This is a genomic window from Azospira oryzae, from assembly GCF_004217225.1.
Classification (GTDB): domain Bacteria; phylum Pseudomonadota; class Gammaproteobacteria; order Burkholderiales; family Rhodocyclaceae; genus Azospira; species Azospira oryzae.
Map to the genome: position 1 here is coordinate 508,125 of NZ_SHKM01000001.1, position 220,243 is coordinate 728,367.

Sequence of the window (220,243 nt, forward strand, 5' to 3'; positions counted from 1 at the left end):
GCCAGCAGGTCGCCGAGGCAGGCCACGCCGAAGTTTTCCAGGCGCTGCCGCTGCTGCCGGGGCAGTTCCAGGCAGTCCAGGGACAGGGGCGCCAGGGCGGCGCCCAGGCGGGCCGGGTCGGCGCACACCGGCAGGGGACCGCCGTTTTCGGCCAGGAGGGGCGTGGCCGCCGGCCGGGGGCCGTCGGCGGCGGGCTCCAGCCAGGGGGCGCCGTTGGCCAGCCAGCGGGCGGCCAGGGGCGTCGGGGCGCAGGCGGCGGCGAGGCTGTAGCCCTGGGCCAGGGCGCCGTCCACGGCCTGTTGCAGCAGGGCCGGGAGGCCGCCGAAGAGGCGCAGGCAGCCGCCGATTTCCAGCAGCAGGCCGGCGGGCGGGTCCAGGCTGACCTGGGGGGTGAAGTTGCCGCCCCAGCAGGCCAGGCCGGCCAGGGCCCGGGTTTCGGCGGCGCCGTCCCGCTCCGTCACCTTGAGCTCGGGCGCCAGGCCCCAGGCCGAGGCCAGGCCCATGCCCGGTGCCACCCCCAGTTGCCGGGCGGCGCCGTTGGCGGCCACCACCCGTCCCTGGCTGGCGGCGGCCCTAGGCGTGGACGGGGCGTCGGGCGGGGGCGCCAGGGCGTCCAGGGGCAGCAGGGGAAAGCGCAGGGCGAGCCAGAGCACGGTCGCGTTCCTGAAGGCGGGCCACGGCCAGGCGCGGCACCAGGGTGAGGGGCGGGGGCAGGCCGCCGCCCCGGCGTTTGACGATCTGCACCAGCAGGCCCTGGGGCCGGCATTCCACAGTCAGGCGCAGGGGGGCGGGGGAGGATTCCCGCAGCCGGGCCGGGGGACGCACCAGACAGGCGGGGCCGCTGAAGCTTTCGGCAGCCAGCTGCAGGCGGCGCAGGCCCCGGGCGTCGATGTCCGGCAGCCAGGCCAGGACGGCGGCAAAACCGCCTTCTTCCAGGGCCGTCTCGCAGGCCCAGGCGGCATCCTGGCCCCGGGCCTCCACCACCAGCAGGCGCTGGCCGGGCAGGCCGGCGGCGGCCCAGCCGGCGGCGTGCAGGGGCCAGGGCGGCGCCACCAGCAGCAGGGGGCCGGCCAGAGCGGCCAGGGCCGGGGCCAGCAGGCCGGCGACGCCTGCCTCCGGCGGCGCCAGGAATTCGCTCAGGGCCTGGCGCGGCCAGCCGCCGCCGGGCAGTTCCCGGTCCAGCTCCGGGTAGCCCGTGGCCAGACCGGGGGCCTTCACCCGGGCCAGGGCGTCGCCGCGCCAGACGTCGGGCCGGGCCAGGAGATCGGCCAGGGTGACGGGGGCGGGGGAAGAAGGCAGGGCGGACATGGTCGGCGCAGGAGGTGGATTGGTAGGGGTTGGTAGGGGTTGGTTGCGGATGTAGTCGCGGGCGTGGTGGCGGGCTTGAGCGATCGGCGGCTGGGGTGCAGCGAGGTTGTCGTTGGCTGGCGTCTGCTGTTGTCGGGCGGCTTGGTTGGGTTGCTTGATCGTGTGGCTGGGGCGTTTGCCGGATCGGGGGCAACGGCTCTGTCGGTGCGGCGGGTCTGGGGCGGCAAATCGCTTTGTGACGGGCTTTCGTCTCTGGCGGCGGCCGGCTTGTCGGCAAAAAATGGCGACAGCCGGGGCGGGGCCGTGCCCGGCAGGGCGGCCTGTGCTTGCCTGGAAAGAAGGCGGGTTAGGGCGTCAGGGTGGAGCGGATGGCATCGCGGGCGGCGCAGCGGCAAGCGGGGGACGAGCGGGCGGGAGCGCCGCGGGCCTGCCGGCAGACTCGGCTGCGCTTCCGCAGTGGCGGATTGCCCGGCTCAACCCTCCCGGAACAGCAGGCTGCCGTCGGGGGCGTGGTCGAACATGGGGCCCCACACCACTTCCCAGTAGTAGCCGTCCGGGTCCTGGAAGTAGCCGCTGTAGCCGCCCCAGAAGGTTTCCTGGGGCATCTTGGCGATGCGGGCGCCGGCGGCCTTGGCCTGGGCGAATACGGTATCCACTTCGTCCCGGCTGCGGGCGTTGTAGCCCAGGGTGATGCCGTTGAAGCCAGGGCCGGCCAGGGCCGTGTCGGGACCGATGTCTTCGGCCAGCTTGTCCTTGGGATAGACGATGAGCCAGGTGCCGGGCAGCTGGAAGAAGGCGATGCCTTCGTAGTCGTCCCGGGGCAGCAGGCCGAAGACGTGGCGGTAGAAGGCGGTGGCCCGGGAGAGGTCGTCCACGCCCAGGGTCAGGGTGGTGAGGCGGGGAATGGTCATGGACGGCTCCTTCGCAAGTGGCTGGTCAGCGGGGATCAGTCGGGGTCAACTGAGACTGCCGGAAAAACCGCCGCGGATGAGGCCCACGGCCACGCCTTCGATGGCGAAATCGTCCCGGTTCGGGTCCACCAGAATTGGGCCGTAATCCGGGTTTTCCGCCAGCAGTTCGATGCGCCCCAGGTTGCGCTTGAAGCGCTTGACCGTGACTTCGTCGGCGATGCGGGCGACCACGATCTGGCCGTCCCGCACCTGGGTGGTCCGGTGCACCGCCAGCAGGTCGCCGTCGAGAATGCCGGCGCCGAGCATGGAGAGGCCCCGCACCTTGAGCAGGAAGTCGGCCCGGGGATTGAACATGTCCGGCGCCACGGAGTAGCGGCCCTGGACGTTTTCCACGGCCAGAATGGGGGAGCCGGCGGCGACGCTGCCCACCAGGGGCAGGCCCAGTTGCTCCACCAGGCGGATGCCCCGGGCCGAGCCCGGCTCCAGGACGATGGAGCCCTTCTTGGCCAGGGCCTTGAGGTGATCTTCGGCGGCGTTGGCGGAGGCGAAGTCGAAGGCCCGGGCGATTTCGGCCCGGGTCGGCGGGGCGCCCAGGGTTTCCACATGGTTGCGGATGAAGTCGAGGATTTCCTGCTGGCGCGGGGTGAGCTTGACCATGGTGGCGGTCTCCTAATCGGTTGACTGTATTTTTATACAGTAACCGGGCAAATGGCAAGGTTTCATTTGCAACGGTCCGCCGGGGCGGGGAGGGATGGCACCGATGTGGGGCGAAGGGCGGGGGAAAACGGGGTGGCCGGGAAGGTCCGGGGACCGGGCCGGGTGGCGGTGCCTGCCCGGGGATGCCCGCGGATAGGGCGTCTCGGGGTGGCAGGGCGGGACTGTGGCCTGTTTTGTGCTCTGCAGCAATCAGGGAGTGACATTTGTCGGGAGTAGCACCATGGACACCTCACGCTGGAGCAATTTCTTTGGGACCGGGGCCCTGGTCATGCCGCCCCTGCTGGGCCTGGGCACGGATTCGATGGTGAGTTTTGCCGTCACCGAGCTGGTGATGCTGCTGGTGCTGCTGATGGCCGTGGCCTGGGAGCAGATCATGCGCGAGGCCGAAGAGGGCCCCGGTTCCGACGGGGACGGCGAGCCCTGAGGGCAGACCCGGCCCCGGGGCGGTGGGTCGCTAGGCCGGCGGCGCCTGCCCGGATCAGGCGGGATCAGGCGGGATCAGGCAGGCAGGGGCACCGGGGCGAAGGGCACGCTGCCGATGGCCAGGTAGGTCTGGCAGCGCTCGATGTATTCCCGGGTGCTCTTGGGCATGGGGGTGCGGGCCCGGGTGATGTAGAACACCAGGTCCCGCCCGGCCCGCAGCAGGTGCAGGCCGTCGGAGACGCTGTGCACCGGGGAGCCGGCAGGGGGCGGACAGCGGCTGGGGGTGCCGGTGGGCGGCCCCGGGGTGAAGTTGGCCAGGCGCTCGCCGGCGGTGACCAGGGAGGACCAGATGTCGAAAATTTCCGGATCGGTGCGCAGGGTCTCGGTCTTCACCTTGGCGGCGGCGGCCAGGTCCCGGATGGGGCCGGCGACGCCGGCGAAGAGGGGCACCTGGCCGATGGTGTCGATCATGGCCGCGGCGATGCGGTCGATGTCGCGCAGGGTCTGGCCGATCTTGATGTAGCGGCCTTCGTAGAAATCTTCCACGGGAATGGAGAAGGCGCGGAAGGGCTCGCCCCACAGCTCGTCGATGCCTTCCTCGCCGCTGCGGTGCAGGACGAAGCGGCCCAGCTCCATGGCTTCCATCAGGTACTGGCCGCATTCCCGCATCAGGGCGTCGTCGCAGCCCACCTCGATGCCCTCGGCCTGCAGCTCCACCAGCTTGCGGAAAATGTCCGTGGCCCGGTTGAAGAGGGCGCCGGCCAGCATGGCGGCCTTGACCCGGCTCTTGCCCGGGTCCTGCTCGGCGGCGTAGGCGGCCCGGGCTTCGGCCAGGCGGTGGCCGGGAATGTTGAGGCCGTATTCGGTGTGGTTGAAGAGGCGCCGGGTGAGGGCCTCGATCAGGCGCTTCTTGGCGTCCAGGGAGTCGGCGGGGACCGGGTAGGTCTTGATCCAGTAGCCGTCGTAGTACACCCGCTCCTGGCCGTCGATGAGGCGGCGCGTGCCTTCAGCCGGCGGCTCGGCGGCTGCGGCGATTTCCAGATGACGGACGGTGGTCATGGTCCCAGACTCCCTAGGGGGCGATGATGGGGATGGAAGCAAGAGCCGTGCTTTCCATCCGGGGGAGCGGATTGTCGCTGATTTATGGGAATTTTTCCCGGAAAAGGAGGGGCGCCCCGGCGGGGCCGGGCACATTTCCGGTGCAGGAATACAACACCGGGCCGGAGATGCCCATTTCTGGGGCATTCCCGGCCCGGGGGATAGGCGTCGGCGGCTCAGCCCCGGGGCCTGGCCAGGCGGCGCAGGCCGATCACCAGGCCGCTGAGGCTGACCAGGAAGCCCCCCAGACTGGCGACGATGAGCAGGATGTCCCACAGGGGCCGGTGCTGCAGCAGGGGCAGCCAGTCCCAGCTGTGGAAGAGGGCGAAAAGCCAGCGCTTGAGGCGCAGGCGGTCATCCAGGCGCTGCACCAGGGCGCCGTTGCGCGGGTCCAGGTAGAGCCAGGTATGGGCCGGGTCGTCGAATTCCAGGCGCAGTACCGGCAGGGCCTTTTCCATGTGGCCGGTCATGGAGTGGTAGGTGCGCTGGTAGTAGTGCCAGTCGTATTCCGTCTGCAGGTGGGTCGCCGCCAGCCCGGCCTGGGGCAGCAGCTGGCGCCCGCCTGCCTCGAGGACGCCCGGCGCCAGGGCGGCCTGCACCACGCCCTGCCGCTGCCAGGACAGCAGCCGGCTGTGGCCCTGGCCGTCCCGGGCCTGGACGTAGGTGGTGCCGGCGAAGGTCAGCCATTCCAGCTCCCGGGCCTCCAGCCCGTCGGCGCGGAAGCGTTGCAGCACCTCGCCGATTCCGGGAGCGTCCGTGCCGGCGGCCAGTTCCAGGCGGGCCGGGGCCGGCTTGGGGGTGCCGGCGTCGAAGACCTTCCACGGATTGACCGAGAGCAGGCCGCTGAGAATCCAGGTGAAGGTGAGCAGGCCGAAGATGAGGCCCAGCCAGTGGTGCCAGCGCAGCATGGCCTTGCGGTAGGGGCTGCGGCTGCCGTTGGCGTAGGGCCGCCGCCGCCAGCGCAGGAGGCCCACCACGAGGCCGCTCAGGGCCAGCAGGGTGGCGGCGAGGGAGGTGTAGATGATGATCTCGGTCCACCAGCCGTCCAGCGCGCCGCCGCGCAGGGGATAGAGCCAGTGCAGCCAGGCGCCGAGCCAGTTCCAGGTGCGCTCGGTGGCGCTGGCGTCACGCACCACCTCGCCGGTGCTGGCGGAGACGTAGAGCAGGGTGCGGCCCCGGCCGTCGTCGCTGCCGTCCATTTCCACCACGTGCAGGGGGCGGTGGCCGTCCAGGGCCCGGGAGTGGGTCCAGGCGTCTTCCTGCAGGGCTTCCAGGTAGCGGGCCGGCTGGCCGGGCAGGAAAGCCCGGGCCGCCGCCAGGGCGGCCTCGGCGCCGATGCTGCCGACCGCCTTGCCGTCATGGCCGGATATGGCGGCAAAGCGGTTTTTCTCCAGCCCGGCGATGAACACGGGGCGGCCGCCGATGCTGGTCAGGCGCAGGCTGCGGGGCCGGGCGCCGGCGGGGAGGGCGGCCAGGGCCTGCTCCAGATTGACGCAGCAGCCGGCGGAGGCCAGGGGCGGCAGGGTCTGCAGGCGTTCGGCGGTGCCCAGTTTGGGGTAGCCGACGTACATCATGACCACGCCGGAGAGGAACCACAGGGCCATGAACAGGCAGAGGGCGATGCCGAGCCAGCGGTGGCCGAGGAAGAGCAGACGTTTCATGGAGGGCAGGCGGCTGGGTGGAAGGGCCGGCCCCCGGGCGGGGGCCGGTGGGGCCTCAGAAGCTGGTCTGGACCGACAGGTCCAGGGTGCGCGGGGCGCCCAGATAGACCATGTTGGTGCCGGAGACGTTTTCGGCGTAGACCTTGTCGGTGAGGTTCTTGATGCGGGCCGTCAGGGTGGTCTTGCGGTCCAGCTTGTACTGCACGAAAGCCCCCAGCAGGCCGTAGCTCTCGGCCTTCAGGGTGTTGGCGGCATCGGCGTAGCGGTCCGAGACGTAGCGCAGGTCGCCGCCGACGCGCCAGTCGGCGCTGGGGCTGTAGCTCAGCCAGAGATTGGTGACCCGGGCCGGGATGCCGCTGGGCCGGTTGCCCTGGCGGGAGACGGCGACGCTGCCCACCTTTTCGGTGAAGTCGTCGTACTGGGCATCCACCACCGAGAAATTGCCGGAGGCCTGGAGCCGGGGCGTGAGCTGGTAGGCGGCGTTGACCTCGATGCCCCGGGAGGACTGCTGGCCCACGGGGATGGTGGTGCCCGGGTTGTTGGGGTCGGCCACGGCGATGTTCCTGCGGGTGATCTCGTAGTAGGCGACGCTGCCGTGGCCCCGGCCTTCGGCGAAGGCGAACTTGCTGCCGATCTCGTGCTGCTTGCCGGTGGTCAGGTCGAAGTTGCGCACCTGGGCGAAGCTGGCCGTGGCCAGGATGCCGGCGGGGGGATCGGCGGCGGTGCTGTACTGCACATAGACGTTGGCGTTGGGCGTCAGGTCGTAGGTGAGGGCGGCGCGGCCGGTGAGGGGCGTGTAGGTGCGCTTGAAATAGGCCGGGTCGGTGGCGGAGGCGGCCCGGTGGTTGGTCACTTCCAGGTCGATGTGGTCCTGGCGCAGGCCCGTCAGCAGGGACAGGTCCTTGCTCAGGAAGGTGCGGTTTTCCAGGAACAGGGCCAAGGTGGTGACCCGGTTGGAGCGGTCAGGCCGGTAGACGTCGCTGGCCAGGCCGGTGACGCCGTTGAAGGTGCCCGGATCGTAGGTGAGGGGATCGACGTTGCCCAGGGCGGCGTTGCCGGTGGAGGCCGGGTAGCGGGTCTGCTTGTTGAGGCTGTAGTCCAGGCCGCCGGCCCAGGCCGTGGGCAGGCTGCCCAGGGTGCTGTCCCAGTTGAACTCGAAGCGGTTGCCGTTCACATCCTGGTCGTGGCGCTGCAGCAGGCCGCCGCTGCGGTTGACCCGGGTGTTGCTGGCGTTGAAGGCGTAGGTCTCCACGTTGCGGTAGTCCCGCAGGGCGTCGTAGTGGTAGAGGGTGTTGCGCAGCTTGAGCTGGTCATTGACCTTGTAGTCGAGGATGGAGCGGAACCATTTGACGGTCTGCTCATAGAGGCCGTCGCTGACGTTGTAGTTCTTGAAGCGGGTGCCATCGTCGATGTGGACCTTGCCGTCAAAAGGCTTCGTCAGGGGCGTGCCCCAGTAGGGCCGGTCCACCGTTTCCTTCTGGTATTCCACGGCTAGGGTGTGGCTCAGGTTGGAGGTCAGGTCGGTGAGCAGGGAGGCGGCCATCTGCCAGGCTTCCCGCTTGGTGCTCTTGCTCCAGCCCCGGGCCGAATCCCGGTTCACGTCCAGGCGGATGACGTTGTGCTCGTTGAGGCGGCGGTTGGTGCCGATGGCCACCTGGGTGGCGTTGTAGCTGCCGTAGCGGGCCTTGGCCTCGGTGAAGTCGCCGTCCCGGTTGGCCAGCTTGGTGACGTAGTTGATGGAGCCGCCGATGGCGCCGGCACCGTAGAGGAAGCTGGAGGGGCCGCCGATGGCCTCCACCCGGTCATAGATCCAGCTATCCACCGGGCGGGCGGCGATGGTGTCGTACTGCACCGTGATGCCGTTGAACAGCTGGGTCACGCTGCCGCCGGAAAAGCCCCGATAGAACACGGCGCCGGGGGAGCCGGGGGCCGAGGAGGCGGTCATGCCGGCCACGCCCTTGAGGATTTCCTGGGTATTGTCGGCGCCGCGGCGCTCGATGGCTTCCCGGTCGATGACGGTGACGGCGGCCGGCGTCTCCTTGACGCTGAGGCCGAGGCGGCTGCCGGTGACCACCTTCTTGTCGAAGGCCAGGTCGTCCTGCAGGCCCTGGTCCCGCACCACCACCTCGTCCAGCACCCGGGGAGTGTCGGCGCTCTGGGCCCGGGCCAGGGGTGAAAAGATCATCAGCACGGCGAGGGAGACGGGCGCGAGGCGGTGGGGCAAGGGACGGCCGCAGCAGGCGACGGGGGCAGGGAGCATGGAACACCTATCCGGGAAAGTGCCCATCGGGCCGGGATGGCCGGACGCCGTTTCCCCGGGGCGCGGAGCGGCGTTGATGGGTCAGTCAGCGGAGGCGGATGCTAGGGGAGGACTATCACTAAAGGAATGTGACACAGTGTCACAGGTGCTTTCCCCATTCCCGCCGAGGAAGGCGGGGCGGCCATTGCCAGAGGGCATGCCTCAAGGCGGGCAATTGGTGGGCACGGCCAGCTGGCCGCCCCCGGGAGTGGCGTAAACATTGGCCAGGATGGGATTGTCCCGGTAGCTGGTGAGGCAGTAACGGCCGCCGGCACTGCGCACCTCGACCCGGGATTCGCCGCCGGGATGGCCGTAGGTGGTTTCCGTCTGGCGGGGACGGGCCTCGATGCGCACCGGTTCCCCTTCCTCCAGCAGCACCTGGCGCGGCGGCCCGTCCCCGGCCCGGCTGGAGCCCGGCCACAGGGCGCCCAGCAGCAGGCCCAGGCAGAGGCCGGCTCCGAGGCGGCGGCAGGACTCAGCCGAGGGCCTCATCACCCTCGTCCGCCCGGTATTCCAGCAGGTCACCCGGCTGGCACGCCAGGTGGCGGCAGATGGCCTCCAGGGTGGAAAAGCGCACCCCCTTGACCTTGCCGCTCTTGAGCAGGGACAGGTTCTGCTCGGTCATGCCGATGGCCTCGGCCAGTTCCCGGGAGCGCATCTTGCGCCGGGCCAGCATCACGTCCAGATTGAGAATGATCGCCATGGCCGCTCACAGGATCAGGGCGTTGTCTTCCTGCAGGCGGCGACCTTCCTCCATCACCTGCCCCAGGAGATGCACCGCCAGCCCCACCAGGACCATGGCCAGACTGTCGCTGCCGATGCCGATGGAAAGCAGGCGTTGGCCGGGCGGATGGTCCAGGGTCAGGGCCAGCACCAGCAGGGTCTGGGACAGCACCTTGAGGCCGGCCCAGGCCAGCATGCCCAGGGCGAAGCGACGATAGGCGCGGGCCACGGCGGTGGAAAACAGCTCGCCGTTGCCGTAGCGCCGGCAGATGCCGGCCAGGGTGAAAAAGACGTAGCTGCCCGCCGCCAGGGCCGGCAGATCGGTGAGATAGCCCAGCAACCGCTGCGACATGCTGAGATCGGCAGCCGCCACCCCGGCGATGCGGAAGGCGTCGGACCAGGTCACGCCCCAGTCGGCCCAGCGTTCCACATGGGCCCAGAGATAGGCCACCAGCACCGGCAGAAGCAGGGCGGCAGCCAGGGAAACCACCCGCAGCAGACGGGAGGCGCGGCGAATGCGATGTTGTGGAGTGTCCATGAGGCGTCCTGTTATGCAGTAAAAAATTAATGTTTTATATTAAGTTTTTGCAAATATAGGACAAGTGGACCTCGTATGGCAAGGGTGCCGTTGAACAATTGCCGTCGTAGCCTTGTCGTGCTGCTGCGAGGGGGAACAGTTGGGGCTTAAGACCTGCGAGGGGTTGCTGCGGAGGAGGTGAAACGGGGGACTCCCGATCTTGTGGGCGAAGGGAGCCTCCAGTATCGAAGCGAAAAGGGGATGGGGATTTGTCGCCTGCTGCCTGTTTCGTTCACGGCGGGGGGAATCGCCGGTGAACAACGGTAGGTCTTGCCAGATGATCCCGGAGCGTTGGAACTCCCGGATCATCTGCCGTCAGGGTTTGCCTAGCGTTCTTCCAACCACTGCAAAATTTCCGCCGCGGCCTTGGGCCAGGGATGGTCGAGCATGAGCATGTGGCCGCAGTGGGGGATGATCTTGAAGTCGCCGTTCCAGCGCAGGGCGGTGAAGCCGATGCTGGAGGGCGGGAATACGGCGTCGAACTGGCCGCCCATGACCAGCACCGGCAGTTCGGGCCGGGAGCGGTAGCTGCGGTAGCCGAGGCCGGCCATGTCGGCGGCGGCTTCGGCGGATTCGGGCTGGATCAGATGGGCAAACTGCAGCAGGCCTTCGGGCGGCATGTCGGGGGAAAAGTAGATGTCCCGCATCAGGAGCAGGCTGGCTTCGTCCATCTCGCCCTGGCTGATGGCGGGAATCTTGGCGAAGAAATCCGGATGTTTGAGGGCCAGGCTCATGATGGAACCCTGGGTGCCGGAAGTGGGTACCGGGGCCAGCAGCACGGCGGCCGGGGCACCCTGGCATTCGAGCACCCGCTCGATGACGGCGCAGCCCATGGAGTGGCCGATGAGGACGGGCGGCCGGGGCAGCTTGGCCATCACCTGCAGCACGTCGTCGGCGTAGTCATCCAGGCCGAAGCGGTCGAGCCGTTCCCGGCCTTCGCTCTGGCCGTGGCCGGAAAGATCGAGGGCGACGCAGTCGTAGCCGGCGGCGTTGAAGCGGGGCAGGAAATTGACGTCCCAGCAGCGGCTGTCCATGTAGCCGCCGTGGACGAAGAGGCAGGGAGGCTGGCCGTTGGGTTTGGCGGCAGGACGGTGCAGGGTGTGGATCTGGCGGGGTTTCATGATGAGGGAGCTGGGACGGCGAGTGGGAAATGGTTTATGCCGGAACGATAACACCTTTGTTTTTAATCTGTGTGACGCTCCGGGGGCGGCGGAGGGCTGGCGTATCATTGCCGCCTGTTCCCCATTTTCGCGGCTGCGCTCGCGGCCCCCGCCGACCATGAAAACCGAAACGCCCCAGACCATTTACCTGAAGGACTACACCCCGCCCGCCTATCTGGTGGACACGGTGGACCTGGATGTGGACATCCGCCCCGGCAGCACCACCGTCACTGCCACCCTGGCCTGTCGCCGCAATCCGGCGGGCGCCGGGGCCCAGGCCCTGGTGCTGGATGGCGAAGAGCTGGAAACCGTATCGGTCGCCATCGACGGCCGGACGCTGGCAGCCGGCGAGTACACGGTGGCAGCCGAAACCCTGACCATCCCTACGGTGCCCGAGCAGTTCACCCTGCAGACCGTGGTGCGCATCGTGCCGGAAAAGAACACCCAGCTCTCCGGCCTCTATCGTTCCGCCGACGGCTACTTCACCCAGTGCGAAGCCCAGGGCTTCCGCCGCATCACCTGGTTCCCGGATCGGCCCGACGTGATGGCCACCTTCAGCGTCACCCTGCACGCCGACAAGGTAGCCCTGCCGGTGCTGCTGGCCAACGGCAATCCCGTCGCCAGCGGCGACGAGGCCGATGGGCGTCACTGGGCCCGCTGGCAGGATCCCTTCAAGAAACCCTGCTACCTCTTCGCCGTCGTCGCCGGCAAGCTGGACGTGCTGCGCGACACCTTCACCACCGCCAGCGGCCGCATGGTGCAGCTGGCCATCTACGTGGAGCCGGGCAAGCTGGACCAGTGTCCCCACGCCATGCTGGCCCTGAAGAAGTCCATGGCCTGGGACGAGCAGCGCTTCGGCCTGGAGTGCGACCTGGACCACTACATGATCGTCGCCGTGGGCGACTTCAACATGGGGGCCATGGAGAACAAGGGCCTCAACATCTTCAACACCAAATACGTGCTGGCCAGGGCCGACGTGGCCACCGACGTGGATTTCGAGAATATCGATCGGGTCGTGGCCCACGAGTACTTCCACAACTGGACCGGCAACCGGGTCACCTGCCGGGACTGGTTCCAGCTCTCCCTGAAGGAAGGTCTGACGGTTTTCCGCGACCAGGAATTCGGCGCCGACCTGCACAACCCCACCACCGCCCGCATCCGCGAGGTGCGCGGCCTGCGCGCCGCCCAGTTCCCCGAGGACGCCGGCCCCATGGCCCATCCGGTGCGTCCCGCCTCCTACATGGAGATCAACAACTTCTACACCGCCACGGTCTATGAAAAGGGTGCCGAGGTGGTGCGCATGATCCAGACTCTGATCGGCCGCGAAGCCTTCCGCGCCGGCATGGACGAATACTTCCGCCGCCACGACGGCCAGGCCGTCACCTGCGACGATTTCGTCGCCGCCATGGCGGCAGCTTCGGGCTTCGACTTCACCCAGTTCATGCGCTGGTACAGCCAGCCCGGCACGCCCCAGGTCAAGGCCGAGGCTGCCTACGATGCCGCGGCGAAGCGCTACAGCCTGAGCTTCACCCAGAGCAATCCCAAGGCTTCGGACAACGGGCTCTACCTGATCCCCATCCGCGTCGCCCTGTTCGACCGCCAGGGCCAGGAACTGGCCGGCCACAGCCGCACCCTGTTGCTCACCGAGAGCACCCAGCGCTTCGATTTCGATGATGTGGCAGAGGCTCCGGTGCCTTCCCTGCTGCGGGACTTTTCCGCCCCGGTGGTGTTGGACTTTGCCTACAGCGACGCCGACCTGACCCTGCTGCTGGCCCACGACAGCGACCCCTTCAACGCCTGGGAAGCGGGCCAGCGCCTGGCCTCCCGTCTGATCCTGGAAGCCACCGCGGCCATCGCCGCCGGTAAGGCGCCGGTGGTGCCGGAAGGCTTCATCGCCGCCGCCCGCCGCCTGCTCGGCAGCCATGAAGAGGCCGGCGCCGCCTTCGTCGCCGAAGCCCTGACCCTGCCCGGCGAGGCCACCCTGGCCGAGATGCTGGAGGAGGTGAATCCGGATGCCCTGCACGCCGCCCGCAACCATCTGCGCCTCTCCCTGGCCGAGGGCCTGCGGGCCGAACTGGCTGCCGTCTATGCGGAACTGGCCCCCAGCGGCCCCTACCAGCCCAGTGCCGAGGATGCCGGCCGCCGCGCCCTGCGCAACCTGTGCCTCTCCTACCTGCTGGAATTCAACACCGCCGGCATGCGCCAGCTGGCCGTGCGCCAGTTCGAAGACGCGGACAACATGACCGACCAGTTCGCCGCCCTGGCCGCCCTGGCCAACGTGCTGGGCGACTGTCCCGAGCGGGAGACGGCCCTGGCCGCCTTCTACCAGCGCTGGCAGGGCGAGGCCCTGGTGGTGGATAAATGGCTGGCGGTGCAGTCCTCCAGCCGCCAGCCCGACGCCCTGGCCACGGTGCAGCGCCTCACCGGCCACCCGGCCTTCGACCTCGGCAATCCCAACAAGGTCTATGCCCTGCTGCGCACCTTCGGTGCCAACCTGGTGCGCTTCCACGCCGCCGACGGCGCCGGCTATCGTTTCTTCGCCGAGCAGATCAAGGCCCTGGACGCCCGCAATCCCCAGGTGGCTTCCCGCCTGGCCCGCTGCTTCGATCGCTGGAAGAAGTTCGACGCCGGCCGCCAGGTCCACAGCCGGGCGGCCCTGGAGAGCCTGCGGGACCATCCCGGTCTGTCCCGGGACGTGTTCGAGATCGTCACCCGGGCCCTGGGTTAAGACGGGGAGAGTCGGGGCCGCCGCCCAGCAAGGTGGCGGCCTGAAAAATAGGGTTGCCGGGAAGGCGCATGGCGCCTTGTTCCCGGCCTGCCGTGCCTGAAGGTGTCCGTCCCTATTGGGCTGCAGCCGGCAGGGGCTGGCTCCGGATGGCCGCGGCTATCTCGGCGGCGGCCTGACTGAGAGCCCGGCGCTGGGCTGCCACCAGGGCGGCGGCGCCGCCGTCGCCCGTCATGGTTTCGCTTCCCGCCGCCAGCGGCTCATGCACCTGGCTGCGGCCGAGCAGCTCCTTGCCCTGCCGCGGCTGCAGGGTCCACAGCAGATCCAGATCGACGCCCCGGCCCACCTGGGCCTCCAGGCGCTGCACGTGCAGGGTGAGGCGGAAGTCGGCGTCGAAATGGGGGGCGCCGTTGGGCAGGGCCGCCACCCGGGAGGAGGCCAGCAGGCGTCCCAGGTCGGCGGCGATGCTGCGGGCGATGCCGCTGCGCAGGGGCTCGGCCCAGCGCTGCTGTTCGCTGAGCAAGATGCGCTGGTCCGGGCCCCGCAGCACCAGCTGGGGCCGGTCCAGCAATTCGGGCAGGCTGGCGCTGAGCAGCAGCACGCTGGGGCCGTTGCCCTGGCCGCCGGGGCGGCCGTCGTCCAGGGTGTAGAGGCTGGCCTTGGGTGTGGTGCCGCAGGCCGCCAGGAGCAGGGCGGTGCCCAGGATGGCGAGGGCGCCGCGCCGGGCGGCGGCGAAGGCGGAAAGGGTAGAAGGGGCGGCGATGGGGCGGCGCGTGGGCATGGTCGGCATTTCTCTCAATCCTCTCAATCGTCCTTCTTGCCCTTGAGCAGGGCTTCGGGCTGGCGTTCCAGCAGGTCCGCCAGGTTGCGCACGGCGCTGGCGGCCCGGCCCACTTCCCGCAGGGTGTCGCGCACTTCCTGCTGCATCGGGGCGTCGCTGGCCAGGACCTTGTTGGCCTGGTCCAGGGCCTTGCGGGCGTCGCGCAGGGTGTCGGCCAGTTCCGGCACCACTTCCCGGTCCAGGCGGGTGATCAGTTTGTCCGTGTGCTGCAGGGTGTGCTGCAGGGTCGTGGCGATGGTTTCCAGCTGGTCCTGCAGAGAGTCCAGGCTGCCGGGCTGGGTCGGCAGTTCGGCAATGCCCTTGCCCCAGCGCATGGCGGCGGGCTTGGCGTTGGGGAAGTAGTCCAGGGCCACGTAGCGCTGGCCGCTGACGATGTTGCCGGTGCGCAGCTGGGCGCGGAAGCCCCGGGCCACCATGGCGTTGAGCACTTCCCGGATGTCCTTGCGGCTGGGTTCCGCGTTGCCCATGCCGCGGCTGCGGCGGCTGAGGCGTTCCGGGTAGAGCTTGATCTCCACCGCCATGGAAAAGTTCTTGGTGGTCTGGTCGAAATCCAGGTCGATGCGGGACACCTCGCCGGCGGTGATGCCGCGGAAATCCACCGGAGCGCCCACCGTCAGGCCCCGCACCGATTCGCGGAAGATGAGCACGTACTTCTGGTAGCTGCTGTCGGGAATGCGCTGGGCCGTGGCCTGGTCCGGATGGAGGACGAAGGTGCTGGCGGCGGGGGCCGCTGCCGGCGTTTCGCCGGGCTCCCCTTCCGGGCTGGAGAAGGCGACGCCGCCCAGCATCAGGCTGAGCACGGACTGCATGTTGAGCTTGACCCCGTCCGCATCCATGGCCACATCGACGCCGCTGGCGTGCCAGAAGCGGGAACTGGGACTGACGAAGCGGTCGTAGGGCGCATCCACGAAAATCTGCACATCCACGCCGCGGCCGTCGGGCTGCATGGCGTAGCCGATGACCCGGCCCACCGGGATGCGCCGGTAATAGACCGGGGCGCCGATGTCGAGGGAGCCCAGGGTGTCGCTGCTGAGCTTGAACTGGCTGCCCCGGGTGTCGCTTGTGATGGCCGGCGGTTCCTCCAGGCCGACGAATTCCCGGGCGTCGCTGCCGGACTGGCCCGGGTCGATGGCGATATGCACCCCGGAGAGCAGGGTGGCGAGGCCGGAAACGCCGCCCACGGTGACCCGGGGGCGTACCACCCAGAAGCGGCTGTCCTCCACCAGCAGGCCCTTGGCGCTGTTGTTCACCTGGACCTTGACCTGGACCGAGCTGCGGTCCGGGCTCAGGGTGATGTCCGTCACCGTGCCGATGTCCACGTCCTTGTACTTGAGGCGGGTCTTGTTGGCCTCCAGGCCTTCGGCCCGGGCGAACTGCAGGGTGATCTGGGGCCCCCGCTCGAGCAGGGCCTTGATGCCCAGGCCCAGGCTGAGGGCCACCGCCAGCAGGGGAATGATCCACACCAGGGTGGGGCGGCGGCGGGGCGGGGTGACGCGGACCGTCTCGGCGGCGGGCAGGGGCGTGTCGTCAGGCATGGCGGTGTTCCTCGGCGGAGGCGGCAGAAGTGTCAGGGGGTACGGTCTGGGGAACGGCCCGGTCCCAGATGAGGCGCGGGTCGAAGGCCATGGTGGCGAGCATGCTCAGCACCACCACGGCGCCGAAGGCCACCACCCCGGGCCCGGGGGAAATGATGGCGAGGGACTGGACCTGGACCAGGGCCACCAGCAGGGTGACCACGTAGACGTCCAGCATGGACCAGCGGCCGATCAGTTCCAGCAGCCGGTAGAGCCGGGCCCGCTGCCGGGTGTTGCGGTGGGAGCCGCGGTGCACGCTGAGCAGCAGGTAGGTGAGGGAAAAGAGCTTGAGCATGGGCAGCACGATGCTGGCGCAGAAGACCACCAGGGCCAGTTCCCAGGAGCCCGTGTCCCACAGCACCACCACCCCGCTCATGATGGTGTCGTGCTGGGTGCCGAAGGGGGAGCGGGTCTCCATGATGGGCAGCAGGTTGGCCGGCAGGTAGAGCACGTAGGCGGCCAGCATCAGGGCCCAGGTGCGCGCCAGGCTGTCCGGCTTGCGCAGGTGCAGGGGCGCCTGGCAGCGGGGGCAGTGTTCGTGCTGTTCCAGGGAAGCCAGCAGGCCGCAAACCTCGCAGACGGCGAGCCCTTGGCTGGCGGCGGTATGGCGGCGGCTCATGCCGGCTTGGCCTCATCGTCCGGATGCGCCTCGTCCCAGGCCTGCCACAGGGTATGGCCGTCGAGCAGGCCGGCCAGGGCGGCCAGCAGCAGCATGAGGCCGCCGAAGCACCAGATGGCCGGCCCCGGCAGCACGTCGGCCAGGTGGGCCAGCTTCACCAGGGAGACCAAGACGCCGAGGATGAACACTTCCACCATGGCCCAGGGATGGGCCAGGCGGAAGGCGCGAAAGACCGGGGCGAAGGCCGGCGAGCGGCGTCCCAGCCACAGGGGCAGCACCAGCCACAGCACCGCGCCCAGCTCGATGGCCGGCATCAGCACCGTGGTCAGCAGCACCAGGCCGCCCAGGGCCTCCCGGCCGTCCTGCCAGAGATGGTGGACGGCGCCGATGACGGTGGTTTCGGTGTAGTTGCCCTGGATGTTGAGGCCGACGATGGGGTACAGGTTGGCGGTGAGCAGCAGCACCAGGGCCGCCAGGGTCAGGGCCAGGATTTTCTCCAGCCGGTCCCGGTGGAAGCTGTAGAGGCGGGCGCCGCAGCGGGGGCAGTGGGCCCGGCTGCGGGGCAGCGTCAGGACCACCGGCTGCAGCAGCAGGTCGCACTCGTGGCAGGCGGTGAGGGGGGCGGCGGGCATGGCGGCCTCGCTCGGCGGTGCAGGCATGGGGTGCGTTTCAGTGCAGCAGCACCCAGGCGTTGATGCGCCGGCCGTCGTGCCAGATGTCGGTGATGCGAGTGGTGAGGTCGAAGGCGGCCTGGTCGGTGATGCGCATCTCGACGATGGCGATGGGCTGTTGCGGGTCGCCGTCGCGGACGATGGCGATCTCGCCGACGGGGCCGAAGCGCGCCAGGGCCTGACGCAGTCCGCTTTCGCTGACGTCGGCGGGGAGGCCGGAGAACATGATCTTTTTCATCGGAAGTCCAGGGGCTGGTGGAAGGGTGGCGCTTGTCAGGGGCGCCCGGCGGCGCTCCGGGGCGGGCCGCCAGGCCGGGCGGTCGTCCGGGGGCCTGATGGCATATTACCCGCAGCGCGGCGGGGGCGGCGGGAGCGCAGCCCCGGAGTCGGCTGCCTACTTGAGCAGGACGTAGCTGCCGGGGGCGTCTTCCAGGGGCGGATAACGCTTGGAGCCGGTCTTGGCCGGCGCTGCGGGGGCGGCGGAACGGGCCGCCAGCCATTCCTGCCAGGCGGTCCACCAGGAGCCTTCCCGGGTGGGCGTTTCCTCCAGCCATTGCTCGGGGGCCACGTACACCTCGCCGGCGGGCCGGGTGTGGAGGCGGTAGTGGCGGCGCGGGTGGCCGGGTTCGCTGACGATGCCGGCATTGTGGCCGCCGCTGGTGAGGACGAAGGTGACTTCGGCCGGGCTCAGGTAGTGGATCTTGTGCACCGAGCGCCAGGGCGCCACGTGGTCGCTTTCCGTGCCCACGGCAAAGACGGGAATGGTGATGTCGCCCAGGGACACGGGCCGGCCGCCGACCTGGTAGCGGCCTTCGCTGAGGTCGTCGTTGAGGAACAGCTGGCGCAGGTACTGGCTGTGCATGCGGGCCGGCATGCGGGTGGTGTCCGCATTCCAGGCCATCAGGTCGTTCATGGCGCCCCGCTCGCCCAGCAGGTACTGGCTCACCATGCGCGACCACAGCAGGTCGTAGGAGCGCAGCAGCTGGAAGGCGCCCGCCATCTGGCCGGCGGAGAGGTAGCCCTTTTCCGCCATCTGGGCCTCGAGCAGGCTGATCTGGCTGTCGTCGATGAAGAGGGCCAGCTCCCCCGGCTCGGTGAAGTCGGTCTGGGCGGCCAGGAGCGTGACGGAGGCCAGGCGCTCGTCCCCGTCCCGGGCCATGGCGGCGGCGGCAATCGCCAGCAGGGTGCCCCCCAGGCAGTAGCCGGTGGCGTGCACCCGGCGCTTCGGCACGATGTCGTTGATGGCCTGCAGGGCGGCGAAGAAGCCGTTTTCCAGGTAATCGTCCATGCCCTGGTCCCGGTCTTCCTCGTCCGGATTGCGCCAGGAAATGCAGAAGACGGTATGGCCCTGGTCCACCAGGAACTTGATCAGGGAGTTGTGGGGCGAGAGGTCCAGGATGTAGTACTTCATGATCCAGGCCGGCACGATGAGGATGGGCTCGGGATGGACCTTGGCGGTGGTGGGGGAGTACTGGATCAGTTCCATCAGCCGGGTGCGGGCCACCACCTTGCCCGGGGTGATCGCCACGTCCCGGCCCACCACGTAATCCTCGCTGCCGGCGGGGGGCTCGTTGTTCATGGCCCGTTGCAGGTCCTCCTGCAGATGGGCCATGCCGCGCCACAGGTTCTGGCCGCCTTCGCGGATGGTGTGTTCGAGTACCACCGGATTGGTGAGGGGGCTGTTGCCGGGGGAGAGCAGGTCAAGAATCTGCCGGGCGGCGAAGGAGACGATGCGTTCGTGGTGGGCGGAGACCCCCCAGATGCCGTGGGTCGCCGCCTTCCACCAGCGCTCGGTGAGGAGGAATGACTGCTGCATGACATTGAAGGGCCAGCGGTGCCAGGCCTCTTCCTTGAAGCGGCGGTCGGTACTCCAGGGGGCGACGAAGTCCGGCCCCTCGTTGAGCATGGAAAGCTGGGCCGCCTGCAGGGCGGCGGCTTCCGTCGCCGCCAGCTTGAGCAGTTCCAGCTGTTTGCCGGGGGAGACGGCCAGATGCCCGGCCCAGTCGATCATGGCCATGGCCAGGGTGAGGGGCGAGAGGGAGTTGGTGAGCTGGGCGATGGTGGCGTGCACGTGCTGATCCAGGCGCTGGGTGGCGCTGTCGGCCTGTAGGGGCGTCAGCACCTGGGCGGCCGGGGAGATCAGGGGCAGGAGGGGAGAAGTGGCGACGGCGGGGGGCATGGGGTCTCCTTTCTATCGGGCGGGGGCCGCTCGCTGGCGGCCCCCCGGGGAGAACATCATTTTTTGCTTTTTGCGGCCGCTTTCGGCATGGCGGCGGCGACCTGCTGCAGCGATTGGGTCAGGGCACCACCCTGCTTGATGGCGGCCAGGGCCAGGTCCTTGCCGAAGGGCAGGGTGGCGGCGGTCTGGCGGGCGCCATCCTCCACGGCTGCCTGCCATTCTACATATTGACTTTGCATGACGGGGGCCAGTTCTCCGGCGGCGGTCGTGGTCAGCTCGTAGGCGGCCTGGGCATAGGCGGTGCCGTTTTTCAGCAGGGTGTGGGCCAGGCCGGTCTGGATATCCACCGCCTGTTGGACGCTGGTGCTGCCGAGCAGTTGCTTGTAGCCCGCCGCCTCGTCTTCCAGCATTTGCCGCACGGCGCCGAAATTGAGTTCGGCCAGGTTCTGGATGGTGTCGAAATAGACCTGGGTGGCCCCCAGGAAGGAGGTGGCCAAGGCGTTGTTGGCCTGGGAAAGCGAGGCCAAGGAGGCGAAGTTCAGCTTTTCTGACATGGGTGACTCCTGTTCTTGGATTGGATGGAAAGCCGTCCCGGAGCCTGATGGTCGGCCATTTGCAGGGCCGGCCCCGGGTCGATCCATTATTCAGCGATCGTTTAATAATGACAAGGGGCTCTTTGTAACCGTCTGTGCCTGGCCGAACGTGATATCTTTGCGCTCCGAATATGAGCCCGCCACCTTCATCCCCGCGCCGTCCCGGGCGCCCCCGCAGCACCGATGTGGACAGCCGCGAAAAGCTGCTGGCCGCGGCCTTGCTGGCTTTCTCCGAACTCGGTTTCGCCGGCGCCAGCCTGCGGGCCATTGCCGTCTCGGCGGGGTTCGACGTGGCCATGATCTTCCACCACTTCGGCTCCAAGGAGGGACTGTGGCAGGCGGTGGTGGAATCCATGGCGGCCGATTTCCAGCAGTCCCTGAGCCATGAGCTGGTGCCGCTGATGGAAGGGGATTGGCCCATCGCCGAGCGGGTCACCCGGGTGCTGGACGTGTTCGTGGAAAAGCTCATCGAGCGGCCCGCCGTGACCATGCTGATCATGCGCGAGATGCCGCTGCCGGGGGAGCGCCGCGACTTCCTGGTGGCCCGCCTGCTGCGTCCCTCCTGCGACGGCCTGGTGCCCTTCTGGCTGGAGGCCATGGAGGCGGGGCTGCTGCGTCCTTCCGACCCGGTGCTGTTCCACGTCGGCATTTTCGGGGCCATGGCGATGATCCTGGCCTTCCGCGACGTCCTGCCCCGGCTGGGCTCGGCGGAGATGGACCTGGCGGAGATCAAGGCCCATCTCTACCGCGGCCTGCTGGCCGACCCGGCCTGAGGCACGGGCAAAAAAATACCGGACGATGGAATCCGTCCGGCCAAGGGGGAGCCTACGTGCAGGCTCTGTTCGGAGCGCCCGGGGGAGTCGGTACTGCAGCGCCCATTTCTATTAATAGATGGCATTGGAATATTTGTCGATGCTTTTTTAGGCCGGTGACGATTCCTTTTTCCCGGGTGGCATACGGGGCGACAGGCGGGCCGCCGGTGGCGGAAGGCCGCCCCATGCGGAATTTCTGCCTATGCTGGCGGTCGTATCTGATATACCTTCTGGCCCTGTTTTCTTTTTTCAGCGTGCAGGCCCCGTGACTCCCACCCCCGACTATTCCAAGATGACCGGCAAGGAACTGGATCGCATTGCCCATGTGATCCGTCCTGGCGGCTGGTCCGTGGCCGGGGGGCGGCCCATTTCCACCCTGCTGGGGTCCTGTGTGGCGGTGTGCCTGTTCGATCCCCAGCTGAAGATCGGCGGCATGAACCACTTCCTTTTGCCCAGCCGGGGCAAGGACCGGGAGCTGGACCCGGACACCATCCTCTCCGGCGACTATTCCATGGAAGTGCTGGTCAATGCCCTGCTGGCCCAGGGCGGCCAGAAGCGGCGGCTGGTGGCCAAGATGTTCGGCGGCGGCAACATCGTTTCCGCCATCCTCACCTCCATCGGCGAACGCAATGTGGAGTTCGCCACCGAGTGGCTGCAGCGGGAAAACATCCCGGTGCTGGCTTCCGACGTGCTGGGCCCCTGGTCGCGCAAGGTGGTGTTCGTGCCGGGCACTGGCGACGCCTTCTGCATGCGCATGCCGGTGACCCAGAGCATCGTCGCCCAGGTCAGCCGGGAGGAAGAGGCCTACGCGAACAGCCTCTCCAAGCCGGCACCGCCGGCAGGCAAGAAAATCGAGCTGTTCTGAAGCCCATGCCCCGGGATGCCCGGGGGACGGGCGTTTTGCGGCATCCGGCCCCGTCTGCCGCGTCCCTGCTGCTTTCCAGGCCAGGTGCCATGAGGGGAGCCCTCCGGGCCGGTCCGGGGGCTGGCGCCGCGTTGCCGCTGCCCCCGGGTGGTTTTCTCTCAGCAGGTCAGTTCCGGCCGTTCCCGGAACTCTTCCAGGGCTTCCGGATTGGCCAGGGCCTCGACGTTTTTCACCGGCCGCTGGTGCACCACGTTGCGCACCGCCAGTTCCACGATCTTGCCGCTCTTGGTGCGGGGAATGTCCCGCACCTGCACCACCTTGGCCGGCACATGGCGCGGCGTGGTGTTGCGGCGGATCTGCTCCTTGATGCGCACGCTCAGGGCGTCGTCCAGGGTGAGGCCGTCGCGCAATTTCACGAAGAGCACCACCCGCACGTCGTCGTACTTGCCCGGGGGCCAGTCCTGGCCGATGACCAGGGATTCCACCACTTCCTCCAGCTGTTCCACCTGCCGGTAGATTTCCGCCGTGCCGATGCGTACGCCTCCCGGGTTGAGGGTGGCATCGGAGCGGCCGTAGATGACCATGCCGTTGTGCTCGGTCAGCTCGGCGAAGTCGCCGTGGCACCAGACGTTGGGGAAGCGCTCGAAGTAGGCGGCGTGGTACTTGGCCCCGTCGGGGTCGTTCCAGAAGCCCACGGGCATCACCGGGAAGGGCTTGGTGCATACCAGTTCGCCCTTTTGCCGGCGCACCGGGTTGCCGTCGTCGTCGAACACCTCCACCGCCATGCCCAGTCCCCGGCACTGGATTTCGCCACGGTAGACGGGCAGGGTGGGGGCGCCTAAGACGAAGCAGGAAATGATGTCGGTGCCGCCGGAAATGGAGGCCAGCTGCAGTTCCGGCTTGATGTCCCGGTACACGTAGTCGAAGCCTTCCGGGCTCAGGGGGCTGCCGGTGGAGAAGAGGGCGCGCAGGGCTTGCAGCTGGTGAGTCTCCCGGGGCTTGAGGCCCATCTTGGCGGCGGCATCGATGAACTTGGCCGAGGTGCCGAAGTGGGTCATGGCTTCGGCGTCGGCGTAGTCAAAGAGAACCTTGCCCTGATCAGCAAAGGGGCTGCCGTCGTAGAGCAGCAGGGTGGCGCCGGAGGCCAGGCCCGAGACCAGCCAGTTCCACATCATCCAGCCGCAGGTGGTGAAGTAGAAGACCCGGTCGCCGGGCTTCACGTCGCCCTGCAGCTGGTGTTCCTTGAGGTGCTGCAGCACGGCGCCGCCGTGGCAATGGACGATGCACTTGGGCACGCCGGTGGTGCCCGAGGAATACATGATGAAGAGGGGATGGCTGAAAGGCAGGCGGGCAAAGGCCGGCGCCGTGGCGGAGAAGGGCGCCAGGGCCTGATCCCAGGTCACGGCCTTGGGGATGGCGCCGATATCGGGTGTGGCGGCCAGGTAGGGCACCACCACCACCTTCTCCAGGGTCGGCAGCTGGGCGGCGGCCTCGGCGTTCTTGGTGAGGCAATCCACGGCCTTGCCGTTGTACCAGTAGCCGTCCACGCAGACGAGGACCTTGGGGCCGATCTGGCCGAAGCGGTCCAGCACGCCCTGAACGCCGAAGTCCGGCGAGGCGGAGGACCAGATGGCGCCGAGCGAGGCGGCGGCCAGCATGGCGATCAGGGTCTCCGGCAGGTTGGGCAGGTAGCCCGCCACCCGGTCCCCGGGCTGCACGCCGGCGTCCTCAAGGAACTGCTGGAAGCGGGAGACTTGGGCTCGCAGTTCATCCCGGGAGAGGCGGCGCTTGACCTTGTCCTCGCCCCAGAAGACCAGGGCGTCTTCCGGGCCGGCAAAGCGCAGCAGGTTTTCCGCGTAGTTGAGGCGGGCCTCGGGAAACCAGCGGGCGCCGGGCATTTTGTCGCCGTCTTCGAGGACGGTGCCGCCCTTGTCACCCACCACGCCGCAGAAGTCCCACAGCAGGGACCAGAAGGCGGCGGGCTGGTCCACGGACCATTGCCAGAGGGCGTCGTAATCGTTGAGGGGAGCGGCGGCCGCCTGGCTGGCGGCGCCCATGAAGCGGGTGAGGTTGGCGGCGGCTACCCGTTCGGGGCCGGGCCGCCACAGCAGATCGTGGGCGGTGTTCATCTTGTCTCCATCGTTTTTATGGGAGACGGAGGTACGTTGCCCCCGTCTCCGGGTGCTGCCGGGATCTAGAGGTCTTGCAGGCTGGCCCGCAGGCTTTCCGGAATGGGGGCCGACTTGCCGCTGCCGGTGTCGATCCACACCACCTTGGATTCGCCGGTGGCGTAGAGGGTGTCGTCCCCCACCAGGCGCAGTTCGTAATGGGTGGGAATGGAGGAGCGCCCGGGATGGCCGGCGAAGAGCTTGACCTCCACCGTGCCCGGGTAGGTCAGGGGCAGCAGGAAGGTACAGGAGGCATTGACGATGACCGGGCCTTCGCCCACCGGGCCCACGGTGTAGCCCAGCTGTTCCAGCCATTCGCAGCGGGCCTGTTCCATGTAGCGGAAGTACACCGTGTTGTTCACATGCCCGTAGGCATCCATGTCGCCCCAGCGGATGGGGATATGGCTGGTGAGGATGAGTTTACGTTTTGTCTCCATGGTATTTTCTTGTGTGGTTTGGGGTGATTGAAACGCTACCATACGTTAGCGTATAGTATTCGCAAATTTTGGCTTGTAACAATCCCATAACAACAATCTGAACGGAGCGAGGACATGCAACGCGAATCCATGGAATACGATGTGCTGATCGTCGGCGGCGGCCCGGCCGGTCTGGCGGCGGCGATCCGCCTGAAGCAGCTGGCGGCCGCCAACGGGCAGGAATGCGGTGTCTGCCTGATCGAAAAGGGCTCCGAAATCGGGGCCCACATTCTGTCCGGCGCGGTGATGGACCCCAAGGCCCTGACCGAGCTGATCCCCGACTGGAAGGAGCAGGGCGCTCCCCTCAATGCCCCGGTCTCCGAAGACCGCTTCTTCATCCTCTCCGAGGACGGCGGCTGGCAGGTGCCCAACGGCCTCCTGCCTGGCTGTTTCCACAATGAAGGCAACTACGTCATCTCCCTCGGCAATGTCTGTCGCTGGCTGGGCCAGCAGGCCGAAAACCTGGGCGTGGAAATCTACCCGGGCTTTGCCGGCGCCGAAGTGCTCTATAACGAGGACGGCTCCGTCAAGGGCGTGGCCACCGGCGACATGGGCCGTTTGAAGGACGGCAGCGAAGGCCCCGCCTTCCAGCTGGGCATGGAGCTGCATGCCAAGTACACCCTTTTCGCCGAAGGCTGTCGCGGCCACCTGGGCAAGCAGGTCCAGGCCAAGTTCAACCTGGCTTCCGACGCCGATCCCCAGGTGTACGGCATCGGCATCAAGGAACTGTGGGAGATCAAGCCCGAGAAGCACCAGACCGGCCTAGTGGTGCACACCGGCGGCTGGCCCATGGACAACGACACCTACGGCGGCGGCTTCCTCTACCATATGGAAGACAACCTGGTTTCCGTCGGCTTCGTCGTCGGCCTGGGTTACGACAATCCCCACCTGTCTCCCTACGAGGAGATGCAGCGCTTCAAGACCCATCCGAAGATCCGCGAATTCCTCGAAGGCGGCAAGCGCGTCTCCTACGGCGCCCGGGCCATCACCGCCGGCGGCCTGCAGTCCCTGCCCAAGCTGACCTTCCCCGGCGGCGTGCTGATCGGCGACGATGCCGGCTTCCTCAACGCCTCCCGCATCAAGGGTTCCCACTGCGCCATCAAGAGCGGTTCCCTGGCCGCCGAAGCCTGTTTCGAGGCCCTGGCCGCCGAGCGCAGCTTTGATGAACTGACCGCCTATCCGGAGAAGTTCAAGGCCTCCTGGCTCTACGAGGAACTGTACAAGGCCCGCAACTTCAAGCCCTGGATGAGCAAGGGCCTGCACTGGGGCGGTTTCATGTTCGGCGTGGATCAGAAGCTGTTCGGCGGCAAGGCGCCGTGGACCCTGCACCACAGCGGCCCGGACCACCTCAAGCTGAAGAAGGCCAAGGACTGTACCCCCATCGCCTATCCCAAGCCCGACGGCGTGCTTACCTTCGACCGGCTGTCCTCCGTCTTCCTCTCCAACACCAATCACGAGGAAGACGAGCCCTGTCACCTGCAGCTGAAGGACGCTGCCGTGCCGATCCAGGTCAACCTGGCCCAGTACGACGCGCCCGAGCAACGCTACTGTCCGGCCGGGGTGTACGAAATCCTGCGGGAGGCCGACGGCTCCAATCCCCGCCTGCAGATCAACGCCCAGAACTGCGTGCACTGCAAGACCTGCGACATCAAGGACCCGACCCAGAACATCACCTGGGTGGTGCCCCAGGGCGGTGAAGGGCCGAACTACCCCAATATGTAACCGTACGGTCACCTTCTTGTCCTAAAATGCGCCGTCCCCGAGACGGCGCTTTTTTTTTATGTTCATCCGTTGCCTTGCCCTGTTCCTGCTGTTGCCTTCCCTGGCCTTTGCCGCCCGGCCCTTCGTCACCGACGATGCCCGGCTGACCACGGCCGGCAGCTGCCAGCTGGAAAGCTGGGCCCGCATCTATCCCCAGAGCCGGGAACTGTGGATGCTGCCGGCCTGCAATCCGGGCGGCAATTTCGAGATCACCGCCGGGGCCGGCATGGCCCACAACGACCACGCTCCCCGCAGCGACGACTATGTGCTGCAGGCCAAGACCCTCTTCAAGCCCCTGGAAAGCAACGGCTGGGGCTGGGGTCTGGCGGTGGGAAAGATCGCCCATCCGGGCGTCAATGCGGGGCCCAACCTGCTGGGCAATACCTACGCCTACCTGCCGGCTTCCTTCTCCTTCCTCGACGACCGGGTGGTGCTGCACACCAATGTGGGCTGGCTCAAGGACCGGGCCAGCCAGCGTCACAACCTGACCTGGGGCCTGGGGGGCGAGTGGTGGGTGCATGAGCGGGCCAGCCTCATCGCCGAGTCCTTCGGCGACAACCGGGTCAAGCCCTACTGGCAGACCGGCCTGCGCTTTTTCGTGGTGCCCGAGCGGGTCCAGGTGGATGCCACGGTGGGCCGCCAGGTGGATGGGGGCCGGGACAGCCAGTGGTTTTCCGTGGGCCTGCGGCTGACGCCGGATCGCTTCTTCTGAGTCAAATGCACCATCCCGGTGCCCACCGGGAAAGTCGGCGAAGGACTGCTCCATCCTGGTGCATTGATGGCGGTTGCGGTGCGGGGTGGATGTCCGGCGCGGCCCGTAATCCGGTCAAAGGCCGGGGGTGGCCCGGGGGTTGCTAAGCAAAGCTGTCATCTCTCCTGGCTCTGCATCCCCATGTGTCTCTTTCTCAAGTACGACGGACCCTACGTTCCCTCCCTCTGGCCGATCCTCGGCGGCCGCCAGGTCGATCGCCACGTGTGGCGCTTCGACGCGGCGGACAACGCCGCCCTGGACCAGCTCATGGAAAGCCTGGCGGCGGAAACCAACCGGGAAACCCTGAAGGAAACCCTGGCCGTCCACTGCGACCAGAGCGAGGCCAGCCTGGGTCTGGTGCCCACTCTGCAACTGGCCCTGCCTTTCAACACCCTCTACGCCCGCCGGCTCCACGCCTGGATGCTGGGGGACCTGCGGCCCCATGTGCGCATGCACTTCCAGCCCCTGGTGGACATGACCCAGGACGGCCAGGTGTTCGCCCTGGAGGCCCTGTGCCGTCTGGAGCATCCCCAGGGACGCCTGCTCAGCGGCGCCGAGGCCTTCCATCTGGCCGGGCAGCTGGGGCGGGAGGCGGACCTGGACCTGGAGTGCCAGTTCATGGCCCTGGAGGCCAAGGCCAACCGCATTCCGGCGGGCACGCCCCTGTTCCTCAACGTGCTGCCCCAGAACATGCTGCACAGCCAGTGGACCCAGCGCATGGTGGAGCACCTCAACCGCCTCGGCATCGACCGGCGCGAGGTGGTGATCGAAGTGGTGGAGTCGGAGCGGGTGGACCCCAATGTCCTCGCCGACAGCTGTGAAGCCCTGCGCACCCTGGGCTTTCGCATCGCCCTGGACGACATGGGGGCCGGCTTCAACGGCCTGTCCACCCTGGCGGCGGTGCGGGCCGACTTCATCAAGGTGGACCGCAGCATCGTGCACGGTGCCCAGGGCAGCCGGGTGCGCTCGGTGCTGCTGGAGGCCATCGTCTCCATGGCCCAGCGCCTCGGCGCCACGGTCATCGCCGAAGGCCTGGAACGGCCGGAGGACGTCAATTTCGTGCGCGACATGGGCATCAGCTATGCCCAGGGCTTCTACTTCGCCCAGCCCCAGCTGCTCACCGAGCCGGAGGTGGCGCCCCTGCCGCGCCAGGACGATTCCTGCCGCTCCCGGCCCCGGGACCGTTTCCAGCTGACGGACCTGATGGACCCCTGGCAGTCCATCGACCTGCGCGCCTCGGTGCCGGAGGCGCGGCAGATATTCCAGGAAGCCCCGTCCCTGCCCCTGGCCATCGTCACCGACCAGGGTCAGCCCATCGGCCTGGTGCGGCGGGGCAAGGTGCTGTCGGCGGCGGCCCGCACCCTGGGCAAACTGTGCGAACCGGTGGCGCGCAATCTGCCGCACCGCCTGACGACGCCGGCCCTGGCCCGCATCCTCTACCACGACCGCAAGGATTCGGACCCCTGGGTGGTCACCTCCAACGAGGGGCAGTATCTGGGGGTGATCCATCCCATGACCCTGATCGCCCAGATGCTGGCGCGGCGGGAAAACGGCAGCAACCTGCATCCGCTCTCCCACCTGCCCACCGGCCCCAGCCTGCGCCATACCCTGGAATCCCGTCTGGCGGAGAACCAGACCGTGTGCCTGGTGTATATCGACCTGGACCACTTCAAGGCCTACAACGACCGCTACGGCTTCATCCGCGGCGATGCCATGATCCGCACCCTGGCCGAACTGCTGCGCCATACCTTCGTCGGCCGTCCCGAATGTCTGCTCGGCCACATCGGCGGCGACGACTTCATCCTGGTCATGGAAAGCATGGGGCCGGGGCTCACCGACGAGCTGCTTTCCATCATGGAACAGTTCCAGGCCCTGGCCTCCCACCTCTACGACCACGAGGACATCGCCCGGGGTCATTTCCTCACCGACGACGGCCTAGCCCACCCCATCGCCAGCATTTCGGTGGCCGTGGTCAATGCCAGCACCGGCCGTCTGGCCAATGCGGTGGCGGCGGCGGAACGGGCAGCGGCCCTGAAGAAGGTGGGCAAGGTGGAGCAGGGCAGCGTCATCGTGGTGGAAGGCGTGCCGCCGGCCATGATCAAGCAGCAGCACAACCATGGCCTGGGCCTGTGGAAGGAAAACGCCATTGCCGCCCTGGCCGACTTCATCGGCGCGCCCCGCAGCCGGGACCCCCACGCCCTGGATGCCTGGTTCCGCAGCTATCCCTTTTTCGAGATGGTGTTCGAACTGGACGGTGCCGGGGTGCAGCGCTACCCCAACTGGATCAACCCGGACATGTACGGCCGCATCAAGGCCGGCGGCGTCGGCGTGGACCGCAGCGAACAGCCCTATTTCGCCCACGTGGCCGAAGGGGGCCAGCCCTACGTGTCGGAAATCTACCTCTCTTCGGCCACCGAGGATTTTTGCATCACCCTGGCCGTGCCCCTGCGGGAAGGCAGTGTCATCGACGGGGTGCTGGTGGCGGACATCAACATCAGTTCCATGGCCAGCCTGACCCGGCGCTTCCATCTGGACCACGAGGCCCAGGCCGCCTGATTGGTTCCGGTGGCAGAAAAGACAACGGGCCCCGCAGGGCCCGTTGTGATTTACAGCGACTAGCGCCGGGGAATCAGAACAGCTCTTCCGCCAGAGCCAGGGTGCCGGTAGCGCCATCGACGATGGAGTCGGTCAGGCCCTGGGCCTTGGTCAGCTGGTGGTCGGCGAAGAAGCGGGCGGTGACGATCTTGGCAGCGTAGAACGGGTCGCTGTCGCCGCCGGCGATCTTCTCCTGGGCCACCAGGGCGGCCCGGGCCATCTGCCAGCCGCCGGCAACGATGCCCAGCAGACGCAGGAAGGGCACGGAACCGGCATGGGCTGCCTTGATGTCGTCCTTGAAGATGGCGACGATCCAGTTGGCGGCCTGTTCCAGGGCATCCACGCCAGCGGCGAAGCGCTTGCGGATGGCGACGAAGTCGGCGCCGTTCTGGGCTGCCAGCTTGGCGTCCAGCTTGCGCATCTCGGCGATCACGGCCTTGATGGTGGCGCCGCCTTCGCGGGCCATCTTGCGGCCGATCAGGTCGTTGGCCTGGATGGCGGTGGTGCCTTCGTAGATGGCGGTGATGCGGGCATCGCGCAGGTGCTGGGCGGCGCCGGTTTCCTCGATGAAGCCCATGCCGCCGTGCACCTGCACGCCTTCGGAGGCCACCTCGATGGACATCTCGGTGCTGTGGCCCTTGACCACGGGGATCATCAGGTCGGCGAAGGCCTGGTTGGCAGCGCGGACGGCTTCGTCCGGATGGTGCTTGGCGGCATCCATGGCGGCGGCCACCACGTAGGCCAGGGCCCGGGCGGCTTCGGTCTGGGAACGCATGCTCATGAGCAGGCGGCGCACGTCCGGGTGCTTGAGGATGGAGACCTTGGGGCCGCCGCGCACGCCCAGTTCGGTACCCTGGATGCGGTCCTTGGCGTACCACACGGCCTGCTGGTAGGCACGCTCGGCCAGGGCCACGCCTTCCATGCCGACGGCGAAGCGGGCGGCGTTCATCATGATGAACATGTATTCCAGGCCGCGGTTTTCCTCGCCCACCAGGTAGCCGACGGCACCGCCGTGGTCACCGAAGGCCATGACGGCGGTGGGGCTGGCGTGGATGCCCAGCTTGTGTTCGATGGAGACGCAGTAGGCGTCGTTACGTTCGCCCAGGGAGCCGTCGTCCTTGACCATGAACTTGGGCACGACGAAGAGGGAGATACCCTTCACGCCTTCCGGTGCATTGGGCAGGCGGGCCAGCACCAGATGCACGATGTTCTCGGTCATGTTGTGGTCGCCGTAGGTGATGAAGATCTTCTGGCCGAAGATCTTGTAGCTGCCATCACCCTGGGGCTCGGCGCGGGTGCGCACGGCGGCCAGGTCGGAACCGGCGCTGGGCTCGGTCAGGTTCATGGTGCCGGTCCACTCGCCGCTGACCATCTTCGGCAGGAACTTCTGCTTCAGGGCGTCGGAGCCGGCGGTCATCAGGGCCTCGATGGCGCCGGTGGTGAGCATGGGGCACAGGGAGAAGGCCATGTTGGCCGACTTCCACATTTCATTGACGGCGGTGGAGATCAGCTTGGGCAGGCCCTGGCCGCCGAACTCGGGGGAACAGGCCAGCGCGGTCCAGCCGTTCTCGGCGAACTGGGTATAGGCTTCCTTGAAGCCGGCGGGCACGGTGACGGCCTTGTTATGCCACTTGGAGCCTTCCTGGTCGCCGCTGAAATTGATGGGGGAGAGGACGTTGCCGGCAAACTTGGAGGCTTCCTCCAGAATGGCGTCGGACAGGTCCGTGTCCACTTCCTCGTAGCCCGGCAGTTGCACGACCTGTTCCAGGCCGGCCAGCTCTTTCATGACGAAGTGCATGTCACGCAGGGGGGCATTGTATTGACTCATTCGCGCTTTCTCCTTTGATTAATGGTTGTTGCTTTTGGGTTACTTCTTGGCGAGATAGATGGAATCGTCGAAGGTGCTGATCCACTGGGGGCGGTAAACCACCAGGATGGTGACGACCATTCCCGTCAGCCAGGCTTCGGAAAAGCCCAGCAGCAGGAAATAGGGCAGGTAGTCGTCGAGCAGCTTCTCCAGCGGGTAGGCCCCGCCCAGGTAGAGCAGGGCGCTGGCGGCGACGCCGGTGGCCAGGATGGTCAGGGCCGAACCGAAGAAGCCGTTGGCGAAGATGAAGACGAAGGGGTTCTTGCTCAGTCGGCGCTGGTTGAAACGGTAGATGCCGTAGGCCAGCAGCACCGGCAGGCCGGCCATGACCAGGGCGTTGAGACCGAAACTCTCCCAGCCGGCGGCGCCGTTGACCGTGATCCCGGCCAGCACCAGGGAAAGGCCGACGAAGGCCAGCCAGGGGCCGAACTCCAGGGTGAAGGTCATGGCGCCGAGGAGGTGCAGGTCGAGCCCGGGCAGGACGCCGGCCTTGATGCTCCACAGCAGGGTGAGGATGACGATGGTGCCCAGCCACACGTTGGACTGGGCACTGTCGCCGAGCCGGCCCCAGGGGGCGCGGCGCAGGGCCAGCAGGAAGACTGCGGCGAACAGCCCCCAGCCCAGCCAGTGCAGGGCCGGGTCGAGGAGGTTGTCCGGCAGATTCATGCCCGGCTCCTGCAGTGCTTGCTACTGCCTTAGACGGCGGCGGCCAGTTGGGGCACGACCTCGAACAGGTCGGCCACCAGACCGTAATCGGCCACCTGGAAGATGGGGGCTTCCGGGTCCTTGTTGATGGCGACGATGACCTTGGAGTCCTTCATGCCGGCCAGGTGCTGGATGGCGCCGGAGATGCCGATGGCGATATACAGCTGGGGCGCGACGATCTTGCCGGTCTGGCCCACCTGGTAGTCGTTGGGCACAAAGCCGGCATCCACGGCGGCACGGGAAGCGCCCAGGGCGGCACCCAGCTTGTCGGCCAGGGGCTCCAGCAGGGTCTTGTAGTTCTCCCCGTTACCCAGGCCGCGACCACCGGAAACGATGATCTTGGCGGCGGTCAGCTCGGGGCGCTCGCTCTTGGTCAGTTCCCGGGAGACCAGCTTGGACTTGCCCAGGTCGGGACCGGCGGCGATGGCCTCGACTGCGGCGGAACCGCCTTCGGCCACGGCTTCAAAGCCGGTGGTACGCACGGTGATGACCTTCACGGTATCGGCGGACTGCACCGTGGCCAGGGCATTGCCGGCGTAGATGGGACGCACGAAGGTGTCGGCGGACTCGACCCCGACAATGTCGGAGATCTGGGCCACGTCCAGCAGGGCGGCGACGCGGGGCGCAAAGTTCTTACCGTTGGTGGTGGCGGGGGCAACGATGTGGCTGTAGCCGGCCGCGTTGGCCACCACCAGGGCAGCGATGTTTTCGGCGGTCTGGTCGGCGTAGTGGGCGGCATCGGCCACCTTCACCTTGGCCACACCGGCCAGCTTGGCGGCTTCGGCAGCGGCGTTGGCACAGCCGGAACCGGCCACCAGCACATGGATTTCACCACCGATCTTGGCGGCTGCGGTGACGGCGTTCTTGGTCGCCGCCTTCAGGGATTGGTTGTCGTGTTCGGCAATGACGAGGATAGCCATTAGATCACCTTCGCTTCGTTCTTCAGCTTGCTCACCAGATCGGCCACGTCGGCCACCTTGACGCCGGCCTGGCGCTTGGCGGGCTCGGCCACCTTCAGGGTCTTCAGACGGGGGGCCACGTCCACGCCCAGGTCTTCCGGCTTGACGGTTTCCAGGGGCTTCTTCTTGGCCTTCATAATGTTGGGCAGGGTGGCGTAGCGCGGCTCGTTGAGGCGCAGGTCGGTCGTCACCACGGCCGGCAGGGCCATTTCCAGGGTTTCCAGGCCGCCGTCCACTTCACGGGTCACGGTGGCTTTGCCGTCGGCGATCACCACCTTGGAGGCGAAGGTGGCCTGGGGCCAGCCTTGCAGGGCGGCGAACATCTGGCCGGTCTGGTTGGAGTCGTCGTCGATGGCCTGCTTGCCGAAGATCACCACCTGGGGCTGTTCCTTGTCGGCCACGGCCTTGATCAGCTTGGCCACGGCCAGGGGCTGCAGGTCGGCGTCGGATTCGATCAGGATGCCGCGGTCGGCACCGATGGCCATGGCGGTGCGCAGGGTTTCCTGGCAACCGGCGACACCGGCGGAGACCACGATCACTTCGCTGGCGATGCCGGCTTCCTTGAGGCGAACGGCCTCTTCGACGGCGATTTCGTCGAAGGGGTTCATGGACATTTTGACGTTGGCAATATCAACGCCGGTACCGTCGCTCTTGACGCGCACCTTGACGTTGTAATCCACCACCCGCTTTACTGGTACCAGGACTTTCAATGTATCCTCCTTGGGACTACGCGAATTTGTCTGATGAATCTATCTGAGTATCCTACTCCGTCGGCCACCTTTGTGGGGCGTCTCCCGGCCTGCTCCGGGGAGTTTGACAGCCCCCGGCCCGAACCGCAGAATAGGCCCATACTCGCTGGTATGGATCAGCATACGGTAGCGTACGGAAAAACCCTTGTCAACGGCTTGAGATGAAACAGGAAAAAACAACAAAAGTCCGCACCCAGCTTGACCGCAGCGACTGGATCGAAGCGGCCATCAACGTCCTCGCCGACGAGGGAACCGACGGCCTGCGGGTGGAGGTCCTGGCCAAGAATTTCGGGGTGACCAAGGGCAGTTTCTACTGGCACTTCAAGGACCGTCAGGACCTGCTCATGGCTGTCCTGGAAACCTGGAAGGAAGGCCGCATCAAGGACATCATCAAGCAGACCACGGCCCAGCCCGGCAAGGAACGGGAACAGATCTATCACGTGATCCAGGTGTACAGCCTGGCGCGCAACCGCAAGGGCATCCCCATCGAGCTGGCGGTGCGCGACTGGGCCCGGCGCGATCCCCAGGCGGCGGCCATCGTCGAAGAGGTGGATACGTCGCGGCTGGAGTGCACGCGCAAGCTGTTCGTCGCCTGCGGTCTCTCCGAGAAGGAGGCGAAGAGCCGCAGTCTCATGCTCTACGCCTACGTCTTCGGCCAGAGCCTGATGATCTACGACCATTTCGACGACAACCTGGGCGCCCTGCGCGACTGGATCGCCGACCGCATCGTCCTGCCGACTCCCTGAGCTTTGCCGGACCGCCTTCCTGGCGGTCCTTTCACTCCCGCATCAGTTTCCCTTCCTGCATGCGCAGGCGCCGGCCGCAGCGGGCGGCGATTTCCTCGTCGTGGGTGACCAGCACCAGGGTGGTGCCCTGGTCCGCATTGAGCTTGAACATCAGGTCCACGATCTGGTGGCCGGTATGGCCGTCCAGGTTGCCGGTCGGCTCATCGGCCAGCACCAGCTTGGGCTCCAGGGCGAAGGCCCGGGCCAGGGCGACCCGCTGCTGCTCGCCGCCGGAAAGGTGCTTCGGGTAGTGGCGCAGGCGCTGGCTCAGGCCCACCCGTTCCAGCCATTGCCGGGCCTTGGCCGCGGCCTCCCTGAGGCCGGCCAGTTCCATGGGCAGCATGACGTTTTCCTCCGCAGTGAGGGAGGGCAGCAGCTGGAATGACTGGAAGACGAAGCCCAGCATGCGGCCCCGCAGGCGGGCCCGGGCGTCTTCGTCGAGGTCGTTGAGATTCTCGCCGTCGAGGCGGACGGAGCCGCTGCTGGGCGAATCCAGGCCGGCCAGGAGGCCGAGCAGGGTGGATTTGCCGGAGCCGGAGGCGCCGACGATGGCCACGGTTTCCCCCGCACTCACGCTGAATTCGATATCGTGCAAAATGGTCAGGGGCGTATCGCCGTTGCTGACGGTCTTGCCCAGACCCACCACTTCCACCAATGAATGTTCGGACATGCGGGAAAAAATCCTCGTCGTTTTGAAGTTGCTGCCCTGGCTGATGCTGCTGGCGGCGCCTGAAGTCATGGCCAGGACCATCCTGGTCTTCGGCGATTCCCTTTCCGCCGGCTACGGCATCCGCCAGGAGGCGGCCTGGCCGGCCCTGCTGCAGAACCGGCTGCAGGAAAGGCGTTTCGATTATAGCGTCGTCAATGCCAGCATCTCCGGCGAAACCACTGCCGGCGGCCGTTCCCGCCTGGAGGCCGCCTTGAGCAAGCACCAGCCTTCGGTGTTGGTGCTGGCCCTGGGGGCCAACGACGGCCTGCGGGGCCTGCCCCTGGCGGTGATGCGGGACAACCTGGCGGCCATGATCAAGGCGGCCCGCCGGCAACAGATCAAGGTGCTGCTGGTGGGCATGCGCCTGCCGCCCAATTTCGGCGCCTATGCCGACGACTTCCACCGCAGCTTCGCCGAACTGGCCCGGCAGGAGAAGCTGGCCTACGTGGATTTCCTGCTGGACGGCGTGGCGGACAAACCCCAGCTGTTCCAGGCGGACAACCTGCATCCCCTGGCTGAGGCCCAGCCGCGCCTGCTCGACAATGTGTGGGCGGGGCTGGCGCCCCTGCTCAGCGGGCGCTGACTGTGAGCCCCGGGGTGCCCGGGGATAGCTCGCCGATCACGGCCGCTTCGCCGAAACCGGCGTCGCGGAAGGCTGCCAGCACTTCCGCCGCCGCTTCCGGGGCGCAACTCACCAGGAGGCCGCCGGAGGTCTGGGGGTCGGTGATGAGCTTCTGCTGCCATTCCTCCAGCCCCGCCTCCAGGGCCACTGCATGGCCGTAGCCGGCCCAGTTGCGGTTGGAGGCGCCGGTGGCGATGCCGGCCTGCACGTGTTCCACCGCTTCGGCGATGAGGGGCAGGGCGGCGAAGCGCACATGGGCCGCCAGCCCGGAGCCGCGGCAGATTTCCAGCAGATGGCCGGCCAGGCCGAAGCCGGTGACGTCGGTCATGGCGTGCACCGCCGGCAGTTCCGCCAGCCGGGTGCCGACCCGGTTGAGCTGGGTGGTGTAGCCGATCATGCAGCCATAGCCCTCGGCGGAAAGCCTGCTCTTCTTCAGGGCGGCGGAGAGAATGCCCACGCCCAGGGGCTTGCCCAGGATCAGCACGTCGCCCGCCTTGGCGCCGCTGTTCTTCTTCACCTTGTCCGGATGCACCAGGCCCAGGGCCACCAGGCCGTAGATGGGTTCCAGCACGTCGATGGAATGGCCGCCGGCGATGGGGATGCCCGCCTCGGCACAGACCGAGGCGCCGCCGGAGAGGATGCGCTCGATCACCGGCAGGGGCAGCTTGTCCAGAGGCATGCCCACCAGGGCCAGGGCCAGGATCGGCGTGCCGCCCATCGCGTAGATGTCGGAAATGGCGTTGGTGGCGGCGATGCGGCCGAAGTCGTGGGGATCGTCCACGATTGGGGTGAAGAAATCGGTGGTGGCCACCAGGGCCTGGCTGTCGTTGAGCTTGTAGACCGCCGCATCGTCGGAGGACTCGGTGCCCACCAGCAGCTGGGGCGGAATGAGGGCCGCCGGGGTGGCGGCGAGGATCTGGGAGAGCACGGCCGGGGCAATCTTGCAGCCGCAGCCGCCGCCATGGGAAAAGGAGGTGAGCTTGATGTCGTCCATGGGGTTTGCCGTGGGAAGGTCGGGGAGGGGCGTTAGAATGGCGCCTCTTCCGGAAAAACGCCACCCCGACATGAAACATCCCGCCCTCGCCAGCGTCGCTCAACTGGGTGACTACGATGCCATCATCGATGTCCGCACGCCGGCCGAATTCGCCGAGGACCACGTGCCCGGGGCCATCAACTGTCCGGTGCTGTCCAACGAGGAGCGCGTCGCCGTGGGCACCCTGTACAAGCAGGTGTCGCCCTTCGAGGCGAAGAAGGTGGGGGCGGCCCTGATCTCCATCAACATCGCCCGCCACCTGCAGGAGCGTTTCCGCGACATGCCCAAGGAGTGGCGGCCCCTTATCTATTGCTGGCGCGGCGGCCAGCGCAGCGGGGCGATGCAGATCATCTTCCGCCAGATCGGCTGGCGGGCGGACAAGCTGGACGGCGGCTACAAGGCCTTCCGCCAGCACGTCATGGAGCAGATCGACGCCCTGGCGCCGCGCTTTGCCTACCGGGTGGTCTGCGGCGCCACCGGCAGCGGCAAGACCCGCATCCTCCAGGCCCTGGCCCGGCAGGGCGCCCAGGTGCTCGATCTGGAGACCCTGGCGGCCCACAAGGGCTCGGTGCTGGGGGTGCTGCCGGGCGAGCCCCAGCCGGCCCAGAAGGGTTTCGAGACCGCCCTGTGGCAGGCCCTGGCCGGCTTCGACAGCTCCCGGCCGGTGTTCGTCGAGGCCGAGAGTCGCAAGATCGGCCGCCTGCATCTGCCCGACGCCCTGCTCGAGGCGGTGCGGGGCGGCGAGTGTCTGGAGGTGGCGGCCAGCCTGCCGGCCCGGGTGGAATTCCTGCTGCGGGATTACGACTATTTCCTGCAAGACCCGGAATGGCTGGTGCGCCGCCTGGACAACCTGAAGGAGCTGCAGGGCAAGGAAACCGTGGCCCGCTGGCAGGCCCTGGCCCGGGAGGGCGGCTGGTCCCAGCTGGTGCAGGAACTGCTCGACCTGCATTACGACCCCCACTATCGCCGCTCCCAGGGCCAGAACTACCAGGGCCGCCGGCGTCACGATCCTTTCGTCAGCGACGACCTGAGCGACGCCGGCATCGAGGCCCTGGCCGCCAGCATGCTCGTCGCCGCCGGCGCGTGATAGTCTGGCAGGCCCGTCCCCTGGACTTTCCGGAGGTGCCATGCTGATCAAGGCCGACCAGTCCCTGTTGCTGATCATCGACATCCAGGAGCGCCTTGCCCCTGCGATCCACGAGGGCGAGGCCGTCATCGCCCACAACTTGTGGCTGACCGGGGTGGCCCGCCGCCTGACGGTGCCGGTGCTGGCCACGGTCCAGTATCCCCGGGGTCTGGGCGCCACGGTGCCGGCCCTGGCGGAAATGCTGGCGCCGGAGGAGGTGGTGGAGAAAATCCATTTTTCCGCCGTGGCCGACGGCTGCCTCGACGAGCTGCCCGCCCTGGCCCGCCGCCAGGTGGTCATCACCGGCACCGAAACCCATGTCTGCGTGCTGCAGACGGCCCTGGACCTGCTGGGCCGGGGCAAGGAGGTGTTCGTGGTGGCCGAGGCGGTCGGTTCCCGCCGGCCCGAGGACAAGGCCCTGGCCCTGGAGCGCCTGCGCCAGGCCGGCTGCGTCATCGTCTCCCGGGAGATGGTGGCTTTCGAATGGCTGCACCGGGCCGGCACCGACCTGTTCCGGGCGGTGAGCCGGGACTTCATCCGCTAGCCTCCGCCAAGGGCAGGGCCGGCAGGCGCGTCCGGCGGCGTTCTCCGGGCGGCCTTCCCGGCAAGGCAACAAGGGCGCCATGTTCCAGGCAGGTGCCTTCAAGATCGTTACCCGGTGCGCTTCCCGGCCCGGTGGGGCCTGGGTATGCCGGCTCCGGGTTTCATCCCTTATCCTTCATTCCGATTCCATCCCCACAGGAGATGTCCATGCTCAGCGGAAAAGTCGCTCTCGTCACCGGTTCCACCTCCGGTATCGGCCTGGCCGTGGCCCGGGCCCTGGCCCGCAACGGCGCCTCGGTGATGCTCAACGGTTCCCGTCCGGCGGCCGAGGCGGAAGGTCTGCGGGCGGCCATGGCCGCCGAGTTTGGCGTCAAGGTGGCCTACACCTCGGCCGACCTGGCCGATGCTGCCTCGGTGCGGGCCCTGGCGGCGGCTGCCGAGAAACAGCTGGGAGTCGTGGACATCCTGGTGAACAACGCCGGCATCCAGCACGTGGCGGCGGTGGATGAATTCCCCGAAGAGAAGTGGGACCAGCTCATCGCCATCAACCTGTCCTCCGTCTTCCATGCCACCAAGGCCGTGCTGCCGGGCATGAAGGCGCGCAACTGGGGCCGCATCGTCAATATCGCCTCGGCCCATGGCCTGGTGGCCTCGCCCTTCAAGGCGCCCTACACCGCCAGCAAGCACGCGGTGGTGGGCTTTTCCAAGGCGGTGGCCCTGGAGGTGGCGGAGACCGGCATCACCTGCAACGCGGTGTGCCCCGGCTATGTGCGCACGCCCCTGGTGGAAAAACAGGTGGCGGCCCAGGCCAAGGTGCACAACCTGCCGGAGGATCAGGTGATCCGCGACGTGATCCTGGCGGCCCAGCCCAACAAGCGCTTCCTCGAGGCCGACGACCTGGCCGAGTTCGTGCTGTTCCTCTGTTCCCCCGCCGGCGCCGGCATGACCGGCGCCGCCCTGCCCATGGACGGGGCCTGGACCGCCCGCTGAGGCACGCCGGGGCAGGGCAGGGCGCCCGGCCCCGATTTTCCGGCGTTGGTGGTGCGTTCGCCGGTGTTGGCCGCCCGTTGCCGGCAGGTTTGGAAGGCGGCCGGGTTATCGGCTACAATTCGGCTTTCCCGCAGCTATATCGTCATGACCAAATACGTCTTCGTCACTGGCGGCGTGGTTTCTTCCCTGGGTAAGGGAATTGCCGCTGCCTCTCTGGGTGCGATTCTCGAATCCCGCGGAATCACCGTCACCCACCTCAAGCTTGATCCCTACATCAACGTCGACCCGGGCACCATGAGCCCCTTCCAGCACGGCGAGGTGTTCGTCACCGAAGACGGCGCCGAGACCGACCTGGACCTGGGCCACTACGAGCGCTTCACCAGCGCCAAGATGGGCAAGCGCAACAATTTCACCACCGGCCAGATCTACGACACGGTGCTCAAGAAAGAGCGCCGCGGCGAGTATCTGGGCAAGACCGTGCAGGTCATCCCCCACATCACCGACGAGATCAAGGCCCACATCAAGCGTGGCGCCGAAGGGGCCGACGTGGCCATCGTCGAGGTGGGCGGCACCGTGGGTGACATCGAGTCCCTGCCGTTCCTGGAAGCCATCCGCCAGATGGGCTTCGAGGAAGGCCGCAACAACACCTGTTTCCTGCACCTGACCCTGCTGCCCTACATTCCCACCGCCGGCGAGCTGAAGACCAAGCCGACCCAGCATTCCGTCAAGGAACTGCGGGAAATCGGCATCCAGCCCGACGTGCTGCTGTGCCGCGCCGACCGGGAAATCCCGGAAGACGAAAAGGGCAAGATCGCCCTGTTCTGCAACGTCCAGCGCGAAGCCGTGATCGAGGTGCTGGACGCCGATTCCATCTACAAGATCCCGGCCATGCTGCACGACCAGATGCTGGACGAGATCGTCTGCCACAAGCTGGACATCCTGGCCAAGGCCGCCGACCTCTCCGTGTGGAACGGCCTGGTGGACGCCCTGGAGCACCCCCAGCACAGCGTGGAAATCGCCTTCGTCGGCAAGTACGTGGACCTTACCGAGTCCTACAAGTCCCTCATCGAGGCCCTGAAGCACGCCGGCATCCATACCCGTTCCAAGGTCAACATCCACTACCTGGATTCCGAGGACATCGAGAAGAACGGCTGCGGCGCCCTGAAGGGCATGGATGCCATCCTGGTGCCCGGCGGCTTCGGCAAGCGCGGCACCGAAGGCAAGATCGCCGCCATCCGCTACGCCCGTGAAAACAAGGTGCCCTACCTGGGCATCTGCCTGGGCATGCAGCTGGCCGTGGTGGAATTCGCCCGGGACGTGGCCGGCATGGCCGGTGCCCACTCCACCGAATTCGAGCAGAACAGCCCCTTCCCGGTGATCGGCCTGATCACCGAATGGCAGGATGCCTCCGGCAAGGTGGAAAAGCGCGACGAAAATTCCGACCTGGGCGGCACCATGCGCCTGGGCGGCCAGCTGTGCCAGCTGGCCGACGGCACCCGGGCCCGCCAGATCTACGGTGCCCCCGAGATCGTCGAGCGCCACCGCCACCGCTACGAAGTGAACAACACCCTGCTGGCCCAGCTGGAAGCCAAGGGCCTGGTCGTCGCCGGCCGCGCCCCCGGCACCGACCTGTGCGAAATGGTGGAACTGCCCGCCGACGTGCATCCCTGGTTCGTCGGTTGCCAGTTCCATCCGGAATTCACTTCCACCCCGCGCAACGGCCACCCCCTGTTCACCTCCTTCGTCCAGGCTGCCCTGAAGCAGCAACAGGCGACCGCCAAATGAAACTGTGCGACTTCGAGGTTGGCCTCGACCAGCCGATTTTCCTCATCGCCGGCCCCTGCGTCGCCGAGTCCGAGCAGCTGTGCGTGGACGTGGCCGGCCAGATGAAGGAAATCTGCGGCCGCCTGGGCATCCCCTACATCTTCAAGGCGTCCTACGACAAGGCCAACCGCAGCTCCGGCAAGAGCTTCCGCGGCCTGGGCATGGATGCCGGCCTGAAGATCCTGGAGAACGTGCGCCGCCAGATCGGCGTGCCGGTGCTCACCGATGTGCACACCGAAGCCGAGGTGCCCGCCGTGGCCGCCGTGGTGGACGTGCTGCAGACCCCGGCCTTCCTCTGCCGCCAGACCGATTTCATCCATGCCGTGGCCGCTTCCGGCAAGCCGGTGAATATCAAGAAGGGCCAGTTCCTGGCCCCCGGCGACATGAAGAACGTGGTGGACAAGGCCCGGGAAGCCAACGGCGGCGCCGACACCATCATGGTCTGCGAGCGCGGCGCCTCCTTCGGCTACAACAACCTGGTCTCGGACATGCGCTCCCTGGCCATCATGCGCGACACCGCCTGCCCGGTGGTGTTCGACGCCACCCATAGCGTGCAGCTGCCCGGCGGGCAGGGCACCGCTTCCGGCGGCCAGCGCGAGTTCGTGCCGGTACTGGCCCGGGCCGCCGTGGCCAGCGGCGTGGCCGGCCTGTTCATGGAAACCCATCCGAACCCGGCCTGCGCCATGTCCGACGGCCCCAACGCCTGGCCCCTGGACCGCATGGAATCCCTGCTCCGGGTGCTGGTGGGCATCGACCGTCTGGTCAAGTCCGGCCCCCTGGAAGAGCTGAGCCTCTGATGATCGCCCACGTCGTCCTGTTCAAGACCAAGCCCGGCATCGCCACCAACGATCCCCGGGTGGTGGCCCTGCTGGGCGAGCTGGACCAGTTGCCCAAGGCGGTGCCGGGCATCGTCACCTGGAAGCACGGCCCCAACGTGACCCTGGACCCTCAGGCCTGGGATTACGCCGTCTATGCCGAGTTCGAGACGGAAGGGGCGCTGCAGCGCTACTACGACAACGAGGTCCACGCCGACATCGTGCGGCGCTGGGACGAGATCGGCATGCTGCTCTTCTCCGATGTGAAGCTCTGAGATTTCCGCCATGGCCGCCTACCTCCTCGCCGAAGCCAGCGTCACCGATCCGGTGGCCTACGAGACCTACAAGCAGCTGGCCCAGACCGCCATCGCCCAGTACGGCGGCCGCTACCTGGTAAGGGGCGGCGCCAGCGAGGTGCTGGAAGGGGGCTGGAGCAAGCCGCCGCGGCTTGTGGTGGTGGAGTTCGAGAGCGTGGAGCAGGCCAAGAAATTCTACGATTCCCCCGAATACCGGGCGGCTCGTGCAGCAAGAAAAGAGGCGGCGGACATGAACATGCTCGTCGTCCAGGGTATTTGAAGTTTTTAGTTTGCAACTTTTAAGAGCAAAGGGAGAAACATGAGCTCTGTCGTTGATGTCGTCGCCCGCGAAATCCTGGATTCCCGCGGCAATCCCACCGTTGAAGTCGATGTGCTGCTGGAATCCGGCGTCATGGGCCGTGCCGCCGTGCCGTCCGGCGCCTCCACCGGTTCCCGCGAAGCCATCGAACTGCGCGACGGCGAAGCCGGCCGCTATCTGGGCAAGGGCGTGCTCAAGGCCGTCGAGAACGTGAACACCGAAATCTCCGAGGCCATCATCGGCCTGGACGCCCAGGAACAGGCCTTCATCGACAAGACCCTGATCGACCTGGACGGCACCGAAAACAAGTCCCGCCTGGGCGCCAACGCCATGCTGGCCGTCTCCATGGCCGTGGCCAAGGCTGCCGCTGAAGAAGCCGGCCTGCCCCTGTACCGCTACTTCGGCGGCATGGGCCCGATGCAGATGCCGGTGCCGATGATGAACATCATCAACGGCGGCGCCCACGCCAACAACAGCCTGGACATCCAGGAATTCATGGTCATGCCCGTGGGCGCTTCCACCTTCCGCGAAGCCCTGCGCTGCGGCGCCGAAATCTTCCACGCCCTGAAGAAGCTGCTGGACAAGAAGGGCTTCTCCACCGCCGTGGGCGACGAAGGCGGTTTTGCCCCCAACCTGGGCAGCCACGCCGAAGCCATCCAGCTGTGCATGCAGGCCATCGAGAACGCCGGCTACACCCCGGGCCAGGATGTGCTGATCGCCCTGGACTGCGCCGCTTCCGAGTTCTACAAGGACGGCAAGTACCACCTGGCCGGTGAAGGTCTGCAGCTGACCTCCGCCCAGTTCGTGGACTACCTGGCCAACCTGGCCGACCAGTTCCCCATCGTTTCCATCGAGGACGGCATGGCCGAAGGCGACTGGGACGGCTGGAAGCTGCTGACCGAGCGTCTGGGCCAGAAGGTGCAGATCGTCGGCGACGACCTCTTCGTTACCAACACCAAGATCCTCAAGGAAGGCATCGACAAGGGCATCGCCAATTCCATCCTGATCAAGATCAACCAGATCGGCACCCTGTCCGAAACCTTCGCCGCCGTGGAAATGGCCAAGCGCGCCGGCTACACCGCCGTCATCTCCCACCGCTCCGGTGAGACCGAAGACAGCACCATCGCCGACATCGCCGTGGGCCTCAACGCCGGCCAGATCAAGACCGGCTCCCTGTCCCGCTCCGACCGCATCGCCAAGTACAACCAGCTGCTGCGCATCGAAGAGGACCTGGGCGATACCGCCTCCTACCCCGGCCGCGAAACCTTCTATAACCTGAAGTAAGGCCGACAGGGCCGGGAAGTTCCAATCCCGGCCCTTTTCGCATCCGACTATCGCCCGATCTCACCAATCACCCCATTCCATGCGCTGGCTCACCATCGGACTCATCGCCCTCATCACCCTGCTTCAGTATCCCCTGTGGCTGGGCAAGGGCGGCTGGCTGAAAGTCTGGGACGTGGACCGGCAACTGCAGCAGCAGAAGGACGCCAACCGCAAGCTGGAAGTGCGCAATGGCGGCCTCGATGCGGAAGTGCGGGATTTGAAGCAGGGTTACGACGCCATCGAGGAACGGGCCCGTTTCGAGCTGGGCATGATCAAGGGCGACGAGGTCTTCGTGCAGTTGCCGGAGAAGGCGCCGGAACGCCCCGCCGAGCCGGCACCGGAAGTGCCGCCGGCGAAGAAGGCCCGGGCCTCCCGCTAGTCGCGGTGCAGCACAAGGAAAGGCAGCCATCCGGCTGCCTTTTTTCTTTGCTTGGTGCGGCTGCTGCAGTCGGTCGGCGGCAGCCCGGCCATTGCCGTCCTCTCCGGCAGCAATGGGCTTGGCGTCGCAATGGTTGTATAGTGCAACCATATTTCAGCCCGTCGGGAGGCGGCATGGCAGATCCGGAACAGGCCCTGGTGGATGGCATCCGCGCCGCCTCGCGCCAGATGGTGCGGGAACTGGGATTCATGCAGGCGACCCTGGCTGCCACCGACTACCCGGCCTCCGCCGTGCATGCCCTCATCGAACTGGGCAAGCACGGCAGCATGAGCGCCGCGGCCATCGCCGCCTGTCTCGGCCTGGACAAGTCCAGCGTCAGCCGCATGCTGCGCAAGCTGGTGGATGCCGGCGAACTGACGGAGACGGTGAGCGATCACGATGGCCGCATCAAGAATCTGTCTTTGACGGCCCGGGGCCGCCGCACCCTGGCGGCGGTGGAGGCCTATGGCCGGCGGCAGGTGGAGGAGGCGCTGCAGCACATGGCGCCGGAGGCCCGCGGACTGGTCCACGCCGGGCTCGAAGTCTATGCCCGGGCCCTTGCCCAGGCGCGCAGCGGCGCCGCCGGAGCGGTCATTTCCCCGGTGCGGATCTGTCCGGGCTATCGGGTTGGGGTGATCGGCCGGGTGACCGAGATGCACGGGCTTTTCTACGCCCGCCACGCCGGCTTCGGCCAGTATTTCGAAAGCCAGGTGGCCACCGGCCTGGCGGAGTTCTGCGGGCGGCTGCAGCGCCCGGGCAACGGCCTGTGGGTCGCCTTGCAGGGGGAGCGTATCGTCGGTTCGGTGGCCATCGACGGCGAGGATCTGGGGTCCGGCCTCGCCCATCTGCGCTGGTTCATCGTCGACGGGGCGGTGCGCGGCGGCGGTGTCGGCCAGCGTCTGCTGCAGGCGGCGCTGGCCCATTGCGACGGCTACGGCTTTGCCGAGACCCGGCTGTGGACCTTTGCCGGCCTCGAGGCGGCCCGCCATCTCTACGAGGCCAGGGGCTTCGTGCTGGGGGAGGAGCGCCAGGGTCGGCAGTGGGGCGAGACGGTGACGGAGCAGCTGTTCGTCCGCCCGGGCGTCGCGGGGTAAGTCCCAGGAGCGCCATCGGCTGGCGAAATGGGTTGAGAAGCGGGGTTGAGGAGCGAGGCTGCGGAGCGCCTCTGCCCCCGCTTGGAAGGGGGCAGCCGTCAGCTATCCGGAGGTCTTGCCGGGGGGCTCAGTGCAGCAGGCGCGGCGGCTGTTCCGCCTGTTCTTCCGGCATTTCCGTGTGCATCAGCTCGCCCTCGCCATTGGGATAAAGGGGCGCGCCGCAGTCGTCGCAGAATTCGAAGGGGAAACGGTGGTCGTGCACCACGATGTCGGTGACGCCGCATTCCCGCAGCACGGCTTCCATTTCCGCGACGGATTCGCTGTTTTCGTCCTCGGTGCCGATGAGGGCCCAGACGACGCCGTGGATGACCTTGTCCGCCTGGGACTGGAGGGAGAAGCCGAGGCGGTATTCCTCCAGGCGCTGGTCGTGGAAGGGGCCGATGGCCACCCGCAGGGAGGGCGGCTCGACCCCCATGACGGTCTGCAGGAAGGCGACGGAGGCGCGCAGGGAATAGGGCCGGGAATCCTTGTCCGCCTGGCGGCAGGCGGCATGGTAGGCGTCGGGCAGCAGGGCCTCGTAGGCGCAGCCGGTGAGCAGGGGCTCCAGGGCGGCGCCGCCCTGCTGGCGCCACTGCTGGCGTGCCACTTCCCGGTTGCCTTCCACCTCGTGCCAGTAGAAGAGGGGGCTGTGGCGGGGCACGGCGATGGCGGCCAGGAGGTAGCGGGTGTCGGAGAGGAAACGGTTGGTCTCCGGCATTTCCCGGGTGTCCAGGGCCATGTCCTGGCCGGCCAGGGCGCAGCGGCCCAGCTCGTTGGTGAGGCGGTAGGTGTCGCTGTAGCTGCGGGGCAGCTGGTCCGGGCTGAAGAGGAAATCCACCACGGCGACGCGGGCCTCGGCCGCCAGGACGTGGCCGCACAGCTGGGCCTTGAGAGCGGCCAGGGTGCCGGCGGGGATGTTGGCGGTGGGAATGCCGAAGCGGGACCAGGCCAGCACCGGCGCCGCCACCAGCAGCACGTCGTAGTCCTGGCCCTGGTGGCTGATGAGGCACGACTCGGCCCGGGACTCCACCATGTCCGCCAGCTCGTCGTGGGCCTGGGCGTTGGTTTCGTAGAGGCGGTCCAGGGCAGCCGTCAGTTCGTCCTCGTTGCCGTCGGCCAGCAGCTGCTCCACCAGGGCCGCCAGGCGCGCTTCCCAGAAGGCATCCTCCAGCTTGCCGCCGGATTCGGCGAGGCCGGTGGCCAGCCAGGAGAGTTGGGAGACATCGCGGGAGACGCGGGAGCGGGAGCCGAAGCGGGGTCGTTTCATGGTGATGAACTGCTCGAGGTGCCGGAACAAAGCGGGCGAAGCCGTAATTCTATCAACCCGCGGGCTGGTCCCGGGATTCTTCTGTGTCCTGGGGACGAGGCGGCATGAGGAATTCCCGGGGGGCCTGCCGGAAACGGGCGAACAGACTGGCGATCAGGCGACGTCCCTGGGCGAAGGAGACCTGGCGCGCCTTGAGGGCCACATACAGCGCCAGGGCAAAGCTGACGCCAAGATTGGCCATGCCCACCAGGGCCACTCCCAGGCCTGCCAGGGCCAGTTCCTGCCAGGGGGCGGCGAAGTCCAGGGCGACGGCGGCGTAGCCCAGGTAGGCGGAGGAGAAGGCGATGTGGCGGATGTCCACCGGCAGGCCGAAGAGTACGCCGATGGCGGTCATGCCGCCGAGGAGGAAGCCGAAGAAGAAGTTGCCGGCCAGGGCGCCCAGGTTGTTTTCCACGTAGGCGGCGACCCGTCGCATGCGGGCTTCGCCGAACAGGCGCTGGGGCCATTCCAGCTGCAGCAGGCGCTGGGGGATGCGGTTGTAGGCGGCCAGGTTGTCGTAATAGCCGGCGATGAGGCCGGCGAGGAACAGGCAGACCCCGGCCACGCCGGCATAGAGGATGGCGCCGCTGTGCCAGGGATGCACGTCGGCCAGCAGGTGGTGGGCCTTTTCCGGTCCGATGAAGGGCGTGCCGCCCATGCTGCCGAGGACGAAGGCGATGAGCATGGCCATGGGAATGGCCAGGCCCACGTTGCCGATGATGGCGGCGATCTGGCTGCGGCAGGTGCGGGCCACCAGGCCGGCCAGGTTGTCCAGGTTGCGCGGTGTGGCGTTGCCGCCGGGGCCGGTGGCCTCGTCGATGCTGGCGGCGATGGCGTTGGCGGTCATGGCCGGCTGCTTGGTGGCGACGGTGCCATGGAGGATGTGGATGAGGACGAAACCCAGGCCGTAGTTGAGGCAGAAGGCCAGGGCCTCGGTCAGGGGCGGCAGGTGCAGCTTGGCCAGCTCCAGCTTGATGAGGGCCATGAAGGCGATGACGAAGCCGCCGAGCAGGGCCGAGCGCAGGAGGGCGAAGTATTCGCTGCGGCTCTCGGTGATGTAGTGCTCGCCGGTGCGGCCCGCATTCTCGGTGACGCGGCGGGCCAGCAGTTCCATGTTCTGGCGCCAGTAGGTGCCCAGGTCGTTTTTGCGGCACTCGGCCCGCACCAGCTGCTTGAATAGGGTCACCAGGGCCGGCAGGGCATCCTGCAGGCAGCGTTCCTGGCGCAACTGGCGCAGGACGGCGAGGAGGGCCTCGGCCCGCTCCAGATGCTGGCGCAGCCGCTGCAGGTGGAAGGTGAGGGAGAGGCTGGTGCCTTCCCGGGCGGCCCGGTTGCGGATGCGGTCGCCGATGCCGCGGCACTGGTCGAACAGCACCAGCAGCTGGCGGTCGTCCTCCGCCGCAAATTCCGGCTCCCGCCACCACTGCTCGAACTGCTTGAGGAAGCGCAGCATCTCGGCGTTCTGGGCCAGGAAGGGGGACTCGAAGTTCTCGATGCTTGGTTCCACCCGCAGCAGTTCCGGTTCCAGGCCGATGGCGCTGATGCGGTAGGAAATGACCAGCAGGCCTTCCAGCAACTGGGCCAGGGCCGGCGCCATGGGGGCGCCGCGGACGCTGCTGCGGCCCAGGTCGAGCAGGGTGAACAGGGCCAGCCATTCGGCGTCGGCGATGCCGTCCACCCACACCTCGTCGTCCGGCTCGGGGAACAGCAGGCCGAGCACGTCCTTCAGGTATTCGGGCGCCACCACGTCGGGCAGCAGGGTGCGGGAGAGGCGGCGGGCGGTCTCGGAAAAGAAGCCGGTGTTGGGAAAGACGCCGGCATCCACATAGAGGGAGACCTGCTTTTTTTCGGCGAAGAGGCGCAGCAGGGCCAGGCGCAGGCCATCCCGCAGCTCGGGACGGGTCTGCAGCAGGTAGCAGAGGGCGTGCAGGGCCTGGGTGGCGGCCGCCGTGTCGTCGCTGTCGGCGGGACGCAGGGCGTCCACCAGTTCGATGAGGGGGGGCAGGAGGTCGCCGTCGGGGTTGGCGGCCAGGTCGCAGAGGCGCTGCAGCAGGGTTTCCAGGGGCAGGGGGGAAAGGGAGCGTGTCATAATGTTCTAATTCGTCCTTTTGACTTTCCGGTAGAAGATTTTGCCATGATTTTCGTCATCTCCCCGGCCAAGAGCCTGGATTTCGACACTCCGCCGGTGACGGCGGAACATACCCAGCCCGACTTCCTGGAGCGTTCCGCCGTCCTCGTGCAGCGCCTGCGGGAACTGTCGCCGGCGGAGCTGTCCCGGCTGATGGACATCTCCGACGCCCTGGCCGTGCTCAACGTCACCCGCTACGCCGAATGGGCGCCGCCCTTCACCCCGGCCAACGCCAAGCAGGCCCTGCTGGCCTTCAATGGCGACGTCTATGAGGGCCTGGATGCCGCCTCCCTGCCGCCCGCCGGCCTGGCTTGGTGTCAGCAGCATCTGCGCATCCTCTCCGGCCTCTACGGCCTGCTGCGGCCCCTGGACCTGATCCAGCCCTACCGCCTGGAAATGGGCACCAAGCTGAGCAACGCCGCGGGCAAGGACCTCTATGCCTTCTGGGGTGAGGACATCACCCAGGCCCTCAATGCCGCCATGCCCCAGTCGGGGCCGGCAGTGCTGGTGAACCTGGCTTCCGAGGAATACTTCAAGGCGGTCAGGCCCAAGGCCCTCAAGGCCCGCGTCGTCAATTGCGTCTTCGAGGACTGGAAGGGCGGCCGCTACAAGATCATCAGCTTCTACGCCAAGCGGGCGCGGGGCCTCATGGTGCGCTATGCCGCCAGCCACGGCCTGACCCAGCCGGAAGGGCTGCAGGGTTTCAATGTGGACGGCTACGCCTTCGTTCCCGAGATTTCCGACGCGGACACCTATATTTTCCGGCGCCGGGTGGAGGCTTAAGGCATGCGTTTCGAACATCTGGTGGAAGTGAACGATCCGGACAATCCCCTGGCCTTCACCCTGGAACGGGAGCACCTGTGGGCCGGCCTCATGGCCCGGGTAGAGGATTCGGTGCCCTTCCTGCCCGGCATGGTGGAATGCCGCATCCTCTCCCGCGAAGCGGGGGCGGTGGAGCGACTGCTGGTCTTCGGCGCCGCCGAGGTGCGGGACCGGGCCAGCTATGTGGAGGCCGAGTGGGTCTGCTTCGAGACCCGGCGCACGGCCCAGCATGCTGGCGGCAGCCTCACCATCCGCATCGAGGAGCCGGAGGCGGGGCGCCTCTTCCTGCGCTTCACCTACGAGACTTCCTTCGCCGAGCCGGGGGACGACCCGGAGGCCGTCGCCTACGTGGATTACATCCGGGCGGCCTACCATGCGGCAGACCTGGACACCCTGGCGGTGATCCGGGAACTGGCCATGGCCCGCTCCACCCACTAGACTGAAGGCATGAATTTCATCCATCCCGCAAGCCTATTTCGACGGAGGCGCGCCATGAACACACGCATCTGCACCGCCCTGGTCCTGGGGCTGCTGGCCACGGCCGCCCAGGCCCAGAACAGCACCCAGATCTACCAGATGCCCAAGGAGCAATCCATCGAACTGGGGGACGGCCAGACCCTCTACCCCTACAAGAAGGCGCCGCCGATGGGCACGGTGATCGAGCAGGGCAACGCCACGCCCGGCATTCCCACCACCGGGGTACAGCCGCTGCCCACGGTTCCCGGCACCCGCACGGCGCCGCGCAGCCCCAGCTACCGCTACTACCAGCCCCACAAGGACGGCAAGGGCACTTCCGTCATCGGTCCCGACGGCGTCACCTACTGTCGCAGCCCCAACGGCAAGCTGGTGGTCTGCTACTGAGGCGGCAGCCTCCCACGGCAACGAAATCGCACCAGGCCCGGGGCAGTTTCCCGGGCCTTTTTGTTCCGCCCTAGAGCGTCACTTCCCCATCCACGTAGAACCAGCGGCCCTCCCGGCGCTGGAAGCGGCTCGTTTCGCCCATGCGGAAGGCACGGCCGTTGTCCTTGCCCCGGGCGGTGAAGCGGACCCGGCCCCAGCAGCCGTCCTGGTCCCCTTCCTGGCTGGCCTCATGCACCGTCAGCTCCAGCCACTTGGGCTGGGGCGGGGTGTGGGCATCCAGGTCCGGCGGGCAGGTTTCCACCGCCCAGGTGGCCACCAGGTAATCGCTCAGGCCCAGGGCGTAGGCGCTGTAGCGGGAGCGCATCAGGGCCTCCGGCGTCCCTGCCGGCTGGCCGCCGTGATAGACGCCGCAACAGCGGGCGTAGGGCTGGCCGGAGCCGCAGGGACAGGTGCGAACGGGAGCGGGCTTGGACATGGGGAGCAGGCGGGGAAAGGCGGAGTGGGCGGAATGAAAAAGCGGCAGGGCAAGTGCTGCCGCGTCAGGCGCAAGGTCGATTGGGCCAACTGCAAAAGGCAGAAACGACACTGCCGCCCATGGGCGGCAGCGCTGGCGGCGGCGTAAAGCCTTACATCATGCCGGCGACGGAGGCGTACATCTGGGTCGGCGACCGGCTGGGCGCGACGCTGCCGGAGGGGCCTTGCTGCCCCAGGCTGACCTTGGTGGATTCTTCCACCGGCTCCCGGCGATCCTCGGCCTTGCTTTCCTGCTCCTTGCGCTCGACCTGGCGGGTCTCGGCCGTTTGCTGGGTCTGCTGCAACTGCTGGGTCTGGAGGGAGCTGCTTTGACTGCTGACTGCCTGAACCATGGGATGACTCCTGCGAGATAACACTTAAATCATAGGCCTATTTGCGACGGCGGCCAGGAGAATTTTCGCCGGCGGGCGGCAGGCCAGTCCCTAGGCGGCTTCCGGCGGGGCCGCCAGGCGCGCCAGGGCGGCCTGGGGGGTGAGTATCTGCAACTGGCCCAGGGCGCTGCGGCGGCGGGCCAGCTTGAGCACCAGCTTGTCCTTGGAGAGCAGCCAGTGGGCGCCGGCGGTGACCGCCAGTTCGATGAACTTCTGGTCGTCCCGGTCCCGGCATTTGGGCAGGGGCGGCGCTGTCACGTCGTCCGGCTGGCGCTGGGCCAGGGCGGCGTAGGCGGCGTAGATGGCGGCCTGCCGTGCCGGCTCCACCTTGAACTGGGGATAGGCCAGCACCCGGGCCAGTTCGTCCAGGGTGGCGCCGTTGGCCAGGGCCACGGCCCGGCCGGCAGCCAGTTCCCGGGCCAGGGGCTGCACCGAGGGTTCCTCGAACATGTAGAGGTCGAGGACCACGTTGGTGTCCAGCACCCAGCGTTGGGGTACGGACGGGTAATCGGTGGCGGGCATGGCGGCGGGGCAGGTCCAGAGCGGCGGAGGGCGCCATTCTACCGGAGGGGCGCCGGCGACGGCCGTCCCGGCCTGCCTATTCGCCGGAGCGGGTGAGGCCGGGCACGGGCAGGGGCAGGTCCGGGAGATCGACTATCGGCGCGCCTTCCGGCTTGCCCTCCAAGCCGTCGAGCAGGGGCTGGCGGGCCTGGGCGGGACGGGCATTGCCCCATTCCACCAGCTCCAGGCTGCCATCCAGGTGTTCGACGATGGCGGTGCAGGAATCCACCCAGTCGCCGCAGTTGATGTAGGTGACGCCGTCCATGGGGCGCAGGGCGGCCCAGTGGATGTGGCCGCAGATGACGCCGTCCAGGCCCCGCTCCCGCACCGCCCGGATCACCGAATCCTCGAAGTCGAAGATGAAGTTGATGGCGGTCTTGACCTTGCGCTTGGCGTAGCCGGCGAGGGACCAGTAGCCGCTCATGCCGAGCCGGCGCCGGACCCAGGAGAGGCTGGTGTTGATGCGCACCAGGGTGTTGTAGGCCATGTCGCCGAGGACGGCGACCCAGCGGTGGTAGCGGGTCACCTGGTCGAACTCGTCGCCGTGGATGAGCAGGAAGCGCTGGCCGGCGGCGGTGGTGTGGATGTGCTCGTTGCGTACCTGGATGCCGCCGAAGTCGGTGCCGTCGTGTTCCCGCAGGGCCTCGTCGTGGTTGCCGGGGATCAGCACCACCTTGTCACCGTGGCGGGCCCGGCGCAGCACCTTCTGCACCACCGTGTTCTGGGCCGTGGTCCAGTATACGCCGCGGCTCATGGACCAGAAGTCGATGATGTCGCCCACCATGTACAGGTATTCGGAGGGGTGTTCGCGCAGGAAATCGAGGAGGCGGTCCGCCTGGCACGCCCGGGTGCCCAGGTGGATGTCGGAGATGAAGATGGCTCGTACTTGCGGCATGGTTGGACGCAAGTGTGCCGGCCGAAAATGACGGTCTTGTGACGTTTCGGCGGCGTTTCAGTGAAGTCCTGGCAGTTGGGCGGCGACGGCTTCGGCGATGGCCAGGGAGGCGGTGAGGCCCGGGGATTCGATGCCGAACAGGTTGATCAGGCCGGCCAGCCCGTGCTGCTCCGGCCCCTGCAGGCAGAAGTCCGCCGCCGCCGCACCGGGGCCGCTGATTTTCGGGCGCACGCCGCTGTAGGCCGGCTGCAGGGCGTTGTCGGGCAGCTGCGGCCAGTAGCGCCGCACTTCGGCGTAGAAGGCGTCGGCGCGGCGGGGATCGACCCGGTAGTCCAGGGCTTGCGGGTCCCGGGTCGCCAGCCATTCCACATCCGGGCCGAAGCGGGCCTGGCCGCCCAGGTCCAGGGTCAGGTGCACGCCCAGGCCGCCGGGCTCGGGCAGGGGATAGACCAGGCGGGAAAAGGGGGCGCGGCCGGCCAGGGCGTAGTAGTTGCCTTTGGCGTAATGGGCCGGGGGGATGGCCGTCGGGGCCAGCCCTTCGATGCCGGCCGCCACCTGGGTGGCGTGCAGGCCGGCGGCGTTGATCAGGATGGCCGCGTCCAGTTCCAGGGGCGCCTCGCCGCCGATGCTGATCCGCCAGAGGCCGCCGTGGCGCCGGGCTCCCCGAAAGGGGCTGCGCAGGGCCAGGGCGGCGCCGGCGCTTTCGGCTTCGCCCAGCAGGGCCAGCATGAAGCCGTGGCTGTCCACGATGCCGGTGGCAGGGGAGAGCAGGGCGGCGCTGCAGCGCAGGGCCGGTTCCAGGGCCCGGGCCTGGGCGGCGTCGAGACGGCGCAGGTCCGTCACGCCGTTGGCCTCGCCCTGGCGCTGCAGGGCGTCGAGGCCGGCTTCCTGGGCCGTCGAGGTGGCGACGATGAGCTTGCCGCAGGCCCGGTGGGCCACCTGGTGGGTGCGGCAGAAAGCGTAGAGCAGTTCCCGCCCCCGCAGGCACAGGGCTGCCTTATGGGAGCCGCTCGGGTAGTAGAGGCCGGCGTGGATGACTTCGCTGTTGCGGGCGCTGGTCTCCTGGCCGAAAGCGGTGTTCTTTTCCACCATCACCGTGTCGATGCCGCGCCGCGCCAGTTCCCGGGCGCAGGCCAGGCCCACCACTCCGGCGCCGATCACCACCGCTCCCGTCCGTTCCGTCATCGCCCGCTTTCTGTCACTGGATCGGCGGATTCTAGCCGAGGGCTGGATTGCTGCGGTGCACTGCGGTAGAGTAGCGGTTCGCCATACGTCACGGTATGGAAATTACCCACAACGCTTGCAGAGGGACATACATGGAACTGAAGACTATCGGTATCGTTGGCGCCGGCACCATGGGCAACGGCATCGCCCAGGCTTTCGCCGTCTCCGGCTTTGACGTCATCCTGACCGACATTTCCGAGGCCGCCGTGCAGAAGGGCGTGGCCACCATTTCCGGCAGCCTGGACCGCCTGATCAAGAAAGAAAAGATGACGGCCGAGCAGAAGGCCGCCGCCCTGGCCAAGATCCAGACCGCCACCGACGTGGCCGCCCTGAAGGGTGTGGACCTGATCATCGAGGCCGCCACCGAGAACTTCGAGCTGAAGACCAAGATCTTCAAGCAGCTGGACGAGTTGGCCAAGCCCGAGGCCATCATCGCATCCAACACCTCCTCCATCTCCATCACCAAGCTGGCCGCCACCACCAAGCGTCCCGCCCAGGTCATCGGCATGCACTTCTTCAACCCGGTGCCGATGATGGCCCTGGTGGAAGTGATCCGCGGCCTGCAGACCTCCGATGCCACCTACGCCGCCGTGGAGACGCTCTCCAAGGCCGTCGGCAAGACCCCGGTGGAAGTGAAGAACAGCCCGGGCTTCGTGGTGAACCGCCTGCTCTGCCCCATGATCAACGAAGCCATCTTCGCCCTGGGCGAAGGCCTGGCCGATGCGGCCGCCATCGACGACGCCATGAAGCTGGGCTGCAACCACCCCATCGGCCCCCTGGCCCTGTGCGACATGATCGGTCTGGATGTGGAACTGGCCGTGATGCAGGTGCTGTTCGAAGGCACCAAGGATCCCAAGTACCGTCCCGCCCCCCTGCTGGTGGAAATGGTGGAAGCCGGTTACCTGGGCCGCAAGACCGGCAAGGGCTTCTACACCTACTGAGCCGCGGTCGCCATGGCCTGAGCGCAGCCGGGCTGCGGTCGTAAAAAAGGCGGCGGGGAGTCTGACTCCCCGCCGCCTTTTCTTTTGCCTGCCGCTTTTACTTGTCGACGCTGCCGGCCTGGAACACGGCAATGGCCTTGCCGTCGCCGTCCCGCAGCAGCAGGTGGCGGTCGCTGATCTGCCAGCTTTGCGCCCAGCCCAGGGTGTTGAGGAAGGCCTGCTCCTCGTCCATGTGGTGCATGCAGGCCATCAGGGTGCCGCCCATCTGGGAAAAGCCGATGCGCTGGCCCTTCAGTTCGTAGCTGCCGAGAATCCTGTTGCAGCCGCCGGCGCCGCTGACCCGGCCGTCGGCCTGGAGCAGCAGGTGGGGCGCCAGATTGCCCCGGTGGCGGCTGAGGGGCTTGCCGTCCAGCTGAACCAGGCGCCAGGTGGTGCCGACCAGGGGCAGGGGCGCCGATGCTGCCGCCGGGCTGGCGGTGCCGCCGGCACCTGCCTTGGCCGTCGCCGGGGAGGCGGCCGGCCGGGCTGCTGCCACGGCGTCGCTGCCGGGGCAGCCTGCCTGGGGCCAGACGCCGTAGAAGCGGTCCACCACCACCTTGACCTGGCCGTCGCGACGGCTTGCCAGGTGGCCGGCGAAGCGCACCAGCTGGGCTTCTCCCACCTCCCGGCCGAGCTTGCCGGCCGCCGACTCCAGGACCCCGTAGGCCGCTTCGGCGGCGACGGGGAACTGGGGCGAGCCCGGAGCGCAGAGGCGGATGCTGCCTTCCTTGCCCTGGCGGCTGTAGAGGCCGGTGAGGGTGCCCGAGACCCGGGCCGGCAGGGCCTGGGGCAGACGCACCAGTTCGTAGTTGTGACGGCTGGCGATGGAGCGGCTCTCGCCGTCGAGCAGACGCAGGCGTTCCGGGTTTTGCACGGACAGGCGGGTGCTGTCGCTACCGGGGGCTTCCAGGGTCAGGACGTCGCCCTTGGCATCCAGGCTCCAGCGGCCGTTGCGGCGCACCGCGGCGGTGACGCCCTTGCCCCGGTAAGCCTGGCTCAGCTGGAAGCTGTGGTCCGCCTCCAGGTCCAGCTGCCAATCCACGCCGACACAATTGGCGCAGGGCATTTCCCCGATGTAGGTGGCGGGCAGGGCCGGCGGCGCCGCCTGGGCGGCGAGGCCCCAACCCAGGCCCAGCCCCAGGAGGACGAGGTGCAGAGGCTGAAAGGGGTGGCAGGAGGTCGGGACGGCAGGTTTTGACGGATGACCCATGGCTTTCCTTGTGCGGATGGCAGAACGGTTGTAAGGGTTCAGATGGCCGGATCGGTGCCTTCCGGCGCCTGGGGCAGGATCAGGTTGAGCAGCACCGCCAGCACGCCGCACAGGCTGATGCCCTGCAGGCTGAAACTGCCGATGGTGACGCTCAGGCCGCCGATGCCGGTGACCAGGGTGACGGAGACGATGCACAGGTTGCGCGGATTCATCAGGTCGGTGCGGGCATCCATCAGGGTCTTCAGGCCGATACCGGCGATGGAGCCGAACAGCAGCACCATGATGCCGCCCATGACCGGCATGGGAATGGTCTGCAGCAGGGCGCCGAACTTGCCGACGAAGGCCATGAGGATGGCGAAGCCGGCGGCCCAGGTCATGATCACCGGGTTGTAGTTGCGGGTCAGCATGACGGCGCCCGTGACCTCGCCGTAGGTGGTCACCGGAGGGCCGCCGAAGAGGCCCACCACATTGACCGCCAGGCCGTCCCCCAGCAGGGTGCGATGCAGGCCGGGGGATTGGGTGTAGTCCTTGCCCACCACCGAGCCCACCGCCAGGATGCCGCCGACGTGCTCGACGATGGGGGCGATGGCCACGGGAATCATGAAGAGGATGGCGGCCAGGTTGAACTCGGGGCTGCCGAACTGGGGCACGGCCAGCCAGGCGGCCTCATGCACCTTGGTGAAATCGACGATGCCGAAGAAGAAGGCGGCCACATAGCCCACGGCCACGCCCACCAGGATGGGCACCAGCTTGAGCAGGCCCCTGGCGCGGATGGCGGTGAGCATGGTGGCCACCAGGGCGATGGCGGCTACCGCCAGGGCCGTGTCGTAGGGCACCACCTGCTGCTCGCCGGCCTTGCCGGTGGCCATGTTCACCGCCACCTGGGCCAGGCCCAGGCCGATCACCATGACCACGGGACCGATCACCACCGGCGGCAGCAGGCGGTGGATGAGGCCGACGCCGCGCCACTTCACCAGGGCGGCGGCGACGTAGTAGAAGAAGGAGGCGGAGGCCAGGGCGCCCAGGGTGGCGGGCATGCCCCAGGTCTGCACCGAGTAGATCACCGGGGCGATGAAGGCGAAGGAGGAGCCCAGGTAGATGGGCACCTGGCGCCTGGTGCAGATCTGGAAGATGAGGGTGCCGACGCCGGCGCCGAGCAGGGCCAGGCTGGGGTTGAGGCCGGTGAGCAGGGGCACCAGCACGGTGGCGCCGAAGGCGACGAAGAGAATCTGGGCGCCGGAAAGGGCGGTGCGCCAGGTCGGATCGGGTTTCTGGGTCATGGTCGCCGCCCTACTTGGTGCCGAAGATCTTGTCGCCCGCATCCCCCAGGCCCGGGATGATGTAGCCGTGCTCGTTGAGGTGGCTGTCGATGGCCGCCACATAGACGTCCACATCGGGGTGGGCGGCCTGCAGCTTGGCGATGCCTTCCGGCGCCGCCACCAGGCAGATGGCGCGGACGTGGGCGCAGCCCTTGCGCTTCAACATGTCGATGGTGGCGATGAGGGAGCCGCCGGTGGCCAGCATGGGGTCGATGATGAGGGCCAGGCGTTCGTCCAGGGAGCCGACGAAGCGCTCGAAATAAGGTTCCGGCATGAGGGTTTCCTCATTGCGGGCGATGCCCACCACGCTCACCTTGGCGCTGGGAATGAGGTCCAGGACCCCGTCCAGCATGCCCAAGCCGGCCCGCAGGATGGGCACCACGGTGACCTTCTTGCCCTTCAGGCGCTGCACTTCCACCGGTCCGGCCCAGCCGTCGATGGTGACGCTTTCCACTTCGAAGTCGCGACAGGTTTCGTAGGTGAGGAGGCGGGCCAGTTCGGCGGTGAGTTCGCGGAATTTCTTGGTGCTCATGTCGGCGGCGCGCATGAGACCGATTTTGTGCTGGACCAGGGGATGCTGGACTTCGATGACGGCCATGGTGATCTCGTAAAAACGGGGGCAAACCGCGCAAGGATAATCCATTGGCGTGTCCCTGGCGCGTGGCGCCGCGGAGATTCCGGACATTTCCTGCGCCGGGCGGCCGTGCCTTGGGTAGAATACGCCCTCTTTTTTTCGGTAAATCAGCGACATGGCAAGACTGGCGCTGGCCCCCATGCAGGGCCTGGCAGACGACGTGATGCGGGAGGTGCTGACGGCCATCGGCGGTTACGACTGGTGCGTCACCGAATTCATCCGCGTCACCGATGCCCTCCTGCCCGCCCGCGCCTTCCGCCGCATGGCGCCGGAACTGGACAACGCCGGCCGCACCGGCGCCGGCACGCCGGTGGCGATCCAGCTGCTCGGTTCCGACCCCGTCTGCCTGGCCGAGAACGCCGCCCGGGCGGCAGAGTTCGGCCCCCTGGCGGTGGACCTCAACTTCGGCTGTCCGGCACCCATGGTCAATCGCCACGGCGGCGGCGCCATCCTGCTCAACGATCCGGAACTGCTGCATACCATCGTCGCCACGGTGCGCCGGGCCATGCCGCCGCAAGTGCCGCTGACAGCGAAGATGCGCCTGGGGGTGAAGGACACAGCCCGCACCCTGGACTGCGCCCTGGCCCTGGCCACGGGCGGCGCCGCCGAGTTGGTGGTGCATGCCCGGACCAAGGAGGAGGGCTACACGCCGCCGGCCCACTGGCATTGGATCGCCCGCATCGCCGAAGCGGTGGCAGTGCCGGTGGTGGCCAACGGCGAGGTGTGGAACGTGGCCGACTGGGAGGGAATCCGGGAGGTTTCGGGCTGCGCCGACGTCATGCTCGGCCGCGGCGCGGTGGCCGATCCGCTGCTGGCGCGGCGCATCAAGGGGGAGGCGATTGCCGGGGCCGAGGCCTGGGCAGTGGTGGAGCCGGCCCTGGCCGACTTCTGGCGGCGGGTCACCGCCAAACTGGAACCCCGGCATTGCCCGGGGCGCATCAAACTGTGGCTGGGTTTGCTGCGGCGGACCTGGCCCGAAGCCGAAGCCCTGTATCAGCGCATCCGCCCCGCCCGGGACTGCGCCGCGGTGGAGGCCGGCCTGGCTGCCGCCGGCATCCTGCCCGCGCCGGTGGCCTGAGGCCGAGGTCCGGCGCCGGCCATGGGCGCTCAGCCCGTGGAGCGCACCTTGGTGACGCGGCGGGGAGCCGCTTCGTCCTGCTCGACCTGGACCTCGGCCACCTTGTTGCACACCAGATGCCCGGTGAGGGTGGCGCCCTCGCTGATGGTCAGCTCGCCGTAGCGCACGTGGCCGCCCTTGACCTTGGCGGTGGGGCCGAGGAAGAGGGTTTCCCGGGCCTCGATATTGCCGCTGACGGTGCCATAGACCACCACGTGGTCGGCCAGCAGGTGGCCTTTGACGAAGGCCTGTTGGTTAACCACGATGACCGGGGTCTCGCCTTCCTTGCCGCGCAGGTCGCCGCGCACGTTGCCGTCCACCCACAGGCCGCCGCAGAAATCGACTTCGCCGTGGACCGTGGTACCGGTGGGGATGACGCCCTTCATGGCGACGTCGGGCAGACCGTTGGCGCCGAAGCGCAGGGGTTTGGAATTTTTCATGATGTACGTCCCATCCTTGTCTGTTGGCTCAAACGAACCCCGCTGGGTTCGAGAAGATCTACCGTGACGTTGCGCGGCGTGAAGCCGTCCGGTAGGGGGATGACACCTGCAGTTCTGAGGAAACGGCTGACTTCCACTTTCAACTTCGGGTCCGGGGCATCGCCGGCGGCGGGATAGCGCCAGGTCGCCGGTTTGCCCTCTTGTTCTCCAGCCACTGCGAATTGCAGGGTGCCGTTGAATTTGCGGCCGCTATTGGCCAGGGTCAGGCGGTAACGCAGCTGGCCCGGCAGTGCCGGGTCCTGGGCCACGCTAAAGGCCTTCAGTTCCAGTCCGTCCTGTTCGGCCGGGGAGGCATCCGGCGCTGCCGGGGGCAGGGGTGCGGGAGCTGCCGCCACGGCGGGCTCCGGCGGTGCCGGCACGGCCATGGCCACCGGGACCGGCTCCGCTGCCGGAGGCAGGGGGAAATGCTGACCGGCGCGGAAGGCCAGGGCCAAGGCCAGCAGTACGCCGCCGGCCATGGCCAGCTTCTGCAGCACGCGGTGCCACAGGGGTTTGGGGACTTCGATCCGGACGGTGGGGGTCGGCAGCATCGGTCGCGAACGGTCGTAAAAGTTTTATCAGTCAGTTAACCGCGGCCCGGATGGCTTGGCGGTTCAGCAGGGTGCGGCTTCCTGGCTGGGCACGAATTTCGGCTTGGCTGAGAAGACTTTGGGGGGCGGATTGTTTCCCAATTGACCCCATGCTTCAAGCTGTTTCTCAAGATATCGGCAGCATAGCCATGAAATTAAATGTTTTTTTCAAAAAAAACTACCTAGGGTGATTCCTAGGGGGAGAGGACGGCCGCTGCCGGCGGTGTTTTTTGCCCCAATGTTCCTGCTTTCAAGCGGCCCGGGCTTGGGTATGATGGGCGCCCGCAAACCCTTGCGGCGCGTTCCCCGGGCCCGGCTGCGGCCCTTCTGATCCGAGTCATGTCATGGTCTGTCAGTCCTGCGGCGCCTGCTGCGCCGCCTACCGCGTCGATTTCCATCCGGCCGAGCTGGAGGGCGGGAATTTCGCCTGGGAGGGCGGCATTCCCCTGGCCCTGACGGTGCCCGTGACGCCCCATCTGGTGCGCATGGCCGGCACAGATGCCAGCCCGCCCCGCTGCGTCGCCCTCAGCGGCGAGGTGGGGGTGGCCGTCTCCTGCAGCCGTTATGCCCAGCGTCCCTCGCCCTGCCGCGAATTCAATCCCCTGGCAGAACTGGGCATCACCGACGAGGCCTGCGCCCGGGCCCGGCAGAAGCACGGTTTGCCGCCCCTGGCGGACCCTGCCTGAGACCCTTGCCGCGGCGCTGGCGGGCCGCTCCCGATTGACCCCCCGCCGGCCCCGGTGCTAATGTTGGCGCCATTGATAAAGGCAAACCCGTACGAAAGGCGGGGGCGCAAAGTCACCGGTCTACCGGGCGTCGGCAAGGGCGCTCCAAGACGGCGGGACTGCCATAAGCAACGTGCCATCCCGGGCCGGTTGCGAGGAGACTTCGGCGCAAGCCACGTGTATTCCCTCTAACCATTGAGTTTGGGAGGTTGGTCATGTTTGCTGAAGTTCCGGAGCTTTCCCCGGGGGCGTCCGCTCCCCTTGCCATGGCAGCCAGCATCGAGCTGGAGACCGTCAACGGCATCCTCAGTACCGTCACCATTCCGCCGTGCCCCAGCGTGGTCCTTTCCCTGATGGAGGAGGCGCGCCAGGATGACGTGGATTTCCAGCGCATCAACCGTCTCATCAGCGGCGACGTCAGCCTGGCGGCGTCCATGATGAAGACCGCCAATTCCCCCTTCTTCGCCCTGCGCTCCAAGGTGCAGTCGGTGCAGCAGGCGGTGGCCGTGCTGGGCCTGAAGAACATTCTCAAGGTGGTCACCGGCCTGGAGCTGCAGCGCAGCCTGGGCAAGGGCGGCGGGGTCAGCATGGAGCGCTTCTGGGAACGCTCCAACCTGCACGCCGCCATCTGCGGCTGCCTGGCCCGGCGCCTGCCCGGCACCTCGGTGGAGGATGCCTACACCTTCGGCCTCTTCCACGACTGCGGCATTCCCATCCTCATGCAGCGTTTCCCCGATTACAAGGAAACCCTCATGGCCGCCAACCATTCCAGCCTGCCGGTGCCCGAGGTGGAGTTCGAGCGCCATGCCACCAGCCATGTCATGGTGGGCGCCATGCTGGCCCACAATTGGCAGCTGCCGGAGAAGATCGTCCGCGCCATCCGCGGCCACCACGACCTGACCCTGCTGGAGGACGAGTGGGAGCCGGCCGAGGTGCGCACCCTGATCGCCCTGTCCCTGCTGGCCGAGCACCTGGCCGCCCGCTACCTGGGCGTGGCGGAGGAGTCCGAGTGGCAGCTGTGGGGCGAGCAGGCTTTTGCCTACCTGGGTTTCGACGACGGCGAACTGGAAGAGCTGTACCCGGAACTGCTGGAGGAACTGGGCGACGTCATCGCCGCCCGGGGCTAGGTTTTCAGTCCAGGGTGCGGCGGAAGGTGCGCAGGCCGATACCCAGCACCACGGCGATGAAGGCCAGGATCGGCCAGACGCTGCTCCACACCATGTCGATGCCGTTGCCCTTGAGCAGGATGCCCCGCACCAGCACTAGGAAATGGGTGAGGGGCAGGACATTGCCCACCACCTGGGCCCACTCCGGCATGCCGCGGAAGGGGAACATGAAGCCTGAGAGCAGCATGGAGGGCAGGAAGAAAAAGAAGGTCATCTGCATGGCCTGCAACTGGTTGCGGGCGATGGAGCTGAAGGTGATGCCCAGGGTCAGGTTGGCGCAGATGAAGAGCAGTACCACGGCGTAGAGCAGCAACAGGTTGCCGTGCATGGGCACGTCGAAAATGAAGCGGGCGGCGAGCAGGATCAGGGTCACCTGGATCAGGCCGATGAGGATGTAGGGCACGATCTTGCCGGTCATCACCTCCACCGGGGTGGCCGGTGTCGCCAGCAGGTTCTCGAAGGTGCCCCGTTCCCGCTCCCGGGTCATGGCCAGGCCGGTCATCAGCACCATGGTCATGGTCAGGATCACCCCCAGGAGGCCCGGCACCACGTTGTAGGAGGTGAGCCCTTCCGGGTTGTAGCGGCGGTGCACCCGCAGGTCCAGGGGCGGCGTCGCGGTCTTTTCCAGCCCCGGCAGGTCGGGGGCGAAAACTTCCAGTCCCAGTCTGTTGAGCACCGAAATGGCGCCGCCGGCGGCCATGGGATCGGTGGCGTCCGCCTCCACCAGCAGGGTCGGCGCCTTGCCCCGCACCAGGTCCCGGTGGAAGCCGGGTGTGAAGGTGACGACGAACTGCACCTGGCTGCGGTCCAGCAGGGCGTTGGCCTCTTTTTCGTCCACGCCGCCGACGATCTTGAAGTAGTCGCTGTTCTGCATCGCCGCCACATAGGAGCGGGCGAAGGGGCCCGGGTCGGCCATGACGATGGCGGTGGGCAGGTGCTTGGGGTCGGAGTTGATGGCGAAGCCGAACAGCAGCAGCTGGATGATGGGAATGCCGACGATCATGCCGAAGGTGAGCCGGTCCCGCTTCAGCTGGATGAACTCCTTGAGCAGGATGCCGAACCAGCGGGAAAAGGAGAAGGTGAAGGAGAAGGCTTGGGAGAAATTCTGCAGACGCTGTTTCATGGCATTACCCCTGGAACGGATCCGGACTGCCCTGCATGAGGTGGATGAAGGCATCCTCCAGAGATGCAGGAACGACGGCCATCTCCAGGGGCTTGCCCTGGAGGAAGGCTTCCAGACTGGCTTGCAGCCGGGCCTCGTCGCGGCCGCTGACGTGGAGCACGTTGCCGAAGCTGGCCACCAGATCCACCCCGGGCAAGCCGCGCAGCGCCTCCCCCAGGCCGTGCAGGCTGGCGCCGCTGATTTCCCGGGTGTGCAGGCCCTGGGCCGCCACCACCTGCTCCGCCGTGCCCGAGGCCAGCAGGGTGCCGTAGGCGATGTAGGCGAGACGGTGGCAGCGCTCGGCCTCGTCCATGTAATGGGTGGATACGAGCACCGTGATGCCGGCGGCGGAGAGGCGGTGGATTTCCTCCCAGAAGTCGCGCCGGGCCTTGGGATCCACCCCGGCGGTGGGCTCGTCCAGGAGCAAGAGCCGGGGCCGGTGCAGCAGGCAGGAGGCCAGGGCCAGGCGCTGCTTCCAGCCGCCGGAAAGGGTGCCGGCCAGCTGGCTGCGGCGGCCGGCCAGGCCCAGTTCCTCCAGGGCCCGGTCCACCGCCTCCCGGCGCCGCTCCATGCCGAACATGCGGGCGACGAAATCCAGGTTCTCGCCGATGGTGAGGTCGTCCCACAGGGAGAACTTCTGGGTCATGTAGCCCACCTGGCGCTTGATGGCGGCGCTCTCCCGCAACACGTCCAGACCCAGGCAGGTGCCCTGGCCGCTGTCCGGCGTCAGCAGGCCGCACAGCATGCGGATGGAGGTGGTCTTGCCGCTGCCGTTGGGGCCGAGGAAGCCGAAGATTTCCCCCCGCCGCACCTGCAGCGCCAGGTCCTTCACCACGTGCTTGTCGCCGAAGTGCTTGTTGATGCCGGTGACGTCGATGACCAGCGGGGAGTCGTTCATCCCGGCTTCCATCTCAGCGCTCCAGCAGGCGCACATCCACCGGCAGGCCGGGACGCAGGCTGGCGGCCTGCTCCGGGGCCGGCGCCGCCTCGATGCGGAACACCAGCTTTTCCCGGCTGCCCCGGCTGTAGATCACCGGCGGCGTGTATTCGGCCTGGGGCGCGATGAAGTCGATGCTGGCGCGGATGGGCTGGGCGCAGCCGTCGCAGGCCGCTTCCACCGCCTGTCCCGGCTTGAGCCCGGCCAGGGCCGTTTCCGGCACGTAGAAGCGCAGCTTGCGGCGGTTGTCCGGCAGCAGGCTGGCCACGGCGGCGCCGGCGGGCACCCATTCGCCGGGACGGTAGTAGGTCTCCGTCACCTCGCCGGCGGCAGGCGCGCTGACGGCCTTCCGCTCCACCACCCAGCGCTTCTGGGCCGCCAGGGCGGCGGCGGCCTGGAGGTCGGCCTCGGCGCCTTTGACCTCGGCCTGGCGGCCCAGGGTGCTGCGGTAGGTGGCCAGCTGCTGGCGGGCCGCCTCCTCCTGGGCCAGGGCCTGGTCGAAGGCGCTCTGGGCTTCGTCCAGTTTGGCCTGGGCGACGAAGTTCTGCCGCGCCAGGGCCTGCTGCTGGTCGAGGCGGGTGCGGGCCAGGCGGCGGCCGGCTTCGGCCGCCCGCAGATTGGCTTCCAGCCCGGCGATCTCCGGCGCCCGGCGCGGTTCCTTGAGGTTTTCCGCCTTTTCCCGGGCGGCGGCGATGCGGGCCTCGGCCTCGGCCAGGGCCTGGGCATCCGGGTCCGCCGCCACGGCGAAAAGGGCCTGGCCCTCGCTCACCCGGCTGCCCCGGGGCGTCTCCAGGGACTTCAGGTAGCCGGCCTGGGGCGCTGCCAGGTAGAGGTATTCGCCTTCCACGTAACCCGGGTAGACGGGGGCGGCATCGCGGCCGCAGGCAGCCAGCAGGGGCAGGGCGGCGGCGAGCAGCAGGGGCAGGGTGGCGGTTTTCATGGTGCGGGACTCCCCGGGGCGGTGGGATGGGGCAGGAGGGCCAGAAGCTGGCGCAGGCCCACGGCCAGCTCCGCTTCGGATTGGGGGCTCTGGCGGCCCAGGTTCATCACCGCCAGGCCGACGATGGCGGCGTGGAAGACCAGCACCTGGGGCGCCTCCGGCGCGTAGCCCAGGTGGCTCAGCAATTGGGCGATGGATTGGCGCACGTGGTCCACCAGGCGGCTCACCGCTTCCCGCAGGGACGGTTCCTGATCGGCGGCGGCCACCAGGCCCAGCAGCATGCGCACCCGGGGCAGGAAGCGCATGGCGGCGGCCAGGGCCTGGGCCGGGTCGGCCTCCGGGCTGCCCAGCTGGCGTGTCAGGGCGTCATTCACCGACTGTTCGGCGATGGCCAGCAGCAGTTCGTTGCGGGTGGGGAAGTAATAGGTGAGATGGCTCTGGCTGACCCCGGCCGCCTTGGCGATGCGGGGCTGGGTGAGGGCCGCCAGGCCCTGTTCGTGGAGCAGGGTGACGCCGGCGGCGAGGAGCCGTTGCTTGACGCTCATGGTCGGTGGATGCCGTGGGTGAATACTGTTTGGTAACTCTACCAAGATTTGGTGGGCTTACCAAAAATATTTCGCCCGGGCCGGTGGTGGCTGCCGGTTGAGTCTGGGACAATGCGGCCCTTGGCTTTAGCGGCCGTCATTTTCTGAAGGATTTTTCATGGCCATCGTTTTTCCCGTGCGCGGCGAATACATCCAGCTCGATCAACTGCTCAAGGCGGCCAGCCTGGTGTCTTCCGGCGGCGAGGCCCACATCATGGTGGAAGAGGGCCAGGTGAAGGTGGACGGCAAGGTGGAAACGCGCAAGCGGGCCAAGCTGCGCCCCGGGCAGAAGGTGCAGTTCGGCGGCGAGACCATCCAGCTGGTGGCCGAGGAGGCCTAAGCGCCCAGGCGGCAGTGGCCGGGCGGGACTGCTCCCGCGTTGGCTGAGTGCGGCGACACACAAGACAAAGGGCCGGCAACTTGCGTTGCCGGCCCTTTGTCTTGCGGCCTGCCGGATTGGCAGTTGATCCGTCGCCCGCGCTAGAGGTCGGGGGCGCTGATGCCCAGGGCTTCTTCGGCCCAGGCCAGGGCCAGCTGGCTGGTGTTGCCGAGGCCCGCCGGATCGATGCCCAGTTCGCCGGCGATGTCCGCCGCCTGGGCGCTGCGGCCGTGCTCCACGGCCAGGGCCAGCTGCAGGAAGCGGGCGTAGGGCCCCTCGCTGCGCAACAGGACGGCCGTCACCTCGTCCGCCAGATTGATCAGCTGCAGCACCTTGGTCAGGGGCATGGCCAGCAGCACGTCGAAGAGGGAGAGCAGGCCCACCAGGAACAGCTCGTCGCAATCCTTCTTGGCCAGCACGCCGTCGGCCACGGTTTCGAGGAAGCGGGCCCGGGTCATGGCCACTTCCAGCAGGGCTTCGTCCCGGTCCCGGGGCGTGCCGACGCGGAACATGGCGACGGTGAGCCAGCGGTACAGGCGCTGCCGGCCCAGGACCATGATGGCCTGTTCCAGGCTGGCCACCGGCGCCGACAGGCCGGCTGCCGGGGAGTTGGCCAGGGCCAGCACCTTGAGGGCGATGCCCGGGTCCTTCTTGGCCACGGCCCCCAGGTCCGCCAGGTCGGCCTCGGCCCGGATCAGGTTGAGCATTTCCATGAGCACGACCCGGGAGTTGTCCAGCTTGCCTTCGGGTTCCTCGCAATCGGCCAGCACGGTGAACGGGCCGAGGCAGTAGTCGAAGCCCCAGGCCGCGCACATGCGGCGTTCCGGCCAGCCGGGCACGCCGTCGGCGGCCAGCTCCAGCTGGGGCGCAGCCGCCTTCAGGCCCCGGGCCAGGCGCTGGAAATCGGTGAGGTCGTAGTCGTCCAGGCGGAGCAGGGCCAGGTCGGCCAGGGCCAGCAGGGGCGCGTGTTCCGGCAGCAGGGTGAGGCCGCGCAGGGCGAGGCGGCAGCCATCCGCCCTGGCCTGCTGCAACAGGGGCAGCCAGGCTTCCACGTCCGAACCTTCCACATCCAGCAGCAAGGTGCTGCGGGCGGCCCGCAGGGGCAGGTGGCCGCCAGCGGCCAGGGCGGCGCGGGAGATCGGCACCAGGGCCAGGCGGCGGGTGGCGAAGGCGGGCAGGTCGATCTCTGCCAGGGCGGCGAGGAAAGCGCTTTCCGCCGGCGCGTCGGCCTGGGGGGACGTTTGTCCGGCGGCGCTGCCGGCGGTGGAAAAGCGGTAGCCGCAGAGACGGTTGCGGCTGTCGATGATTTCTTCACGCCGCAGCATGGCTTCGGCGGCGGCGCGTTGCCGTTGTTGGGCCGCCACGGCCGGATCGACGACGGGCGTCGTCACCAGGGCGGAAAGGGGCAGGGGCTGGAGCGGGGTGTCGTCCTGGCCGGTGAGACGGCCGATGAGTTTGCCAAAAACCATGGGTCGGGGATTTTATTGTGGGTTGTTGTAACCCGTTATTTTACGTCCCTCGCCGGGGTGAAAAGCTGTCAAAAGTTGGCAGTCGGGGCGGTAAATCTTATCCCCGATTCACCGGAGCAAGTCTGTGGATAGGCCGGGGATAAGCGCGCCAGCCCCCTGATTCATCGCTGTTTTTGCTCTCCGCCTAAAAAAACGGCAATCGGGGCAAAACCGGGGGATGGGCCGCAGATCGAGCATTGGCGCGGGGTTCCGCCGGTGGATAAAACGCCTTTATCCACCTTTTAGGGGAACAAGCCTGTGGAAAAGCAGTGGGCAAATCACCTAAGTGCGTCACCCGCCAGGGTTTTTGGCCTCCGCCTAAAAAACAGGCGGAGGCCTTGTTATCCGGCTTGCCGCCTAGCTCAGCAACTGGCGCAGCACGTAGGGCAGGATGCCGCCGTGGCGGAAGTATTCCACCTCGATGGGGGTGTCGATGCGACACAGCAGGGGCACTTGCTCCACCCGTCCGTCGCTGCGGGTGATGCGCAGCATCAGGTCCTGCTGGGCTTGCAGGGGACCGTCGGCGCCGGGCAGGTCGAAGCGCTCGCTGCCGTCCAGGCCCAGGCTGGCGGCGCTGGTGCCGGCCTTGAATTGCAGGGGCAGCACCCCCAGGCCCACCAGGTTGGCCCGGTGGATGCGCTCGAAGCTGCGGGCCACCACGGCCCGCACACCGAGGAGCCGGGTGCCCTTGGCGGCCCAGTCCCGGGAGGAGCCGGTGCCGTATTCCTCGCCGGCGAAGACCAGGGTGGGGATGCCCCGCTGCAGGTAGGCGCTGGCTGCCTCGAACACCGTCACCTGCTGCCCGTCGAGCAGGGTGTAGCCGCCTTCCACCGGGCTGCCGTCTGCCTTGGGCGGCAGCATCAGGTTCTTCACCCGCACGTTGGCGAAGGTGCCGCGCACCATGACCTCGTGGTGGCCGCGGCGGGAGCCGTAGGAATTGAAGTCCAGGGACTTCACGCCCTGGGCGGTGAGCCACTGGCCCGCCGGGGTGGCCGCCTTGAAGGAACCGGCGGGGGAAATGTGGTCGGTGGTGACCGAGTCTCCCAGTACCAGCAGGGCCCGGGCACCGTTGATGGGCGCCAGGGGCGGTGGCTCGACAGTGAAGCCGTCGAAGAAGGGCGGCCTGGCGATGTAGGTGGAGGGTGGCCAGTCGTAGATTTGTCCCTCCGGCGCCGGCACCGCGTTCCACAGGTCATGGTCCCGGGTGAAGTCGGCGTAGAGGCGGCGGTAGGTGGCCGGGTCCTGGGCGAAGGGCAGCACGGCGGCGATTTCTTCCGAGCTGGGCCAGATTTCCCGCAGGTACACCGGCTGGCCGTCGCGGCCCGTGCCCAGGGGCGTGGTGGTGAGATCCACATTGACCCGGCCGGCGATGGCGAAGGCCACCACCAGGGGCGGTGAGGCCAGGTAGTTGGCGCGGATGGCGGGATGGATGCGGGCCTCGAAATTGCGGTTGCCGGAGAGCACGGCGGCCACCACCAGGTCCCGCTCGGCGATGGCCTGGTTGAATTCGGGCGCCAGGTCCCCCGCATTGCCGATGCAGGTGGTGCAGCCGTAGCCGGCCAGGGCGAAGCCCAGTCGGGCCAGGGGCGCCAGCAGGCCGGCCTTTTCCAGATAGTCGGTGACCACCCGGGAACCGGGGGCGAGGGATGTCTTGATGTGGGGCTGCACCGAGAGACCTTTGTCCACCGCCTTTTTCGCCAGCAGGCCGGCGGCGATCAGCACCGCCGGATTGGAGGTGTTGGTGCAGGAGGTGATGGCGGCGATGAGCACGTCGCCGTGGCCCAGGTCCACGCCCGCCCGGGCCGTGGGCTGGCGCTGCGGCAGTTGTTCGGCCGGCTTGCCGAAGCCGTTGGCGCTGGTGGGCTGGCTGAACAGGGTGTCGAAACTGCGGCCCATGTCGGACAGATCGATGCGGTCCTGGGGCCGCTTGGGGCCGGCCAGGGAGGGCACGATGGTGGCCAGGTCCAGGCTCAGCTGGGTGCTGTAGTCGATGTCGCCGGCCCGGGGGGCGCCGAACAGGCCCTGGGCGCGGAAGTAGGCCTCGAAGGCTTCCACCTCGGCCTCGTTGCGGCCGGTCTGGCGCAGGTAGTCCACGGTCTTCTCGTCCACCGGGAAAAAGCCCATGGTGGCACCGTACTCGGGCGCCATGTTGGCGATGGTGGCCCGGTCGGTGAGGGACAGGCTGGCGGTGCCGGGGCCGAAGAATTCGACGAACTTGCCCACCACCTTTTCCCGGCGCAGCAGTTCGGTGACGGTGAGCACCAGGTCGGTGGCGGTGACGCCCTCGTTGAGGCGGCCGCGCAGTTCCACGCCGACCACGTCGGGAGTGAGGAAATACACCGGCTGGCCGAGCATGGCCGCCTCCGCCTCGATACCGCCGACGCCCCAGCCGACGACGCCGACGCCGTTGATCATGGTGGTGTGGGAGTCGGTGCCCACCAAGGTGTCCGGGAACAGCAGTTCGCCCTGGCGGCGCACGCCGCGGAACAGGTATTCCAGGTTCACCTGGTGCACGATGCCGATGCCCGGCGGCACCACCTTGAAGGTGTCGAAGGCCTGCATGCCCCATTTCATGAACTGGTAGCGCTCGGCGTTGCGCTGGAACTCCAGCTCCATGTTGCGGCGCAGGGCCGTGGGGGTGCCGTACTCGTCCACCTGTACCGAGTGGTCCACCACCAGGTCCACCGGCACCAGGGGCTCGATGCGCTTGGGGTCCGTGCCCTGGGCCGCCGCCGCATCGCGCATGGCGGCCAGATCGCAGAGCAGGGGCACGCCGGTGAAGTCCTGCAGCACCACCCGGGCGACGACGAAGGGAATCTCCTCGGTGCGTTCCGCCCGGGGCTGCCAGTTGGCCAGCTGACGCACGTGCCGGGGCGTCACCCGGCGGCCGTCGCAGTGGCGCAGCAGCGCTTCGAGGACGATGCGCAGGGACACCGGCAGGCGGGACACGGGGCCGATGCCGGCGGCCTCCAGGGCGGGCAGGGAGTGGAAAAGGCCGATGGGCCCCCGGGCGGTGGCCAGGGGCTGCAGGGTGGAAAAGGAATCGGTGGTCATGACGGCTCCGGAAAAGGGGAGGGACATGGGTACTGAGTCCGCCGCCGGCCGAACGTTCCGGAAATGTGGCTGCGCATGTCACGGCCACCCCGGGCGGGCGTGGCGTGTCTGTCGGCCGCTGCCGTGCCTGAAGGCCGGCGCCGGCGCCGGAGCAAAACGCCGGGCAACAAAAAGGGCAGCCAGCGGGCCGCCCTGGTATGAGAGGCGTCAGTCCTCAGCCGGCGCGGCCGATGGCGGCGGCGAGGCGCTCGGTCTGCACCATGGCGCTGATGCCGATCAGCAGGTGGGCGGCCTGGACCACCCAGTGGTAGTCGCCGGGCAGCAGGGTGGTCTGGAACACGCCCAGGGCCAGCACCACGACGCCCCAGGTGGCACCAAGAATGGCCAGGGCCGGGGCGGCCTTGAGACCGAGCAGGGACAGCAGCCACAGGGACAGCACCAGCAGGGCGCCGGTGCCCATGTGGGCGTGGAGCAGGGCGCCGCCCTGGCCGAGCCAGAGCAGGATGCCGAGAATGAGGGCGGCGGTGCCGGCCAGGCGGGCCGTGACGATGGCGATGCGGGTAAGGGTTTGCTGCATGTTGCGTTCTCCTTTGATGTTTATGGTTTGTTGTGGCGCCGTCCCCGGCCGGGGACGGAGACGCGGCCTTTTCGCCTTTGCCGGCGTTACGGGCCGTGCTGATTCTATGCTGCAATGCCGGAAATGCCGAAGCCCTTTCACACTGCGCCCGGCACCTCGGCTGCAAGCCGCGCCCCTGGCCGATCCCGGCGATGGCATGCTGAAGATAAAGGACTGGTGACGCTTTCAGGGCAGGTGCCATGAAAAACGGGAATGGATCGCTCCATTCCCGTTGTCGTGGGGGCGGGCCGGAAGTTAGGGGCGGGCCGGCAGGGGGGCGAACTCCACCGGCACCCAGGCGTAGCTGCCCTTGCCTTCGGCGCGGACGTGGCCGAGGCCGGGGAAGGGCAGGTGCATGCCGCCCACCAGGACCTTGCTGGCGGCGGCTTCCTTCATGATGGCCTTGCGCGTGGCGATGGCCTGCTTCTGGTCCACGTCGAACTCGATGGAGACGCCGGGCTTGGCGAACTGCACGGCGTGGGCATGGACCAGGTCGCCCCAGATGAGCAGCTTCTGGCCTTTGGACTCCACGGCGAAGGCGGTGTGGCCGGGGGTGTGGCCGTTGGCCTTGACCGCCCGGATGCCCGGCACCAGCTCGCTGCCGGCGGCGAAGGTAGCCCATTGGCCCTTGGCCAGATAGGGTGCGGCGCTGTCCCGGGACAGCTTGAAGAAGGGCTGCATGCCTTCCGGCGCGGCGGCGGCCACTTTTTCCGAGAGCCAGAAATCATTGTCTTCCTGGGCCGCCAGGATGCGGGCCTTGGGGAAGATGGGCTGGCCGCCGGCATCGTTGAGGCCGCCCATGTGGTCGGCGTGGAGGTGGGTCAGCACCACCGTGTCCACCTGCTCCAGGCTGTAGCCGGCCGCCTTGAGGTTGGCGGCGATGTTGCCGAGGGAGGGGCCGAACAGCTTGGCGGCGCCCGTATCCACCAGCACCAGGTTCTTGCCGGTGTTGATCAGGTAGGCGTTCACCGCCGTCTGCATCTTCGGGTTGCCGACGAACATGCGGGCCAGCAGGGCGTTCAGGTCCTGGGGCCGGGCGTTCTTCAGCAGCTTGGTCTCCAGCTCGATGGCGCCGTCGTAGAGGGCGGTCACCTCGAAGTCGCCCAGCTGGGTGCGGTAGTAGCCGGGCACCTGGGTCTGCACCTGGGGCGCTTCGGCCCGGGCCAGGGGCGCGAGGAAAAGGAGGGCGGCGGAAAGGGCGAGCAGTGAGCGGCGCAGTTGCATGGGGAAATCTCCTGTTATGGGTTTGGGATGATGGGAGAAGGAGGGGAGTGTAGCCTATGACGCGGGGCTCGCCGCAAGGACTGTTTCCCCGCCTTTTTATCCCTTGACCTGGAGTGCGCTCCAGCTTTTAGGATGCCTGCCATGAAGCCCTATCTCTCCATCCAGGAAGCGGCCGCCAGCACCGGCCTGAGTCCCGACACCCTGCGCTACTACGAGCGCATCGGTCTCATCGGCGCGGTGCCCCGGGGGCCGGGAGGACAGCGCCGCTACGTGCCTGACGACATGGCCTGGCTGGCCTTCCTGTTGCGCCTGCGCAGTACCGGCATGCCGGTGCGGCAGATGCAGGAATTCGCCGAGCTGCGTCGGCAAGGCGAAGCCACCGCCGGGGCGCGCCGGGAAATGCTGGAGCGGCACCTGGAGGGCGTGCGGCGGAACATCCGCCAGCTGGAGGAAACGGCGGCGGTACTGGCCTGCAAGGTCGAGCATTACCGGCAGCTGGAGGCTTCATCCATCCAACCCAAGGCAAAAGGAGCCTCCCATGGAAAAGTCCGAAGCGATGCAAAACGAGCGTTACGCCAGAGGCCTGGCAAAGCTGCAGGAGATTGACGGCCAGGCCGGGGAAAAGGTGGTGGCCAGCCTGGCCGACATTGCCCCGGATTTTGCCCGCTACCTGATCGAATTTCCCTTCGGCGACATCTACAGCCGCCCGGGCCTGGACCTGCGCGCCCGGGAAATCGCCGTGGTGGCGGCCCTGACGGCCCTGGGCAATGCGGCACCCCAGCTCAAGGTGCACATCCAGGGCGCCCTCAACGTGGGTGTGAGCCGTCAAGAGGTGGTGGAGACCATCATGCAGATGGCCGTCTATGCCGGTTTTCCGGCGGCCCTCAACGGCCTGTTTGCGGCGCAGGAGGTGTTTGCCGAAGCCGGGTGAGCGGGACGGCGGCGATGTTCCCCGGGGCGGGCGTCCCGGATGCCCCTTGTCGTTGTAAGGGGCGGCAGGTTATGGTCCTGGTCTTGCACATGTCATGGTCCGGAAAATGTCGCGCCACCCCATGTATCCTTCCGTCCGCCTCGCCTTGTTGTTGCTCAATACCTGGTCCTTCTTCACCGGCCTGGCAGCCTTTTATCTCTACTGGTTTCTTTCCATGGCTGGCACCGGGGCGATTACCGAGGGCCTGGCGGCCGATATCGGCCAATTGAACGATGTCGGCATCCTGCGGCAACTGGCCCTCAGTTTGCTGCATGCGGCGGTCGATTTCCGTCAAAGCGGAATCACCCTGGCGGTATGGGGCCTGTCCCTGCTTATGCTCTCGAGCGGCCTGTCCTTGCTGCTGCTGTTCCGGGAAATGCGCCGTCCAGCGCAGCCCAGGGAACCGGAGCCGACGGATACAGGAAGCGGCTTCGTGGCCGACCTGCTGCAGGGGCGCCTGCCGTTGTGGAAGGCCTTCTGGCTTGTCTATGTTCCGGAGCCCTTCCTCGCCAGCCTTGTCGTCAATGTCCTCATCGGGAACCTGGACGGAAAGACCCAGGTGCTGCTGTCCATGTTCGTGTTTCCATTGACCGTCGGTTTAGTGTGGACGCTGCTTTTGAGCGTGACGGTCCTGGTCTGGCGTTGCAGCGACAATACCGCCCGGCCGGTTTGGGGCAAGGTGGCGCGGGTGCTGCTGGTACTGGTCATTGCCGTACCGCTGCTGCAGTTCCTGATCCGCATGGTGCCTTTCCTGGGGCTGCTTTCCCGCAGCTGACGGGGGCTAGTTCTCCCAGGGCGCCTGCTCGAAGGCCGTCGCCAGGAAATTGACCAGGGCCCGCACCTTGCCCGAGAGGTGCTTGCGCGAGGGATAGACGGCGTAGATGCCCAGTTCCCGCTGCTTGTACTGGGGCAGGATGGGCACCAGGCGGCCGCTGGCCAGGTCCTGGTGGCAGAGGAAGGTGGGCTGGAAAACGATGCCCTGGTGGTCCAGGGCGGCGGCGCGGCAGGTGTCGCCGTTGTTGGCGTGGAAGCGGGGGCGGAGATTGACGCTTTCCATGCCGTGGGGGCCTTCCAGTTCCAGGGTGTCGCCGCTGGGGGAATAGCTGTAGCCGATGAACTGGTGCCGGGCCAGGTCGGCCAGGGTCCGGGGCGTGCCGTGGGCCGCCAGGTACTGGGGCGAGGCGCAGAGCAGGATGCGGGTGCTGGCCAGGCGCCGGGAAACCAGGGAGGAGTCGGGCAGGCGGGTGATGCGCACCGCCAGGTCGTAGCCTTCATCCACCAGATCCACCACCCGGTCGTTGAGGCTCACGTCCAGGCTCACTTCCGGATGGGTGGCGAGAAAGGCGCCCCACAGCGGCGCCAGGTGCAGCACGCCGAAGGAGAGGGGGGCGTTGACCTTGAGCTGGCCCACGGCCCGGTTGGTGGTGAGGCCCACGGCGCTGTCCGCGTCCTCCAGTTCTTCCAGGATCTGCTTGCTGCGTTCCAGGTAGAGGCGGCCGGCCTCGGTGAGGGACAGGCGGCGGGTGGTGCGGTGCAGGAGGCGGGCGCCCAGGCGGCTTTCCAGGTCCTGCACCAGGCGCGATACGGCGGCCTTGGAACTGCGCAGCTGGTCCGCCGCCTTGACGAAGCTGCCGCTGTCCACCACGGCAACGAAGGCTTCCATTTCCCGGAATCTGTCCATTTTGTTCCGAATATCAAAACAGTTAGTCACTGGATTGTATATTTATCTTCAATCGTCGGTTCAATAAAGTACGTTCCATCGCGGCCACACCTGTTGCCGCCCACTTTCGAGGGACCGCACCATGACCCTGCCCACCCTGTTCATTTCCCACGGCGCGCCGACCTTCGCCCTGGAGCCCGGCATCATCGGCCCCCGGCTGACGGCCCTGGGGCGGCAGCTGCCCAAGCCCCGGGCGGTGGTGGTGGTGTCCCCCCACTGGATCACCGCCGGCCTGGAAGTGGCCACCAGCGCCCGGCCCGAGACCATCCACGACTTCGGCGGCTTCCCGGAGGCCCTGTACCAGTTGCGCTACCCGGCCGCCGGTGCTCCCGAGGTGGCGGCCGAGGTCCTGGAGGCGTTGGCCCGGGCCGGCTTCCCCGGCCGCAGCAATCCCCACCGGGGCCTGGATCACGGCGCCTGGGTGCCTCTCATGCACCTCTACCCGCAAGCCGACGTGCCGGTGGTGCAGCTGTCCCTGCCCATGACCGGTTCGCCCCAGGTGCTGCTGGCCCTGGGCCGGGCCCTGGCGCCCCTGCGGCAGCAGGGCGTGCTGCTGCTGGCCTCCGGCAGCATCACCCACAACCTGATGGACTTCCGCCTGGGCGGCGGCGAAGCGGCCTATGCCCGGGAGTTCATGGAGTGGGTGGCTGACACCATCGCCGCCGGCGACCTGGACGCTCTGCTGGACCTGCGCCGCCGGGCACCCCACGCGGTGCGTGCCCATCCCACCGACGAACACCTGCAGCCCCTGCTGGTGGCCATCGGTGCCGCCGGCGAGGACTGGGCCGCCGCCCGCCGCCTGGAAGGGGGCCTGGTCTATGGCGTGATCGGCATGGACAGCTATGCCTTCGGCGTCACCGCCGGGGGGGCAAACCAAATCGACCATTCCGCGTCTACCCCGGTGTCCGCCGCGGTAGCTGCCCACTGAAGCGAGGAATCACCATGAACCACAGCACCGACCGTTACAGCAGCACCGCCAAGGCCCTGCACTGGCTGATGGCCCTGGGCCTCTTCGGCGCCCTGGGCGTCGGCTTCTACATGACCGGCCTGCCCCTGTCGCCGCAGAAGCTGCAGATCTATTCCTGGCACAAGTGGGCCGGCGTCAGCCTGTTCCTGCTGGTGCTGCTGCGTTTTGCCTGGCGCCTCGGCCACCGGCCGCCGGCTCCCGTGCCCATGCCGGCCTGGCAGCGCCTCGCCGCCGAGGGCGTGCATCACCTGCTGTACCTGCTGATGTTCGCCATCCCCCTCACGGGCTGGCTGATGAGTTCGGCCAAGGGCTTCCAGACCGTCTATTTCGGCGTGCTGCCCATCCCCGACCTGATCGGCAAGGACCCGGACCTGGGCAACCTGCTGAAGACCGTGCATGTGAGCCTCAACTTCCTGCTGCTGGCCCTGGTGGCCGCCCATGCCGGCGCCGCCCTGAAGCACCACTTCCTGGACCGGGACGCCACCCTGCGCCGCATGCTGCCGGGCCGCTCCTGAGTCGCACCAAGAAAAACGCACGCCAACCCCAACGTCACGGAGATAACACCATGATCAAACAAACCCTCGGCGCCGCCGCCCTGGCCGCCGCCGTCTTCGCCCTGCCGGCCCAGGCCGTCGAGTTCAACGCCGTGCAGGCCGACAAGACCCAGATCGCCTTCACCTACAAGCAGATGAACGTGCCCGTGGATGGCAAGTTCAGGACGAGCGCCGCCAGCATCGCCTTCGATCCGGCCAAGCCCCAGGCCGCCAGGGCCAGCCTGGAGATCGACCTGGCCAGCATCGATGCCGGCTCCCAGGAGGCCAATGACGAAGTGGCAAGCAAGCTGTGGTTCAACACCAAGGCCTTCCCCAAGGCCACCTTCGTCTCCAACAGCGTCAAGGCCCTCGGCAACAACCGCTTCGAGGTCACCGGCAAGCTGAGCATCAAGGGCAAGACCCTGGATGCCACCGCCCCCTTCACCTTCAAGCAGGAGGGCACCAACGGCGTCTTCGACGGCGCCTTTGTACTGAAGCGGGCGGACTACGCCATCGGCGAAGGCATGTGGGCCGACTTCGGCACCGTAGCCAACGAAATCCAGATCAAGTTCCACGTCGTGGCGGCGGCTGCCGCTGCGGCCAAGAAGTAAGCCGTATCGCCGCATCACCCCAACCCCAAGCCGTACCCAGAGAAATCTTAGAAAACCCCTTACAGGAGATTAACCATGATCAAGCAACTCGTCGCCGTCGCCATCGCCGCTTCCTCCTTCGCCGCCGTGGCCGCTCCCGAAACCTATGTGATGGACGGCAGCCACACCTTCCCCCGCTTCTCCTACAGCCACTTCGGCTATTCCACCCAGCTCTCCCATTTCGACAAGACCAGCGGCAAGATCGTCATCGACAAGGCCGCCAAGAGCGGCAGTGTGGACGTGACCATCGACATGAAGTCCGTCAATACCGGCTCCGCCCTGTTCAACGGCCACATCCAGGGCGAGGATTTCCTCGACACCGCCAAGTTCCCCACCGCCACCTACAAGTCCACCAAGGTGAACTTTGACGGCGACAAGGTGGTGTCCGTAGACGGCAACCTGACCATCAAGGGCATCACCAAGCCGGTCACCCTCAGCGTCACCTCCTTCCAGTGCATGCCCCATCCCATGCTGAAGAAGGACGCCTGCGGCGCCAACGCCACCGCCGTCATCAAGCGCAGCGAATTCAACGCCGGCAAGTACGCTCCCTACGTGGGCGACGACGTCACCCTGACCATCGCCGTCGAAGCCATCAAGGAATAAGCCTCCCCGAGGCTGCCTCCGGGCCCGCCGATGCAAGGCGCATCGGCGGGCCTTTTTGCCTTTAGAATGGGCCTCCCCAGATATCGCGCCGGCCCGTCGTGTCTCCCCGCTTCTATCCCAAGTCCTTTCTCAAGCTGCTCTCCCTGGCCTTTCTCGCCGCGGCCCTGCCTCTGGTGGTGGCCCTGGTGCAGACGGCCATGGAGGTGAACCTGCTGGTGCAGCAGAGCCGCCAGGCCGTGGGCCAGACCGCCCAGGCGGCCCGGGCCAGCCGCCAGCTGCTGGAACAGACCGTGGCCCTGGAACGCTCCGCCCGCCAGTACCTGGTGCTGGGAGAGCCGTCCCTGCTGGCGGACTACGACACCCTGCGGGCGGGCTTTCGCACCACCTTCAGCGAGCTGTCCCTGCTGCCCCTGGATGAAGCCCAGCTGCTGGAGCTGAACCGCACCATCGACACCGAGGCCGCCCTGCGCGAGCGCCTGGAGAAGATCCAGGGCGGCAAGGCCCGCCTGGCCGAAGACTATGCCGCCCTTTCCGACCTGGCCCGGGGCGTGCAGCGCATCAGCGACGCCCTCACCGACCGGGAAATGAGCCGCCTCGGCGAACTGGCCGGGGAGGCGGAACAGCGCCTGTGGAAGCAGCTGCTGGCCATGCTGGTGCTGGGCCTGGTGGTGTCGGCCCTGGCCGCCGCCCTCATCGCCCGGCCGGTGCGGGAACTGGAGGCCGCCGTCTCCCGCCTCGGCGGCGGCGACCTGCAGGCGCCGGTGGCGGTGCACGGCCCGGCCGACCTGGAGCGCCTGGGCCAGCGCCTGGAATGGCTGCGCCAGCAGCTGAACGAGCTGGAGGCCCAGAAGGTGCGCTTCCTGCGCCATGTCTCCCACGAACTGAAGACGCCCCTGACCGCCCTGCGCGAAGGGGCGGAGCTGCTGGCCGACGGCGCCGCCGGTTCCCTCTCCGAAGGCCAGCGGGAGATCGTCGCCATCCTCCAGGGCAAGAGCCGCCAGCTGCAGACCATGATCGAGCGCCTGCTCAATGCCCAGCGGGCCCTGGATGAACTGGGGCGCCTCGAATTCGTGCCGGTGGACCTGGCCCGGCTGGTGGGCCGGGGGCTGGACGACCACCGTCTGGCAGCCCAGGCCCGGGGTCTGCGTTTCCAGGCCGAATGCGAGCCCCTGACGGTGTGGGGCGACCGGGACAAGCTGGCCACGGTCCTCGACAACCTGCTCTCCAACGCGGTCAAGTACTCTCCCGAGGGTGGTATGATCGCCGTCGCCCTGAAGTCCGAAGATGGCCTTGCCTGCCTGGACGTGCGTGACCAGGGCCCCGGCGTCGCCCCCAACGACCGGGAACGCATTTTCGACTGGTTCTACCTGGGCGGCAGCCGCCCCGCCGCCGCCAGCGTCCCCGGCAGCGGCCTCGGCCTCGCCATCGCCCGGGAACTGGCCCAGGCCCACCGGGGCCGGCTCGAAATGCTGCCCGAAGGCCCTCCCGGGGCCTGTTTCCGTCTCAGCCTGCCCCTCGCTGCCGCCGGGCGCTGAACCCTCCCTAGCCGAACTGCCTTGTCTTACCGCATACCCATGAAATTCCCATCCCTGCTGCTGAGCCTCTGCCTCTTCCTGGGGGCCTGCAGCCATGTGCCGCCGGCGCCGGTGGACGAAAACCGCCTGGTGCTCGATACCCTGGCCCTGGCCCAGAAGACTGCCGCCGCCAACGTCGAGGAACAGAAGCGGGAGCTGGCGTCCGCCCAGCAGGCCTACAACCGGGAACGCAGCCTGGGCAACCGCCTGCGCCTGGGAGTGCTGCTGGCCTTGCCCCAGCCGGCCCTGGAGGACAAGTCCCGGGCCCTGGCCCTGCTTGAACCCCTGGCCGGCCATGCCGGTCCCGCCGGCCAGCTGGCGACCCTGGTCCAGGGCCAGCTCAACGAGCGCCTGAAGGAAGGGCGCCGGGCCCAGCAACTGAAGGAACAGCTGGACGAACTCAAGTCCATCGAGCGCCAGCTTATCGAGCGCAGCCGCAAGGGGAGGCAATAGCCATGGCCGAACTGCTGCTGGTGGATGACGACGCCGACATCCTAAAACTGCTGGCCCTGCGCCTGGCCACCGCCGGCCACCGGGTGCGCACCGCCGACAGCGGCGAGCAGGCCCTGGTCATGTTCCAGGCCCAGCGGCCCCAGCTGGTCATCACCGACCTGAAGATGGGCGGCATGGACGGCCTCGCCCTGTTCGACGAGATCCAGCGCCGGGCCCCGACCCTGCCGGTGATCGTGCTCACCGCCCACGGCACCATTCCCGAGGCGGTGGATGCCACCCGCCGCGGCGTCTTCGGTTTCCTCACCAAACCCTTCGACGGCAAGGCCCTGCTGGAGCAGGTGGAGCAGGCCCTGCGCCTGGCGTCCCCCGCCGGCCAGGGCGGCGGCGAGAACGAGCCCTGGCGCGCCGATCTGGTGGGCGGCAGCCCGGCCATGCAGGAATTGCTGGAGCGGGCCCGCCTGGTGGCGGCTTCCGATGCCAGCGTCTTCATCGCCGGCGCCAGCGGCACCGGCAAGGAACTGCTGGCCCGGGCCATCCACCTGGCCAGCCCCCGGGCGGATAAGCCCTTCGTCGCCATCAACTGCGCCGCCATTCCGGAAAACCTGCTGGAGTCCGAACTCTTCGGCCACCGCAAGGGCGCCTTCACCGGCGCCACCTATAACCACAAGGGCCTGTTCCTGGAGGCGGACGGCGGCACGGTCTTCCTCGACGAGATCGGCGACATGCCCCTGTCCCTCCAGGCCAAGCTGCTGCGGGTGCTGCAGGAGCGCCAGGTGCGCCCCGTGGGCGCCACCCAGGCGGTGCCGGTGGATGTGCGGGTGGTCTCGGCCACCCACCGGGACCTGGACGAACTCCTGAAAAGCGGCCAGTTCCGCGAAGACCTCTACTACCGCCTCAATGTGGTCTCCCTGGCTCTGCCCCTATTGGCGGAGCGGCGGGAGGACATTCCCCTGCTGGCCAACCATTTCCTGCAGCGCACGGCCAGCCGCTACGGCAAACCCGTCACCGCCTTCGCCCCGGATGCCATGGAAGCACTGGTGACGGCGCCCTGGCCGGGCAATGTGCGGCAGTTGCAGAATGTGGTGGAGCAGGCGGTGGCCCTCTCCCCGGTGAGCGGCGGCCTGGTGCCTGCGGCCCTGATCCAGGGGGCCCTGCGCTCCGGTGATAGCGCCTTCACTTCCCTGGACGAGGCGAAGAAGGTGTTCGAGCGGGATTACTTGGTGCGCCTGCTGCGCCTCACCGAAGGCAGCGTCACCCAGGCGGCCCGCCTGGCCCAGCGCAACCGCACCGAGTTCTACAAGCTGCTGGAACGGCATCAGCTGGACGCCAAGCAGTTCAAGCCCGGGGCCGGCGACAGCGCCTGAGGGGCGTCGGGCTGGCCCGACAAAATAAATCCGTTTTAAATCAATTGGCTGCGATCAATGATGGCAGCCCCTGTCGGGCCGCCCCGAAATTCCGGGGCCGGCCTGTTCTTTTTGTTTTCTCCTAACATACTGATCTTCAAGGAAGTTTTTTTCCTGGCACGGCCGTTGCAATAACGGTTGCAAGCCGCGCTCCCAAGGCGGCGCTTTTTGCCCAGGAGAATAAAAATGAAGTTCAGGAAAGTTGTCATGCTGGCCCTGCTGATCGGTAGCACCGGTCTGTTCAATGCGGCCCATGCCCACGGTGGCATCGACGGCGATGCCGTGGTTGGCGGCGCCCTTGGCGGTGCGGCCGGCGCCGCCGTCGGTTCGGCCATCGGCGGCCGCGACATGGCCATGGTCGGTGGTGCCCTCGGCGCGGCAGCCGGCGTTTCCCTGAATACCCGTTCCCGTTACGACGATGGCCGCCGACGCGGCTATTACGACGACCGCCACGACCGGGGTTACCACCGCGGCCACTACAAGCATCGTCACCGTCACCACCACGACCGCCACGACTGGTAAGCCAGTTCCCCCTGCCAAGGAGCGACCATGGATTCCACTTTCGAAATCGGCCATTCCCCGACCCCGGCCCCGGTGCGGGCCCGTCGCCTGCATCCCCTGCTGACGGCGGCCGCCGTCTCTCTCACCGTCTTCAGCCTGCTGGGCATCGGTGCCATCACCGGCCTCATTCCCTCGGCGTCTTCCCAGCTGCAGGAGAAGGGGGCCGATAAGGACGCCGCCAAGGCGGAGGAGGGCGGCAAGCCCGCCGCCAAGGGGGCCGCCAGCGCCAAGTCCACTTGCGCCAACTGCGGCGTGGTGGAAACGGTGCGCATGGTGCAGCTGGAAGGCAATGCCAGCGGACTGGGGGCCGTGGCCGGCGGCGTCACCGGCGCCCTGGTGGGCAACCAGTTCGGCCGGGGCGGCGGCAATACGGCCATGACCCTGATCGGCGCTGCCGGCGGGGCCTATGCCGGCAACAGCATCGAAAAGAACATGAATCGCCAGACCGCCTACCGCATCACCGTGCGCATGGATGACGGCGCCTACCGCACCATTTCCCAGTCCCACGTGCCCGCCGTGGCCGCCGGCGACAAGGTGAAGGTGGTGAACGGCAACGTCAGCGCCATTCCCTGAACCCATCCCAACCCCGTGGAGAACAACATGAAAACCGCAAAATCCTTCGCCCTCGTCGCCGCTGCCGTCCTGGCCATGACCCTGTCCGCCTGTAGCGGCAATCCCACCCGGCAGCAGGTCGGGGTGGCCACCGGCGCCGTCGTCGGCGGTGTGGTCGGCTCCGCCCTGACCGGCGGCAGCACGGCGGGTACCGTGGCCGGCGCCGCTGCCGGCGGCCTGGTGGGCAACGAGCTGTCCAAGCGTCGCTGACGCCGAGCCGAATCCCTTTGAGCCGCGCCCGGTTTCCGGGTGCTTGTGTAAGCCGGTGGTAGGCGGGGGCGCCTACCATCGGCTCTTTTTTTGGTGCACCGCCGCAGCCGGCCCCGGGTCATGCTAGTATTTTTGTCATAGAAAAAAATACCATCGGCAATGCCCGTCGGCAGGGAGCGAGTGGGATGTTTCCGAATCACAAAATGAGGGCCTGGTTGTTCCCGGCCCTGCTGCTTTGGTGCCTGGCTGCCGCAGGGGGAGCCCAGGGGGGCGAGCGCCCCCGCCTGGTGGCCTTCGCCCAGGACACTCTGGCCAACGACTACCGCCTGGCCCAGGTACGGGCCCTGGTGGAGGCATTCAATCGCCAGCCCGGCGTCAATTTCGTCTTTTCCGATGCCCAGGGCGAGACGGCCCGGCAGGTGGCCGACGTGGAGGATTTCGTCGCCCGCGGCGTCGATGTGCTGATCGTCAGTCCCCGGGATTCCCGGGCCCTGGCGCCCGTGCTGGCCAAGGCTTACCGCCAGGGTATCCCGGTGGTGCTGCTGATGCGCCGGGTGGAGGGGGACGCCTATACCACCTGGGTGGGGCCCGACGACGGGCAGATCGGTGCCGCTGCCGCCGCCTTCATCGCCGCCGAACTGCAGGGCCGGGGCACGGTGCTGGTGCTGCAGGGCATTCCCGGCGCCAGCACCTCCCAGATGCGCACCGCCGCCTTTGTCGAAGCCTTGCGCCGCCACCCCGGCCTGCGCCTGCACAGCATTCGCCCGGCCAATTACCTGCGGGCCGATGCGGTCAAGGCGGTGGAGGAGGCGCTGGAGGAAGGGCGTCCTTTCGATGCCATCTACGCCCAGTCGGACAGCATGGCCAGCGGCGCCCGCCTGGCCCTGCGCAAGCACGGCATCGATCCGGGCCGGCTGGTCATCGTCGGCATCGACTACATCCGGGAGGCGCGCCAGGCCATTGCTGACGGCGAGCAGCGGGCCTCCTTCACCTATCCCCTGAGTACCGAAGCGACGGCCCGGGTGGTGCGGGACATCCTCGCCGGACGCCCGGTGCCGCGGCGGGTGGTGGTGCCCAGCCAGCTGGTGACGCGGCAGGGCAGCGCCCGCCAGGAGCCGGTTTTCTAGATGACCGCCCCCAACTGGCTCCCCAGCATCAAGGCCAAGCTGCTGGCCCTGCTCCTGCTCAGCATCTTTCTGGTGCTGACGGTGGTGGGCACCCTGCTGTCCGTCGGGGTGGAGCGTTTTCACCGGGAGGAAACCCGGGAGGTCTTTGCCACCGCCCAGCGGGCCCTCAGTGCCGAGATTCAGACCCGCCAGGCCTTCCTGCTGCAGATGGCCGGGCGCCTGGCGGCAGATGAAGCCCTGGTGGCCAGCCTCAACCTGGTGTCCCGTTACTCCGATCCCCTGCACTACGATCCCCTGGTGTTCGATGGGGAGAAAAAGCGCCTGGCCGGGGATCTGGTTCGCCTTTCCAGCGCCACCGATCACCTGTCCCTGGTGGTGGTGGACAGCCGGGGCCAATGGGTGGCCTTCGGCCGGGTGGAGAAAAACGGCCAGGAGGCGGGTTTTCTGTCCTTCGACAATGCGGGCGCGCCTCTGGCCTGGCAACAGGACTCCCTCTCGCCCAACCAGTGGCACGCCGGACGTACGCCGGTGGAGGTGGAGTTCCTCGCCGGCCTGGCCCGCAATGCGCCGCCGACCCAGGCCATGGTCCGCTCGCCCGACGGGCTGATGCTGCTGGCCAGCGCTCCGGTGATCCGCCACTTTCCCCGGGGCGAGCCTCTCACGGTCGGGCGGGTGGTGGTGGCCCAGACCCTGGGCCAGGGCTTCCTGGAACAGGTGACCCGCTACACGCCGCTGCACTTTGGCCTGCTCTTCGCCCAGGGGCAGGTGGTGGGGGACATCCAGGCCCTGGCTTCCGAGGTCGATCTGAGCCGGGCGGCGCCGCTCCTGAAAAATGCCGGCAATCCCTTGAGCGGCTGGCAGGAGACGCCCCGGCACTTCCTCATGCTGTTTTCCCTGCCCCTGCTGGGCAACGAACAGGCCTATCCGCTCCTAGTCCTGGAAAAGGAGGGCGTAAACAAGCAGGTGCGGGAAACCCTGGGGGTGTTGCTGCTGGTGCTGCTGTTGGCCGGGGCCCTGGTGGTGCCCCTCGGCCAGGCCCTGGCCAACCGGGGCATCTCCCGGCCGGTGCTGAACCTGCTGGCCAGCGTGGAACGGGTCAAGGCCGGCCAGTACGACGGTATCGCCGGTCAGGCGCCGGGCAGCGTCGAGTTCGCCAGTCTTTTCGATTCCCTGCAGGACATGGCCCATACCATCCGCAGCCGGGAGGACCAGCTGCGCCTGTGGGCCAGCGTGCTGGAACAGAGCCGGGAAGCGGTCTTCGTCACCGATGCGGAAAACCGCATCCTGCTGGTGAACCGGGCCTTCGTCGCCGTCACCGGCTACACCCTGGAAGAGGCGCGGGGGCGGACGCCCCGTTTCCTCCAATCCGGCCGCCACGACCAGGCGTTCTACGCCAATCTGTGGCGCAGCCTGAAAGAGACCGGCCACTGGCAGGGGGAAATCTGGGACCGGGCCAAGGATGGCCGCATCCATCCCCAGTGGGCCGCCATCAGCGCCGTGGCCGATGCCGCCGGGACGGTCAGCAACTACATCGCCATCTACTCCGACCTTACGGAGCACAAGGCGGCCCAGGACCGCATCCAGTTCCTGGCCCAGCACGATCCTCTCACCGGCCTGCCCAACCGCATGCTGCTGCAGGACCGGCTCACCGTGGCCATTGCCGCCGCCGCCCGGGAGGGGCATGAGGTGGGGGTGCTGTTCATCGACCTGGACCGCTTCAAGACCATCAACGATTCCCTCGGCCATTCCGTCGGCGACGAGCTGATCAAGGGCGTCACCAAGCGCCTGCAGGACGCGGTGCGGGAATCGGATACGGTGTCCCGCCTGGGGGGCGACGAGTTCATCGTCGTCCTGCACCGCATCCGCCGCTCCGAGGACGCGGCCCATGTGGCCGACGCCGTCCTGGCCCAGCTGACGGCGCCCTTCAACATCGCCGGCAAGGAGCTGCGGGTGACGGCCTCCATCGGCATCAGCGTCTTCCCTGCCGACGGCGAGGACGAGGAGGGGCTGATCAAGAATGCGGACACGGCCATGTTCCATGCCAAGGAACGGGGGCGCAACAACTACCAGTTCTTCCGCCCGGAAATGAACGCCCGGGCCGGGGAGCGCCTGGCCCTGGAGAACTCCCTGCGGGGGGCGGTGCAGCGCAAGGAATTCGTGCTTTTCTACCAGCCCCAGGTGGAGATCCGCAGCGGCCGCCTGGTGGGGGCCGAGGCCCTGATCCGCTGGCGGCGGGGCGACTCTGGCTTCGTTTCGCCGGCCGATTTCATTCCTCTGGCCGAGGAGACCGGCACCATCCTGGAAATCGGCGACTGGGTCCTGGCCGAAGCCTGCCGCCAGCAGGTGCAGTGGGACCAGCAGTGGCCGGCTATGGGCCTGAAACCGGTGCCGGTGGCGGTGAATCTGTCGTCCCTGCAGTTCCGCCAGAAGCACTTCAAGGAAAACCTGCTCGACATCGTCGGCGACTATCCTCTGCCCGCCGGGCGCATCGAACTGGAACTGACGGAAAGCATCGTCATGGAGGAGCCGGAGCTGGTGGGCGCCGTCCTGGCGGAACTGAAGCAGGCCGGCCTGCGCCTTTCCATCGACGACTTCGGCACCGGCTATTCCAGCCTGTCCTACCTGAAGCGCTTCCCCCTGGACAAGCTGAAGATCGATGCTTCCTTCGTCCGGGACATCGTCAACGATTCGGCGGACCTGGCCATCGTGCACGCCGTCGTCTCCCTGGGCCACAGCCTGGGGCTGAAGGTGGTGGCCGAAGGGGTGGAGCACGAGGCCGAACTGCTGATCCTCAACGCCATGGGCTGTGACATCGCCCAGGGTTACCACTTCTGCCGGCCGGTGCCGGCGGAAAAATTCCAGGCCTGGGTTGCTACCTATGTGCCGGTGCCGCTACGGGGCGGCGTCCCCATGCCGGAAAGCTGAGGCGAAACGATCGCGAAAAAGAGAAACGGCGCCCGCAGGCGCCGTTTTTTCATACCCGTAGCGGGCGAGGTGTGCCTCAGCGCGGCAGGTTGCTGCCCCGGTTGGACTGCACGGTCTGCAGCAGCTGGGCGAAGATTTTCGGGCTGCCCGCCACCACGTTGCCGCTGTCCAGATAGCCGGGTTCGCCGGCCAGGTCCGTAGCCAGGCCGCCGGCCTCGGTGATGAGCAGGGTGCCGGCTGCCATGTCCCAGGGGGAAAGGCCGAATTCCCAGAAACCGTCCAGACGGCCGCAGGCCACCCAGGCCAGGTCCAGGGCGGCGGCGCCCGGGCGGCGGATGCCGGCGCAGGTCTGGGTCAGTTCCTTGAAGATGTTGAGATAGGCATCCACGTGGTCGAAGCTGCGGTAGGGGAAACCGGTGCCGATCAGGGCGTCCTGCAGCTTGGCCCGCTTGCCGACGCGGATGCGGCGGTCGTCGAGGAAGGCGCCGGCACCCTTGGTGGCGGTGAACATCTCGTTGCGGATGGGGTCGTAAACCACGGCCTGGGTCACCTGGCCGCGGTGGGCCAGGGCGATGGAAATGGCGTACTGGGGAAAGCCATGGATGAAGTTGGTGGTGCCGTCCAGGGGATCGATGATCCACTGGTATTCCTCATCCCGTCCGACGGAGGCGCCGCTCTCCTCTGCTAGAATCCCGTGATTCGGGTAAGCCTCGCGCAGGGTTTCGATAATGGCGGCTTCGGCAGCCCGATCCACTTCGGTGACAAAGTCGCTCTGCTGCTTGGCAACGACCTTGAGCAGGTCGATGTCGTTGGAGGCGCGGTTGATGATCTGGCCGGCGCGACGGGCGGCCTTGACGGCGATGTTCAGGGTTGGATGCATGGCTTTTGTAAAGAACTCGAAGGGGCAGTTTCCGGGCTTCCGGTCTTGTAGACCCGGCCGGCGACTGCCCTAAGCATTTGGATAAACCGGCATTTTACACCATGAACCCCATTAGCCCCATTGAGATGCTCGGACGCATCCGCGTCGTGCTGTGCAACACCAGCCATCCCGGCAACATCGGCGCCGCCGCCCGGGCCATGAAAACCATGGGCCTGTCCCGCCTGACCCTGGTCAATCCGAAACAGTTTCCCGACGACGAAGCCACCGCCCGGGCCTCCGGCGCTGCCGACGTGCTGGAGCACGCCCGCATCTGCACCAGTCTGGAAGAGGCCTTGCAGGGCACCGTCCTGGCAGCGGCCCTGTCGGCCCGGCAGCGGGACCTGGGGCCCATTCCCCGGCCGGCGCGCCAGGCCGTGCCCGAGTTGCTGCAGTGGACGGCCCAGGGCGACATTGCCCTGGTCTTCGGCGGCGAGACTTCCGGCCTCACCAATGCGGAGGTGGAACAGTGCCAGCGGCTGGTGACGGTGCCGGTGAACCCGGATTACGGCTCCCTCAACCTGGGGGCCGCCGTCCAGGTGCTGTGCTACGAGGTGCGCCAGGCGGCCTTCGACGGGGCGCCCCCGGTCAGTTCCCTGGCCACGCCCTTTGCGACGCCGCCGGCCAGCCACGAGGAGGTGGAAGGTTTCTACGCCCACCTGGAGCGCCTGATGACGGCCACCGGCTTCCTCAATCCCAACAGCCCACGCCGCCTCATGCCCAAGCTGCGCCGCCTGTTCGGGCGGGCGGCCCTGGAGAAGGACGAGATCAACATCCTGCGCGGCATCCTGGCGGCGGCGGAGAAGCCCCTGCCCGGGGCCAAGATTAATCGGGACAATAGTTGATAAAAATAGTGGGATATTTTAAGATAACCCCACAAATCCAAGGAGTATTGATCCATGTTTGCCCGCCTGCGTGAAGACATCCACTCGGTTTTCGACCGCGATCCCGCGGCCCGGTCCGTGCTGGAGGTGCTCACCTGTTATCCGGGCATCCATGCCATCACCCTGCACCGGCTGGCCCACTGGCTGTGGGGGCATCGCCTGCGCTGGCTGGCCCGTTTCGTCGCCCACATCTCCCGCTTCCTGACCGGCATCGAGATTCATCCGGGGGCCACCATCGGCCGCCGTTTCTTCATCGACCACGGCATGGGCGTGGTGATCGGCGAGACGGCCGTCATCGGCGACGACGTCACCCTCTATCACGGTGTCACCCTGGGCGGCACTTCCTGGAACAAGGGCAAGCGCCATCCCACCCTGGAGAACGGCGTCGTTATTGGCGCCGGGGCCAAGGTGCTGGGGCCCATCACCATGGGTGCCGGCGCCAAGGTGGGTTCCAACGCCGTGGTGGTGCGGGATGTGCCCGGCGGCGCCACCGCCGTCGGCAATCCGGCCCGCATCATCCAGGGCGAGCAGGAGCAGAAGCGGGAGGAGAAGGCCGTGAAAATGGGCTTTTCCGCCTACGCCGTGGCCCAGCAGAACCAGGACGACCCCCTGGCCAAGGCCATCCACGGCCTGCTCGACCACGCGGTGGAAACCGACCGGCGCATCGAAACCCTGCTGCACAAGCTGGAACAGGCCGGCGTGCGGGTGGAGGACGAACTGGCGGTGGCCGACCGTTTCGATCCCAAATACCTGAGCAAAATAGTTGACTAATAAATCCGGGTATCAGTATAGTTGACTTAAATTCTCAGGTATTTCCTGGAGGGCCTAAAAATGCGCTTGACCACCAAAGGACGTTTCGCCGTTACCGCCATGATCGATCTCGCCATCCGTGGCGGTGAGGGTCCGGTGACCCTGGCCGGCATCAGCGAACGGCAGAAGATTTCCCTGTCTTACCTGGAACAGCTGTTCGGCAAGCTGCGCCGCCACAACCTGGTGGAAAGCGTGCGCGGCCCCGGCGGCGGCTACTGTATCGCCCGGCCCCTGGAGCAGGTGACGGTGGCCGACATCATCCGCGCCGTGGATGAGCCCCTAGACGCCACCCAGTGCGGCGGCAAGGAAAACTGCCACGAAGAACACCGCTGCATGACCCACGACCTGTGGTCCACCCTCAATGCCAAGATGTATGAATACCTGGCCTCGGTGAGCCTGCACGACCTGGTGAGCAAGCAGCAGGACAAGGTGGCCCTGCTCACGGGGCAGCGCCTTGGTCCCCGGCCCCGGGTCAAGGAAGTCCTGGTCCGCGCCTGAAAGCTGGATCGCCGCCATGTTCGCCCCGGTCTATCTGGACCATAACGCCACCACCCCGCTGCATCCCGAGGTGCTGGAGGCCATGCTGCCCTATCTGCGCGAGCAGTACGGCAATGCCTCGAGCCGCCACGAGTACGGCCGGGCGGCGCGGCGGGCGGTGGACGAGGCCCGGCAGCAGGTGGCGGCGGCCACCGGCGCCCATGCCACCGAGGTGGTGTTCACCAGCGGCGGTTCCGAAAGCAACAACCTGTTCCTCAAGGGCGCCGCGGCCAGCCTGCGGCCCGGCCTGCTGGCGGTCTCCGCCGTGGAACACCCCTGTATCGCCCGTCCGGCGGAGCAGTTGGCCCGCCAGGGCTGGGAAGTGGCTACCCTGGCCGTTGATGGCGAGGGCAGGGTGGAGCAGGGCGCCTATGCTGAACTTCTGGCCCGGCGTCCGGCCCTGGTGTCGGTGATGCTGGCCAACAACGAAACCGGCGTGCTGCAGGATGTGGTCGCCCTGGCCCAGGCGGCCCGGCCCACCGGCGCCTGGTTCCACAGCGATGCGGTGCAGGTGCTGGGCAAGCTGGAGCTGGATTTTCGCGCCCTCAACGGGGCCGGCGTCCACGCCCTCAGCGTTTCCAGCCACAAGATCGGCGGCCCCAAGGGTGCCGCGGCCCTGGTCCTGGACAAGCGGGTCGAGCTGCAGCCCCTGATCGCCGGCGGCGGACAGGAACGGAACTTGCGTTCCGGTACGGAAAACGTCCCCGCCATTGTCGGGTTCGGTGCAGCCTGTGCCCTGGCGGCCCGTAACGTGAAGGAAAACCGACGCCGGCTGGCGGATTTGCGACAGCAACTGGAAGCCGGTCTGCATCACCAGGGCGCCAGGATTTTCGGTGCCGGCGCCGAGCGCCTGCCCAACACCAGCTACTTCGCCTTTCCCGGTGTGGATGGCGAAACCCTGGTGGGCTACCTGGACCGGGCCGGTTTTGCGGTGGCCAGCGGTGCGGCCTGTTCCTCGGCCAATCCGGAGCCTTCCCGGGTCCTCATGGCCATGGGCGTGGCGCCGGAACTGGCCCGGGGCGCGGTGCGGGTGAGCCTGGGGGCCACCAGTACGGCGGCCCAGATTGAAGAATTTCTCGGGGTGCTGAAGGGCACCCTGGAACGCCTGACCAGCCTCACGGCCATGGCGTCGTAACGGACAACAAGAACGTGCAAAACCTTTTTGGAGCGACGAGAACATGAAACTGCCCATCTACCTCGACTACTCGGCCACCACGCCCGTGGATCCGCGCGTGGCGGAAAAGATGATCCCCTTCCTGGTGGAGAAGTTCGGCAACCCCGCCTCCCGCTCCCACAGCTACGGCTGGGAAGCCGAGGCCGCCGTGGAAGAGGCCCGGGAGCAGGTCGCCGCCCTGGTGAATGCGGACCCCAAGGAAATCGTGTGGACCTCCGGCGCCACCGAATCCAACAACCTGGCCATCAAGGGTGCCGCCAATTTCTACGCCGGCAAGGGCAAGCACATCATCACCGTCAAGACCGAGCACAAGGCCGTGCTCGACACCGTGCGCGAAATGGAGCGCCAGGGCTTCTCCGCCACCTACCTGGACGTGCAGGAGAACGGCCTGATCGACCTGGAAGTGCTGAAGGCCGCCATCCGTCCCGACACCGTGCTGGTATCCGTGATGTTCGTGAATAACGAAATCGGCGTGGTCCAGCCCATCGCCGAGATCGGCGAGATCTGCCGCGAGAAGGGCATCATCTTCCACGTCGATGCGGCCCAGGCCACCGGCAAGGTGGATATCGACCTGGACAAGCTCAAGGTGGACCTGATGAGCTTCTCCGCCCACAAGACCTACGGCCCCAAGGGCATCGGCGCCCTCTACATCCGCCGCAAGCCCCGCGTCCGCCTGGAAGCCCAGATGCACGGCGGCGGCCACGAGCGCGGTTTCCGCTCCGGCACCCTGGCCACCCACCAGATCGTCGGCATGGGCGAAGCCTTCCGTCTGGCCAAGGAAGAGATGGTCGAGGAAAATAAGCGCATTGCCGCCCTGCGCGACAAGCTGCTGAAGGGACTTTCCGACATGGAAGCGGTCTACGTGAACGGGGATCTGGAGCACCGCGTCGCCCACAACCTGAACATGAGCTTTGCCTACGTGGAAGGCGAGTCCCTGCTGATGGCGATCAAGGACGTGGCCGTTTCCTCCGGTTCCGCCTGCACCTCCGCCAGCCTGGAACCTTCCTACGTTCTGCGTGCCTTAGGGCGGGAAGACGAACTGGCCCACAGTTCCATCCGCTTCTCCATCGGCCGCTTCACCACCGAGGAAGAGGTGGATTTCGTGGTCAAGCTGCTGCACAGCAAGGTGGGCAAGCTGCGCGAACTGTCCCCCCTGTGGGACATGTTCAAGGAAGGCATCGATCTGAATACCGTCCAGTGGGCTGCCCACTGAACCTGAATTAAGGAGCAATCATCATGGCATACAGCGTCAAGGTCCTGGACCACTACGAAAATCCCCGCAACGTCGGTTCCTTCACCAAGGAGGAAGAGGGCGGCGTCGGCACCGGCATGGTGGGCGCCCCCGCCTGCGGCGACGTCATGAAGCTGCAGATCAAGGTCAACAAGGAAGGTGTCATCGAGGACGCCAAGTTCAAGACCTACGGCTGCGGTTCCGCCATTGCCTCCTCCAGCCTGGTGACCGAGTGGGTCAAGGGCAAGAGCCTGGATCAGGCCCTGGAGATCAAGAACACGGACATCGCCGAAGAACTGGCCCTGCCGCCGGTGAAGATTCACTGCTCCATCCTGGCGGAAGATGCCATCAAGGCGGCGGTGGCCGACTATAAGAAGAAGCACGGAGACAACTGAGCTTTATTGTCCAGTTTTCCAAGGGGAACACATCATGGCGGTTACACTGACCGAGCAGGCGGCCAAGCACGTGGCCAACTACATCACCAAACGCGGCAAGGGCATCGGCCTGCGCCTGGGCGTCCGCACCAGCGGCTGCTCCGGCATGGCCTACAAGCTCGAGTTCGCTGACGAACTGGCCGAAGACGATCAGATTTTCGAGTGCCACGGCGTCAAGGTGCTGGTGGATCCGAAGAGCCTGCCCTACCTGGACGGCACCGAGCTGGACTATGCCCGTGAAGGCCTGAACGAGGGGTTCAAGTTCAACAACCCCAATGTCAAGGATCAGTGCGGCTGCGGCGAAAGCTTCAAGGTCTGAGGCGGCTTGCCTGGGCGTCATTGCCCGGGCTGCCGTGCTGCTTGCACTGTCCCGCAGGGATTCCCTGGGGACATCTTCTTGGGGCGCGCCTAGCCCTGGCTGCGCTTTGCCCGCGGGTGGAGCCTGATCCGCCCAAAAAACAATACAATCGGGGCCGCCATGGATTTCAACGCTGATCATTTCACCCTTTTCGGGCTGCCCCGGGTCTTCAATGTGGACCTGGGCGTGCTTGATGCCCGCTTCCGCGAGGCCCAGGCCCAGGTGCATCCGGACAAGTTCGCCGACGCTTCCGAAGCGGACCGGCGCCTGTCCATGCAATGGGCGACCCGGGTCAACGAGGCCTACCAGGCCCTGAAGAAACCCCTGCCGCGGGCCCAGTACCTGCTGCATCTGGCGGGCCAGGACGTGGGCGCCGAAAACAACACCGCCATGCCCGTGGATTTCCTCATGGAGCAGATGGAATGGCGCGAAGCCGTGCAAGAGGCGCGGCAGGCCGGCCAAGTGGATGAACTGGAAGACCTGCATTTCCGCCTGCGGGACCAGATTGCCGAACGCTATGCCGAACTGGGCACCCTGTTCGACCAGCAGGCCGACTACCCGGCAGCGGCCGACCTGACCCGCCGCCTGATGTTCCTGGAAAAGCTGCAACACGATATTGACGAGGCCCTGGTGGCCCTGGAAGACCAATAATGGCCCTACTGCAAATCGCCGAACCCGGCCAGTCCGAACTGCCCCACGAACACAAGCTGGCGGTGGGCATCGACCTGGGTACCACCAATTCCCTGGTCGCCACCGTGCGCAGCGGCATGGCCGTGGTCCTCAACGACGAGGACGGCCGCGCCCTGCTGCCCTCCGTGGTGCGCTACACCCCGGAAGGGGAGGTGGTGGTGGGCATCGAGGCCCAGGCCGAGCAGGCCCGGGACCCGAAGAACACCATCGTCTCCGTCAAGCGTTTCATGGGCCGGGGCCTGGAAGACATCGGCCATGTGGAATCCGCCCCCTACGATTTCCAGGTGGCGCCGGGCATGGTGCGGCTGAAGACCCGGGCCGGGGTGAAGAGCCCGGTGGAGGTCTCCGCCGACATCCTCAAGGTGCTGCGCACCCGGGCCGAAGCCGCCCTGGGCGGCGAACTGGTGGGCGCCGTCATAACCGTGCCCGCCTACTTCGACGACGCCCAGCGCCAGGCCACCAAGGATGCGGCCCGCCTGGCCGGACTCAACGTCCTGCGCCTACTCAACGAACCCACTGCCGCCGCCATCGCCTACGGCCTGGACAACGGCTCCGAGGGCATCTACGCCGTCTACGACCTGGGGGGCGGCACCTTCGACATTTCCATCCTGCGCCTCTCCAAGGGCGTTTTCGAAGTCATGTCCACCGGCGGCGATTCGGCCCTGGGCGGCGACGATTTCGACCAGCGCATCCTCTGCTGGATCAGCGAGACCGCCAAGCTGGCGCCCCTGGCCGCCATGGACGCCCGCCTGCTGCTGACCAAGGCCCGGGAAGCCAAGGAATACCTGACCGGGCACAACGAGGCGCCGATCACCGCCAAGCTCACCAGCGGCGAACTGGTGAACCTCAAGCTTTCCGCCGAAGTCTTCAACGACATCACCCAGACCCTGGTGGCCAAGACCCTGCAGCCCTGCAAGAAGGCCCTGCGGGATGCGGGCCTGCGTCCCACCGACGTCAAGGGCGTGGTCATGGTGGGCGGCGCCACCCGCATTCCCGCCATCCAGAAGGCCGTGGGCGAGTTCTTCCGCCAGGAGCCCCTGACCAACCTGGACCCGGACAAGGTGGTGGCCATCGGCGCCGCCACCCAGGCCAACCTGCTGGCCGGCAACCGCAATCCCGGCGACGACTGGCTGCTGCTGGACGTGATTCCCCTGTCCCTCGGCCTGGAGACCATGGGCGGCCTGACCGAGAAGGTCATCCCCCGCAATTCCACCATCCCCGTGGCCCGGGCCCAGGAATTCACCACCTTCAAGGACGGCCAGACCGCCATGGCCATCCACGTGGTTCAGGGCGAGCGGGAGCTGGTGTCCGACTGTCGTTCCCTGGCCCGCTTCGAACTGCGGGGCATTCCCCCCATGGTGGCCGGGGCGCCGCGCATCCGCGTCACCTTCCAGGTGGATGCGGACGGCCTGCTCTCCGTCACCGCCCGGGAACAGACCTCCGGCGTGGAGGCCTCCGTGGCCGTGAAGCCGTCCTACGGCCTCACCGACGACGAAATCACCGGCATGCTGCAATCCTCTCTGGAGCACGCCAAGGACGACGCCTTCCGCCGCGCCCTGCAGGAAGCCCGGGTAGAGGCCGACCGCCTGCTCGAAGCCACCGAAGCGGCCCTCAAGGAAGACCCCCACCTGCTGGATGCGGGCGAGCGGGCCCGGGTCGATGTGGCCCTGGAAAAGCTGCGCACCGTCATTCAGGGCGAGGACCGCCATGCCATCAACCACGGCATGGACCTGCTGGCCCTGGAAACCAATGAATTTGCCGCCCGCCGCATGGACCAGAGCATCAAGCGAGCCCTGGCCGGGAAGCGGGTGGACGACGTGAAAATCGGAGAAGAAGAATGACCCAGATCATCGTCCTGCCCCATGAGGAGCTGTGCCCCGAGGGCGCCGTGATTGAGGCCGAACCGGGCACCAGCGTCTGCGATGCCCTGTTGCAGCACGATATCGAAATCGAGCATGCCTGCGAGAAGTCCTGTGCCTGCACCACCTGCCACGTGGTGATCCGGGAAGGCTTCAATTCCCTGGAACCGGCCGAGGATCTGGAAGAAGACATGCTGGACAAGGCCTGGGGCCTGGAGCCCAATTCCCGCCTGTCCTGCCAGGCCATCGTCAAGGCCACGCCCCTGGTGGTGGAAATCCCCAAGTACACCATCAACATGGCCAAGGAAGGCAAGCACTGAGGAGAGCGCCATGAAATGGACCGACATCAACGATATTGCCATCGAACTCGCCGACGCCCATCCGGACGTGGACCCCACCAAGATCAATTTCGTGGACCTGATGAACTGGGTCATGGCCCTGCCCGGATTCAACGACGATCCCAAGCACTGCGGCGAGAAAATCCTGGAAGCCATCCAGGGCGCCTGGATCGAAGAGGCCGAGTAATTCGGGTGATGCGGGCGAATTGACCCCGCCCGCAGCCGAGGTGGAACGAAGCAATCAGGACAGGGAAGGCACGACCATGGAACAGCGCTTCAGCGACCAGCAACTGGAACGGATCATCGACGAGGCAACCATCTACATGTGTGCCTGTCCGGCCCAGGTGGCGGCGGCCATCCGCGACCTGCGCGGGCTCTATCGCTACCAGCAGGACTGTCTGGAGGCGCCGAGCAGCGAGCGGCCGGTGCACCAGCTCATCGCCGCCTCCACCAACACCGCCCATGCGGAACTGGAAGAGTGCCTGGACCGGGTGCTCGACCTGGAGGGCTGGGACCGCCAGACCCTGCGCATGCCCGAAGGCCTGCGCCGCAAGCGGGAGGAATCCCTGGCCGGCTTGTAGCCCCGGGAAAGCATTTTCCGCCCAAAGACAAAGCCCCGCACTGCGGGGCTTTTGTTTTGCTGTCGGAGCCGGGGCGCTTCAGGCTTCGAACAGGTTGAGCAGGCTGTCCAGGCCGCCGTGGCTGATGGCCACCGAGGCCTTGGCCCGGGTTGCCGGCTTGGCGTGGAAGGCCACGGAAAGGCCAGCTTCGGCCATCATCAAGAGGTCGTTGGCGCCGTCGCCGACGGCGATCACCTGCTCCCGTTCCAGGCCCAGTTCGTCCCGCAGCCGGTTGAGGTGGTGGGCCTTGGCCTGGGCGTCCACGATATCGCCCACCACCTTGCCGGTGAGCTTGCCGCCGGAGATTTCCAGTTCGTTGGAGGTGGCGAAGTCGAAGCCCAGTTCGATGCGCAGGCGTTCGGTGAAATAGGTGAAGCCGCCGGAGAGGATGGCGGTGCGCAGGCCGGCCGTCTGGGCCGCTTCCAGCAGTTCCCGGGCGCCCTCGGAGAGCAGCAGGCGTTCGCCATAGACCCGGGCCAGGACCCGGGCGTCCAGCCCGGCCAGCAGGGCCAGGCGGCGGCGCAGGCTTTCCCGGTAGTCGATTTCGCCGCGCATGGCCGATTCGGTGACGGCGGAGACTTCCGCCTTCTTGCCGGCGAAGTCGGCCAGTTCGTCGATGCACTCGATGGTGATGAGGGTCGAGTCCATGTCGAAGCAGATGAGGCCGTAGTCGGCCAGCGTGCGGTCGGCGGGGACGAAGGCCCAGTCCAGCTTTTCGGCTTCGATCAGGGGCAGCAGGGCGTCGAATTCGGTCGTGCGGCTGGCGTTGCGGAAGCACACCACCCGGGGCGGCCGGGGTTCCACGGCAGCGGCCTGGGTGGCGGCGGCAATGCGGTCGAGGAGAAAGGTCGGCAGGGCGCCGTTCTGGATGATGAGGTTCATGGTGGTGAGCGTTGATCGGGGTGGAACTCAGGTCGTCTGGGGCGACGACAGGTAATTGTTTTTCACCCGCACGTAGTGTTCGGCGGAATAGCGCAGGTAGGCGATTTCGTCAGGCGTGAGGGGCCGCACCCGGACGGCCGGGCGGCCCACGTAGAGGTAGCCGCTCTCCAGGGTCTTGCCCGGGGACACCAGGCTGCCGGCGCCGAGCATGACCCGGGGCTGGATCACCGCATCGTCCATGACCATGGAACCCATGCCGATCAGGCATTCGTCGCCGATGCGGCAGCCGTGCAGGATGGCGCCATGGCCCACGGTGACGTAGTCGCCGATCAGCAGGGGCGAGCCCTCCGGCTTGGCGGCATTCTTGTGGGAGACATGGCCCATGGAGAAATCCTGGATGTTGCTGCAGGCGCCGATCTCGATGCGGTTCACGTCGCCCCGCAGGACGGCGTTGCACCACACCGACGAATCCCGCCCCAGCCGCACGTCGCCGATGAGCTGGGCCGAGGGGTGAAGGTAGCAGGACTCGCCGACGGACGGGAAAGTGTCCAGGTAGGGGCTGAGGAGCATGGGCAGGGCCGGGAAAGGCTTAGCCGGCCTGCCGTTCCGGCAGCACGTCGCGCAGCAGGGTGGCGGCGTCGCGGATCATCTTTTCCGTGGTGGCCCAGTCCACGCAGCCGTCGGTGACGGAGCAGCCGTACTTGAGCTGGGACAGGTCGGCGGGGATGGACTGGTTGCCGGCCTCGATGTTGGATTCGATCATCACCCCCACCATGGACTTGTTGCCCAGACGGATCTGGTTCACCACGTCGGACATCACCAGGGGCTGCAGTTCGGGCTTCTTCAGGCTGTTGGCGTGGGAACAGTCCACCACCACGTTGGGGATCAGCTTGGCCTTGACCATGGCCTGCTCGGCCACGGAGACGGAGACCGTGTCGTAGTTGGGCCGGCCGCCGCCGCCGCGCAGCACGATGTGGCCGTAGGCATTGCCGGTGGTGCGCACGATGGCCACCTGGCCCTGGTCGTTGAGACCGAGGAAGCTGTGGGGCTTGGAGGCGGAGAGAATGGCGTTGATGGCGATTTCGGTGTTGCCGTCGGTGCCGTTCTTGAAGCCCACCGGGGTGGACAGGCCGGAAGACATTTCCCGGTGGGTCTGGGATTCGGTGGTGCGGGCGCCGATGGCGGTCCAGGAAATGAGGTCGCCGTAGTACTGGGGCGAATTCGGGTCCAGGGCCTCGGTGCCGGCGGGCAGGCCGATTTCATTGACCTGCAGGAGGAACTCCCGGGCCTTGGCCATGCCCACGTCCACGCGGAAGGAGTCGTCCATGAAGGGGTCGTTGATATAGCCCTTCCAGCCAACGGTGGTGCGGGGCTTCTCGAAGTAGACGCGCATCACCAGCAGCAGGGTGTCGGAGACCTCGTCGGCCAGGGCCTTGAGGCGGCGGGCGTAGTCCAGGCCGGCGACGGGGTCGTGGATGGAGCAGGGGCCCACCACCACGAAGAGGCGGTGGTCCTTGCGGTCCAGAATGTTCTTCAGGTCCTGCCGGCCCTGGCGCACCACGGCGGCGGCCTTCTCGGAGAGGGGCTGGCTGGCCAGCATTGCCGCCGGGGTCGGCATGGGGTCGAAGGCGGCGATATTGATGTTGTCGATGTCGGGGGTGGTCATGGTCGTTATGGGCAGCACTGCTGGTTCCGGTTGCAATCGGGAGGAGCCGGCGCCCACCGGAACGGACGCCGCCAAGCCGAGGATGGGAGTTTAACCCTTCCGCCGTCCCTTGCGCACCCTAATGCCGCGATAGCCGGTGCTTATTGCGGAGCCAGCCAGCGGCGCAGCAGGGTGACCAGTTCCTGCTCCGAGAAGGGCTTGGCGAGGAAGTCGTTCATGCCCGCCTCCCGGCACTGGGCCCGGCTCTCGTCCGGGTCGCCGGCGGTGAGGGCGATGATGGCCGTCGGCGTGCCCCGTTCCCGGGTCCGCCAGGCCCGGGTGGTGGCGCAGCCGTCGAGCCCGGGCATGCGGCAGTCCATCAGCACCAGGTCGAAGTCGGCTTCGGGGCCCAGTTGCAGGGCCTCTTCGCCGGAAGACGCGCTCTGTACCTGGCAGCCCAGGGCTTCCAGCAGGCAGGTGCTGGCCTCCCGGATTTCCGGGTTGTCGTCCACCAGCAGGATGCGGCCGCTGAAGCGGGGCGTTCGCGCCGGATTCGTCTCGCGGCCCTCCAGCCATTTGCCGATGGTGGCGATGAGGGTCTGGGCGTCCACCGGCTTGGGCAGGTAGTCGTCCATGCCGGCGGCCAGGCATTTTTCCCGGTCGCCGCGCATGACGAAGGCGGTCAGGGCGATGATCGGGGTGCGCCGCCGCTGGCCTTCCTGGATGCGGATCTGGCGGGTGGCCTCGTAGCCGTCCATGCCGGCCATCTGGCAGTCCATGAGGATGGCGTCCGGCTGCCAGCTTTCCGCCAGGGTCACCGCCTCCAGGCCGTTGGCCGCCTGGCGCACCTGGCAGTGGGCCTGGGCCAGGTATTCGGCCAGCACTTCCCGGTTGGCCTCGGTGTCGTCCACCAGCAGGATGCGGGTGTCCCGGGGCAGGGCGGTGATGGGGCTGCCCGCCGGCAGCACGGGTACCGGGCTCACCGTGGGGTCGCTCTCCGGTAGTTCGATGTCGAACCAGAAGCAGCTGCCTTCGCCGCTGTTGCTGCTGACGCCGATGCTGCCGTGCATCAGTTCCACCAGCTGCTTGCAGATGGTCAGGCCCAGGCCGGTGCCGCCGAAGAGGCGGGTGGTGGATGAATCGGCCTGGGTGAATTTGTCGAAGATGGTTTCCTGCAGTTCCGGCGGCACGCCGATGCCCGAGTCCCGCACCTCGACCCGCAGGTGCTGGCGGCCGGGGGCGATGCGGGTGCATTCAATGTCCAGCTCGACCCAGCCGCTGTTGGTGAACTTGATGGCGTTGTTGAGCAGGTTGGCCATGATCTGGCGCAGGCGTACCGGATCGCCATGGATCTTGGGCGGGATGATGCCCTTGATGTGATAGCGGAACTCCAGCCCCTTCTGGGCGGCGGCGGCGGCCTGGACCTCGGTCAGTTCGCCCAGCAGCAGCACCAGGTCCACCTCCTCCGGATGGATTACCAGCTTGCCGGCCTCGATCTTGGAAATGTCCAGGATGTCGTTGAGGATGGCCAGCAGCTGCTTGGTGCTGCCGTAGGCCAGGCGGATGTAGCGCTCCTGCTTTTCGTTGAGGGGCGTGTGCAGGAGCAGGTCCAGCACCCCCAGGATGCCGGTGAAGGGGGTGCGGATTTCGTGGCTCATGTTGGCCAGGAATTCGCTCTTGGCCCGGTTTGCCGCCTCCGCCTTTTCCCGGGCGTGGCGCAGTTCGCTTTCCGCCGCCTTGCGTTCGGTGACGTCCTCGAAGGTCCACACCACGCCGCGGCTGAGGTCGTCCGGATTGATGGCCTTGCCCGACACGGCGCACCAGAAGCACTCGCCGTTGCGCCGCCGCATGATTAGCTCCTGGCGCATCACCTGGCCCTGTTCCAGTATGGGCATGATGTCCTGGGTGGCGCTGACGAAGCTTTCCCGGCTCGGGTACAGCTCCTCGGCCCGCAGGCCGATCACCTCCTGGGAGCCGTAGCCGAACATGGCGGCCATCTGCCGGTTGGCCAGGACCACGTGCCGGTCTTCGTGGTTGCTGGTGTCCAGGTAGGCGATGCCGATGGCCGAGGCGTCCAGGGTGGTCTGCTGGATCGCCTCCACTTCCTCCTTGGCCCGCAGCAGGGCGCTCTCGGCCCGGCTGGCCCGGGTCAGGGCCCAGCCAAGCATGGACATGAGGGCGATGAAGCCGACCACGATGGCGGCGATGAACAGGCGCATCTGCTCCATGCGCTCGGCCAGGGCCGCGTTCATGGAAGAGAGCATGCCCCAGCGGTCCAGTTCCGCCGCTTCCAGGTCGTCGGCCAGGAGGCGGGACTCCTGCACCAGATGGGGCAGGTCGGCGGCGGGCGTACCGCTGCCTTCCAGGTACTGGTTGGTCTTCAGCTTCAGGTTGCGGATGCGCTCGGAGAGCCGGGCGCGCATTTCCGGATTGCTGTCCCGGCCTTCGGCGCTGTAGTTCTCGGCCAGGGCCAGGGCTTCCCAGGCGGCGGCCACGTGCTTGCGCCGCGCATCGGGGGAATCGGCGGCCCGCTCCAGCAGCTCCTGGCTTTGGCCGATGAAGTAGCGCGCCTTGAGCAGGGTGCGGGCGCCGTGGACGCTGTCGAAATTGGCGTCGAGGAAGACTTCGTGCAGGGTGTTGAAACGGGCGAAGCCGAGCACCAGGATGAGTCCCGCCAGGATGGCAAAGCCGTAGATGACGAAGGGGAGTCGCTGGGAGGCTCTGGGTCGTGGCGGCACGGATCGGGTCCCCGAATGGAAATCAGCGGTTGTGACCGCCGCTTGTCGCTTTTATGATGTTTGGCATTTTCCACTGAGAAGCCGCCAATGGACAAGCTGTTCCCCGCTCCCCGGTCTTTGCAGATTGCCGCCGACCGCCCCGCCGGTCTCCGGTCGTGGGCCGGAAAGGCAATGCTGGCCTTGTCTCTGGCAATTTTCAGCCTGGCCGCCCGGGCCGATTTTTCCGACGGGGAAATCCGCGTCGGCCTGCTCGTGGATATGCAATCGACCTATGCCCACATCACCGGCAGCGGTTCCGTGGCGGCGGCGCGCATGGCCATCGAGGATGTGGGCGGCAAGATTAACGGCAAACCCATCCGCCTCTTCTTCGCCGACCACGGCAACAGCGTCGCCCAGGGCTCGGCAGTGGCCAAGCGCTGGCTGTTCGAGGAGGGGGTGGACGTCATCGCCGACGTGGCCAGTTCCCCCATCGCCCTGGCGGTGCAGGAAATCAACCGGCCCAAGGGGGCGGTGGTCTTCTACAACGGCGTCATGAGCACGGAAATCACCGGCAGCCGCTGTGCCGCCACCGGGGTGCACTGGATGTACGACAGCCAGGCCTACACCACCGCCCTGGGCCGGGAACTGACCCGGAGCGGCGCCAGGACCTGGTATTTCATCACCCTGGACAATGCCTTCGGCCGCAATACGGAAAAAGAGCTGGCGGCGGTGATCGAGGCCAACGGCGGCCAGGTGCTGGGGCGCACCTACCACGGCCTGGGGGAGCGGCAGCTGTTCGTCAAGCTGCGCCAGGCGGCCGAGTCCGGGGCCCAGGTGATCGCCCTGGTGGATGCGGGCCAGGACATGATTCGGGCGGTGCGGCAGAGTTTCGACCTGCTGCGGGTGAGCAAGGGCAAGACGGTACTGGCGGCGGTGGCCACCGCCCTCAACGACGTCCATGTGATGAAGCCCCAGCTGGCCCAGGGCCTCAAGCTTTCCCATTCCTTCTACTGGAACCAGGACCCGGAGGCCCGGGCCTGGTCCCAGCGCTTCTTCGAGCGCACCGGCGCCATGCCCAGCGACCTGCAGGCCGGCGTCTATTCCTCCCTCATCCACTACTTCAAGGCCGCGGCCGCCAGCGACAGCGACAAGGGCACCACGGTGGTGGCCAGGATGCGGGAAATCCCCATCCGCGACCCCATCGTGCGCAACGCCCGCCTGCGGGAAGACGGGCGCATGGTGCACGACATCTACCTGCTGGAAGTGAAGAAGCCCGGGGACATCCGGGAACCCTGGGACTACCTGCGAGTGTTGCGCACCATCCCCGGGGAACAGGCCTTCAGCCCCCTTTCGGCGAGCGCTTGCCCTTTGCTGGCGCGCTAGGTTTGGCGGCCTGGCCGCGGCGGGGCAGGTGGCTGCCGGCCCCGGCGAGGAACTGGCGACCGGAGTCGTAGCCCACCTGGAACAGGGTCTCCAGGTTGGAACGGGACCAGTCCAGGGAGGTTTCCCATTTGTCCGCCGGGATGTCGAAGGGCACCTTGAGCAGGTTCCACTTGCCGTCCCGGTTGTACTTGGCTTCGAAGATCTTGGTGTCGTCCCGGGCGATTTCCACCAGGGGCACGATGATGGAGAGCAGCCAGGCGTCGTAGAGGTCCCGCGGCGTGCGCATCAGCTTCTCGGCACCCAGCACGTCGAAGACCACGATGTCCTTCACCTCCGGTTCGTGGCTGACCAGGGCCTCGTAGTTGAGGCAGTCGTGGGCGGCGCCTTCGTAGTAGTACTTGGGCTGGCCGTCCTCCGGGTCCACCATCTGGTGCGGCGGGTAGAGGAAGGGGAAGGCCAGGGCGGCGCGCAGGGCGTCGCCGCTGATCTGTCCCTTGGCGCTGCTGAAATTCTGCATGCGCCGGTCGTTGATGTTGTAGGCGTTCACGTAGAAACGCTCGTGGCGCTGCTGCAGGGCGGAAAAATCCACCACCTGCTCGAGGAAGGGCACCGGCGCGCAGAGACCCAGGCTGTCGGCATTGAGGTCGGTGGGGCAGGCCACGGCGAACATCAGCTTGATCAGATCGGCCTGCAGCCGCGTCGCCTCGTGGCCGCCCAGCTGCTGCTCCATGGCCTGGACCAGGGGATTGGCCTGCAGCAGGGCCCGGTAGGCCTCGGCGATGGAGCCGGATTTCTGGAATACCTTGAAATTGACCGGATAGCGCTGGTAGAGGGCGTCGGCGATGCCCATGTCCACGGTGCTGCGCAGGGCCTTCAGGGAATCGCCGCCCTGGGGCGCCAGGTAGAGCAGGCCGATGAGGGCGCCGGCCCCGGCGGTGGAAACCACGTCGAATTCGACGCCGGCCTCCTCGAAGGCCACCAGGGCGCCGGCCATGAGGGTGGCGTTGGGGGCGCCGCCCCCGATGATCAGTGCAGTCTTTGCCATTGCGTTGTCCTCCGGAATTGGGTTTTCCGGCAACGCAGGCCCGGGGTGGTCAGGCGCCCAGTTGCCGGAACAGATCCTTCACTGCATCGACCCGTTCCTTGAGGGTCGGCATATGACGAACGACTGCCAGTTTATCCTGCCCGGCCAGCTTGAAGTGACGGTTTTTCTGAATCAGTTCGATGATGCGGATGGGCTCGATGGGCGGATTGGGGCAGAACTGCACGGTCAGCTGGCTGGCAGTGGCGTCCAGCTTGACGATGCCCAGGGGCCTGGCCAGCAGGCGCAGGCGGTGGGTGGCCAGCAGGCACTGGCCCTGGGGCGGCAGTTCGCCGAAGCGGTCGATCAGCTCTTCCTGCAGGGCATTGATGTCCTCCTCCGTCTCGCAGTTGGAGAGGCGCTTGTAGAGGGTCAGGCGCTCGTGCACGTCGGGGGCGTAGGCGTCGGGCAGCAGGGCCGGGGCGTGCAGGTTGATTTCCGTGGTGACGCCCAGGGGCTGGGTCAGGTCCGGCTCCCTGCCCTGCTTGAGGGCGGCCACCGCCCGGTTGAGCATCTCGGTGTACAGGTTGAAGCCCACTTCCTGCATTTCGCCGGACTGGTTTTCCCCCAGTACCTCGCCGGCGCCGCGGATTTCCAGGTCGTGCATGGCCAGGTAGAAGCCGGCCCCCAGCTCTTCCATGTGCTGGATGGCCTCCAGGCGCTGCTTGGCCTGCTTGGTCAGGGCCTTTTCATCCTGCACCAGGAGGTAGGAGTAGGCCTGGTGGTGGGAGCGGCCGACCCGTCCCCGCAGCTGGTGCAGCTGGGCCAGGCCGAATTTTTCGGCCCGGTTGATGAGGATGGTGTTGGCGTGGGGATTGTCGATGCCGGTCTCGATGATGGTGGTGCATAGCAGCAGGTTGGCCCGCTGCTGGGTGAAGTCCCGCATCACCCGCTCCAGCTCCCGCTCGTTCATCTGGCCGTGGCCGACCACGATGCGGGCCTCGGGCACCAGGGACTGGAGCTTCTCCCGCATGTTGTCGATGGTGTCCACCTCGTTGTGCAGGAAGTACACCTGGCCGCCCCGCTTCAGTTCCCGCAGCACCGCCTCGCGGATGATGCCGTCGGAGAACTTGGCGACGAAGGTCTTGATGGCCAGCCGCTTCTGGGGCGCCGTGGCGATCACCGAGAAGTCCCGCAGGCCTTCCAGGCTCATGGCCAGGGTGCGGGGGATGGGGGTGGCGGTCAGGGTCAGCACGTCCACCTCGGCCCGCAGGGCCTTCAGGGCTTCCTTCTGGCGCACGCCGAAGCGGTGTTCCTCGTCGATCATGACCAGGCCCAGGCGGTCGAACTTCATCTCCTTGGAGAGCAGCTTGTGGGTGCCGATGACGATGTCGATCTTGCCCGCCTCCAGGTCCTTCATGGCCTGGGCGGTTTCCTTGGCGGTCTTGAAGCGGGACAGTTCGGCGATCTGCACCGGCCAGTCGGCGAAGCGGTCCTTGAAGGTCTGGTAGTGCTGTTCGCAGAGCAGGGTGGTGGGGCACAGCACCGCCACCTGCTTGCCGCCGGCGACGGCGACGAAGGCGGCGCGCAGGGCCACCTCGGTCTTGCCGAAGCCCACGTCGCCGCACACCAGGCGGTCCATGGGCTTGCCCGACTTCATGTCCTCGATCACCGCGGCGATGGCGGTGGCCTGGTCTTCCGTCTCCTCGAAGCCGAAGCCGTCGGCGAAGGCCTCGTAGTCGTTCTCGGTGAAGGCGAAGGCATGGCCCTGGCGCGCCGCCCGGGCGGCGTAGAGGGCCAGCAGTTCGGCGGCGGTGTCCCGGGCCTGTTCGGCGGCCTTCTTCTTGGCCTTTTCCCACTGGCCCGAGCCCAGGCTGTGCAGGGGCGCCGCATCGGGCTCGTTGCCGGAGTAGCGGGAGATGACGTGGAGCTGGGAGACAGGCACGTACAGCTTGGCCTCGTTGGCGTAGTGCAGCTCCAGGAATTCGGTGTCGCCTTCGCCCAGGTCCAGGTGCAGCAGGCCCATGTAGCGACCGATGCCGTGGGATTCGTGCACCACCGGGTCGCCCACCTTGAGCTCGGTCAGGTCCCGCAGCCAGTTGTCCATGGAGGCCCGGCGCTGGGCGTTCTGGCGGCTGCGGCGGTTGGGGCTGCCGGCGTACAGCTCGGTCTCGGTGATGATGGCCAGGCCGTCGAGGCAGAAGCCGCTTTGCAGGGGGGCCACGCCCAGGGCCAGGGTCGCGTCGCCGCCGAGGAAGGCGGCAAAGTCGGCGCTGGCGGCGGGCTTGAGGCCGTGTTCCAGCAGCAGTTGCTGCAGGGTTTCGCGGCGGCCGGCGGATTCGGCCAGGAGCAGGGTGCGGCGGCCCTGGCGGCCGGCGATGAACTGCTTGAGGGCGGTCAGCGGGTCCTCGGCCCGCCGTTCCACCGCCACGGCGGGGACGGCGGTGGCCAGGGGCGGCGTGCCTTCCGCCGGGGTGCCCAGGATCAGCTTGGCGTAGTCCTTGGCGGCGACGAAGAACTGCTCCTCGGAGAGGAACAGCTCGGCCGGGGGCAGCAGGGGCCGGGCCTTGTCGCCGGCCAGCATGTTGTAGCGGGACTGGGTGTCGCGCCAGAAGTCCTGCAGGGCAAGCGCCACGTCCCGGTGCTGGCAGAGCACGGCGTCCTTGGGCAGGTAGTCGAAGAGGGTGGCGGTTTCCTCGAAGAAGAGGGGCAGCCAGTATTCGATGCCGGCGGAAGGGACGCCGTTGGAGACGTCCTTGTAGATGCCGGACTTGGCCGGATCGCCTTCGAAGACTTCGCGGAAGCGCTGGCGGAAGCGGGTGCGGCCGCCGTCGTCCAGGGGGAATTCCCGGGCCGGCAGCAGGCGGATTTCCGGCACCGGGTAGAGGCTGCGCTGGGTGTCGGCATCGAAGGTGCGCAGGGTCTCGATCTCTTCGTCGAAGAGGTCGATGCGGTAGGGCAGGGCCGAGCCCATGGGGAACAGGTCCACCAGACCGCCGCGGATGGAGTATTCCCCCGGCGACACCACCTGGGTGACGTGGGTGTAGCCGGCCAGGGTGAGCTGGCTGCGGAACTGCTCGGCGTCCAGCTTCTCGCCCTTTTTCAGGAAAAAGGTGTAGGCCGCCAGGTAGCTGGGCGGGGTCAGGCGGTAGACGGCGGTGGTGGCTGGCACCAGCAGCACTTCGCACTCGCCCCGGCTGACGGCGTAGAGGGTGGCCAGGCGTTCGGAGACCAGGTCGTGGTGGGGCGAGAAATTGTCGTAGGGCAGTGTTTCCCAGTCCGGCAGCAGGCGCACCTTCAGGTCCGGCGCGAACCAGGGGATTTCCTCCAGCAGGCGCTGGGCGTCCGCCGGGCTGGCGGTGAGCACGGCCAGCAGGCGCTTCTGGCTGCGGGCCTGGCTGCCGAGCCGGGCCAGGGCCAGGGCGTCGGCGGAACCGGCCAGGGGCGGCAGGTGCAGGCGTTCGCCGCTGCGCGGCAGCTGGGCCAGGGCGCGGGAAATTTCGGGAGGCAGTTCGGGCAGGGCGGGCGAGGTGGAGGCGGACACGAGGAGGTAAATCAGGCAGGCGGGGGAGGCAGGATTATAGCCCAGGGGCGATGGCTCGGCCGGGGCGCTGCCGTTTGCCGACGCCGGGGCCGGGCTGGCGCCGCAGCGCCGCCGGGGATGATTGCCTCAGGTGCATGGCCGCCGCGCCTTGCGGGGTGCGGCTTGTGGCCGGGCCATGCCGAAGATGCCCGTCCCTCCTGGCCTGCAGGCCATGCCGCTTTTCGATGTTCCCGCTCGTCAGGTGCCGAGCCGCACCGGCTGGCGGCGGGCGCCGAAGTCGCCGGGCCCCGGGCCGAAGCGGCCGGCCAGCTGGTGGCCGCAGTCGGGGCAGGCGCCGCTGGCGGTGAGGCGATATTGCTTGAGGGTGTACCAGTCGCGCACGATCAGGGGCGCGTGGCAGCGGGGGCAGTCGGTGGTGCCGCCCTCGGTGTCGTGCACGTTGCCGGTGTAGACGAAGTGCAGGCCGGCATCCCGGGCGATGCGGCGGGCCCGGCTGAGGGTGGCCGGCGGCGTCTCCGGCGCCTCGAGGAACTTCCAGTCCGGGTGGTAGGCGCTGAAGTGCAGGGGCACTTCGGGCCCCAGTTCCCGTTCGATCCAGCCGGCCAGCTGGGCGATTTCCCGGTCGCTGTCGTTGTGGCCGGGAATGAGCAGGGTGGTGATTTCCAGCCAGCAGTCGGTGAGGTGGTGGATGTGGGCCAGGGTGTCGAGCACCGGCTGCAGGTGGCCGCCGCACAGCTTGGCGTAGAAGTCCTCGGTGAAGGCCTTGAGGTCCACGTTGGCGGCGTCCATCAGGGCGAAGAACTCCTTCCGCGGTTCGGCGTGGATGTAGCCGGCGGTGACGGCGACGCTGCGGATGCCGGCCTCGCGGCAGGCCAGGGCCGTGTCCATGGCGTATTCGGCGAAGATCACCGGGTCGTTGTAGGTGAAGGCCACGGCCGGGACCTCCAGACGGCGGGCAGCGGCGGCGATGGCGGCCGGGCTGGCGGCGTCCATCAGCCGGTCCATGTCCCGGGACTTGGAGATGTCCCAGTTCTGGCAGAACTTGCAGGCCAGGTTGCAGCCGGCGGTGCCGAAGGAAAGGATGGGGGTGCCCGGGTGGAAGTGGTTGAGGGGCTTCTTTTCCACCGGGTCCAGGCAGAAGCCGGAGGAGCGGCCGTAGGTGGTGAGGATCATGGCCCCGTCCCGGGCCTGGCGCACGAAGCAGGCGCCGCGCTGGCCTTCGTGCAGACGGCAGTCCCGGGGACAGAGGTCGCATTGCAGGCGGCCGTCTTCCAGGGCATGCCACCAGCGGCCCGGGTGGGCGCTCTCGGCCACGGCGGGGGTGTGGTCGGGATTCATGGCCGTTCTCCTCTGTTCTGGTGCCACTTGCGCACCCGGTAGGTGGCCAGTTCCACCTGGGGCGACCAGAAATCCCGGGGCAGGCCGGCCTTGGCCTTGAGTTCGGCGAGAAAGCGTGACGGCTCGGGCAGGGCTTCCCAGACCTGGGGCAGAAAGGTGGCGCAGTGGGCGCCGTGGCGCAGGATCAGGCCGTCCTCGCCGGGCACCAGGGCCGCCAGGGCGTCGGCCTCGCTGGCGGCGGCCAGGGGCCGGGGCGTCTGCAGCAGGGACACTTCCAGGTCCAGCAGAGGCCATTCCTCGACGCTCACCGGGGCGAAGCGGGGATCGCGGAAGGCGGCGGCCCGGGCATTGGCGGCCACGTCCTCGCCCAGGGGGCGGCGGGCTTCCAGGGTGCCGATGCAGCCCCGCAGGCGGCCGTTCCGGGTCAGGGTGACGAAGGTGGCGGCGGGCTTTTCCAGGGCCCGGGGCGGTGGCGTTCCCAGATTGGGCGGCGGGTCGGCCAGGCCCAGCTCCCGGGCTATGGCGTGGCGGGCCAGGGCCAGCAGCAGGCGGCCCAGGGCGGCGTCGGGGGGAGCTTCGGCGAGGGCTTCAGTGGGGGGCATGGTCCGGCTCCAGGGCAAAGGCGGCGTAGCCCACCACCCGCTCCCGGTCGCCGGCGGTGTCGCCGGAATTGCGCCGGTCCAGGAGGCGGGGCCGCAGGCCGTGGCGGGCTGCCGCCAGCAGCAGGCCGTTGATGGGAATGGCGCCGCAGGCTTCCTGAGGCGCCAAGTCGGCCCGGGCGGCGGCAATGCGGGCGCAGGTGGCCTGGTCCAGGCGCTCGGCCTCGGCGTAGGACTGGTAGTGGGAAAGGTCGGAACTGACCAGGATCAGGGTTTCATCGCCGCCCCACAGACGCTCCAGTACCTGGGCCACGGCCTCGCCGGAGGCGGCGCCCACGGCCAGGGGCAGCAGGGTGAAGGGCCCCAGCAGGCGTTGCAGGAAAGGCAGTTGCACTTCCAGGGAATGCTCCAGGGCGTGGGCCCCGTCGTCGGCCACCACCTGGGGCAGGTCGGCGATGCGCTGCCGGGCCTCGGCGTCGATGGGCAGCGGGCCCAGGGGCGTGGTGAAACTGTCCACGGTGGGCACGGCCAGTCCCCGGACCGCCACCCGGTGGGTGGGACCCAGCAGGATGACGCGGTGGATGCGCCCGGCCTGGGGCGCCAGGGCGGCATAGGCGGTCGCCGCGATGGGGGCGGAATAGACGTAGCCGGCGTGGGGCACGATGAGGGCCTTGATCGGCCCTGCGGCAGCGGGCGGCCGGGCCTGGGCCAGGTAGGCGTCGATGTCGGCGCCCAACTGGGCGGGGTCGGCCGGGTAGAAGAGGCCGGCGACGGCGGCGGGACGAAGGCTGGGCATGGCTCGCTCCCCGGAAGGTGACGCTACAGGTGCATGAATATCCAGCCGCCGATGGTGCCCGCGGCCAGGGCCAGGAAGCCCAGGCCGATGCGGCGTCCCAGGCTGGGGCCGGCGACGGAGAAGACGATGCCCAGCTTGAACACCAGGTTGGCGAGGAAGGCGATGACGATGGAGTTCACCGCCTCATGCATGGGCAGCTTGCCCATGCCGAACAGGCGCAGGGAGGACAGGGCGATGGCATCCACGTCGGTGAAGCCGGAAATCAGGGAAATGGCGTAGAGGCCCTCGGAACCGGCCACATCGGAGAGCCAGGCGGCCAGCAGCAGCACCACGGCGTAGATGCAGCCGAAGGTGAGGGCGGTGCGGATTTCCGCCGGGTTGTGCAGGTTGAGGGGCGTTTCCGGCTGGCCGCTCTGGTCGCCGAGGATGCGCCACAGCCAGCCGATCACCACCAGGCCCAGCAGCAGGCCGCCGCCCAGGGCCGGCAGCAGTTGCGGCAGCAGCTCGGGTTGCAGCATGGCGGCCAGGAGGGAGAGACGCACCAGCACCACCACGTTGGCGGTGAGGATCACCACCATGGACAGGCGCAGCAGGTTGGGCGTGGCCTTGACGTGGCGGGAATACACCAGGGTGATGGCGGTGGAGGAGGCGAGGCCGCCCATGAGGCCGATCAGGGGCGCGCCGTGCTGTTGGCCGAAGAGGCGCAGGGCGGCATAGCCGGCCAGGCTCATGCCGGAGATGAGCACCACCATCCACCACACCTGGTAGGGGTTGAGGGCCAGGTAGGGGCCGAAGCCCTGGTCCGGCAGGATGGGCAGGATGACCAGGGAGAGGACGCCGAACTGCAGCATGGAGATGAGGTCCTTGCGCGTCAGCTTCTCGCTCAGCAGGTGCAGCTCGGTCTTGAAGTAGAGCAGCACGGTGGTGAGGATGGCCAGCATCACCGCCAGGGTCTGCTCCTGGTACCAGATCATGGCGCCGAAGGTGTAGGCCAGGAGCAGGGCCACCACCGAGGTGGTGCCCGGGTCCTGGGCGTCGGGGCGGGAATGGTAGGCGGCCACCATCATCAGGCCCACCATCAGGAGGCCGGCGGCCAGCACCCACTCGGAACCACTCTTTTCCCCCAGCAGGCCGGCGATGGTGCCGAGCAGGGCGGTCAGGGCGAAGGTGCGCAGGCCGGCCCGGGAGGAGGAGTGCCGTTCCCGCTCCAGGCCCATGAGCAGGCCCACCCCCAGACTGAGGAGAAAGGCTTGGGCGAATTCCAGCCCGGTTTCGGTGAGGAAGTTGTTTTCCATGGTTTTTCTTATTTCGCCTGGTTTTTGATGGGGGGCAAAAATGGCGGAAAAGTCCCCCGGCCGGCCGGTTATGACGAGGCCCCTCCTGTTAAAATTAATGCATGGCCCGACACTACGCAATCGTTCCCGCTGCCGGCAGCGGTTCCCGCTTCGGCAGCGACACTCCCAAACAGTATCTTCCCCTGGCGGGACAACCCCTCATCCACCACACCCTGGCGGCCCTGTGCCGCCATCCGGCCATCGACCGGGTATGGGTGGTGCTGTCGCCGGGAGACGAGTGGTGGCGGGAATACGACTGGAGCGCCCTCGGGCCCAAGCTGGAAACCGTTTTCCACGGCGGCGCCACCCGGGCCCAGAGCGTGGCCAGCGGCCTCAGGGCAGCCCAGATGGCGGCCGCCGAGGACGACTGGGTGCTGGTGCACGATGCGGCCCGGCCCTGCCTGGCTGCCGCCATGATCGACGCCCTGGTGGCGGAACTGGCGGACGATCCGGTGGGCGGCATCCTGGCGGTGCCCGTGGCCGACACCCTGAAGCGGGCCGATGTACAGCAGCGGGCCGCGGCCACCGTGCCCCGGGACGGCCTGTGGCAGGCCCAGACGCCCCAGATGTTCCGCTACGGCACCCTGTGCCGGGCCCTGGCGGCCAACCCGGACGTCACCGACGAGGCCGGCGCCATCGAGGCCTTGGGCCTCAAGCCCCGGCTGGTGAAGGGCGACGCCAGCAATCTCAAGGTTACCTATCCGGCGGACCTGTCCCTGGCGGAGGCCATCCTGCGCAGCCGCCTCGGCCCCCGGGCCGCCCTCGGAGCATTGGCATGAGTCACAAGGAAATTCGCGTCGGCCAGGGCTGGGATGTGCATGCCCTGGTGCCGGGACGGGCCCTGATCCTGGGCGGCGTCACCATTCCCCACGAACTGGGGCTGCTCGGCCATTCCGATGCCGACGCCCTGCTGCACGCCATTACCGACGCCCTGCTCGGCGCGGCGGCCCTGGGCGACATCGGCCGCCATTTCCCCGATTCCGATCCGCGCTGGAAGGGGGCCGACAGCCGGGTGCTGCTGCGCCACACCCTCAGCCTGCTGCAGCAGGCGGGCTGGCGCGTGGTCAATGTGGACGCCACGGTGGTGGCCCAGCGGCCCAAGCTGGCGGCCCACATTCCGGCCATGGTGGCCAATATCGCCGCCGATCTGGGCCTGGCCGCCGAGCGGGTCAACGTCAAGGCCAAGACCTGCGAACGGCTCGGTTTTGCCGGCCGGGAGGAGGGCATGGAAGCCCAGGCCGCCGTCCTCATTGAACGGGAGTGACTTTGTCCGGTCAGACAGCGTCCCCAGAACGGGCCCGGGTGTTTTTCGCCCTCTGGCCCGAGGCGGCCCTGGCTGAGCGCCTGGCGGCCCTGGCCGAAGCCCAGGCGGCGGCCGTGGGCGGCCGCGCCATGGCCCGGGAGACCCTGCACCTGACCCTGGCCTTTCTCGGCGACGTTCCCCTCGAAACCCTGCCGGCCCTGCAGGAAGCCGGCCACCTGGTGGCCCGGCAACAAGTCATGCACCACGTATTCCCCCTGGAGTTTTCCCTGGATCATTTTGGCTACTGGCAGCACAACCACCTCGCCTGGATCGGCTGCCGCACTCCTGTCGCTGCCTTGCACGGCCTCGCTGACGCCCTGGCGGCGGCTGTGGGCGAGCGGGGCTTTGCCCTGGAATCCCGTCCTTTCGTGCCCCACGTGACCCTGGTGCGCCGCGCCCCCGTGGCGCCGCCCTGCCGGGAGGAGGCCTTGCCCCTGTACTGGCGCGCCACGGATTTCGCCCTGCTGCGCTCCCGCCGCCATGCCGGCGGTGCCGCCTACGAGACCCTGGCCCGCTGGCCGGTGGAGGGCTCGGCATGATCAAGAAGATTCCCGTGGCCCAGATCCGGGTCGGCATGTATGTCAGCGACGTCAATGCGGGCTGGATGGATCATCCCTTCCTGCGCAACAGCCTGCTGCTGGAAGACCAGGAGCAGGTGCTGAAAATCCGCCGTGCCGGCATCCGGGAGGTGTTCATCGACACCGCCAAGGGGCTGGATGTGGACGACGTGCCCACGGCCCAGGAGGCGGCACGGAGCAGCCAGCAGGATCTGGAAAGGATGGCCGAGGCGCCGGAAAACAAGGCGCCGCCGCCCCGCACCAGCCTGGCGGAGGAGCTGGCCAAGGCCAAGGGGGCCTTCAATGAGGGGGCCCGCCTGGTGCGCAGCGTCATGGACAACGCCCGCCTGGGGCGCCAGATCGAGATGGAATCGGTGAAGCTGGCGGTGGAGAAGATCACCAACTCCGTCATCCGCAACAGCAACGCCATGTTCACCCTGCGCCGCCTGCAGCAGCGGGACGACTACACCTACCAGCACTCGGTGGGCGTCTGCGCCATGCTGGCGGCCTTCGCCAAGGCCATGGAGATGGACCTGGCGACCATCCACCAGGTGGCCCTGGGCGGCCTGCTGCACGACATCGGCTATGTGCGCATCCATGCCGAGATTCTGGCCAAGCCGGGCAAGCTGACCGACGAGGAATACCTGCACGTGAAATCCCACGTGGTCCAGGGTTCCGACATCCTGCACCAGACGGCGGGCATTCCCCAGCTGGCCTTCGACATCATGGAGCACCACCACGAGCGTTTCGACGGCAGCGGCTATCCCCGGGGCCTCAAGGGCGAGGAGATTTCCCAGGTGGGACGCATGGCGGCCATCGTCGATGTGTATGACGCCATCACCACCGACCGGGTTTATCATCGGGGCGTCAATCCGGGGGAAGCCATGCGCAAGCTTTTCGACTGGAGCAAGTACCACTTTGATCCGGCCCTGTTCCAGATCTTCGTCAAGAGCATCGGCATCTACCCGGTGGGCACCCTGGTGCGCCTGGAGAGCGAGCGTCTCGGCGTGGTGGTGGAACAGCGGGAAAAGAACCTGCTGCAGCCCCTGGTGCGGGTCATTTACGACGCCAAGCGCCAGTACTACCTGCCGCCCCAGGATGTGGACCTCTCCCGCCCCTTCGGCCATGGCGGCGGCGACCGCATCGTCACCCATGAATCCCCCCTGAAGTGGGGCATCGACGTCAATCGTTTCCTTTCCTGAAGCATGCCCAAGCCACCGCCCGCTCCCCGCGAAACCCGCGGCATCGAGAATGTGCTGACCCGCCTGCGGCAGGGCGAGAACCGCTTCGTCCAGCTGGCGGACAACATCCCGGAAAGCTTCTGGCTGATCGACATCGCCGCCCGCCGCGTGGTCTATGCCAATCCGGCCTACGCCACCCACTGGGGCGGCTCGGTGGAAGACCTCTACCGCAACCGCTTCGACTGGCTGCGCTTCATCCACCCGGACGACCTGGACCGCATGCGGGAGGCGGTGCGGCGCAATCCCCGGGGCGGGGTCAACGAGGTGGTGCGCATCGTCCATCCCAACGGCGGCGAGCGCTGGCTGCACATCCGCAGCTTCGACATGAAGGACGAGCAGGGCAATGCCCACAGCGTCGGCGGTGTCGGCACCGACATCACCGACCTGGTGCTGCAGCGGGAAGCCCTGCGGGCCAGCGAGGCGGTGCAGAAGGGCGTGCTGGACGCCCTGCCGGCCCATATCGCGATCCTCGACGCCGAGGGCATCATCGTCGCGGTGAACGAGCCCTGGAGCCGTTTCGCCGCCGAGAACAGCCATGATCCGAGCAGCGCCGGCGTGGGCTGCAACTACATCCGGGTCTGCGAGAGGTCCTGGGGCGAATCGGCGGAAGAGGCCCAGGACATCGCCGTCGGCATCCGTGCCGTGATCGACGGTCTGCAGCACGAGTTTTCCCTGGTCTATGCCTGTCATTCGCCCACCGAGAAGCGCTGGTTCCGCGTTCTGGTGACGCCCCTGGAGGCCCGGGGCAACCGGGGCGCGGTGGTGATGCACCTCAACGTCACCGAGACGGTGGAAGCCCAGCAGCGCCTGACCCATCTGGCCCACTTCGACAGCCTCACCGGCCTCCCCAACCGCCTGCTCTTCCGCGAGCGCCTGAAGGCCGCCCTGGCCATGGTGCAGCGCCAGGGCGGCCGGCTGGCGGTGATGTTCATCGACCTGGACCGTTTCAAGGTGGTCAACGACACCCTGGGCCACCTGGCCGGCGACGCCCTGTTGCAGCAGGTGGCCGCCCGCATCGGCGGCTGCCTGCGGGCCAGCGACACGGTGGGGCGCCTGGGCGGTGACGAGTTCGCCGTGCTGGTGCCGGACCCGGAGCGGGAGTACGACGTCACCGTGGTGGCCCGCCGCCTGGTGGACACCCTGGCCCAGCCCATCACCCTGGAAGGGCAGGAGCTGTTCGTCTCCGCCTCCATCGGCATCACCCTCTACCCGGACGATTGCGACGACCTGGAAAAGCTCATCCGCAACGCCGACACGGCCATGTACCGGGCCAAGGAGCTGGGACGCAACAACTTCCAGTTCTTCACCGCCGCCATGAACGCCCGGGTCAAGGAACAGCTGCAACTGGAGACGGACCTGCGGCGGGCGGTGCAGCGCCAGGAATTCATCCTCCACTTCCAGCCCAAGGTCAGCTGCAGCCACGGCGGCATCACCGGCTTCGAGGCCCTGCTGCGCTGGCAGCATCCGGTGCGGGGCCTGGTCTCGCCCATGGAATTCATTCCTCTGCTGGAAGAAACCGGGCTCATCGTGCCCGTCGGCACCTGGGTGCTGCAGCAGGCCTGTCAGCAGGCGGCGGCATGGCACCTGGCCGGTCACGGGCAGCTGACGGTGGCGGTGAACCTGTCGGCCCGCCAGCTGCAGTCCGAGGCCCTGGTGCAGGACGTGCGCCAGGCCCTGGAGGATTCCGGCCTGCCGCCCCAGGCCCTGGAGCTGGAACTGACCGAGAGCCTGCTGATGAGCCACGTCGAGGACAACATCGCGTTGCTCAACCGGCTCAAGGCCATGGGCGTGCAGCTGTCGGTGGACGATTTCGGCACCGGCTATTCCAGCCTGGCCTATCTGAAGCGCCTGCCCCTGGACACGGTCAAGGTGGACCGGGCCTTCGTCCAGGACATCACCGCCGATCCGGGGGATGCCTCCATCACCCGGGCCGTCATCACCATGGCCCACAACCTGCGCCTCAAGGTGGTGGCCGAAGGGGTGGAGACCGAGGGCCAGATCGCCCTGCTGGTGGCCAACCACTGCGACGAGATGCAGGGTTACTACTTCAGCCGTCCGGTGCCGGCGCCGGAGGCCCTGGCCCTGCTCGACAAGGGGCGGGTGCTGCCGGGCCGCCTGCGGGCCCGGGGGGCGCAGGTGCCGACGGTCCTGCTGGTGCTGACGGCGCCGGCCCTGCGTCTGACCCTCGGCCGGGCCCTGGAGGAGGCCAACCTGCGGGTGCTGCTGGCCGGCGGCGGCGAAGAGGGGCTGGCGGCCCTGGCCTGCCAGCGGGTGGACGCCATCGTCGCCGATGCCGGGCTCACCGACAGCGCCGGCCAGGCCTTCCTCGAACGGGCGGGCCAGTTGCAGCCGGAGGCCGGCTTCCTGCTGCTGTCCTCCGCCGACAACATGGCGGCGGCCGCCGCCGAACTGCCGACCCATCTGGCGGGCCATCTCTTGTCCCGGGACGTGGGCACGGAAGTGCTGGTCGCCGGCGTCCTCGAAGCCCTGCGCCAGCACAGTCTGCTGCTGGAGAACCAGCGCCTGACCCAGGAGGTCCACAGCGCCGGCCTGGAGCTGTCCCGCCTCGGCCAGGAGCTGGAGTCCCTCCTGGCCAGCCACGCCCGTCAGGAAATACGGCCCCAGCAGGCCACCGGTATCGCCCACGAGGTGCTGCAGGAGCTGCCGGCGGCGGTGCTGGGGGTGGACGCCAGCGGCATGGTGGCCTACGCCAATGCGGCGGCGGAACGGTTGTGGCCGGCCTGCGGTCTGATCGGCAACGAGAGCGCCGACCTGCTGCCGCCGGAGCTGCTGGCGCTGCTGCAGGCGGGCGGCGGCAGCCGGGAAATCACCTTGAACCAGGGCGGCCGTTGCCGCGCCCTGTGCCAGCCTTTCGGCAACGATGCCAAGACCCGGGGACACCTGCTGTTGCTGTTGCCCCTGTAGCACCCATGGAAAAGAAACAATGAGCACCATCAAACAAATACCCCTGGAGGAAGCCCAGCCGGGCATGCTGCTGGGGGACGACCTGCGGGATGCCGCCGGTCAGGTCCTGCTGCCCAGGGGCTCCGAACTGGCCGAGTCCAGCCTGCGCTCCCTGGCCCGGCGCGGCATCGAAACCCTGACCATCCGCATCGAGGCGCCGGTGGACGAGGGCGCCCTCATGGCCCGCCGGGAGGCTTCCCGGCTGCGCCTGCAGCACCTGTTCCGCCAGGCCGGCGACCCGGCCTCCCAGGAGTTGCTGCGCCTGATGCTGGAATACCGCCAGGAGCGCCCCCAATGAAGACCCTGCAAGCGCAACAGGTGGTGGAGGCGGTGCGTCAGCTGCCGTCCCTGCCGGCGGTGGTGATCGAACTGCTGCAGTCGGCCGACAAGGACGACGTCAATGCGGACGAGCTGGCCAACAAGATCGCCCTGGACCAGGCCCTGGCGGCCAAGGCCCTGAAGGTGGCCAATTCCCCCTTCTACGGCCTGCAGAGCAAGGTGGCCAGCATCCAGGACGCCACCGTGATCCTGGGCCTGCGCCAGATCCGCTCCCTGGTGGCCGCCGCCGCCGTCACCGGCGCCTTTGCCCAGTCCCGCCACAGCTGGTTCGACCAGCGCCTGTTCTGGCAGCACTGCGTCGGTGTGGCCCTGTGCGCCCGCACCCTGGCGGCGGAGGCCGGCGTCTCCGAGGACGGTGCCTTCACCGCCGGCCTGCTGCACGATATCGGCCGCCTGGTGCTGGTCACCTGTTTCCCCGACGAGTACCGGGAGGCCCTGGCCTACCAGAAGAAGCACGACTGCTTCCTCCTCACCGCCGAACGGGACGTGCTGGGCCTGGACCATGCCCAGGTGGGCCAGGCCCTGGCCGAACGCTGGCACTTTGCCCCTTCCATCCAGGCGGCGGTGGCCCATCACCACGCCCCGGAGGAGGCCACCGCCGATTCCCTCGCCGGCGTCGTCCATGTGGCCGACGTCATGGCCCATGCCCTGGACCTGTGTCCCCGGGAGGATGAACTGGTGCCGCCCCTCTCCGCCGTGGCCTGGAACCGGCTCGGCATCGACTGGGGCCGTTTCAAGCAGATGCTGGCGACGGTGGAAGACCAGTTCGAGGATGTGTGCACCGCCCTCAACATCTGAAGGGCCGCCGCACCCGGGGCGCTTATGCCCCCGGGTTTAGCCAAAATCAAGGATTCGCCGCCGGGGGCGGCGTAGCTTAGGGGAGTCACCCACCGTCGGTCTGGACTCCCCTGTGTCCTTCACTCCCCATGAAATCGCCCTGCTCAAGTCCTCCCGCCTCTTTGCCGGACTGGAGGAGAGCGAGCGCTTCAACGATATCCTGAACCGTCCCGAGAACCGGCTGCAGGTGCCGGAGGACTGCTGCTTCCTGGAGCGGGGCACCCGCTCCCCGGGGCTCTACATCCTGGTGCACGGTTCCGTCGAAATCTTCTTCTGCAACGCCGAAGGGGAAGAGAAGGTGCTGCACTTCATCAAGTCGGGGGAAACCCTGGCGGAAGAGACCGTCAGCGACCAGAAAGCCATCAACTACTGGGCCCGCAGCCTGACGTCGACAGTGATGCTGCGCATTCCCCCGGCCGAGGTGCTGGCCTGGATGGACGAATCCTGGCCTTTCGCCCAGCGCTTCCTGGAACTGGTGTCCGAGCGCATCTGCCTGCTCTACGCCGACGTGGTCACCTTCTATTCCAAGACTGCCGTGCAGCGCCTGGCCTGCTACCTGATCTGCGGCTTCGAGACCTCCCGCCTGACCCTCAAGGATTCCCTCAGCCTGGCCATCCCGGTGCCGAAGAAGAACCTGGCCTCCCGCCTCAGCATCAGCCAGACCCATCTCTCCCGGGCCCTGCGGGACCTGACCGAACGGGGCCTCATCACCCAGGAGGGCAACCGCCTGCAGGTGAAGGACGTGGAGCAGCTGGCGGGCTACGTCTGCCCCCACGGCTGCGATCTGTAAGCCGCAGCCGCCACTCAGGCCGCCCTCAGTGCAGCGGCGGCAGACGCTCTTGCCAGGGGGCTGGCAGGACGCTGACGACGCGGCTGCGGCAGGTGTGCCAGAAGGCCGAGAGCAGGAGCAGGGCGGCGCCGATGCAGAGGGCGGTGAAGGCGAAGCTGAGGCTGACCATGCCCAGGTTCTTCAGCAGGGCGGTGAAAGCGTAGAGCAGATAGGCCAGGGCCGACACCATCAGGGCGCGCCGGTCGATGGCCAGGGACAGCAGTCCCAGCAGGGCGTAGATGAGAAGCGCCGCGGCGGCCTGAACCAGGGTGGCCTCCCGGGAGAACATCTGCAGCGACGTGAAAATGGGATGGACCAGCAGGGGCGCCGCCAGCAGGTGCAGCCAGAAGGCCACGTCGGCGCGGCGGGTCTTGCGCTGCGGATCGGCCGTGTCCCAGGCCATGGCCAGGGCGAACACCGCCGTGCCGGCGACGAAGGTGATGGGGGCATACCATTCCCGGGCCAGCGTTGATCTGAGGAAGAGCATGGCCAGCAGGGTGCCGGCCACCGCGGCGGCGCCGGCGGCGACGGTGATGGGCACGCGGAAACGCCGCCAGTGCAGCCAGGCGCCGAGGCCGCCGAGGAGCCCCGCCAGGGGCAGGGAAACGCTGTCCAGGGGCCGCAGCACGGCCACGGTCATACCCACCAGGCCGCCGACGAAAGCCAGCAGAAGCACGATGGAGGGCAGGGCCAGGCGCCGCTGGCGGGTGAAGAACTCGGCCAGACCCCAGGCCGTGGCGGCCACCAGCAGGGGGCCGGCGCCGTCATGGACGCGGCTGCCGAGCCAGCCGAGGGCGGCCAGGAGCAGCAGGCAGGCGATGACCACGAAAATGTCGTTGAAGCCGCTGACCAGGCGGAAGTGCTCCTCATCCACCACCGGCAGGGGCCGGCCCTGCACCATATAGGCCTGGAAGGCATCCACCGCCTCCTGGCTGAGCACGCCGTCGCGCACGGCGGCCGCCAGATCCTCGTCGTTGTACATCGGGGCAAGCTCCTGCAATAACTCGATCGGTGAGGGAACGGGCGTTCCCGCAGGCCTGCAGGCTACCGGATTTGTATGCCGTCGTCTTGTCCGGCGCGGGTCGTCGATGCCGCCGCCGGATGCCACAGCCGGTCCAGGACCAGGGCGGTGAGGCCGCCGAGGAGGGCGCCGGCCAGCACGTCGCTGAGGAAATGCACCTGCAGGTAGAGGCGGGAGACGCCCACTGCCAGCCCCAGCACGGCTGCCGCCGCCAGGACCCAGGAGCGTTGCAGCAGCAGGCCGAGGGCGATGCCGAAGGCCAGGGCCTGGGCGCTGTGCAGACTGGGGAAGGAGGCGTGGGTGGCGAGGCCGTCCAGGGCCGGGTAGAGGTCGGGCCGGGGGCGCTGGATGAGGCTCTTGGCCAGGTAGCCGATGCCGATGGCAAGGCCCAGGGCGGCGGCCGGCAGCCAAGCCCGGGGCCGACGGCGGTGCGCCAGGAGGCCCAGCAACAGGCTGGCCGGCAGCAGCAGCCAGAGGGAGCCGAGCCAGGTGAGGCTGCCCATGGCCCGGTCCAGCAGGGGGCTGCGGATCTGGGCGAAAAGGTCGAGCAGGGCCCGGTCCCAGGCCGGGATGCCCCGGGGAGCCAGCAACCACAAGGCTGTCAGGCAGGCCATGCCGAAGAGGGCCGTGCCCAGGACTCGCCCGGCCAGGGGCCGTGGAGAAAGGCGTCCCATGGGCTCAGGCGGGGGGCAGGGGCAGCAGCAGGCGGGCGGCCAGGCCGCCGCCCTCCCGGGGCGACAACTCCAGGCGGCCGCCGTGCAGGCGGGCGATGCGTTCGACGATGGCCAGGCCCAGGCCGGTGCCGGTGGTGTCGCTGCGGGCGGCCTCGAGGCGGGTGAAGGGGCGCTTCAGCCGTTCCACTTCGGCGGGGGGAATGCCCGGTCCCCGGTCCAGCACGGCGAGGAAGGCCTGTCCGTCGGCGATGCCGGAGGCCAGGGTGATGTCGCCGCCGCCGTATTTGCGGGCGTTGCCGATGAGGTTGGTCAGGGCCCGTTCCAGGGCCCGGGGGCGCAGCCGCAGGGGCGGCAGGGGCGATGTCTGCAGTTGCACCGGCTCCTGCCGTTCCTGGCAGCGGCGGGCCAGGGTGGCCAGCAGCTGGTTGGGATCGGCGCTTTCTTCCGGCTCCTGCTCCTCGCCCCGGGCGTAATCGAGGAACTGGCCGATGATGCCGTCCATCTGGGTGATGTCGTCGTTCATGCCGGCCCGCAGGCTTTCGTCTTCCACCCCCATTTCCGCCGCCAGGCGCATGCGCGCCAGGGGGGTGCGCAGATCGTGGGAGATGCCGGCCAGGACCAGGGCCCGTTCGCTTTCCAGGCGGGCCAGGTCGGCGGACATCTGGTTCATGGCCCGGGCCAGCAGGCGCACTTCCTCTGCCCCTTCTTCGGCCAGGGTGGGCGGCCGTTCGCCGCGGCCCACGGCCCGGGCGGCCCGGGCCATGATCTTCAGGGGGCGGGCGATGCGGGCGACGATGAGCCAGGCCACCACCAGGGACAGCACCAGGGAGACGGCGCCCCAGCCCAGCCACTGCCAGGTCGGGTTGCGCTCGGTGCGCTCCCGCGGCAGCACCAGCCAGTAATCGTCCCCTTCCTCCATGGAAAAGCGGATCCAGAAGCCGGGCTGGTCGTTTACGGCGATGGCAAAGCTGGCCTGGGGGCCCATCAACTGGAAGGCTTCGCGCTGGAAGATGGTGAAGAACTCCCGGTCGGGCAGGGGCGTGACCCGGTCCTGTTCTTCCGCCGGGTAGAGGCGCAGGCCTTCCCGTTCCGACAGTTCCCGCAGCAGGTCGCGGCGCAGCACCGGGTCGGCGCTGAGCAGGGCGGCCCGGGTGATGTTGGCGACGCTGGTGGTGAGCTGGGCCAGCTGGCGGGCCCGGGGTTCCCGCTCGGCGGCCCGGAACAGGGCGACCCAGACCGAGACGGACACCAGCAGCAGCACCGCCACCAGGATGAAGGCCCGCACCAGCAGGGTGCGGGGCAGCAGGCGCTGCAGGGTGCGCGGCAGTTTCATGGCCGGCGGGGGCTCAGGCGGTGGTGCCCTGGCCGTCCGGCACGAACACGTAGCCGAAGCCCCAGACGGTCTGGATGTAGCGCGGGGTCTGGGGATCCGGCTCGATCAGCTTGCGCAGGCGGGAAATCTGCACGTCGATGGCCCGGTCGAAGGGGCCCTGTTCCCGGCCCCGGGCCAGGCTCATCAGGCGGTCCCGGGAAAGGGGCTGGCGCGGGTGCTGCAGCAGCACCTTGAGCACGGCGAATTCCCCGGTGGTGAGCATCACCGCCTCGCCCTCGGCGCCCCGGGTGAGGCGGCGGGTGGCCAGGTCGATACTGATCTCGCCCACCTGCACCGTGCCTTCGGCCTCCACCGGGGAGCCCGGCGGCGGCAGGGCGCGGCGGCGCAGCACCGCATGGATGCGGGCCACCAGCTCGCGGGGGTTGAAGGGCTTGGGCAGGTAGTCGTCGGCGCCCATTTCCAGGCCGACGATGCGGTCGATCTCGTCGCCCTTGGCGGTGAGCATGAGCACCGCCTGGTGCGGGTCGGCGGCCCGCAGGCGGCGGCAGATGGAGAGGCCGTCCTCGCCGGGCAGCATCAGGTCCAGCACCAGCAGGTCGAAGGTCTCCCGGGCCAGCAGCTTGTCCATGGCCGGGGCGTTTTCCGCCGTCTTGACGACGAAGCCCTGTTCGCCCAGGTAGCGCAGCAGCAGGTCCCGCAGGCGCTGGTCGTCGTCCACGACGAGAATGCGTTGTTTGTTTTCGCTCATGGCTGGCAATGCTAACCGGTTCCGTGCCCCGGCAACAGGGCTCCGCCGGGCCCGACGGGGGCCAAGTCGTTACGCCGCGTTGCTGACCGGGGCTGGGGAAACAATTATTTACAAAGCCGTGGGCCGGCCTTACATCCAGACGGGGCCGGGCTTGCATCCAGGCGTTAGGATGGCGTCGTGGCTGCCGCTCTGGAAGCGGCCCGGCAATTTGGGCACACTGTGCGCCGTCGCCGGCCCGGGCTCCGGGGTTGCGCGGGCTTTCCCGCCGTGACGGCGACGTTGCCGGTTGTAGTGATTCCATGGTGCATATGAAACGACTGTTCCTCTCCGCTCTCCTGCTGCTCTCTGCCGCCTCCCTCTGGGCCCGGCCGGAGGAGCCGCGCCTGCTGGCCCAGGCCGAAGGCGGCCTGCGCATGGAGCGGGCGGAGGACCCCCACGCCCGTCTGAGCAAGGAAGAGCGGCGGGAAGTCCGGCGCCAGTGGCTCAATTCCCGCCAGGCCGAGCGGGAGGAGGGGCCTCCCGGTTTTGCGCCGGGCGAGGAGCGGCGGCGCCTGTCGCCGGAAGAGCGGCAGCGCCTGCGGCGGGATGTGCACGAGGCCGGCCGGGAGTTCTACCCCCGGGAAGAGCGCCGTCCCCTGTACCCGGAAGGGCTGCCCCCGGCGCCCCGCTCTCCCCGCCATCCCTGAGGCGCCACCCCGCCGCCGGACGGGTGCCGAGCCCGTCGTCGATAAAAAATCCTGATCCACCCGGTACTTGCGGACTTGTTCACACAAGCTGTGGATAACTTTGTGGGTTATTGCCGGACAGATGGCCTAAGTAGCCCGGGGATAAGGATTTTTCTTACTCTGCCCAAAAAAACGGCTTTGCCGGTAATTTCAATAAAAACAAATAGATACAACGTCGGTGCTGGCTCCCGCCTGTCATCGTGGCCGGAAAGCGGCTCCCCGGGCCAAGGGGCGGGCTGTTTGTGCATAAGTCAAGTCTTGACACGCTTTTTTTCGCCTTTTTTTTGCCGACCCCAATGCCGGGGCGGGGAAGGGCCGGGCCTGGGTTAAAATCGCTCCCCATGAATCTGCTGGCCCTCGAAACCGCCACCGACCAGGGGTCCGTCGCCCTCTGGCGCGACGGCGTCCTCCTCTCCCGGGAATGTCCCGCCGGTGAGCAAAGCTCCCTGACCCTCTTGCCCCTGGTGCGCGCCATGATGGCCGAAGCCGGTCTGGCCATGGCGGACCTGGACGGCATCGCCTTCGGCGCCGGCCCGGGCGCCTTCACCGGCCTGCGGGTGGCCTGCGGCGTGGCCCAGGGCCTGGCGGTGGCCCTCGACCGGCCGGTGCTGCCGGTGGTCACCCTGGAGGCCATGGCCTATGCCGACGGCAGCCCCCAGGTGGCGGTCTATCTGGATGCCCGCATGAACGAAGTCTATTGCGGCGCCTACCGCCGGGTGGGCGAGGTCCTGGAACTGCAGGGCGCCATCACCGTCTGCCCGCCGGCAGAGGCGCCCCTGCCTGCTGCCGGAGACTGGGCGGTGTGCGGCAACGGCGTACCGGCCTACCCGGCCCTGAGCCAACGCCTGGCCGCCTGGCCCCTGGGCGGGCAACGGGTGCCGACGGCAGCGGCGGTGGCCCGGCTGGCGGCGCCCCGGCTGGCCCGGGGCGAAGGCCTGGACCCGGCCCTGGCGGCGCCCCTCTACATCCGCGACAAGGTCGCCCTGACCGTGGCCGAGCGCCTGGCCCAGGGCGGCAAGGCCTGACCCATGCGCTCCCTTTCCGCCCTGGCCGCCGAACTGGCTCCCCTGGAGTTCCTGCCCATGAACGGCAAGGACCTGGCCCAGGTCATGGAAATCGAAAACCGGGTCTATTCCCATCCCTGGACCCAGGGCAATTTCGCCGACTCCATGAAGGCCGGCTACAGCTGCTGGGTGGCCCGGGAGGGCGGCGCCCTGGTGGGCTACATGGTGCTCATGCCCTCCCTGGACGAGACCCACCTGCTCAACATCAGCGTCGCCGCCGAGCGCCAGGGCCGGGGCTACGGCGCCCGGCTGCTGCGCTTCGCCATGGAGGTGTCGCGCCACGGCGGTGCCGTCACCATGCTGCTGGAGGTGCGTCCCTCCAACGCCAAGGCCCTGGCCCTCTATGAAAACTACGGTTTCCAGGTGATCGGCCGGCGCAAGGGTTATTACCCGGCCGTCGAGGGGCGGGAGGATGCCCTGGTGCTGCGCCGGGAGCTGGGGGAGATCGCGGCATGAACCATAACGGCGAGGGGCCCATGGGCAATCTGGAAATCCTGCATGAAATGGGGCTGACCCCCCTGTGGGTCCTGCGCGGCCAGGCGGAGGAGGGGGCTGAGGCGATGGATGCCGTCGCCCCGGCCGAGTCCGCCGCTGCCGCCGCTGCACCTGTGGCCGAAGCTCCCCGTTCGCCGCGGCCGTCCCTGATTTTGCCGCCGGCCGCTGCCGCGGCCTTCTCCGGTGCGGCGCCGGCGCCCCGGACGCCCCTGCCGGCCGGCAGCCTGGGCAATATGGGCTGGGATGAGTTGCAGGACGCGGTCGCCGCCTGTCAGGCCTGCGCCCTGTGCCAGCAGCGCAAGCAGGCGGTGCTCGGCGTCGGCGACCGGCAGCAGCCGGACTGGATGTTCATCGGCGAAGGCCCCGGTGCGGACGAGGACGAGCAGGGCGAGCCCTTCGTCGGCCAGGCCGGCAAGCTGCTCGATGCCATGCTGGCCGCCATCGACCTGCAGCGGGGCCGGGGCGTCTACATCGGCAATGCGGTGAAATGCCGGCCGCCGGGCAACCGCACGCCGGAGGCGGCGGAGATGGATACCTGCCGTCCCTACCTGCAGCGCCAGATCGAGCTGCTGCAACCCAAGCTGATCGTCCTCCTCGGCCGCGCCGCTGTGCACAGCGTGCTGGCCCAGGAGCGGCCCCTGGCCTCCCTGCGGGGCCGGCCCCACGAATACCTGCTCAACGGCCGGCCGATCCCGGTGGTGGTGACCTACCATCCGGCCTATCTGCTGCGCAATCTCACGGACAAGGCCCGGGCCTGGGAAGACCTGTGCTTCGCCCGGCGCCTGCTGGCCGACGCCCGGCGCCAGGCCGGAGGTTGATTCCGTTCATCTGGAGGCCAGGGAGTCAATAGGGGCGCTATTCTCCGCCATGGCATGCTGGAGATGTGCGTCCCTTCTGCCTTCCAGGGCATGCCCGTTGTGACCGGCCGTTGCTGTGGCGGCGCCGGCCATGCCCTTGTACTTTGCGTTACCATGCCCCATCTTCATGCGCTGATCCCGCCAAATCGAGGAGAGTCCCCATGTCCCTGCGCCTGCTAGCCCTCTTTTCCCTGGTCGCCGCCCTGCTCAGCGGTTGCGGCTACAACACCTTCCAGTCCCTGGACGAGCAGTCCAAGGCCGCCTGGTCCGAAGTGCTCAACCAGTACCAGCGCCGCGCCGACCTGGTGCCCAACCTGGTGAATACGGTGAAGGGCTACGCCGCCCACGAGGAAAAGGTGCTGACCGAAGTCACTGCCGCCCGGGCCAAGGTGGGCAGCATCCAGGCGACGCCGGAACTGGCCAACGATCCCCAGGCCCTGGCCCGCTTCCAGCAGGCCCAGGGGGAACTGTCCTCGGCCCTGTCGCGCCTGCTGGTGGTCAGCGAGAACTATCCCCAGCTGAAGGCCGATGCCGGTTTCCGCGACCTCCAGGCCCAGCTGGAAGGCACCGAGAACCGCATCGCCGTGGCCCGTAACCGCTACATCAAGGCCATCCAGGAGTACAACGTGGCGGTGCGCAGCTTCCCCAACAACCTCACCGCCATGGCTTTCGGCTACCAGCCCAAGGCCAATTTCTCGGTGGAAAACGAACAGGCCATCTCCACCGCGCCCAAGGTGGATTTCGGCGCCGCCCCGGCCAAGTAAGCCGCTCCGCTCATGGCCTTCCTGCGCTGGTTTTGCCGGTTGCTGCTGCTCCTTTGCCTGGGCGGCCTGACGGCGGCCTGGGCCCAGGTGCCGGTGCCGGCCCTGAAGGCCCGGGTGACGGACCTCACCGGCACCCTCAGCGAAGCCCAGCGCCAGTCCCTGGAAAACCGCCTGGCCGCCTTCGAGCGGGAAAAGGGCGCCCAGGTCGGCGTCTTGCTGGTGCCCACGGTGCGGCCGGAGAGCATCGAGCAGTACGGCATCCGCGTCGCTGAAACCTGGAAACTGGGGCGCAAGGGTGTGGACGACGGCCTCATCCTGCTGGTGGCCAAGAACGATCGGGAAGTGCGCATCGAGGTGGGTTACGGCCTGGAAGGCGCGGTGCCGGACGTGGTGGCCAAGCGCATCATCGAAGAGACCATCGTGCCCCGCTTCCGGGCCGGCGACATGGCCGGCGGCATCGGGGCCGGGGTGGAGCGGCTGCTGGCGGTGATCGGCGGCGAGCCCCTGCCGGCGCCAGCGGCCGACCGTGGCGGCGGCGACCTCAACGTGGACCTGCTCTTCCCCATTTTCATGGTCGCCGTGGTGGCCGGCAATGTGCTGCGGGCCCTCTTCGGGCGTCTGCTGGCGGCCGGCGCCTGCGGCGGCGTGGCGGCCGTGGTGGCCGGCTTCATGGGCGCCAGCCTGTTCGGCGTGGCCGGCATCGGCATCGTGGTGTTCCTCTTCATCCTCGTCGGCGGCAGCGGCTTTGTCGGTGGCGGCGGCGGAGGTGGGGGCTGGAGCGGCGGCGGGGGATTCTCCGGCGGTGGCGGCGGTTTTGGAGGCGGTGGCGCCTCCGGGAGATGGTGATGCAAGCATCCGATCTGGGGCGCTTCCTGCGCTATCTGCTGGTGCCCGAATGGCTGGCCCGGCGTCCTTTCCCGCGGGAGTCCCTGGCCCGCATCGAGGCCGCCATTGCTGCCTCCGAACAGCGCCACGAGGGCGAACTGCGCTTCGTCCTGGAAGGCTGCCTGCCCCTGGGCTATGCCCTGCGGCCCGAGGGCTGCCGGGCCCGCGCCCTGGCCCTCTTTTCCGACCTGCGGGTGTGGGACACGGTGCATAACAGCGGCGTGCTGATCTACCTGGACCTGCTCGACCGGCAGGTGGAAATCGTCGCCGACCGGGGCATTAATGCCCGGGTGGAGGCCCATTTCTGGGAGGAGGTGTGCCGCAGGATGGAGGCGGCTTTCGCCCGGGGAGAATTCGAGGCCGGCTGTCTGGCGGCCATCGACGACATCACGGCGGTGCTGCAACGGCACTTCCCGGCCCTGCAGGCCAATCCCAACGAACTGCCCGACGCGCCCCTGATGCTCTGAGGCCCGCGCCCGGGCTCAGTGGGCGTTGCAGTCGTCCAGGTGGATGACGTCGTCCCGTTCCCGCTGGTTGGCCTGGTGGCGCCGGCGCACCAGCCACATGGCGGCGGCGACGAAGAGGCCGAACAGGGTGATGACGGTGTAGATGGAGAAGTCGGCCTTGATCATGGCGGCGTAGAGGCCGGTCATGATGAGGATGGAGAGGTTCTCGTTGAAGTTCTGCACGGCGATGGAATGGCCGGCCCCCATGAGGATATGGCCCCGGTGCTGCAGCAGGGCGTTCATGGGCACCACGAAGAAGCCGGAGAGGGCGCCGATGAGGATCAGCAGGGGCACGGCGACCCAGAAGTCCCGCACGAAATTCATGCCGATGACGATGATGCCCATGGCGATGCCCAGGGGAATGACCCGGATCGACTTGCGCAGGGTGATGAACTTGGCGGCCACGGCGGCGCCCACGGCCACGCCCAGGGCCACCACGCCCTGCAGCATGGAGGACTTGGACAGGTCCAGGTGCAGGGCCGCCTCGGCCCACTTGATGACGATGAATTGCAGGGTGGCGCCGGCGCCCCAGAAGAGGGTGGTGACGGCCAGGGAAATCTGCCCCAGGCGGTCCCGCCACAAGAGGGCCAGACAGTGGCCGAACTCGTGCAGCAGGTACCAGGGATTCTTTTTCAGAGGCTTGTGATCGACCCCGGTGTCCGGGATGTAGAGATTGAATACGGCGGCGATCAGGTAGAGCAGGCCCACCACGCAGAGGGCCATTTCCACCACCGTGTCGATGGGGGTATCGACGAAGGGTAGGTCGAAGCCGAGCAGCATGGCCGATATCTTGGGCTGGATCAGGGCGCCGCCGAGGACCGTGCCGAGGATGATGGCGCCCACGGTGAGGCCTTCGATCCAGCCGTTGGCCAGGACCAGCAGGCGGTGGGGCAGGTATTCGGTGAGGATGCCGTACTTGGCCGGCGAGTAGGCGGCGGCGCCCAGGCCCACCACGGCGTAGGCCGCCAGGGGATGGACGTGGAAGAACATGAGGGCGCAGCCGAAGATCTTGATGCCGTTGCTGATGAACATCACCCGCCACTTGGGCATGGAGTCGGCGAAGGCGCCGACGAAGGCCGCCAGGAGGACGTAGGAGACGGTGAAAAACAGCTTCAGCAGCGGTGCATAGGCATCAGGCGCCTGCATCTCGCGCAGGGCGTAGATGGCGGCGATGAGCAGGGCATTGTCGGCCAGCGCAGAGAAAAACTGCGCCGCCATGATGATGTAAAAGCCGATCTGCATCAGGTAGGTCGCCCCGGGCAGCGGGCGATGGAGTGTCTCGCGTCGAATAGGTCTTGTTGGGCGAAGGTTTATACCACGAAAGGCTTAACTTTGTGATGAAAGTGGGGTGAATGCCCGTGGGGCGGGCCTTTGGCAGCTTCCGCTGGAACGGGCTTTATGTTTGAATAACCCCCATAAATTCAGGGAGGTTCCCCACTTATGGCCGATCGCCGCCTGCAGGTGTTCCATGCCGTTGCCAAGCAACTGAGCTTTACCAAGGCGGCGGAGACCCTTTACATGACCCAGCCCGCGGTCACCTTCCAGATCAAGCAGCTGGAAGAGCACTTCAACACCCGCCTCTTCGACCGGGGCCACGGCCGCATTTCCCTCACCCCCGCCGGCGAGCTAGCCCTGGAGTACGCCGACCGCATCCTCGGCGAATACGCCGACCTGGAGGCCCGCCTGGCGGAAATGACCGGCCAGATGCGGGGCCCACTGCTGGTGGGGGCCAGCATCACCATCGCCGAATTCATGTTGCCCCGGGTGCTGGGGGAGTTCAATGCCCTCTATCCCAACGTACGGGCCCGGCTGGTGGTGGGCAATTCGGAAACCATCGAGAACCGGGTGGCCGAGCATTCCCTGGACCTGGGCATCACCGAGGCCATCGAGCACCTGCCCCAGCTGCAGGCCGAAACCTGTTGCGACGACGAGTTGCAGGTGATCTGCTCCCCCAGCCATCCCCTGGCCCGGGAGTCGGCCATCACCCCGGCCATGCTCCGGGACCACGCCTTCATCGCCCGGGAACCGGGTTCGGGCACCCGGGAGGTGACCGACAACTACTTCCGCCAGGCCGGGGTGGACCCGGCCAGCCTCAAGGTGCTGATGGAACTGGGCAGCCCCGAGGCCCTCAAGGGCGTGGTCAGCACCGGCCTGGGCGTGGCCATCGTCTCCCGGGCCAGTTTCCACAAGGAACTGCAGCTGCAGCATCTGGTGGCCATTCCCCTTTCTCCCCGGCTGACCCGGCCCCTGTCCCTGGTGACGCCGAAGGAGAAGTTCCGCTCCAAGCTGGTCACTTCCTTCGTCGATTTCGCCCGCCGCAAGCTGCAGGAATACGCCGCCTGAGGCGGTGCCGGCGGGGGGCGCCCGGCGGCGTCTTTTCCCTCCGGCGCCGCCTTGGCGTAATATGGCCGCCTGCGCCCGCCCGCGGCGCGCCATCTTCTTCATCCATCACCGTTCCCGCCCATGCCCCGTCCCATCCGCGCCACCATCGATCTGGGGGCGCTCAAGCACAATCTCGCCGTGGCCCGCCAACATGCCGACCAGGGTGTTGCCGGTCCCGCCCGCCTGTTCGCCGTGATCAAGGCCAATGCCTACGGCCACGGCATGCTGCCGGTGGCCCAGGCCCTGGCCGGTCTCACCGACGGCTTTGCCCTGCTGGACCTGAGCGAGGCGGCGAAATTGCGGGAAGCCGGAATCCGGGAACCGATCCTGCTGCTGGAAGGCTTCTTCCAGCCGGAAGACCTGGAAGCGGTGGCGGAGCTGGGCATCATTCCCGCGGTGCACCGCCTGGAGCAGCTGGAAGCCATCGAGGCCGCCGGCCTGCCGGTGAAGCTGCCGGTGTTCATCAAATTCAATACCGGCATGCACCGCCTCGGCTTCACCGCGCAGACCTGGCCGGCTGCCCAGGCCTTTCTCGCCCGCAGCCGGGCCATCGGCCCGGTGACCTACATGACCCACTTCGCCGAGGCCGACGGGGCCCGGGGCGTGGATTGGCAGCTGGAACGCTTCCGCGCCTGGACCGCCGGCTGGCAGGGCGAGGTGTCCCTGGCCAATTCGGCGGCCCTGCTGCGGCACAAGGAGGCGGTGCAGGGCTGGGCCCGCCCCGGCATCCTGCTCTACGGCGGCAGTCCCTTTGCCGAGGTCAGCGCCGAGGAGCTGGGCCTGAAGCCGGTGATGACCCTGGAAAGCGAAATCCTGGCGGTGCAGGACGTGGCCCCCGGGGAGCGGGTGGGTTATGGCGGCATCTTCGAGGCGACCCGGCCCAGCCGCATCGGCATCGTCGCCTGCGGCTATGCCGACGGCTACCCGCGCCATGCGCCGCCCGGCACGCCGATCCTGGTGGATGGCCGGCCCACGGTGACGGCGGGACGCGTTTCCATGGACATGCTGTTCTGCGATCTCACCGATCTGCCCCAGGCCGGTGTCGGCTCCCCCGTCACCCTGTGGGGAAAGGGCATGCCGGCGGACGCGGTGGCCGCCGCCGCCGGCACCATCAGCTACGAGCTTTTCTGCGCCCTGGCGCCCCGGGTGCCGGTGCGCTGGATCGGCAACTAGGCCAGGCAAGCGCCGGCGGCTTTTTTGCCCCGGTGCGACCTGTGTCACGCTCATTTTTCCGCTCCCAGCCTAGAATTTGGGGTTGATCCGGGCCCTTTTTCCGGCCCGCCCCTGGGGAGCCGTCTTGCGCCATTTGCCGTCCAGCCGTCCGCTCTTGCCGCTATGCCGGCATCTTTCCGCCTGTCTGACGTTTCTGCTCCTCATCCTGCCGGCCGCGCCGGCCCAGGCCCTGGAGAATGTGACGCTGCAACTGCGCTGGCGCCACCAGTTCCAGTTCGCCGGCTACTACGCCGCCCAGATGCAGGGCTACTACCGGGAGGCGGGCCTGGCGGTGGATATCCGGGAAGCGGAGCCGGGCCAGGATGCGGTGCAGGCGGTGCTGGAGGGCAAGGCCCAGTACGGCGTCGGCACCAGCGACCTGCTGGTGCATTACCACCGGGGGGCGCCGGTGCTGGTGCTGGCGGTGATCTTCCAGCATTCGCCCCTGGCCATCGCCGCCCGCCGGGCCGCCGGCATCCGCAACATCCACGACCTCAACGGCAAGAAGGTGATGATCGAGCCGGGGGCCAATGAACTGCTCGGCTACCTGGGCCGGGAGCGGGTGGATACGGACAGCCTGGCCCTGGAGCCCCACAGCCAGACCGTGCAGGACCTGCTGGACGGCCGGGTGGACGCCCTCTCCATCTACCGCACCGACGAACTCTACGAACTGCGCAAGCAGGGCGAGCGGGTGGTGGTGTTCACGCCCGAATCGAGCGGCCTGGATTTCTACGGCGACAACCTGTTCTCCACCCAGGCCGAACTGCGCCAGCATCCGGAGCGGCTCAAGGCCTTCCGCGCCGCCAGCCTCAAGGGCTGGAGCTATGCCATGGCCCATCCCCAGGAGGTCATCGACTACATCCTCAAGCATTACGGCCGGCGCCACAGCCGGGACCACCTGGCCTTCGAGGCGGAGCAGATGGTGCCCCTGGTGCAGGCCCAGCTGGTGGAGCCGGGCTACTTCCACGTTGGCCGCTGGCGCCACATGGCCGACACCTACGCCGACCTGGGATTGCTGCCCCGGGACCTGTCCCTGGCTGACCTGCTCTACGCGGGTGAGGGTGGCAACGCTGGCAGCGGTAGCCAGTCCAGCCTGTGGTTCGCCGCCGGCATGGGGGCCCTGGTCGCCGTCGCCCTGGTGGTGGTGCTGGTGCGCCGCTACATGCGCCGCCTGCGCCGCAGCGCCAGGAACTGCCTGGGACTGATGGAGGAGGCGCCTTTCCCGGTGGCGGTGACCCGTCCCGAAGCCGACGGCGAACTGCTCTACATCAACCGCTGCGCCGAGGAGTACTACGGCGTCTCCCGTCACGACGTCGTCGGCCGGCCGGCCCAGGGCTTCTGGCGCAACCCGGAACAGCGCCAGCAGATGGTGGACGAGCTGCACCGTCGCGGCGGCCGCTGGCTGGGCTTCGAGGTGCAGCTGCAGGGCCTGGAGGGCAAGCCGGTGTGGGTGCTGATGTCGGCCGCCTGCATCGACTTCGAGGGGCGGGAGGCCATCGTCCTCTCCTTCCACGACATCACCCAGCGCAAGCGCACGGAGATGGCCCTGGGCCAGAGCGAGCAGCGTTTCCGCACACTGGCCGAGTCAGCTTACGACGTCATCTGGACCATGGACCTCAACGGCCGCTTCACCTACATCAGCCCGTCGGTGGAACGGCTGCGGGGCTACACCCCGGAGGAGGTGCTGCAACAGTCCATGGCCGAGGCCCTGACGCCGGATTCCATGTCCCAGGCGGCGGAGGGCTTCGCTTACCTGCTGCGCACCGGCCAGGTGCTGAAGCACCACTGGGAGTTGGAACAGCCCTGCAAGGACGGCTCCACCGTATGGACCGACGCCATCGTCAATGTGCTGCGGGACGACGAGGGGCACCTCACCGGCCTGCTCGGCATCACCCGGGACATCACCGCCGAGCGCAAACTGCGCCAGGAACTGCAGTCCCGCAGCGTGGCCGTGGATGCGGCGGCGGAGGGGGTCATCATCACCGACGCCAACGGCGTGGTGGAATACGCCAACCCGGCCTTCTGCGACATGACCGGCTACAGCCTGGAGGAGGTCCTCGGCCAGCGCACTTCCCGCTTCAAGAGCGGGGTGCATGATGCGGATTTCTACCGCCAGCTGTGGGGCACCATCACCTCCGGCAACCCCTGGCGCGGCGAGGTGGTGAACCGGCGCAAGGACGGCATGCTCTACCACGAGCTGCTCACCATCGCCCCGGTGAAGAACGAGCAGGGCGCCGTGGTGCGCTACGTCGCCATCAAGCACGATATTTCCGAACGCAAGCGCATCGAGCAGCGCCTGGAACACCTGGCCCACTTCGACCTGCTCACCGACCTGCCCAACCGCACCCTGTTCTTCGACCGCCTGCAGCAGGCCTTCTTCCGCGCCCAGCGCTACCAGGAAGGCCTGGCAGTGCTGGTGCTGGACCTGGACGGCTTCAAGGCGGTGAACGACAGCCAGGGCCACCAGGCCGGCGACCTGCTGCTGGCGGCCTTCGCCTACCGCCTGAAACAGACCCTGCGCCAGTCCGACACGGCGGCGCGCATGGGCGGCGACGAATTCACCGTGCTGCTGCACGGGGTGCGCCAGGACGAGGATGCGGTGACCGCCGCCAACAAGGTGCTGGAGGCCCTGGTGCAGCCCTTCGACATCCTGGGCCAGCGCTGCCAGGTCAGCGCCAGCATCGGCGTGGCCCTGTTCCACCAGGCCTACGCCAGTCCCGACATGCTGGTGCAGGCCGCCGACGGCGCCATGTACGAGGCCAAGCGGGCCGGCAAGAACCGCTGGGTCCTGGCCCGGCCGCCCCAGCCGGCCCCGGAATCCTGATCGCCGCCGCCCTGGTGTATCCTCCCGCCCATCATGGCGAAGACGAAAAGCATCTATACCTGCACCGAATGCGGTGCCCAGTCCCCCAAATGGCAGGGCCAGTGTTCCGCCTGCAATGCCTGGAACACCCTGGTGGAAACCGTGGCCGAGGCCGGCGGCAAGGGCAGCGGCCACCGTTTCGAATCCCTGGCCCCCGGCACGCCCAAGCTGCAGGCCCTCTCCGAGATCGAGACCCGGGAGGCGGCGCGCCTGCCCACGGGCCTGTCCGAATTCGACCGGGCCCTGGGCGGCGGCTTGGTGGCCGGCGGCGTGGTGCTCATCGGCGGCGACCCGGGCATCGGCAAGAGCACCCTGCTGCTGCAGGCACTGGCCGCCCTGGCGCCCCAGCACAAGGTGCTCTACGTCAGCGGCGAAGAGTCGGGGCAGCAGGTGGCCCTGCGGGCCCGGCGCCTGCAGCTGGACGTGGAGCGCCTGCCCCTGCTGGCGGAAATCAACCTGGAACGCATCCTCGGCGTGGTGCAGACGGAAAAACCCCAGGTGGCGGTGATCGACTCCATCCAGACCCTGTGGTCCGACCAGCTCACCTCGGCCCCCGGCTCCGTGGCCCAGGTGCGCGAATGCGCCGCCCAGCTGACCCGGCTGGCCAAGCAGACCGGCGTCACCGTGATCCTGGTGGGCCACGTGACCAAGGAAGGGGCCCTGGCCGGGCCCCGGGTGCTGGAACACATCGTGGATACGGTGCTGTACTTCGAAGGCGACACCCATTCCTCCTTCCGCCTCATCCGGGCGGTGAAGAACCGCTACGGCGCGGTCAATGAACTGGGCGTCTTCGGCATGACCGACAAGGGTCTCAAGGGCGTCTCCAACCCTTCGGCCCTGTTCCTTTCCCAGCACGGCCAGGAGGTGGCCGGCTCCTGCGTCCTGGTGACCCAGGAAGGCACCCGGCCCCTGCTGGTGGAAATCCAGGCCCTGGTGGATACCACCATGGGCGGCAGCCCGCGGCGCCTTTCCGTCGGTCTGGAGCAGAACCGGCTGGCCATGCTGCTGGCGGTGCTGCACCGCCACGCCGGCATCGGCTGCTTCGACCAGGACGTCTTCGTCAATGCGGTGGGCGGGGTCAAGATCAGCGAACCGGCGGCGGATCTGCCGGTGCTGCTGGCCATCATTTCCTCCCTGAAGAACCGGCCCCTGCCGGAAAAACTGGTGGTCTTCGGCGAAGTGGGCCTGGCCGGCGAGATCCGCCCGGCGCCCCGGGGCCAGGAACGGCTCAAGGAAGCGGCCAAGCTGGGCTTCACCCGGGCTCTGGTACCCGAGGCCAACAAGCCGCGCCAGCCCATTCCCGGGCTGGAAGTGGTGGCGGTGAGCCGCATCGAACAGGCGGTGGAGCGGCTGCGGGACTGGGAGTAGGGCGGGCCCAGGGTGCTGCGGTACTGCGCCCGCTGACGCTACAAAGAAAACGACGGCCAGGGGCCGCCGTTTTGCATGGGGAGGGCGGCGTGGCCGCCGGGTTCAGGCTGCGGCGCTGGGCGTGGTTGCCGTCGCTGCCGGGGTTTCTTCCTTCGGCTTGCGCAACTGGGCGAGGAAGTCGTCCATGCCCTTCTGCACCAGCTGGTAGGTCTTGTTGATACCGGCTTCCACCTCGCCGTTGAGAACGTTGAGGCCCTTGAGGATGTCCTTGGCTTCGTTGAAACCCTTCTCAAAGCCGCTGCGGATCACGTCCACGAAGTCGGATGCCACCTGTTCCGGATCGTCGTCGGGCCGCTTGGCGGCATATGCGGCGTAAAGACCGGTGGTGAAGGAGAGGATGCGGGCGGCAGTGGCCTCCGGCGAGTTGTCCTGGCTGGCGGCCTTCTGCAGCGCGTCGGGGCCCTCGGAAATGCCCAGCACCTCGTTGATGCGGTCGATGGCGGTGCGGAAGAGCAGGGCCTGGGAGTCGTTGCCGGCCTGGATCGAAACCTGCAGGGCGGATTCCAGAATGCCGACCTTGAACTGCTTGGTGGCCGTATCGACCTTCAACGCCCGATGCTCTTCCTGGGGATAAACACGGGAATTGCCGCTGTTGGCGCTGGCAGTCTGCTGGCTGGGCCCCTGGGGGGCGGCGATGTCGTTGGGCATGATAGTCTCCGAAATATATTGGCGGTCGCATTTCTCGCTCTATCTGCCATAACGTCATTTTTTTCAATGACTTGAACGTTTCTTTACCTTTTTTTGTAGATTCAAGCCTGGCGCGGCTCTCCGTGGGGTTGTCCGGTGCCGTTGCGGCTCGTTTCGCCGGAGTTGTCCATGTTTTCACTCGCATTCCGCCTCCTGCGCCGGGATTTCTCGGCCGGTGAATTGCGCCTGCTGGCCCTGGCCCTGGTGGTGGCGGTGGCCAGTATCAGTTCCGTCGGATTTTTCACCGACCGGGTGCGCCAGGCTCTGGAGCGGGAATCCCGCCAGTTGCTGGGGGCGGACCTGCTGCTGACCTCCGACCATCCCCTGGCCCCGGAATTTGCCGCCGAGGCGGCGCGGCGGGGCCTGCAGATGGCCCAGACCCAGGTTTTCCCGAGCATGGTGACGGGGGAGGAGGGGGCCCAGCTGGCAGATATCAAGGCCGTCTCCAGCGACTATCCCCTGCGGGGCAAGCTGCGCCTGGCTCCTGGCCTGGGGGCGCCCGACAGCGAGATCCAGGGCGGGCCCCAGGCCGGCACGGTATGGCTGGACGAGCGCCTGGCCACCCAGTTCGGCAGCGGGCCGGAGCAGAGCCTCAACCTGGGCCAGGCCCGCTTCACCGTGGCCGGGGTGCTGACCCTGGAGCCGGACCGGGGCGTCAATTTCTTCAGCGTCGCCCCCCGCCTGATGATGAACCTGGCGGATCTGCCCGCCACTCGGCTGATCCAGCCCGGCAGCCGGGTCGCCTACCGCCTGCTGCTGGCCGGCCCAGACCGGGCGGTGGCCGACTACCGCCGCTGGGCCGAGCCCCGCCTGACCCGGGGCGAGCGGGTGGAGGACGCCAGCAACGCCCGTCCGGAAATCCGCACCGCAGTGGACCGGGCCCAGCAGTTTCTCGGCCTTTCCGCCCTGCTGGCCGTGGTGCTGGCCGCCGCCGGGGTGGCCCTGGCCATCCGTCGCTACCTGCAGCGCCATCTCGATCCCTGCGCCGTCATGCGCTGCCTGGGGGCGCCCCAGGGCCAGGTGCTGGGGCTGTACCTGGGCCAGTTCCTCATTCTCGGCCTGGCCGCTTCGGCAGTGGGGCTGGCCATCGGCTTCGGCGCCCATTTCGTGCTCCACGCCTGGCTGGCCAACCTGCTGGCCGCGCCCCTGCCGGCACCCAGCCTGTGGCCGGCCCTGCAGGGGCTGGTGGCCGGGCTGGTGCTGCTCTTCGGCTTCGCCCTGCCGCCCCTCCTGCAACTGCGCCAGGTGCCCACCCTGCGGGTGCTGCGGCGGGAACTGGGGGAGCCGGACGCCTCCATCCTTGCCACCTACGGCATCGGCCTGGCGGCCCTGGCTGGCCTGCTTTTCTGGGCCGCAGGCGAGCCCAAGCTGGGGGCCTACGCCGCCGGCGGCTTTACCGCCGCCCTGGGCCTCACCGCCCTGATCGCCCGTCTGGCCCTGGCCCTGCTCAAGCCCCTGCGCCGGGTCGGGCCGGCGGTGGGCTTCGGCTGGCGCTACGGCCTGGCCGGCCTGGAGCGGCGCTCCCTGTCCAGCGTGGCCCAGATCGTCGCCCTGTCCCTGGGCCTGATGGCCCTGCTGCTGCTCACCGTCACCCGGGGCGACCTGATGCAGGCCTGGCGCCAGGCCTCGCCGCCGGACGCGCCCAACCGCTTCGTCATCAACATCCAGCCAGAGCAGCGCCAGGAAGTGGGGGAAACCCTGGGCCGCATGGGCATCCGCGCCGAACTTCTGCCCATGGTGCGGGGCCGCCTCACCGGCATCGACGGCCGCCCCGTGACCCCGGCGGACTATGAAGACGACCGGGCCAAGCGCCTGGTGGAGCGGGAATTCAACCTCTCCTGGGCCGCCGACCTGCCTCCCGGCAACACGGTGACCCAGGGCCGCTGGTTCGCCCCCGGCGAACAGGGGAAGGATGGCAAAGGTAGCGCCTCGGTGGAAAAGGGCCTGGCCGAAACCCTGGGCGTGAAGGTGGGGGACGAGCTGACCTTTACCGTGGCCGGCGAACCGGTGCATCTCACCGTCACCAGCCTGCGCAAGCTCAACTGGGATTCCATGCGGGTCAATTTCTTCGTCCTCGCTCCGCCCGGCGTGCTGGAACCGTACCCGGCCAGCTACATCACCAGCTTCCACCTGCCCGACGACGCGGCCAACCGGGTGGGTGAACTGGTCAAGCGCTTCCCCAACCTGACGGTGGTGGATGTGGCGGCCATCGTGCGCCAGCTGCAATCGGTGCTGGATCAGGTCTCCCGGGCCGTGCAGTTCGTCTTCCTGTTCACCCTGGCCGCCGGCGTCATCGTCCTCTACGGCGCCCTGGCCGCCTCCCACGACGAGCGGCGCTACGAACTCTCGGTGCTGCGGGCCCTGGGCGCCGGCCGCCAGCAACTGCGGGGCGCCCTCCTGGCCGAATTCGCCGCCGTCGGCGCTCTCTCCGGGCTGATCGCCGCCGCCGGCAGCCAGGGCGTCGGCTGGCTCTTGGCTGCCAAGGTCTTCAATCTGGAGTATCAGTTTGCGCCGTGGGTGTTCCCGGCGGCCATCGTCGGCGCGGCCCTGGCCGTGACCCTGGCCGGCTGGCTGGCCGCCTCCCGCCTGCTGCGGGTGCCGCCGATGGATGCTTTGAGGGCAGGGGGGTGAGGAGAGTTGGGGTACAGACTAGTTATGTTTCTTTTTACCTTATGGAGCATCCAGCTTGAAGGGAAATAATTACAGCATTCTTCGCGGGGTAAGAGCTTTCAGCCCACTGCTACAAGCCTATGAGGCCGGCTATACGATAGAAGAGATTAAGAGCAGCGTTTTCGAAGCGCTAGCGCCGGAGTTTGAAAACGCAGCAATGCTCGATCGGTATGGTATCGACTTGCTAACCGTTGAAGCTGTAAACATTGCGAAGATACGCAATTCTGATTGGGCATCGAGTTTGTTCGACCAATGTCTACGTATCCGTCGACTGTACTTGGCTAATGACCCAGACGACTGTGCTAAGACTTGTGCTTCATGGGAAGAGCCCATTGGAAAAGCCCTGTCGCTTTATTGGAGCGCTGTACGCTTTGAGCATGAAAAGGCGGACTTGCCACTTGATGAATTCGCCTACGAGCTATTTCGCAACATTGGAGGCCTGATCGAAGGAACACTCCAAGTTTATCTAAAAGAATTACTTCACCTTGCTCAGCGCTCGCAAGGAGAGTCCGTCGCATTCGCCGATGTTGACTCCCTAGGCTTGGGGAAAGTGGTCCAGATGGTTGGCGAAAAGGCTGGAATTGCCCCATATCTGGCTTTGCCTCCGTGGAATGTTCCCCTTAACCAATGGAGGAACATTGCTCAACATTACTCAATGGACTCCAGCGGTTCCTCGATTGTCTGCCGCTATGGATCAAAACAGCAACATAGTATTGCGTTGACCAGGCCAGAGATGTTGGAGGTTGCGAGGGCTCTATTCTTGCTGTTCTCCACAATACGAACCGCGCAGACATTATTTGCACTCGACCATGCAGATGCGCTTGTTGTGCATTGCAAGGGATTTGTGCGTAAAGAGGCCGATACGCAGTTTCAATTTGTGGTTGGAGCGGCTTCGCAAGGCTTCGAGGTTGTCGAACTTGATGTCTCCGAAGATTGCGCTAGAGCCGTGTTGGCTGACGTAACGCTGCAAGATGCAGATGCCCGCTCAATTCATGCCTCGCAATTTGTCTACCCACTTTGGATCGCTACTCGCTCCCAGCTACTCATCATCGACTACAGGGCCAAGTCCGGAAATGTCACACTTCGAACAACCGCCACAGCCGATGATTGCCGCAAGGTATATGACTGCACAGAAGACCTATCCTATCTGGCAACGGTCGTTTGTTTTGAGCCCAATCCCAAGGCATAACATGCCGCTAAATCGGACCTGCGCTAAAAGTTGCACTGGCCGGTTAGCTACCGTTAGCCCCCCTCCCCAGTACTTCATCCCCTCAGTGGTACAATCCCGCCCCTTGACCAGCCGGTCGGGGGCGTTTTCGCTTGCCGCCGGCCTTGCGCAGTTACCTTCGCAGTTACCTTGATTCCCCTGAAAGTTTTTCCATGAGCGCAGAACTCCAGGCCATTGCCGCGGAAGCCCAGCGGCGGCGGACCTTTGCCATCATTTCTCACCCGGATGCGGGTAAGACGACCCTGACTGAAAAGCTGCTGCTGTTCGGCGGCGCCATTCAGGCTGCCGGTACGGTGAAGGCCCGTAAGAGCGGCCGCCATGCCACTTCCGACTGGATGGAGATCGAAAAGCAGCGGGGCATTTCCGTGGCCAGCTCGGTGATGCAGTTCGACTATCGGGACTGCGTCATCAACCTGCTCGATACCCCGGGCCACCAGGACTTCTCGGAAGATACCTACCGGGTGCTTTCCGCCGTGGACTCGGCCCTCATGGTGATCGACGGGGCCAAGGGCGTGGAGCCCCAGACCATCAAGCTCTTGGACGTGTGCCGCATGCGCGACACGCCCATTCTTACCTTCATCAACAAGCTGGACCGGGAAGTGCGCGACCCCTTCGAGCTGCTCGATGAGGTGGAATCGGTGCTGAAGATCCAGTGCGCGCCGGTGACCTGGCCCATCGGCATGGGCAAGACCTTCCGCGGCGTGTATCACCTGGCCAGCGATTCCGTGGCCCTGTTCACCCCGGGCGAAGGCAAGGATGCGGAAGTGGTGAAGGGCCTGGATCATCCGTCCCTGGCCGGCTTCTCCATGGAAATCGCCAAGCTCAAGGAAGACCTGGAGCTGCTGGCCGCCGCCCACCAGTTCGAGGCAGAGCCTTTCCTCTCCGGCAAGCTGACGCCGGTGTTCTTCGGCTCCGCCATCAACAACTTCGGCGTGCGGGAAATCCTGGATGCCCTGGTGGCCAATGCGCCGCCGCCCAAGACCCGGGAATCGGCAGAGCGGGCCGTGGCGCCGGAAGAGGGCAAGTTCTCCGGCTTCATCTTCAAGATCCAGGCCAATATGGACCCGGCCCACCGGGACCGGGTGGCCTTCCTGCGCGTTTGCTCGGGCCGTTTCGAGCGGGGCATGAAGCTGTGGCAGGTGCGTACCGGCAAGGAAATCCGGGCGACCCAGGTGGTGGCCTTCCTTTCCCAGCGCCGCGCCACCATTGACGATGCCTACCCGGGCGACATCATCGGCATGTTCAACCACGGCAGCATCGAAATCGGCGATTCCTTCACCGAGGGCGAGAACCTGCACTTCACCGGCATTCCCTACTTTGCGCCGGAAATGTTCCGCGCCGCCCGGCCCAAGAACCCCTCCAAGATCAAGCAGTTCCAGAAGGGCCTGGAGCAGCTGGGGGAGGAGGGCGCCATCCAGGTGTTCAAGCCCCTTTCCGGCTACGAAGTGGTGCTGGGGGCCGTGGGCGTGCTGCAGTTCGAGGTGGTGGCCCACCGCCTGGCGGCCGAGTACGGGGTGGAAATCCTGCTGGAGAACAAGTCCCTCTTCGGCGCCCGCTGGGTGACCTGCGACAAGGCCGAGGACTTCAACCGCTTCGAGCGGGAGAACATGGGCAACCTGGCCACGGATGCCTCCGGCAGCCTGGCCTATCTGGCGCCGACCCGGGTCAATCTGGACCTGACCCAGGAGCGCTACCCCAGCGTGCAGTTCCACGCCACCCGGGAACACACGGTGACCCTGGGCAACCGGGGCTAAACGGGGGCGGGCGGAACGCCAATCCCCGCGGGGGCTTCGGGTCGGCCCGAAGCCCCGTCCTGCTTGGTTCGCCACGGCCTGCGGCGTACAATCCCCGCTTCAAACTCCCTATTTTTCAAGGAACTCCGGATGCCCTTGCGGCGCTCCACCTATTTGCTGGCGACGCTGGTCGGGCTGCTCTGGTTGGGGCTGGTCGTATGGATTTCCATGGACGTGCTGCAATCCCGGGAGATGGCCATGGATGCGGCCCGGCGCCAGGGCGAGGCCCTCGCCCGGGTGCTGGAGAGCAGCCTGCAGGGCTCCATCCAGAAGGTGGACCTGAGGCTGCAGGAGTTCGTCCGCCGCCATCAATATGCGGTGGCGGCAGGACGCCCCCGGGAGGAGCTGGAGCCGGAACTGAACCGCTCCCTCGGCATGTTCCCCGAGGCCCTCAGCTTCCGCGTCGCCGACACCCAGGGGCGCTACATCTACGATGCTTCCGGCGTCCTGGCCAGCAACGTCAATATCGCCGACCGGGATTATTTCCGCCTGCTCCAGGACCAGCCCGGCGCCGGCCTGGTGGTGTCGGGGCCGATGCAGTCCCGGGTCACCGGCGACTGGGTGCTGGTGGCGGCCCGCCGCCTGCAGGATGAAGGGGGCGCCTTCCAGGGTGTGGTGCTGGCTTCCCTGCGGGTGAAGTATTTCGAATCCCTGTTCGGCACCCTCAACCTGGGCCCCCGGGACACCATCGCCCTGTGGACCCGGGACATGCGCCTGATGGCCCGCTGGCCCCACCTGGAAGCGCGCATGGGGCAGCCGGTGGCGAACAGCCCGACCCAGGACTTCCTGCAGCGGGGTGAGACCAGCGGCTCCTTCATCCGCACCGGCGAGCTGGACGGCATGGACCGCCTGTTCGTCTTCCGCGCCCTGCCGGAGCACGATTTCCTCGTCACCGTCGGCTATGCCATCGACGACGTCCTCGCCTCCTGGCGGCATCGGGCCCTGATCTATGCCTGCCTCGGCCTGGTGCTGACCGTGGCCCTGGCCTTCACCGTGCTGGTCTGGCACCGGCGCTTCTCGGCGGCCACGGCCCTGGCCCAGCGCATGAGCCGGGCGGCGGAGGAGAAGAACCGGGAAAGCCTGGCCCTGCTTGACGCCATTCCCGATCCGGCCTGGCTGCTGGATACGCAAGGCACCTATCTGTCGGTGAACGAGGCCTTCTGCCGCTATGCCGGCCGCCCCATGGAAGAGGTCATCGGCCACAGGGTGGAAGACCTGTTCTCGGAGGAGGAAACCCGCCGCATGACGGAAGGCCGCCTGCGGGTGATCGAGGCCCGCAGCCCCCTGCGGGAAGAGGTGTGGCTGGACCTGCCCCGGGGCCGGGTGCCCTTCGAGTTCCTGCGGGCGCCGGTGTTCGACGCCGCCGGCCAGGTGCGGGCCCTGGCGGGTGTCGCCTGGGACATTTCCTCCCGCTACGAGGCGGAGGAGCGGCGCCGCCTCATCACCCACGTTTTCGACCACAGCATCGAGGCCATCCTGATCCTGGATGCCACGGGCCATATCGTCACCTTCAACAACGCCTTTGCCGAGCTGTCCGGCTATACGGTGGAGGAGAGCGCCGGCCAGCAGCCGGATTTCCTCGCCTCGCCCTGCAACGAACCCGACTTCCGCGCCCAGATCCGCGCCACCCTGGACCGGGGCGAGAACTGGCTGGGCGAGGCCATCGCCCGGCGCAAGGACGGCAGCGACTGCCCGGTGTGGTGCAACATCGGCGCCATCGTCAATGAGCAGGGCGCCATCGTGAACAAGGTGGCCTTCGTCACCGACCTGTCGGAAAAGAAGGCGGCCCAGGCCCAGATCGAAACCCTCTCCAACGTAGACCAGCTGACCACCCTGCCCAACCGCCAGTGGTTCTCCCGCATTCTCGGCGAGTGGCTGCAGGAGGGCTGCCAGGGCGCCCTGGTGCTGCTGGACCTGGACCAGCTGAGCCGGGTAAACGACGCCTTCGGCCACGCCGCCGGCGACGAGCTGCTGCGCCGGGTGGGCGAGCGGCTGCGCAAGGGCCTGCGGCCCCACGACATCCTGGGGCGCCTGGGGGGCGACCAGTTCGGCATCCTCATCGACGGCCGCGACGACAGCCGTTCCGTGGCCACCGTGGTGCGCCATCTGCTGGACATCCTGGCCCATCCGATCCAGATGCAGGGCAGCGACGTGGTGACCACCGCCTGCGCCGGCATCACCCTGTTCCCCCAGGACGGCAACGATGTGGCCCTGCTGCTGCGCAACGTGGATACGGCCATGCACCACGCCAAGAACAGCAACCTCAATTCCTACCACTTCTTCGCGCCGGAAATGAACCAGCGGGTGGTGGAGCGCCTGCGCCTGGAAAGCGAACTGCGCCTGGCCCTGCAGCTGGACCAGCTGGAACTGCACTACCAGCCCCAGGTGGAGATCGGCAGCGGCCAGATCAACGGCTTCGAGGCCCTGCTGCGCTGGAATCATCCGGAACTGGGCATGGTCTCGCCGGCGGACTTCATTCCCCTGGCGGAGGAAACCCGGCTGATCCTGCCCATCGGCGCCTGGGTCCTGAAGGAGGCCTGCCGGCAGAACCGCCAGTGGCAGGACCAGGGCCTGCCGCCCATGGTGGTGGCGGTCAACCTTTCCGCCCTGCAGTTCCAGGAAAACGACCTGGTGGCCATGGTTTCCGCCGCCCTCATGACCTCCGGCCTGGCACCCCGCTGGCTGGAGCTGGAAATCACCGAAAGCGTCATCATGCAGGAGCCGGAACGCATGGTGGGCATCCTGGAAGAGCTTAAGTGCCTGGGCGTGCGGCTTTCCATCGACGACTTCGGTACCGGCTATTCCAGCCTGTCCTATCTCAAGCGTTTCCCCATCGACAAGATCAAGATCGACCGCTCCTTCATCCGCGATGTGGTGAGCAGCCAGGGCGACGCGGCCATCGTGCGCATGGTCATCGCCATGGCCGGGGAACTTGAACGCAAGGTCATTGCCGAAGGCGTGGAAACCAACGAGCAGCTCGACTTCCTGCGGCTGCACCAGTGTCACGAATTCCAGGGCTTCCTCTGCAGCCGGCCGGTGCCGGCGCTTCAGGTGCCCGAGTTGCTGGCTGCCGGAGCCGAAGCAATCTGATGTTCCGGGGAGCCCTGGCGGCGCCCCGGCCCCTTTCATTTGCCGTTGCCCGCGGGCGGCGGCGGGCCTTGGCCCTCATTAGCCCCTCTCGTCGCCACCATGGAATCGCCTAAGCCTCTTACCTCCTACCGCAAATACTGGGCCCAGCGCTTCGGCACCGCCCCCTTCCTGCCCATGAGCCGGGAGGAGATGGACAAGCTGGGCTGGGATTCCTGCGACGTGATCCTGGTCACCGGCGATGCCTATATCGACCACCCCAGCTTCGGCATGGCCCTGGTCGGCCGCCTGCTGGAGGCCCAGGGTTTCCGCGTCGGCATCATCAGCCAGCCGGACTGGCATTCGGCGCAAGACTTCAAGCGCCTGGGCAAGCCCAACCTGTTCTTCGGCATCACCGCCGGCAACATGGATTCCATGGTGAACCGCTACACCTCGGACCGGAAAATCCGCTCCGACGACGCCTACACCCCCAATGCCGAGCCCAACAAACGCCCCGACCGGGCCGTCACCGTCTATGCCCAGCGGGCCAAGGAAGCCTATCCGGGCACGCCGGTGGTGCTCGGCTCCATCGAGGCCTCCCTGCGCCGCATCGCCCATTACGACTACTGGAGCGACAAGGTGCGGCGTTCCGTGCTGCCCGACTCCAAGGCCGACCTGCTGATTTTCGGCAATGCGGAACGGGCCCTGGTGGAACTGACCCACCGCCTGGCCCGGGGCGAGAAAATCGGCGACATCCGCGACCTGCGCGGCACCGCCTTCATGGTGCCCAAGGGCTGGCTGCCCGGCGAGGATTGGGGCGCGGTGGATTCCACCAGCGTGGACATTCCCGGCAAGGTGGATGCCCATCCCGATCCTTATTCAATGGGTGACAGCGGCCCCCGCAGCGCCCCGCCCTTTGCCGCCCAGGCCCAGGCGGCGGAGCAGGGCGGCGAGGTGGCGGTGCTGCCCCTCAAGTTCGTCCCCGCCGCCGAGCGGGTGGCGGCGCGCAAGGAGCAGCGGGCCAAGACCGTGGTGCGCCTGCCTTCCTACGAGCAGGTGGTGGAGGACCCGGTGCTGTACGCCCATGCCTCCCGCACCTTCCACCTGGAATCCAACCCCGGCAACGCCCGGGCCCTGGTCCAGGCCCACGGCGAGCGGGATGTGTGGCTCAACCCGCCGCCCATTCCCCTGACCACGCCGGAGATGGACCACGTCTACGGCCTGCCCTACGCCCGGGCGCCGCACCCGTCCTACGGCGATGCGAAAATCCCGGCCTGGGAGATGATCCGCTTCTCCATCAACATCATGCGCGGCTGCTTCGGCGGCTGCACCTTCTGCTCCATCACCGAGCACGAGGGCCGCATCATCCAGAGCCGTTCGGAAGATTCCATCCTGCACGAGATCGAGGAAATCCGGGACAAGACCCCGGGCTTCACCGGCACCATCTCGGACCTGGGCGGCCCCACCGCCAACATGTACCGCCTGGCCTGCAAGGACAAGAAGATCGAGTCTTCCTGTCGCCGCCTCTCCTGCGTCTTCCCTGGCATCTGCGAGAATCTGGGCACCGACCATTCCCACCTGATTAGCCTGTACCGCAAGGCCCGGGCCATTCCCGGGGTCAAAAGGGTGCTCATCGGTTCCGGCCTGCGCTACGACCTGGCGGTGCAGTCCCCCGAGTACGTCAAGGAACTGGTGACCCACCACGTCGGCGGCTACCTGAAGATCGCCCCGGAGCACACGGAGGAGGGGCCCCTCAACAAGATGATGAAGCCGGGCATCGGCACCTACGAACGCTTCAAGCAGATGTTCGAGAAGTTCTCGAAGGAGGCGGGCAAGGAGCAGTACCTGATTCCCTACTTCATCGCCGCCCACCCGGGCACCACCGACGAGGACATGCTCAATCTGGCCCTGTGGCTGAAGCACAACAACTTCCGCCTGGACCAGGTGCAGACCTTCCTGCCTACGCCCATGGCTCTGGCGACGACCATGTGGCACAGCCGCAGGAATCCGCTGAAGAAGGTGGGGCGCGGCTCGGAAGTGGTGGAGACGGCCCGGGCCGGGCGCCAGCGCAAGCTGCACAAGGCTTTCCTGCGCTACCACGATCCGGAGAACTGGCCCCTGCTGCGGGAGGCCCTGAAGGAGATGGGCCGCTCCGACCTCATCGGCAACGGCAAGCGGCACCTGATTCCCATCTTCCAGCCCCCGGGCACCGGCATGAAGGCCGAGGCCATGGTGCGGCGGGACGCCCGGGAGGCGCGGGACGGCGCCGCGGGCCGGCCTCAGGGCGGCAATCGGAAGCCGGCAGCAGGCAAGGCTGGGGGCCAGGCAGGGCGCGGCTCTTCATGCCAGGTACGGCGTCAGGCAGAAGGGGCGGGCCCTCGCGGCACGCCCCGTCCGGGAGCCAAGCCTAGCGCTGCTCCCAGCGGACGTCGCCGCAAATAACCTGCAGTTCCCCGTTCACCTTGAAGCTGCAGGAGAGGGTGACGCACAGGCTGGCGCTGGAGATGGAGAGGTAGGGCCGGGTCACCTGGACCTTGCCGAAATTCTCCACGGCCCGGCGGAAGTAGGGCCGGCGGGCCCAGCGGGCGCCCTTGGTCTTGGCCAGGGGGGCGAAGCGGGCGTCCTGGTTGGGCGAGGCGTCGCTGCTCCACAGGTTGGTGCCGATCTGCTGGCCCTGGGCGTCGAGCAGGTAGCAGAAGGCGGCATTTTCCAGTTCCAGGAAGGAGGCGCAGGCCTCTTCCAGGGAGCGGCCGGCGGAGAGCAGCACCGAGGCGTAGCCCAGGGCGTTGAAATAGGGCGCGATGTTCTCGTGGTAGCTGCGCTTGTCCCGCAGCCAGCGGGCGTCGAAGGTCTGCCACAGGTCGTTCACCGCAAGGCCGGCGCTGGCGTCGGTGCTGACCCGGGGGGCAGGGCGGCCGAAGTAGTAGCCCTGGACGAAATCCACGTCGGACTCCAGGGCGATGTAGGCCTCGTCGGCGGTTTCCACCCCCTCCATCAGCACCATGGCCCCGGCTTCGTGCAAGAGGGAGACGATCTGGGGCAGGGTGCGGCGGATCTTCGGATCGGCGGCGGCCTGAACGATGATGGAACGGTCCAGCTTGACGATTTCGGGGCGGATGCTCCACACCCGGTCGAAGTTGGAGTGGCCGGCGCCGAAGTCGTCCAGGGCGATGAGGAAGCCCAGGCTGCGGAAGAACTCCACAGCGGCCTGGAAGCGGCTGTTGTCCTGCACCGCCTCCTCCAGCACCTCGATCACCAGGCGCTGGGGCGCCAGGCCCGTGTCCCGCAGCAGGGCGCTGACCAGTTCGTCGGCCTTGAGGTTGGGGCCGTTGAGGAAGACTTCCGGCGACATGTTGATGAACAGCCAGCCGTCGGCCTCCGGCTGGGCCGCGAAATTGTGCAGGTGGGTGGCCCGGGCCAGACGGTCCAGGTGCAACAACGTGGGATAATCCCGGTTCGCCCGCCCCAGCAGGTCCAGGGGGGAGATGGGCGTCTGCCCCGGGCCGTGGCCCCGCATCAGGGCCTCGTGGCCGACGATGCGCCGGTGGGAAAGGCTGAAAATGGGCTGGAAATGGCTGGAAATGGCCACATCGCCGAAACGGCCGATGCGGCTGCCGGCAGGCTCCCCGTTTTGCGCCGGCTCCAGGGCGGCGATTATTTCGGCATATCCCGACTCGCCAATGATGGTCGGGATGCAATAACTGTTCAAAATGAAGTTCCTGGACAAAGTTCTCAACATTCTAGACCAAAAGTCATATGCAAGAGCGTACCCCCTATGAAATGCTGGGCGGCCCCCAATCCCTGCGGGAACTGGTGGACCGGTTTTATGACCTGATGGACCTGGAGCCCGAGTTCGCCGAACTGCGGGCTATGCATCCGCCCACCCTGGACGGCTCCCGGGACAAGCTGTTCATGTTCCTCTCCGGCTGGCTCGGCGGCCCCGACCTGTTCGTGCAGCAGTTCGGCCATCCGCGGCTGCGGGCCCGGCACATGCCCTTTTCCATCGGCACCGAGTCCCGGGACCAGTGGGTCAAGTGCATGGTGCGGGCCATGGAGGAGGTGGGGGTGGAGGAAGCCCTGCGCCTCAAGCTGGGCGTCAATTTCTACAACACCGCCGATTTCATGCGCAACCGGGAAGGCTAGGGCGTCCCCGCCGGCAGCGCCGCCGGGGTGTTGGGGCCTCCCGGCGCCCGGTGTCTGCCCGCCGGGGCAGGCGGGACGGGCCTTCCGGCATGGCCTGGGGGAGGGGCAGTACTGGCGCCCCTGTCCGTGATGGCCCGTAAAAAACCATATTGCGCTGCAAAAACAAGGGGCTGATTGTGCTATCATCACGGCCTTCCAAAAAAGGGTTGGCCGCTGTCGACCGCCAACGCCCCATCTTCCCCACCGAATTCTTTTTTTAGCGAATCTTCATGTCCCGTCCGATCCGTAACATCGCCATCATTGCCCACGTGGACCACGGCAAGACCACCCTCGTGGACCAGCTCCTCCGCCAATCCGGCACCTTCCGCGAAAACCAGCAGGTGGACGAGCGGGTGATGGACTCCAACGACCTGGAAAAGGAACGGGGCATCACCATTCTGGCCAAGAACACCGCCATCGAATACGAAGGCACCCACATCAACATCGTGGACACCCCGGGGCACGCCGACTTCGGCGGCGAAGTGGAACGGGTGCTGGGCATGGTGGATGGCGTGGTGCTGCTGGTGGATGCCGTCGAAGGCCCCATGCCGCAAACCCGCTTCGTCACCAAGAAGGCCCTGGGCCTGGGTCTGCGTCCCATCGTCGTGATCAACAAGGTGGACCGTCCCGGTGCCCGTCCCGACTGGGTGGTGGACCAAACCTTCGACCTGTTCGACAAGCTGGGCGCCACCGACGAGCAGCTGGACTTCCCCATCATCTACGCCTCCGGCCTCAACGGCTTCGCCAAGCTGTCCCTGGAAGAAGAGTCCAGCGACATGCGTCCCCTGTTCGAGACCGTGCTGTCCCACGTGCCAACCCCCGCCGGCGATCCCGAGGCTCCCCTGCAGCTGCAGATTGCTGCCCTGGACTACTCCACCTATACCGGCCGTCTCGGCGTGGGTCGCGTGCTCAACGGCCGCATCAAGCCCGGCCAGGCCGTGGCCGTGATGAACCACGGCGACCAGGTGGCTTCCGGCCGCATCAACCAGGTGCTGGGCTTCCAGGGCCTGGACCGGGTGCCGGTGGAACTGGCCGAGGCCGGCGACATCGTCATCATCTCCGGCATCGAGGAAATCGGTATCGGCCTGACCATCGCCGACAAGGATAACCCCGTCGGCCTGCCCATGCTGACCGTGGATGAGCCCACCCTGACCATGGACTTCATGGTGAACTCCTCCCCCCTGGCCGGCACCGAAGGCAAGTTCGTCACCAGCCGCCAGATCCGCGACCGCCTGACCAAGGAACTGCTGACCAACGTGGCCCTGCGCGTCGAAGATACTGCCGACTCCGATGTCTTCCGCGTCTCCGGCCGGGGCGAGCTGCACCTGACCATCCTGCTGGAAAACATGCGCCGCGAAGGTTTTGAAATCGCCGTGGCCAAGCCCCGCGTCGTCTTCAAGGACATCGACGGCGAGAAGTGCGAACCCTACGAAAACCTGACCATCGACCTGGAAGATTCCCACCAGGGCGCCGTCATGGAAGAACTGGGCCGTCGCCGCGGCGAGCTGACCAATATGGAATCCGACGGCCAGGGCCGAACCCGCCTGGAATACCACATTCCCGCCCGGGGTCTGATCGGCTTCCAGTCCGACTTCATGACCATGACCCGCGGCACCGGTCTGATGAGCCACATCTTCGACGACTACAAGCCCGTCAAGCCGGACCTGCCCGGCCGCCACAACGGCGTGCTGATCTCCCAGGAAAACGGCGAGGCCGTGGCCTACGCCCTGTGGAACCTGGAAGATCGGGGCCGCATGTTCGTCAGCCCCGGCGACAAGCTGTACGAAGGCATGATCATCGGCATCCACAGCCGGGAAAACGATCTGGTGGTGAACCCCATCAAGGGCAAGAAGCTGACCAACGTGCGTGCCTCCGGCACCGACGAGGCCGTGCGTCTGACCACCCCGATCAAGCTGACCCTGGAATCCGCCGTCGAATTCATCGACGACGACGAACTGGTGGAAATCACGCCCAAGTCCATCCGCATCCGCAAGCGTCACCTCTCCGAGAACGACCGCAAGCGCGCGGCCCGTTCCGACGCCTGAGCCTCATGCTGAACCGCTGCCTGCCCTGTCGCGCATTCCTTGCCCGGCACCGGCGGGCGGTGCGCTGGGCGGCCTTCGTGGCCGCCCTTTGTCTTTTCTTCTTCTGGCTCGGCACCGTCGCCAAGCCTGTCACCGCCAGCGGCTTCTGCCGCGTCTATTACTGACTTCCGTCCGGAAGTCTGGTCAATGCCCGTATCGGCCCCTCAGGGGCAATAGCGCTGGAGAAAGGCCTCCGGCGGCAGGGGGCGGCTTTCCAGGTAGCCCTGGAAACTGTCGCAGCCCATGGTCCGCAGCAATTCCAGCTGGGTCTGCCGCTCCACGCCTTCGGCCACCACCTTGTGCCCCAGGGTGTGGGCCATGGCCAGGATGGCGCGCACGATGGCGGCCGCTTCCCCGTCCTGATCCTCGTCCAGGGGGAAAATGAAGGACTTGTCGATCTTCAGGGTGTCGATGGGCAGCAGGCGCAGGTAGGAGAGGGAGGAGTAGCCGGTGCCGAAGTCGTCCAGGGCCAGGCCGACGCCGGCCTCCCGCAGGCGCCGCAGTTCCTCCAGGCAGTCGGCCTCCTGCCGCAGCAGTACGGATTCGGTCACTTCCAGTTCGATGGTGGAGGGCGGCAGGCCCTCCCGTTCCAGGCGCAGCAGCACGTGCTCGGCGATGCCGCCGCCCCAGAACTGGCGCGCCGAGAGGTTGATGGCGATGCGCGGCGGCGTGGCCCCCATGCCTTGCCGCAGCTGCCAGTGGCGGCGCCAGGCGGCGGCCCGGGCGATGGCCGTGTCCAGCACCCAGAGGCCGATGGGGACGATGAGGCCGGTTTCCTCGGCCACCGGGATGAACTGGTCCGGCGGGATCAGGCGGCCGCCGTCGTTCCAGCGCAGCAGGGCTTCGGCCCCCAGCAGGCGGCCGCTGGCCAGGTCGATCTGGGGCTGGTAGTGGAGCTGCAGCTCGTCGCGCTCCAGGGCCCGGCGCAGGCCGTTCTCCAGGCTGACCCGGGACTGCAGGCGCTCGTTCATGCGGCCGGTGTAGAAGCGCACGGTGTTGCCGCCGCTGGACTTGCCCTCGTACATGGCGGTGTCGGCATTGCGCAGCAGGGTGTCGGCGTCGTCACCGTCGTCGGGATAGAGGGCGATGCCGATGCTGGCGGTGAGGAAGAAGTCGTAGCCATCCTCCCGGTAGGGGCTGGCGAGGGTTTCCAGCAGCTTGGCGCCGATCTGGCCGGCCTGTTCCGGCAGCTGCAGGTCTTCCAGGATGACGATGAATTCGTCGCCGCCCTGGCGCACGATGGTGTCGGACTGGCGCAGGCATTCCTGCAGGCGGCGGGCCACGCTCTGCAGCAGGCGGTCGCCCTGGTTGTGGCCGAGGGAGTCGTTGATGTTCTTGAAACGGTCCAGGTCCACGAACAGCACGGCGGCCCGGCTCTGCTGGCGCTTGGCCCGGGTCAGGGCCTGGGGCAGGCGGTCCGCCAGCAGCAGCCGGTTGGGCAGGCCCGTCAGCTGGTCGTGGTGGGCCAGGTAGCGCATGCGCTCCTCGTGCAGCTTGCGCTCGGTGATGTCGGTGACGGAGCCGGCCATCAGGGTGGCAACGCCCCGGGCGTCCCGCACGGCGATGCCGCGGGAGGCGATCCAGCGGTATTCGCCGCTCTTGGCCCGCACCCGGTACTCGCAATAGAAGTGGGGGGTCAGCCCCTTGAGGTGCTCGGACACTGCCCGGTTGTAGCGGGCCGTGTCTTCCGGATGCACCAGGGTCAGCCAGGCGTGGGTATCCATCAGGAAGTTTTCGCCGTAGCCGAGAATGGCGTGGAGGCGCTGGCCGGCCGTCAGCTCCTTGCTCAGGGGGTTCCAGGTCCACATGCCGTCGTGGGCCCCTTCCATGGCTAGTTCGTAGGCCCGGGCGGCACGGCGCAGGATGACGATTTCCCGCACGCTGCAGACGGCGGCAACGCCGCAGGCGAGGAAGGTGAGCCAGGACAGCCAGGGCTGCTCCACATACACCGCCGCCAGGCCGGCGCTGATGCAGGCGGCCAGCAACAGCAAGGGCGGCCAGGAGTGCCAGCTGCGGTGCAGCCCGACGCCCTGGGGCGGGGTGCTGTCGGCGGTGCCGAGGATGAGGGGCAGGATCTGGGGCATGGACTCAGTCTGGTCTACGGTCTGGGCCGGGGTGGACGGAGCGCCCTGTCGGCCGGAATGGATCTCCGGCGGAGGCGGGCAGCGGCAGTGTCGTCAAGGTTAGTGCGTCTGGCGCTATCTTGCCATCCTTATCTACTACTTTTGGCTTATTCTTCGTCCAGAACAATGCAAGTTAAAGGAGCCACGGCATGGCCGATGAGATGCAGCTGGTCATATTCCAGGTCGGCAGGAAAACCCTGGCCCTGCCATTGCAGGAGGTGGAACACATCCTTTCCCTCGGCGGCGAGGAGGGACGGCAGGGCATTTCCGCCGAGGGCGGCATGATCCTGTTCCAGGGCCAGGCCATTCCCTGGCGGCCGCTGTGGGACCCCCTGGGGGAACCCAGCGTGTTCCTCGAATTCGACGAGCTGGCCCAGACCCTGCCCCGGCGGCGGCAGGACCATCTGGACTGGATGGCCGCTCTGGACCAGTCCCTGCGCCACGACATTCCTTTCACCAAGGCCCACAGTCCCCGGGAGTGCGCCTTCGGCCAGTGGTTCTACGCCTTCCGCACCGAGGATCGGCGGCTGGCCCTGCTGCTGTCCCAGTTCGAGCATCCCCACGCCCTGGTCCATGGCCTGGCCGAAGTGCTGCTCGGCCAGGTGGCGGCCGGTCGGCGGGAGGAGGCCCTGGCAGCCCTGGAGGCAGCCCGGCAGGGCGTGCTGGCGGAACTGCTGGCGCTGTTCGATACGGTCATTGCCCTGGTGCCTACTTTGAAGCGGCCCCTGGCCCTGATCCTCAACGACTCGGGCCAGCGCACCGCCCTGGGCGTGGACCGGGTGCTGGACATCCGCTCCGTCACCGCTGCCGACGTGCATCCGGCCCGGGGCCGGCTGGGCGGCCTGGTGCCCCAGGCCTTCATCGGCGATAGCGCTTCCGGCGGCGCCCTCATTCCCCTGCTGGCGGCCTCCCAGCTGGCCAGCCTGGGCTGAAGCGGAGGGCGCTGCCTAGCCGCCGGTGGCGGACATGAAGCGCACCACCTGGGGCGCATCCAGCTGGCGGGTGAAATCGTGGCCCAGGGCCTTCATGCCCAGGGTGCGCAGGATGGCCTGGCGCGCCGGTTCGTCGTCTTCGGGGTGGCGGCGCAGCAGGGGCAGCAGGGGGGTGGCGTCGTTCTGCCCGAGGCAGGGATAAAGCTCGCCGGTGGCGGTGACCCGCACCCGGTTGCAGGTGTCGCAGAAATTGTGGGAGTGGGGCGAGATGAAGCCGACCCGGGTCTCGCTGCCGGCAATGCGCCAGTAGCGGGCCGGGCCGCCGCTGCTCTCGTCGCTGGCCTGCAGGGGGAAGCGTTCCTGCAGGCGCAGCAGGGCTTCGTCGGAGGAGAAGTAGGTGCCGCTGCGACCGTGGCCCAGGTCTCCCAGAGGCATTTCCTCGATGAAGGCGATGTCCAGCCCTTCGGCCATGCAGTAGGCCACCAGGTCCGCCAGTTCATCGTCGTTGGTGCCGCGCATCATCACCGTGTTCAGCTTGATGCGCCGGAAGCCGGCGGCCTGGGCCGCGGCGATGCCCCGCAGCACCTGGTGCAGGTCGCCGATGCGGGTGATGGCGCGGAAACGCTCCGGGCGCAGGCTGTCCAGGCTGATGTTGAGGCGCTGCACGCCGGCCCGGGCCAGGGGCGCAGCAAAGCGTTCCAACTGGGAGCCGTTGGTAGTCAGCACCAGTTCCTTCAGGCCCTCCAGGGCGGCCAGCCGCTCCAGCAGCCACAGGGCGTCCCGCCGGACCAGGGGTTCGCCGCCGGTGATGCGCAGCTTGGTGACGCCCAGGCCGACGAAAAGGCGTGACAGGCGCAGGGACTCTTCCAGGCTCATCACCTGGTGCCGGGGCAGGAAGGTCATGTCCTCGGCCATGCAGTAGGTACAGCGGAAGTCGCAGCGGTCGGTGAGGGACAGGCGCAGATAGCTGATGCGGCGCCCGTGGCCGTCCTGCAGCGGGCCGGCGCCCGGCGGCAGGGCAATGGCTGCGGCATTGTCCGGGGGGAAGGCGAGGAGGCCGGAGCGGGGCGGCAGGCTGTCGTTCTGCATGATTACTTGGCTGTCGGGGATGGCGGTTGGACCAGATCGAGCTTCATTGGTTTTATCCGGGGCGCCCATGATATGGGTCAAATCCGTTTTTCGTCGCCAAGACCGTCGGTGGTTTTACCTCCGGGGTGTGCCATACGTCATACATGGCTTATGATGCCCTATCTCCACAGTCCGGTCCGTCTGCCATGTTCCGCTTCGCCACCAAGGAATCGCCCCGGCTCAAGCGCCTTCGCTCCATTTCCCTGTTCCAGGACCTCAGCGTCCGGGAGCTGGTGATTGTGGACCTGTTGCTGCATGAACGCCGCTATCTGGCCGGCGAGGTGGTCTTCGATGCGGGGGAGGACGGGCAGGGCATCTATTTCACCCTGGACGGCCGCATCGGCATCTTCCATCCGGGTCACAGCAATACGCCCCTGGCCGAATTGGGGGGTGGCAGCTTTTTCGGCGAACTGGCCCTGCTCGACGACAGCCCCCGCATGGCCCAGGCCAGGGCCCTGGACGACAGCACCCTGGCGGTGATGTTCCGCGGCGAGTTCGTCGGCCTGTTGCAGACCCATGCCCTCATCGCCTCCAAGATTTCCCTGCAGCTGGCCCGCCATCTGGGGCAGCGGTTGCGCAGCATCAGCCTGCCCCAGCCTCAGCCCCAGGAGGTGGTGGCGTGAGCCCTGTGGTCCGCCCCTTTCCCCGCCAGCCCCGCGCGGCGGGCCCCCTGGTGTGGGCCTGCATCCTCGGCACGACCTGTCTGCTGCTGTTCCTCTTCCAGAAAATCCTGTGGCTGGTGGTGCCCTTCATTCTGGCCCTGATCATCTATTACGCCCTCCTGCCCGCCGTCTTGCGACTGGTGCTGGCGGGCTATTCCGTCACTGCCGGTGCCTCGTTGGTTTGCTTCGGTGCCTTCCTTCTCCTGGGCGGCGCCCTGGGCCTGGCGGCGCCCTGGATTGCCGCCCATGCGGTGAGCTGGAACGAGTGGGGCGGGCGCTATCTTGCCGGCGGCGTGGGCTTCGTCCTGGGGAGTCTGTCCTCCCTGGAAAACAGTTTTGAGTTCCTGGCCCAGGCCCATCTCACGGATAGCGTGCGCAAGGGCATCTCCGATTTTTCTGCCAATTTCGTCTCCCGCAACCTGGCCGGCGCGGTGATGCTGGCGGCGGCCTGGCTGCCCTCCCTGCTGCTGGCGCCTTTCCTGGCCTTCTTTTTCCTGCGGGACGGGCGGCGTTTCAAGAAATTCATCATCCATGCCGTGCCCAATGCCTTTCTCGAGCGCACCCTGTACCTGCTGGACGAAGTGGATCGCACCGCCCGCATGTACTTCACCGGCCTGCTCAAGCTGACCCTGCTCGACACCCTGACCCTGGCCCTGGGGCTGTGGGCCCTGGGGATTTCGGCCCCCTTCCTGCTGGGGCTGGTGACCGCCGTCCTGGCCTGGGTTCCCTATGTGGGCTCCATCCTCGGCTGCGCGGTGGTGGTGCTGGTGGCAGCCACGGATTTTCCCGGCAATCCGGGTATGGCCTACGGTGCCATCGGCCTCTTCATCCTGGTGCGCCTGCTCGACGATTTCTTCTTCATGCCCATGACGGTGGGGCGCAGTCTGCACCTGCATCCGCTGCTGACGGTGATCATGATTTTCGTCGGCGGTGCCGTGGCGGGCATCTCCGGCCTCATGCTGGTGTTGCCCCTGCTCGGCGTGGTGATGGTTCTGGGGGAAACCGTGGGGCAGGTGGTGAACGATCCCCGCCTGCAGGCCCGCCATGCCCATGCCCGCCGCCTGCGGCACGCGGCGGTGACCGGGGACCTGCTGTGATATTGGCCCCTTGGCGGGCGCCGTCGCTTGCGCGTAGAGTGGGGGTGCGGCCTGTCCGGGCCAGCCGGGAAGGCGGTGTCGCTGCGGTAAACGGAAACGGCCCGCACGAATGCGGGCCGCTTGAATTTGGCTCCCCGACCTGGGCTCGAACCAGGGACCTACGGATTAACAGTCCGGCGCTCTACCGACTGAGCTATCGAGGAACTACTACAACTAACCTTGCTGCAAAACAGCCCTGCGGCTGCCTTCTGAATTCTTGGCTCCCCGACCTGGGCTCGAACCAGGGACCTACGGATTAACAGTCCGGCGCTCTACCAACTGAGCTATCGGGGAACAGAAGAGGCGCGAATTATAGTTTTCAAAATTAACGTCGTCAATCGGATCATTAAAAAAATATGGATACGAATCTGATCTACGAAAAGACCGCCGCGGGTGAGGAGGCAATGCGTCAACGCACCCGCCTCGTGCAGCGTCATTTGCGCATGGTGTTGATCCTGGTGGACGGACGAACCAGCGTTGCCGACCTGGGGGAAAAGGTGGGCAACGAGCAGCTGGTGGAGAGCGCCCTCAGCGAACTGGAAAAGGACGGCTTTATCGCCCCCGTGCTGGAGCAGCCGTCGGTCTGGGACAAGGGCACGGCGGTGGTGCAGAAGGTCAAGGAAGTGGCCCTGGGCCAGCTTTCCGCCTTCGGCGGCAATTCCCGCCAGGAAGAGGTCCAGGTCGTACCGGCAGCGCAGGAGGCTGTGGCACCGGTGGCGTCCCCGGCCGAGACGGCGCCACAGGCTGGCTCGGCGCCTGCTGACAAGCCGCCCACGGTCGCCTGGCTGGCCGGCTGGTCCACCCAGACGGAAGCGTCGGCCGAGGGCGGCAAGGCGTCGCGGCCGAAGAAGGTGCCGGCAGGCGAAGAGACGGGCATCCGTCCCATCCGTCGCGGGGGACGTGCTCCCCGGGGGCCGTTGGGCAAGGCGCTGTGGGGTGTGTGCGCAGCCCTGGGGCTGGCTCTTGCGGCGCTGCTGCTGTATCCCTATGACAACCATCGGCCGGAGGTGGAGGCGGTACTGACCCGCATGCTGCAGCAGCCGGTGAAGGCGGCCCGGCTGCACGCCACCTTCCTGCCCCATCCCGGGCTGGTGCTGGAAGGCGTGCACGTGGGCCAGGGCGAGGGGATTGCCATCGGCAGCGTGCGTTTCCTGCCCCAATTGGGACAGTGGCGGACCCTGAAGCAGGTGGAGGTGCGTGGCGTGAGCCTTCCTCTGCCGGTCCTGGCCAGCGTCTCTGAATGGGTCCAGGGGGCGCGGGCGGCGGCGGTGGTTTTCCCCGCCATCGAACTGGGGGAGATCACGCTCCAGTTGGGCGGCCAGTCCCTTGGTCCCCTCGCTGGTACCCTGGTGCCGGAAGGGGCTGCCATGCCCCTGCGCCTGTCCTTGCATGACGAGGCCCGCACCTTGTCCCTGGACCTGACCCAGGCCCCGGGGGGGATGCAGTTGAGCCTGGAAGGACTGGGCTGGGAGCCGGTGAAGGACAGTCATCTCCGTTTTGATTCCCTCAATGCCCAGGGGCTTCTGACCCGGGACGGGCTGCGCCTGTCCAGTATCGATAGCCGAACCCTGGAGGGGCAGGTGAGCGGCTCCCTTTCCCTCAACTGGAACGGCGGAGTGCGCCTGGAAACGGATCTGGTGCTCAAGCATCTTTCCCTGGCCCGGCTTAATCAACTGCTGCTGGGAGGGGCGAAGGGCGAGGGGCAGGTCGATGCCTCCCTGCGCCTGAGCGGCCGGGCGGCCGAATGGTCGCGTCCCCTGAGCCTGGCCCAGGGAGAGGGCAGTTTTGTGGTGAACCGGGGGCTGCTGCCGGTGGATCTGGCAGAGGCCGTGCGGCGGGCATCGAGCGAGCCGCTGCGCGGCGGTGAGACCCGCTTTGAACAACTGGGCGGCAAGGTCCGGGTGGACCTGCTGGGCAAGCGCTTCTACGACCTGCAGCTGACTGCCGGCCTGTTGCGTGCTTCCGGTGTCGCTGCGGTGAATGTCGATGGCAGCCTGGGAGGCAGCCTAGATGTCCAGGTGGGTGGCAAGGGTAACGTGCTGCGCATGCCCCTGACCCTGGGCGGTACTCTGGAGGCTCCGGTGTTGCGCGGCGGGCGCCGCTGAATCGAGAGATAGGGCGAAAAAAAGGGCGAGGTGGAAACCTCGCCCTTTTTCATGCAGTTGCAGTTGCAGCTGGCTGTCAGGCCTTCAGCACGGCGGCAATGGCATCGACCACGGCGTCGATGTTCTTGCTATTGAGGGCGGCCAGACAGATGCGGCCGGTACCCACGGCGTAGATGCCGAACTCGTTGCGCAGTACATCCACCTGGGCGGAGGTGAGGCCGGTGTAGGAGAACATGCCGCGCTGCTTCACCACGAAGGAGAAATCCTGGGCCACGCCCTTGGCCTTCAGCTTGTCCACCAGGGCCACGCGCATGGCGCGGATGCGGTCGCGCATGCCGGCCAGTTCGTCTTCCCACATCTGGCGCAGTTCGGGAGTGGACAGCACTGCGGCCACCACGGCGCCGCCATGGGTGGGCGGGTTGGAGTAGTTGGTGCGGATGACGCGCTTCACCTGGGACAGGACGCGGGCGGACTCTTCCTTGCTGGCGGTGACGACGGACAGGGCGCCGACGCGCTCGCCATAGAGGGAGAAGCTCTTGGAGAAGGAGCTGGAAACGAAGAACTGCAGGCCGGAGGCGGAGAAGGCGCGCACGGCCACGGCATCGGCGTCGATGCCGTCGGCGAAGCCCTGGTAGGCCATGTCCAGGAAGGGCACCAGACCCTTGGCCTTGCACACGTCCACCACTTCCTGCCACTGGGCGTCGGAGAGGTCGGCACCGGTGGGGTTGTGGCAACAGGCGTGCAGGATGATGATGGAACCGGCAGCCAGGCCTTCCAGGAAGGACTTCATGCCGGCGAAGTTCACACCGCGGGTGGCGGCGTCGTAGTAGGGATAGTTTTCCACCACGAAACCGGCGGACTCGAACAGGGCCCGGTGGTTTTCCCAGGAGGGATCGCTGATGTAAACCTTGGCGTTGGGGGAGATGCGCTTGAGGAAATCGGCGCCGATCTTCAGGGCGCCGGTGCCACCCAGGGCTTCGGCGGTGATGACGCGGCCGGCGGCCAGCAGCTCGGAACCGGCACCGAAGAGCAGGTTCTGCACAGCCTGGTTGTAGGCGTTGAGGCCCTCGATGGGCTGGTAGCCGCGGGGCGGCATGGTTTCCAGGCGGGCCTTCTCGGCGGCCTTGACGGCAGCGAGGAGGGGAATCTTGCCGTTGTCGTCGTAATAGACGCCAACGCCCAGGTTAACCTTGGTAGCGCGGGTGTCGGCGTTGAACGCCTCGGTCAGACCAAGAATCGGGTCCCGCGGAGCCATCTCCACGGAAGCAAAGATCGACGAACTCATGCGTTGCTCCTGTTGTGCCAGTCATGCGGCGCTGCGCCATGCGCCATGCCGCGAGTTGGTGAATAATGTGCGCTTACAAGTTGTTCTGCCGATGATTCACTGCAGCGAAAGCAGAAGCAACAGGCGCAACGGATAATTCTAACATGAGCACATCCCCCAGCAGCCCGCAAACCGCGGAAGTCGTCACCTTTCCCGGCAGCCCCTATCGCCTGCACCAGCCTTTCCCTCCCGCGGGGGATCAGCCGGAGGCCATCCGCCTGCTGGTGGAGGGCCTGGAAGACGGTCTCTCCTATCAGACCCTGCTCGGCGTGACCGGCTCCGGCAAGACGTACACCATGGCCAACGTCATTGCCCGCACCGGCCGGCCTGCCCTCATCCTGGCGCCCAACAAGACCCTGGCGGCCCAGCTCTACGCCGAGTTCCGGGAATTCCTGCCGGAGAACGCGGTGGAGTATTTCGTCTCCTACTACGATTACTACCAGCCCGAGGCCTACGTGCCTTCCCGGGACCTGTTCATCGAGAAGGATTCGTCCATCAACGACCACATCGAGCAGATGCGGCTGTCCGCCACCAAGAGCCTGCTGGAGCGGCGCGATGTGGTGATCGTGGCCACCGTCTCCTGCATCTACGGCATCGGCGACAAGGACGACTACCACAACATGATCCTGCACCTGCGCCAGGGCGACAAAGCCGGCCAGCGGGACATCATCAAGCGCCTCTCGGAAATGCAGTACGAGCGCAACGAGGTGGATTTCCAGCGCGGCACCTTCCGCGTCCGCGGCGACGTCATCGACATCTTCCCCGCGGAGCACGCGGAACACGCCATCCGGGTCTGCCTTTTCGACGACGAGATCGAGACCCTGCAACTGTTCGATCCCCTGACCGGCCACCTGCTGCACAAGCTGCCCCGTTTCACCATCTATCCCTCCAGTCATTACGTCACCCCCCGGGCCACGGTGCTGCGGGCCGTGGAGGGCATCAAGGAGGAGTTGCGCAAGCGGCTGGAGTTCTTCCACAAGGAACAGCGGCTGGTGGAAGCCCAGCGCATTGAGCAGCGCACTCGCTTCGATCTGGAGATGCTCAACGAACTGGGCTTTTGCAAAGGCATCGAAAACTACTCGCGCCACCTGTCCGGGCGCAAGCCGGGCGAAGCTCCGCCAACCCTGCTGGATTACCTGCCGCCCGATGCCCTGATGTTCATCGACGAATCCCACGTGGCCATCGGCCAGGTGGGCGCCATGTACAAGGGGGACCGTTCGCGTAAGGAAAACCTGGTGGATTACGGTTTTCGCCTGCCGTCGGCCCTGGACAACCGCCCTCTCAAGTTTGAGGAATTCGAGCGCCTGATGCGCCAGACCATCTTCGTTTCGGCCACGCCTTCCGATTATGAAAAGCAGCACCAGGGCCAGGTGGTGGAGCAGGTGGTGCGCCCCACCGGCCTGATCGACCCGGTGGTGCTGGTGCGTCCGGCCATGACCCAGGTGGACGACCTGCTCTCCGAAATCCGCAAGCGCATCGCTGTTTCCGAGCGGGTGCTGGTAACCACCCTGACCAAACGCATGGCCGAGGACCTGACCGATTACTTAAGGGAAAACGGCATCAAGGTGCGCTATGTGCACTCGGATATCGACACCGTGGAGCGGGTGGAGATCATCCGCGACCTGCGCCTGGGGGAATTCGACGTGCTGGTGGGCATTAACCTGCTGCGGGAAGGTTTGGACATCCCCGAGGTATCCCTGGTGGCCATTCTCGATGCAGACAAGGAGGGCTTCCTGCGTTCGGAGCGTTCCCTGATCCAGACCATCGGCCGGGCCGCCCGCCACCTCAACGGGACAGCCATTCTCTATGCCGACCGGGTGACGGACTCCATGCGGCGTGCCATGGACGAGACCGAGCGGCGCCGGGCCAAGCAGATGGCCCATAACGAGGCCCACGGCATCACGCCCAAGGGGGTCTCCAAGCGCATCAAGGACATCATCGACGGCGTCTACGACCCCGACGCGGCGCAGAAGGAACTCAAGGCTGCCCAGCAACAGGCGGTTTATGAAACAATGTCCGAAAAGAATCTGGCCAAGGAAATCAAGCGGCTGGAAAAACAGATGCTCGAGTCAGCCAAGAACCTGGAGTTCGAAAAGGCAGCGGCGGCCCGGGATGAATTGTTCCGCCTCAAGCAGCAGGCCTTCGGGGCGGCAGTGCATGACAGGGATGAGACATGATCAAGGTTCTTTTCGTCTGCATGGGCAATATCTGCCGCTCCCCCACGGCAGAAGGCGTTTTCCGCAAGCACCTGCAGCTGCACAATCTGGAGTCCCGGGTCCAGGTGGATTCGGCCGGCACCCACGGCTACCACGTCGGCGAATCGCCGGATCCCCGTACCCAGCGGGCAGCTGCCGAGCGGGGTTACGACCTGTCCGAACTGCGGGCGCGCAAAGTGGCGCCCGACGACATGGAATATTTCGACCTGATCCTGGCCATGGACCGGCGCAATCTGGAAGGCCTGCGGGCTATCTGCCCGCCGGAGCGTCAGCACCGTCTCAAGCTGTTCATGCACTACGCCCGCAATTTCGATGAGGACGAGGTGCCGGATCCCTACTATGGACTCGGCTACGGTTTCGATGTGGTGCTGGACATGGTGGAGGATGCCTCCCTCGGCCTCATCGAATCCCTCAAGCGCGAACTGGGCTGCGAAGAACCGCTTGGCACCGGCAGGGGCGGTATCCGGAGCGTTGAGCGGGCCTGACTTCCCCTGGGATCGTGCCTGCCCGAATTCAGGGCGAAAAAAAGCCAGCTCCACGGAGCTGGCTTTTTCCTGGCGCTGACGCCTTACCTTACTTGTTGCGGGTTTCCACCAGCACCAGAGGCTCGTCGCTGATCACCACCGGTGCCGGCCGGGTACGCCGGGGGCGGGGAGCTTCGTTCTCCACCACTGCAGCCTGGACCTGACGGGCCTTGTCCGCGCTGGTTTCCACCATCACCAGGCCGCTGGCTTCCAGGGCTTGGTCGATGTTGGCGACCACGGGCTTGATTTCGGCCGGGGGCACGGCAATGGGTTCGACGGCGCGGGGCGGGGTCGGAATAACCTGCTCCTCCACCGGTGCAACGACCTCTTCGACGGCCACGACCGGGGCGGCTTCGGGGACTGCTGCTTCAACCTGCGGGGCTGCTTCAACTGCAGCTGCCGGGGCTTCCTCTACTGCCGGCGCGACTTCCGCTGCAGACTCAACCACGGCAACGGTCGGCGCCACAGTTTCCACTGCGGCGACTACCACGGGCTCGACCGGGTTTGCCACTTCCACAACGGCGGCGGCAATGACCGGCGCCTGTTCTTGGCTTACCTCGGTGGCAGCATTTTGCTGGACTTCGCCTTCAGCGCCATTTTCCTGGCGGCGCTCGCCCCGGTCGCGACGGTTGTTGCGACGACCGCGACGGCCCCGACCACCCTCTTCATCGCCCTGGGGCGCAGCTTGCTCTGGAGCAGTGCCGGCAGCCTGGGCGTTGAGTGCATCGGCCTGAGCGGCTACTGCTTGCTGGGCCTTGTCCTCGCTGTTGCGTTCGCGACGGGGCTGGCGTTCGCGCCGTTCCTTGCGCTGCTCGTTCTGCTGTTCGCCGCGCTCGTTGTCGGCCTGGACGGCATTGTTGCGCTCGCCGTTGCGGTCACCCCGTTCGCCCCGTTGGCGACGGCCTTCGCGAGGCTGCTGCTCGCGGGCAGTGTCACCCTGGGTTTCGCCGCGGGCGGGGCGTTCGCTCCGCTCGCCGCCGTTGCGGCCTTCGGCGCCTTCACCGCGGCCACGGCCACGCTGCTCGCCACGACCACGACCGCGCTGCTCGCCGCGGCCCTGGCCTTCACTGCGCTGGCCACGGCCCTTGCGCGGGGTGGCTGCCGGTTCGGGAGTGGGCTCGACGGTCTTGTTGCCGCGGAACCAGGAGAAAATCTTGCCGATGATGCCTTCGCTCTTGGCGACAGGGGCGGCAGCCGGCTTCTCGGCCACCACGGGAGCGGGCTGCTCCGGCGTGATGTGCTTGATGGCGGCTTCCTGGCGCGGCTGGCGGGCTTCGCTCTGGGCATTGGCCAGTTGCTTCACTTCTTCCGCCGGCATTTCCATCATGCGGTAGGAGGGCTGTTGTACGTCCTCGTTGTTGAGGTCGTCGTGGCGCAGGCGCTGAATGGTGTGGGCCGGAGTTTCCAGGTGCACATTGGGGATCAGCAGGATGGTGACCTTGTGGCGCAACTCGATGGCCTGGATGTCGGGGCGCTTCTCGTTGAGCAGGAAGGTGGCCACGTCCACCGGCACCTGGGTATGCACGGCGGCGGTGTTGTCCTTCATCGCTTCCTCTTCGAGGATGCGCAGGATGTGCAGGGCGGCCGATTCGGTGGAGCGGATGTGGCCGGTGCCGGTACAGCGGGGGCAGGGGATGTAGCTGGTCTCGGCCAGGGCGGGGCGCAGGCGCTGGCGGGACAGTTCCATCAGGCCGAAGCGGCTGATCTTGCCCATCTGCACCCGGGCCCGGTCATGGCGGAGGGCGTCGCGCAGGCGGTTTTCCACCTCGCGCTGGTTTTTCTGGCTCTCCATGTCGATGAAGTCGATGACAATGAGGCCGCCCAGGTCGCGCAGGCGCAGTTGGCGGGCGATTTCGTCGGCCGCTTCCTGGTTGGTCTTGAGCGCGGTTTCCTCGATGTCCTGGCCGCGGGTGGAGCGGCCGGAGTTCACGTCCACCGACACCAGGGCTTCCGTGTGGTCGATGACGATGGCGCCGCCGGACGGCAGGTTCACCTGACGGGAGTAGGCCGATTCGATCTGGTGTTCGATCTGGAAGCGGGAGAAGAGGGGGACGTCGTCCCGGTACAGCTTGACCCGGTTCTCGTTGGCCGGCATGACCGTGCCCATGAAGGAACGGGCCTGCTCGAAAATCTCGTCCGTATCGATGAGGATTTCACCGATGTCGGGCTGGAAATAGTCGCGGATGGCGCGGATGACCAGGCTGCCTTCCAGGTAGATCAGGAAGGGGCCGGACTGGCTGGTGGCGGCGCCTTCGATGGCTTCCCACAGCTTCAGCAGGTAGTTGAGGTCCCACTGCAGTTCTTCGGCGTTGCGGCCGATGGCGGCGGTACGGGCGATGAGGCTCATGCCGCCGGGGACCTGCAACTGGTCCATAACGTCGCGCAGTTCGGCCCGTTCGTCACCTTCGACACGGCGGGAGACGCCGCCGCCGCGGGGATTGTTGGGCATCAGGACCAGGTAGCGGCCGGCCAGGGACACGAAGGTGGTAAGGGCGGCGCCCTTGTTACCGCGCTCGTCCTTCTCGACCTGGACGATGACTTCCTGGCCTTCCTTGAGGGCTTCCTTGATGCTGGCGCGATTGTCTACGCCAGGCTGGAAATAGGAGCGGGAAACTTCCTTGAACGGGAGAAAGCCGTGACGCTCTTCGCCGTAGTTGACGAAACAGGCCTCGAGGCTGGGTTCGATGCGGGTGATGACACCCTTGTAGATGTTGCTCTTGCGTTGTTCCTTGGCGGCTGACTCAATGTCGAGGTCAATCAGTTTCTGGCCATCGACAATGGCGACACGGAGTTCTTCAGCCTGTGTCGCATTGAAAAGCATGCGTTTCATTTATTGGGCTCCCGCACTTTTCGCACGAACGGAGTCCCGGCGCAGGCAGCGACACGATTAGTTGGGTTGTACTTTTTGAGTCCGCATTGTGGGCGTGCAACTAATGGTGAAAGGAAAATGTGTTCCTGAATTCGCTGAAAAATCTTTCGGCGGGCCCGGAAATAACCGGGGCCGGGAAATCTGCTCGGGGGTACCGATGCGTGCTTAGGGCGCGCAAATCAAGTAGTATCGCTACTTTTGGTGAGCGAACTTAACCAGTTCCGATTTGCGTTGGCTTGATCCCATACAGGTTGGTACGGGTTGAGGCCGCTTAAGGCCTGCCGGATTTCATGGTTTCCCATTTTGCATGCCGCGCAATCATGTTGCGGCTGGGAAAAACCTTCTGGTCTCACGGCGCAGCGCCTCTTTCAGGCCGAGACGAAAATCCGTTTCAGTATATTCAAAATGCCCGACGTTAGCAAAAATTCCGTAACACGGGCCACCATCGGCGAAGACGAGCAGGGCCAGCGCCTGGACAACTACCTCCTGCGGGTATGCAAGGGGGTTCCCAAGAGCCACATCTACCGCATTCTCCGCAGTGGCGAGGTCCGCGTTAACAGCAAGCGTGCCGATGCGGCCTATCGCATCCAGGCTGGCGACATCCTGCGCATTCCGCCGATCCGGGTTGCTGCCCGGCCGGATGAGGTGGCGGCCGCCGAAGTGGCCGGCCAGGCGGTGAAGGCCGATTTGCCCCTTTTGTATGAGGATGATGCCCTGTTGGCTGTAAACAAGCCGGCCGGCATCGCGGTCCACGGGGGGAGTGGTGTGTCCTTCGGCGTCATCGAGGCCCTGCGCCATCAGCGGCCCCAGGCCAAGTTGCTGGAGCTGGCCCACCGTCTCGACCGGGAAACCTCCGGGATACTCCTGGTGGCGAAGAAGCGCTCGGCCCTGACGGCCCTGCACGACATGTTCCGTGAAGGTGGGGCAGGGCGGGGCGCCGACAAGCGCTATCTGGTGGCGGTGCAGGGGCGCTGGATGGACCCGCTGCGCCATTGCCGGCAGGCGCTTCACAAATATCTGTTGGACAACGGCGAGCGCCGAGTGCGGGTCGATCCGGAGGGCAAGCCGTCCCATACGGTTTTCCGCCTGGTGGCCCGATGGCAGCGTTTCAGTCTGCTGGAAGCGGAACTGAAGAGCGGTCGCACCCATCAGATACGGGTGCATCTGGCGCACCTGGGATATCCCATCCTGGGTGATGACAAATATGGGGATTTCGCCCTGAACCGGGAATTGCAGCGGGAAGGGTTGAAACGCATGTTCCTTCACGCCTGGAGAATGCGCTTTCCCCATCCCCTGACCAAGGAAGCCATGAGCCTGGAGGCGCCCTTGCCGCCGGCTCTGGCCAGTTTCCTGCATCATCTGTCCGAAAGTGAAGTTCAGGATTATGGCGAAGCGTTTTGATCTAGTTGTCTTCGACTGGGATGGCACCCTGCTCGACTCCGCCGCAGCCATCGTCAGCGCCATCCAGGCGGCCTGTGTCGATCTGGGGCTGCCGGTGCCCATCGATGCCCAGGCGCGCCATGTGATCGGCCTGGGCCTGTCGGACGCCTTGCGCAGCGCCGTGCCGGACCTGGAACCGGCCCAGTATCCGCTGATGGTGGAGCGCTACCGCCATCATTATCTGTCCCGGGACCACGAACTGGCCCTGTTTGCCGGTGCGGTGGAACTGGTGCGGGAACTTGAGGCGGCCGGGCATCTGCTGGCCGTGGCAACCGGCAAGAGCCGGTTGGGACTGGATCGTGCCCTCAAGGTCAGTGGCCTGGGCCCCCATTTTCACTCCAGCCGCTGTGCCGACGAGTGCTTCTCCAAGCCTCATCCCCAGATGCTGGAAGAATTGATGGCGGAACTGGCCGTCGCCCCGGAGCGCACGGTCATGATCGGCGACACCACCCATGACTTGCAGATGGCGCGCAATGCGGGAGTGGATGCCCTGGCGGTCAGCTATGGTGCCCATGAGCCCGAGGTGCTGCTGGCCCACGGACCCCTGGAAACCTTCTCCCGGCTGGAAGACCTGGCGGCATGGCTACGTCACCACGCCTGATTTGCGCCTCCGGCGATCTGCTCGAAGGTGGCGCCGGCGTGCGTTTCAGCGTGCCGCGCGCGGGCGGTGATGTTCCTGCATTTGCGGTGCGCTTTGACGGTGTGGTGCGGGCCTATCTCAACCGCTGCGCCCATGTGCCCATCGAGCTGGATTGGCAGCCGGGCGAATTTTTCGATCACTCGAAGCTATACTTGGTTTGCGCCACCCATGGCGCTCTTTACGCGCCGGAATCCGGCGCCTGCCTTGGCGGCCGTTGCAATGGCCGGGGGCTGACGCCGGTGGCCGTGACTGAGCAGGATGGCCTTGTTTATTTTCTTGAATCGGATTGACCCAACGTGGATACCCCGACCTTGCCCCCTCCCGATTTTGGCCCCAAGCACGGCAATGATGCAGCCTGGGAGCGGAAGACCCTGGAAAAGCTGGCGTTTGCCTCCCTGGCCGAGCAGAAGACCCGGCGTCGCTGGGGCATCTTCTTCAAGCTGCTGGGTTTCGCTTATCTGACGGTCGTCCTGGCGCTGACGTTTGACTGGGGTGACACGGAAAAACTGGCTGATGGCCGCCATACCGCCCTAGTGCAACTGAAGGGGGTCATTGATTCCAGTGGCGAGGCCAGCGCGGACAAGATCAATTCCGCCTTGCGCTCTGCTTTCGAGGACAAGGGTACGGCCGGCGTCATCCTGCGCATCAACAGCCCCGGCGGCAGTCCGGTCCAGTCCGGCATCATCAACGATGAAATCCGCCGCCTGCGCGGCAAGTACCCGGATATTCCCCTGTACGTCGTGGTTGAGGATGTTTGTGCTTCCGGCGGCTATTACGTGGCTGCCGCGGCCGACAAGATTTTCGTGGACAAGGCCAGTCTGGTGGGTTCCATCGGTGTGTTGATGGACGGTTTCGGTTTTACCGGGACCATGGACAAGCTTGGCGTGGAGCGGCGCCTGCTGACTGCCGGCGAAAACAAGGGCTTCCTCGATCCCTTCTCGCCCCAGGACCCGAAGCAGAAGCTGATGGCTCAGACCATGCTCGGCGAAATCCACAAGCAGTTCATCGATGTGGTCAAGAAGGGGCGTGGCCAGCGTCTCAAGGAAACCCCGGACATGTTCTCCGGCTTGGTGTGGACCGGTGCCCGCAGCATCGAGCTGGGTCTGGCTGACGACTTTGGTACGGTGAGCAGTGTGGCCAGGGATGTAATCAAGGCCGAAAAGGTGATGGACTACACCCAGAAGGAAAACATCGCTGAGCGCTTTGCCAAACGTTTTGGCGCCGACATGGTGCAAGGGGCGGTCAAGGCCCTGGGGCAGGCCAGCCAGCCCCAGGCCCGTTAAGTCCGGCTCCTAGACGGAAAGGAAGAGGAAAACCGTCGGCTCCTTGGCGACGGGATCTTCTTCCTTGCGCCACTGGGCTACGCTCAGGGTGCGTAGGCGCTGTTGGGGCAGGGTCAGGCTGCTGGCCAGGCAGAGCAGGGTGGAGGGCGCCAGGTGTTGCAGCAGGCTGTTGAGCATCTGGGTGTTGCGATAGGGTGTCTCGATGAACATCTGGGTCTGGTTCTGGCGCCGTGATTCCTGCTCCAGCGCCTTGAGGCGCTTGCCGCGCTCATCTTCCTTGGCTGGCAGGTAGCCGTGAAAGGCGAAGCGCTGGCCGCACAGGCCGGACCCCATTAGGGCCAACAGCAGGGAAGAGGGGCCGATCAGCGGCACCACGGTAATGCCTTCCTGCTGGGCCAGGCGAATCAGGTCCGCGCCCGGGTCGGCAACGCCCGGGCACCCTGCTTCCGATACCAGGCCCACGTCAAATCCCTGGCGTAAAGGTTGCAGCAGCCCTTCCAGGGCATTGGCCCGGGTGTGCTCGTTCAATTCCTGAATCTGGATTTCCTGCAGGGGGACCGGAATCTCCAGGCTTTTGAGAAATGCCCGGGCACTTTTGGCGTTCTCGGCAATGAAGTGCCGCAACTGCCTGGCCTGTTCGCAGACGGGGGCGGGCAGAACCGCAGCGGGAGGGGTGGGGCCCAGAGGCACCGGAATCAGAAGGAGGGTGCCGCGAGGGAGGGGCTGGGGGGCGCTCATGGCGATGCGTCCTTAAAGAATAGGGAAGGCTTCGGCTCTCAGCATGTCGCAGAGGGCGATCAGGGGCAGTCCGATGAGGGCGTTGGGATCGTCCCCCTCCATTTTGGCGATGAGGCTGATGCCCAGCCCTTCGGCCTTGGCGCTGCCGGCGCAGTTGTAGGGAGTCTCGGCGCGCAGGTAGCGCTCGATCTCGCCGTCGCTCAGCTGGCGGAAGGTGACCAGGGTCGGGATGCCCCGGACCTGGGTGCGACCGGTACTGCTGTTGTAGAGGCACAGGCCGGTATAGAAGTTAACCGTGCGCCCCCGCATCTGCTGCAGTTGTGCCACGGCACGCTCATGGTTGCCCGGTTTTCCGAAAACCTGCCCATCCAGGCAGGCCACCTGGTCGCTGCCGATGATCAGTGCAGCGGGGTGTTGGGCAGCCACGGCCCTGGCCTTGGCTTCGGAAAGGCGCAGCGCGGTCTGCTCCGGGCTCTCGCCTGCGAGCGGGGTTTCGTCTACTGCTGGGTTTTCCGTGGCAAAGGGCAGGCGCAGGCGGGCCAGGAGTTCCCGGCGAAAAGGGGAGGTGGAAGCCAGAATCAGGGCGGGCTGGGGCAGTGTGGGCATTAGAAATGGAGAGGTGAGTTCGGGCAGAAAAGCGCTGCCCATGAGGGGGAATGAGGCGGTGCGGTAAAAAACGCGGATAAGTCTTTGCCTTTGTTGTTGAAACCCTAATTTCGGCCCGCGTTTTTCTTTGACATGCAAAGCCGAAAATAATATCATCCGCGCCTTATGTCGCAACAGGTTGTGATCGATAGTCTGGCTTTTGCGCGTGACGCCCGTCGTTTGGAAGGTGATCTCGCCATGGCCGACATGCCCCGGGTGCATGATCTGCTGACGGAAGTCAGCGGTAGTGTGCACTACCGGCTTACCGGCCGGATCGGCGCGCTGGGCAAGTCCCAGTTGCTGCTGCAGTTGGATTGCTTCGTGCCGCTGCGTTGTCAGCGCTGCATGGAGCGCCTGGATTTTCCGCTTCACGTCGAGTCCGTACTCGAGTTGGTGGAAAGTGAGGCCGATCTGACCCAGGAGGATCTGGAAGATGATTCCAGGGACTTTCTCCCGGCGGAAAAGAAACTCGATGTACTGGCGCTGATCGAGGACGAGGTCATTCTCGCCCTGCCGGTGGTGCCGCGTCACGATAGTTGCAGCCTCCCCGGAGGCGGCGAGAAATCGGTGAAGGAATCTCCCTTCGCCGTGCTTGCCGGCCTCAGTAAGGCTTAATGATTTTTTAGGAGCTAGTTATGGCCGTTCAACAGAACAAAAAGTCCCCGTCCAAGCGTGGCATGCATCGTTCCCACGACTTCCTGACCACCCCCGCTACCGCCGTTGAACCCACCACCGGCGAAGTGCACCTGCGTCACCACATCAGCCCCAACGGTTTCTACCGCGGCAAGAAGGTCACCAAGGCTAAGGGCGAGTAATCCCCTTAGACGAGGCAGGCAGTTCCCCGCGAGGGGAGGACTGCCTGCCTTTTCTTTTACCCAATTCGAGTCCTCGGATGGGAATCACCATTGCTATCGATTGCATGGGCGGGGACCACGGTCCCAACGTCACCGTGCCGGCTGCGCTCGACTTCTTGAGCCGCAACGCGGACGCCCGTGTCATTTTGGTCGGCCTGGAGGAAAAACTCCGGGCGATCCTGCCTGCTCCCGTGCCGGAACGGGTCGCCATCCGCCATGCGTCCGAAGTGGTGGCCATGGACGAGCCGCCAGCCCTGGCCCTGCGCAACAAAAAAGACTCTTCCATGCGGGTTGCCATCAACCTGGTCAAGGAAGGGGAGGCGGACGCCTGTATTTCCGCCGGCAATACGGGGGCCCTGATGGCCATTTCCCGTTTCGTCCTGAAAATGTTGCCCGGTATCGACCGGCCGGCCATCTGCGCCGTGCTGCCCACGGTCAAGGGCCATGTCCATGTGTTGGACATGGGGGCCAACGTGGACTGCTCGCCGGAGCACCTGCTGCAGTTCGGCATCATGGGGGCCATGCTGGTGGCCGCCGTGGATCACCGCGAGCAGCCGACGGTGGGCATTCTCAACATCGGCGAAGAAGACATCAAGGGCAATGAGGTGGTCAAGCAGGCCGCCGAGTTGCTGCGCAATTCGGGTCTCAACTTCATCGGTAACGTCGAAGGTGATGGCGTGTACAAGGGTGAGGCCGAAGTCGTGGTTTGTGACGGCTTTGTCGGCAACGTGGCCCTCAAGACGTCCGAAGGCCTGGCCCAGATGTTGTCCACCTTCCTGCGTCAGGAGTTTGGACGCAACCTCTTTACCAAGCTGGTTGCCCTTCTGGCGCTACCGGTGCTCAAGGGCTTCAAGCGCCGCGTCGATCATCGTCGCTACAACGGTGCCAGCCTGCTCGGGCTCAAGGGCATCGTCGTCAAGAGCCATGGCTCGGCCGATGCCTACGGTTTCCGCCACGCCATCGAACGGGCTGCCGAGGAAGCAAGGGGGCAGGTGTTGAGCCGCATTGCCGACCAGGTTGCCCGTCACGTTTCCAGTTCCTCTCAAGCGGCTGCCGTAGCGGCCCAGGAGTCTGCCTAATATGTATGCCAAGATTACCGGGGTCGGCAGCTATCTGCCGGCCCAGGCCGTGAGCAACGACGATCTGGTGGCCCGCGGGGTCGATACCAGCGACGAATGGATTGCCACCCGTACCGGTATTCGTAATCGGCACCTGGCGGAACCCGGCCAGACCTCCAGCGATCTCGGTTTCGAAGCGGCTCGCCGGGCCCTGGAGATGGCCGGCGTGGATGCGGCCGAGCTGGACCTGATCATCGTCGCCACCTCCACTCCCGATTTCATCTTCCCCAGCACCGCCTGTCTGCTGCAGAGCAAACTGGGCAACAAGGGGGCAACCTGCTTCGACGTGCAGGCCGTCTGCGCCGGCTTTGTCTATGCGCTGAGCATTGCGGAGAAGTTCGTCCGTTCCGGCTCCCACAAGAAGGCACTGGTGGTTGGCGCCGAAGTTTTCTCCCGCATCCTGGACTGGAACGACCGGGGTACCTGCGTGCTCTTCGGCGACGGCGCCGGTGCCGTGGTGCTGGAAGCCTCCGATGCACCCGGCATCCTTGCCACCGCCCTGCATGCGGACGGCAGCCACCATGGCATTCTTTCGGTGCCTGGCAATGTGGCCGGCGGTGCGGTGATCGGCGATCCCTTCCTGCGCATGGATGGCCAGGCCGTGTTCAAGTTCGCCGTGCGCGTCCTTGCCGACGTGGCGGCCGAGACCTGCGCGGCCGCCGGGGTGGCGACTTCCGATGTGGATTGGCTGGTGCCGCACCAGGCCAATCTGCGCATCATCGATTCCACCGGCAAGAAGCTGGGCATCCCCAGCGACAAGGTGGTGGTGACCGTGGACCGCCACGGCAATACTTCCGCTGCATCCGTGCCCCTGGCGCTGGATACGGCAGTGCGCGACGGACGCATCCAGCGCGGACAGAAGGTGCTGCTGGAAGGCGTCGGCGGCGGCTTCACCTGGGGCGCCGTGCTGTTCCAGTTCTAACTGCATTCAAGCTCTCAGAGGTTAATTCCCATGGCTTTTGCGTTCGTATTTCCCGGTCAAGGTTCCCAGGCAGTCGGCATGATGGCGGCCTACGGCGATTCCGCCGTGGTCCGTGCCACGTTCGATGAAGCATCCGCCGCCTTGGGCGAAGACCTGTGGCAGATGGTGGCCGAAGGTCCGGCCGAAGTGCTGTCCCAGACGGTGAATACCCAGCCTGTCATGCTAACCGCCGGCATCGCCGCCTGGCGCCTGTGGCTGGACAAGGGGGGCAAGGTGCCGGCCGTTGTCGCCGGCCACAGTCTGGGTGAGTATTCCGCCCTGGTGGCCGCCGGCGCCCTGCAGTTCAAGGATGCCGTGCCCCTGGTGCGGCTGCGGGCCGCAGCCATGCAGGAGGCCGTGCCTCTTGGCACCGGCGCCATGGCCGCCATTCTTGGCCTGGACGACGACGGCATTCGCGCCGCCTGTGCCGAAGCGGCCCAGGGCGAGGTGGTGGAACCGGTCAATTTCAACGCTGCCGGCCAGACCGTCATCGCCGGCCACAAGGCCGCCGTGGAACGGGCCATGGAAGTGTGCAAGACCAAGGGCGCCAAGCGCGCCGTGGCCCTGCCGGTGTCCGCCCCGTTCCATTCCTCCCTGATCCGCCCGGCCGCCGACAAGCTGGCTGCGCGCCTGGCGGAACTGGAATTGCAGGCGCCCCGTATTCCCGTGGTCAATAACGTGGATGTGGCCGTGGAAAACGATCCTGCCCGCATTCGCGATGCCCTGGTGCGTCAGGCCTATAATCCGGTGCGCTGGGTCGAGACGATCCAGAAAATGGCTGCCATGGGCGTCACCGTGGTGGCAGAATGCGGTCCCGGCAAGGTGCTGGCCGGCCTGACCAAGCGCTGTGCCGATGGCGTCAATGGTGTGGCCCTGGCCGACCTGGCTGCCATCGAAGCCAATATCAACCTGGAGTAAAACCATGCTGCAAGGACAAATTGCCCTCGTTACCGGCGCTTCCCGGGGTATCGGCAAGGCAGTGGCTCTGGAACTGGCCCGCCTGGGCGCCACCGTGGTTGGCACCGCCACCAGCGAAGACGGTGCCGGCAAGATTTCCGCCTACCTCGCCGAGGCCGGCGCCAAGGGGCGCGGTGCGCTCCTCGAAGTGCGTGACCAAGCCCAGGTGGATGCCCTGATCGCCGCTCTGGAAAAGGAGTTCGGCGCAGTCTCCATTCTCGTCAACAATGCCGGCATAACCCGGGACAACCTGGCCATGCGCATGAAGGACGACGAGTGGGATGCGGTCATCGACACCAACCTGAAGGCCGTCTTCCGCCTTTCCAAGGCCGTCATGCGCGGCATGATGAAGGCCCGCGCCGGCCGCATCATCAATATCACTTCCGTGGTCGGCCATGCCGGCAATCCGGGGCAGGCCAATTACTGCGCGGCCAAGGCCGGCGTTTCCGGCATGACCCGTTCCCTGGCCCGGGAGCTGGGCAGCCGCAACATCACGGTCAACTGCGTCGCCCCTGGCTTCATCGATACCGACATGACCAAGGCTCTGGACGACAAGCAGAAAGAAGGTTTGCTGGGTAACATTCCCCTGGGCCGCCTCGGCAGCCCGGAGGACATCGCCGCCGCCGTAGCTTTCCTGGCCTCCCCGGCCGCAGGCTACGTGACCGGCAGCACCATCCATGTCAACGGCGGTATGTATATGGATTAATGGCGGTTTTCCGCCTGAGGATCCCGCGTTTTGTAAGCGCGGGGCGTTTTGGTAAAATAAGCAAGTTTGTCTGATACCCGATAACAGGGAAGGAGTCCTGAATGGAAAACCTGGAACAGCGCGTTAAGAAGATCGTTGCCGAGCAACTGGGCGTCAACGAAGCCGACATCAAGACCGAGTCCTCCTTTGTGGATGACCTGGGTGCCGACTCTCTGGATACCGTCGAGCTGGTGATGGCCCTCGAAGAAGAATTCGAGACCGAGATCCCCGACGAAGACGCCGAGAAGATCACCACCGTGCAACAAGCCATCGATTACGTTCTGTCCCACAAGAAGTAATCACCCGGGTACGGGACTTCCCTGCCAACCGGCGCCTTCGTGGCGCCGGTCCAGCATTGATGCAGGGAGCCCGCCCTTCCGCAGTATTCTGTATCACCTCTCCCCTCATTCTTTCCGGAGCTAAAGTTGGCACGTCGTCGCGTCGTCATCACCGGGCTGGGGCTTGTTTCCCCGGTCGGTAACAGCGTTGAAGAAGCTTGGCAAAACCTCCTGGCCGGTCGCTCCGGTATTACTGCCATCACCAAGTTCGATGCATCCACTTTCCCCACCCGCATTGCCGGGGAAGTGAAGAACTTCGATATCGGCGCCTACATTTCCGCCAAGGACGCCCGCCGCATGGATACCTTCATCCATTACGGCATGGCGGCCGGCATCCAGGCCATCAAGGATGCCGGGCTTGAAGCCAATCCGGTCGATGCGGAGCGCATCGGCGTGGCGATCGGTTCCGGCATCGGTGGCCTGCCCCTGATCGAGAACACCAAGGACGATTACATCGCCGGCGGTGTGCGCAAGATTTCCCCCTTCTTCGTTCCCGGTTCGATCATCAACATGATCTCCGGCAACCTGTCCATCCTGTATGGCTACAAGGGTCCCAATATCGCCGTGGTGACCGCCTGTACTACCGGCACCCACAACATCGGCGAAGCTGCCCGCCTCATCGAGTACGGCGATGCCGACGTGATGATTGCCGGCGGTGCCGAGTCCACCGTGACCCCCCTGGGCATGGGCGGCTTCTGCGCTGCCCGGGCCCTGTCCACCCGCAACGACGATCCCACCACCGCCAGCCGGCCCTGGGACAAGGATCGTGACGGCTTCGTGCTGGGCGAGGGTGGCGGCGCCATGGTGCTGGAAGAGTATGAGCATGCCAAGGCCCGGGGCGCCCGCATTTATGCGGAGCTGGCAGGCTACGGCATGAGCGGCGATGCTTACCACATGACCGCTCCCAGCACTGATGGTCCGAAGCGTTCCATGCTCAATGCCCTGCGCAATGCCGGCGTGAACCCTGACCAGGTGCAGTACCTGAATGCCCATGGTACTTCCACGCCCCTGGGCGACAAGAACGAAACCGATGCCATCAAGCTGGCCTTCGGCGATGCCGCCAAGGGTCTGGTGGTGAATTCCACCAAGTCCATGACCGGCCACCTGCTGGGCGGCGCCGGCGGCATCGAGTCCATCTTCAGCGTCCTGGCGGTGCATCACCAGGTTTCCCCGCCCACCATCAACATTTTCGAGCAGGATCCGGAATGTGATCTGGACTACTGTGCCAACACGGCTCGGGAAATGAAGATCGACGTGGCCCTGAAGAACAACTTCGGCTTCGGCGGCACCAACGGTTCCCTGGTGTTCAAGCGCATCTGACCGAGACCAACGGGATGAGGTTGCCGCTGCTTCTGCAACTGCAACCCTCCCGCCGCCTGGCAATGCTGTTCGTTGCCTTGCACGCCGCCGCTTCTGGCGGCGTTTTCATTTTGGGCTGGAATATCTGGGCAACGCTTGGCCTGCTGGCTTTGCTGCTCGTTTCCCTGGCCTTCACCCTGCGGCGCCACTATGGGCGGCATCCGGCCTGGGTACGCCTGGGGCAGAAGGGGGAGCTGGCCTGGGGCCAGGGGGGGAAGGAAAGTCCCCGGCTGCGGTTGCTGCCGGGGACTTGCTGGCGTCATCTGGTGGTGCTGCGCTACCGCCTGGAGCAGGAGGACGGGACCTGGTCCCGTCCCCGTGCCGTGTGCCTGCTGGCGGACAGCCTGGCTGACGAGGTGTCGTTCCGCCAGCTGCGGGTGTGGCTGGGCTGGCGGGCCAAATTCAGGGACGACGGGATTTTCTGAGGATGGTGTTGCGCGGCTTGGGCAGCAGGCCGGGGTAGTCGCGGCTGAAGTGCAGGCCGCGGCTTTCCTTGCGTTTGAGGGCACAGCGGACGATCAGGTCGGCCGTCACCACCAGATTGCGCAGTTCAATGAGGTCGTGGCTGACCCGGAAGTGGGTGTAGAACTCGTTGATTTCCCGCATCAGCAGGCGGATGCGGTGCTGGGCCCGCTGCAGGCGCTTGGTGGTGCGCACGATGCCGACGTAGTCCCACATGAAGCGGCGCAGTTCGTCCCAGTTGTGGGAAATGACGATTTCCTCATCCGGGTCGGAAACCCGGCTTTCATCCCACTGGGGCAGGGCAGGGATGGCGACCTTGGGCTGGGCCTTGATGTCGGCCACGGCTGCTTCGGAGAAGACCACGCATTCCAGCAGGGAGTTGGAGGCGAGACGGTTGGCGCCGTGCAGGCCGGAGCAGGAGGCTTCGCCGGCGGCGTAGAGGCCGGCGATGTCGGTGCGGGCCTTGAGGTCGGTGATGATGCCGCCGCAGGTGTAGTGGGCGGCCGGCACCACCGGGATCGGGTCCTTGCTGATGTCGATGCCCAGTTCCAGGCAACGGGCGTGGATGTTGGGGAAGTGCTCCAGCAGGAATTCCTTGGGCTTGTGGGAAATGTCCAGGAAGACGCAATCCAGGCCCCGCTTTTTCATCTCGAAGTCGATGGCCCGGGCCACCACGTCCCGCGGCGCCAGCTCCGCCCGCGGGTCATGGTCGGGCATGAAGCGGGTGCCGTCCGGCAGGCGCAGAATGCCGCCTTCGCCCCGTACCGCCTCTGAAATGAGGAAAGACTTGGCCTGGGGGTGGTAAAGGCAGGTGGGATGGAACTGGATGAATTCCATGTTGGCCACCCGGCATCCGGCCCGCCAGGCCATGGCAATGCCGTCACCGGTGGAGGTGTCCGGATTGGTGGTGTAGAGATAGACCTTGCCGGCACCGCCGGTGGCAATCATGGTGGCCTGGGCGCCGATGGTGCTGACTTCGCCGCTGCGGGTGTCCAGGGCATAGGCGCCGTAGCAGCGCTGCTCAGGCAGGCCCAGCTTGGCGCCGGTGATGAGGTCGATGGCGATGTGCTGTTCCAGCACAGTGATGTTGGGATGCTGGCGCACCTTGCGCGTCAGGGTGTCCTGTACCGCCAGGCCGGTGGCATCGGCCACGTGGATGACCCGGCGGGTGCTGTGGCCGCCTTCCCGGGTCAGGTGGTAGCCCTTTTCGTCCTTGGTGAAGGGGACGCCCTGCTCGATCAGCCAGTCGATGGCCCGCCGCCCGTTTTCGACGACGTAGCGGGTGGCCTTGGCGCCGTTGAGGTGGCCGCCGGCTTCGAAGGTGTCGCGGATGTGGGCTTCGATGGAATCCTGGCTGTCCAGCACGGCGGCAATGCCGCCCTGGGCCCAGGCGCTGGCACTGTCTTCCAGGCTGCGCTTGCTGATGAGGCCGACCTTGTGGGTGTCCGCCAGGCGAAGGGCGGCGGACTGTCCTGCCAGGCCGCTGCCGATGATGAGTACGTCAAAATGCTGGACCACGATGCGCTTTCTTGGTGTGCGGCTTGCATCCGCGACCGAACTGGACCGCGGGGACCGTAGGGCTGACAACTATAGCACGAGAGGGGCGCCGGGGCTTGTAGGCCGGCCGTTGCCGCATCCGGGCTGGTGGCTCGCGGCGGCTTACGGGATTTCCCCACGGGGCGGGTGGGTCGTGGCCCGGCGTGGCTTGCGTTATACTTCGGCTGCCTGTGGTGTGCGATGGAGCGCGATGAGGCGCTTTTCCGCCATCACCCCTAATCCTTACAAAGGTATTTATACAGCATGAGCGAACGCGAGATTGACCAAAAGCTGGTCGAGCGGGCGCAATCCGGCGACAAAAAGGCCTTCGAGCTGCTGGTGGCCAAGTACCAGCGCAAACTGGGCCGCCTCCTGTCCCGATTCATCCGTGACCCGGCCGAGGTGGAAGACGTGGCCCAGGAAGCCTTCATCAAGGCTTACCGGGCCTTGCCTTCCTTCCGCGGCGACAGCGCGTTCTACACCTGGCTGTACCGTATCGGCATTAATACGGCCAAGAACTATCTGGTGGCCCAGGGCCGCCGGGCGCCCACTTCCACCGAGTTCGACTCCGAAGAGGCGGAAACCTTCGATGACGGCGAGCAGCTGCGGGACATCAACACGCCGGAGAATCTGCTGCTCTCCAAGCAGATCGGCGAGACGGTGAATGCGGCCATGGATGCCCTGCCGGAAGAACTGCGTACCGCCATCATGCTGCGGGAGCTTGAAGGCCTGAGCTACGAAGAAATCGCCAAGATCATGGATTGTCCCATCGGCACCATCCGTTCCCGCATCTTCCGGGCCCGGGAGGCGGTGGCGACCAAGCTGCGTCCCCTGCTCGACACCACTCCCGACCGGCGCTGGTAGGCTGTAGCGCTGCCGCCGCCGGATTCCTTCTCCGGTCCGGGGCTTCGTCAGCCGTGATGGCCTGGTGCAAAGGCGGGCAAAATTCCTTTTCCCACACATGTTTGAGCTTTCCCCATGATTGAAACCCAAGCAACCGTGACCGCGCTGGAAGGCGACTATGCCCTGGTGGAGGCCAGCCAGGGCGGTTGCGGGCGCTGCCATGAGCCGGGCGGTTGCGGCGGCAACAATGCCTCCCAGCTTTTCTGTCACGGGCCGCGCCACTTTCGCGTACTCAATCCGCTGGGTGTGAAGGTGGGCGAGAAGGTAGTGGTGGGGGTGCCGGACGGGGCCGTCTCCCACAGCGTCCTGGTGCTCTACCTGCTGCCTCTGGCGTTGCTGGTGCTCGGCGCCGTGGCCGGCGCCGCGCTCATGCCCGGGGCCCGGGACGCGGCTGCTGCCGCAGGCGCCCTGTTCGGAGGGCTCCTGGCCTGGTTCCTGGCGCGTCGCCTGCAGGCCAGGGATGTCCAGTCCCCTCGCTTTCAGCCCGTCATCCGCCAACGTCTCTAAGGTATCCCCATGTCCAGGAGTCGCTCTGCCATGAAACGTCTTGTCGTCCTCCTGTATCTCTGCTGCCTTGCAGCAGTCGCCCAGGCTGCCGATAGCCGGGGCCTGCCCGACTTTGCCGACCTGGTGGAAAAATACGGCAATACGGTGGTCAACATCAGCACCACCCAGGTGGTGCGGCAGAAGCGGGGAGTCATGCCATTCCCCTTCGACGAGGACGACCCCCTGTTCGATTTCTTCCGCCGCTTCGGGCCTTCCGGCCCCTTCGGCCAGGGGCAGCCCGGCGGCGCCGTGCCCCGGGAGTTCGAGAGCAAGTCCCTGGGGTCCGGCTTCATCATCAGCGGTGACGGCTACGTGCTGACCAACGCCCACGTGGTAGACCAGGCCGACGAAATCACCGTGCGCCTGACCGACAAGCGGGAATTCCGGGCCAAGGTGATCGGCGCCGACAAGCGCACCGATGTGGCCCTGATCAAGATCGAGGCCAGCAACCTGCCTGCGGTCCGCTTCGGCGACCCGGCCGGGCTGAGGGTAGGGGAGTGGGTGGTGGCTATCGGTTCCCCTTTCGGCTTTGACAATTCGGTGACGGCCGGCATCGTCAGTGCCAAGGGGCGCTCCCTGCCCCAGGAGAACTACGTTCCCTTCATCCAGACCGACGTGGCCATCAATCCCGGCAATTCGGGCGGCCCCCTGTTCAACATGAAGGGCGAGGTGGTGGGCATCAATTCCCAGATCTACAGCCGCTCCGGCGGTTACCAGGGAATCGCCTTCGCCATTCCCATCGATGTGGCCATGGACATCCAGGGCCAGCTGCGGGCTTCGGGCAAGGTCAGCCGGGGGCGTATCGGTGTGGTGATCCAGGAAGTGACCAAGGAACTGGCCGATTCCTTCGGCCTGGCCAAGCCCGCCGGCGCCATCGTCAATGCGGTGGAGCCGGGTGGTCCGGCAGAAAAGGCCGGGGTCGAGGCGGGCGATGTGATCCTCCGTTTCGACGGCAAGGCTGTGGGCGCTTCCAGCGACCTGCCGCGATTGGTGGGCGCCACCCGACCCGGTTCCCGGGTGTCCCTGCAGGTCTGGCGCAAGGGCGCAGCCCGGGACCTGACCCTCACCGTGGCCGAAATGCCGGCGGACGACAAAGCCGATGGCAAGGCGGCCAAGAAAGGCAAGGCTGTCGAGCCCCAGGTGAATCGCCTGGGTCTGGTGGTGTCCGAGCTATCGGCCGAGCTGCGGCGTGAGCTGAAGGTGGCCGGCGGCCTGCTGGTCGAGGACGTGCGGGGTGCTGCGGCCCGCTCCGAGCTGCGGCCCGGGGACGTCATCCTGGCCCTCATCAGCAAGGGGGTTACCAGCGAACTGCGTTCGACGGAGCAGTTCAACCGGCTGTTGGCCCAGTTCGACAAGGGTGCCAACGTGACCTTGCTCATCCGCCGGGGCGACATGCAGACCTTCGTCACGGTCAAGGGGCTCAATGGTGGCAACTGAGTCGATTCTGCAGGCCGGGCCTGTCCTGCAGCTCCTGGGGCGGGTCTATTGCCATCTGTGCCATGACATGGAGGCGGCCCTGGCACCGATTGCCGATGAATACGGCGCTGCCGTCGAGGTGATCGATGTGGACGAGGACGAGTCCCTGGAGCAACGCTGGGGCGAACTGGTGCCCGTGTTGCTGCATGGCGGCGAAGAGATTTGCCACTACTTCCTGGACGAGGCAGCAGTCCGTGAAGTTTTGGCCAAAATCCGCTAGAATCCGCGCTTTCCGGCCAAATTCAAAAGGGTGCTGCACAGCACCCTTTTTACCATATGCAACACATCCGCAATTTTTCCATCATCGCCCACATCGACCACGGCAAATCCACCCTGGCCGACCGCATCATCCACCTCTGTGGCGGCCTTTCCGACCGGGAAATGGAAGCCCAGGTGCTCGACTCCATGGACCTGGAGCGGGAGCGCGGCATCACCATCAAGGCCCAGACGGCCGCCCTCAGTTACAAGGCGCGGGACGGCCAGGTCTATAACCTGAACCTGATCGACACCCCGGGGCACGTGGACTTCTCCTATGAAGTTTCCCGCTCCCTCTCCGCCTGCGAAGGCGCCCTGCTGGTGGTGGATGCCTCCCAGGGCGTGGAAGCCCAGACCGTGGCCAACTGCTATACGGCTCTGGACCTGGGGGTGGAGGTGGTGCCGGTGCTGAACAAGATCGACCTGCCGTCGGCCAACCCGGATGGTGCCCGCCAGGAAATCGAGGACGTCATCGGCATCGACGCCACGGACGCCGTTCTGGCCTCGGCCAAGACCGGCCTGGGGGTGGAGGACATCCTGGAAGCGGTGATCGCCAAGATTCCGCCTCCCGTCGGCGACCCCGAGGCGCCGCTGAAGGCCCTGCTGATCGACTCCTGGTTCGACAACTACGTCGGCGTGGTGATGTTGGTCCGTGTCGTGGACGGGGTGCTCAAGCCCAAGGACAAGATTCGCCTGATGTCTACCGGCGCCGTGCATCTGTGCGAGCAGGTCGGCGTGTTCACCCCCAAGTCCCTGGCGCGCAACGAACTGCGGGCCGGACAGGTGGGTTTCATCATTTCCGGCATCAAGGAACTGCATGCCGCCAAGGTGGGCGACACGGTCACCCTGGTGGAGCGTCCCGCCGCCGAGGCGCTGCCCGGCTTCAAGGAAATCAAGCCCCAGGTGTTCGCCGGCCTCTACCCGGTGGAATCCAACCAGTACGACCAGTTGCGCGACTCCCTGGAGAAGCTGCGCCTCAACGATGCTTCCCTGCAGTTTGAGCCGGAAGTCTCCCAGGCCCTGGGCTTCGGCTTCCGCTGCGGCTTCCTCGGCCTGCTGCACATGGAAATCGTGCAGGAGCGCCTGGAGCGGGAATTCGACCAGGACCTGATTACCACCGCGCCCACCGTGGTTTATGAAGTGGTGATGCGGGACGGTTCCGTGGTCCAGGTGGAGAACCCCTCCAAGCTGCCGGAAGTTGGCAAGTTCGATGAAATCCGCGAACCCATCATCACGGCCACCATTTTTGTGCCCCAGGACTATCTGGGCAGCGTCATCACTCTGTGCAACGCCAAGCGCGGCAACCAGGTGGACATGCACTACCACGGCCGCCAGGTGAAGCTGGTCTATGAAATGCCCATGGCCGAAGTGGTGATGGATTTCTTCGACAAGCTGAAGTCCGTCTCCCGGGGTTATGCCTCCCTGGACTACGAGTTCAAGGAATACCGGGCTGCCGACGTGGTCAAGGTGGACATCCTCATCAACAGCGAAAAGGTGGATGCCCTGTCCATCATCGTGCACCGGGCCAACGCCCCCTACCGGGGTCGGGAACTGGCGGCCAAGATGCGCGAGCTGATTCCGCGCCAGATGTACGAAGTGGCCATCCAGGCCGCCATCGGCTCCAACATCATTGCCCGGGAAAACGTCAAGGCCATGCGCAAGGACGTGCTGGCCAAGTGTTACGGCGGCGACATCACCCGGAAGAAGAAGCTGCTGGAGAAGCAGAAGGCCGGCAAGAAGCGCATGAAGCAGGTGGGCAGTGTGGAGATTCCCCAGGAAGCCTTCCTCGCCGTGCTGCGCGTCGATAGCAAGTAAAGGACATCGTCTTGAATTTCGCTCTGATCCTCTTCCTGCTGCTGCTGGCCAGCGGCGCCATCTGGGCCGTGGATTCCCTGTGGCTGGCCAAGCGGCGCCCGGCCGGAGCCAAGGACCCCTGGTGGGTGGAATACGGTGCCGGCTTTTTCCCGGTGATCCTGGTGGTGTTCGGCCTGCGCTCCTTCGTGGTCGAGCCCTTCAAGATTCCCTCGGGCTCCATGATTCCGACCCTGCTGGTGGGCGATTTCATCCTGGTGAACAAATACACCTACGGCATCCGCCTGCCGGTGATCAACAAGAAGATCATCGAGGTGAGCCAGCCCCAGCGCGGCGAAGTCATGGTGTTCCGTTTCCCTGAGGATCCGTCCCTGGATTACATCAAGCGGGTGGTCGGGGTGCCGGGCGACAAGGTGGCTTATCAGAACAAGCGCCTGTCCATCAACGGCAAGCCCCTGGACATCCAGCCCCAGGACGATTTCCTGCATTCGGAGCGGCTGTACTACTCCAAGCAGTACAGCGAAGTCCTGGGGGCGGTGGACCACCGCTTCCTCAACGACGACGATGCGCCGGCCTTCATTCGCGACGCCTCCCAGTTTCCGGGCCGGGAGAATTGTATTTACAATAACGCGGGCGTCATCTGTACGGTGCCGCCGGGACACTACTTCGTCATGGGCGACAACCGGGACAACAGCCGGGATAGCCGGGCCTGGGGTTTCGTCCCCGACGAGAACATCGTCGGCAAGGCTTTTTTCATCTGGTTCAATTTCAACGACCTGAGCCGCATCGGCCGTTTCAACTGAGTTACGGGAGAGCGCAATGCTGAATAAGCATCAACGGGGGGTGAGTCTTTCCGGGTTGCTGATGTGGAGTGTGATCATCGTTCTCGTCCTGATCACCGGCATGAAGGTGGTGCCGCCGGTGATCGAGTATGTGTCGATCGTCAAGAACATCAAGGCGATGACTGCCGACAGCCAGCTGGCCGGCGCCACGGTGAGCGATATCCGCAAGGCTTTCGACAAGCGGGCCGAGGTCGGCTACATCGACGTCATCAAAGGTTCCGATCTCGACATCAGCAAGGACGGCAGCGATCTCGTCATTTCCTTCGCCTATGCCAAAAAAATCCCCCTGGCAGGTCCGGTGAGCTTGTATATCGATTTTCAGGGCAGCAGCAAGGGCAAGGGTGGCTGAAAAAATCCGTTTGACGGCTCCCCAGGCCGCGTTTTCCCGTCGCTTGGGCCATGAATTTGCCGATCCCTCCCTGCTGCGCACGGCGCTGACCCACCGCAGCCACAGTTCGCCCCATAACGAGCGCCTGGAATTCCTCGGCGACAGCATCCTCAACTGCGTCGTCGCCCACCTCCTGTTCGAGCGTTTCCCCCAGCTGCCCGAGGGCGATCTGTCCCGGCTGCGGGCCAATCTGGTGAAGAAGGATACCCTCCACGAACTTGCCCTGGGGCTGAATCTGGGGGAACAGTTGCGGCTCGGAGAAGGGGAGTTGAAGAGCGGCGGCCATACCCGCCCGTCGATCCTGGCCGATGCCCTGGAAGCCCTGTTTGGCGCCGTTTACCTGGATGCGGGCTTCGACCGTGCCAAGGTCGTGGTGGGCAACCTGTTTACGGCCAAGCTGGACGCCATCGCTCCCGATCAGCCGATCAAGGACCCCAAGACCCGCCTGCAGGAATACCTGCAGGCGCGGCGCCAGCCCTTGCCGGTCTATACCCTGGCGGCCACCGACGGCCAGGCCCACCTGCAGCAGTTCAGGGTGCTGTGCGAGGTTGCCTCTGCCGCCCTGCAAACCGAAGGTCAGGGCAGCAGTCGCCGCGCTGCCGAACAGGAGGCCGCCTCGCGGGCTCTGGAGAAACTCAAAGCATGAATACCGAAAAGCAAATCCGTTCCGGCTACGTGGCCATCGTCGGCCGTCCCAACGTGGGCAAGTCCACCCTGCTTAACCGCCTGGTGGGGGAGAAAATTTCCATCGTCTCCCGCAAGGCCCAGACCACCCGCCACCGCATCACCGGCATCCTCACCAACGACGATGCCCAGTTCGTCTTCGTCGACACCCCGGGCTTCCAGACCGAACACACCAACGCCCTCAACCGGGCCATGAACCGGGGCGTGACCCAGACCCTGGCGGATGTGGACGTGGTGCTGTTCGTGGTTGAGGCCGGCCGTTTCGACGCCAAGGACAAGGCTGTGCTCAAGCTGCTGCCGGAAGACCGGCCGGTGATCCTGGTGGTGAACAAGGTGGACAAGATCGCCGAGAAGGAAAAGCTGCTGCCTTTCCTGGCCGCAGTCACCGCCGAGCGCAGTTTCACCGCCGTGGTGCCGGTTTCCGCCACCAAGGGCAAGCAGCTGGAGCAGTTGCTTGCCGAAGCCCGCCAGTATCTGCCCCATGAAGAACTGCTGTTTGCCGAGGACGAACTGACCGACCGCAGCGAGCGGTTCCTGGCTTCCGAATACATCCGGGAAAAGCTGTTCCGCCTGCTGGGCGACGAACTGCCGTATTCCACCACGGTGGAAATCGAGAAGTTCGAGGTGGAAGGCAATCTGCGCCGCATCTACGCCGCCATCGTGGTGGACCGGGACGGCCACAAGGCCATCGTCATCGGCAAAGGCGGCGAGACCATCAAGCGCATCGCCACCGAGGCCCGCCAGGACATGGAAAAGCTGTTCGACGGCAAGGTCTACCTGGAAGTGTGGGTCAAGGTGAAGTCCGGCTGGAACGACGACGAGCGCCTGCTGCGCAGCCTGGGCTACGAGTAAGCGTCTTTTCCTCCCCTCCGGGCTTTCGCCATGCAACGGCAAAAGGTAGACGGCCAGCCCGCCTACGTCCTCCACACCTATCCCTTTCGGGAAACCAGTCTCATCGTCGAGGCCTTCACCCGGGATTTCGGCCGGGTGGCTCTGCTGGCTCGGGGCGCCCGGCGGCCTCGTTCCGCCATCCGCGGCCTGCTGCTGGGTTTCCAGCCCCTGGAGGTCTCCTGGGCAGGCAAGGGCGAAGTGCTGACCCTGATGAAGGCCGAATGGCAGGGCGGCCAGCCGCTGCTGGCCGGCCACGCCCTTTTTTGCGGCTATTATCTGAATGAGCTGCTGCTGCACCTGCTGCCCCGGGAAGACGCCCACGAAGCCCTCTACGCCGCCTATGCCGAAACCCTGCGCTGCTTTGCCGACGGCGTGCAGGAGGCGGACCTGCGCCGCTTCGAAAAATCCCTGTTGCAGGAACTGGGCTATGGCCTGACCCTGGCCACGGATGCGGAGGGCAGGGCGGTGGAAAGCGCCGGCCACTATGCCTACCAGATCGAGCGGGGGCCGGTACGCTTGTCCCGGCCCGGGGATTCGGCCCTCTCGGTGTCGGGCAAGACACTGCTGGACCTGGCTCACGAGGATTTTTCCGATACCCGTTCCCTGGCCGAGGCCAAGCAGCTGATGCGGGCTTTGATGGCCCATTACCTGGACGGCAAGCAGTTGGAGACCCGGAAGATTTTCCGGGAGTTGCAGGAACTCTGAGGCAGACGCTTCTCGGCGGCTACCCTGAAGTCGACACTTTGCAGCAGGAATATTGAGGTTTAACACCATGAGCATCGAACTCGGCGTCAATATCGACCACGTGGCCACCATCCGCCAGGCCCGCCGCACCTACGAACCGGACCCGGTGTGGGCCGCCGTGGAAGCCCAGCTGGGAGGGGCCGACGGCATCACCGTGCACCTGCGGGAAGACCGCCGCCACATCTGCGACCAGGACGTGGAGCGCCTCAAGTTCACCACCCAGATCAAGCTCAACCTGGAGATGGCGGCCACCGACGAAATGGTGGGCATCGCCTGCCGCCTCAAGCCCGAAATGGCCATGCTGGTGCCCGAAGGCCGCCACGAGGTGACCACCGAGGGCGGGCTGGATGTGGCCGGCCAGGAAGCCCGCCTGAAGGACGTGGTGGCCCGCCTGGCCGATGCCGGCATTGTCACCAGCGTCTTCATCGACGCCGAACTGCCCCAGGTGGAAGCGGCCGCCCGCATCGGCGCCAAGGTCTGCGAAATCCACACCGGCCCCTACGCCCACGCCTTCTACAACCAGGGGCGAGATGAGGAAAGCCCGGCCGTGCTGGCCGAGCTGGCCAAGGTGCGGAATGCCGGCGAAGCCATCCGGGGCCTCGGCATGCGCTTCAACGCCGGCCACGCCCTCAACTACTACAACGTCCAGCCCATCGCCGCCCTGGCGGGCATCAAGGAGCTGCACATCGGCCACGCCATCGTCAGCCGCGCCGTCTTCGTCGGCCTGCGGGAAGCGGTGCGGGAGATGAAGCAGCTGCTGCTCGGTGCGGCGGGGCGGTAAAGGCGAAGCCACAGAGGGCACAGAGAACACAGAGGGTGAACCGTCCCCGCTGCAAACCCGGCGGGACGACTCATCGCTCAGGTCTCAGCATTCAGGTCAATAAACTATGTGCTTTCGTTTTTTCTCGGTGAGCTCTGTGTCCTCTGTGGCTAAAAATGCACTTCTCAGTGGCTAAGAAAACATGATCCACGGCATCGGCACCGACATCGTCGCTGTCTCCCGCCTCGGCGAGTTCTACGCCCGCCACGGCGAGCGCAGCCTGGACAAGCTGTTGACTCCGGCGGAGCGGGAGGAATTCGCCCGTCTGCCCGAGGCCGGCCAGACCCGTTTCCTGGCCAAGCGCTTCGCCGCCAAGGAAGCCTTCGGCAAGGCCCTGGGTACCGGCATCCGGGCCCCGGTGCTGCTGCCGGCCATCGGCGTCGGCCACGATGCCCTGGGCAAGCCGGTCCTGGAACTGGCCCCGGCCGTTGCCGCCCTGCTGGCCGAGCGCCGGCTGGTAGCCCATCTTTCCCTCAGCGACGAGCAGGATTACGCCGTCGCCTTTGTCATTCTGGAACAGACCCAGCCATGAACGCTCCCCGACAACTGCCCCCGGGCCCGGTGATGATCGACATCCAGGGCCTGGTCCTGACCGATCTGGACCGGGAACGCCTGACCCACCCCCTGGTGGGCGGCCTCATCCTGTTCAGCCGCAATTACGAAAGCCCGGAGCAGCTCAGTGCCCTCTGCGCCGAGGTCAAGGCCCTTCGCAGTCCCCAGTTGCTGATTGCCATCGACCACGAAGGCGGCCGGGTGCAGCGCTGTCGGCCAGGATTCACGGCCATTCCCGCCATGGGCAAGCTGGGCGCCTTGTGGGATGCGGCGCCTGGCGAGGCCATCGCTGCGGCCCAGGACCTGGGCTATGTTCTGGCCGCCGAGCTGCGGGCCCGGGGCGTGGATTTCTCCTTCACTCCGGTGCTGGACCTGGACTACGGCCGCAGCACGGTAATCGGCAGCCGTTCCTTCCACCGCCAGCCCGAAGCCGTGGTGCAACTGGCCGGCGCCCTGATCCAGGGCCTCAGGCAGGCCGGCATGGGCTGCTGCGGCAAGCACTTCCCCGGCCACGGCTGGGTCCAGGCCGACTCCCACGTGGCCATTCCGGTGGATGAGCGGGACTGGGACAAGCTCCTGGCCGACATGGAACCCTTCCGTCGCCTGGCCCTGGATGCGGTCATGCCGGCCCACGTGATTTACCCGGTGGTTGATGAAAAATCTGCTGGATTTTCAAATTACTGGATTAATTATCTGAGAAATAACTTGAAGTTTGACGGTGTCGTTTTCAGCGACGACCTGTCCATGGAAGGAGCCTCCGTCGCCGGTGATGTGGTGGCCCGGGCCCAGGCCGCCTGGAGCGCCGGCTGCGACATGCTGCTGGTGTGCAATGCGCCGGAAGCGGTGGGCCAGTTGCTGGAGCGCTGGCAGCCGGCCCTGGAGCCGGTCCGGGCCGCCCGGGTGCAGCGCCTGCTGCCTCAAAAGCCTGCTTCGGATTGGGCCGATCTCCAGGCCGATCCGGTCTACCAGCGCGGCGTAGCCGCCGCCGGGCGCCTCGCCTGAAACCGGGCAGCCAGGCGGGAGCATTCACCATGATCCGCCGCCTGCTACTGCTCCTGCTTCTCTCCCTTGGCTGGAGCCCGCTGTGGGCCCAGTCCTCCACCGTTCCGCCGCCGCCCCTGCTCCTGGCCGAAACCTACACCGGCCAGGAGGACGTGGCCACCTACTGGGTCAGTGAAAAGCTGGACGGGGTAAGGGCGGTCTGGGACGGCCAGGTGCTGCGCTTTCGCAGCGGCCGCCCGGTGGCGGCGCCGGCCTGGTTTGTCGCGGCGCTGCCGGCCACGCCCCTGGATGGGGAATTGTGGGCCGGGCGCGGCCATTTCGAGCGGCTCTCGGCCACGGTGCGGCGGGAGCTGCCGGACGACGCCGAATGGCGGCAGGTGCGTTACATGGTGTTCGAACTGCCGGGTGGGGAGGGCGGTTTCAGCGAGCGGCTGCAGCGCCTGCAAGCGCTGGTGGCCGGCGCCCGGGTGCCCTGGCTGCAGACGGTGGAGCAGTTCCGCCTGGCGAACAGGGCACAGTTGCTGGCCCGGCTGGAGGAAGTGCGGCGGGGCGGCGGCGAAGGCCTGATGCTGCATCGGGCCGATGCCCCCTATGTCACCGGCCGCAGCGAGGTGCTGCTCAAGGTGAAACCCTGGCTCGATGCGGAGGCCCGGGTGGTGGCCCATTTGCCGGGCAAGGGCCGTTACGCCGGCATGCTGGGGGCGCTGCGGGTGGAGATGCCCGATGGCCGCCGGTTCAGCCTGGGCACGGGCTTTTCCGACCAGGATCGGCGCCAGCCGCCTCCTGTGGGTGCTCTGGTGACCTACCGCTATCGGGAGCTGACGGCCGCCGGCCTGCCCCGTTTTGCCAGCTACTGGCGCTTGCGGCAGGACTTCTGAAGGCCGGGGGGCTGACAGGCAGGCGGGGCGGGGGCTGCGGCGATGCCATGTCGGAGAACGGCTTGGAATAAGCGCCCCGGGCCGGCATGGGGAAATGGCCGCAACCGGTGGGCAAAGAAAAAGGGCTGCCGTAGCAGCCCTTTTTGCTGGAACCCGGGGAAGGATTACTTCACGCGGTTCTTGTACTCGTCGGTGCGGGTGTCGATTTCGATCTTGTCGCCGATTTCCACGAAGGCGGGAACCATCAGCTCGAAGCCGGTGCCGATCTTGGCGGGCTTCAGCACCTTGCCGGAGGTGTCGCCCTTGACGGCGGGTTCGGTGTAGGTCACTTCGCGCACCACGGAGTTGGGCAGTTCGACGGAGATGGCCTTCTCGTTGTAGAACACCACTTCACAGGCCAGGCCGTCTTCCAGGTACTTCAGGGCGTCGGTCATGTTGTCGGCTTCGATGTCGAACTGGTTGTAGTCGGCATCCATGAAGACGTACATGGGATCGGCGAAGTAGGAGTAGGTCACTTCCTTGCGATCCAGCTGGACCACTTCGAACTTTTCGTCGGCCTTGTACACTGCTTCGCTGGCGGCGCCGGTCAGCAGGTTCTTCATCTTCATCTTGACCACGGCAGCGTTGCGGCCGGACTTGTTGTATTCGGTCTTCTGGATCACCAGGGCTTCGGGGCCCACCATGATCACGTTGCCGGAGCGGAGTTCTTGGGCGGTCTTCATCGTCAATCCTGCGGAAAATAATTTGAGGGTCTGGCCAAGGAAGCGAGGGGGCGCAATAAGTTAAAACGCGACCCGAAAGCCCAAGCCAAAAATAAAGCGCGTGATTATAGCTTGTTTCGGCAAAAACGCGCCAAGGATTCCGCCAGGTCCGGGCGATTTTCCTGCAAATCGCTCCATTGGCGGCCGTGGGCCAGCAAGGCCGGCAGCTGCCGCTCGAATGCGGGCCAGCAGGCCCCGGGTTGGGCGGGGTCAAGGCCGTTCCAGGCCCGCCAGAAGGTGCGCAGGGCCTGGGCCGCGGCCGTCTCCAGGCCCTCGCTGTAGGCTTCGAGGAAGGCCTCCAGCTTGGGCTCGTGGGCATTTTCCTCCTGGGGATAGATCTGCCATACCAGGGGCCGGGCGGCCCATTGGGCGCGGACGAAGGAATCCTCGCCGCGGACGAAGTTGAGGTCGCAGGCCCACAGCAGCCGGTCGTAGTCGGCCTGGGGCAGGAAGTCCATCAGCACCAGGCGCAGGGCGCCCACCTGCAGCCGGTCTCCGGCCCGGGTCAGCCGGCCGCCGCTCCAGGCGGTCACTTCCGGCAGGGCCGGCCCCAGGGGCATGAAGCACAGGGTCGGGGAGGGGGCCTGGGCCCAGGCGTCCAGCAGGCTTGCCACGGGGAGGTGGCCGTAGCAGAAGAGGGACACCACCCGTTCCGCCGCCGTGGGGGTGGCGCCGAGGCGCTGCCAGAGCGCCTTTCGGGCCAGGGGATCGGCCTGGAAGTCCTGCCGCTGGCCGATCAGCGCCCGTTCCCGCAGCAGGCCGCCGGTACGGACGTCGAAACCGGGGAAGAAGAAGTACTTGAGCAGGGGCAGGCGCGGGTGGGGCGAGGCCAGGCCGTGGCAGTGGCTGGCCCAGTCCTCCGCCGTCAGGTATTCCAGGTTGATCCACACCGGCGGCCGGGGCGCCCGGGCCATGGCGGCCAGGTAGTTTTCCGGCAGTTCGCAGGCGAAGGCTTCCACCACCACCTGGGCTGCCGCCACCTGGGCGAAATCGCCGGCCCAGCGCTGCACGGTGACGCCGGCCACCGTCTGGCAATCCCGTTCCACCTGCAACTCTGGGCAGAGGCGGGCGAAACTGGCCAGGTCGTCCACCCACAGGCGCACGGCAAAGCCGTGCTCCGCCGCCAGTTGCCGGGCCAGGCGCCAGCAGACGCCGATGTCGCCGTAGTTGTCCACGACGGTGCAGAAAATATCCCAGGACAGGCTGGGGCGGGCGGGCGCCAGAGGCGCCGGGGCGGGGGCTTCCATGGGGCCGCATGGTACCATTTCAGCCTTTCCGCCTCGTTGTCACGGACCCTTTTCCCCATGCTTGCCCCGACCCAGACCTTTTCCACCGACTGTACCGATTGTCCCCGCCTGGCCGCCCATCTGGCCGCCATCCGCCAGCGGGACCCGGACTGGCATGCCCGCCCGGTGCCGTCCTTCGGCAGCCTGGAATCCCGCCTGCTGGTGGTGGGCCTGGGCCCCGGGGAACGGGGTGCCAACCGCACCGGTCGGCCGTTTACCGGCGACATCGCCGGGGAGCTGCTCTATCCCTCCCTGCACAAGTTCGGCTTCGCCACCGAGGCCTGGCCCCTCAATGCGGAAGGGTGGGCCAATACGGGCCTGGAGCTGAAGGACTGCCGCATCACCAACGCGGTGCGCTGCCTGCCGCCCCAGAACAAGCCCCTGCCGGTGGAAATCCGCCAGTGCAACGACTACCTGGGCCAGGAAATCGCCAGCATGCCCAACCTGCAGGCCATCCTCATCCTGGGCGCCGTGGCCCACCAGGCGGTGCTGCGCACCTTCGGCCTGAAGGTGAAGGACTACCCCTTCGGCCATGCCGTGCGCCATGTGCTGCCCGGCGGTGTGGAGACGTTCACCAGCTACCACTGCAGCGGCTACAACACCCGCACCGGGCGCCTCACCACCGAGGGCTTCGAGGCCGTGGTGGGCGCCATCCGCGACAAGCTGGACCGGCTCGGCTGAGGACGCCATGAGCGAGTCTCCGGAAGCAACGGCCCCGGCGGCCGGGCCGGCAGCGCCGGCCTTCGACGCCAAGACCTTCCTGGCGACCCTGACGGACCTGCCGGGGGTCTATCGCATGCTCGACGCCGAGGGCAAGGTGCTCTATGTCGGCAAGGCGAAGAACCTGAAGAAGCGCGTTTCGTCCTATTTCCAGCGCACCGTTTCCAGCCCCCGCATCGCTCTCATGGTGAGCCGCATCTGCGGCATCGACACCACCGTGACCCGCTCCGAGGCCGAGGCCCTGCTGCTGGAAAACAACCTCATCAAGAGCCTGGACCCGCCCTTCAACATCCTCTTCCGGGACGACAAGTCCTACCCCTATGTGCAGCTGACCCGGGATCAATTCCCGCGCCTGGCCTTCTTCCGCGGCGCCCCGGACCGCAAGGCCGACTACTACGGCCCCTTCCCGGCAGCCTCGGTGGTGCGGGACTCCATCCACCTGCTGCAGAAGACCTTCCACCTGCGCACCTGCGAGGATTCGGTCTTCGCCAACCGCTCCCGGCCCTGTCTGCTGTACCAGATCCACCGCTGCAGCGGTCCCTGCGTCGGCCTTATCTCCGCCGAGGATTACGCCAAGGACGTGCAGCTGGCCGCCATGTTCCTCAAGGGCAAGCAGCACGAGGTGATCCAGCGCCTGACCGAAGCCATGGAACAGGCCTCCATGGCCCTGGCCTTCGAACAGGCCGCGGTGCTGCGGGACCGCATCCAGGGCCTGCGCCGCATCCAGGAAAAACAGTACGTGGACAGCGGCCGCGACGAGGATGCGGACGTGGTGGTGGCGGTGCAGGAGTCGGGCATGCTCTGCCTCAACCTGGCCATGATCCGCGGCGGCCAGCACCTGGGCGACAAGCCCCTGTTTCCCAAGAATGCGGCGGATTGCGAGCCGGCCGAGGCCATCGCCGCCTTCCTCGACCAGCATTACCGGGAACATCCCATTCCCGCCCGCATCCTGGTCAATGTGCCGCCGGCGGACGAAGAGGCGGCCGAGAGCCTGGCGGCCCTGGCCGAGCGGCCGGTGCCGATCCAGGAACCGCGCCAGACGGCCCACCGCATGTGGGTGGAAATGGCGGTGCAGAACGCCCGCATCGCCATCGCCTCGCGCCGGGCCACCCTGTCCATGCAGGGACAGCGCCTGGAAGCCCTGCAGGAAGCCCTGGGCCTGGCGGAGCTGCCGCAGCGCATCGAGTGCTTCGACATCAGCCACACCCAGGGTGAAGCCACCGTGGCCTCCTGCGTGGTGTACCAGGGCAACGGCATGCGCAAGTCCGAATACCGGCGCTACAACATCCGCGACATCCAGAAGGGCGACGACTACGCCGCCATGCGCCAGGCCGTCTCCCGGCGCTACGACAAGGTGGCGGTGGGGGAGGGCGTCTGTCCGGACCTGATCCTCATCGACGGCGGCAAGGGCCAGGTCGGCGTCGCCTACAGCGCCCTGGAGGAACTGGGGCTGACCCATGTGCCCATGATCGGCGTCGCCAAAGGCGTGGAGCGCAAGGTCGGGCTGGAACAACTGATCTTTCCCGACGGGCGAAAGCCGTTACAATTGCCCTCGACACACCCGGCCTTGCACCTGATCCAGGAAATCCGCGACGAGTCCCACCGTTTCGCCGTTTCCGGACACCGCGCCCAGCGCGGCAAGGCCCGCAGGACTTCGACCCTGGAGGAAATCCCCGGGGTCGGCCCGACCCGGCGCAAGGCCCTGATCGCCCATTTCGGCGGACTCCAGGGCATCGCCGGCGCAAGCGTGGACCGGCTGGCCGAAGTGCCTGGCATCAGTCGGGATCTGGCGGAACGAATCTATTCGGCGTTGCACTGAATGCCCTTCAACATACCTATCCTTCTCACCTGGCTGCGCATCGTCCTGATCCCCCTGCTGATCGGCATCTACTACGTGCCCGAATCCTGGGCCAGCCTGCAGGAGCGCAACCTGATCGCCACCCTGGTCTTCGTCGTGGCCGGCCTCACCGACTGGTTCGACGGCTATCTGGCCCGGGCCCTCAACCAGACTTCGGCCTTCGGCGCCTTCCTCGATCCGGTGGCGGACAAGCTGATGGTGGCCACGGCCCTCATCATGCTGGTGCAGCTGGATCGCACCAACGCGGTCATCGCCGCCGTCATCATCGGCCGGGAAATCACCATTTCCGCCCTGCGCGAGTGGATGGCCCAGATCGGCGCCTCGAAAAGCGTGGCCGTGTCCATGATCGGCAAGATCAAGACCACCGCCCAGATGGCCGCCATTCCCCTGCTGTTGCTGCAGGAGCCGGTGGCCGGCATCGACGTCATGGCCGCCGGTACGTGGTTGATTTATATCGCCGCCGTGCTGACCCTGTGGTCCATGGGTTACTACATGCGCATGGCCTGGCCGCAAATCGTCCAGCACGCGGAAAAATAATTGCCGTCGCAGAACTGTTGACAGGCCCGCGAAAGGCCTTATAATGCGGACCTCGTTGATTGCAGCACTGATCAACACGACGCGGGAATAGCTCAGTTGGTAGAGCGCAACCTTGCCAAGGTTGAGGTCGAGAGTTCGAGACTCTTTTCCCGCTCCAGAATTCCAGGAGAGAGCTGACCGCTTTCTTCAGCAGCAGTAAGAATGTTTCTGGCGCGATAGCAAAGCGGTTATGCACCGGATTGCAAATCCGTGTAGGTCGGTTCGACTCCGGCTCGCGCCTCCAGGTTGAAAAGTAATACGCGGGAGTAGCTCAGTTGGTAGAGCGCAACCTTGCCAAGGTTGAGGTCGAGAGTTCGAGACTCTTCTCCCGCTCCAGTTTCACCAAGGCCGGATCGATGTCCGGCCGGCAGTAAAAAGCTTCATGCGGGAATAGCTCAGTTGGTAGAGCGCAACCTTGCCAAGGTTGAGGTCGAGAGTTCGAGACTCTTTTCCCGCTCCAAATTGAAAAGGGCAGTGCGCAAGCACTGCCCTTTTTGCATTCAGGCTCCCGCCGCAGCTTTTCCCCGGGCCGATTCTCTTCCCGCACTTTCCCGTTGCATCATCTACAGTTAGGTAGACGCGTCGGCGGGAGTCTCCCATGGGCATCAAACCGATCAGCAACGGCAATATGTTCGCCATCGTGGCGCGCACCAATCTGGCCGCCAGATTGGGATTGCAGTCCCAGCCCGCGGCACCGGTCGCCGGCGACAAGGGCGACAGTCAGAACCCGGCCCAAGCGCCGTCTCCCGTCGTCAACGGGCAAGGGCAGGTGACCGGCAGGATCATCGATACCCAGGCCTGAAAGCCTCGCCGTTTGGCGTTCTGGCTGCCCCGCCCGGCGGGAAGCCGCTATAATCCTGCCTTTCGCATCCGCCCGGGTGGTGAAATTGGTATACACAGCGGACTTAAAATCCGCCGCCGCAAGGCTTACGGGTTCAAGTCCCGTCCCGGGCACCACGACGCCTGGCACCCAATTGATCATCTTTGAACTCTCCTGCGAGCAGGAGCACCGCTTTGAAGGCTGGTTCCGATCCGCCGAGGACTATCAGTCCCAGCAGGAACGGGGCCTGGTCACCTGTCCCCACTGCAATTCCCACCAGATCCGCAAGATCCCGGCCGGCATCCACCTGGCTCAGGGCGGTGAAGGGGCGGCGCCGGCGGCTGAGGCTCCGCCTGCGACCGTGGAGACCTCCCTTTCGCCTCTGACTGCCTATCGCCAGGTGGTGGATTTCCTCATGAGCGTCAGCGACGATGTGGGCTCGGCCTTTGCCGAGGAGGCCCGCAAGATGCACAACGAGGAAGCACCCCGGCGCTCCATCCGGGGCCAGGCTTCGGACGAGGAATTCGCCGAACTGGAGGAGGAGGGGATCGGCGTCTTCCGCCTGCCCCTGCCGAAAAAGGAAGACCTCAATTGATCGTCACCAATCAGGCCCTGACCATGGCCGTGGTGATTCGCCACGACGGCCAGCAGGTGACCCTGGTGCCCATGCGCAGCGGCAAGCTGACGGCCCAGCGGCTCCTGGCCAGCCAGTTCAACCATGACTGGCAGACTTTCGATTATCCCCTGGAAAAGGCGGTGCAGAGCTTTCTCGCCCACGCCCGGGACCATGGCGCCTCGAAGGAAGTCCTGAACGGCCTGGAGCGCCTGGCCAAGCGGGACCAGGACGTGGTGGCGAGCCTGTTCTAGGGCGTCTCAGCTCTTGCCGCGCAGGATGCGCGGTTTCGGGTCCTGCAGGATCAGGGTGGGGTGGGAGAAGGGCGCCAGCCTTTCCAGGAAGTCCAGCATCTCCAGCACCGGCGAATTGCGGAAGAAACGGGCCGCCGGCGTGTCCATCCAGATGCGGTCGGCGTAGGCGTAAATCTCGTGGGGGGTGTCGCCCCAGCCGTCGCCGTTGCGGTCGAACCCCTGATAGTCGTCCCAGTAGTTGCCCAGCCAGAAGTCGTTCTGCTGATCCCCCGCATTGCTGGCCATGACCTGCCACAGATTGTTCTCGAAGCGGTTGGCGATGGCGATGTGGCCGCCCCGTTCGCCGTAGAAATTGACCCCGGTGACGTTGTGGGCCAGGCGGTTGCGGTGCAGGACGATGCGGTTGAGGGGATGGGAAGGGGAGTCGGCCATGATGCCGACGGCGCAATGGATGATGTCGTTGTCTTCCACCAGGATGGCCGCCGTCTCCTTCAGGGCGATGCCGGCGCCGGAGGCGTCCATGGCGTGCAGGACCCGGTTGCGGCGCAGGATGGCGCCTTCCGAATTCATGATGACGATGCCGGTGGAGTTGCGCTCCAGCACGTTGTCCTCGATGCGGCTGCGGTTGGCGAAGAGGAAGTTCATGCCGCGCCGGCTGTCCCGGATGGTGTTGCGGCGGAAGTGGTTGCGCGGGGCGTTGGTGATGGTCAGGTCCCGGGTCTGGGCAATGTCGTTATCCTCGATCAGGTTGCCGGCGCTGTACCACAGGCGCAGGGCATCGCCCCGGTCGGCCGAATCCACGTTGAAGGAGCGGATGCGGTTGCGGCGCAGGATGTTGTGGTCCGACTGCTTGAGGGAAATGCCGAAGAGGCTGGCCTCGATCACGTTGCCTTCGATCAGGTTGCCGTGGCCTTCGATGCTGATGGCCGCATCCAGCTGGTCGTGGGAATCGCCGCTGCCCACCAGGCGCAGTCCCTTGAGGCTGGCGCCGCTGGCCCTGAGACTGAGGATGGTGCCGTGGCCACCGTTGTCGATGGTCACCTTGCCCTTGCCGTCCACATGCAGGGGCTTGTCGATGCGTACCGGCCCGGCATAGACGCCCGGTGGCGGCACCAGGACGCCACCGGCGGGAGTGGCGTCGATCCAGGGTTGCAGGGGAGGGAGCGGAGCCGCCGTCGCGGTCGTGGCGGCCAGTAGCAGCGCGGCCAGCCACAGGCAGGGGCAACGGCGGAGAAATCTCATGCGGCGGGAGGCTCGGCCGGGGGCGGCGCCCACAGGCACTTGCCCTTGCTTTCCTTGTTGATGCCGGCCAGCACCTGCTCGTGGGCGGCCAGCTCTTCGATGCTGGCCCGCAGGACCCGGGTGGGGCGGCGCTGGCCCGTGCTCATGGCGATTTCCGCGGCGGCGGCCGGTGCCTGGCCCAGGTCGATCATCAGGCTTTCCTGACCCCGGGTCATGGCTACATAGACTTCGGCCAGAATCTCCGCATCGAGCAAGGCGCCGTGCAGGGTGCGGTGGGAGTTGTCCACCTCGTAGCGGTCGCACAGGGCGTTGAGGTTGTTCTTCTTGCCCGGGTGCATCTCCTTGGCCATCTTCAGGGTGTCCACCACCCCGGAGCAGACCTCGCCGACGGGCGGCAGCTTGAGGCGGGCCAGCTCGGCATTGAGGAAGCCCACGTCGAAGGCCGCGTTGTGGATCACCAGTTCGGCGCCGCGGATGAAGTCGAGGAACTCGGCGGCGATGGCGGCGAACTTGGGCTTGTCCGCCAGGAATTCCAGGCTGATGCCGTGCACCGCCTGGGCGCCTTCGTCGATGGCCCGTTCCGGGTTGATGTACTTGTGGAAATGGCGGTTGGTGAGACGGCGGTTGACCATCTCCACCCCGGCCACTTCGATGATGCGGTGCCCCTGCTTGTGCTCCAGGCCCGTGGTTTCCGTATCTAGAAATATCTGACGCATGACGTTTCCGATGTTAGGCAAGGGCGGCCGGTTTATCTGCCGCCTAGATCAAATCCGTTGAATATGGGGCTTCAGGCGCTCTGGCGCAGGTCCTCGATGCCCCGGTTGGCCAGCTCGTCGGCCCGTTCGTTGCCCGGATTGCCAGCATGGCCCTTGACCCAGGTCCACTCCACCTGGAACTGTCTGGCCAGAACGTCCAGCTCCTGCCACAGGTCCGCGTTCTTCACCGGCTTCTTGTCGGCGGTGCGCCAGCCGTTGCGCTTCCAGTTGTGGATCCAGGCGCTGATGCCTTGCTGCACGTACTTGGAGTCGGTGTACAGCTTCACCGGCACCGGCCGCTTCAGGGCCTCCAGGGCGCGGATGACGGCAGTCAGCTCCATGCGGTTGTTGGTGGTGTCCCGTTCGCCGCCCCACAGCTCCTTCTCGTGGGCGCCGGCGCGCATGAAGACGCCCCAGCCGCCCGGCCCCGGATTGCCCTTGCAGGCGCCGTCGGCATAGATTTCCACAGTTGCCTCATTGGCCATTGTCGTTCGCTTCCTTCTGAGTGATGGGCGCCAGGGCCTTGGCCCGCGCCTTGCGTTCTTTCCAGGCCGGCAGCACCAGGCGCATGCCCGGCACCCGCTTCACCGCCCGCAGCAGGTAGGTGCCGCCGGCAAACCCCCACCAGCGGTCGCCGGCCGGCTCCATGAAGTGGCAGCGCTGCAGCCATTTGCTTTGTTCGAAGGGCGGGGCGTAGCAGCCGAAATTGCCCCGGTCCACCTCGAAGCCCAGCAGGGCCAGCCAGTCCTTCAGGCGCAGCACCGAGAGATAGTTGCCGTTCCAGGGGAAGAGTCCCTCCCGCTGGCCCGGCAGGTAGCGGCGCAGGCCCCACAGGGAAAGGGGGTTGAAACCGGCGATGACCACCTGGCCTTCGGGAATCAGCACCCGCTCCACCTCCCGCAGCATCTGGTGCGGGTCCGGCAGGAATTCCAGGACATGGGGCAAAACCACCAGATCGAGGGAAGCGCTGGCGAAGGGCAGTTGGCGCAGGTCGCAGCGCACATCCACCAGGCCGGACTCGCCGGCCTTCAGGCGCAGGGGAATGCGGTTGTCCCGCAGGTAGTCCACCTGGGGCAGGCCCAGCTGCAGGGCGTGGAAGCCGAAGATGTCCGCCACCAGGGCGTCGATCTTGGTCTGCTCCCATTCGAGTACGTAGCTCCCCTGGGGGGATTGCAGCCAGGCATCGAGTCCGGGAATTGACATGGGAACGCGGTCCGCCAATAGTGCGTGTATGGAAACTAGTCTACCTGCTTGCGCGCCCCTGCGGGGCATCTCGGCCATTCCGGCCTTCAAGGACAACTACATCTGGCTGCTGCAGCGCGGCGACCGGGCCCTGGTGGTGGACCCGGGCGATGCCGCACCGGTGCAGGCAATCCTGGCCCGGGAAGGACTCCGGCTGGAGGCCATCCTGCTCACCCACCACCATGCCGACCACAGCGGCGGCGTTGCCGCCCTGGCGGGCGACGGGGTGCGGGTCCTGGGACCGGCGGCGGAGTCTATCACAGGCGTCGGCGAGCCGCTGCGGGGTGGGGAGCGCCTGGAATTCGCCGACCTGGGCCTGCAGTTGCAGGTGCTCGCCGTGCCGGGTCATACCCGGGGTCACCTGGCCTATTACGGCCAGTGGGAAGGGGCGCCAGTACTCTTTTGTGGCGACACCCTCTTCGGCGCCGGCTGCGGGCGGCTGTTCGAGGGCACCCCGGCCCAGATGGCCCATTCCCTGGGCCTCCTGGCGGCGCTGCCGCCCCAGACCGCGGTCTACTGCGCCCACGAATACACGGCGGCCAACCTGGATTTCGCCCTGGCGGTGGAACCGGGCAACCGGGCCCTGGCCGAGCGGGTGCGGAAGGTGGCCGCCATGCGCCAGGCCGGGCAGGCCACCGTGCCCCTCTGTCTGGCGGAGGAGCTGGCGACCAATCCTTTCCTGCGTTGCGGCGAGGCGGAAGTGCGGGCCAGCGCCGAGAGACAGGCGGGCCAAGCGCTGGCGGATGAAGTGGCGGTGTTTGCCGCCCTGCGGGAGTGGAAAAACCACTTCTGACCCGGCGCCGGGTGGCGGCAGGTCAGGGGAAGGTCAGGCCCGGCTGAGGGCCTCGAGCACCTTGGCGGCGTTGAAGGGCTTGACCACGAAGCCGTTGGCGCCCAGTTCCAGGGCTTCCTGGACGTTTTCCTTGCTGGCGTTGCCGGTGATCATGATCACCGACACCTGGGGGAAGTCCCGCTTGATTGTCTTCAGGGTTTCCAGGCCATTCATTTCCGGCATGATGACGTCGAGGCAGACCACGTCGGGCGTCATGCGCTCCACCATTTCCAGGGCCTGGATGCCGTTGCGGGCCTCGCCCACCACTTGGTAGTCCTCGTTGCGCAGGATGCCGCGCAGCAGGGCGCGCATGACATCGTTGTCATCAACGATGAGAATTTTCGGGTGACGCTGACTCATGGAGCTGGGCAGGGAGCAGGGGCGGTGGACATGCGGCAGACCTGGTTGCGGCCGGCCTGCTTGGCTTGGTAGAGGGCCTGGTCGGCAGCCAGGAGCAGGGCTTCCGGGCTGGTTTCGGGGCTGGCGACGAAGGCCGAGACGCCGCAGCTGATGGTCACCTGGCCGTGATGGGAACCGGCATGGGGCATCTTCAGCTGGGCCACGCTGTGGCGCATGCGCTCGGCGACGAAGGCAGCGCCGCCCAGCTTGGTGTCCGGCAGGATGATGGAAAATTCCTCGCCGCCGTAGCGGGCCAGGAGGTCGCCGCCCCGCTCCATGGCCTTGGCCATGGCCGAAGCCACCTTCTTCAGGCATTCGTCACCGGCCTGGTGGCCGTAGGTGTCGTTGAATTTCTTGAAGAAATCCACGTCGCACATGACGATGGCCAGCTCCGTGCCCTGGCGCATGGAGCGGCGCCATTCCCGTTCCAGGGCCTCGTCGAACATGCGGCGGTTGGCCACACCGGTGAGGCCGTCCACGGCGGAGAGGCGCTTCAGCTCCTGGTTGGCCGCATCCAGTTTGCGCGTCAGCACCAGCAGGGAGTGGCGCATCTGCACGATGCGCTGCATGGCGCGGATCTTGGCCCGCAGCACCACGTCGCTGACCGGCTTCTGCAGGTAGTCGTCACCGCCGGCGGCGATGCCCTTTTCCAGGTCGGCGTCGCCGCTCATGGCGGTGAGGAAGATGATGGGGGTCCATTCGCCCGGCTTTTCCAGGTCCCGGATGCGCCGGGCCACGGTGTAGCCGTCCATGTCCGGCAGCACCACGTCGAGCAGCACCAGGTCGGGGCGTTCGGACTGGAACAGTTCGATGGCCTGGGCGCCGCAGGACGCCGGAACCGGAATGTTGCCGAGTCTTTCCAGATGGTGGCAAACCACAGCCAGTGAGGTTTTGGCGTCCTCGACGACAAGGGTTTTCATATTGTTTTTGTACGGCCCGGGCGGGTGAGTGGAATCGGTGGTGCATTTTATCCCTTTGGCCTGCTTCCGGGGGGCGCATTCCGTCACGTTCGTCCCGAACCTGGTCCCGGGCCGAGTAAAATGGCGGCTCCCGCCTGTCTGCATTTTTCCGGAACCTTCATGACCGACACCCTGTTGCTGATTCTTACCGTCCTCGCCCTGCTGATTCTCGGCGGTCTGGTGCTTCTTCTCCTGCGCAGCCGCGAGCGGCAGGATGCCGCCCTGGCCCTGGCGCCCCAGTTCGCCGCCGTGGACGGCGCCCTGGCCCGGCAGGAGCGGGCCCTGCGCGAGGAACTGGCGGCCATCCGCCAGGAATCTGCCCTGGAAGCCCGGCGCGGCCGGGAGGAACAGAGCGAGGCCCTGGTGCGCCTGACCCAGGCCCTGGGCAGCCAGGTTGGCCAGCTGGGCCAGTTGCAGGCCCAGCAGTTGGAAGTGTTCGCCCAGCAGCTGGCCCGCAGCCGCCAGGAGGCCGCCGCCGAATCCCACCAGGGACGGGAGGCCCAGGCCCAGGGCCTGGCCCGCCTGGCCGAATCCCTCAACGCCCAGGTAGGCCAGTTCGGCCAGACCCAGGGCCAGCACCTGGAAGCCTTCGCCCAGCAGCTGGCCCAGGTTTCCCAGGCCCTGGACCAGCGCTTCGAGCAGCTGCGCCAGGTGGTGGAAGCGCGGCTGGTGGCCCTGCAGGCGGATAACGCCGGCAAGCTGGAGGAGATGCGCAAGACCGTGGACGAAAAGCTCCACGCCACCCTGGAACAGCGCCTGGGCGAATCCTTCAAGCTGGTTTCGGACCGGCTGGAGCAGGTGCATCGGGGCCTGGGGGAAATGCAGACCCTGGCCGCCGGCGTCGGCGACCTGAAAAAGGTGCTGACCAACGTCAAGACCCGGGGCTCCTGGGGCGAAGTGCAGCTGTCCAATCTGCTGGAGCAGATCCTGACGCCGGAGCAGTACGCCACCAACGTCATCACCCGGCCCCGCAGCAACGACCGGGTGGAGTTCGCCATCCGCCTGCCGGGCAAGGGCGACGGTCTGGCCGATGCGCCGGTGTGGCTGCCCATCGATGCCAAGTTCCCCATCGAGGATTACCAGAAGTTGCAGGACGCCCAGGAGCGGGCCGACGCGGCCGGGGTGGAGGAGGCCGCCAAGGCCCTGGAAAACCGCCTCAAGCTGGAGGCCAAGAGCATCCGCGAGAAATACGTGGAGCCGCCCCACACCACGGATTTCGCCCTGCTCTACCTGCCCATCGAAGGCCTCTACGCCGAGGCCCTGCGCCGGCCGGGCCTGGCGGAGATGCTGCAGCGGGAATACCGGGTTTCCCTCTCCGGCCCCACCACCCTGACGGCCATGCTCAACAGCCTGCAGATGGGCTTCCGTACCCTGGCCATCGAAAAGCGCTCCTCCGAGGTGTGGTCGGTGCTGGGGGCGGTGAAGACCGAGTTCGGCAAGTTCGGCGAGGCCCTGGCGGCCACCAAGAAGAAGCTGGAGCAGGCCACCAACAGCATCGGCGCCGCCGAAGTGCGTACCCGCCAGATCGAGCGCAAATTGAAGAGCGTGGAGGCCCTGCCTTCGGGAGAGGCGTCCGGCCTGCTTTCCGGGCTGGAGAGCCTGGAAGTGCCCGAGGATAGCCAGGAGTAGGGCAGGCATGGCCGAAAGCCCCGTCCCTGCTGCCTTGCAGGCCGCCTATCGGGCCACCACCTACCGGGTTTGGCTGCCCGAGGGGGCCGTCGATCTGCGGGTGGGCGAGGCGAGCCCCGCCCTGGCGGCCTACGTGGCGGCCCGGGGCGGGCGGGCCTGGATGGTGGTGACTGCCAGCAATCCGGCCTCCGAGCCCCTCGGCGAGGCTGCCAATCTGGCCCGGCAGCGGGCCCTGGCCGGGCTGCTGCACAGCCTGGGCCTGCCGGCCCTGGCGGCGGAAAACCTGGCCGACGATGGCCAATGGCCGGCAGAAGCCGGCTTTTTCGTCACGGCGCCGGTCTTGGACCGGGAACTGGCCCTGGCCCTGGGGCACCACATGGGCCAGAACGCCGTCCTGTTCGGCGTTGCCCAAGGCGATGCCGGCACCCCGGACACCATCCCGGAACTGCTGTGGTGCCGGGACGAGACCCCGCCCGAAGCGGCGGGCTAGGCGGCTTCAGCCCTGGTGGCGGCGGATGAAGTCGCGCACCTGGGGATAGATCACTTCGCGCCAGCGGCGGCCGCTGAAAATGCCGTAGTGGCCGACGCCGGGGCAGAGGAAGTGGGCCCGCTGGGCCGCCTCCAGGGAGGCGCACAGGTCGTGGGCGGCATGGGTCTGGCCGGGGGCGGAAATGTCGTCCAGTTCCCCCTCCACGGTCATCAGGGCGGTACGGCGGATGGCCGCCGGGTCCACCGTCCGGCCGTGCACCACCAGGCGGCCTTCCGGCAGGTAGTGGTTGAGGAAGACCCGTTCCAGGGTTTCCAGGTAATACTCGGCCGGCAGGTCCATCACCGCGTTGTATTCGTCGTAGAACTTGCGGTGGGCCTCGGCCGAATCGCCGTCGCCTTCGATCAGGTGGTTGTAGAAGTCCAGGTGGGCGTCCACGTGCCGGTCCTGGTTCATGGAAACGAAGCCGGCGTGCTGCAGGAAGCCCGGATAGACCCGGCGCAGGGCGCCCGGGTACTTGGTCGGCACCCGGGTGATGACCTTGGTCTCGAACCACAGCCGGGTGTGCTTCTTGGCGTAGTCGTTCACCGCCGTTGGATTGATGCTGGTGTCGATGGGGCCGCCCATCATGGTCATGGAGCGGGGCTGGCAGGGATCGTCGTCGGCCGCCAGCAGGGAAATGGCGGCCAGCACCGGCACGGTGGGCTGGCAGACGGAGATGACATGGACCTCCGGCCCCAGGTGGCGGATGAAGTCCTGGATATAGCTGACGTAGTCATCGAAGCGGAAGGGGCCGTGGGCCAGGGAGACCTGGCGGGCGTCGATCCAGTCGGTGACATAGACGTCGTGGTCCGGCAGCAGGGCCCGCACCGTGTCCCGCAGCAGGGTGGCGTAATGGCCGGAGAGGGGCGCGCAAAGCAGCACCTTGGGCGCCGTCTGGCCGCTCTGGCGGACGAAATGGAGCAGATTGCAGAAGGGCTTGTGCAAGGCCACCGCTTCGCTGACGGCCACCTCCCGGCCCTCCACCGTGGTGCGGTCGAGGCCGAAGGCGGGTTTGTCGTAGCGGCGGATGAGGCGCGCCATCAGCTCGGAACCGGCGGCGATGCGGGAGCTTTCCGGCAGGTAGGAGAGGGCGGAGAAGGGATTGGCGAAGAGCTGCTGGGTGGTTTCGGCCCACAGGCGCAGGGGGGTCAGCATGGAGTGCTGGAATTCGTGCAGGTCGTAGAGCATGGGGGGAGTAACCTATGATTATTGTCGTACCGGGAATTCCCGGACATGGCCGGATTCTAATGAAAAATCCGTCAGTTGGATGACCGGGCAGGGCGCCGCAGTGAATTAGTCCATGTCCGGGAGGCAACGGAGCGGCTAGAATGGCCGACAAACATCAAGGGGGCCGACATGGCACTGCAAAAGATCGGACGTTTCGAAATCCGGCGCGAACTGGGTAGGGGAGCCCAAAGTGTGGTTTACCTGGCGTATGACCCGCAGCTGGAGCGCGAGATCGCCATCAAAACCTTGCACTTTTCCCGTCCCGACGCGGCCCAGAATGCCGCCCTGCTGGCGGAGGCGCGTACCGTCAGCCAGCTGCGACATGCCAATATCGTACCGATTTTCGAGGCGGGCGAAGAAGACGGCGATCTTTACCTGGTTTTCCAGTATGTGCCCGGCAAGAACCTGGCCCAGTACCTGAAGGATGCGGGGGCCCTCTCCCCGGTCAAGGCCGTCACCCTGATGCGCTCCATCCTGGAGGCGGTGGCCTGTGCCCACGAACAGGGCATCATCCACCGGGACCTGAAGCCTTCCAACATCCTCCTGGACGAGGACGGCATTCCCCAGGTCATGGACTTCGGCATTGCCGCCCGCATCGAGGACCTGGACAGCAAGCAGGGCGACTTCACCGGCACCCCGGCCTACATGGCGCCCGAGTACATCGAATCGCGTACGGTGGGAGTGCGGGGCGACATCTTCGCCGCCGGCCTGGTGCTCTACGAGCTGCTGACCGGCCGCCGCGCCATCCAGGGCAGCGATCCCTTCCAGGTGATGCGGCGCATCACCCAGGAGGATCTGCGCCTGCCAAGCGAGGTCAGCCTGGATGAGCGCATCGTGGACGTGCTGTACAAGGCCACGGCGCGCAATCCCCTCAACCGCTACGAATCCGTCGCCCAGTTCCTGCAGGCCCTGGATAGCTACCTGGACCCGGTGGAGGAGGAGGGCGCCGCCACTGGCGGCAAGCAGAGCACCCTGGATTTCCTGCTGCGGCGCATGCGGCACAAGAGCGATTTCCCCGCCCTCTCCGAATCGGTCAGCGCCATCAACAAGATCGCCACTTCCGAGACGGAGAGCATCGCCCGGCTGTCCATGACCATCCTCAAGGACTTCGCCCTCACCAACAAGATCCTACGCCTGGTCAATTCGGCCTATTACCGGCAGGCCGGCGGCGGCAACATCAGCACCGTGTCCCGGGCGGTGATCGTGCTCGGCTTCGATGCGGTGCGCAATATTGCCATCACCGTGCTCCTCTTCGAGCACCTGCAGAACAAGTCCAACGCGGCCCAGCTCAAGGACGAGTTCCTGCGGGCCAATCTGGCCGGCATCCTGGCTAAGGACATCGGCACCCTGACCAGCACCCGGGATGTGGAGCAGGCCTTCATCTGCGCCATGTTCCACAACCTGGGCCGCCTGCTGTGCCAGTACTACTTCCCCGAGGAAAGCGAGGAAGTGAAGAAGCTCATGGGGCAGAAGGAGATCGGCGAGGAGGCCGCCTCCCTGCAGGTGCTGGGCATGTCCTACGAGGAACTGGGCATCGGCGTCGCCCGTACCTGGGGCTTCCCGCCCCTGATCGTCAACAGCATGCGCAAGCTGCCCGGCGGCAATGTGCGCCTGCCCAGCACCCCGGAGGACAAGCTGCGGGTGCTGGCGGCCTATGCCAACGAGCTGTGCCTGATCATCGCCCAGGCCGGCCCCGACGAGCGGGCCCGGGAACTGAAGAAGCTGGCGGCCCGCTTCGGCGACAGCGTCAAGGTGGAAGAGCGGGACCTGCGCAGCACCATCGAGAAGTCCATCGAACAGGTCAAGGAATTCGCCAGCATCATCCGCCTCAACCTGCAGCAGACCGCCTTCGGCCGGCAATTGCGGGAATGGATGGGGGAGAAGCCGGCCGCTTCGGCCGCCGGCGAGGACGATTCCAGCATGGCCGGCACCATCCTCAGCGAACAGCTGGGCGGCGAGCTGCTGCCCGCCGCGGTGGTGGGCGAGGGGCAGGCGCCGGATTCGGCGACGGCCCAGGCCATCCTCACCGCCGGCATCCAGGACATTTCCAACACCCTGGTGGAGGAATACAAGCTCAACGACATCCTGCGCATCATCCTGGAAACCATGTACCGGGCCATGGGCTTCAAGCGGGTCATCCTGTGCATCAAGGACGCCCGCCACAACACCATGCAGGGCCGCTTCGGCTTCGGCCCAGACACCACGGAGATCGCCCGGCAGTTCCGCTTTCCCCTGAGCTTTTCGCCGGACATCTTCCACGCCGCCATTTCCAAGGGCGTGGACATCCTCATCAGCGACACCAACGACCCCAAGATCAAGCCCCGCATCCCGGACTGGTTCCGCAAGGTGCTGACCTCGGAAACCTTCGTCCTCTTCCCCCTGACCATCAAGGGCAATCCGGTGGCCATGATCTATGCCGACAAGGACGGTGCCGGGGACATCGTCATCCCGGAAAAGGAGCTGTCCCTGCTGCGCACCCTGCGCAACCAGGCCCTGCTGGCGATCAAGCAGTCCATTTAAGGGGGGCGGGCGCCCTCAGACGGCAATAAAAAAGGCCGGGAATTCCCGGCCTTTTCGTTTTCAGCGATGGCTTACCAGAGCTTCCACCAGGGTTCGACCCGGTTCAGGCCCCGGGTGTAATAGACGCTGTTGGGGTAGTTCTTGCGCATCACCCGCTCCGCATCGTCGCGCAGGTCGATCATGCCCATTTCGTCGTAGGCCTTGACCATGATGAAGAGGGCCTCCTCGATGGCCGGGGCGTCCGGGTAGTTCTTGATGGCGCTCTGGGCCCGGTTGGCAGCGGCCACATAGGCCTTGCGCTTCATGTAGTAGCGGGCCACATGCACCTCGTTGGCGGCCATGGCGCTGACCAGGTACTTCATGCGCTGCACCGCATCGGGGGTGTATTTGCTGTCGGGGAAACGGCTGGAGAGGGTCTTGAAGGCGTCGAAGGACTCGCGCATGCCCTTGGGGTCGCGCTCCGTCTGGTCCTGCATGCTGACGTGGCCCATCATGCCCAGGTCCTCGTTGAAGGTGACCAGGCCTTTCAGGTAGTAGATGTAATCCACATTGGGGTGGTCCGGATGCAGCTTGACGAAGCGGTCGCAGGCGGCGATGGCGGAGGCCGTTTCGCCGGACTTGAAGTAGGCGTAGGCCACTTCGATCTGGGCCTGCTGGGCATAGCGGCCGTAGGGATAGCGGGATTCCAGCTTCTCGAAATACTTCACGGCCTTGTCCCACGACCCCTCGCTCATGGCCTCCTTGGCCTGGGTGTAGAGCTTGTTGGCGGACCAGCCGGCGGTCTCGTCCTTTTGTTCCGGCAGCAGGCCGCAACCGGAAAGGGAGAGCAAGGCGGCGAAAATCAGAGCTAAAGCCGGTAAACTACGCATGATGAACAGTCCAAAAACGAAAGCCAAGGCGCGCCGAAGTGAGGCGCCCGCCGAAATGAGTGCGGCCGATTATAGCGCAAAGCCCATGTCATCTCCGTCTCCATCCCCCGCTTGCGGCGCCGGGTCGCCCATATTCGTGCCCCTCGATGCCGGCGGCCGCCGCCTGGATCAGGTGCTGGCCGAGCTGCTGCCCCAGTATTCGCGCAATCGCCTGCAAACCTGGATCCGGGAAGGCCGGGTCTCCCTCAACGGGCAGCCGGTGCAGGAGCCCAAGCACAAGCTGCTGGGCGGCGAGTTCCTCAACCTGGAGGAAGTCCAGGACGAGAAGCTGGCGGCCGAGACGCCGGAAGACATTCCTTTTCCTGTGGTGTACGAGGATGAAGCCATCCTCATCATCAACAAGCCGGCCGGCCTGGTGGTGCATCCGGGCAGCGGCAACTGGAGCGGCACCCTGCTCAACGCCTTGCTGCACCACACGCCCCAGCTGGCCCAGGTGCCCCGGGCCGGCATCGTGCACCGCCTGGACAAGGACACCTCCGGCCTCATGGTGGTGGCCAAGACCCTGGAGGCCCAGACCGACCTGGTGCGCCAGCTCCAGGCCCGCACCGTGAAGCGGGAATACCGGGCCCTGCTGGTCGGCTATCTCAACCGCAACGGCACGGTGGATGCGCCCATCGGCCGCCATCCCACCCAGCGCACCAAGATGGCCGTGGTCCAGCACAATGGCCGGGAGGCCCGCACCCATTACACGGTGCTGGAGCATTTCGAGCGTTGCACCCTGGTGCAGTGCCGCCTGGAGACGGGCCGCACCCACCAGATCCGAGTGCACATGGCGGCCCTGGGCTTCCCCCTGGTGGGCGATGCGGTTTACAACAAGGGCAAGACCGCCGGGGTCCGTTTCCCCCGCCAGGCGCTCCATGCCTACCGCCTCGGCCTGATCCACCCCCTGACCCGGGAACCCATGCAATGGGACGCCCCGGTGCCCGACGACATGGCTGCCCTGCTCAAGACGCTGCGCAGCGAATGGGATGAGATCAAGACCCTGCGCCGCCAGCGCCAGGAAGAAGCCTGGGCGGAGGAGTGGGGCGACGACTGGGAGGACGAGGAGGAGGTCGAGGTGCTGGAAGCAGAGGGCGCCGAACTCCTGGAAGACGAAGACTTCGATGACGAAGCCGACGAATAGCCTGCCCGGCTTCGTTCCCGACTGGCCAGCCCCGCCCCGGGTGCGCAGCCTGCAGACCACCCGCAGCGGCGGCGTCAGTCCGGCTCCCTATGCCAGCCTCAACCTGGGGGATCACGTGGGCGATGCGCCGGCCCATGTGGCGGCCAACCGGGCCCTGTTGCGGGCCGGCCTGCCGGGCGAGCCCCTGTGGCTGCAGCAGGTGCACGGCACCCGGGTGGCCGACGCCGATAGCGCCACCACCGGGCGGGAGGCCGACGGGGTGGTGGCCCGGCGTCCCGGCAGCATCTGCGCCATCATGACCGCCGACTGCCTGCCGGTATTGCTCTGCGACTGGGACGGCACCGTGGTGGGCGCCGCCCATGCCGGCTGGCGCGGCCTGGCGGCCGGTGTCCTGGAAAACACGGTGGCTGCCATGGGGGTGGGCCCGGAGCGGCTACTGGCCTGGCTCGGGCCGGCCATCGGCCCCCAAGCCTTTGAAGTCGGGCCTGAGGTGAGGGATGCCTTCGAGAAGGTCGATCCACGGGCGTCCCAGGCCTTCGTCCCCGGCGCCTCCGCCGGCAAGTATCTGGCCGACATCTACGCCCTGGCCCGCCTGCGCCTGCAGGCAGCCGGCGTCCGTGAGATCCACGGCGGCGGCCTGTGCACGGTCGGCGACGCCGTCAGCTACTTTTCCTACCGTCGCGACCGGGTCTGCGGCCGCATGGCCTCCCTCATCTGGCTGGAGCCCTGAGCCGGGGGCCTTGGTGCGTTGCACCTTGACCGTGGCGAACAACGCTCCCTACACTGCCTCCGCTGCATCATCATAAAAACTACCGGAGGAACAATGAAAAAACTCGTCGCCGCCGCATCCCTGGCCCTGGCCCTGCTGCCCCTGGGGCACAGCGTCGCCCACGCCGCCGATTACAAGTCCGAATACCGCCTGTCCACCGTCCTCGGCCCCGCCTTTCCCTGGGGCAAGGCCGGCGAACGCTGGGCCGAACTGGTCAAGCAGAAGACCGAAGGCCGCATCAACATCAAGCTCTACCCGGGCACCAGCCTGGTGGGCGGCGACCAGACCCGGGAGTTTTCCGCCATCCGCCAGGGGGTCATCGACCTGGCCATCGGCTCCTCCATCAACTGGTCGCCCCAGGTGAAGCAGCTCAACCTGTTCTCCCTGCCGTTCCTCACGCCCGATGAAAAGAGCCTGGATGCCCTGATCAAGGGGCCGGTGGGCAAGGACCTCTTCGCCGTGCTGGAAAAGCAGGGCGTGGTGCCCCTGGCCTACGGCGAGAACGGCTTCCGCGAGCTTTCCAATTCCCGGCATCCCATCCGCACCCCGGCGGACCTGAAGGGCATGAAGATCCGCGTCGTCGGTTCCCCCATTTTCATCGATGCCTTCTCCGCCCTCGGCGCCAATCCCACCCAGATGAGCTGGGCCGATGCCCAGCCGGCCCTGGCCACCAAGGCCGTGGACGGCCAGGAAAATCCCCTCTCCGTGTTCAATGCGGCCAAGCTGCACACCCTGGGCCAGCAGCACCTGACCCTGTGGGGCTACATGACGGACCCCCTGATTTTCGTGGTGAACCGCAACGTCTGGAACAACTGGAGCGAAGCGGATCGCAAGGCGGTGCGCGAGGCGGCGGAACAGGCGGCGGCGGAGAACCTGGTGGCTGCGCGCAAGGGCGTCAGCCCCGGCGACGATGCCCTGCTCAAGGACATCGAGAAGAACGGCGTCACCATCACCCGCCTGACGGCCGAGCAGCGCAAGGCCTTCAAGGACCTGACCCGTCCGGTGTACGACAAGTGGGCCGAAACCGTGGGCAAGGATCTGGTGAAAAAGGCCGAGGCCGCCATCGCTGCCGGCAAGTAGGCCCTTTTCCCCTGCGACTGCAAGATCGCCGGCCCGGGCCGGCGATCTTGTTTTTGACGAGAACAACAGGATGGATGACCAACAGAATCCCCCCTCCCGCCCCACTGCCCGCATTGAACGGGCCCTGGCGGCGGGCTGCATGGCCCTGCTGTGCCTGATCACCTTCGCCAATGTGCTGGTGCGCTACCTGACCAACGCCTCCTTCGCCTTCACCGAGGAGTTTTCCGTATTCCTGCTGCTGGCCCTGACCCTGCTCGGTTCGGCCGGCGCCTTTGCCGACGGCCGCCATATCCGCATCACCCTGCTGGTGGACAGGCTTTCCGCCAACGGCCGCCGGCTTTGTTCGGCCCTGGAGTGGCTGGCCAATGTGGCCATGTTCGGCCTCCTGGCCTGGCTGGGTTACGGCATGGCCTACGACGATTTCGAATTCGAGGTCACCTCTCCCGGCCTGGGCCTGCCCCAGTGGTGGTACAGCGCCTGGCTGCCCCTGCTGTCGGCCCTGATCGTGCTGCGCCTGTTCCTATTGCTGTGGCGCCGGCGGGGAGGGCGGGCATGAGCTGGCTGCTCTTTCTTTCCTTCTTCGCCCTGATGCTCCTGGGCGTGCCCCTGGGCACGGCCATGGGCCTGGCGGGCCTGGCGGTGGTGTTCTTCGGCGACCTGGGCCTGATGTCCCTGCCCACCAGCGTCTATACCGGCATCGCCAAATATCCGCTGCTGGCCATTCCGGTCTTCGTGCTGGCCGGGATGATTTTCGAGCGCTCCGGCGTGGCCCTGCGCCTGGTGCGTTTTGCCGTGGCCCTGGTGGGCCAGCGGCGCGGCGGCCTGGCCCTGGCCGCCATCCTGGTGTGCATGGTGCTGGGCGGCATTTCCGGCTCCGGCCCGGCGGATGCGGCGGCGGTGGCCACGGTGATGATTCCCAGCATGGCCCGGGCCGGCTACCCGGCCGCCTTTTCCGCCAGCGTCATTGCTGCGGCCGGCTCCACGGCCATTCTCATCCCGCCTTCCATCGTCTTCATCCTCTACAGCGTCCTGGTGCCCCAGGCCTCGGTGCCGGCCCTCTTCGCCGCCGGCCTGATCCCGGGCCTCCTGGCCGGCCTGGCCCTGATGCTGCCGGCCTGGTGGCTGTCGGTGCGCCACGGCTTCGGCGTCGCCGGCCTGCAGGACGGGGAGGCGCGCCAGTCCTTCTGGTCGGCCCTGAAGGAGGCCAGCTGGGGCCTGCTGGCCCCGGTGATCATTCTCGGCGGCATGCGTTCCGGCGCCTTCACGCCGACGGAAGCGGCGGTGGTGGCAGTGTTCTACGGCCTGTTCGTCGGCCTGGTGATCTACCGCACCCTCAACTGGAAGAACATCTACGAAGTGCTGGTGGAGTCGGCCGAGGTTTCCGCCGTGGTCATGCTCATCATCGCCCTGGCCAGCGTCTTCGCCTGGGCCGGCAGCACCCTGGGCACCTTCGAGGCCCTGGGCGGCTGGCTGGTGGGGCTTTCCGGCAACGAGACGGCCATCCTGCTGGCGGTGACCCTGTTGTTGCTGATCGCCGGCATGTTCCTCGACGCCGTTTCCATCCTCTTCATTTTCGTGCCCTTCCTGCTGCCGGTGATCCTGCACTTTGGCTGGGACCCGGTGTGGTTCGGCGTCATCCTCACCATGAACGTGGCCATCGGCCAGTTCACGCCGCCCATGGCCATCAACCTGATGGTCACCAGCCGCATTGCCGGCATCCGCATCGAGGATACGGTGCCCTGGGTGCTGTGGATGGTGGGCGCCATGCTCTCGGCCCTGCTGCTGGTGACCTTTGTTCCCGAACTGGCCACCGGCATTCCCCGATATCTGGGGTATCAATAAGATTCGGCGGAGGGGAGGGCGTATAATCCGCCCCTCCCCGAATTTTCCCCACCTTCTTCCCTTGCCTGGAAAACCATGAGTACCCTTGGCTGGATCATCACCGCCAGCTTCCTCGGCGGCGCCCTCAGCGTCATTGCCGCCGGTCTGGTGACCTTCACCCTGGGGGCAGGCAGCGTCTCCCACCTGATTTCCTACGCCATCGGCGCCCTGCTGGGGGCGGTGTTCCTGGAAATCCTGCCCCATGCCCTGGAACATGGCGATCCCCACACCATGGCGGCCACCATCCTGGGGGGCATCCTGATTTTCTTCGTCCTGGAAAAACTGGTGTTGTGGCGCCACTGCCACGACCATCACTGCGAGGCCCACGACGCCCATCCGCCGGCTCACGACCACGGCCGTTCCGGCCTGCTGATCCTGATCGGCGACACCTTCCACAATTTCGTGGACGGCATCCTCATCGCCGCCGCCTTCCTGGAAGACACCCAGCTGGGCATCGTCACCGCCCTGGCCATCATCGCCCACGAAATTCCCCAGGAGCTGGGCGATTTCCTGGTGCTGCTGCATTCCGGCTATTCCCGGGCCAAGGCCCTGGCCTTCAACCTGCTGTCCAGCCTGGCCACCCTGGTGGGGGCCCTGCTGGCCTACTTCGCCCTGTCGTCCCTGCAGGAGTGGGTACCGTCCCTGCTCGGCCTGGCTGCCGCCAGCATGCTCTATGTGGCCGTGGCCGACCTCATTCCCGGCCTGCACAAGCGGCCCGAACTCAAGGCCACCCTGCAGCAGGTGTCACTGATCGGCCTGGGCATCCTTTCCATCTGGCTGGCCCGGGAGCTGATCGCCGGCCACGCCTGAGGCGGACGGCTGCCCGGCCAGGGCCTCCTGGCGCTTTGCCTCCTGCAACTCCTGCCAGGCCCGGTGCTGCCGCCTGACCTTGGAGCCGCCCAGATAGAGGATGAGGGCGGTGGGCAGCAGCCCGTAGAAAAAGAAGGTTGCGACTCCCGCCACGATGCTGGCCTCGGTGAGGGCCATCATGAAAATGACGTAGAGCCAGCCAATGGCGATGATGTACATGGGCGCCATTATAGCGGGCCCGGCCATCGCTTCCCGGCCCGCTGCAACCAATCCTTCATCTGTCTGTAAGTCGCCTGTCAGCGCGGGAGCTTAACTTCTCCCGGAAGCCCTCCCGCGATCCTCGCTATCCCCTGGTCATTGACAGGGATCAGGCAGCCAAGCAGAATCAAACGCTCCTTCCCCGTCCTCCGCGCGCCGAGCCATTCCGCGCCCCTCAGGAGTTTCATACAAGATGGTCAGCCAGCCGGAAAACCTCCTTCCTGCGATGCAAAATTTCGTTTCTGCCGGACAGACCCTGGCCCAGAATTTCTTCGCCTTCCTGGCGAAACAACCCGGCATGACGCCGCCGCCCGCCGGCACCCTGCCGCCCCTCAAGCTGCCCAGCCCCGAGGAAATGCAGGCCCTGCACCAGGAATACCTGAAGCAGCATGCCGCCCTGTGGGCCGCCATGCTGGCCAAACGCCAGGGCCAGGAACCCGGCTTCGCCGTCCAGCCGGAGCCGGGCGACCGCCGCTTCAATGCCCCCGAGTGGTCGGAAACGCCGATGTTCGATTACATCCGCCAGGCCTACCTACTCAATTCCAGCTTCCTGCGCCAGGTGGTCGAAGCGGTGCCGGAGGAAGACGACAAGGCCAAGAACCGCCTGCGCTTCATGGCCCGCCAGTACATCGACGCCCTCTCTCCCGCCAATTTCGCCGCCACCAATCCGGAATTCATCAAGCAGGCCGTGGAAAGCAAGGGCCAGAGCATCACCGCCGGCATCCAGAACCTGATCGCCGACATGGAGAAGGGCCGTATCTCCATGACCGACGAAAGCGTCTTCGAGGTCGGCAAGAACATTGCCACCAGCGCCGGCCAGGTGATCTTTGAAAACGAGCTGATGCAGCTGATCCAGTACGAGCCCCTGACGCCCAAGGTGGCCAAGCGGCCCCTGCTGATCGTGCCGCCCTGCATCAACAAGTTCTACATCCTCGACCTGCAGCCGGAGAATTCCCTGGTCCGCTATGCGGTGGAGCAGGGCAACACGGTGTTCCTCGTTTCCTGGCGCAACCCCAAGGCCGACCTGGAGAAATACACCTGGGAGGACTACCTGGAGAAGGCCGCCATCACCGCCATCGAGGTCGTGCGCAGCGTCTGCAAGGTGGACCAGATCAACGCCCTCGGCTTCTGCGTCGGCGGCACCATCCTCTCCAGCGCCCTGGCGGTGCTGGCCGCCCGCGGCGAGGACCCGGTGGCCAGCCTGACCCTGCTCACCACCCTGCTGGATTTTTCCGACACGGGCGAGATCGGCCTGCTCATCGACGACAACTTCCTCGCCCTGAAGGAAAGCCAGATCGGCCAGGGTGGCCTGCTGTCGGCCAAGGAGCTGTCCTCCACCTTCTCCGCCCTGCGCGCCAACGACCTGGTGTGGAACTACGTCGCCAACAACTACCTGAAGGGCAAGAAGCCGGACGCCTTCGACCTGCTGTACTGGAACTGCGACAGCACCAATCTGCCGGGCCCCTTCGCCTGCTGGTACATGCGCAACCTGTACCAGAACAACAGCCTGCGCATCCCGGGCAAGCTGGAAATGTGCGGCGTGCGCGTGGACCTGGGCCGGGTGGCCATGCCCAGCTACATCCTGGCAGCCCGGGAAGACCACATCGTGCCCTGGCAGACCGCCTACCAATCCACCCGCCTGCTGGGCGGCCCGTCCCGCTTCGTTCTCGGCGCCTCCGGCCATATCGCCGGCGTCGTCAATCCGGCCGCCAAGAACAAGCGCAGTTTCTGGAGCGGCAGCGACCAGAAGCTGGATGCGGATTCCTGGCTGGCCGCCGCCACCGAACACAAGGGCAGCTGGTGGTCCGACTGGAGCGCCTGGCTGCAGCAGTTCGCCGGCGGCGAGGTGGCGGCCCGCAGCAAGCTGGGCAATGCCCGCTACAAGCCGCTAGAAGCGGCCCCCGGCCGTTACGTCAAGGAAAAGGCCGTCTGAGGCGGCCTGACACCTACATCTGATACAACCGCAGGAAATGCAGCGGGGCGGGGGAGGGGGCTCCCGTCCTGACAACTTTTACCCCATGACTACAAGGAAGGATGAGCTATGAGCAAAGTTGCACTCGTCACCGGCGCCCTGGGCGG

The 220,243-nt window shown here is 66.8% G+C and carries 216 protein-coding genes, 7 tRNA genes and 1 riboswitch (2 of these 224 only partly in view); of the genes, 138 read left to right on the forward strand and 85 right to left on the reverse strand.

The window, feature by feature from the left end; translation table 11 throughout:
• The 4 genes from EV678_RS02275 to lexA form a co-directional block, all read right to left on the reverse strand.
• Positions 1-653 carry the beginning of a Y-family DNA polymerase gene (locus EV678_RS02275; RefSeq protein ID WP_130458367.1) on the reverse strand. 946 nt of this gene lie to the left of the window's left edge, so 653 of the gene's 1,599 nt are visible here — the first part of the coding sequence; its start codon is at positions 651-653; its stop codon lies beyond the left edge, outside the window.
• The gene (gene imuA / locus EV678_RS02280; protein ID WP_130458368.1) at positions 574-1,308 is read right to left on the reverse strand and encodes a translesion DNA synthesis-associated protein ImuA; all 735 of its coding nucleotides are present in this window, start codon (positions 1,306-1,308) and stop codon (positions 574-576) included. Before imuA ends, EV678_RS02275 begins: the two co-directional genes overlap by 80 nt.
• A 473-nt stretch (positions 1,309-1,781) precedes the next feature.
• Positions 1,782-2,219 carry a VOC family protein gene (locus tag EV678_RS02285; RefSeq protein WP_014237325.1) on the reverse strand — a complete coding sequence of 146 codons (438 nt, stop codon included), beginning with the start codon at positions 2,217-2,219 and terminating at the stop codon, positions 1,782-1,784.
• A 45-nt stretch (positions 2,220-2,264) separates the two neighbouring features.
• Entirely contained in the window at positions 2,265-2,876 is a 612-nt protein-coding gene (gene lexA, locus EV678_RS02290; RefSeq protein ID WP_014237326.1) for a transcriptional repressor LexA, read from the reverse strand.
• A gap of 280 nt (positions 2,877-3,156) precedes the next feature.
• On the opposite strand from lexA, the gene EV678_RS02295 reads away from it, so the two are divergent.
• Complete coding sequence (locus EV678_RS02295; protein ID WP_014237327.1) at positions 3,157-3,360, forward strand: hypothetical protein; 204 nt, start codon at positions 3,157-3,159, stop codon at positions 3,358-3,360.
• A gap of 74 nt (positions 3,361-3,434) precedes the next feature.
• Here the strand turns inward: EV678_RS02295 and EV678_RS02300 are convergent, their stop codons facing one another.
• The 7 genes from EV678_RS02300 to EV678_RS02330 form a co-directional block, all read right to left on the reverse strand.
• Entirely contained in the window at positions 3,435-4,418 is a 984-nt protein-coding gene (locus EV678_RS02300) for a hypothetical protein (RefSeq protein WP_130458369.1), read from the reverse strand.
• Between the two features lie 215 nt (positions 4,419-4,633).
• Complete coding sequence (locus EV678_RS02305) at positions 4,634-6,118, reverse strand: PepSY domain-containing protein (RefSeq protein WP_130458370.1); 1,485 nt, start codon at positions 6,116-6,118, stop codon at positions 4,634-4,636.
• Between the two features lie 55 nt (positions 6,119-6,173).
• Positions 6,174-8,378 carry a TonB-dependent receptor gene (locus EV678_RS02310; RefSeq protein ID WP_130458371.1) on the reverse strand — a complete coding sequence of 735 codons (2,205 nt, stop codon included), beginning with the start codon at positions 8,376-8,378 and terminating at the stop codon, positions 6,174-6,176.
• A gap of 201 nt (positions 8,379-8,579) precedes the next feature.
• The gene (locus tag EV678_RS02315; protein ID WP_130458372.1) at positions 8,580-8,909 is read right to left on the reverse strand and encodes a hypothetical protein; all 330 of its coding nucleotides are present in this window, start codon (positions 8,907-8,909) and stop codon (positions 8,580-8,582) included.
• The gene (locus EV678_RS02320) at positions 8,893-9,120 is read right to left on the reverse strand and encodes a helix-turn-helix domain-containing protein (protein WP_130458373.1); all 228 of its coding nucleotides are present in this window, start codon (positions 9,118-9,120) and stop codon (positions 8,893-8,895) included. The genes EV678_RS02315 and EV678_RS02320 overlap by 17 nt, the downstream gene beginning before the upstream one ends.
• 6 nt (positions 9,121-9,126) lie before the next feature.
• Positions 9,127-9,678 (reverse strand): DUF2975 domain-containing protein, encoded by a 552-nt coding sequence (locus EV678_RS02325; protein WP_130458374.1) that lies wholly within the window; start codon positions 9,676-9,678, stop codon positions 9,127-9,129.
• 365 nt (positions 9,679-10,043) lie between these two features.
• On the reverse strand, positions 10,044-10,838 hold the full coding sequence (locus tag EV678_RS02330; RefSeq protein ID WP_130458375.1) for an alpha/beta fold hydrolase: 795 nt from the start codon (positions 10,836-10,838) through the stop codon (positions 10,044-10,046).
• 157 nt (positions 10,839-10,995) lie between these two features.
• On the opposite strand from EV678_RS02330, the gene pepN reads away from it, so the two are divergent.
• On the forward strand, positions 10,996-13,605 hold the full coding sequence (gene pepN, locus EV678_RS02335; protein WP_130458376.1) for an aminopeptidase N: 2,610 nt from the start codon (positions 10,996-10,998) through the stop codon (positions 13,603-13,605).
• 112 nt (positions 13,606-13,717) lie between these two features.
• Here pepN and EV678_RS02340 read toward each other — a convergent pair whose 3' ends face one another.
• The 7 genes from EV678_RS02340 to EV678_RS02370 all read right to left on the reverse strand — a co-directional run bounded on the left by EV678_RS02340 (position 13,718) and on the right by EV678_RS02370 (position 20,040).
• Positions 13,718-14,392: a PqiC family protein gene (locus EV678_RS02340; protein ID WP_130458377.1), complete on the reverse strand. Its 675-nt coding sequence runs from the start codon at positions 14,390-14,392 to the stop codon at positions 13,718-13,720.
• A gap of 14 nt (positions 14,393-14,406) precedes the next feature.
• Entirely contained in the window at positions 14,407-15,978 is a 1,572-nt protein-coding gene (locus tag EV678_RS02345; RefSeq protein WP_130458378.1) for a PqiB family protein, read from the reverse strand.
• Positions 15,971-16,636 carry a paraquat-inducible protein A gene (locus EV678_RS02350; protein WP_014237345.1) on the reverse strand — a complete coding sequence of 222 codons (666 nt, stop codon included), beginning with the start codon at positions 16,634-16,636 and terminating at the stop codon, positions 15,971-15,973. The genes EV678_RS02345 and EV678_RS02350 overlap by 8 nt, the downstream gene beginning before the upstream one ends.
• Complete coding sequence (locus EV678_RS02355) at positions 16,633-17,295, reverse strand: paraquat-inducible protein A (RefSeq protein ID WP_207222146.1); 663 nt, start codon at positions 17,293-17,295, stop codon at positions 16,633-16,635. Before EV678_RS02355 ends, EV678_RS02350 begins: the two co-directional genes overlap by 4 nt.
• Before the next feature lie 10 nt (positions 17,296-17,305).
• A complete protein-coding gene (locus tag EV678_RS02360) occupies positions 17,306-17,545 on the reverse strand; it encodes an RNA recognition motif domain-containing protein (protein ID WP_014237347.1) in 240 nt (79 codons plus the stop codon).
• A 156-nt stretch (positions 17,546-17,701) separates the two neighbouring features.
• The gene (locus EV678_RS02365) at positions 17,702-19,486 is read right to left on the reverse strand and encodes a PHA/PHB synthase family protein (protein WP_207222148.1); all 1,785 of its coding nucleotides are present in this window, start codon (positions 19,484-19,486) and stop codon (positions 17,702-17,704) included.
• Between the two features lie 56 nt (positions 19,487-19,542).
• Entirely contained in the window at positions 19,543-20,040 is a 498-nt protein-coding gene (locus tag EV678_RS02370) for a phasin family protein (protein WP_014237349.1), read from the reverse strand.
• A gap of 224 nt (positions 20,041-20,264) precedes the next feature.
• On the opposite strand from EV678_RS02370, the gene EV678_RS02375 reads away from it, so the two are divergent.
• Both EV678_RS02375 and EV678_RS02380 read left to right on the forward strand, forming a co-directional pair.
• Positions 20,265-20,852 carry a TetR/AcrR family transcriptional regulator gene (locus tag EV678_RS02375; protein ID WP_165397439.1) on the forward strand — a complete coding sequence of 196 codons (588 nt, stop codon included), beginning with the start codon at positions 20,265-20,267 and terminating at the stop codon, positions 20,850-20,852.
• A gap of 304 nt (positions 20,853-21,156) precedes the next feature.
• The gene (locus tag EV678_RS02380; RefSeq protein WP_235832392.1) at positions 21,157-21,756 is read left to right on the forward strand and encodes a chemotaxis protein CheD; all 600 of its coding nucleotides are present in this window, start codon (positions 21,157-21,159) and stop codon (positions 21,754-21,756) included.
• 158 nt (positions 21,757-21,914) lie between these two features.
• On the opposite strand, the gene EV678_RS02385 is transcribed toward EV678_RS02380, so the two are convergent.
• Together EV678_RS02385 and EV678_RS02390 are read right to left on the reverse strand one after the other, a co-directional pair.
• Entirely contained in the window at positions 21,915-23,885 is a 1,971-nt protein-coding gene (locus EV678_RS02385) for an acetoacetate--CoA ligase (RefSeq protein ID WP_130458381.1), read from the reverse strand.
• 65 nt (positions 23,886-23,950) lie between these two features.
• Positions 23,951-24,361 carry an acyl-CoA thioesterase gene (locus EV678_RS02390; protein WP_130458382.1) on the reverse strand — a complete coding sequence of 137 codons (411 nt, stop codon included), beginning with the start codon at positions 24,359-24,361 and terminating at the stop codon, positions 23,951-23,953.
• Between the two features lie 114 nt (positions 24,362-24,475).
• Here EV678_RS02390 and EV678_RS02395 point away from each other — a divergent pair, with 114 nt between their 5' ends.
• From EV678_RS02395 to EV678_RS02405, 3 genes are all read left to right on the forward strand, one after another.
• Positions 24,476-26,122 carry an electron transfer flavoprotein-ubiquinone oxidoreductase gene (locus EV678_RS02395; RefSeq protein ID WP_130458383.1) on the forward strand — a complete coding sequence of 549 codons (1,647 nt, stop codon included), beginning with the start codon at positions 24,476-24,478 and terminating at the stop codon, positions 26,120-26,122.
• Between the two features lie 58 nt (positions 26,123-26,180).
• Positions 26,181-26,873 carry a hypothetical protein gene (locus tag EV678_RS02400; protein WP_014237355.1) on the forward strand — a complete coding sequence of 231 codons (693 nt, stop codon included), beginning with the start codon at positions 26,181-26,183 and terminating at the stop codon, positions 26,871-26,873.
• Between the two features lie 180 nt (positions 26,874-27,053).
• Entirely contained in the window at positions 27,054-29,468 is a 2,415-nt protein-coding gene (locus EV678_RS02405; protein WP_130458384.1) for an EAL domain-containing protein, read from the forward strand.
• A 73-nt stretch (positions 29,469-29,541) separates the two neighbouring features.
• On the opposite strand, the gene EV678_RS02410 is transcribed toward EV678_RS02405, so the two are convergent.
• From EV678_RS02410 to EV678_RS02425, 4 genes are read right to left on the reverse strand one after another with little or no spacing between them, the layout of a single operon-like run.
• A complete protein-coding gene (locus EV678_RS02410) occupies positions 29,542-31,335 on the reverse strand; it encodes an acyl-CoA dehydrogenase (protein WP_130458385.1) in 1,794 nt (597 codons plus the stop codon).
• Between the two features lie 39 nt (positions 31,336-31,374).
• Positions 31,375-32,040, reverse strand: coding sequence for an energy-coupling factor ABC transporter permease (locus EV678_RS02415; RefSeq protein ID WP_014237358.1), 666 nt, complete (start codon positions 32,038-32,040; stop codon positions 31,375-31,377).
• Between the two features lie 29 nt (positions 32,041-32,069).
• Entirely contained in the window at positions 32,070-32,999 is a 930-nt protein-coding gene (locus EV678_RS02420; RefSeq protein ID WP_130458386.1) for an electron transfer flavoprotein subunit alpha/FixB family protein, read from the reverse strand.
• Positions 32,999-33,748, reverse strand: coding sequence for an electron transfer flavoprotein subunit beta/FixA family protein (locus EV678_RS02425; RefSeq protein ID WP_130458387.1), 750 nt, complete (start codon positions 33,746-33,748; stop codon positions 32,999-33,001). The genes EV678_RS02420 and EV678_RS02425 overlap by 1 nt, the downstream gene beginning before the upstream one ends.
• Positions 33,749-33,948: 200 nt before the next feature.
• Between EV678_RS02425 and EV678_RS02430 the strand changes: the two genes are divergently transcribed.
• Positions 33,949-34,533 carry a TetR/AcrR family transcriptional regulator gene (locus tag EV678_RS02430; protein ID WP_014237361.1) on the forward strand — a complete coding sequence of 195 codons (585 nt, stop codon included), beginning with the start codon at positions 33,949-33,951 and terminating at the stop codon, positions 34,531-34,533.
• 31 nt (positions 34,534-34,564) lie between these two features.
• Here the strand turns inward: EV678_RS02430 and EV678_RS02435 are convergent, their stop codons facing one another.
• The gene (locus tag EV678_RS02435; RefSeq protein WP_130458388.1) at positions 34,565-35,242 is read right to left on the reverse strand and encodes an ABC transporter ATP-binding protein; all 678 of its coding nucleotides are present in this window, start codon (positions 35,240-35,242) and stop codon (positions 34,565-34,567) included.
• Between EV678_RS02435 and EV678_RS02440 the strand changes: the two genes are divergently transcribed.
• Positions 35,241-35,864, forward strand: coding sequence for an arylesterase (locus EV678_RS02440; protein ID WP_130458389.1), 624 nt, complete (start codon positions 35,241-35,243; stop codon positions 35,862-35,864). The two genes, EV678_RS02435 and EV678_RS02440, sit on opposite strands and share 2 nt — an antisense overlap.
• Here EV678_RS02440 and selD read toward each other — a convergent pair.
• Entirely contained in the window at positions 35,851-36,897 is a 1,047-nt protein-coding gene (gene selD, locus EV678_RS02445; RefSeq protein ID WP_130458390.1) for a selenide, water dikinase SelD, read from the reverse strand. The genes EV678_RS02440 and selD overlap by 14 nt on opposite strands.
• A 70-nt stretch (positions 36,898-36,967) precedes the next feature.
• Here selD and mnmH point away from each other — a divergent pair, with 70 nt between their 5' ends.
• The 10 genes from mnmH (at position 36,968) to EV678_RS02495 (ending at position 45,684) form a co-directional block, all read left to right on the forward strand.
• Positions 36,968-38,023, forward strand: coding sequence for a tRNA 2-selenouridine(34) synthase MnmH (gene mnmH / locus EV678_RS02450; protein WP_235832393.1), 1,056 nt, complete (start codon positions 36,968-36,970; stop codon positions 38,021-38,023).
• Positions 38,024-38,063: 40 nt separating this feature from the next.
• Positions 38,064-38,606 carry a hydrolase gene (locus EV678_RS02455; RefSeq protein ID WP_130458392.1) on the forward strand — a complete coding sequence of 181 codons (543 nt, stop codon included), beginning with the start codon at positions 38,064-38,066 and terminating at the stop codon, positions 38,604-38,606.
• Positions 38,607-38,812: 206 nt separating this feature from the next.
• Positions 38,813-39,595: a 3-hydroxybutyrate dehydrogenase gene (locus tag EV678_RS02460; RefSeq protein ID WP_130458393.1), complete on the forward strand. Its 783-nt coding sequence runs from the start codon at positions 38,813-38,815 to the stop codon at positions 39,593-39,595.
• Positions 39,596-39,739: 144 nt separating this feature from the next.
• A complete protein-coding gene (locus EV678_RS02465) occupies positions 39,740-41,380 on the forward strand; it encodes a CTP synthase (RefSeq protein WP_014237368.1) in 1,641 nt (546 codons plus the stop codon).
• A complete protein-coding gene (gene kdsA / locus EV678_RS02470; protein ID WP_130458394.1) occupies positions 41,377-42,216 on the forward strand; it encodes a 3-deoxy-8-phosphooctulonate synthase in 840 nt (279 codons plus the stop codon). Before EV678_RS02465 ends, kdsA begins: the two co-directional genes overlap by 4 nt.
• Positions 42,216-42,509 carry a Dabb family protein gene (locus EV678_RS02475; protein ID WP_014237370.1) on the forward strand — a complete coding sequence of 98 codons (294 nt, stop codon included), beginning with the start codon at positions 42,216-42,218 and terminating at the stop codon, positions 42,507-42,509. The genes kdsA and EV678_RS02475 overlap by 1 nt, the downstream gene beginning before the upstream one ends.
• 10 nt (positions 42,510-42,519) lie before the next feature.
• On the forward strand, positions 42,520-42,810 hold the full coding sequence (locus tag EV678_RS02480; RefSeq protein WP_130458395.1) for a DUF1330 domain-containing protein: 291 nt from the start codon (positions 42,520-42,522) through the stop codon (positions 42,808-42,810).
• A 39-nt stretch (positions 42,811-42,849) separates the two neighbouring features.
• Positions 42,850-44,133, forward strand: a complete 1,284-nt coding sequence (gene eno, locus EV678_RS02485) for a phosphopyruvate hydratase (RefSeq protein WP_014237372.1) — start codon at positions 42,850-42,852, stop codon at positions 44,131-44,133.
• 79 nt (positions 44,134-44,212) lie between these two features.
• Positions 44,213-44,551 carry a cell division protein FtsB gene (gene ftsB, locus EV678_RS02490; RefSeq protein ID WP_014237373.1) on the forward strand — a complete coding sequence of 113 codons (339 nt, stop codon included), beginning with the start codon at positions 44,213-44,215 and terminating at the stop codon, positions 44,549-44,551.
• A gap of 173 nt (positions 44,552-44,724) precedes the next feature.
• The gene (locus tag EV678_RS02495; RefSeq protein WP_130458396.1) at positions 44,725-45,684 is read left to right on the forward strand and encodes a bifunctional helix-turn-helix transcriptional regulator/GNAT family N-acetyltransferase; all 960 of its coding nucleotides are present in this window, start codon (positions 44,725-44,727) and stop codon (positions 45,682-45,684) included.
• Positions 45,685-45,811: 127 nt separating this feature from the next.
• Here EV678_RS02495 and EV678_RS02500 read toward each other — a convergent pair whose 3' ends face one another.
• Positions 45,812-46,990: a DUF2863 family protein gene (locus EV678_RS02500; protein ID WP_130458397.1), complete on the reverse strand. Its 1,179-nt coding sequence runs from the start codon at positions 46,988-46,990 to the stop codon at positions 45,812-45,814.
• 52 nt (positions 46,991-47,042) lie between these two features.
• Complete coding sequence (locus EV678_RS02505; RefSeq protein WP_130458398.1) at positions 47,043-49,118, reverse strand: site-specific recombinase; 2,076 nt, start codon at positions 49,116-49,118, stop codon at positions 47,043-47,045.
• A 45-nt stretch (positions 49,119-49,163) separates the two neighbouring features.
• Between EV678_RS02505 and yaaA the strand changes: the two genes are divergently transcribed.
• From yaaA to EV678_RS02520, 3 genes are read left to right on the forward strand one after another with little or no spacing between them, the layout of a single operon-like run.
• Positions 49,164-49,940, forward strand: a complete 777-nt coding sequence (gene yaaA, locus EV678_RS02510) for a peroxide stress protein YaaA (protein ID WP_130458399.1) — start codon at positions 49,164-49,166, stop codon at positions 49,938-49,940.
• Between the two features lie 3 nt (positions 49,941-49,943).
• Positions 49,944-50,417, forward strand: coding sequence for an AtaL-like protein (locus EV678_RS02515; protein WP_130458400.1), 474 nt, complete (start codon positions 49,944-49,946; stop codon positions 50,415-50,417).
• 54 nt (positions 50,418-50,471) lie between these two features.
• A complete protein-coding gene (locus EV678_RS02520) occupies positions 50,472-50,840 on the forward strand; it encodes a hypothetical protein (RefSeq protein ID WP_130458401.1) in 369 nt (122 codons plus the stop codon).
• Positions 50,841-50,910: 70 nt separating this feature from the next.
• On the opposite strand, the gene EV678_RS02525 is transcribed toward EV678_RS02520, so the two are convergent.
• The 5 genes from EV678_RS02525 to EV678_RS02545 all read right to left on the reverse strand — a co-directional run bounded on the left by EV678_RS02525 (position 50,911) and on the right by EV678_RS02545 (position 54,386).
• Positions 50,911-51,315, reverse strand: a complete 405-nt coding sequence (locus EV678_RS02525) for a YchJ family protein (RefSeq protein WP_130458402.1) — start codon at positions 51,313-51,315, stop codon at positions 50,911-50,913.
• Between the two features lie 151 nt (positions 51,316-51,466).
• A complete protein-coding gene (locus EV678_RS02530) occupies positions 51,467-51,706 on the reverse strand; it encodes a hypothetical protein (protein WP_014237381.1) in 240 nt (79 codons plus the stop codon).
• Positions 51,707-51,796: 90 nt separating this feature from the next.
• Positions 51,797-52,267: a putative toxin-antitoxin system toxin component, PIN family gene (locus EV678_RS02535; protein WP_130458403.1), complete on the reverse strand. Its 471-nt coding sequence runs from the start codon at positions 52,265-52,267 to the stop codon at positions 51,797-51,799.
• Positions 52,268-52,343: 76 nt separating this feature from the next.
• Positions 52,344-53,201: a UDP-2,3-diacylglucosamine diphosphatase gene (locus tag EV678_RS02540; RefSeq protein WP_014237383.1), complete on the reverse strand. Its 858-nt coding sequence runs from the start codon at positions 53,199-53,201 to the stop codon at positions 52,344-52,346.
• Positions 53,202-53,258: 57 nt separating this feature from the next.
• Complete coding sequence (locus EV678_RS02545) at positions 53,259-54,386, reverse strand: NAD(P)/FAD-dependent oxidoreductase (protein WP_130458404.1); 1,128 nt, start codon at positions 54,384-54,386, stop codon at positions 53,259-53,261.
• 131 nt (positions 54,387-54,517) lie between these two features.
• Between EV678_RS02545 and EV678_RS02550 the strand changes: the two genes are divergently transcribed.
• Positions 54,518-55,366, forward strand: a complete 849-nt coding sequence (locus EV678_RS02550; RefSeq protein WP_130458405.1) for a 3-hydroxybutyryl-CoA dehydrogenase — start codon at positions 54,518-54,520, stop codon at positions 55,364-55,366.
• A 97-nt stretch (positions 55,367-55,463) separates the two neighbouring features.
• Here the strand turns inward: EV678_RS02550 and EV678_RS02555 are convergent, their stop codons facing one another.
• The 3 genes from EV678_RS02555 to upp are packed head-to-tail and all read right to left on the reverse strand — an operon-like array spanning position 55,464 to position 58,532.
• Positions 55,464-56,615: an META domain-containing protein gene (locus EV678_RS02555; protein WP_130458406.1), complete on the reverse strand. Its 1,152-nt coding sequence runs from the start codon at positions 56,613-56,615 to the stop codon at positions 55,464-55,466.
• Between the two features lie 38 nt (positions 56,616-56,653).
• Positions 56,654-57,895: a uracil-xanthine permease family protein gene (locus EV678_RS02560; protein ID WP_130458407.1), complete on the reverse strand. Its 1,242-nt coding sequence runs from the start codon at positions 57,893-57,895 to the stop codon at positions 56,654-56,656.
• Positions 57,896-57,905: 10 nt separating this feature from the next.
• On the reverse strand, positions 57,906-58,532 hold the full coding sequence (gene upp, locus EV678_RS02565; RefSeq protein ID WP_014237388.1) for a uracil phosphoribosyltransferase: 627 nt from the start codon (positions 58,530-58,532) through the stop codon (positions 57,906-57,908).
• Positions 58,533-58,683: 151 nt separating this feature from the next.
• Here upp and EV678_RS02570 point away from each other — a divergent pair, with 151 nt between their 5' ends.
• Positions 58,684-59,646: a tRNA dihydrouridine synthase gene (locus tag EV678_RS02570; RefSeq protein ID WP_130458408.1), complete on the forward strand. Its 963-nt coding sequence runs from the start codon at positions 58,684-58,686 to the stop codon at positions 59,644-59,646.
• Between the two features lie 29 nt (positions 59,647-59,675).
• On the opposite strand, the gene EV678_RS02575 is transcribed toward EV678_RS02570, so the two are convergent.
• Both EV678_RS02575 and EV678_RS02580 read right to left on the reverse strand, forming a co-directional pair.
• Positions 59,676-60,125 carry a bactofilin family protein gene (locus EV678_RS02575; protein WP_130458409.1) on the reverse strand — a complete coding sequence of 150 codons (450 nt, stop codon included), beginning with the start codon at positions 60,123-60,125 and terminating at the stop codon, positions 59,676-59,678.
• Positions 60,122-60,715, reverse strand: a complete 594-nt coding sequence (locus EV678_RS02580) for a DUF6776 family protein (RefSeq protein ID WP_014237391.1) — start codon at positions 60,713-60,715, stop codon at positions 60,122-60,124. The genes EV678_RS02575 and EV678_RS02580 overlap by 4 nt, the downstream gene beginning before the upstream one ends.
• Before the next feature lie 383 nt (positions 60,716-61,098).
• On the opposite strand from EV678_RS02580, the gene EV678_RS02585 reads away from it, so the two are divergent.
• On the forward strand, positions 61,099-61,440 hold the full coding sequence (locus tag EV678_RS02585) for a YkgJ family cysteine cluster protein (protein WP_130458410.1): 342 nt from the start codon (positions 61,099-61,101) through the stop codon (positions 61,438-61,440).
• A gap of 70 nt (positions 61,441-61,510) precedes the next feature.
• Positions 61,511-61,606: riboswitch (cyclic di-GMP riboswitch) on the forward strand.
• Positions 61,607-61,694: 88 nt separating this feature from the next.
• The gene (locus EV678_RS02590) at positions 61,695-62,606 is read left to right on the forward strand and encodes an HDOD domain-containing protein (protein ID WP_130458411.1); all 912 of its coding nucleotides are present in this window, start codon (positions 61,695-61,697) and stop codon (positions 62,604-62,606) included.
• 4 nt (positions 62,607-62,610) lie between these two features.
• Here the strand turns inward: EV678_RS02590 and EV678_RS02595 are convergent, their stop codons facing one another.
• Genes EV678_RS02595 through EV678_RS02610 form a run of 4 tightly spaced genes read right to left on the reverse strand, consistent with a single transcriptional unit; the run spans position 62,611 to position 66,229 of the window.
• Complete coding sequence (locus EV678_RS02595) at positions 62,611-63,768, reverse strand: ABC transporter permease (RefSeq protein ID WP_130458412.1); 1,158 nt, start codon at positions 63,766-63,768, stop codon at positions 62,611-62,613.
• A gap of 4 nt (positions 63,769-63,772) precedes the next feature.
• Positions 63,773-64,705 carry an ABC transporter ATP-binding protein gene (locus EV678_RS02600; RefSeq protein WP_165397440.1) on the reverse strand — a complete coding sequence of 311 codons (933 nt, stop codon included), beginning with the start codon at positions 64,703-64,705 and terminating at the stop codon, positions 63,773-63,775.
• A gap of 13 nt (positions 64,706-64,718) precedes the next feature.
• Positions 64,719-65,684 (reverse strand): HlyD family secretion protein, encoded by a 966-nt coding sequence (locus EV678_RS02605; RefSeq protein WP_130458414.1) that lies wholly within the window; start codon positions 65,682-65,684, stop codon positions 64,719-64,721.
• Positions 65,681-66,229 (reverse strand): TetR/AcrR family transcriptional regulator, encoded by a 549-nt coding sequence (locus EV678_RS02610; RefSeq protein ID WP_130458415.1) that lies wholly within the window; start codon positions 66,227-66,229, stop codon positions 65,681-65,683. Before EV678_RS02610 ends, EV678_RS02605 begins: the two co-directional genes overlap by 4 nt.
• Before the next feature lie 157 nt (positions 66,230-66,386).
• Here EV678_RS02610 and EV678_RS02615 point away from each other — a divergent pair, with 157 nt between their 5' ends.
• Positions 66,387-66,608 carry an RNA-binding S4 domain-containing protein gene (locus EV678_RS02615; RefSeq protein WP_130458416.1) on the forward strand — a complete coding sequence of 74 codons (222 nt, stop codon included), beginning with the start codon at positions 66,387-66,389 and terminating at the stop codon, positions 66,606-66,608.
• Positions 66,609-66,748: 140 nt separating this feature from the next.
• Here the strand turns inward: EV678_RS02615 and EV678_RS02620 are convergent, their stop codons facing one another.
• From EV678_RS02620 to EV678_RS02635, 4 genes are all read right to left on the reverse strand, one after another.
• The gene (locus EV678_RS02620) at positions 66,749-68,116 is read right to left on the reverse strand and encodes an EAL and HDOD domain-containing protein (protein ID WP_130458417.1); all 1,368 of its coding nucleotides are present in this window, start codon (positions 68,114-68,116) and stop codon (positions 66,749-66,751) included.
• 396 nt (positions 68,117-68,512) lie between these two features.
• Positions 68,513-71,209 (reverse strand): aconitate hydratase AcnA, encoded by a 2,697-nt coding sequence (acnA, locus tag EV678_RS02625; RefSeq protein WP_130458418.1) that lies wholly within the window; start codon positions 71,207-71,209, stop codon positions 68,513-68,515.
• 214 nt (positions 71,210-71,423) lie between these two features.
• Complete coding sequence (locus EV678_RS02630) at positions 71,424-71,786, reverse strand: hypothetical protein (RefSeq protein ID WP_130458419.1); 363 nt, start codon at positions 71,784-71,786, stop codon at positions 71,424-71,426.
• 294 nt (positions 71,787-72,080) lie between these two features.
• The gene (locus tag EV678_RS02635) at positions 72,081-73,049 is read right to left on the reverse strand and encodes an MBL fold metallo-hydrolase (protein ID WP_130458420.1); all 969 of its coding nucleotides are present in this window, start codon (positions 73,047-73,049) and stop codon (positions 72,081-72,083) included.
• 141 nt (positions 73,050-73,190) lie between these two features.
• On the opposite strand from EV678_RS02635, the gene EV678_RS02640 reads away from it, so the two are divergent.
• The 3 genes from EV678_RS02640 (at position 73,191) to EV678_RS02650 (ending at position 74,794) form a co-directional block, all read left to right on the forward strand.
• Positions 73,191-73,655 (forward strand): MerR family transcriptional regulator, encoded by a 465-nt coding sequence (locus EV678_RS02640; RefSeq protein ID WP_130458421.1) that lies wholly within the window; start codon positions 73,191-73,193, stop codon positions 73,653-73,655.
• Positions 73,588-73,980: a carboxymuconolactone decarboxylase family protein gene (locus tag EV678_RS02645; protein ID WP_235832394.1), complete on the forward strand. Its 393-nt coding sequence runs from the start codon at positions 73,588-73,590 to the stop codon at positions 73,978-73,980. Before EV678_RS02640 ends, EV678_RS02645 begins: the two co-directional genes overlap by 68 nt.
• A gap of 121 nt (positions 73,981-74,101) precedes the next feature.
• A complete protein-coding gene (locus EV678_RS02650) occupies positions 74,102-74,794 on the forward strand; it encodes a hypothetical protein (RefSeq protein ID WP_130458422.1) in 693 nt (230 codons plus the stop codon).
• Positions 74,795-74,800: 6 nt separating this feature from the next.
• Here the strand turns inward: EV678_RS02650 and EV678_RS02655 are convergent, their stop codons facing one another.
• Entirely contained in the window at positions 74,801-75,682 is an 882-nt protein-coding gene (locus tag EV678_RS02655; RefSeq protein WP_268907593.1) for a LysR family transcriptional regulator, read from the reverse strand.
• A 139-nt stretch (positions 75,683-75,821) separates the two neighbouring features.
• Between EV678_RS02655 and EV678_RS02660 the strand changes: the two genes are divergently transcribed.
• From EV678_RS02660 to EV678_RS16445, 12 genes are all read left to right on the forward strand, one after another.
• Positions 75,822-76,667: a DODA-type extradiol aromatic ring-opening family dioxygenase gene (locus EV678_RS02660; RefSeq protein ID WP_130458424.1), complete on the forward strand. Its 846-nt coding sequence runs from the start codon at positions 75,822-75,824 to the stop codon at positions 76,665-76,667.
• A gap of 14 nt (positions 76,668-76,681) precedes the next feature.
• Complete coding sequence (locus EV678_RS02665) at positions 76,682-77,221, forward strand: cytochrome b (RefSeq protein WP_014237409.1); 540 nt, start codon at positions 76,682-76,684, stop codon at positions 77,219-77,221.
• A 50-nt stretch (positions 77,222-77,271) separates the two neighbouring features.
• On the forward strand, positions 77,272-77,850 hold the full coding sequence (locus EV678_RS02670) for a YceI family protein (protein WP_130458425.1): 579 nt from the start codon (positions 77,272-77,274) through the stop codon (positions 77,848-77,850).
• 75 nt (positions 77,851-77,925) lie between these two features.
• Positions 77,926-78,492, forward strand: a complete 567-nt coding sequence (locus EV678_RS02675) for a YceI family protein (protein ID WP_130458426.1) — start codon at positions 77,926-77,928, stop codon at positions 78,490-78,492.
• 98 nt (positions 78,493-78,590) lie between these two features.
• Complete coding sequence (locus EV678_RS16440) at positions 78,591-80,027, forward strand: HAMP domain-containing sensor histidine kinase (RefSeq protein WP_130458427.1); 1,437 nt, start codon at positions 78,591-78,593, stop codon at positions 80,025-80,027.
• Positions 80,028-80,066: 39 nt separating this feature from the next.
• Positions 80,067-80,519, forward strand: coding sequence for a hypothetical protein (locus tag EV678_RS02685; protein WP_130458428.1), 453 nt, complete (start codon positions 80,067-80,069; stop codon positions 80,517-80,519).
• Between the two features lie 2 nt (positions 80,520-80,521).
• Entirely contained in the window at positions 80,522-81,883 is a 1,362-nt protein-coding gene (locus EV678_RS02690) for a sigma 54-interacting transcriptional regulator (RefSeq protein ID WP_014237414.1), read from the forward strand.
• 225 nt (positions 81,884-82,108) lie between these two features.
• Positions 82,109-82,444: a hypothetical protein gene (locus EV678_RS02695; RefSeq protein WP_014237415.1), complete on the forward strand. Its 336-nt coding sequence runs from the start codon at positions 82,109-82,111 to the stop codon at positions 82,442-82,444.
• Positions 82,445-82,471: 27 nt separating this feature from the next.
• Entirely contained in the window at positions 82,472-83,056 is a 585-nt protein-coding gene (locus tag EV678_RS02700) for an outer membrane lipoprotein (RefSeq protein WP_014237416.1), read from the forward strand.
• A gap of 27 nt (positions 83,057-83,083) precedes the next feature.
• Positions 83,084-83,305, forward strand: coding sequence for a glycine zipper 2TM domain-containing protein (locus EV678_RS02705; RefSeq protein WP_130458429.1), 222 nt, complete (start codon positions 83,084-83,086; stop codon positions 83,303-83,305).
• A 203-nt stretch (positions 83,306-83,508) separates the two neighbouring features.
• The gene (locus tag EV678_RS02710; RefSeq protein WP_157870622.1) at positions 83,509-84,432 is read left to right on the forward strand and encodes a substrate-binding domain-containing protein; all 924 of its coding nucleotides are present in this window, start codon (positions 83,509-83,511) and stop codon (positions 84,430-84,432) included.
• The gene (locus EV678_RS16445) at positions 84,433-87,357 is read left to right on the forward strand and encodes a putative bifunctional diguanylate cyclase/phosphodiesterase (protein WP_130458430.1); all 2,925 of its coding nucleotides are present in this window, start codon (positions 84,433-84,435) and stop codon (positions 87,355-87,357) included.
• A gap of 76 nt (positions 87,358-87,433) precedes the next feature.
• Here EV678_RS16445 and EV678_RS02720 read toward each other — a convergent pair whose 3' ends face one another.
• Positions 87,434-88,237 (reverse strand): inositol monophosphatase family protein, encoded by an 804-nt coding sequence (locus tag EV678_RS02720; RefSeq protein WP_014237420.1) that lies wholly within the window; start codon positions 88,235-88,237, stop codon positions 87,434-87,436.
• A 101-nt stretch (positions 88,238-88,338) separates the two neighbouring features.
• Between EV678_RS02720 and EV678_RS02725 the strand changes: the two genes are divergently transcribed.
• The 12 genes from EV678_RS02725 to EV678_RS02780 all read left to right on the forward strand — a co-directional run bounded on the left by EV678_RS02725 (position 88,339) and on the right by EV678_RS02780 (position 97,169).
• Positions 88,339-89,118: an RNA methyltransferase gene (locus EV678_RS02725; protein ID WP_130458431.1), complete on the forward strand. Its 780-nt coding sequence runs from the start codon at positions 88,339-88,341 to the stop codon at positions 89,116-89,118.
• Between the two features lie 54 nt (positions 89,119-89,172).
• Entirely contained in the window at positions 89,173-89,928 is a 756-nt protein-coding gene (gene cysE, locus EV678_RS02730; protein WP_130458432.1) for a serine O-acetyltransferase, read from the forward strand.
• A 60-nt stretch (positions 89,929-89,988) separates the two neighbouring features.
• Positions 89,989-90,465: a Fe-S cluster assembly transcriptional regulator IscR gene (iscR, locus tag EV678_RS02735; protein ID WP_014237423.1), complete on the forward strand. Its 477-nt coding sequence runs from the start codon at positions 89,989-89,991 to the stop codon at positions 90,463-90,465.
• Positions 90,466-90,481: 16 nt separating this feature from the next.
• The gene (locus tag EV678_RS02740) at positions 90,482-91,639 is read left to right on the forward strand and encodes a cysteine desulfurase family protein (protein WP_130458433.1); all 1,158 of its coding nucleotides are present in this window, start codon (positions 90,482-90,484) and stop codon (positions 91,637-91,639) included.
• Positions 91,640-91,682: 43 nt separating this feature from the next.
• A complete protein-coding gene (locus EV678_RS02745) occupies positions 91,683-92,891 on the forward strand; it encodes an IscS subfamily cysteine desulfurase (protein ID WP_130458434.1) in 1,209 nt (402 codons plus the stop codon).
• Positions 92,892-92,914: 23 nt separating this feature from the next.
• On the forward strand, positions 92,915-93,304 hold the full coding sequence (gene iscU, locus EV678_RS02750) for a Fe-S cluster assembly scaffold IscU (protein WP_014237426.1): 390 nt from the start codon (positions 92,915-92,917) through the stop codon (positions 93,302-93,304).
• A 34-nt stretch (positions 93,305-93,338) separates the two neighbouring features.
• Complete coding sequence (gene iscA / locus EV678_RS02755) at positions 93,339-93,662, forward strand: iron-sulfur cluster assembly protein IscA (protein ID WP_014237427.1); 324 nt, start codon at positions 93,339-93,341, stop codon at positions 93,660-93,662.
• Positions 93,663-93,821: 159 nt separating this feature from the next.
• Complete coding sequence (gene hscB, locus EV678_RS02760) at positions 93,822-94,352, forward strand: Fe-S protein assembly co-chaperone HscB (protein WP_130458435.1); 531 nt, start codon at positions 93,822-93,824, stop codon at positions 94,350-94,352.
• Complete coding sequence (gene hscA, locus EV678_RS02765; protein ID WP_014237429.1) at positions 94,352-96,232, forward strand: Fe-S protein assembly chaperone HscA; 1,881 nt, start codon at positions 94,352-94,354, stop codon at positions 96,230-96,232. Before hscB ends, hscA begins: the two co-directional genes overlap by 1 nt.
• Positions 96,229-96,570 (forward strand): ISC system 2Fe-2S type ferredoxin, encoded by a 342-nt coding sequence (gene fdx, locus EV678_RS02770; protein WP_014237430.1) that lies wholly within the window; start codon positions 96,229-96,231, stop codon positions 96,568-96,570. Before hscA ends, fdx begins: the two co-directional genes overlap by 4 nt.
• A gap of 10 nt (positions 96,571-96,580) precedes the next feature.
• On the forward strand, positions 96,581-96,775 hold the full coding sequence (gene iscX / locus EV678_RS02775) for a Fe-S cluster assembly protein IscX (RefSeq protein ID WP_014237431.1): 195 nt from the start codon (positions 96,581-96,583) through the stop codon (positions 96,773-96,775).
• A gap of 40 nt (positions 96,776-96,815) precedes the next feature.
• Positions 96,816-97,169, forward strand: a complete 354-nt coding sequence (locus EV678_RS02780; protein ID WP_235832395.1) for a hypothetical protein — start codon at positions 96,816-96,818, stop codon at positions 97,167-97,169.
• Positions 97,170-97,247: 78 nt separating this feature from the next.
• Here the strand turns inward: EV678_RS02780 and serB are convergent, their stop codons facing one another.
• From serB to EV678_RS02800, 4 genes are all read right to left on the reverse strand, one after another.
• A complete protein-coding gene (gene serB / locus EV678_RS02785; protein ID WP_130458436.1) occupies positions 97,248-98,090 on the reverse strand; it encodes a phosphoserine phosphatase SerB in 843 nt (280 codons plus the stop codon).
• 27 nt (positions 98,091-98,117) lie between these two features.
• Positions 98,118-98,660, reverse strand: a complete 543-nt coding sequence (locus EV678_RS02790; protein WP_130458437.1) for a gamma carbonic anhydrase family protein — start codon at positions 98,658-98,660, stop codon at positions 98,118-98,120.
• Positions 98,661-98,679: 19 nt separating this feature from the next.
• Positions 98,680-99,756 carry a 3-deoxy-7-phosphoheptulonate synthase gene (locus tag EV678_RS02795; protein WP_130458438.1) on the reverse strand — a complete coding sequence of 359 codons (1,077 nt, stop codon included), beginning with the start codon at positions 99,754-99,756 and terminating at the stop codon, positions 98,680-98,682.
• A gap of 140 nt (positions 99,757-99,896) precedes the next feature.
• Positions 99,897-102,473: a PAS domain-containing hybrid sensor histidine kinase/response regulator gene (locus EV678_RS02800; RefSeq protein WP_130458439.1), complete on the reverse strand. Its 2,577-nt coding sequence runs from the start codon at positions 102,471-102,473 to the stop codon at positions 99,897-99,899.
• Positions 102,474-102,644: 171 nt separating this feature from the next.
• Between EV678_RS02800 and EV678_RS02805 the strand changes: the two genes are divergently transcribed.
• Positions 102,645-103,835 (forward strand): ABC transporter substrate-binding protein, encoded by a 1,191-nt coding sequence (locus EV678_RS02805; protein WP_235832396.1) that lies wholly within the window; start codon positions 102,645-102,647, stop codon positions 103,833-103,835.
• Here the strand turns inward: EV678_RS02805 and EV678_RS02810 are convergent.
• The 6 genes from EV678_RS02810 to EV678_RS02835 all read right to left on the reverse strand — a co-directional run bounded on the left by EV678_RS02810 (position 103,792) and on the right by EV678_RS02835 (position 112,428).
• The gene (locus EV678_RS02810) at positions 103,792-104,880 is read right to left on the reverse strand and encodes a patatin-like phospholipase family protein (RefSeq protein ID WP_014237438.1); all 1,089 of its coding nucleotides are present in this window, start codon (positions 104,878-104,880) and stop codon (positions 103,792-103,794) included. The genes EV678_RS02805 and EV678_RS02810 overlap by 44 nt on opposite strands.
• 49 nt (positions 104,881-104,929) lie before the next feature.
• On the reverse strand, positions 104,930-108,400 hold the full coding sequence (gene mfd / locus EV678_RS02815; RefSeq protein ID WP_412784069.1) for a transcription-repair coupling factor: 3,471 nt from the start codon (positions 108,398-108,400) through the stop codon (positions 104,930-104,932).
• A gap of 237 nt (positions 108,401-108,637) precedes the next feature.
• Positions 108,638-109,738: an AmmeMemoRadiSam system radical SAM enzyme gene (amrS, locus tag EV678_RS02820; RefSeq protein ID WP_130458441.1), complete on the reverse strand. Its 1,101-nt coding sequence runs from the start codon at positions 109,736-109,738 to the stop codon at positions 108,638-108,640.
• On the reverse strand, positions 109,735-110,340 hold the full coding sequence (amrA, locus tag EV678_RS02825) for an AmmeMemoRadiSam system protein A (RefSeq protein WP_130458442.1): 606 nt from the start codon (positions 110,338-110,340) through the stop codon (positions 109,735-109,737). The genes amrS and amrA overlap by 4 nt, the downstream gene beginning before the upstream one ends.
• Complete coding sequence (gene amrB, locus EV678_RS02830; protein WP_130458443.1) at positions 110,327-111,133, reverse strand: AmmeMemoRadiSam system protein B; 807 nt, start codon at positions 111,131-111,133, stop codon at positions 110,327-110,329. Before amrB ends, amrA begins: the two co-directional genes overlap by 14 nt.
• A gap of 23 nt (positions 111,134-111,156) precedes the next feature.
• Positions 111,157-112,428 (reverse strand): MgtC/SapB family protein, encoded by a 1,272-nt coding sequence (locus tag EV678_RS02835; RefSeq protein WP_014237443.1) that lies wholly within the window; start codon positions 112,426-112,428, stop codon positions 111,157-111,159.
• Between the two features lie 101 nt (positions 112,429-112,529).
• On the opposite strand from EV678_RS02835, the gene ispD reads away from it, so the two are divergent.
• From ispD to EV678_RS02875, 8 genes are all read left to right on the forward strand, one after another.
• Positions 112,530-113,246, forward strand: coding sequence for a 2-C-methyl-D-erythritol 4-phosphate cytidylyltransferase (gene ispD / locus EV678_RS02840; protein WP_130458444.1), 717 nt, complete (start codon positions 112,530-112,532; stop codon positions 113,244-113,246).
• Positions 113,243-113,731 carry a 2-C-methyl-D-erythritol 2,4-cyclodiphosphate synthase gene (gene ispF / locus EV678_RS02845; protein ID WP_014237445.1) on the forward strand — a complete coding sequence of 163 codons (489 nt, stop codon included), beginning with the start codon at positions 113,243-113,245 and terminating at the stop codon, positions 113,729-113,731. The genes ispD and ispF overlap by 4 nt, the downstream gene beginning before the upstream one ends.
• A gap of 38 nt (positions 113,732-113,769) precedes the next feature.
• A complete protein-coding gene (thpR, locus tag EV678_RS02850) occupies positions 113,770-114,309 on the forward strand; it encodes an RNA 2',3'-cyclic phosphodiesterase (RefSeq protein WP_235832397.1) in 540 nt (179 codons plus the stop codon).
• Positions 114,306-115,529 (forward strand): HD-GYP domain-containing protein, encoded by a 1,224-nt coding sequence (locus EV678_RS02855; protein WP_130458446.1) that lies wholly within the window; start codon positions 114,306-114,308, stop codon positions 115,527-115,529. Before thpR ends, EV678_RS02855 begins: the two co-directional genes overlap by 4 nt.
• Before the next feature lie 3 nt (positions 115,530-115,532).
• Complete coding sequence (locus EV678_RS02860) at positions 115,533-118,493, forward strand: EAL domain-containing protein (RefSeq protein ID WP_130458447.1); 2,961 nt, start codon at positions 115,533-115,535, stop codon at positions 118,491-118,493.
• A 19-nt stretch (positions 118,494-118,512) separates the two neighbouring features.
• Positions 118,513-118,830, forward strand: a complete 318-nt coding sequence (locus tag EV678_RS02865) for a hypothetical protein (RefSeq protein WP_014237449.1) — start codon at positions 118,513-118,515, stop codon at positions 118,828-118,830.
• A complete protein-coding gene (locus tag EV678_RS02870) occupies positions 118,827-119,669 on the forward strand; it encodes an HDOD domain-containing protein (protein WP_130458448.1) in 843 nt (280 codons plus the stop codon). The genes EV678_RS02865 and EV678_RS02870 overlap by 4 nt, the downstream gene beginning before the upstream one ends.
• Before the next feature lie 112 nt (positions 119,670-119,781).
• Positions 119,782-120,498, forward strand: a complete 717-nt coding sequence (locus EV678_RS02875) for a Crp/Fnr family transcriptional regulator (protein WP_130458449.1) — start codon at positions 119,782-119,784, stop codon at positions 120,496-120,498.
• Positions 120,499-120,523: 25 nt separating this feature from the next.
• Here the strand turns inward: EV678_RS02875 and EV678_RS02880 are convergent, their stop codons facing one another.
• From EV678_RS02880 to ompR, 4 genes are all read right to left on the reverse strand, one after another.
• The gene (locus EV678_RS02880; RefSeq protein WP_130458450.1) at positions 120,524-121,519 is read right to left on the reverse strand and encodes a hypothetical protein; all 996 of its coding nucleotides are present in this window, start codon (positions 121,517-121,519) and stop codon (positions 120,524-120,526) included.
• Between the two features lie 62 nt (positions 121,520-121,581).
• Entirely contained in the window at positions 121,582-122,232 is a 651-nt protein-coding gene (locus EV678_RS02885; protein ID WP_207222150.1) for a phosphatase PAP2 family protein, read from the reverse strand.
• 4 nt (positions 122,233-122,236) lie between these two features.
• Complete coding sequence (locus EV678_RS02890) at positions 122,237-123,565, reverse strand: ATP-binding protein (protein ID WP_130458451.1); 1,329 nt, start codon at positions 123,563-123,565, stop codon at positions 122,237-122,239.
• Positions 123,566-123,578: 13 nt separating this feature from the next.
• Positions 123,579-124,313, reverse strand: a complete 735-nt coding sequence (gene ompR / locus EV678_RS02895; protein WP_014237455.1) for an osmolarity response regulator transcription factor OmpR — start codon at positions 124,311-124,313, stop codon at positions 123,579-123,581.
• 308 nt (positions 124,314-124,621) lie between these two features.
• Between ompR and EV678_RS02900 the strand changes: the two genes are divergently transcribed.
• The 7 genes from EV678_RS02900 (at position 124,622) to EV678_RS02930 (ending at position 129,570) form a co-directional block, all read left to right on the forward strand.
• Positions 124,622-124,999, forward strand: coding sequence for a hypothetical protein (locus EV678_RS02900; RefSeq protein ID WP_130458452.1), 378 nt, complete (start codon positions 124,622-124,624; stop codon positions 124,997-124,999).
• Between the two features lie 380 nt (positions 125,000-125,379).
• Positions 125,380-126,063, forward strand: a complete 684-nt coding sequence (tsaB, locus tag EV678_RS02905; protein ID WP_130458453.1) for a tRNA (adenosine(37)-N6)-threonylcarbamoyltransferase complex dimerization subunit type 1 TsaB — start codon at positions 125,380-125,382, stop codon at positions 126,061-126,063.
• Positions 126,064-126,066: 3 nt separating this feature from the next.
• Entirely contained in the window at positions 126,067-126,558 is a 492-nt protein-coding gene (gene rimI, locus EV678_RS02910) for a ribosomal protein S18-alanine N-acetyltransferase (protein ID WP_130458454.1), read from the forward strand.
• A complete protein-coding gene (locus EV678_RS02915; RefSeq protein ID WP_130458455.1) occupies positions 126,555-127,415 on the forward strand; it encodes a uracil-DNA glycosylase in 861 nt (286 codons plus the stop codon). Before rimI ends, EV678_RS02915 begins: the two co-directional genes overlap by 4 nt.
• 200 nt (positions 127,416-127,615) lie before the next feature.
• Complete coding sequence (locus EV678_RS02920; RefSeq protein WP_130458456.1) at positions 127,616-128,218, forward strand: LemA family protein; 603 nt, start codon at positions 127,616-127,618, stop codon at positions 128,216-128,218.
• Positions 128,219-128,257: 39 nt separating this feature from the next.
• Positions 128,258-129,064, forward strand: a complete 807-nt coding sequence (locus EV678_RS02925; RefSeq protein ID WP_235832398.1) for a TPM domain-containing protein — start codon at positions 128,258-128,260, stop codon at positions 129,062-129,064.
• Positions 129,064-129,570: a TPM domain-containing protein gene (locus tag EV678_RS02930; protein WP_130458458.1), complete on the forward strand. Its 507-nt coding sequence runs from the start codon at positions 129,064-129,066 to the stop codon at positions 129,568-129,570. Before EV678_RS02925 ends, EV678_RS02930 begins: the two co-directional genes overlap by 1 nt.
• Before the next feature lie 15 nt (positions 129,571-129,585).
• Here the strand turns inward: EV678_RS02930 and lplT are convergent, their stop codons facing one another.
• Positions 129,586-130,851, reverse strand: coding sequence for a lysophospholipid transporter LplT (gene lplT / locus EV678_RS02935; protein WP_130458459.1), 1,266 nt, complete (start codon positions 130,849-130,851; stop codon positions 129,586-129,588).
• 198 nt (positions 130,852-131,049) lie between these two features.
• Here lplT and EV678_RS02940 point away from each other — a divergent pair, with 198 nt between their 5' ends.
• From EV678_RS02940 to radA, 4 genes are all read left to right on the forward strand, one after another.
• Positions 131,050-131,952: a LysR family transcriptional regulator gene (locus tag EV678_RS02940; RefSeq protein WP_130458460.1), complete on the forward strand. Its 903-nt coding sequence runs from the start codon at positions 131,050-131,052 to the stop codon at positions 131,950-131,952.
• Positions 131,953-132,072: 120 nt separating this feature from the next.
• Entirely contained in the window at positions 132,073-133,164 is a 1,092-nt protein-coding gene (gene alr / locus EV678_RS02945; RefSeq protein ID WP_130458461.1) for an alanine racemase, read from the forward strand.
• 238 nt (positions 133,165-133,402) lie between these two features.
• Positions 133,403-136,027 (forward strand): PAS domain S-box protein, encoded by a 2,625-nt coding sequence (locus tag EV678_RS02950; RefSeq protein ID WP_130458462.1) that lies wholly within the window; start codon positions 133,403-133,405, stop codon positions 136,025-136,027.
• A gap of 33 nt (positions 136,028-136,060) precedes the next feature.
• On the forward strand, positions 136,061-137,434 hold the full coding sequence (radA, locus tag EV678_RS02955) for a DNA repair protein RadA (protein ID WP_130458463.1): 1,374 nt from the start codon (positions 136,061-136,063) through the stop codon (positions 137,432-137,434).
• A gap of 102 nt (positions 137,435-137,536) precedes the next feature.
• On the opposite strand, the gene EV678_RS02960 is transcribed toward radA, so the two are convergent.
• Positions 137,537-138,142 carry a DUF5610 domain-containing protein gene (locus EV678_RS02960; protein ID WP_130458464.1) on the reverse strand — a complete coding sequence of 202 codons (606 nt, stop codon included), beginning with the start codon at positions 138,140-138,142 and terminating at the stop codon, positions 137,537-137,539.
• Between the two features lie 168 nt (positions 138,143-138,310).
• Between EV678_RS02960 and EV678_RS02965 the strand changes: the two genes are divergently transcribed.
• From EV678_RS02965 to EV678_RS02985, 5 genes are all read left to right on the forward strand, one after another.
• Complete coding sequence (locus tag EV678_RS02965; RefSeq protein WP_130458465.1) at positions 138,311-140,812, forward strand: ABC transporter permease; 2,502 nt, start codon at positions 138,311-138,313, stop codon at positions 140,810-140,812.
• Between the two features lie 55 nt (positions 140,813-140,867).
• Complete coding sequence (locus EV678_RS02970; RefSeq protein WP_130458466.1) at positions 140,868-142,040, forward strand: hypothetical protein; 1,173 nt, start codon at positions 140,868-140,870, stop codon at positions 142,038-142,040.
• Positions 142,041-142,231: 191 nt separating this feature from the next.
• Positions 142,232-143,833, forward strand: coding sequence for a peptide chain release factor 3 (locus EV678_RS02975; RefSeq protein WP_014237472.1), 1,602 nt, complete (start codon positions 142,232-142,234; stop codon positions 143,831-143,833).
• A 129-nt stretch (positions 143,834-143,962) separates the two neighbouring features.
• Positions 143,963-146,962: a bifunctional diguanylate cyclase/phosphodiesterase gene (locus EV678_RS02980; RefSeq protein ID WP_130458467.1), complete on the forward strand. Its 3,000-nt coding sequence runs from the start codon at positions 143,963-143,965 to the stop codon at positions 146,960-146,962.
• 174 nt (positions 146,963-147,136) lie between these two features.
• The gene (locus tag EV678_RS02985; RefSeq protein ID WP_235832436.1) at positions 147,137-149,380 is read left to right on the forward strand and encodes a YgiQ family radical SAM protein; all 2,244 of its coding nucleotides are present in this window, start codon (positions 147,137-147,139) and stop codon (positions 149,378-149,380) included.
• On the opposite strand, the gene EV678_RS02990 is transcribed toward EV678_RS02985, so the two are convergent.
• Positions 149,346-150,647, reverse strand: a complete 1,302-nt coding sequence (locus tag EV678_RS02990) for a sensor domain-containing phosphodiesterase (RefSeq protein ID WP_014237475.1) — start codon at positions 150,645-150,647, stop codon at positions 149,346-149,348. The genes EV678_RS02985 and EV678_RS02990 overlap by 35 nt on opposite strands.
• A 47-nt stretch (positions 150,648-150,694) precedes the next feature.
• Between EV678_RS02990 and EV678_RS02995 the strand changes: the two genes are divergently transcribed.
• From EV678_RS02995 to EV678_RS16020, 3 genes are all read left to right on the forward strand, one after another.
• Complete coding sequence (locus tag EV678_RS02995; RefSeq protein ID WP_014237476.1) at positions 150,695-151,081, forward strand: group II truncated hemoglobin; 387 nt, start codon at positions 150,695-150,697, stop codon at positions 151,079-151,081.
• 269 nt (positions 151,082-151,350) lie between these two features.
• Positions 151,351-153,165: a translational GTPase TypA gene (gene typA / locus EV678_RS03000; RefSeq protein WP_014237477.1), complete on the forward strand. Its 1,815-nt coding sequence runs from the start codon at positions 151,351-151,353 to the stop codon at positions 153,163-153,165.
• 5 nt (positions 153,166-153,170) lie between these two features.
• The gene (locus tag EV678_RS16020) at positions 153,171-153,329 is read left to right on the forward strand and encodes a hypothetical protein (RefSeq protein WP_165397441.1); all 159 of its coding nucleotides are present in this window, start codon (positions 153,171-153,173) and stop codon (positions 153,327-153,329) included.
• A gap of 39 nt (positions 153,330-153,368) precedes the next feature.
• Here EV678_RS16020 and EV678_RS03005 read toward each other — a convergent pair whose 3' ends face one another.
• Positions 153,369-155,288: a putative bifunctional diguanylate cyclase/phosphodiesterase gene (locus EV678_RS03005; protein WP_130458469.1), complete on the reverse strand. Its 1,920-nt coding sequence runs from the start codon at positions 155,286-155,288 to the stop codon at positions 153,369-153,371.
• A 188-nt stretch (positions 155,289-155,476) separates the two neighbouring features.
• Here EV678_RS03005 and EV678_RS03010 point away from each other — a divergent pair, with 188 nt between their 5' ends.
• A complete protein-coding gene (locus tag EV678_RS03010; RefSeq protein WP_130458470.1) occupies positions 155,477-156,259 on the forward strand; it encodes a CZB domain-containing protein in 783 nt (260 codons plus the stop codon).
• Positions 156,260-156,274: 15 nt separating this feature from the next.
• Here EV678_RS03010 and moaA read toward each other — a convergent pair whose 3' ends face one another.
• Positions 156,275-157,348, reverse strand: coding sequence for a GTP 3',8-cyclase MoaA (gene moaA, locus EV678_RS03015; protein ID WP_205230006.1), 1,074 nt, complete (start codon positions 157,346-157,348; stop codon positions 156,275-156,277).
• A gap of 185 nt (positions 157,349-157,533) precedes the next feature.
• Between moaA and EV678_RS03020 the strand changes: the two genes are divergently transcribed.
• Together EV678_RS03020 and EV678_RS03025 are read left to right on the forward strand one after the other, a co-directional pair.
• Positions 157,534-158,010 carry a cyclic nucleotide-binding domain-containing protein gene (locus EV678_RS03020; protein ID WP_130458471.1) on the forward strand — a complete coding sequence of 159 codons (477 nt, stop codon included), beginning with the start codon at positions 157,534-157,536 and terminating at the stop codon, positions 158,008-158,010.
• Positions 158,007-159,146 (forward strand): AI-2E family transporter, encoded by a 1,140-nt coding sequence (locus EV678_RS03025; protein ID WP_130458472.1) that lies wholly within the window; start codon positions 158,007-158,009, stop codon positions 159,144-159,146. The genes EV678_RS03020 and EV678_RS03025 overlap by 4 nt, the downstream gene beginning before the upstream one ends.
• 127 nt (positions 159,147-159,273) lie before the next feature.
• Here the strand turns inward: EV678_RS03025 and EV678_RS03030 are convergent.
• Both EV678_RS03030 and EV678_RS03035 read right to left on the reverse strand, forming a co-directional pair.
• Positions 159,274-159,349: transfer RNA gene (locus EV678_RS03030), tRNA-Asn, on the reverse strand.
• Between the two features lie 54 nt (positions 159,350-159,403).
• A tRNA-Asn gene (locus EV678_RS03035) sits at positions 159,404-159,479 on the reverse strand.
• A 110-nt stretch (positions 159,480-159,589) separates the two neighbouring features.
• On the opposite strand from EV678_RS03035, the gene EV678_RS03040 reads away from it, so the two are divergent.
• Positions 159,590-161,290, forward strand: a complete 1,701-nt coding sequence (locus EV678_RS03040; protein WP_130458473.1) for a translocation/assembly module TamB domain-containing protein — start codon at positions 159,590-159,592, stop codon at positions 161,288-161,290.
• 76 nt (positions 161,291-161,366) lie between these two features.
• Here the strand turns inward: EV678_RS03040 and EV678_RS03045 are convergent, their stop codons facing one another.
• Complete coding sequence (locus tag EV678_RS03045; RefSeq protein ID WP_014237485.1) at positions 161,367-162,575, reverse strand: amino acid aminotransferase; 1,209 nt, start codon at positions 162,573-162,575, stop codon at positions 161,367-161,369.
• Positions 162,576-162,718: 143 nt separating this feature from the next.
• Between EV678_RS03045 and uvrB the strand changes: the two genes are divergently transcribed.
• Both uvrB and EV678_RS03055 read left to right on the forward strand, forming a co-directional pair.
• Positions 162,719-164,791, forward strand: coding sequence for an excinuclease ABC subunit UvrB (gene uvrB / locus EV678_RS03050; protein WP_014237486.1), 2,073 nt, complete (start codon positions 162,719-162,721; stop codon positions 164,789-164,791).
• A complete protein-coding gene (locus EV678_RS03055; protein ID WP_130458474.1) occupies positions 164,788-165,315 on the forward strand; it encodes a low molecular weight protein-tyrosine-phosphatase in 528 nt (175 codons plus the stop codon). Before uvrB ends, EV678_RS03055 begins: the two co-directional genes overlap by 4 nt.
• Positions 165,316-165,403: 88 nt before the next feature.
• On the opposite strand, the gene EV678_RS03060 is transcribed toward EV678_RS03055, so the two are convergent.
• Positions 165,404-168,184, reverse strand: a complete 2,781-nt coding sequence (locus EV678_RS03060) for an Rne/Rng family ribonuclease (protein WP_130458475.1) — start codon at positions 168,182-168,184, stop codon at positions 165,404-165,406.
• Between the two features lie 444 nt (positions 168,185-168,628).
• Here EV678_RS03060 and EV678_RS03065 point away from each other — a divergent pair, with 444 nt between their 5' ends.
• Genes EV678_RS03065 through EV678_RS03080 form a run of 4 tightly spaced genes read left to right on the forward strand, consistent with a single transcriptional unit; the run spans position 168,629 to position 171,586 of the window.
• Entirely contained in the window at positions 168,629-169,624 is a 996-nt protein-coding gene (locus EV678_RS03065; RefSeq protein ID WP_014237489.1) for an RluA family pseudouridine synthase, read from the forward strand.
• Positions 169,608-170,264, forward strand: a complete 657-nt coding sequence (locus tag EV678_RS03070; protein WP_130458476.1) for an HAD-IA family hydrolase — start codon at positions 169,608-169,610, stop codon at positions 170,262-170,264. Before EV678_RS03065 ends, EV678_RS03070 begins: the two co-directional genes overlap by 17 nt.
• A complete protein-coding gene (locus EV678_RS03075) occupies positions 170,243-170,593 on the forward strand; it encodes a Rieske (2Fe-2S) protein (RefSeq protein WP_014237491.1) in 351 nt (116 codons plus the stop codon). Before EV678_RS03070 ends, EV678_RS03075 begins: the two co-directional genes overlap by 22 nt.
• 6 nt (positions 170,594-170,599) lie before the next feature.
• Positions 170,600-171,586: a S49 family peptidase gene (locus EV678_RS03080; RefSeq protein ID WP_207222152.1), complete on the forward strand. Its 987-nt coding sequence runs from the start codon at positions 170,600-170,602 to the stop codon at positions 171,584-171,586.
• Positions 171,587-171,595: 9 nt separating this feature from the next.
• Here EV678_RS03080 and EV678_RS03085 read toward each other — a convergent pair whose 3' ends face one another.
• Positions 171,596-172,324 (reverse strand): SAM-dependent methyltransferase, encoded by a 729-nt coding sequence (locus EV678_RS03085; RefSeq protein ID WP_130458477.1) that lies wholly within the window; start codon positions 172,322-172,324, stop codon positions 171,596-171,598.
• Positions 172,325-172,336: 12 nt separating this feature from the next.
• Entirely contained in the window at positions 172,337-172,930 is a 594-nt protein-coding gene (locus EV678_RS03090; RefSeq protein ID WP_130458478.1) for a Maf family nucleotide pyrophosphatase, read from the reverse strand.
• Positions 172,931-173,110: 180 nt separating this feature from the next.
• Between EV678_RS03090 and EV678_RS03095 the strand changes: the two genes are divergently transcribed.
• From EV678_RS03095 to EV678_RS03135, 9 genes are all read left to right on the forward strand, one after another.
• Complete coding sequence (locus EV678_RS03095) at positions 173,111-173,584, forward strand: YceD family protein (protein ID WP_235832399.1); 474 nt, start codon at positions 173,111-173,113, stop codon at positions 173,582-173,584.
• 20 nt (positions 173,585-173,604) lie between these two features.
• Positions 173,605-173,784, forward strand: coding sequence for a 50S ribosomal protein L32 (gene rpmF, locus EV678_RS03100; protein WP_014237496.1), 180 nt, complete (start codon positions 173,605-173,607; stop codon positions 173,782-173,784).
• A 77-nt stretch (positions 173,785-173,861) separates the two neighbouring features.
• Positions 173,862-174,902: a phosphate acyltransferase PlsX gene (plsX, locus tag EV678_RS03105; protein ID WP_130458480.1), complete on the forward strand. Its 1,041-nt coding sequence runs from the start codon at positions 173,862-173,864 to the stop codon at positions 174,900-174,902.
• Position 174,903: 1 nt separating this feature from the next.
• Positions 174,904-175,863, forward strand: a complete 960-nt coding sequence (locus EV678_RS03110; protein WP_014237498.1) for a beta-ketoacyl-ACP synthase III — start codon at positions 174,904-174,906, stop codon at positions 175,861-175,863.
• A gap of 30 nt (positions 175,864-175,893) precedes the next feature.
• Positions 175,894-176,820 carry an ACP S-malonyltransferase gene (fabD, locus tag EV678_RS03115; RefSeq protein WP_130458481.1) on the forward strand — a complete coding sequence of 309 codons (927 nt, stop codon included), beginning with the start codon at positions 175,894-175,896 and terminating at the stop codon, positions 176,818-176,820.
• Positions 176,821-176,824: 4 nt separating this feature from the next.
• Positions 176,825-177,565, forward strand: a complete 741-nt coding sequence (fabG, locus tag EV678_RS03120) for a 3-oxoacyl-ACP reductase FabG (protein WP_130458482.1) — start codon at positions 176,825-176,827, stop codon at positions 177,563-177,565.
• Positions 177,566-177,666: 101 nt separating this feature from the next.
• Positions 177,667-177,903, forward strand: coding sequence for an acyl carrier protein (gene acpP, locus EV678_RS03125; protein WP_014237501.1), 237 nt, complete (start codon positions 177,667-177,669; stop codon positions 177,901-177,903).
• A 126-nt stretch (positions 177,904-178,029) separates the two neighbouring features.
• Complete coding sequence (gene fabF / locus EV678_RS03130; RefSeq protein WP_130458483.1) at positions 178,030-179,262, forward strand: beta-ketoacyl-ACP synthase II; 1,233 nt, start codon at positions 178,030-178,032, stop codon at positions 179,260-179,262.
• A gap of 14 nt (positions 179,263-179,276) precedes the next feature.
• Positions 179,277-179,726, forward strand: coding sequence for a protein YgfX (locus tag EV678_RS03135; protein ID WP_130458484.1), 450 nt, complete (start codon positions 179,277-179,279; stop codon positions 179,724-179,726).
• Here the strand turns inward: EV678_RS03135 and nadB are convergent.
• Positions 179,704-181,281, reverse strand: a complete 1,578-nt coding sequence (nadB, locus tag EV678_RS03140) for an L-aspartate oxidase (RefSeq protein ID WP_130458485.1) — start codon at positions 181,279-181,281, stop codon at positions 179,704-179,706. The genes EV678_RS03135 and nadB overlap by 23 nt on opposite strands.
• A 282-nt stretch (positions 181,282-181,563) precedes the next feature.
• On the opposite strand from nadB, the gene rpoE reads away from it, so the two are divergent.
• The 14 genes from rpoE (at position 181,564) to EV678_RS03210 (ending at position 193,092) form a co-directional block, all read left to right on the forward strand.
• The gene (gene rpoE, locus EV678_RS03145; RefSeq protein WP_014237505.1) at positions 181,564-182,163 is read left to right on the forward strand and encodes an RNA polymerase sigma factor RpoE; all 600 of its coding nucleotides are present in this window, start codon (positions 181,564-181,566) and stop codon (positions 182,161-182,163) included.
• Between the two features lie 114 nt (positions 182,164-182,277).
• Positions 182,278-182,709, forward strand: coding sequence for a SoxR reducing system RseC family protein (locus EV678_RS03150; protein ID WP_130458486.1), 432 nt, complete (start codon positions 182,278-182,280; stop codon positions 182,707-182,709).
• 30 nt (positions 182,710-182,739) lie between these two features.
• Positions 182,740-184,185: a DegQ family serine endoprotease gene (locus tag EV678_RS03155; RefSeq protein WP_130458487.1), complete on the forward strand. Its 1,446-nt coding sequence runs from the start codon at positions 182,740-182,742 to the stop codon at positions 184,183-184,185.
• The gene (locus tag EV678_RS03160) at positions 184,172-184,444 is read left to right on the forward strand and encodes a glutaredoxin family protein (protein WP_130458488.1); all 273 of its coding nucleotides are present in this window, start codon (positions 184,172-184,174) and stop codon (positions 184,442-184,444) included. Before EV678_RS03155 ends, EV678_RS03160 begins: the two co-directional genes overlap by 14 nt.
• Positions 184,445-184,500: 56 nt before the next feature.
• Entirely contained in the window at positions 184,501-186,294 is a 1,794-nt protein-coding gene (gene lepA, locus EV678_RS03165) for a translation elongation factor 4 (RefSeq protein WP_014237509.1), read from the forward strand.
• A gap of 11 nt (positions 186,295-186,305) precedes the next feature.
• On the forward strand, positions 186,306-187,094 hold the full coding sequence (gene lepB / locus EV678_RS03170; protein ID WP_014237510.1) for a signal peptidase I: 789 nt from the start codon (positions 186,306-186,308) through the stop codon (positions 187,092-187,094).
• A 16-nt stretch (positions 187,095-187,110) separates the two neighbouring features.
• Positions 187,111-187,482: a DUF4845 domain-containing protein gene (locus EV678_RS03175; protein ID WP_130458489.1), complete on the forward strand. Its 372-nt coding sequence runs from the start codon at positions 187,111-187,113 to the stop codon at positions 187,480-187,482.
• Positions 187,475-188,167, forward strand: a complete 693-nt coding sequence (gene rnc, locus EV678_RS03180) for a ribonuclease III (RefSeq protein WP_130458490.1) — start codon at positions 187,475-187,477, stop codon at positions 188,165-188,167. The genes EV678_RS03175 and rnc overlap by 8 nt, the downstream gene beginning before the upstream one ends.
• Positions 188,164-189,057 (forward strand): GTPase Era, encoded by an 894-nt coding sequence (gene era / locus EV678_RS03185; RefSeq protein ID WP_014237513.1) that lies wholly within the window; start codon positions 188,164-188,166, stop codon positions 189,055-189,057. The genes rnc and era overlap by 4 nt, the downstream gene beginning before the upstream one ends.
• 30 nt (positions 189,058-189,087) lie before the next feature.
• Positions 189,088-189,801, forward strand: a complete 714-nt coding sequence (recO, locus tag EV678_RS03190) for a DNA repair protein RecO (RefSeq protein ID WP_130458491.1) — start codon at positions 189,088-189,090, stop codon at positions 189,799-189,801.
• Between the two features lie 67 nt (positions 189,802-189,868).
• Positions 189,869-190,621, forward strand: coding sequence for a pyridoxine 5'-phosphate synthase (locus EV678_RS03195; protein ID WP_130458492.1), 753 nt, complete (start codon positions 189,869-189,871; stop codon positions 190,619-190,621).
• Positions 190,622-190,802: 181 nt separating this feature from the next.
• Complete coding sequence (acpS, locus tag EV678_RS03200) at positions 190,803-191,192, forward strand: holo-ACP synthase (RefSeq protein ID WP_014237516.1); 390 nt, start codon at positions 190,803-190,805, stop codon at positions 191,190-191,192.
• On the forward strand, positions 191,189-192,214 hold the full coding sequence (gene nagZ, locus EV678_RS03205) for a beta-N-acetylhexosaminidase (RefSeq protein ID WP_130458493.1): 1,026 nt from the start codon (positions 191,189-191,191) through the stop codon (positions 192,212-192,214). Before acpS ends, nagZ begins: the two co-directional genes overlap by 4 nt.
• 29 nt (positions 192,215-192,243) lie before the next feature.
• Positions 192,244-193,092, forward strand: coding sequence for a DNA ligase (locus EV678_RS03210; protein WP_130458494.1), 849 nt, complete (start codon positions 192,244-192,246; stop codon positions 193,090-193,092).
• 164 nt (positions 193,093-193,256) lie between these two features.
• Here EV678_RS03210 and efp read toward each other — a convergent pair whose 3' ends face one another.
• Together efp and earP are read right to left on the reverse strand one after the other, a co-directional pair.
• Positions 193,257-193,814, reverse strand: coding sequence for an elongation factor P (gene efp, locus EV678_RS03215; protein ID WP_014237519.1), 558 nt, complete (start codon positions 193,812-193,814; stop codon positions 193,257-193,259).
• Between the two features lie 104 nt (positions 193,815-193,918).
• The gene (earP, locus tag EV678_RS03220) at positions 193,919-195,100 is read right to left on the reverse strand and encodes an elongation factor P maturation arginine rhamnosyltransferase EarP (protein WP_165397442.1); all 1,182 of its coding nucleotides are present in this window, start codon (positions 195,098-195,100) and stop codon (positions 193,919-193,921) included.
• A gap of 57 nt (positions 195,101-195,157) precedes the next feature.
• Between earP and EV678_RS03225 the strand changes: the two genes are divergently transcribed.
• The 11 genes from EV678_RS03225 to EV678_RS03275 all read left to right on the forward strand — a co-directional run bounded on the left by EV678_RS03225 (position 195,158) and on the right by EV678_RS03275 (position 199,980).
• On the forward strand, positions 195,158-195,820 hold the full coding sequence (locus EV678_RS03225) for a uracil-DNA glycosylase (protein ID WP_130458496.1): 663 nt from the start codon (positions 195,158-195,160) through the stop codon (positions 195,818-195,820).
• Between the two features lie 7 nt (positions 195,821-195,827).
• Positions 195,828-197,678, forward strand: coding sequence for an excinuclease ABC subunit UvrC (gene uvrC / locus EV678_RS03230; protein ID WP_130458497.1), 1,851 nt, complete (start codon positions 195,828-195,830; stop codon positions 197,676-197,678).
• The gene (gene pgsA / locus EV678_RS03235; RefSeq protein WP_014237523.1) at positions 197,679-198,254 is read left to right on the forward strand and encodes a CDP-diacylglycerol--glycerol-3-phosphate 3-phosphatidyltransferase; all 576 of its coding nucleotides are present in this window, start codon (positions 197,679-197,681) and stop codon (positions 198,252-198,254) included. It begins immediately after the preceding gene.
• A gap of 81 nt (positions 198,255-198,335) precedes the next feature.
• Positions 198,336-198,411, forward strand: a tRNA-Gly gene (locus EV678_RS03240).
• Positions 198,412-198,463: 52 nt separating this feature from the next.
• Positions 198,464-198,537: transfer RNA gene (locus EV678_RS03245), tRNA-Cys, on the forward strand.
• A 16-nt stretch (positions 198,538-198,553) separates the two neighbouring features.
• A tRNA-Gly gene (locus EV678_RS03250) sits at positions 198,554-198,629 on the forward strand.
• A gap of 48 nt (positions 198,630-198,677) precedes the next feature.
• Positions 198,678-198,753 (forward strand) — tRNA-Gly (locus EV678_RS03255).
• Between the two features lie 138 nt (positions 198,754-198,891).
• Positions 198,892-199,095 carry a hypothetical protein gene (locus tag EV678_RS03260; RefSeq protein WP_130458498.1) on the forward strand — a complete coding sequence of 68 codons (204 nt, stop codon included), beginning with the start codon at positions 198,892-198,894 and terminating at the stop codon, positions 199,093-199,095.
• A 70-nt stretch (positions 199,096-199,165) separates the two neighbouring features.
• Positions 199,166-199,250: transfer RNA gene (locus EV678_RS03265), tRNA-Leu, on the forward strand.
• 17 nt (positions 199,251-199,267) lie between these two features.
• A complete protein-coding gene (locus EV678_RS03270; RefSeq protein WP_130458499.1) occupies positions 199,268-199,708 on the forward strand; it encodes a DUF1178 family protein in 441 nt (146 codons plus the stop codon).
• A complete protein-coding gene (locus EV678_RS03275; protein WP_130458500.1) occupies positions 199,705-199,980 on the forward strand; it encodes a DUF2795 domain-containing protein in 276 nt (91 codons plus the stop codon). The genes EV678_RS03270 and EV678_RS03275 overlap by 4 nt, the downstream gene beginning before the upstream one ends.
• A gap of 6 nt (positions 199,981-199,986) precedes the next feature.
• Here EV678_RS03275 and nosD read toward each other — a convergent pair whose 3' ends face one another.
• The 4 genes from nosD to EV678_RS03295 form a co-directional block, all read right to left on the reverse strand.
• Complete coding sequence (gene nosD / locus EV678_RS03280) at positions 199,987-201,222, reverse strand: nitrous oxide reductase family maturation protein NosD (protein ID WP_130458501.1); 1,236 nt, start codon at positions 201,220-201,222, stop codon at positions 199,987-199,989.
• The gene (gene dnaQ, locus EV678_RS03285; protein WP_130458502.1) at positions 201,219-201,938 is read right to left on the reverse strand and encodes a DNA polymerase III subunit epsilon; all 720 of its coding nucleotides are present in this window, start codon (positions 201,936-201,938) and stop codon (positions 201,219-201,221) included. Before dnaQ ends, nosD begins: the two co-directional genes overlap by 4 nt.
• Positions 201,939-202,009: 71 nt before the next feature.
• On the reverse strand, positions 202,010-202,462 hold the full coding sequence (gene rnhA / locus EV678_RS03290; protein WP_014237529.1) for a ribonuclease HI: 453 nt from the start codon (positions 202,460-202,462) through the stop codon (positions 202,010-202,012).
• Positions 202,452-203,180, reverse strand: a complete 729-nt coding sequence (locus EV678_RS03295; protein ID WP_014237530.1) for a class I SAM-dependent methyltransferase — start codon at positions 203,178-203,180, stop codon at positions 202,452-202,454. The genes rnhA and EV678_RS03295 overlap by 11 nt, the downstream gene beginning before the upstream one ends.
• A gap of 28 nt (positions 203,181-203,208) precedes the next feature.
• Here EV678_RS03295 and gloB point away from each other — a divergent pair, with 28 nt between their 5' ends.
• Positions 203,209-204,012: a hydroxyacylglutathione hydrolase gene (gene gloB / locus EV678_RS03300; protein WP_130458503.1), complete on the forward strand. Its 804-nt coding sequence runs from the start codon at positions 203,209-203,211 to the stop codon at positions 204,010-204,012.
• A 33-nt stretch (positions 204,013-204,045) separates the two neighbouring features.
• Here gloB and EV678_RS03305 read toward each other — a convergent pair whose 3' ends face one another.
• Positions 204,046-204,411: a response regulator transcription factor gene (locus EV678_RS03305; RefSeq protein WP_014237532.1), complete on the reverse strand. Its 366-nt coding sequence runs from the start codon at positions 204,409-204,411 to the stop codon at positions 204,046-204,048.
• On the reverse strand, positions 204,408-205,370 hold the full coding sequence (locus EV678_RS03310; RefSeq protein WP_014237533.1) for a diguanylate cyclase domain-containing protein: 963 nt from the start codon (positions 205,368-205,370) through the stop codon (positions 204,408-204,410). The genes EV678_RS03305 and EV678_RS03310 overlap by 4 nt, the downstream gene beginning before the upstream one ends.
• Before the next feature lie 159 nt (positions 205,371-205,529).
• Between EV678_RS03310 and EV678_RS03315 the strand changes: the two genes are divergently transcribed.
• Both EV678_RS03315 and EV678_RS03320 read left to right on the forward strand, forming a co-directional pair.
• The gene (locus EV678_RS03315) at positions 205,530-207,038 is read left to right on the forward strand and encodes a DNA recombination protein RmuC (RefSeq protein ID WP_130458504.1); all 1,509 of its coding nucleotides are present in this window, start codon (positions 205,530-205,532) and stop codon (positions 207,036-207,038) included.
• A 7-nt stretch (positions 207,039-207,045) separates the two neighbouring features.
• The gene (locus EV678_RS03320) at positions 207,046-207,528 is read left to right on the forward strand and encodes a DUF3293 domain-containing protein (RefSeq protein ID WP_130458505.1); all 483 of its coding nucleotides are present in this window, start codon (positions 207,046-207,048) and stop codon (positions 207,526-207,528) included.
• A 6-nt stretch (positions 207,529-207,534) separates the two neighbouring features.
• On the opposite strand, the gene EV678_RS03325 is transcribed toward EV678_RS03320, so the two are convergent.
• Entirely contained in the window at positions 207,535-208,755 is a 1,221-nt protein-coding gene (locus EV678_RS03325) for a polyhydroxyalkanoate depolymerase (RefSeq protein ID WP_130458506.1), read from the reverse strand.
• A 168-nt stretch (positions 208,756-208,923) separates the two neighbouring features.
• Here EV678_RS03325 and EV678_RS03330 point away from each other — a divergent pair, with 168 nt between their 5' ends.
• Complete coding sequence (locus tag EV678_RS03330) at positions 208,924-211,314, forward strand: serine/threonine protein kinase (RefSeq protein WP_130458507.1); 2,391 nt, start codon at positions 208,924-208,926, stop codon at positions 211,312-211,314.
• A gap of 71 nt (positions 211,315-211,385) precedes the next feature.
• Here the strand turns inward: EV678_RS03330 and EV678_RS03335 are convergent, their stop codons facing one another.
• The gene (locus tag EV678_RS03335) at positions 211,386-212,183 is read right to left on the reverse strand and encodes an outer membrane protein assembly factor BamD (RefSeq protein ID WP_014237563.1); all 798 of its coding nucleotides are present in this window, start codon (positions 212,181-212,183) and stop codon (positions 211,386-211,388) included.
• 136 nt (positions 212,184-212,319) lie between these two features.
• On the opposite strand from EV678_RS03335, the gene rluD reads away from it, so the two are divergent.
• The 6 genes from rluD (at position 212,320) to EV678_RS03365 (ending at position 217,906) form a co-directional block, all read left to right on the forward strand.
• Positions 212,320-213,366 (forward strand): 23S rRNA pseudouridine(1911/1915/1917) synthase RluD, encoded by a 1,047-nt coding sequence (gene rluD, locus EV678_RS03340; RefSeq protein WP_412784070.1) that lies wholly within the window; start codon positions 212,320-212,322, stop codon positions 213,364-213,366.
• Positions 213,347-214,096 carry a peptidoglycan editing factor PgeF gene (gene pgeF, locus EV678_RS03345; protein ID WP_130458509.1) on the forward strand — a complete coding sequence of 250 codons (750 nt, stop codon included), beginning with the start codon at positions 213,347-213,349 and terminating at the stop codon, positions 214,094-214,096. Before rluD ends, pgeF begins: the two co-directional genes overlap by 20 nt.
• A gap of 93 nt (positions 214,097-214,189) precedes the next feature.
• The gene (locus EV678_RS03350; protein WP_014237566.1) at positions 214,190-215,215 is read left to right on the forward strand and encodes a DctP family TRAP transporter solute-binding subunit; all 1,026 of its coding nucleotides are present in this window, start codon (positions 214,190-214,192) and stop codon (positions 215,213-215,215) included.
• Positions 215,216-215,285: 70 nt separating this feature from the next.
• Positions 215,286-215,771: a TRAP transporter small permease gene (locus EV678_RS03355; protein ID WP_130458510.1), complete on the forward strand. Its 486-nt coding sequence runs from the start codon at positions 215,286-215,288 to the stop codon at positions 215,769-215,771.
• Positions 215,768-217,057: a TRAP transporter large permease gene (locus tag EV678_RS03360; RefSeq protein ID WP_130458511.1), complete on the forward strand. Its 1,290-nt coding sequence runs from the start codon at positions 215,768-215,770 to the stop codon at positions 217,055-217,057. The genes EV678_RS03355 and EV678_RS03360 overlap by 4 nt, the downstream gene beginning before the upstream one ends.
• A gap of 75 nt (positions 217,058-217,132) precedes the next feature.
• Positions 217,133-217,906 carry a ZIP family metal transporter gene (locus tag EV678_RS03365; protein WP_014237569.1) on the forward strand — a complete coding sequence of 258 codons (774 nt, stop codon included), beginning with the start codon at positions 217,133-217,135 and terminating at the stop codon, positions 217,904-217,906.
• Here EV678_RS03365 and EV678_RS03370 read toward each other — a convergent pair.
• Complete coding sequence (locus EV678_RS03370; protein ID WP_130459264.1) at positions 217,841-218,125, reverse strand: hypothetical protein; 285 nt, start codon at positions 218,123-218,125, stop codon at positions 217,841-217,843. The genes EV678_RS03365 and EV678_RS03370 overlap by 66 nt on opposite strands.
• 232 nt (positions 218,126-218,357) lie before the next feature.
• Here EV678_RS03370 and phaC point away from each other — a divergent pair, with 232 nt between their 5' ends.
• Together phaC and phbB are read left to right on the forward strand one after the other, a co-directional pair.
• Positions 218,358-220,097, forward strand: coding sequence for a class I poly(R)-hydroxyalkanoic acid synthase (gene phaC / locus EV678_RS03375; RefSeq protein WP_130458512.1), 1,740 nt, complete (start codon positions 218,358-218,360; stop codon positions 220,095-220,097).
• Positions 220,098-220,205: 108 nt separating this feature from the next.
• On the forward strand, positions 220,206-220,243 hold the 5' end (the start) of the coding sequence (gene phbB / locus EV678_RS03380; RefSeq protein WP_014237572.1) for a beta-ketoacyl-ACP reductase. The gene runs 703 nt beyond the window's last position; only the first 38 of its 741 coding nucleotides appear in the window; its start codon is at positions 220,206-220,208; the stop codon falls past the right edge of the window.

What these genes read in the sequence shown, in the direction of transcription:
- imuA (WP_130458368.1), bottom strand. Translation starts at nt 1,308, where the DNA reads ATGTCCGCCCTGCCTTCTTCCCCCGCCCCCGTCACCCTGGCCGATCTC.
- EV678_RS02285 (WP_014237325.1), bottom strand. Translation starts at nt 2,219, where the DNA reads ATGACCATTCCCCGCCTCACCACCCTGACCCTGGGCGTGGACGACCTC.
- lexA (WP_014237326.1), bottom strand. Translation starts at nt 2,876, where the DNA reads ATGGTCAAGCTCACCCCGCGCCAGCAGGAAATCCTCGACTTCATCCGC.
- EV678_RS02295 (WP_014237327.1), top strand. Translation starts at nt 3,157, where the DNA reads ATGGACACCTCACGCTGGAGCAATTTCTTTGGGACCGGGGCCCTGGTC.
- EV678_RS02300 (WP_130458369.1), bottom strand. Translation starts at nt 4,418, where the DNA reads ATGACCACCGTCCGTCATCTGGAAATCGCCGCAGCCGCCGAGCCGCCG.
- EV678_RS02305 (WP_130458370.1), bottom strand. Translation starts at nt 6,118, where the DNA reads ATGAAACGTCTGCTCTTCCTCGGCCACCGCTGGCTCGGCATCGCCCTC.
- EV678_RS02310 (WP_130458371.1), bottom strand. Translation starts at nt 8,378, where the DNA reads ATGCTCCCTGCCCCCGTCGCCTGCTGCGGCCGTCCCTTGCCCCACCGC.
- EV678_RS02315 (WP_130458372.1), bottom strand. Translation starts at nt 8,909, where the DNA reads ATGAGGCCCTCGGCTGAGTCCTGCCGCCGCCTCGGAGCCGGCCTCTGC.
- EV678_RS02320 (WP_130458373.1), bottom strand. Translation starts at nt 9,120, where the DNA reads ATGGCGATCATTCTCAATCTGGACGTGATGCTGGCCCGGCGCAAGATG.
- EV678_RS02325 (WP_130458374.1), bottom strand. Translation starts at nt 9,678, where the DNA reads ATGGACACTCCACAACATCGCATTCGCCGCGCCTCCCGTCTGCTGCGG.
- EV678_RS02330 (WP_130458375.1), bottom strand. Translation starts at nt 10,838, where the DNA reads ATGAAACCCCGCCAGATCCACACCCTGCACCGTCCTGCCGCCAAACCC.
- pepN (WP_130458376.1), top strand. Translation starts at nt 10,996, where the DNA reads ATGAAAACCGAAACGCCCCAGACCATTTACCTGAAGGACTACACCCCG.
- EV678_RS02340 (WP_130458377.1), bottom strand. Translation starts at nt 14,392, where the DNA reads ATGCCGACCATGCCCACGCGCCGCCCCATCGCCGCCCCTTCTACCCTT.
- EV678_RS02345 (WP_130458378.1), bottom strand. Translation starts at nt 15,978, where the DNA reads ATGCCTGACGACACGCCCCTGCCCGCCGCCGAGACGGTCCGCGTCACC.
- EV678_RS02350 (WP_014237345.1), bottom strand. Translation starts at nt 16,636, where the DNA reads ATGAGCCGCCGCCATACCGCCGCCAGCCAAGGGCTCGCCGTCTGCGAG.
- EV678_RS02355 (WP_207222146.1), bottom strand. Translation starts at nt 17,295, where the DNA reads ATGCCTGCACCGCCGAGCGAGGCCGCCATGCCCGCCGCCCCCCTCACC.
- EV678_RS02360 (WP_014237347.1), bottom strand. Translation starts at nt 17,545, where the DNA reads ATGAAAAAGATCATGTTCTCCGGCCTCCCCGCCGACGTCAGCGAAAGC.
- EV678_RS02365 (WP_207222148.1), bottom strand. Translation starts at nt 19,486, where the DNA reads ATGCCCCCCGCCGTCGCCACTTCTCCCCTCCTGCCCCTGATCTCCCCG.
- EV678_RS02370 (WP_014237349.1), bottom strand. Translation starts at nt 20,040, where the DNA reads ATGTCAGAAAAGCTGAACTTCGCCTCCTTGGCCTCGCTTTCCCAGGCC.
- EV678_RS02385 (WP_130458381.1), bottom strand. Translation starts at nt 23,885, where the DNA reads ATGAACACCGCCCACGATCTGCTGTGGCGGCCCGGCCCCGAACGGGTA.
- EV678_RS02390 (WP_130458382.1), bottom strand. Translation starts at nt 24,361, where the DNA reads ATGGAGACAAAACGTAAACTCATCCTCACCAGCCATATCCCCATCCGC.
- EV678_RS02395 (WP_130458383.1), top strand. Translation starts at nt 24,476, where the DNA reads ATGCAACGCGAATCCATGGAATACGATGTGCTGATCGTCGGCGGCGGC.
- EV678_RS02400 (WP_014237355.1), top strand. Translation starts at nt 26,181, where the DNA reads ATGTTCATCCGTTGCCTTGCCCTGTTCCTGCTGTTGCCTTCCCTGGCC.
- EV678_RS02405 (WP_130458384.1), top strand. Translation starts at nt 27,054, where the DNA reads ATGTGTCTCTTTCTCAAGTACGACGGACCCTACGTTCCCTCCCTCTGG.
- EV678_RS02410 (WP_130458385.1), bottom strand. Translation starts at nt 31,335, where the DNA reads ATGAGTCAATACAATGCCCCCCTGCGTGACATGCACTTCGTCATGAAA.
- EV678_RS02415 (WP_014237358.1), bottom strand. Translation starts at nt 32,040, where the DNA reads ATGAATCTGCCGGACAACCTCCTCGACCCGGCCCTGCACTGGCTGGGC.
- EV678_RS02420 (WP_130458386.1), bottom strand. Translation starts at nt 32,999, where the DNA reads ATGGCTATCCTCGTCATTGCCGAACACGACAACCAATCCCTGAAGGCG.
- EV678_RS02430 (WP_014237361.1), top strand. Translation starts at nt 33,949, where the DNA reads ATGAAACAGGAAAAAACAACAAAAGTCCGCACCCAGCTTGACCGCAGC.
- EV678_RS02440 (WP_130458389.1), top strand. Translation starts at nt 35,241, where the DNA reads ATGCGGGAAAAAATCCTCGTCGTTTTGAAGTTGCTGCCCTGGCTGATG.
- EV678_RS02435 (WP_130458388.1), bottom strand. Translation starts at nt 35,242, where the DNA reads ATGTCCGAACATTCATTGGTGGAAGTGGTGGGTCTGGGCAAGACCGTC.
- selD (WP_130458390.1), bottom strand. Translation starts at nt 36,897, where the DNA reads ATGGACGACATCAAGCTCACCTCCTTTTCCCATGGCGGCGGCTGCGGC.
- mnmH (WP_235832393.1), top strand. Translation starts at nt 36,968, where the DNA reads ATGAAACATCCCGCCCTCGCCAGCGTCGCTCAACTGGGTGACTACGAT.
- EV678_RS02455 (WP_130458392.1), top strand. Translation starts at nt 38,064, where the DNA reads ATGCTGATCAAGGCCGACCAGTCCCTGTTGCTGATCATCGACATCCAG.
- EV678_RS02460 (WP_130458393.1), top strand. Translation starts at nt 38,813, where the DNA reads ATGCTCAGCGGAAAAGTCGCTCTCGTCACCGGTTCCACCTCCGGTATC.
- EV678_RS02465 (WP_014237368.1), top strand. Translation starts at nt 39,740, where the DNA reads ATGACCAAATACGTCTTCGTCACTGGCGGCGTGGTTTCTTCCCTGGGT.
- kdsA (WP_130458394.1), top strand. Translation starts at nt 41,377, where the DNA reads ATGAAACTGTGCGACTTCGAGGTTGGCCTCGACCAGCCGATTTTCCTC.
- EV678_RS02475 (WP_014237370.1), top strand. Translation starts at nt 42,216, where the DNA reads ATGATCGCCCACGTCGTCCTGTTCAAGACCAAGCCCGGCATCGCCACC.
- EV678_RS02480 (WP_130458395.1), top strand. Translation starts at nt 42,520, where the DNA reads ATGGCCGCCTACCTCCTCGCCGAAGCCAGCGTCACCGATCCGGTGGCC.
- eno (WP_014237372.1), top strand. Translation starts at nt 42,850, where the DNA reads ATGAGCTCTGTCGTTGATGTCGTCGCCCGCGAAATCCTGGATTCCCGC.
- ftsB (WP_014237373.1), top strand. Translation starts at nt 44,213, where the DNA reads ATGCGCTGGCTCACCATCGGACTCATCGCCCTCATCACCCTGCTTCAG.
- EV678_RS02495 (WP_130458396.1), top strand. Translation starts at nt 44,725, where the DNA reads ATGGCAGATCCGGAACAGGCCCTGGTGGATGGCATCCGCGCCGCCTCG.
- EV678_RS02500 (WP_130458397.1), bottom strand. Translation starts at nt 46,990, where the DNA reads ATGAAACGACCCCGCTTCGGCTCCCGCTCCCGCGTCTCCCGCGATGTC.
- EV678_RS02505 (WP_130458398.1), bottom strand. Translation starts at nt 49,118, where the DNA reads ATGACACGCTCCCTTTCCCCCCTGCCCCTGGAAACCCTGCTGCAGCGC.
- yaaA (WP_130458399.1), top strand. Translation starts at nt 49,164, where the DNA reads ATGATTTTCGTCATCTCCCCGGCCAAGAGCCTGGATTTCGACACTCCG.
- EV678_RS02515 (WP_130458400.1), top strand. Translation starts at nt 49,944, where the DNA reads ATGCGTTTCGAACATCTGGTGGAAGTGAACGATCCGGACAATCCCCTG.
- EV678_RS02520 (WP_130458401.1), top strand. Translation starts at nt 50,472, where the DNA reads ATGAACACACGCATCTGCACCGCCCTGGTCCTGGGGCTGCTGGCCACG.
- EV678_RS02525 (WP_130458402.1), bottom strand. Translation starts at nt 51,315, where the DNA reads ATGTCCAAGCCCGCTCCCGTTCGCACCTGTCCCTGCGGCTCCGGCCAG.
- EV678_RS02530 (WP_014237381.1), bottom strand. Translation starts at nt 51,706, where the DNA reads ATGGTTCAGGCAGTCAGCAGTCAAAGCAGCTCCCTCCAGACCCAGCAG.
- EV678_RS02535 (WP_130458403.1), bottom strand. Translation starts at nt 52,267, where the DNA reads ATGCCCGCCACCGATTACCCGTCCGTACCCCAACGCTGGGTGCTGGAC.
- EV678_RS02540 (WP_014237383.1), bottom strand. Translation starts at nt 53,201, where the DNA reads ATGCCGCAAGTACGAGCCATCTTCATCTCCGACATCCACCTGGGCACC.
- EV678_RS02545 (WP_130458404.1), bottom strand. Translation starts at nt 54,386, where the DNA reads ATGACGGAACGGACGGGAGCGGTGGTGATCGGCGCCGGAGTGGTGGGC.
- EV678_RS02550 (WP_130458405.1), top strand. Translation starts at nt 54,518, where the DNA reads ATGGAACTGAAGACTATCGGTATCGTTGGCGCCGGCACCATGGGCAAC.
- EV678_RS02555 (WP_130458406.1), bottom strand. Translation starts at nt 56,615, where the DNA reads ATGGGTCATCCGTCAAAACCTGCCGTCCCGACCTCCTGCCACCCCTTT.
- EV678_RS02560 (WP_130458407.1), bottom strand. Translation starts at nt 57,895, where the DNA reads ATGACCCAGAAACCCGATCCGACCTGGCGCACCGCCCTTTCCGGCGCC.
- upp (WP_014237388.1), bottom strand. Translation starts at nt 58,532, where the DNA reads ATGGCCGTCATCGAAGTCCAGCATCCCCTGGTCCAGCACAAAATCGGT.
- EV678_RS02570 (WP_130458408.1), top strand. Translation starts at nt 58,684, where the DNA reads ATGGCAAGACTGGCGCTGGCCCCCATGCAGGGCCTGGCAGACGACGTG.
- EV678_RS02575 (WP_130458409.1), bottom strand. Translation starts at nt 60,125, where the DNA reads ATGAAAAATTCCAAACCCCTGCGCTTCGGCGCCAACGGTCTGCCCGAC.
- EV678_RS02580 (WP_014237391.1), bottom strand. Translation starts at nt 60,715, where the DNA reads ATGCTGCCGACCCCCACCGTCCGGATCGAAGTCCCCAAACCCCTGTGG.
- EV678_RS02585 (WP_130458410.1), top strand. Translation starts at nt 61,099, where the DNA reads ATGGTCTGTCAGTCCTGCGGCGCCTGCTGCGCCGCCTACCGCGTCGAT.
- EV678_RS02590 (WP_130458411.1), top strand. Translation starts at nt 61,695, where the DNA reads ATGTTTGCTGAAGTTCCGGAGCTTTCCCCGGGGGCGTCCGCTCCCCTT.
- EV678_RS02595 (WP_130458412.1), bottom strand. Translation starts at nt 63,768, where the DNA reads ATGAAACAGCGTCTGCAGAATTTCTCCCAAGCCTTCTCCTTCACCTTC.
- EV678_RS02600 (WP_165397440.1), bottom strand. Translation starts at nt 64,705, where the DNA reads ATGAACGACTCCCCGCTGGTCATCGACGTCACCGGCATCAACAAGCAC.
- EV678_RS02605 (WP_130458414.1), bottom strand. Translation starts at nt 65,684, where the DNA reads ATGAAAACCGCCACCCTGCCCCTGCTGCTCGCCGCCGCCCTGCCCCTG.
- EV678_RS02610 (WP_130458415.1), bottom strand. Translation starts at nt 66,229, where the DNA reads ATGAGCGTCAAGCAACGGCTCCTCGCCGCCGGCGTCACCCTGCTCCAC.
- EV678_RS02615 (WP_130458416.1), top strand. Translation starts at nt 66,387, where the DNA reads ATGGCCATCGTTTTTCCCGTGCGCGGCGAATACATCCAGCTCGATCAA.
- EV678_RS02620 (WP_130458417.1), bottom strand. Translation starts at nt 68,116, where the DNA reads ATGGTTTTTGGCAAACTCATCGGCCGTCTCACCGGCCAGGACGACACC.
- acnA (WP_130458418.1), bottom strand. Translation starts at nt 71,209, where the DNA reads ATGACCACCGATTCCTTTTCCACCCTGCAGCCCCTGGCCACCGCCCGG.
- EV678_RS02630 (WP_130458419.1), bottom strand. Translation starts at nt 71,786, where the DNA reads ATGCAGCAAACCCTTACCCGCATCGCCATCGTCACGGCCCGCCTGGCC.
- EV678_RS02635 (WP_130458420.1), bottom strand. Translation starts at nt 73,049, where the DNA reads ATGCAACTGCGCCGCTCACTGCTCGCCCTTTCCGCCGCCCTCCTTTTC.
- EV678_RS02640 (WP_130458421.1), top strand. Translation starts at nt 73,191, where the DNA reads ATGAAGCCCTATCTCTCCATCCAGGAAGCGGCCGCCAGCACCGGCCTG.
- EV678_RS02645 (WP_235832394.1), top strand. Translation starts at nt 73,588, where the DNA reads ATGGAAAAGTCCGAAGCGATGCAAAACGAGCGTTACGCCAGAGGCCTG.
- EV678_RS02650 (WP_130458422.1), top strand. Translation starts at nt 74,102, where the DNA reads ATGTATCCTTCCGTCCGCCTCGCCTTGTTGTTGCTCAATACCTGGTCC.
- EV678_RS02655 (WP_268907593.1), bottom strand. Translation starts at nt 75,682, where the DNA reads ATGGAAGCCTTCGTTGCCGTGGTGGACAGCGGCAGCTTCGTCAAGGCG.
- EV678_RS02660 (WP_130458424.1), top strand. Translation starts at nt 75,822, where the DNA reads ATGACCCTGCCCACCCTGTTCATTTCCCACGGCGCGCCGACCTTCGCC.
- EV678_RS02665 (WP_014237409.1), top strand. Translation starts at nt 76,682, where the DNA reads ATGAACCACAGCACCGACCGTTACAGCAGCACCGCCAAGGCCCTGCAC.
- EV678_RS02670 (WP_130458425.1), top strand. Translation starts at nt 77,272, where the DNA reads ATGATCAAACAAACCCTCGGCGCCGCCGCCCTGGCCGCCGCCGTCTTC.
- EV678_RS02675 (WP_130458426.1), top strand. Translation starts at nt 77,926, where the DNA reads ATGATCAAGCAACTCGTCGCCGTCGCCATCGCCGCTTCCTCCTTCGCC.
- EV678_RS02685 (WP_130458428.1), top strand. Translation starts at nt 80,067, where the DNA reads ATGAAATTCCCATCCCTGCTGCTGAGCCTCTGCCTCTTCCTGGGGGCC.
- EV678_RS02690 (WP_014237414.1), top strand. Translation starts at nt 80,522, where the DNA reads ATGGCCGAACTGCTGCTGGTGGATGACGACGCCGACATCCTAAAACTG.
- EV678_RS02695 (WP_014237415.1), top strand. Translation starts at nt 82,109, where the DNA reads ATGAAGTTCAGGAAAGTTGTCATGCTGGCCCTGCTGATCGGTAGCACC.
- EV678_RS02700 (WP_014237416.1), top strand. Translation starts at nt 82,472, where the DNA reads ATGGATTCCACTTTCGAAATCGGCCATTCCCCGACCCCGGCCCCGGTG.
- EV678_RS02705 (WP_130458429.1), top strand. Translation starts at nt 83,084, where the DNA reads ATGAAAACCGCAAAATCCTTCGCCCTCGTCGCCGCTGCCGTCCTGGCC.
- EV678_RS02710 (WP_157870622.1), top strand. Translation starts at nt 83,509, where the DNA reads ATGAGGGCCTGGTTGTTCCCGGCCCTGCTGCTTTGGTGCCTGGCTGCC.
- EV678_RS16445 (WP_130458430.1), top strand. Translation starts at nt 84,433, where the DNA reads ATGACCGCCCCCAACTGGCTCCCCAGCATCAAGGCCAAGCTGCTGGCC.
- EV678_RS02720 (WP_014237420.1), bottom strand. Translation starts at nt 88,237, where the DNA reads ATGCATCCAACCCTGAACATCGCCGTCAAGGCCGCCCGTCGCGCCGGC.
- EV678_RS02725 (WP_130458431.1), top strand. Translation starts at nt 88,339, where the DNA reads ATGAACCCCATTAGCCCCATTGAGATGCTCGGACGCATCCGCGTCGTG.
- cysE (WP_130458432.1), top strand. Translation starts at nt 89,173, where the DNA reads ATGTTTGCCCGCCTGCGTGAAGACATCCACTCGGTTTTCGACCGCGAT.
- iscR (WP_014237423.1), top strand. Translation starts at nt 89,989, where the DNA reads ATGCGCTTGACCACCAAAGGACGTTTCGCCGTTACCGCCATGATCGAT.
- EV678_RS02740 (WP_130458433.1), top strand. Translation starts at nt 90,482, where the DNA reads ATGTTCGCCCCGGTCTATCTGGACCATAACGCCACCACCCCGCTGCAT.
- EV678_RS02745 (WP_130458434.1), top strand. Translation starts at nt 91,683, where the DNA reads ATGAAACTGCCCATCTACCTCGACTACTCGGCCACCACGCCCGTGGAT.
- iscU (WP_014237426.1), top strand. Translation starts at nt 92,915, where the DNA reads ATGGCATACAGCGTCAAGGTCCTGGACCACTACGAAAATCCCCGCAAC.
- iscA (WP_014237427.1), top strand. Translation starts at nt 93,339, where the DNA reads ATGGCGGTTACACTGACCGAGCAGGCGGCCAAGCACGTGGCCAACTAC.
- hscB (WP_130458435.1), top strand. Translation starts at nt 93,822, where the DNA reads ATGGATTTCAACGCTGATCATTTCACCCTTTTCGGGCTGCCCCGGGTC.
- hscA (WP_014237429.1), top strand. Translation starts at nt 94,352, where the DNA reads ATGGCCCTACTGCAAATCGCCGAACCCGGCCAGTCCGAACTGCCCCAC.
- fdx (WP_014237430.1), top strand. Translation starts at nt 96,229, where the DNA reads ATGACCCAGATCATCGTCCTGCCCCATGAGGAGCTGTGCCCCGAGGGC.
- iscX (WP_014237431.1), top strand. Translation starts at nt 96,581, where the DNA reads ATGAAATGGACCGACATCAACGATATTGCCATCGAACTCGCCGACGCC.
- serB (WP_130458436.1), bottom strand. Translation starts at nt 98,090, where the DNA reads ATGAACCTCATCATCCAGAACGGCGCCCTGCCGACCTTTCTCCTCGAC.
- EV678_RS02790 (WP_130458437.1), bottom strand. Translation starts at nt 98,660, where the DNA reads ATGCTCCTCAGCCCCTACCTGGACACTTTCCCGTCCGTCGGCGAGTCC.
- EV678_RS02795 (WP_130458438.1), bottom strand. Translation starts at nt 99,756, where the DNA reads ATGACCACCCCCGACATCGACAACATCAATATCGCCGCCTTCGACCCC.
- EV678_RS02805 (WP_235832396.1), top strand. Translation starts at nt 102,645, where the DNA reads ATGCTGGCCTTGTCTCTGGCAATTTTCAGCCTGGCCGCCCGGGCCGAT.
- EV678_RS02810 (WP_014237438.1), bottom strand. Translation starts at nt 104,880, where the DNA reads ATGGCAAAGACTGCACTGATCATCGGGGGCGGCGCCCCCAACGCCACC.
- amrS (WP_130458441.1), bottom strand. Translation starts at nt 109,738, where the DNA reads ATGAATCCCGACCACACCCCCGCCGTGGCCGAGAGCGCCCACCCGGGC.
- amrA (WP_130458442.1), bottom strand. Translation starts at nt 110,340, where the DNA reads ATGCCCCCCACTGAAGCCCTCGCCGAAGCTCCCCCCGACGCCGCCCTG.
- amrB (WP_130458443.1), bottom strand. Translation starts at nt 111,133, where the DNA reads ATGCCCAGCCTTCGTCCCGCCGCCGTCGCCGGCCTCTTCTACCCGGCC.
- EV678_RS02835 (WP_014237443.1), bottom strand. Translation starts at nt 112,428, where the DNA reads ATGGAAAACAACTTCCTCACCGAAACCGGGCTGGAATTCGCCCAAGCC.
- ispD (WP_130458444.1), top strand. Translation starts at nt 112,530, where the DNA reads ATGGCCCGACACTACGCAATCGTTCCCGCTGCCGGCAGCGGTTCCCGC.
- ispF (WP_014237445.1), top strand. Translation starts at nt 113,243, where the DNA reads ATGAGTCACAAGGAAATTCGCGTCGGCCAGGGCTGGGATGTGCATGCC.
- EV678_RS02855 (WP_130458446.1), top strand. Translation starts at nt 114,306, where the DNA reads ATGATCAAGAAGATTCCCGTGGCCCAGATCCGGGTCGGCATGTATGTC.
- EV678_RS02860 (WP_130458447.1), top strand. Translation starts at nt 115,533, where the DNA reads ATGCCCAAGCCACCGCCCGCTCCCCGCGAAACCCGCGGCATCGAGAAT.
- EV678_RS02865 (WP_014237449.1), top strand. Translation starts at nt 118,513, where the DNA reads ATGAGCACCATCAAACAAATACCCCTGGAGGAAGCCCAGCCGGGCATG.
- EV678_RS02870 (WP_130458448.1), top strand. Translation starts at nt 118,827, where the DNA reads ATGAAGACCCTGCAAGCGCAACAGGTGGTGGAGGCGGTGCGTCAGCTG.
- EV678_RS02880 (WP_130458450.1), bottom strand. Translation starts at nt 121,519, where the DNA reads ATGTACAACGACGAGGATCTGGCGGCCGCCGTGCGCGACGGCGTGCTC.
- EV678_RS02885 (WP_207222150.1), bottom strand. Translation starts at nt 122,232, where the DNA reads ATGGGACGCCTTTCTCCACGGCCCCTGGCCGGGCGAGTCCTGGGCACG.
- EV678_RS02890 (WP_130458451.1), bottom strand. Translation starts at nt 123,565, where the DNA reads ATGAAACTGCCGCGCACCCTGCAGCGCCTGCTGCCCCGCACCCTGCTG.
- ompR (WP_014237455.1), bottom strand. Translation starts at nt 124,313, where the DNA reads ATGAGCGAAAACAAACAACGCATTCTCGTCGTGGACGACGACCAGCGC.
- EV678_RS02900 (WP_130458452.1), top strand. Translation starts at nt 124,622, where the DNA reads ATGAAACGACTGTTCCTCTCCGCTCTCCTGCTGCTCTCTGCCGCCTCC.
- tsaB (WP_130458453.1), top strand. Translation starts at nt 125,380, where the DNA reads ATGAATCTGCTGGCCCTCGAAACCGCCACCGACCAGGGGTCCGTCGCC.
- rimI (WP_130458454.1), top strand. Translation starts at nt 126,067, where the DNA reads ATGCGCTCCCTTTCCGCCCTGGCCGCCGAACTGGCTCCCCTGGAGTTC.
- EV678_RS02915 (WP_130458455.1), top strand. Translation starts at nt 126,555, where the DNA reads ATGAACCATAACGGCGAGGGGCCCATGGGCAATCTGGAAATCCTGCAT.
- EV678_RS02920 (WP_130458456.1), top strand. Translation starts at nt 127,616, where the DNA reads ATGTCCCTGCGCCTGCTAGCCCTCTTTTCCCTGGTCGCCGCCCTGCTC.
- EV678_RS02930 (WP_130458458.1), top strand. Translation starts at nt 129,064, where the DNA reads ATGCAAGCATCCGATCTGGGGCGCTTCCTGCGCTATCTGCTGGTGCCC.
- lplT (WP_130458459.1), bottom strand. Translation starts at nt 130,851, where the DNA reads ATGCAGATCGGCTTTTACATCATCATGGCGGCGCAGTTTTTCTCTGCG.
- EV678_RS02940 (WP_130458460.1), top strand. Translation starts at nt 131,050, where the DNA reads ATGGCCGATCGCCGCCTGCAGGTGTTCCATGCCGTTGCCAAGCAACTG.
- alr (WP_130458461.1), top strand. Translation starts at nt 132,073, where the DNA reads ATGCCCCGTCCCATCCGCGCCACCATCGATCTGGGGGCGCTCAAGCAC.
- radA (WP_130458463.1), top strand. Translation starts at nt 136,061, where the DNA reads ATGGCGAAGACGAAAAGCATCTATACCTGCACCGAATGCGGTGCCCAG.
- EV678_RS02960 (WP_130458464.1), bottom strand. Translation starts at nt 138,142, where the DNA reads ATGCCCAACGACATCGCCGCCCCCCAGGGGCCCAGCCAGCAGACTGCC.
- EV678_RS02965 (WP_130458465.1), top strand. Translation starts at nt 138,311, where the DNA reads ATGTTTTCACTCGCATTCCGCCTCCTGCGCCGGGATTTCTCGGCCGGT.
- EV678_RS02975 (WP_014237472.1), top strand. Translation starts at nt 142,232, where the DNA reads ATGAGCGCAGAACTCCAGGCCATTGCCGCGGAAGCCCAGCGGCGGCGG.
- EV678_RS02980 (WP_130458467.1), top strand. Translation starts at nt 143,963, where the DNA reads ATGCCCTTGCGGCGCTCCACCTATTTGCTGGCGACGCTGGTCGGGCTG.
- EV678_RS02985 (WP_235832436.1), top strand. Translation starts at nt 147,137, where the DNA reads ATGAGCCGGGAGGAGATGGACAAGCTGGGCTGGGATTCCTGCGACGTG.
- EV678_RS02995 (WP_014237476.1), top strand. Translation starts at nt 150,695, where the DNA reads ATGCAAGAGCGTACCCCCTATGAAATGCTGGGCGGCCCCCAATCCCTG.
- typA (WP_014237477.1), top strand. Translation starts at nt 151,351, where the DNA reads ATGTCCCGTCCGATCCGTAACATCGCCATCATTGCCCACGTGGACCAC.
- EV678_RS16020 (WP_165397441.1), top strand. Translation starts at nt 153,171, where the DNA reads ATGCTGAACCGCTGCCTGCCCTGTCGCGCATTCCTTGCCCGGCACCGG.
- EV678_RS03005 (WP_130458469.1), bottom strand. Translation starts at nt 155,288, where the DNA reads ATGCCCCAGATCCTGCCCCTCATCCTCGGCACCGCCGACAGCACCCCG.
- EV678_RS03010 (WP_130458470.1), top strand. Translation starts at nt 155,477, where the DNA reads ATGGCCGATGAGATGCAGCTGGTCATATTCCAGGTCGGCAGGAAAACC.
- moaA (WP_205230006.1), bottom strand. Translation starts at nt 157,348, where the DNA reads ATGCAGAACGACAGCCTGCCGCCCCGCTCCGGCCTCCTCGCCTTCCCC.
- EV678_RS03020 (WP_130458471.1), top strand. Translation starts at nt 157,534, where the DNA reads ATGTTCCGCTTCGCCACCAAGGAATCGCCCCGGCTCAAGCGCCTTCGC.
- EV678_RS03040 (WP_130458473.1), top strand. Translation starts at nt 159,590, where the DNA reads ATGCGTCAACGCACCCGCCTCGTGCAGCGTCATTTGCGCATGGTGTTG.
- EV678_RS03045 (WP_014237485.1), bottom strand. Translation starts at nt 162,575, where the DNA reads ATGAGTTCGTCGATCTTTGCTTCCGTGGAGATGGCTCCGCGGGACCCG.
- uvrB (WP_014237486.1), top strand. Translation starts at nt 162,719, where the DNA reads ATGAGCACATCCCCCAGCAGCCCGCAAACCGCGGAAGTCGTCACCTTT.
- EV678_RS03055 (WP_130458474.1), top strand. Translation starts at nt 164,788, where the DNA reads ATGATCAAGGTTCTTTTCGTCTGCATGGGCAATATCTGCCGCTCCCCC.
- EV678_RS03060 (WP_130458475.1), bottom strand. Translation starts at nt 168,184, where the DNA reads ATGAAACGCATGCTTTTCAATGCGACACAGGCTGAAGAACTCCGTGTC.
- EV678_RS03065 (WP_014237489.1), top strand. Translation starts at nt 168,629, where the DNA reads ATGCCCGACGTTAGCAAAAATTCCGTAACACGGGCCACCATCGGCGAA.
- EV678_RS03070 (WP_130458476.1), top strand. Translation starts at nt 169,608, where the DNA reads ATGGCGAAGCGTTTTGATCTAGTTGTCTTCGACTGGGATGGCACCCTG.
- EV678_RS03075 (WP_014237491.1), top strand. Translation starts at nt 170,243, where the DNA reads ATGGCTACGTCACCACGCCTGATTTGCGCCTCCGGCGATCTGCTCGAA.
- EV678_RS03085 (WP_130458477.1), bottom strand. Translation starts at nt 172,324, where the DNA reads ATGAGCGCCCCCCAGCCCCTCCCTCGCGGCACCCTCCTTCTGATTCCG.
- EV678_RS03090 (WP_130458478.1), bottom strand. Translation starts at nt 172,930, where the DNA reads ATGCCCACACTGCCCCAGCCCGCCCTGATTCTGGCTTCCACCTCCCCT.
- rpmF (WP_014237496.1), top strand. Translation starts at nt 173,605, where the DNA reads ATGGCCGTTCAACAGAACAAAAAGTCCCCGTCCAAGCGTGGCATGCAT.
- plsX (WP_130458480.1), top strand. Translation starts at nt 173,862, where the DNA reads ATGGGAATCACCATTGCTATCGATTGCATGGGCGGGGACCACGGTCCC.
- EV678_RS03110 (WP_014237498.1), top strand. Translation starts at nt 174,904, where the DNA reads ATGTATGCCAAGATTACCGGGGTCGGCAGCTATCTGCCGGCCCAGGCC.
- fabD (WP_130458481.1), top strand. Translation starts at nt 175,894, where the DNA reads ATGGCTTTTGCGTTCGTATTTCCCGGTCAAGGTTCCCAGGCAGTCGGC.
- fabG (WP_130458482.1), top strand. Translation starts at nt 176,825, where the DNA reads ATGCTGCAAGGACAAATTGCCCTCGTTACCGGCGCTTCCCGGGGTATC.
- acpP (WP_014237501.1), top strand. Translation starts at nt 177,667, where the DNA reads ATGGAAAACCTGGAACAGCGCGTTAAGAAGATCGTTGCCGAGCAACTG.
- EV678_RS03135 (WP_130458484.1), top strand. Translation starts at nt 179,277, where the DNA reads ATGAGGTTGCCGCTGCTTCTGCAACTGCAACCCTCCCGCCGCCTGGCA.
- rpoE (WP_014237505.1), top strand. Translation starts at nt 181,564, where the DNA reads ATGAGCGAACGCGAGATTGACCAAAAGCTGGTCGAGCGGGCGCAATCC.
- EV678_RS03150 (WP_130458486.1), top strand. Translation starts at nt 182,278, where the DNA reads ATGATTGAAACCCAAGCAACCGTGACCGCGCTGGAAGGCGACTATGCC.
- EV678_RS03155 (WP_130458487.1), top strand. Translation starts at nt 182,740, where the DNA reads ATGAAACGTCTTGTCGTCCTCCTGTATCTCTGCTGCCTTGCAGCAGTC.
- EV678_RS03160 (WP_130458488.1), top strand. Translation starts at nt 184,172, where the DNA reads ATGGTGGCAACTGAGTCGATTCTGCAGGCCGGGCCTGTCCTGCAGCTC.
- lepA (WP_014237509.1), top strand. Translation starts at nt 184,501, where the DNA reads ATGCAACACATCCGCAATTTTTCCATCATCGCCCACATCGACCACGGC.
- EV678_RS03175 (WP_130458489.1), top strand. Translation starts at nt 187,111, where the DNA reads ATGCTGAATAAGCATCAACGGGGGGTGAGTCTTTCCGGGTTGCTGATG.
- era (WP_014237513.1), top strand. Translation starts at nt 188,164, where the DNA reads ATGAATACCGAAAAGCAAATCCGTTCCGGCTACGTGGCCATCGTCGGC.
- recO (WP_130458491.1), top strand. Translation starts at nt 189,088, where the DNA reads ATGCAACGGCAAAAGGTAGACGGCCAGCCCGCCTACGTCCTCCACACC.
- EV678_RS03195 (WP_130458492.1), top strand. Translation starts at nt 189,869, where the DNA reads ATGAGCATCGAACTCGGCGTCAATATCGACCACGTGGCCACCATCCGC.
- acpS (WP_014237516.1), top strand. Translation starts at nt 190,803, where the DNA reads ATGATCCACGGCATCGGCACCGACATCGTCGCTGTCTCCCGCCTCGGC.
- nagZ (WP_130458493.1), top strand. Translation starts at nt 191,189, where the DNA reads ATGAACGCTCCCCGACAACTGCCCCCGGGCCCGGTGATGATCGACATC.
- EV678_RS03210 (WP_130458494.1), top strand. Translation starts at nt 192,244, where the DNA reads ATGATCCGCCGCCTGCTACTGCTCCTGCTTCTCTCCCTTGGCTGGAGC.
- efp (WP_014237519.1), bottom strand. Translation starts at nt 193,814, where the DNA reads ATGAAGACCGCCCAAGAACTCCGCTCCGGCAACGTGATCATGGTGGGC.
- earP (WP_165397442.1), bottom strand. Translation starts at nt 195,100, where the DNA reads ATGGAAGCCCCCGCCCCGGCGCCTCTGGCGCCCGCCCGCCCCAGCCTG.
- EV678_RS03225 (WP_130458496.1), top strand. Translation starts at nt 195,158, where the DNA reads ATGCTTGCCCCGACCCAGACCTTTTCCACCGACTGTACCGATTGTCCC.
- uvrC (WP_130458497.1), top strand. Translation starts at nt 195,828, where the DNA reads ATGAGCGAGTCTCCGGAAGCAACGGCCCCGGCGGCCGGGCCGGCAGCG.
- pgsA (WP_014237523.1), top strand. Translation starts at nt 197,679, where the DNA reads ATGCCCTTCAACATACCTATCCTTCTCACCTGGCTGCGCATCGTCCTG.
- EV678_RS03260 (WP_130458498.1), top strand. Translation starts at nt 198,892, where the DNA reads ATGGGCATCAAACCGATCAGCAACGGCAATATGTTCGCCATCGTGGCG.
- nosD (WP_130458501.1), bottom strand. Translation starts at nt 201,222, where the DNA reads ATGAGATTTCTCCGCCGTTGCCCCTGCCTGTGGCTGGCCGCGCTGCTA.
- dnaQ (WP_130458502.1), bottom strand. Translation starts at nt 201,938, where the DNA reads ATGCGTCAGATATTTCTAGATACGGAAACCACGGGCCTGGAGCACAAG.
- rnhA (WP_014237529.1), bottom strand. Translation starts at nt 202,462, where the DNA reads ATGGCCAATGAGGCAACTGTGGAAATCTATGCCGACGGCGCCTGCAAG.
- EV678_RS03295 (WP_014237530.1), bottom strand. Translation starts at nt 203,180, where the DNA reads ATGTCAATTCCCGGACTCGATGCCTGGCTGCAATCCCCCCAGGGGAGC.
- gloB (WP_130458503.1), top strand. Translation starts at nt 203,209, where the DNA reads ATGGAAACTAGTCTACCTGCTTGCGCGCCCCTGCGGGGCATCTCGGCC.
- EV678_RS03305 (WP_014237532.1), bottom strand. Translation starts at nt 204,411, where the DNA reads ATGAGTCAGCGTCACCCGAAAATTCTCATCGTTGATGACAACGATGTC.
- EV678_RS03310 (WP_014237533.1), bottom strand. Translation starts at nt 205,370, where the DNA reads ATGAAAACCCTTGTCGTCGAGGACGCCAAAACCTCACTGGCTGTGGTT.
- EV678_RS03315 (WP_130458504.1), top strand. Translation starts at nt 205,530, where the DNA reads ATGACCGACACCCTGTTGCTGATTCTTACCGTCCTCGCCCTGCTGATT.
- EV678_RS03320 (WP_130458505.1), top strand. Translation starts at nt 207,046, where the DNA reads ATGGCCGAAAGCCCCGTCCCTGCTGCCTTGCAGGCCGCCTATCGGGCC.
- EV678_RS03325 (WP_130458506.1), bottom strand. Translation starts at nt 208,755, where the DNA reads ATGCTCTACGACCTGCACGAATTCCAGCACTCCATGCTGACCCCCCTG.
- EV678_RS03330 (WP_130458507.1), top strand. Translation starts at nt 208,924, where the DNA reads ATGGCACTGCAAAAGATCGGACGTTTCGAAATCCGGCGCGAACTGGGT.
- EV678_RS03335 (WP_014237563.1), bottom strand. Translation starts at nt 212,183, where the DNA reads ATGCGTAGTTTACCGGCTTTAGCTCTGATTTTCGCCGCCTTGCTCTCC.
- pgeF (WP_130458509.1), top strand. Translation starts at nt 213,347, where the DNA reads ATGACGAAGCCGACGAATAGCCTGCCCGGCTTCGTTCCCGACTGGCCA.
- EV678_RS03350 (WP_014237566.1), top strand. Translation starts at nt 214,190, where the DNA reads ATGAAAAAACTCGTCGCCGCCGCATCCCTGGCCCTGGCCCTGCTGCCC.
- EV678_RS03355 (WP_130458510.1), top strand. Translation starts at nt 215,286, where the DNA reads ATGGATGACCAACAGAATCCCCCCTCCCGCCCCACTGCCCGCATTGAA.
- EV678_RS03360 (WP_130458511.1), top strand. Translation starts at nt 215,768, where the DNA reads ATGAGCTGGCTGCTCTTTCTTTCCTTCTTCGCCCTGATGCTCCTGGGC.
- EV678_RS03365 (WP_014237569.1), top strand. Translation starts at nt 217,133, where the DNA reads ATGAGTACCCTTGGCTGGATCATCACCGCCAGCTTCCTCGGCGGCGCC.
- EV678_RS03370 (WP_130459264.1), bottom strand. Translation starts at nt 218,125, where the DNA reads ATGTACATCATCGCCATTGGCTGGCTCTACGTCATTTTCATGATGGCC.
- phaC (WP_130458512.1), top strand. Translation starts at nt 218,358, where the DNA reads ATGGTCAGCCAGCCGGAAAACCTCCTTCCTGCGATGCAAAATTTCGTT.